Origin of the sequence: Viridibacillus sp. FSL H8-0110, assembly GCF_038003565.1 — a bacterium.
GTDB lineage: Bacteria > Bacillota > Bacilli > Bacillales_A > Planococcaceae > Viridibacillus > Viridibacillus arenosi.
Window position 1 is genome coordinate 576,713 of the sequence record NZ_JBBOPJ010000001.1, and the last position, 230,686, is coordinate 807,398.

203 protein-coding genes, 19 tRNA genes, 3 rRNA genes, 1 other RNA gene, 1 pseudogene, 1 riboswitch and 1 other annotated feature (2 of these 229 cut by a window edge) are annotated in these 230,686 nt (G+C 36.7%); of the genes and pseudogenes, 175 read left to right on the top strand and 52 right to left on the bottom strand.

All coding sequences use genetic code 11. The features are described from left to right. Positions 1-866, bottom strand: partial view of an alanine/glycine:cation symporter family protein gene (locus MHH98_RS02830; protein WP_076035142.1) — the 5' portion only. 517 nt of this gene lie to the left of the window's left edge; the window shows 866 of its 1,383 coding nt (coding positions 1-866); it begins with the start codon at positions 864-866; the stop codon falls past the left edge of the window. Between the two features lie 208 nt (positions 867-1,074). Between MHH98_RS02830 and MHH98_RS02835 the strand changes: the two genes are divergently transcribed. Further along, positions 1,075-1,431 carry a hypothetical protein gene (locus MHH98_RS02835; RefSeq protein WP_038178572.1) on the top strand — a complete coding sequence of 119 codons (357 nt, stop codon included), beginning with the start codon at positions 1,075-1,077 and terminating at the stop codon, positions 1,429-1,431. A 23-nt stretch (positions 1,432-1,454) separates the two neighbouring features. Next, complete coding sequence (locus MHH98_RS02840) at positions 1,455-2,396, top strand: YihY/virulence factor BrkB family protein (RefSeq protein ID WP_051448533.1); 942 nt, start codon at positions 1,455-1,457, stop codon at positions 2,394-2,396. A 23-nt stretch (positions 2,397-2,419) separates the two neighbouring features. Here the strand turns inward: MHH98_RS02840 and MHH98_RS02845 are convergent, their stop codons facing one another. The 3 genes from MHH98_RS02845 to MHH98_RS02855 form a co-directional block, all read right to left on the bottom strand. After that, positions 2,420-4,324 (bottom strand): heavy metal translocating P-type ATPase, encoded by a 1,905-nt coding sequence (locus MHH98_RS02845; protein WP_038178570.1) that lies wholly within the window; start codon positions 4,322-4,324, stop codon positions 2,420-2,422. Between the two features lie 244 nt (positions 4,325-4,568). After that, positions 4,569-6,104 (bottom strand): fumarate hydratase, encoded by a 1,536-nt coding sequence (locus MHH98_RS02850; protein WP_038178568.1) that lies wholly within the window; start codon positions 6,102-6,104, stop codon positions 4,569-4,571. Positions 6,105-6,240: 136 nt separating this feature from the next. After that, positions 6,241-6,429, bottom strand: coding sequence for an SE1561 family protein (locus MHH98_RS02855; protein WP_038178566.1), 189 nt, complete (start codon positions 6,427-6,429; stop codon positions 6,241-6,243). A 427-nt stretch (positions 6,430-6,856) separates the two neighbouring features. Here MHH98_RS02855 and MHH98_RS02860 point away from each other — a divergent pair, with 427 nt between their 5' ends. From MHH98_RS02860 to MHH98_RS02870, 3 genes are all read left to right on the top strand, one after another. Next, complete coding sequence (locus MHH98_RS02860; protein WP_179078291.1) at positions 6,857-8,023, top strand: MFS transporter; 1,167 nt, start codon at positions 6,857-6,859, stop codon at positions 8,021-8,023. Positions 8,024-8,159: 136 nt separating this feature from the next. Then, entirely contained in the window at positions 8,160-9,050 is an 891-nt protein-coding gene (locus tag MHH98_RS02865; protein WP_235175655.1) for a D-alanyl-D-alanine carboxypeptidase family protein, read from the top strand. Between the two features lie 111 nt (positions 9,051-9,161). Beyond that, the gene (locus MHH98_RS02870) at positions 9,162-10,004 is read left to right on the top strand and encodes a class I SAM-dependent methyltransferase (RefSeq protein ID WP_038178562.1); all 843 of its coding nucleotides are present in this window, start codon (positions 9,162-9,164) and stop codon (positions 10,002-10,004) included. 44 nt (positions 10,005-10,048) lie between these two features. Here MHH98_RS02870 and MHH98_RS02875 read toward each other — a convergent pair whose 3' ends face one another. The 4 genes from MHH98_RS02875 to MHH98_RS02890 form a co-directional block, all read right to left on the bottom strand. Beyond that, positions 10,049-11,797 carry a methyl-accepting chemotaxis protein gene (locus MHH98_RS02875; RefSeq protein ID WP_038178560.1) on the bottom strand — a complete coding sequence of 583 codons (1,749 nt, stop codon included), beginning with the start codon at positions 11,795-11,797 and terminating at the stop codon, positions 10,049-10,051. Positions 11,798-12,063: 266 nt separating this feature from the next. Continuing rightward, positions 12,064-13,434 carry a 23S rRNA (uracil(1939)-C(5))-methyltransferase RlmD gene (gene rlmD / locus MHH98_RS02880; RefSeq protein WP_143691088.1) on the bottom strand — a complete coding sequence of 457 codons (1,371 nt, stop codon included), beginning with the start codon at positions 13,432-13,434 and terminating at the stop codon, positions 12,064-12,066. A 33-nt stretch (positions 13,435-13,467) separates the two neighbouring features. Beyond that, on the bottom strand, positions 13,468-14,289 hold the full coding sequence (locus MHH98_RS02885; protein ID WP_076035137.1) for a polysaccharide deacetylase family protein: 822 nt from the start codon (positions 14,287-14,289) through the stop codon (positions 13,468-13,470). Between the two features lie 51 nt (positions 14,290-14,340). Then, the gene (locus MHH98_RS02890) at positions 14,341-15,240 is read right to left on the bottom strand and encodes a TIGR01777 family oxidoreductase (protein WP_076035136.1); all 900 of its coding nucleotides are present in this window, start codon (positions 15,238-15,240) and stop codon (positions 14,341-14,343) included. 181 nt (positions 15,241-15,421) lie between these two features. On the opposite strand from MHH98_RS02890, the gene recX reads away from it, so the two are divergent. From recX to MHH98_RS02905, 3 genes are read left to right on the top strand one after another with little or no spacing between them, the layout of a single operon-like run. Continuing rightward, on the top strand, positions 15,422-16,231 hold the full coding sequence (gene recX / locus MHH98_RS02895) for a recombination regulator RecX (RefSeq protein ID WP_038178554.1): 810 nt from the start codon (positions 15,422-15,424) through the stop codon (positions 16,229-16,231). Beyond that, positions 16,224-16,550: a YfhH family protein gene (locus MHH98_RS02900; RefSeq protein WP_038178552.1), complete on the top strand. Its 327-nt coding sequence runs from the start codon at positions 16,224-16,226 to the stop codon at positions 16,548-16,550. The genes recX and MHH98_RS02900 overlap by 8 nt, the downstream gene beginning before the upstream one ends. A 1-nt stretch (position 16,551) precedes the next feature. After that, positions 16,552-16,812, top strand: coding sequence for a YfhJ family protein (locus MHH98_RS02905; RefSeq protein WP_038178550.1), 261 nt, complete (start codon positions 16,552-16,554; stop codon positions 16,810-16,812). A 237-nt stretch (positions 16,813-17,049) separates the two neighbouring features. Here MHH98_RS02905 and MHH98_RS02910 read toward each other — a convergent pair whose 3' ends face one another. Next, positions 17,050-18,027, bottom strand: a complete 978-nt coding sequence (locus tag MHH98_RS02910) for a metal-dependent hydrolase (protein ID WP_076035135.1) — start codon at positions 18,025-18,027, stop codon at positions 17,050-17,052. 127 nt (positions 18,028-18,154) lie between these two features. On the opposite strand from MHH98_RS02910, the gene mutY reads away from it, so the two are divergent. From mutY to MHH98_RS02955, 9 genes are all read left to right on the top strand, one after another. Continuing rightward, positions 18,155-19,228: an A/G-specific adenine glycosylase gene (gene mutY / locus MHH98_RS02915; protein ID WP_076035134.1), complete on the top strand. Its 1,074-nt coding sequence runs from the start codon at positions 18,155-18,157 to the stop codon at positions 19,226-19,228. Positions 19,229-19,293: 65 nt separating this feature from the next. Then, positions 19,294-19,482 (top strand): gamma-type small acid-soluble spore protein, encoded by a 189-nt coding sequence (locus MHH98_RS02920; protein WP_038178545.1) that lies wholly within the window; start codon positions 19,294-19,296, stop codon positions 19,480-19,482. A 136-nt stretch (positions 19,483-19,618) separates the two neighbouring features. Next, on the top strand, positions 19,619-20,164 hold the full coding sequence (gene ntdP, locus MHH98_RS02925) for a nucleoside tri-diphosphate phosphatase (protein WP_038178543.1): 546 nt from the start codon (positions 19,619-19,621) through the stop codon (positions 20,162-20,164). Between the two features lie 55 nt (positions 20,165-20,219). Next, positions 20,220-21,968: an ABC transporter ATP-binding protein gene (locus MHH98_RS02930; protein ID WP_076065918.1), complete on the top strand. Its 1,749-nt coding sequence runs from the start codon at positions 20,220-20,222 to the stop codon at positions 21,966-21,968. A gap of 164 nt (positions 21,969-22,132) precedes the next feature. Next, entirely contained in the window at positions 22,133-23,152 is a 1,020-nt protein-coding gene (locus tag MHH98_RS02935) for an ABC transporter ATP-binding protein (RefSeq protein WP_038178539.1), read from the top strand. Beyond that, the gene (locus MHH98_RS02940; protein WP_038178537.1) at positions 23,127-24,110 is read left to right on the top strand and encodes an ABC transporter ATP-binding protein; all 984 of its coding nucleotides are present in this window, start codon (positions 23,127-23,129) and stop codon (positions 24,108-24,110) included. Before MHH98_RS02935 ends, MHH98_RS02940 begins: the two co-directional genes overlap by 26 nt. 31 nt (positions 24,111-24,141) lie before the next feature. After that, positions 24,142-25,755 carry an ABC transporter substrate-binding protein gene (locus MHH98_RS02945; RefSeq protein ID WP_038178535.1) on the top strand — a complete coding sequence of 538 codons (1,614 nt, stop codon included), beginning with the start codon at positions 24,142-24,144 and terminating at the stop codon, positions 25,753-25,755. 97 nt (positions 25,756-25,852) lie between these two features. Continuing rightward, positions 25,853-26,857, top strand: a complete 1,005-nt coding sequence (locus MHH98_RS02950) for an ABC transporter permease (RefSeq protein WP_038178533.1) — start codon at positions 25,853-25,855, stop codon at positions 26,855-26,857. A gap of 17 nt (positions 26,858-26,874) precedes the next feature. Further along, positions 26,875-27,771: an ABC transporter permease gene (locus MHH98_RS02955; RefSeq protein ID WP_076065917.1), complete on the top strand. Its 897-nt coding sequence runs from the start codon at positions 26,875-26,877 to the stop codon at positions 27,769-27,771. A gap of 50 nt (positions 27,772-27,821) precedes the next feature. Here MHH98_RS02955 and MHH98_RS02960 read toward each other — a convergent pair whose 3' ends face one another. Next, on the bottom strand, positions 27,822-28,913 hold the full coding sequence (locus MHH98_RS02960) for an FUSC family protein (protein ID WP_076035130.1): 1,092 nt from the start codon (positions 28,911-28,913) through the stop codon (positions 27,822-27,824). 189 nt (positions 28,914-29,102) lie between these two features. Between MHH98_RS02960 and bcp the strand changes: the two genes are divergently transcribed. The 3 genes from bcp (at position 29,103) to perR (ending at position 31,213) form a co-directional block, all read left to right on the top strand. Continuing rightward, on the top strand, positions 29,103-29,576 hold the full coding sequence (bcp, locus tag MHH98_RS02965) for a thioredoxin-dependent thiol peroxidase (RefSeq protein ID WP_076065916.1): 474 nt from the start codon (positions 29,103-29,105) through the stop codon (positions 29,574-29,576). A gap of 2 nt (positions 29,577-29,578) precedes the next feature. Then, positions 29,579-30,523: a D-2-hydroxyacid dehydrogenase gene (locus tag MHH98_RS02970; protein ID WP_076065915.1), complete on the top strand. Its 945-nt coding sequence runs from the start codon at positions 29,579-29,581 to the stop codon at positions 30,521-30,523. A 246-nt stretch (positions 30,524-30,769) separates the two neighbouring features. Beyond that, a complete protein-coding gene (gene perR, locus MHH98_RS02975) occupies positions 30,770-31,213 on the top strand; it encodes a peroxide-responsive transcriptional repressor PerR (RefSeq protein ID WP_179078290.1) in 444 nt (147 codons plus the stop codon). Positions 31,214-31,330: 117 nt separating this feature from the next. On the opposite strand, the gene MHH98_RS02980 is transcribed toward perR, so the two are convergent. Then, positions 31,331-31,687 (bottom strand): YgzB family protein, encoded by a 357-nt coding sequence (locus MHH98_RS02980; RefSeq protein ID WP_038178495.1) that lies wholly within the window; start codon positions 31,685-31,687, stop codon positions 31,331-31,333. Positions 31,688-31,827: 140 nt separating this feature from the next. On the opposite strand from MHH98_RS02980, the gene MHH98_RS02985 reads away from it, so the two are divergent. The 22 genes from MHH98_RS02985 (at position 31,828) to MHH98_RS03090 (ending at position 39,656) form a co-directional block, all read left to right on the top strand. Beyond that, a complete protein-coding gene (locus MHH98_RS02985) occupies positions 31,828-32,703 on the top strand; it encodes a nucleotidyltransferase-like protein (protein ID WP_038178493.1) in 876 nt (291 codons plus the stop codon). A gap of 355 nt (positions 32,704-33,058) precedes the next feature. Next, positions 33,059-34,611, top strand: a 16S ribosomal RNA gene (locus MHH98_RS02990). A gap of 96 nt (positions 34,612-34,707) precedes the next feature. Then, positions 34,708-34,784: transfer RNA gene (locus MHH98_RS02995), tRNA-Ile, on the top strand. Positions 34,785-34,798: 14 nt separating this feature from the next. Next, a tRNA-Ala gene (locus MHH98_RS03000) sits at positions 34,799-34,874 on the top strand. Positions 34,875-34,970: 96 nt separating this feature from the next. Continuing rightward, positions 34,971-37,900, top strand: a 23S ribosomal RNA gene (locus MHH98_RS03005). A gap of 136 nt (positions 37,901-38,036) precedes the next feature. Beyond that, positions 38,037-38,152, top strand: a 5S ribosomal RNA gene (gene rrf, locus MHH98_RS03010). Together the 16S, 23S and 5S rRNA genes with 18 tRNA genes alongside form the textbook arrangement of a ribosomal RNA operon. An 11-nt stretch (positions 38,153-38,163) precedes the next feature. Continuing rightward, positions 38,164-38,238 (top strand) — tRNA-Asn (locus MHH98_RS03015). Positions 38,239-38,243: 5 nt separating this feature from the next. After that, positions 38,244-38,335: transfer RNA gene (locus MHH98_RS03020), tRNA-Ser, on the top strand. A gap of 22 nt (positions 38,336-38,357) precedes the next feature. Then, a tRNA-Glu gene (locus MHH98_RS03025) sits at positions 38,358-38,432 on the top strand. 15 nt (positions 38,433-38,447) lie between these two features. Continuing rightward, positions 38,448-38,523 (top strand) — tRNA-Val (locus tag MHH98_RS03030). Positions 38,524-38,545: 22 nt separating this feature from the next. After that, a tRNA-Met gene (locus MHH98_RS03035) sits at positions 38,546-38,622 on the top strand. 3 nt (positions 38,623-38,625) lie between these two features. Further along, positions 38,626-38,702: transfer RNA gene (locus MHH98_RS03040), tRNA-Asp, on the top strand. A gap of 29 nt (positions 38,703-38,731) precedes the next feature. Continuing rightward, positions 38,732-38,807: transfer RNA gene (locus tag MHH98_RS03045), tRNA-Phe, on the top strand. A gap of 7 nt (positions 38,808-38,814) precedes the next feature. Next, positions 38,815-38,890: transfer RNA gene (locus tag MHH98_RS03050), tRNA-Thr, on the top strand. Positions 38,891-38,899: 9 nt separating this feature from the next. Then, positions 38,900-38,983: transfer RNA gene (locus MHH98_RS03055), tRNA-Tyr, on the top strand. 12 nt (positions 38,984-38,995) lie between these two features. Further along, a tRNA-Trp gene (locus tag MHH98_RS03060) sits at positions 38,996-39,069 on the top strand. A gap of 17 nt (positions 39,070-39,086) precedes the next feature. Continuing rightward, a tRNA-His gene (locus MHH98_RS03065) sits at positions 39,087-39,162 on the top strand. A gap of 47 nt (positions 39,163-39,209) precedes the next feature. Next, positions 39,210-39,285 (top strand) — tRNA-His (locus MHH98_RS03070). Positions 39,286-39,291: 6 nt separating this feature from the next. Next, positions 39,292-39,363: transfer RNA gene (locus MHH98_RS03075), tRNA-Gln, on the top strand. Positions 39,364-39,371: 8 nt separating this feature from the next. After that, a tRNA-Gly gene (locus MHH98_RS03080) sits at positions 39,372-39,446 on the top strand. 12 nt (positions 39,447-39,458) lie between these two features. Continuing rightward, positions 39,459-39,532, top strand: a tRNA-Cys gene (locus MHH98_RS03085). A gap of 42 nt (positions 39,533-39,574) precedes the next feature. Then, positions 39,575-39,656: transfer RNA gene (locus tag MHH98_RS03090), tRNA-Leu, on the top strand. A 336-nt stretch (positions 39,657-39,992) separates the two neighbouring features. On the opposite strand, the gene MHH98_RS03095 is transcribed toward MHH98_RS03090, so the two are convergent. Then, positions 39,993-40,532, bottom strand: a complete 540-nt coding sequence (locus MHH98_RS03095; protein ID WP_038189098.1) for a helix-turn-helix domain-containing protein — start codon at positions 40,530-40,532, stop codon at positions 39,993-39,995. 230 nt (positions 40,533-40,762) lie between these two features. On the opposite strand from MHH98_RS03095, the gene MHH98_RS03100 reads away from it, so the two are divergent. From MHH98_RS03100 to MHH98_RS03155, 12 genes are all read left to right on the top strand, one after another. Further along, positions 40,763-41,773: a proline racemase family protein gene (locus MHH98_RS03100; RefSeq protein WP_038189094.1), complete on the top strand. Its 1,011-nt coding sequence runs from the start codon at positions 40,763-40,765 to the stop codon at positions 41,771-41,773. Positions 41,774-42,058: 285 nt separating this feature from the next. Then, entirely contained in the window at positions 42,059-43,030 is a 972-nt protein-coding gene (locus MHH98_RS03105; protein WP_038189091.1) for an ornithine cyclodeaminase family protein, read from the top strand. Positions 43,031-43,370: 340 nt separating this feature from the next. Beyond that, entirely contained in the window at positions 43,371-44,291 is a 921-nt protein-coding gene (locus MHH98_RS03110; protein WP_038189088.1) for a S66 peptidase family protein, read from the top strand. Positions 44,292-44,606: 315 nt separating this feature from the next. Further along, entirely contained in the window at positions 44,607-45,431 is an 825-nt protein-coding gene (locus tag MHH98_RS03115; protein ID WP_038189085.1) for a M55 family metallopeptidase, read from the top strand. 20 nt (positions 45,432-45,451) lie between these two features. Next, the gene (locus MHH98_RS03120) at positions 45,452-46,390 is read left to right on the top strand and encodes an ABC transporter permease (protein WP_038189081.1); all 939 of its coding nucleotides are present in this window, start codon (positions 45,452-45,454) and stop codon (positions 46,388-46,390) included. After that, a complete protein-coding gene (locus MHH98_RS03125; protein ID WP_038189078.1) occupies positions 46,387-47,322 on the top strand; it encodes an ABC transporter permease in 936 nt (311 codons plus the stop codon). The genes MHH98_RS03120 and MHH98_RS03125 overlap by 4 nt, the downstream gene beginning before the upstream one ends. A gap of 38 nt (positions 47,323-47,360) precedes the next feature. Beyond that, positions 47,361-48,386, top strand: a complete 1,026-nt coding sequence (locus MHH98_RS03130) for an ABC transporter ATP-binding protein (protein ID WP_051448817.1) — start codon at positions 47,361-47,363, stop codon at positions 48,384-48,386. 61 nt (positions 48,387-48,447) lie between these two features. After that, on the top strand, positions 48,448-50,073 hold the full coding sequence (locus MHH98_RS03135) for a peptide ABC transporter substrate-binding protein (protein ID WP_038189075.1): 1,626 nt from the start codon (positions 48,448-48,450) through the stop codon (positions 50,071-50,073). 100 nt (positions 50,074-50,173) lie between these two features. After that, positions 50,174-51,097, top strand: a complete 924-nt coding sequence (locus MHH98_RS03140; RefSeq protein ID WP_076034445.1) for a S66 peptidase family protein — start codon at positions 50,174-50,176, stop codon at positions 51,095-51,097. A gap of 18 nt (positions 51,098-51,115) precedes the next feature. Continuing rightward, entirely contained in the window at positions 51,116-52,207 is a 1,092-nt protein-coding gene (locus MHH98_RS03145; protein ID WP_038189070.1) for a dipeptide epimerase, read from the top strand. Next, positions 52,204-53,133 (top strand): C40 family peptidase, encoded by a 930-nt coding sequence (locus MHH98_RS03150; protein ID WP_076065678.1) that lies wholly within the window; start codon positions 52,204-52,206, stop codon positions 53,131-53,133. Before MHH98_RS03145 ends, MHH98_RS03150 begins: the two co-directional genes overlap by 4 nt. After that, the gene (locus tag MHH98_RS03155) at positions 53,130-54,134 is read left to right on the top strand and encodes an ABC transporter ATP-binding protein (RefSeq protein ID WP_076065679.1); all 1,005 of its coding nucleotides are present in this window, start codon (positions 53,130-53,132) and stop codon (positions 54,132-54,134) included. Before MHH98_RS03150 ends, MHH98_RS03155 begins: the two co-directional genes overlap by 4 nt. Positions 54,135-54,352: 218 nt before the next feature. Here MHH98_RS03155 and MHH98_RS03160 read toward each other — a convergent pair whose 3' ends face one another. Then, positions 54,353-54,868 carry a DIP1984 family protein gene (locus MHH98_RS03160; RefSeq protein WP_038189064.1) on the bottom strand — a complete coding sequence of 172 codons (516 nt, stop codon included), beginning with the start codon at positions 54,866-54,868 and terminating at the stop codon, positions 54,353-54,355. A gap of 12 nt (positions 54,869-54,880) precedes the next feature. After that, positions 54,881-55,570, bottom strand: coding sequence for a B3/B4 domain-containing protein (locus MHH98_RS03165; RefSeq protein ID WP_038189174.1), 690 nt, complete (start codon positions 55,568-55,570; stop codon positions 54,881-54,883). Positions 55,571-55,632: 62 nt separating this feature from the next. Here MHH98_RS03165 and queG point away from each other — a divergent pair, with 62 nt between their 5' ends. The 3 genes from queG (at position 55,633) to MHH98_RS03180 (ending at position 57,772) form a co-directional block, all read left to right on the top strand. Beyond that, entirely contained in the window at positions 55,633-56,769 is a 1,137-nt protein-coding gene (queG, locus tag MHH98_RS03170; protein ID WP_038189063.1) for a tRNA epoxyqueuosine(34) reductase QueG, read from the top strand. Between the two features lie 14 nt (positions 56,770-56,783). Continuing rightward, positions 56,784-57,257, top strand: coding sequence for a tRNA (uridine(34)/cytosine(34)/5-carboxymethylaminomethyluridine(34)-2'-O)-methyltransferase TrmL (trmL, locus tag MHH98_RS03175; protein WP_038189061.1), 474 nt, complete (start codon positions 56,784-56,786; stop codon positions 57,255-57,257). Positions 57,258-57,595: 338 nt separating this feature from the next. Then, complete coding sequence (locus tag MHH98_RS03180; RefSeq protein ID WP_164491935.1) at positions 57,596-57,772, top strand: hypothetical protein; 177 nt, start codon at positions 57,596-57,598, stop codon at positions 57,770-57,772. Positions 57,773-57,819: 47 nt separating this feature from the next. Here the strand turns inward: MHH98_RS03180 and MHH98_RS03185 are convergent, their stop codons facing one another. Then, positions 57,820-59,118, bottom strand: a complete 1,299-nt coding sequence (locus MHH98_RS03185) for an NCS2 family permease (RefSeq protein WP_038189059.1) — start codon at positions 59,116-59,118, stop codon at positions 57,820-57,822. Between the two features lie 196 nt (positions 59,119-59,314). On the opposite strand from MHH98_RS03185, the gene MHH98_RS03190 reads away from it, so the two are divergent. Then, the gene (locus tag MHH98_RS03190) at positions 59,315-60,145 is read left to right on the top strand and encodes an aldo/keto reductase (RefSeq protein WP_038189171.1); all 831 of its coding nucleotides are present in this window, start codon (positions 59,315-59,317) and stop codon (positions 60,143-60,145) included. 543 nt (positions 60,146-60,688) lie between these two features. On the opposite strand, the gene MHH98_RS03195 is transcribed toward MHH98_RS03190, so the two are convergent. The 3 genes from MHH98_RS03195 to MHH98_RS03205 all read right to left on the bottom strand — a co-directional run bounded on the left by MHH98_RS03195 (position 60,689) and on the right by MHH98_RS03205 (position 62,497). Beyond that, on the bottom strand, positions 60,689-61,534 hold the full coding sequence (locus MHH98_RS03195) for an RluA family pseudouridine synthase (RefSeq protein WP_038189057.1): 846 nt from the start codon (positions 61,532-61,534) through the stop codon (positions 60,689-60,691). A gap of 63 nt (positions 61,535-61,597) precedes the next feature. Further along, positions 61,598-62,071: a thioredoxin family protein gene (locus MHH98_RS03200; protein WP_038189055.1), complete on the bottom strand. Its 474-nt coding sequence runs from the start codon at positions 62,069-62,071 to the stop codon at positions 61,598-61,600. Further along, entirely contained in the window at positions 62,072-62,497 is a 426-nt protein-coding gene (locus MHH98_RS03205; protein ID WP_076034448.1) for a disulfide oxidoreductase, read from the bottom strand. 843 nt (positions 62,498-63,340) lie between these two features. Here MHH98_RS03205 and MHH98_RS03210 point away from each other — a divergent pair. Both MHH98_RS03210 and MHH98_RS03215 read left to right on the top strand, forming a co-directional pair. Then, positions 63,341-64,456, top strand: a complete 1,116-nt coding sequence (locus tag MHH98_RS03210) for a GAF domain-containing sensor histidine kinase (RefSeq protein ID WP_038189052.1) — start codon at positions 63,341-63,343, stop codon at positions 64,454-64,456. 11 nt (positions 64,457-64,467) lie between these two features. After that, entirely contained in the window at positions 64,468-65,118 is a 651-nt protein-coding gene (locus MHH98_RS03215; RefSeq protein ID WP_038189051.1) for a response regulator transcription factor, read from the top strand. A gap of 50 nt (positions 65,119-65,168) precedes the next feature. Here the strand turns inward: MHH98_RS03215 and rsgA are convergent, their stop codons facing one another. The 3 genes from rsgA to MHH98_RS03230 form a co-directional block, all read right to left on the bottom strand. Beyond that, entirely contained in the window at positions 65,169-66,251 is a 1,083-nt protein-coding gene (rsgA, locus tag MHH98_RS03220) for a ribosome small subunit-dependent GTPase A (protein ID WP_038189050.1), read from the bottom strand. A gap of 433 nt (positions 66,252-66,684) precedes the next feature. Continuing rightward, positions 66,685-67,581 carry a cation diffusion facilitator family transporter gene (locus MHH98_RS03225; RefSeq protein ID WP_038189049.1) on the bottom strand — a complete coding sequence of 299 codons (897 nt, stop codon included), beginning with the start codon at positions 67,579-67,581 and terminating at the stop codon, positions 66,685-66,687. A gap of 90 nt (positions 67,582-67,671) precedes the next feature. Next, on the bottom strand, positions 67,672-69,018 hold the full coding sequence (locus tag MHH98_RS03230) for a hemolysin family protein (RefSeq protein ID WP_038189157.1): 1,347 nt from the start codon (positions 69,016-69,018) through the stop codon (positions 67,672-67,674). A 594-nt stretch (positions 69,019-69,612) separates the two neighbouring features. On the opposite strand from MHH98_RS03230, the gene MHH98_RS03235 reads away from it, so the two are divergent. From MHH98_RS03235 to MHH98_RS03260, 6 genes are all read left to right on the top strand, one after another. After that, the gene (locus MHH98_RS03235) at positions 69,613-71,352 is read left to right on the top strand and encodes an ABC transporter ATP-binding protein (protein ID WP_038189048.1); all 1,740 of its coding nucleotides are present in this window, start codon (positions 69,613-69,615) and stop codon (positions 71,350-71,352) included. After that, positions 71,352-73,100, top strand: coding sequence for an ABC transporter ATP-binding protein (locus tag MHH98_RS03240; RefSeq protein WP_038189047.1), 1,749 nt, complete (start codon positions 71,352-71,354; stop codon positions 73,098-73,100). Before MHH98_RS03235 ends, MHH98_RS03240 begins: the two co-directional genes overlap by 1 nt. Positions 73,101-73,462: 362 nt before the next feature. After that, complete coding sequence (locus MHH98_RS03245) at positions 73,463-74,728, top strand: MFS transporter (protein WP_038189154.1); 1,266 nt, start codon at positions 73,463-73,465, stop codon at positions 74,726-74,728. A 212-nt stretch (positions 74,729-74,940) separates the two neighbouring features. After that, positions 74,941-78,750: an AAA domain-containing protein gene (locus MHH98_RS03250; protein ID WP_038189046.1), complete on the top strand. Its 3,810-nt coding sequence runs from the start codon at positions 74,941-74,943 to the stop codon at positions 78,748-78,750. 20 nt (positions 78,751-78,770) lie between these two features. Then, positions 78,771-79,532, top strand: coding sequence for a hypothetical protein (locus tag MHH98_RS03255; RefSeq protein ID WP_038189045.1), 762 nt, complete (start codon positions 78,771-78,773; stop codon positions 79,530-79,532). A 220-nt stretch (positions 79,533-79,752) separates the two neighbouring features. After that, positions 79,753-80,379 (top strand): hypothetical protein, encoded by a 627-nt coding sequence (locus MHH98_RS03260; protein ID WP_076034451.1) that lies wholly within the window; start codon positions 79,753-79,755, stop codon positions 80,377-80,379. A gap of 438 nt (positions 80,380-80,817) precedes the next feature. Here MHH98_RS03260 and MHH98_RS03265 read toward each other — a convergent pair whose 3' ends face one another. After that, entirely contained in the window at positions 80,818-81,021 is a 204-nt protein-coding gene (locus MHH98_RS03265; RefSeq protein WP_038189043.1) for a YheE family protein, read from the bottom strand. A 70-nt stretch (positions 81,022-81,091) separates the two neighbouring features. Between MHH98_RS03265 and MHH98_RS03270 the strand changes: the two genes are divergently transcribed. The 6 genes from MHH98_RS03270 (at position 81,092) to MHH98_RS03295 (ending at position 92,039) form a co-directional block, all read left to right on the top strand. Further along, entirely contained in the window at positions 81,092-81,481 is a 390-nt protein-coding gene (locus tag MHH98_RS03270) for a ferritin-like domain-containing protein (RefSeq protein ID WP_038189042.1), read from the top strand. Positions 81,482-81,577: 96 nt separating this feature from the next. Beyond that, a complete protein-coding gene (locus tag MHH98_RS03275) occupies positions 81,578-82,720 on the top strand; it encodes a DUF445 domain-containing protein (protein WP_038189151.1) in 1,143 nt (380 codons plus the stop codon). Between the two features lie 21 nt (positions 82,721-82,741). Further along, entirely contained in the window at positions 82,742-83,086 is a 345-nt protein-coding gene (locus MHH98_RS03280) for a YlbF family regulator (RefSeq protein WP_038189041.1), read from the top strand. Between the two features lie 539 nt (positions 83,087-83,625). Continuing rightward, positions 83,626-84,738, top strand: a complete 1,113-nt coding sequence (locus tag MHH98_RS03285) for a hypothetical protein (protein ID WP_038189040.1) — start codon at positions 83,626-83,628, stop codon at positions 84,736-84,738. An 839-nt stretch (positions 84,739-85,577) separates the two neighbouring features. Continuing rightward, positions 85,578-87,392: a bifunctional metallophosphatase/5'-nucleotidase gene (locus MHH98_RS03290; protein ID WP_051448811.1), complete on the top strand. Its 1,815-nt coding sequence runs from the start codon at positions 85,578-85,580 to the stop codon at positions 87,390-87,392. 102 nt (positions 87,393-87,494) lie between these two features. Next, the gene (locus MHH98_RS03295) at positions 87,495-92,039 is read left to right on the top strand and encodes an endonuclease (protein WP_038189039.1); all 4,545 of its coding nucleotides are present in this window, start codon (positions 87,495-87,497) and stop codon (positions 92,037-92,039) included. A gap of 427 nt (positions 92,040-92,466) precedes the next feature. Here the strand turns inward: MHH98_RS03295 and MHH98_RS03300 are convergent, their stop codons facing one another. After that, positions 92,467-92,724, bottom strand: a complete 258-nt coding sequence (locus tag MHH98_RS03300) for a protoglobin domain-containing protein (RefSeq protein WP_038189037.1) — start codon at positions 92,722-92,724, stop codon at positions 92,467-92,469. Positions 92,725-93,134: 410 nt separating this feature from the next. Between MHH98_RS03300 and MHH98_RS03305 the strand changes: the two genes are divergently transcribed. Then, positions 93,135-94,649 carry a coproporphyrinogen III oxidase gene (locus MHH98_RS03305; RefSeq protein WP_038189036.1) on the top strand — a complete coding sequence of 505 codons (1,515 nt, stop codon included), beginning with the start codon at positions 93,135-93,137 and terminating at the stop codon, positions 94,647-94,649. Between the two features lie 43 nt (positions 94,650-94,692). Here the strand turns inward: MHH98_RS03305 and MHH98_RS03310 are convergent, their stop codons facing one another. After that, on the bottom strand, positions 94,693-95,772 hold the full coding sequence (locus tag MHH98_RS03310) for a CdaR family transcriptional regulator (RefSeq protein ID WP_038189035.1): 1,080 nt from the start codon (positions 95,770-95,772) through the stop codon (positions 94,693-94,695). A gap of 126 nt (positions 95,773-95,898) precedes the next feature. On the opposite strand from MHH98_RS03310, the gene MHH98_RS03315 reads away from it, so the two are divergent. The 4 genes from MHH98_RS03315 (at position 95,899) to MHH98_RS03330 (ending at position 99,826) form a co-directional block, all read left to right on the top strand. After that, positions 95,899-97,032, top strand: a complete 1,134-nt coding sequence (locus tag MHH98_RS03315; RefSeq protein ID WP_038189034.1) for a glycerate kinase — start codon at positions 95,899-95,901, stop codon at positions 97,030-97,032. Positions 97,033-97,212: 180 nt separating this feature from the next. After that, positions 97,213-98,040 (top strand): DUF2785 domain-containing protein, encoded by an 828-nt coding sequence (locus MHH98_RS03320; protein WP_051448810.1) that lies wholly within the window; start codon positions 97,213-97,215, stop codon positions 98,038-98,040. Between the two features lie 220 nt (positions 98,041-98,260). Continuing rightward, entirely contained in the window at positions 98,261-98,869 is a 609-nt protein-coding gene (locus MHH98_RS03325; RefSeq protein WP_038189033.1) for a hypothetical protein, read from the top strand. 168 nt (positions 98,870-99,037) lie between these two features. Further along, positions 99,038-99,826 carry an HAD family hydrolase gene (locus MHH98_RS03330; protein ID WP_038189032.1) on the top strand — a complete coding sequence of 263 codons (789 nt, stop codon included), beginning with the start codon at positions 99,038-99,040 and terminating at the stop codon, positions 99,824-99,826. Positions 99,827-100,252: 426 nt separating this feature from the next. Here MHH98_RS03330 and serA read toward each other — a convergent pair whose 3' ends face one another. Next, complete coding sequence (gene serA / locus MHH98_RS03335; RefSeq protein WP_076034461.1) at positions 100,253-101,839, bottom strand: phosphoglycerate dehydrogenase; 1,587 nt, start codon at positions 101,837-101,839, stop codon at positions 100,253-100,255. Positions 101,840-101,841: 2 nt separating this feature from the next. Further along, positions 101,842-102,999 carry a pyridoxal-phosphate-dependent aminotransferase family protein gene (locus MHH98_RS03340; protein ID WP_340712222.1) on the bottom strand — a complete coding sequence of 386 codons (1,158 nt, stop codon included), beginning with the start codon at positions 102,997-102,999 and terminating at the stop codon, positions 101,842-101,844. Positions 103,000-103,079: 80 nt separating this feature from the next. Beyond that, positions 103,080-103,313 (bottom strand) — a binding site (T-box leader). 594 nt (positions 103,314-103,907) lie between these two features. Between MHH98_RS03340 and MHH98_RS03345 the strand changes: the two genes are divergently transcribed. Together MHH98_RS03345 and MHH98_RS03350 are read left to right on the top strand one after the other, a co-directional pair. Continuing rightward, on the top strand, positions 103,908-105,599 hold the full coding sequence (locus MHH98_RS03345) for an FAD-binding dehydrogenase (RefSeq protein WP_340712223.1): 1,692 nt from the start codon (positions 103,908-103,910) through the stop codon (positions 105,597-105,599). A 35-nt stretch (positions 105,600-105,634) separates the two neighbouring features. Next, positions 105,635-106,417 carry an enoyl-CoA hydratase gene (locus MHH98_RS03350; RefSeq protein ID WP_076065686.1) on the top strand — a complete coding sequence of 261 codons (783 nt, stop codon included), beginning with the start codon at positions 105,635-105,637 and terminating at the stop codon, positions 106,415-106,417. Positions 106,418-106,460: 43 nt separating this feature from the next. Here MHH98_RS03350 and MHH98_RS03355 read toward each other — a convergent pair whose 3' ends face one another. Beyond that, entirely contained in the window at positions 106,461-106,646 is a 186-nt protein-coding gene (locus MHH98_RS03355; RefSeq protein WP_038189025.1) for a YhzD family protein, read from the bottom strand. Between the two features lie 179 nt (positions 106,647-106,825). Between MHH98_RS03355 and MHH98_RS03360 the strand changes: the two genes are divergently transcribed. Genes MHH98_RS03360 through yhaM form a run of 3 tightly spaced genes read left to right on the top strand, consistent with a single transcriptional unit; the run spans position 106,826 to position 111,910 of the window. Next, positions 106,826-108,046 carry a metallophosphoesterase family protein gene (locus tag MHH98_RS03360; protein WP_076065687.1) on the top strand — a complete coding sequence of 407 codons (1,221 nt, stop codon included), beginning with the start codon at positions 106,826-106,828 and terminating at the stop codon, positions 108,044-108,046. Between the two features lie 28 nt (positions 108,047-108,074). After that, positions 108,075-110,975, top strand: a complete 2,901-nt coding sequence (locus MHH98_RS03365) for an ATP-binding protein (protein ID WP_340712224.1) — start codon at positions 108,075-108,077, stop codon at positions 110,973-110,975. Next, complete coding sequence (gene yhaM, locus MHH98_RS03370) at positions 110,972-111,910, top strand: 3'-5' exoribonuclease YhaM (RefSeq protein ID WP_038189011.1); 939 nt, start codon at positions 110,972-110,974, stop codon at positions 111,908-111,910. The genes MHH98_RS03365 and yhaM overlap by 4 nt, the downstream gene beginning before the upstream one ends. A gap of 68 nt (positions 111,911-111,978) precedes the next feature. Here yhaM and MHH98_RS03375 read toward each other — a convergent pair whose 3' ends face one another. Beyond that, positions 111,979-112,332 carry a hypothetical protein gene (locus tag MHH98_RS03375; protein WP_340712225.1) on the bottom strand — a complete coding sequence of 118 codons (354 nt, stop codon included), beginning with the start codon at positions 112,330-112,332 and terminating at the stop codon, positions 111,979-111,981. Between the two features lie 131 nt (positions 112,333-112,463). After that, complete coding sequence (locus MHH98_RS03380; RefSeq protein WP_038189009.1) at positions 112,464-113,339, bottom strand: peptidylprolyl isomerase; 876 nt, start codon at positions 113,337-113,339, stop codon at positions 112,464-112,466. A 153-nt stretch (positions 113,340-113,492) separates the two neighbouring features. Here MHH98_RS03380 and MHH98_RS03385 point away from each other — a divergent pair, with 153 nt between their 5' ends. Beyond that, positions 113,493-113,591 (top strand): YjcZ family sporulation protein, encoded by a 99-nt coding sequence (locus tag MHH98_RS03385; RefSeq protein ID WP_076034466.1) that lies wholly within the window; start codon positions 113,493-113,495, stop codon positions 113,589-113,591. A gap of 151 nt (positions 113,592-113,742) precedes the next feature. On the opposite strand, the gene MHH98_RS03390 is transcribed toward MHH98_RS03385, so the two are convergent. The 6 genes from MHH98_RS03390 to MHH98_RS03415 form a co-directional block, all read right to left on the bottom strand. Further along, positions 113,743-113,925 carry a hypothetical protein gene (locus MHH98_RS03390; RefSeq protein WP_370588357.1) on the bottom strand — a complete coding sequence of 61 codons (183 nt, stop codon included), beginning with the start codon at positions 113,923-113,925 and terminating at the stop codon, positions 113,743-113,745. Positions 113,926-113,995: 70 nt separating this feature from the next. Beyond that, positions 113,996-114,541 carry a DUF3267 domain-containing protein gene (locus MHH98_RS03395; protein ID WP_038189003.1) on the bottom strand — a complete coding sequence of 182 codons (546 nt, stop codon included), beginning with the start codon at positions 114,539-114,541 and terminating at the stop codon, positions 113,996-113,998. Between the two features lie 161 nt (positions 114,542-114,702). Then, positions 114,703-115,221: an HTH-type transcriptional regulator Hpr gene (locus tag MHH98_RS03400; RefSeq protein ID WP_051448815.1), complete on the bottom strand. Its 519-nt coding sequence runs from the start codon at positions 115,219-115,221 to the stop codon at positions 114,703-114,705. A gap of 142 nt (positions 115,222-115,363) precedes the next feature. Then, the gene (locus MHH98_RS03405; RefSeq protein WP_038188999.1) at positions 115,364-115,729 is read right to left on the bottom strand and encodes a YtxH domain-containing protein; all 366 of its coding nucleotides are present in this window, start codon (positions 115,727-115,729) and stop codon (positions 115,364-115,366) included. Between the two features lie 183 nt (positions 115,730-115,912). Next, entirely contained in the window at positions 115,913-116,440 is a 528-nt protein-coding gene (locus MHH98_RS03410; protein WP_053418746.1) for a tryptophan transporter, read from the bottom strand. A gap of 144 nt (positions 116,441-116,584) precedes the next feature. Then, entirely contained in the window at positions 116,585-117,016 is a 432-nt protein-coding gene (locus MHH98_RS03415; RefSeq protein WP_038188993.1) for an HIT family protein, read from the bottom strand. 103 nt (positions 117,017-117,119) lie between these two features. Here MHH98_RS03415 and MHH98_RS03420 point away from each other — a divergent pair, with 103 nt between their 5' ends. Together MHH98_RS03420 and MHH98_RS03425 are read left to right on the top strand one after the other, a co-directional pair. Next, positions 117,120-117,860, top strand: a complete 741-nt coding sequence (locus MHH98_RS03420; protein ID WP_038188991.1) for an ABC transporter ATP-binding protein — start codon at positions 117,120-117,122, stop codon at positions 117,858-117,860. Beyond that, positions 117,853-119,034 carry an ABC transporter permease gene (locus MHH98_RS03425; protein WP_038188978.1) on the top strand — a complete coding sequence of 394 codons (1,182 nt, stop codon included), beginning with the start codon at positions 117,853-117,855 and terminating at the stop codon, positions 119,032-119,034. The genes MHH98_RS03420 and MHH98_RS03425 overlap by 8 nt, the downstream gene beginning before the upstream one ends. Before the next feature lie 38 nt (positions 119,035-119,072). Here the strand turns inward: MHH98_RS03425 and MHH98_RS03430 are convergent, their stop codons facing one another. Then, entirely contained in the window at positions 119,073-120,242 is a 1,170-nt protein-coding gene (locus MHH98_RS03430) for a M20 family metallopeptidase (protein ID WP_038188976.1), read from the bottom strand. Between the two features lie 84 nt (positions 120,243-120,326). Further along, complete coding sequence (locus MHH98_RS03435; protein WP_076065689.1) at positions 120,327-120,845, bottom strand: antibiotic biosynthesis monooxygenase family protein; 519 nt, start codon at positions 120,843-120,845, stop codon at positions 120,327-120,329. Between the two features lie 368 nt (positions 120,846-121,213). On the opposite strand from MHH98_RS03435, the gene hemE reads away from it, so the two are divergent. The 9 genes from hemE (at position 121,214) to MHH98_RS03480 (ending at position 131,767) form a co-directional block, all read left to right on the top strand. Next, positions 121,214-122,263, top strand: coding sequence for a uroporphyrinogen decarboxylase (gene hemE / locus MHH98_RS03440; protein ID WP_038188971.1), 1,050 nt, complete (start codon positions 121,214-121,216; stop codon positions 122,261-122,263). A 34-nt stretch (positions 122,264-122,297) separates the two neighbouring features. Beyond that, complete coding sequence (gene hemH, locus MHH98_RS03445) at positions 122,298-123,230, top strand: ferrochelatase (RefSeq protein WP_038188966.1); 933 nt, start codon at positions 122,298-122,300, stop codon at positions 123,228-123,230. Between the two features lie 9 nt (positions 123,231-123,239). Then, positions 123,240-124,661 carry a protoporphyrinogen oxidase gene (hemY, locus tag MHH98_RS03450; protein ID WP_038188964.1) on the top strand — a complete coding sequence of 474 codons (1,422 nt, stop codon included), beginning with the start codon at positions 123,240-123,242 and terminating at the stop codon, positions 124,659-124,661. Between the two features lie 323 nt (positions 124,662-124,984). Further along, positions 124,985-125,944, top strand: a complete 960-nt coding sequence (locus MHH98_RS03455; RefSeq protein WP_051448808.1) for a YncE family protein — start codon at positions 124,985-124,987, stop codon at positions 125,942-125,944. After that, positions 125,941-126,624, top strand: coding sequence for a response regulator transcription factor (locus tag MHH98_RS03460; protein ID WP_038188953.1), 684 nt, complete (start codon positions 125,941-125,943; stop codon positions 126,622-126,624). The genes MHH98_RS03455 and MHH98_RS03460 overlap by 4 nt, the downstream gene beginning before the upstream one ends. Then, on the top strand, positions 126,621-128,012 hold the full coding sequence (locus MHH98_RS03465) for a sensor histidine kinase (RefSeq protein WP_038188950.1): 1,392 nt from the start codon (positions 126,621-126,623) through the stop codon (positions 128,010-128,012). The genes MHH98_RS03460 and MHH98_RS03465 overlap by 4 nt, the downstream gene beginning before the upstream one ends. A gap of 2 nt (positions 128,013-128,014) precedes the next feature. Beyond that, complete coding sequence (locus tag MHH98_RS03470; protein ID WP_038188947.1) at positions 128,015-128,527, top strand: FixH family protein; 513 nt, start codon at positions 128,015-128,017, stop codon at positions 128,525-128,527. Positions 128,528-128,653: 126 nt separating this feature from the next. After that, the gene (locus tag MHH98_RS03475; RefSeq protein WP_038188944.1) at positions 128,654-129,223 is read left to right on the top strand and encodes a TetR/AcrR family transcriptional regulator; all 570 of its coding nucleotides are present in this window, start codon (positions 128,654-128,656) and stop codon (positions 129,221-129,223) included. Positions 129,224-129,292: 69 nt separating this feature from the next. Then, positions 129,293-131,767: a YhgE/Pip domain-containing protein gene (locus MHH98_RS03480; protein ID WP_051448807.1), complete on the top strand. Its 2,475-nt coding sequence runs from the start codon at positions 129,293-129,295 to the stop codon at positions 131,765-131,767. A gap of 205 nt (positions 131,768-131,972) precedes the next feature. On the opposite strand, the gene yhfH is transcribed toward MHH98_RS03480, so the two are convergent. Continuing rightward, positions 131,973-132,098 (bottom strand): protein YhfH, encoded by a 126-nt coding sequence (gene yhfH, locus MHH98_RS03485; protein WP_076034471.1) that lies wholly within the window; start codon positions 132,096-132,098, stop codon positions 131,973-131,975. A 139-nt stretch (positions 132,099-132,237) separates the two neighbouring features. Here yhfH and MHH98_RS03490 point away from each other — a divergent pair, with 139 nt between their 5' ends. The 6 genes from MHH98_RS03490 to MHH98_RS03515 all read left to right on the top strand — a co-directional run bounded on the left by MHH98_RS03490 (position 132,238) and on the right by MHH98_RS03515 (position 139,619). Continuing rightward, positions 132,238-133,230, top strand: coding sequence for a lipoate--protein ligase (locus MHH98_RS03490; protein WP_340708631.1), 993 nt, complete (start codon positions 132,238-132,240; stop codon positions 133,228-133,230). Between the two features lie 55 nt (positions 133,231-133,285). Continuing rightward, positions 133,286-133,990: a response regulator transcription factor gene (locus MHH98_RS03495; protein ID WP_038188939.1), complete on the top strand. Its 705-nt coding sequence runs from the start codon at positions 133,286-133,288 to the stop codon at positions 133,988-133,990. Between the two features lie 2 nt (positions 133,991-133,992). After that, positions 133,993-134,982 (top strand): sensor histidine kinase, encoded by a 990-nt coding sequence (locus MHH98_RS03500; RefSeq protein ID WP_038188936.1) that lies wholly within the window; start codon positions 133,993-133,995, stop codon positions 134,980-134,982. Positions 134,983-135,187: 205 nt separating this feature from the next. Continuing rightward, the gene (locus MHH98_RS03505; RefSeq protein WP_038188932.1) at positions 135,188-135,961 is read left to right on the top strand and encodes an ABC transporter ATP-binding protein; all 774 of its coding nucleotides are present in this window, start codon (positions 135,188-135,190) and stop codon (positions 135,959-135,961) included. Beyond that, complete coding sequence (locus MHH98_RS03510; RefSeq protein ID WP_327192202.1) at positions 135,927-137,864, top strand: ABC transporter permease; 1,938 nt, start codon at positions 135,927-135,929, stop codon at positions 137,862-137,864. The genes MHH98_RS03505 and MHH98_RS03510 overlap by 35 nt, the downstream gene beginning before the upstream one ends. A 201-nt stretch (positions 137,865-138,065) precedes the next feature. Further along, the gene (locus tag MHH98_RS03515; RefSeq protein ID WP_076034472.1) at positions 138,066-139,619 is read left to right on the top strand and encodes a fatty acid--CoA ligase family protein; all 1,554 of its coding nucleotides are present in this window, start codon (positions 138,066-138,068) and stop codon (positions 139,617-139,619) included. A 34-nt stretch (positions 139,620-139,653) separates the two neighbouring features. Here MHH98_RS03515 and MHH98_RS03520 read toward each other — a convergent pair whose 3' ends face one another. Then, entirely contained in the window at positions 139,654-141,009 is a 1,356-nt protein-coding gene (locus tag MHH98_RS03520) for an amino acid permease (protein WP_038188924.1), read from the bottom strand. A 211-nt stretch (positions 141,010-141,220) separates the two neighbouring features. Here MHH98_RS03520 and MHH98_RS03525 point away from each other — a divergent pair, with 211 nt between their 5' ends. From MHH98_RS03525 to MHH98_RS03535, 3 genes are all read left to right on the top strand, one after another. Then, positions 141,221-143,197, top strand: coding sequence for a S9 family peptidase (locus MHH98_RS03525; protein WP_340712226.1), 1,977 nt, complete (start codon positions 141,221-141,223; stop codon positions 143,195-143,197). A gap of 282 nt (positions 143,198-143,479) precedes the next feature. Then, a complete protein-coding gene (locus tag MHH98_RS03530) occupies positions 143,480-144,121 on the top strand; it encodes a DedA family protein (RefSeq protein WP_445684011.1) in 642 nt (213 codons plus the stop codon). 160 nt (positions 144,122-144,281) lie between these two features. After that, entirely contained in the window at positions 144,282-144,752 is a 471-nt protein-coding gene (locus MHH98_RS03535; RefSeq protein ID WP_340709412.1) for an S-ribosylhomocysteine lyase, read from the top strand. A 38-nt stretch (positions 144,753-144,790) separates the two neighbouring features. Here the strand turns inward: MHH98_RS03535 and MHH98_RS03540 are convergent, their stop codons facing one another. Then, positions 144,791-145,567: an enoyl-CoA hydratase-related protein gene (locus tag MHH98_RS03540; RefSeq protein ID WP_340712227.1), complete on the bottom strand. Its 777-nt coding sequence runs from the start codon at positions 145,565-145,567 to the stop codon at positions 144,791-144,793. Between the two features lie 269 nt (positions 145,568-145,836). On the opposite strand from MHH98_RS03540, the gene MHH98_RS03545 reads away from it, so the two are divergent. The 21 genes from MHH98_RS03545 to MHH98_RS03645 all read left to right on the top strand — a co-directional run bounded on the left by MHH98_RS03545 (position 145,837) and on the right by MHH98_RS03645 (position 164,274). Continuing rightward, a complete protein-coding gene (locus MHH98_RS03545; protein ID WP_038188910.1) occupies positions 145,837-147,069 on the top strand; it encodes an EAL and HDOD domain-containing protein in 1,233 nt (410 codons plus the stop codon). Between the two features lie 251 nt (positions 147,070-147,320). After that, the gene (cccB, locus tag MHH98_RS03550; protein WP_038188907.1) at positions 147,321-147,659 is read left to right on the top strand and encodes a cytochrome c551; all 339 of its coding nucleotides are present in this window, start codon (positions 147,321-147,323) and stop codon (positions 147,657-147,659) included. Between the two features lie 281 nt (positions 147,660-147,940). Then, positions 147,941-148,867: an HPr(Ser) kinase/phosphatase gene (gene hprK, locus MHH98_RS03555; RefSeq protein WP_038188904.1), complete on the top strand. Its 927-nt coding sequence runs from the start codon at positions 147,941-147,943 to the stop codon at positions 148,865-148,867. Positions 148,868-148,902: 35 nt separating this feature from the next. Next, positions 148,903-149,712 (top strand): prolipoprotein diacylglyceryl transferase, encoded by an 810-nt coding sequence (gene lgt / locus MHH98_RS03560; protein WP_038188901.1) that lies wholly within the window; start codon positions 148,903-148,905, stop codon positions 149,710-149,712. A gap of 235 nt (positions 149,713-149,947) precedes the next feature. Continuing rightward, a complete protein-coding gene (gene ppaX, locus MHH98_RS03565) occupies positions 149,948-150,613 on the top strand; it encodes a pyrophosphatase PpaX (RefSeq protein WP_340712228.1) in 666 nt (221 codons plus the stop codon). Beyond that, complete coding sequence (locus MHH98_RS03570; protein ID WP_038188895.1) at positions 150,600-151,124, top strand: acyltransferase; 525 nt, start codon at positions 150,600-150,602, stop codon at positions 151,122-151,124. The genes ppaX and MHH98_RS03570 overlap by 14 nt, the downstream gene beginning before the upstream one ends. A gap of 121 nt (positions 151,125-151,245) precedes the next feature. Beyond that, complete coding sequence (locus tag MHH98_RS03575; RefSeq protein ID WP_038188892.1) at positions 151,246-152,394, top strand: ATP phosphoribosyltransferase regulatory subunit; 1,149 nt, start codon at positions 151,246-151,248, stop codon at positions 152,392-152,394. Positions 152,395-152,407: 13 nt separating this feature from the next. Beyond that, positions 152,408-153,031, top strand: a complete 624-nt coding sequence (hisG, locus tag MHH98_RS03580; RefSeq protein ID WP_038188889.1) for an ATP phosphoribosyltransferase — start codon at positions 152,408-152,410, stop codon at positions 153,029-153,031. A gap of 15 nt (positions 153,032-153,046) precedes the next feature. Beyond that, positions 153,047-154,342, top strand: coding sequence for a histidinol dehydrogenase (gene hisD / locus MHH98_RS03585; protein WP_340712229.1), 1,296 nt, complete (start codon positions 153,047-153,049; stop codon positions 154,340-154,342). Beyond that, on the top strand, positions 154,281-154,931 hold the full coding sequence (gene hisB, locus MHH98_RS03590; RefSeq protein WP_081730133.1) for an imidazoleglycerol-phosphate dehydratase HisB: 651 nt from the start codon (positions 154,281-154,283) through the stop codon (positions 154,929-154,931). Before hisD ends, hisB begins: the two co-directional genes overlap by 62 nt. Then, the gene (gene hisH, locus MHH98_RS03595; protein WP_038188879.1) at positions 154,928-155,578 is read left to right on the top strand and encodes an imidazole glycerol phosphate synthase subunit HisH; all 651 of its coding nucleotides are present in this window, start codon (positions 154,928-154,930) and stop codon (positions 155,576-155,578) included. Before hisB ends, hisH begins: the two co-directional genes overlap by 4 nt. Continuing rightward, a complete protein-coding gene (gene hisA, locus MHH98_RS03600; protein WP_038188877.1) occupies positions 155,578-156,315 on the top strand; it encodes a 1-(5-phosphoribosyl)-5-[(5-phosphoribosylamino)methylideneamino]imidazole-4-carboxamide isomerase in 738 nt (245 codons plus the stop codon). Before hisH ends, hisA begins: the two co-directional genes overlap by 1 nt. Beyond that, the gene (gene hisF, locus MHH98_RS03605; protein WP_038188874.1) at positions 156,315-157,073 is read left to right on the top strand and encodes an imidazole glycerol phosphate synthase subunit HisF; all 759 of its coding nucleotides are present in this window, start codon (positions 156,315-156,317) and stop codon (positions 157,071-157,073) included. The genes hisA and hisF overlap by 1 nt, the downstream gene beginning before the upstream one ends. Further along, on the top strand, positions 157,070-157,690 hold the full coding sequence (gene hisIE / locus MHH98_RS03610) for a bifunctional phosphoribosyl-AMP cyclohydrolase/phosphoribosyl-ATP diphosphatase HisIE (RefSeq protein WP_038188871.1): 621 nt from the start codon (positions 157,070-157,072) through the stop codon (positions 157,688-157,690). Before hisF ends, hisIE begins: the two co-directional genes overlap by 4 nt. A gap of 74 nt (positions 157,691-157,764) precedes the next feature. Then, positions 157,765-159,291, top strand: coding sequence for a tetratricopeptide repeat protein (locus MHH98_RS03615; RefSeq protein ID WP_038188868.1), 1,527 nt, complete (start codon positions 157,765-157,767; stop codon positions 159,289-159,291). A gap of 102 nt (positions 159,292-159,393) precedes the next feature. Beyond that, positions 159,394-160,338 (top strand): thioredoxin-disulfide reductase, encoded by a 945-nt coding sequence (gene trxB, locus MHH98_RS03620; protein WP_038188865.1) that lies wholly within the window; start codon positions 159,394-159,396, stop codon positions 160,336-160,338. 285 nt (positions 160,339-160,623) lie between these two features. Next, the gene (locus MHH98_RS03625) at positions 160,624-161,106 is read left to right on the top strand and encodes an NUDIX domain-containing protein (protein ID WP_038188863.1); all 483 of its coding nucleotides are present in this window, start codon (positions 160,624-160,626) and stop codon (positions 161,104-161,106) included. Then, complete coding sequence (gene rapZ / locus MHH98_RS03630; RefSeq protein ID WP_038188860.1) at positions 161,099-161,983, top strand: RNase adapter RapZ; 885 nt, start codon at positions 161,099-161,101, stop codon at positions 161,981-161,983. The genes MHH98_RS03625 and rapZ overlap by 8 nt, the downstream gene beginning before the upstream one ends. Positions 161,984-161,987: 4 nt before the next feature. Next, a complete protein-coding gene (locus MHH98_RS03635) occupies positions 161,988-162,968 on the top strand; it encodes a gluconeogenesis factor YvcK family protein (RefSeq protein ID WP_038188857.1) in 981 nt (326 codons plus the stop codon). A 43-nt stretch (positions 162,969-163,011) separates the two neighbouring features. Further along, on the top strand, positions 163,012-163,959 hold the full coding sequence (gene whiA, locus MHH98_RS03640) for a DNA-binding protein WhiA (protein WP_038188854.1): 948 nt from the start codon (positions 163,012-163,014) through the stop codon (positions 163,957-163,959). A 57-nt stretch (positions 163,960-164,016) separates the two neighbouring features. Continuing rightward, positions 164,017-164,274: an HPr family phosphocarrier protein gene (locus MHH98_RS03645; protein WP_038188851.1), complete on the top strand. Its 258-nt coding sequence runs from the start codon at positions 164,017-164,019 to the stop codon at positions 164,272-164,274. 59 nt (positions 164,275-164,333) lie between these two features. Here the strand turns inward: MHH98_RS03645 and clpP are convergent, their stop codons facing one another. Beyond that, positions 164,334-164,924: an ATP-dependent Clp endopeptidase proteolytic subunit ClpP gene (gene clpP / locus MHH98_RS03650; RefSeq protein WP_038188848.1), complete on the bottom strand. Its 591-nt coding sequence runs from the start codon at positions 164,922-164,924 to the stop codon at positions 164,334-164,336. Positions 164,925-165,101: 177 nt separating this feature from the next. On the opposite strand from clpP, the gene MHH98_RS03655 reads away from it, so the two are divergent. Further along, a tRNA-Arg gene (locus MHH98_RS03655) sits at positions 165,102-165,173 on the top strand. A gap of 166 nt (positions 165,174-165,339) precedes the next feature. Here MHH98_RS03655 and MHH98_RS03660 read toward each other — a convergent pair. After that, positions 165,340-166,248 carry a TetR/AcrR family transcriptional regulator gene (locus MHH98_RS03660; RefSeq protein WP_038188845.1) on the bottom strand — a complete coding sequence of 303 codons (909 nt, stop codon included), beginning with the start codon at positions 166,246-166,248 and terminating at the stop codon, positions 165,340-165,342. Between the two features lie 171 nt (positions 166,249-166,419). On the opposite strand from MHH98_RS03660, the gene MHH98_RS03665 reads away from it, so the two are divergent. Beyond that, a complete protein-coding gene (locus MHH98_RS03665) occupies positions 166,420-167,961 on the top strand; it encodes a DHA2 family efflux MFS transporter permease subunit (RefSeq protein ID WP_038188842.1) in 1,542 nt (513 codons plus the stop codon). 50 nt (positions 167,962-168,011) lie between these two features. Here the strand turns inward: MHH98_RS03665 and MHH98_RS03670 are convergent, their stop codons facing one another. After that, entirely contained in the window at positions 168,012-168,632 is a 621-nt protein-coding gene (locus MHH98_RS03670) for a spore coat protein (RefSeq protein WP_038188839.1), read from the bottom strand. A gap of 172 nt (positions 168,633-168,804) precedes the next feature. On the opposite strand from MHH98_RS03670, the gene MHH98_RS03675 reads away from it, so the two are divergent. From MHH98_RS03675 to ssrA, 15 genes are all read left to right on the top strand, one after another. Continuing rightward, on the top strand, positions 168,805-169,386 hold the full coding sequence (locus MHH98_RS03675; protein ID WP_076065691.1) for a LemA family protein: 582 nt from the start codon (positions 168,805-168,807) through the stop codon (positions 169,384-169,386). Then, positions 169,383-170,183, top strand: a complete 801-nt coding sequence (locus tag MHH98_RS03680; protein ID WP_038188828.1) for a TPM domain-containing protein — start codon at positions 169,383-169,385, stop codon at positions 170,181-170,183. Before MHH98_RS03675 ends, MHH98_RS03680 begins: the two co-directional genes overlap by 4 nt. Before the next feature lie 103 nt (positions 170,184-170,286). Beyond that, the gene (gene rpoN, locus MHH98_RS03685; RefSeq protein WP_038188825.1) at positions 170,287-171,561 is read left to right on the top strand and encodes an RNA polymerase factor sigma-54; all 1,275 of its coding nucleotides are present in this window, start codon (positions 170,287-170,289) and stop codon (positions 171,559-171,561) included. 12 nt (positions 171,562-171,573) lie between these two features. Continuing rightward, complete coding sequence (locus MHH98_RS03690) at positions 171,574-171,816, top strand: glutaredoxin family protein (protein WP_038188823.1); 243 nt, start codon at positions 171,574-171,576, stop codon at positions 171,814-171,816. Positions 171,817-171,986: 170 nt separating this feature from the next. Then, complete coding sequence (locus MHH98_RS03695) at positions 171,987-173,015, top strand: sugar-binding transcriptional regulator (protein WP_038188820.1); 1,029 nt, start codon at positions 171,987-171,989, stop codon at positions 173,013-173,015. A 23-nt stretch (positions 173,016-173,038) separates the two neighbouring features. Continuing rightward, positions 173,039-174,046, top strand: coding sequence for a type I glyceraldehyde-3-phosphate dehydrogenase (gap, locus tag MHH98_RS03700; protein WP_038188817.1), 1,008 nt, complete (start codon positions 173,039-173,041; stop codon positions 174,044-174,046). A gap of 241 nt (positions 174,047-174,287) precedes the next feature. Continuing rightward, positions 174,288-175,472, top strand: coding sequence for a phosphoglycerate kinase (locus MHH98_RS03705; RefSeq protein WP_076034482.1), 1,185 nt, complete (start codon positions 174,288-174,290; stop codon positions 175,470-175,472). 15 nt (positions 175,473-175,487) lie between these two features. After that, entirely contained in the window at positions 175,488-176,249 is a 762-nt protein-coding gene (gene tpiA, locus MHH98_RS03710; protein ID WP_076065693.1) for a triose-phosphate isomerase, read from the top strand. Then, positions 176,242-177,768 carry a 2,3-bisphosphoglycerate-independent phosphoglycerate mutase gene (gene gpmI / locus MHH98_RS03715; protein ID WP_038188810.1) on the top strand — a complete coding sequence of 509 codons (1,527 nt, stop codon included), beginning with the start codon at positions 176,242-176,244 and terminating at the stop codon, positions 177,766-177,768. Before tpiA ends, gpmI begins: the two co-directional genes overlap by 8 nt. Positions 177,769-177,788: 20 nt before the next feature. Continuing rightward, positions 177,789-179,084: a phosphopyruvate hydratase gene (gene eno, locus MHH98_RS03720; RefSeq protein WP_038188806.1), complete on the top strand. Its 1,296-nt coding sequence runs from the start codon at positions 177,789-177,791 to the stop codon at positions 179,082-179,084. Between the two features lie 244 nt (positions 179,085-179,328). Beyond that, positions 179,329-179,556 (top strand): preprotein translocase subunit SecG, encoded by a 228-nt coding sequence (gene secG / locus MHH98_RS03725; protein ID WP_038188803.1) that lies wholly within the window; start codon positions 179,329-179,331, stop codon positions 179,554-179,556. 118 nt (positions 179,557-179,674) lie between these two features. Continuing rightward, entirely contained in the window at positions 179,675-180,421 is a 747-nt protein-coding gene (locus MHH98_RS03730) for an alpha/beta hydrolase (RefSeq protein WP_076065694.1), read from the top strand. A gap of 43 nt (positions 180,422-180,464) precedes the next feature. Continuing rightward, complete coding sequence (gene rnr, locus MHH98_RS03735) at positions 180,465-182,876, top strand: ribonuclease R (RefSeq protein WP_076065695.1); 2,412 nt, start codon at positions 180,465-180,467, stop codon at positions 182,874-182,876. A 33-nt stretch (positions 182,877-182,909) separates the two neighbouring features. Continuing rightward, positions 182,910-183,377, top strand: a complete 468-nt coding sequence (gene smpB / locus MHH98_RS03740; RefSeq protein ID WP_076065696.1) for an SsrA-binding protein SmpB — start codon at positions 182,910-182,912, stop codon at positions 183,375-183,377. 178 nt (positions 183,378-183,555) lie between these two features. After that, positions 183,556-183,915, top strand: a transfer-messenger RNA (tmRNA) gene (gene ssrA / locus MHH98_RS03745). 204 nt (positions 183,916-184,119) lie between these two features. Here ssrA and MHH98_RS03750 read toward each other — a convergent pair. Beyond that, positions 184,120-184,569: pseudogene (locus MHH98_RS03750) on the bottom strand (site-specific integrase). A 633-nt stretch (positions 184,570-185,202) separates the two neighbouring features. Between MHH98_RS03750 and MHH98_RS03755 the strand changes: the two are divergent. Then, a complete protein-coding gene (locus tag MHH98_RS03755; protein ID WP_076065698.1) occupies positions 185,203-185,616 on the top strand; it encodes a hypothetical protein in 414 nt (137 codons plus the stop codon). An 86-nt stretch (positions 185,617-185,702) separates the two neighbouring features. Here the strand turns inward: MHH98_RS03755 and MHH98_RS03760 are convergent, their stop codons facing one another. Next, entirely contained in the window at positions 185,703-187,100 is a 1,398-nt protein-coding gene (locus MHH98_RS03760) for a DNA cytosine methyltransferase (protein WP_083669676.1), read from the bottom strand. Positions 187,101-187,236: 136 nt separating this feature from the next. On the opposite strand from MHH98_RS03760, the gene MHH98_RS03765 reads away from it, so the two are divergent. The 3 genes from MHH98_RS03765 to MHH98_RS03775 all read left to right on the top strand — a co-directional run bounded on the left by MHH98_RS03765 (position 187,237) and on the right by MHH98_RS03775 (position 190,477). Beyond that, complete coding sequence (locus MHH98_RS03765; protein WP_076065699.1) at positions 187,237-188,013, top strand: SinI family restriction endonuclease; 777 nt, start codon at positions 187,237-187,239, stop codon at positions 188,011-188,013. A 209-nt stretch (positions 188,014-188,222) separates the two neighbouring features. Further along, positions 188,223-189,407: a hypothetical protein gene (locus MHH98_RS03770; RefSeq protein ID WP_076065700.1), complete on the top strand. Its 1,185-nt coding sequence runs from the start codon at positions 188,223-188,225 to the stop codon at positions 189,405-189,407. Further along, positions 189,407-190,477 (top strand): hypothetical protein, encoded by a 1,071-nt coding sequence (locus MHH98_RS03775; RefSeq protein ID WP_076065701.1) that lies wholly within the window; start codon positions 189,407-189,409, stop codon positions 190,475-190,477. Before MHH98_RS03770 ends, MHH98_RS03775 begins: the two co-directional genes overlap by 1 nt. A gap of 349 nt (positions 190,478-190,826) precedes the next feature. On the opposite strand, the gene MHH98_RS03780 is transcribed toward MHH98_RS03775, so the two are convergent. Continuing rightward, a complete protein-coding gene (locus MHH98_RS03780; RefSeq protein ID WP_340712230.1) occupies positions 190,827-191,429 on the bottom strand; it encodes a nitroreductase family protein in 603 nt (200 codons plus the stop codon). A gap of 125 nt (positions 191,430-191,554) precedes the next feature. Continuing rightward, entirely contained in the window at positions 191,555-192,205 is a 651-nt protein-coding gene (locus MHH98_RS03785; protein ID WP_340712231.1) for a DsbA family oxidoreductase, read from the bottom strand. A 426-nt stretch (positions 192,206-192,631) separates the two neighbouring features. On the opposite strand from MHH98_RS03785, the gene MHH98_RS03790 reads away from it, so the two are divergent. From MHH98_RS03790 to MHH98_RS03810, 5 genes are all read left to right on the top strand, one after another. Further along, on the top strand, positions 192,632-192,847 hold the full coding sequence (locus MHH98_RS03790) for a hypothetical protein (RefSeq protein WP_038188755.1): 216 nt from the start codon (positions 192,632-192,634) through the stop codon (positions 192,845-192,847). A gap of 646 nt (positions 192,848-193,493) precedes the next feature. Continuing rightward, on the top strand, positions 193,494-193,631 hold the full coding sequence (locus MHH98_RS03795; protein ID WP_168170725.1) for a hypothetical protein: 138 nt from the start codon (positions 193,494-193,496) through the stop codon (positions 193,629-193,631). Between the two features lie 72 nt (positions 193,632-193,703). Next, positions 193,704-194,612 carry an EamA family transporter gene (locus MHH98_RS03800; protein WP_038188754.1) on the top strand — a complete coding sequence of 303 codons (909 nt, stop codon included), beginning with the start codon at positions 193,704-193,706 and terminating at the stop codon, positions 194,610-194,612. A gap of 569 nt (positions 194,613-195,181) precedes the next feature. Continuing rightward, the gene (locus tag MHH98_RS03805; RefSeq protein WP_038188748.1) at positions 195,182-195,643 is read left to right on the top strand and encodes a hypothetical protein; all 462 of its coding nucleotides are present in this window, start codon (positions 195,182-195,184) and stop codon (positions 195,641-195,643) included. Between the two features lie 15 nt (positions 195,644-195,658). Then, positions 195,659-196,108, top strand: a complete 450-nt coding sequence (locus MHH98_RS03810; protein ID WP_038188745.1) for an OsmC family protein — start codon at positions 195,659-195,661, stop codon at positions 196,106-196,108. Positions 196,109-196,193: 85 nt separating this feature from the next. Here the strand turns inward: MHH98_RS03810 and MHH98_RS03815 are convergent, their stop codons facing one another. After that, positions 196,194-196,778 carry a DJ-1/PfpI family protein gene (locus tag MHH98_RS03815; RefSeq protein ID WP_340712232.1) on the bottom strand — a complete coding sequence of 195 codons (585 nt, stop codon included), beginning with the start codon at positions 196,776-196,778 and terminating at the stop codon, positions 196,194-196,196. A gap of 140 nt (positions 196,779-196,918) precedes the next feature. Between MHH98_RS03815 and MHH98_RS03820 the strand changes: the two genes are divergently transcribed. Continuing rightward, positions 196,919-197,359: an Lrp/AsnC family transcriptional regulator gene (locus tag MHH98_RS03820; protein ID WP_076065704.1), complete on the top strand. Its 441-nt coding sequence runs from the start codon at positions 196,919-196,921 to the stop codon at positions 197,357-197,359. A gap of 336 nt (positions 197,360-197,695) precedes the next feature. Then, positions 197,696-199,183: a histidine ammonia-lyase gene (gene hutH / locus MHH98_RS03825; protein ID WP_038188737.1), complete on the top strand. Its 1,488-nt coding sequence runs from the start codon at positions 197,696-197,698 to the stop codon at positions 199,181-199,183. Positions 199,184-199,249: 66 nt separating this feature from the next. Here hutH and MHH98_RS03830 read toward each other — a convergent pair whose 3' ends face one another. Continuing rightward, positions 199,250-200,470, bottom strand: coding sequence for an NAD(P)/FAD-dependent oxidoreductase (locus tag MHH98_RS03830; RefSeq protein ID WP_340712233.1), 1,221 nt, complete (start codon positions 200,468-200,470; stop codon positions 199,250-199,252). 130 nt (positions 200,471-200,600) lie between these two features. Here MHH98_RS03830 and MHH98_RS03835 point away from each other — a divergent pair, with 130 nt between their 5' ends. Continuing rightward, entirely contained in the window at positions 200,601-201,488 is an 888-nt protein-coding gene (locus tag MHH98_RS03835; RefSeq protein ID WP_076034497.1) for a 5'-3' exonuclease, read from the top strand. Here the strand turns inward: MHH98_RS03835 and MHH98_RS03840 are convergent. After that, positions 201,471-201,992: a C39 family peptidase gene (locus MHH98_RS03840; protein ID WP_076065706.1), complete on the bottom strand. Its 522-nt coding sequence runs from the start codon at positions 201,990-201,992 to the stop codon at positions 201,471-201,473. The genes MHH98_RS03835 and MHH98_RS03840 overlap by 18 nt on opposite strands. A 658-nt stretch (positions 201,993-202,650) precedes the next feature. Next, entirely contained in the window at positions 202,651-202,977 is a 327-nt protein-coding gene (locus tag MHH98_RS03845) for a thioredoxin family protein (RefSeq protein ID WP_076065707.1), read from the bottom strand. Positions 202,978-203,234: 257 nt separating this feature from the next. On the opposite strand from MHH98_RS03845, the gene MHH98_RS03850 reads away from it, so the two are divergent. The 11 genes from MHH98_RS03850 (at position 203,235) to MHH98_RS03900 (ending at position 214,569) form a co-directional block, all read left to right on the top strand. Beyond that, entirely contained in the window at positions 203,235-205,619 is a 2,385-nt protein-coding gene (locus MHH98_RS03850) for a 3-hydroxyacyl-CoA dehydrogenase/enoyl-CoA hydratase family protein (RefSeq protein ID WP_340712234.1), read from the top strand. A 31-nt stretch (positions 205,620-205,650) separates the two neighbouring features. Further along, positions 205,651-206,823, top strand: coding sequence for an acetyl-CoA C-acetyltransferase (locus tag MHH98_RS03855; RefSeq protein WP_038188709.1), 1,173 nt, complete (start codon positions 205,651-205,653; stop codon positions 206,821-206,823). Between the two features lie 27 nt (positions 206,824-206,850). Next, the gene (locus MHH98_RS03860; RefSeq protein ID WP_076034499.1) at positions 206,851-208,635 is read left to right on the top strand and encodes an acyl-CoA dehydrogenase family protein; all 1,785 of its coding nucleotides are present in this window, start codon (positions 206,851-206,853) and stop codon (positions 208,633-208,635) included. Positions 208,636-208,743: 108 nt separating this feature from the next. After that, positions 208,744-209,100 carry an arsenate reductase family protein gene (locus MHH98_RS03865; RefSeq protein ID WP_076065709.1) on the top strand — a complete coding sequence of 119 codons (357 nt, stop codon included), beginning with the start codon at positions 208,744-208,746 and terminating at the stop codon, positions 209,098-209,100. Positions 209,101-209,178: 78 nt separating this feature from the next. Continuing rightward, entirely contained in the window at positions 209,179-209,559 is a 381-nt protein-coding gene (gene gcvH / locus MHH98_RS03870; RefSeq protein WP_038188701.1) for a glycine cleavage system protein GcvH, read from the top strand. A gap of 79 nt (positions 209,560-209,638) precedes the next feature. After that, positions 209,639-209,983 carry a TOPRIM domain-containing protein gene (locus MHH98_RS03875; RefSeq protein WP_038188697.1) on the top strand — a complete coding sequence of 115 codons (345 nt, stop codon included), beginning with the start codon at positions 209,639-209,641 and terminating at the stop codon, positions 209,981-209,983. A gap of 11 nt (positions 209,984-209,994) precedes the next feature. Then, positions 209,995-210,303, top strand: coding sequence for a thioredoxin family protein (locus MHH98_RS03880; RefSeq protein WP_038188694.1), 309 nt, complete (start codon positions 209,995-209,997; stop codon positions 210,301-210,303). Between the two features lie 56 nt (positions 210,304-210,359). Next, positions 210,360-210,466, top strand: a riboswitch (SAM riboswitch). A gap of 126 nt (positions 210,467-210,592) precedes the next feature. Further along, positions 210,593-211,618, top strand: a complete 1,026-nt coding sequence (locus MHH98_RS03885) for a methionine ABC transporter ATP-binding protein (protein WP_038188691.1) — start codon at positions 210,593-210,595, stop codon at positions 211,616-211,618. Then, on the top strand, positions 211,611-212,279 hold the full coding sequence (locus MHH98_RS03890) for a methionine ABC transporter permease (RefSeq protein WP_038188688.1): 669 nt from the start codon (positions 211,611-211,613) through the stop codon (positions 212,277-212,279). The genes MHH98_RS03885 and MHH98_RS03890 overlap by 8 nt, the downstream gene beginning before the upstream one ends. 63 nt (positions 212,280-212,342) lie before the next feature. Further along, the gene (locus MHH98_RS03895) at positions 212,343-213,146 is read left to right on the top strand and encodes a MetQ/NlpA family ABC transporter substrate-binding protein (protein ID WP_076034501.1); all 804 of its coding nucleotides are present in this window, start codon (positions 212,343-212,345) and stop codon (positions 213,144-213,146) included. Between the two features lie 256 nt (positions 213,147-213,402). Further along, complete coding sequence (locus MHH98_RS03900) at positions 213,403-214,569, top strand: dicarboxylate/amino acid:cation symporter (protein ID WP_076065710.1); 1,167 nt, start codon at positions 213,403-213,405, stop codon at positions 214,567-214,569. Positions 214,570-214,626: 57 nt separating this feature from the next. On the opposite strand, the gene MHH98_RS03905 is transcribed toward MHH98_RS03900, so the two are convergent. Next, complete coding sequence (locus tag MHH98_RS03905; protein ID WP_076065711.1) at positions 214,627-215,529, bottom strand: LysR family transcriptional regulator; 903 nt, start codon at positions 215,527-215,529, stop codon at positions 214,627-214,629. Between the two features lie 124 nt (positions 215,530-215,653). On the opposite strand from MHH98_RS03905, the gene gltB reads away from it, so the two are divergent. The 11 genes from gltB to MHH98_RS03960 all read left to right on the top strand — a co-directional run. Continuing rightward, on the top strand, positions 215,654-220,177 hold the full coding sequence (gene gltB / locus MHH98_RS03910; protein WP_076065712.1) for a glutamate synthase large subunit: 4,524 nt from the start codon (positions 215,654-215,656) through the stop codon (positions 220,175-220,177). A 17-nt stretch (positions 220,178-220,194) separates the two neighbouring features. Then, positions 220,195-221,673 (top strand): glutamate synthase subunit beta, encoded by a 1,479-nt coding sequence (locus MHH98_RS03915; protein WP_076034504.1) that lies wholly within the window; start codon positions 220,195-220,197, stop codon positions 221,671-221,673. 387 nt (positions 221,674-222,060) lie between these two features. Then, on the top strand, positions 222,061-222,843 hold the full coding sequence (sufC, locus tag MHH98_RS03920) for a Fe-S cluster assembly ATPase SufC (RefSeq protein WP_053418641.1): 783 nt from the start codon (positions 222,061-222,063) through the stop codon (positions 222,841-222,843). Between the two features lie 17 nt (positions 222,844-222,860). Continuing rightward, entirely contained in the window at positions 222,861-224,168 is a 1,308-nt protein-coding gene (sufD, locus tag MHH98_RS03925; protein WP_038188615.1) for a Fe-S cluster assembly protein SufD, read from the top strand. Beyond that, positions 224,168-225,400, top strand: a complete 1,233-nt coding sequence (locus MHH98_RS03930) for a cysteine desulfurase (protein ID WP_076034505.1) — start codon at positions 224,168-224,170, stop codon at positions 225,398-225,400. Before sufD ends, MHH98_RS03930 begins: the two co-directional genes overlap by 1 nt. Beyond that, the gene (gene sufU / locus MHH98_RS03935) at positions 225,387-225,830 is read left to right on the top strand and encodes a Fe-S cluster assembly sulfur transfer protein SufU (RefSeq protein ID WP_076065713.1); all 444 of its coding nucleotides are present in this window, start codon (positions 225,387-225,389) and stop codon (positions 225,828-225,830) included. The genes MHH98_RS03930 and sufU overlap by 14 nt, the downstream gene beginning before the upstream one ends. 32 nt (positions 225,831-225,862) lie before the next feature. Continuing rightward, entirely contained in the window at positions 225,863-227,260 is a 1,398-nt protein-coding gene (gene sufB, locus MHH98_RS03940) for a Fe-S cluster assembly protein SufB (RefSeq protein ID WP_038188606.1), read from the top strand. A 173-nt stretch (positions 227,261-227,433) separates the two neighbouring features. After that, the gene (locus MHH98_RS03945; protein ID WP_076065714.1) at positions 227,434-228,288 is read left to right on the top strand and encodes a DUF72 domain-containing protein; all 855 of its coding nucleotides are present in this window, start codon (positions 227,434-227,436) and stop codon (positions 228,286-228,288) included. A 2-nt stretch (positions 228,289-228,290) separates the two neighbouring features. Further along, positions 228,291-229,112 (top strand): sulfite exporter TauE/SafE family protein, encoded by an 822-nt coding sequence (locus MHH98_RS03950; protein ID WP_038188600.1) that lies wholly within the window; start codon positions 228,291-228,293, stop codon positions 229,110-229,112. 18 nt (positions 229,113-229,130) lie between these two features. Beyond that, a complete protein-coding gene (locus tag MHH98_RS03955; RefSeq protein ID WP_076065715.1) occupies positions 229,131-230,519 on the top strand; it encodes a bifunctional metallophosphatase/5'-nucleotidase in 1,389 nt (462 codons plus the stop codon). A 57-nt stretch (positions 230,520-230,576) separates the two neighbouring features. Next, a protein-coding gene (locus tag MHH98_RS03960) for an HD-GYP domain-containing protein (protein WP_038188594.1) crosses the window boundary here: on the top strand, positions 230,577-230,686 show its 5' end (the start). It continues 994 nt past the right edge of the window; only the first 110 of its 1,104 coding nucleotides appear in the window; its start codon is at positions 230,577-230,579; the stop codon falls past the right edge of the window.

Here is a 230,686-nt window from a genome sequence, read left to right on the forward strand (position 1 = left end):
TCTGTTTTCGCAGCAGCAGCAGCTATTGGAGCAGAGCCTAGACCAGCTTCATTAGAGAATACTCCTCGAGCAACACCATAGCGAATTGCTGCACCAATTGCTCCACCTGCAGCAGCTTCTCCAGAGAATGCCATTTTAATAATTGTCATAAATGCTTCAGGTACAGCAGTAATATTCATAATAATAATGATTAACCCAGAAGCTAAATAAAAAATAGCCATAACTGGAACAAAAACTGCAGTTACTTTACCAATAGATTGAATTCCACCTAAAATAACAAGGCCAACAAAAATAGTTAAAATAATACCAGTAATCCATGGATCAATTTTAAAAGTAGAATTTACAACCCCGGCAACTGAGTTAGATTGTGTACCATTTCCGATACCAAATGAAGCTAAAACACCAAATAATGCGAATAATACAGCTAGCCATTTCTGTTTAAGACCATGCTCAAGATAGTACATCGGTCCACCAGCCATTTGCCCCTTGGAATCTTTTACGCGGAAGCGAACTGCTAAAATAGCCTCACTATACTTGGTTGCCATACCAAAGAATGCAGAGAACCACATCCAGAATATTGCACCAGGTCCACCGAGAATAACCGCTGTTGCTACACCAACGATATTACCGGTACCAACTGTAGCAGCAAGTGCTGTTGTTAAAGCTTGGAATTGTGAAATATCGCCTTCAGCATCTGTTGCATGTTTTTTAGAGAATACGAGTCTAAGAGCTGTTGGTAATAGTCTAAGTTGTAACACACCCACTCGAATAGTGAGATAAATCCCTGAACCGACAATTAGGACGATTAAGGGGATTCCCCATAGTACGCCTGATATTGATCCTAAAATCTCATTTAACTTATCCATTCAACAATTCCTCCTCATCCACTTTTTGTAAAACATTCCTCCTATTTCTATTAATTTCCCTACTACATACTATTATTCTTAATTTTCTGTCTATAAGTCAAGAAATATTTTTTAAAGAGATTACATTGTATAGCCATCACTTTAGTTTTATTGTTAAAGTATAAGGGCATACTATTTCAAAGGGATTAAATGCAAGGAGGAATTTATAATGTCGAATAAGTTATTTGTAGGAATCGCAATTGGTGCAATTGCTGGAGCAGCAATTAGTATGTTGGATAGGAGTACTCGTGAGAGCACGTGTAGAAAAGCGAAAAGTATTTCAAGTGATGTTAAATACTATGCAAAGAATCGCGATGAATTCGTGGAAAAAGTACAAAATAAAGTGGAAAAGTATCAAACTTTATACGATTCATTTTCAACAGAAAAAGATTATTTAATGGAAAAAGTTGATGAGATTAGAACATATACACCACAAGTGAAAAATCTACTAGCGGATACTAAAAATGCATTTGTATCTTCAACAGAAAAAGAGGAAGAGGAAGATCCTAACATAATTCATCTTTGATCTGAACAAAGGGGGAGAGATCAATGAGTAGAAACAATCGTGATGATTTAAAGTCTTCAACAGTATTTGATAAGATGAAGATGATGCAAATAGAGAAAAAGGGTAAGGATGGGAGAGTTAATGATATAACGACATCTAAAGGTTTTATGATGGAGTTTATACAAAGGATAAAAGATGGAGACATTTCAGGCTTTAGTGCGCAATTAGCGTATTTCTTCCTATTATCTTTTTTCCCATTACTCATTTTTTTAGTGACATTACTGCCGTTTTTAAATATTGATCCAGATCAAATTTATTTGTTTTTGAATGCCATTTTACCTGATCAAGTGTACTCATTGATAAATGGGACAATTAGTGAAGTTTTAGAAAATAGGAATGGTGGATTATTGTCGATAGGTATCATTGGTACGATTTGGTCAGCATCTAAAGGTGTAGATGCGTTGATCAAATCTATAAACCGTTCATATGATAAAAACGAAACAAGGCCCTTCATCATAGCGAGATTTGTGTCTGTTATTTTCACATTTTTATTAGTTGGATTAATCATTGTGGCATTGCTACTATCGGTCTTTGGTAGACAAATCGGTGTTATACTATTCTCTTACTTTGGATTAGCAGTAGATTTCTTAAAGATATGGAATAGCATTCGTTCGATCATACCGCCACTATTGATTTTCACAGTATTAACGACAATGTATTGGATTGTACCTAATATAAAGTTGTATTTACGCAGTGTATTACTCGGTTCGGCTGTTGCGACGGTTGCATGGATAGTATTATCTTACGGATTTTCTTACTATATTAGTAATTTTGCGAATTACTCTGCAACGTATGGTAGTATCGGGGGAATTATCATATTAATGTTATGGTTATATTTCACAGGCATGATTTTAATGGCCAGTGGACAAATTAATGCCATTATGCAAAATAGACTAGAAATATTGGAAGTACGAAAAAAAGAGTGACCTTAAATGGTCACTCTCTTTTTTTATATGTTTTTATTTAATAGTCTCAAACCGTTTAAAATCACTAGAATTGTACTACCTTCATGCCCAATAACACCTAAAGGTAAATCTACTGCTTGTAGGAAGTTTGAGATAATAAGTAAGGCAATGACTGAAATAGAAAATGCAATATTCTGCTTAACAGTTTTCTGCATTTTACGCGACAGTTTAATTGCATAAGCAATTTTAGAAAGGTCATTTTTCATTAATACAACATCAGCTGTCTCTAATGCAACATCTGTTCCTTCACCCATCGCAATCCCTGTAGTAGCTGTTGCTAGTGCAGGTGCATCATTAATACCGTCACCAACCATTCCAACATGTTTGTACTTAGCCATTAAATCCTTCATATGTTGTACTTTTGTTTCAGGCAAACACTCTGCAATATAAGCATCAACACCTGCTTCTTTAGCGATTACTTTAGCGGTATTCTCATTATCCCCAGTTAACATAATTGTGTGAATACCTAGCTCTTTTAGAAGAGCAATTGCGCGTTTTGCTTCTTCACGAACTGTATCTTTCATCGCAGCGATGGCAACAATTCCTTCTTCATCACGTACGAAAATAACCGTTTTGCCTTCATCCGCTAATGTAAGTGCAACCCCATTAGCAAAACGCATTGCGTCTTCACGACCTACGAAATCAGTTTTCCCTACTTTATAAGAAGTGTTATCTACAATTGCTTTCATACCCCAACCAGGAACATCTTCAATTTGAGCTTTATGGAAGGATGTCAGTCCTTGTTGTTTCGCATAAGCTGTAATCGATTGAGCAAGTGGGTGATTGGATTGTGATTCAATACCAGCGACTATAGAGAGCATGTGTTGTTGATCAATACCTTCACGAACTATAAACTCAGTGACAATTGGTTTACCTCGTGTAAGTGTTCCTGTTTTATCAAATGCGATAGCGTTTAATACACTTAAATTTTCTAAGTGAACGCCACCTTTAAATAGAATACCGCTTTTTGCACCATTAGAAATGGCCGAAAGTGTAGCTGGCATTATTGATGCCACAAGAGCACAAGGTGATGCAACAACTAGTAATACCATTGCGCGATAAAAAGTAGTTGTCCAATCCCAATCAAGTAAGAAGTGGGGGATGAACATCATTAGCAAAACAGCGATTAATACAAATTTTACATAAGTACCTTCAAATCGTTCAATAAATTGCTGAGAGGGAGATTTTTCATCTTGAGCAGATTGTACAAGGTCAATGATTTTCTGGAATAGTGATTCGGAGTTTGGTTTCGTCATTTCCATAGTCACTGCACCACTCATATTGACAGTCCCTGCAAATACTTCGTCACCTTCAAGCTTTGTAACAGGTATTGCTTCGCCGCTAATAGCAGCCTCATCAATTGCGGTAGTACCTTCAAAAATCACTCCATCAGCTGGAACTCTTTCACCTGGTTTAATAAAGAGATGGTCACCTTTTTTTAAAGTAGAAACAGAGACGCGAGTTAGTTCTCCTTGTTCATTTACTAACCATGCTTCTTCAGGTTGTAAATTCATAAGTGCTGAAATTTCCTTATGACTTTTATTCATTGCGTATGTTTCAAGTGCACCACTTACTGCGAATATAAAGATTAAAATTGCGCCTTCAGTCCAATAACCAATAATTGCTGAACCGATTGCTGCTAAAATCATAAGGAATTCTACATTTAGTTCCTTATTAGCAATTGTTTCTTCAACACCTTCTTTTGCTTTTGCGAAGCCACCAATTATAAATGCAAGAACATAAACAAGTATGGATAAAGTGTTCAGATCATTTTTACCTAGTAGCCAAGCAATTAAAATGAAGACTCCTGAAGCTAGAGCTGCGATTAGTTCAGCGTGTTCTTTCGTATTCTCAATTAGCGGGTACTTTTGTTGTTTTATAGATTCCATTGTTATACCTCCTGATAATGAATATCAATATCAAAACCTTTATTAATCAACAAAACTGGCTTACCACAAGGGATTACCAGTTACTTTTACAATCATTTTTAATTTAGAATTATTATAACATAGAGATGATAATTGGGGAAGTGGATTGTTTAATAAATGTTAGTTTAAGAGAAAATGTACATGTAGAAAATAAAAAAACTCTCGAAAACTATAAATAGTCTTCGAGAGTTTCATAAAGATTCTATTAAAATACGCGTTCAGCGTGTAGTGCTAATTTATCAAGAGATGATTTTTGAACATCTGCGTGTAATGAGTTACCGTGAGAATCCATTGTTACGACAGCTGTGAAACCTTCAACTGATAAGTGCCACATTGCTTCTGGAATACCGAACTCCATTAAGTCTACACCATCGACTGATTTGATACAGTCAGCATAGTATTGTGCAGCACCACCGATTGCATTTAAGTAAACGCCACCGTGTTCAGCTAAAGCAGCAAGTGTTTTTGGTCCCATACCGCCTTTACCCATAACTGCGCGGATACCGAATTTTTTCATAATATCGCCTTGGTAAGGTTCTTCACGGATAGAAGTTGTTGGACCAGCAGCTTTTACTGTCCAGTGATCATTTTCATCTTTTGCCATTACAGGACCACAGTGATATACGATTTGTCCGTTTAAATCGACTGGAGCGTCATGACTCATTAAGTGATGGTGGATAGCGTCACGGCCAGTATACATACGACCAGTGATTTTAACTACATCACCAACGTTTAATGAACGAATTTGTTCTTCAGAGATTGGTGCTGTTAATTCAACAACTTTTTTCTCCGATTTTGGTTCTTCTGTTTGTGGTTCTTCTTTGAACGAGATTTTCTCGCCGTCTTGGTAATGCCAGTTTTTGATTTCACCAGTAGTAGCATCAACATCGATTGCCATACGACGGTAAGCCCAACAGTTATAAGCTACAGATACGTAGAATGATGCTGGGATACGGTTCATAACGCCAACTTTACAGCCAAGTAATGTTGCTTCACCACCGAAGCCCATTGTACCGATACCTAATGTATTAGCTTTTTCAAGTATGTAATCTTCTAATTTAGCTAAATCAGGATTTGGATTTGTATCATCAACATGACGGAATAGTTGTTCTTTTGCTAAATCATATCCAGATGAGCGGTCTCCACCAATCCCAACACCGATGAATCCAGCTGAACAGCCTTGTCCTTGTGCTTGGTATACAGAGTGAAGAACACATTTACGGATACCATCTAAGTCACGACCAGCGCGTCCAAGTCCTTCTAATTCAGTTGGTAAGCTGTATTGAATATTTTTGTTTTCACAGCCGCCACCTTTTAAGATTAACTTAATTTCGATGAAGTCATTTTCCCATTGTTCAAATTTCATAACAGGAAGACCTTCACCTAAGTTATCACCACTGTTTGCGCCAGTTAATGAGTCTACTGAGTTTGGACGAAGTTTAGCATCAGCAGTAGCACTAGCGATTGCTTTTTTGATGACCTTTTTAATTTCAATTTGGTTTACACCAACAGGAGTTTTTATCTTGAATGTTGGAAGTCCAGTATCTTGACAGATAGGTGAAATATTATCGTCAGCCATATGAATGTTAGTAGCGATTGTATCTAAACTCATAGCAGCGCGAGTACCAGCATTTTCAGCATCTTTCGCTTTTTTTATTGCGCGGCGTACATCTTTTGGTAAGTTTGTAGATGTTTCAGTTACTAAATCATAAATGCTTTGTTCAAGCTTTTCTAAATTCATGTGAATTGCCCCCTCAAATAAGGAAATGTTTTAATTCCATACTCATTATACCCTTTTCAAAATATGAAAAAAAGAGCGTGAATTCACGCTCTTTTTTAAACTGATAAAAATGATAGAAATTATTCGTTTTCACTGATTAGTTTTCAGGTCTGTCATTGAATTGATCCATTTTTTCTTCTAAATCGTCCATCATCTGAATAAGGCGATCGATATCTTCTAATTCAGTAGTTTCAGGGTCAATTGCGTCTAGAACTTCTAAAAAGATTTGAAGACGTTCTTTTAGGTAGGTCACTTGCTGATCTTTATCTGTAATTGATTTACCCATCATTACACCTCATTTCTTCTACCCAATAGTAGCTGATTTGTATAGTTTTTTCAATTGAATTACGGAAATACTAGGACTTATTAAATGTTTTAATGTTATTTGTATTTAGAAAATTTACATTATTTAAGTATTATGATAAAGTGAATATAAGAATAGGAAAGGAGAATAATTAGTAAAGCAAATTGAAAATCTTGTAGTAGAGGGAGGGAGATAGCAGTTAACGGCGAACTACCGCTAAGGATTTAAAGGCAACTGCAAATTAAATGAATATTAGTCATTGTTAGAGGGCTCAGTACACATGTTATCAATGTGAACTGGGCCTTCATTTTTTATGGAAAAAATCATATCAGCTTCCAACTGAATTATGATAATATTGTACAAGAATTAAGTAGTACTTAAATTGATATAAATTCGCAAGGAGGAAGAAATGGAGCATAGTATTAATTTTGAAAAGAGAAGATTTTGGATTTTGGTAATTATGGTCTCCATTTCGGGCTTCTCTCAAGGTATGTTATTGCCGCTTGTGTCGGTAATTTTTGAGCAGGATGGTGTTTCTTCTGCTTTGAATGGTTTGAATGCAACAGGTTTATATATCGGAACATTATTAATAGCTCCTTTTATCGAACAACCGTTACGCAAGTTTGGGTATAAACCAATTATTGTGATAGGTGGAGCACTTGTCTTTTTATCTTTACTCATGTTTCCGTTATGGAAAAGTATAACGTTCTGGTTTATATTACGATTGCTGATCGGTATTGGGGATCACGCATTGCATTATGCAACACAAACGTGGATTACAAGTACGGCACCAGCAAATCGACTTGGTAAAAGCATCGCTATTTATGGCTTATCTTTTGGTCTAGGTTTTGCAGTCGGACCTTTATTTGTACCATTGATGAACGTTTTCGAGGCACTACCATTTATCGTGTCATCGGCTCTTTGTTTAGTAGCATGGTCACTTATTTTCTTATTGAAAAATGAGCGTCCAGAGTCAATTCAAATGACAAATGTAGATGAAAAAGCATGGGGACGTTATGTATCGACCATGAGATATGCTTGGGTAGCATTTTTACCACCATTTTGTTATGGCTTTTTAGAATCATCATTAAATGCATTGTTCCCGGTTTATGCACTACGACTATCATTTGATGTATCAATGTTATCTTTTATTTTAGCAGCTTTCTCAGCGGGGGGGATTATTTCTCAAGTCCCATTAGGTATGCTTGGAGATAAGATTGGACGTCGTAGAATCCTATTAATTGCCTTAGCGGGTGGGGGAATGATTTTCGGAATCGGCAGCTTTCTTGAGGGATCTGAAATTTTGGTAGCTGTTGTCTTTTTATGTGCAGGGTTATTTGCAGGGTCATTATTCTCATTAGGAATTACATATATGACAGATTTAACTCCAAAAGAATTGTTGCCAACTGGCAATTTACTATGTGGTATATTTTTTAGCTTAGGTAGCTTGAGTGGGCCATTTTTAGGCGGACTTTATTTACAATTTGTAACGCAATATAGCTTCCTTTTACTTGTATCAATCATGTTACTCAGTGTGTTTTTCATTTCTTTAATTGGTGGAAGAACTGTAAAGTGAGTTATATAGTTGCGGGTCTTTGTTATTTTTTATGTAACAAAGACTTTTTGCTTGAAAAATTAAGAAAAAAATCAGAATTCCTTTATGCTTCCTTCATTTCTATTTGGTTTAATAGAAGTGAAAGGAGATGTTGCATGTGAAGAAAAGAAAGTTGAATTTAAGAGTTAAATTAGTGATGGCTCTATTAGTATTATGTTTATTATGGATTGCTAATTTATTTATAAATGATGATAGGCAACAAGTAACACAGGCAGAACCGGGGCTATTTAGTGAAAATGCCATTTTAGTTGATTTAAATAGTGGAAAGGTTTTGCTTGATAAACAAAGTGAAATGGAAATTTATCCTGCATCTTTAACGAAAATGATGACCGCCATTGTAGCAATAGAGAACTTACCTGATTTAGAACAACGGATTACCATTCCGAGTGCGATGTTCGATAAGATTCGTGCTGAAAATGCCTCTGTAGCAGGGTTTGTTGCACAAGAACAGGTTACAGTACGTGATTTATTATACGGTAATTTGTTACCTTCTGGAGCAGATGCGTCGATTAGCTTAGCTATTGCTGTTTCAGGTTCAGAGAAAGGCTTTGTAAAGTTAATGAATGACAAGGCAAATAAACTTGGAATGAATGATACGCACTTTATGAATGCAACAGGTTTACAAGATAATAAGCACTTTTCGACTGTTAAGGATTTATCGAAATTACTACGTTATGCTTTACAGGATGAAACATTCTATAAGGTGTTTACGGCAAAGCATTATACTACTTCGGCAACAAATGTACATCCAGATGGCATTACTTTTAATAGCTCAATGTTTGAAAAGCTACCCTCCACCACTATTGAAGGTGGAACGATTTTAGGTGGCAAAACAGGCTATACAGATAAAGCAGGGCTTTGTTTGGCGAGTTTAGCTGAGAAAGATGGTAAGCAGTATATATTCATTACTACGGGAGCACCTGGAGATCATAATACGGAGCAGTTTCATATGACGGATGCTCTATCAGTTTATAATCAAATATTCTAATGATTCGGATTGTACTTGTGAGTGCGATCCTTTTTTCGTTGCGGCAGTGATGTTGTCACTATATGATGAAGATAGTGAATAATTTGAATATAGTGGAATAGGAAGTGTGTAATGATTATTGAGACAAGAGAAAAAGTTGATTTCGAAAAAGTTTGGCAAGAAGGGATGAAAGATTGGTCAGGGAAGATGCCAGAGCGCATGGTCAATGATGCTTTAGAAGAGCAGTTTTGGGCTCAATATATTGAAAAAAATGCTGGTAAAGAGACAGATCCTTATGCAGAGGGTATCTTTCAAACCATTGCAAAGTTCATTGAGCAAACTGATACGGTTCTAGAAATTGGACCTGGATGGGGGAATTATACATTTCCACTTGCTAACCACGTTGAGAAGCTTACTTGTGTAGATAGTTCTGCAAGTATGATTCATTATTTGCAAAACAAATGTGATTCCGATAATTATAACAATATTTCCTTTATTCATGAGAAGTGGGAGGATTATAATAGAACTGAGCAATATGATATTGTTTTTGGAATGAATTGTTTTTATCGCATATATGAAATAAAGAGAGCGCTACAACAAATACATAATAGTGCCAAGAAGTTAGCCATCATTGGTGTGACTTTTGCACCGATGCGGCCGCATTATATAGATTTACAAAATAACTTTGGTTATTCGCTGAAGTATCCAAGAAGAGACTATATAGATTTGATGAATATTCTTTATGAATTGGATATTCATGCAAATTGTCAAATAGTAGATTTGGAGAAAACGTATACGTATAATTCTTATGACGAGATGATTGATGCCAACAGTGTAAAGTTATTGACGCCAAATGTTGGGCGGTCGCAAGTTGAGGAAGCTGTGCAGAAGTATGTTGAATACAATAAAGGTAAATATATTTATAAGCATCAATTTAAAGCTGCTCTTTTATATTGGAGTCCTAGTAGTCTATAAAGAAGAAAGCCGTCCTCATTAAATTGAGGACGGCTTTTGTCTGTTTATTTTAGCTTGAATTGTGCAATCGATGATTTTAATGAATTAATTTCATTCGATAACTGCGCTGCAGATTTAGCTACAATATCCATGACATGTTGCTGTTCATCAACTGAAGCAAATACCTCTGTAGAAGCTTTGGCATTTTGATCACTTATTTCAGCAATGCTTTCAATTGCAAAAGTGAACATCTCAGTAGAAGCCATTAATATATTGACGCTCTCTGTGACGTTTTCGATGGATGTAATGATAGTACCTACATTCGATTTAATATCTTCAAATGACATTTCTGTATTTGAAACAGCTACATTTTGTTCTTTGACAATCAAAGATGTTTTGTCAATTTCTTGGTTTGCAAGTAAGGTTTCCTGTTCAATACCACGTAACGTTTGTTGAACACTTTCCGTGGATGCTGCAGTCTGTTCAGCTAGTTTTCTGACTTCGTTTGCTACAACAGCAAACCCTTTACCATGTTCACCAGCTCTAGCAGCTTCAATGCTTGCATTAAGAGCTAGTAAATTTGTTTGAGCAGAGATTTGATTAATCGTTTGTATAATATTTTCAATATCCTTCATTTTAGAAGATAGGGATTGGAATACTTTTTGTACATGTTCTACTAGGTCAGCTGATTTTGTCGATTTCTCTTTTAATAATGATAAATTATTAAGCCCTTGCTCATTGGAGTGTTGCATCTGTTCTGAAGATTGCTGCATAAACTCGTTTTTTTGATATAGATTTTTTATTTGTTCTGAGATACCAATAATGACTCGTTTTGTTTCCTCTGCGTCTCTTGCTTGCTGTAATGATCCAGCTGAGACATCCGATACAGCACGTGTAATTTCTGTTGTAGAGGCAGTTGCCTCTTCGGATACAGCGGTTAATGTTGATGAGGCATCTTGTATATCATTTGTTGTGGTATTTACTTCACTTATTAATGTTTTTAGTTGTGTTACCATCACATCAAAATGAGTATTCAATTGCCCTAACTCATCTCCGCGATTTACTTCATGTAATTGGACAGTTAAGTCACCAGTAGAAATTTTCTTTACCTTATTTGTTAGTCTTAAAATGGGAGTACCAAAATGTTTAGCTAATAAGTACATAATAATAGTCGCGATGATAAGTGACACCGCAAAGGATACACCCATGACGACAAGTAAATTTTGTGCGGATGAGTTAAAGTCTTTTTTGTAGCTTCCGGCACTTACAACCCAACCCCAGTGTGGGTCGATATCAGCATATGTAATTTTTTCAGCAAGCTTTTTTTCATCATCAGGTAGATGGAATGGATATTCTACAAAACCACCACCGTCTTTTGCATTTTTAATGATTTTTTGAATAAAATATTGTCCACTACTATCTTTTAACTCCCACGATTGTTGATTTTCAATATTAGGATGGGCAAGCATTAAGCCATCTTCTTGCAAAATGAAATTATAACCACTTTCTCCTAAGTTACCAGGATATGTAATCTCTCTATGTCCATCCGCTGTCTTTTTACCGATGATTTGAACCTTAACAGCTTCTTGCGCATCCTCTAGGGACAAGTTTCCTTTTTGTACTTCAGCATCTAGTGAAGCAATTAACTGCATCGTCGATTGGACACTGTTTTTAACAATCGTTTCACCTAATTTATCCATATTAGATTTTGCGCTTTGATAACTGAAAAAACCAATAATAATACATGGTATTGCGACAAGAAGTAACGAATTTAACATGAGCTTCCATTGAATAGAGTTACGTATCCTTTGCATTGAGAACCCTCCTGCATTGTAAAAAATCTGTTAATACTATTATGGATTCGTAAACTATGATAATCAATGAGAAAAAATGCAGAAAAATGTAATAATTTGTCGAAAAGTAGATATAAATGTGTTATTTTAGTAAATTGTACTGTGTTGTAAGTAGGGAAATGGACTTTTTTTATTAAAATGATTTAGGAGTTTAAATCTATGGAAGGGGGTAATAAGTAATGATAAAAAAGATTGAAGCTCATAAGAACTTCAATCTTTTTAATGGATTATTTCAATGTTAATAATGTGACTGATTCAACATGCGCTGTTTGGGGAAACATGTCAATCGGTTGAATATATTGAATGTCATATACTTTTGTAAGCTCCTGTAAGTCCTTTGCTAAAGTCGATGGATTACAAGAAGTATATACAAATCGTTTTGGTTTAACTTGTAAAATTGTATTTAGAAGGCTTGGTGCTAGACCTGTTCTTGGAGGATCTACTGTCAGTACATCTGGCACGAACTTTTCTTTGCGCCATTTGGCTAACCATTCTTCAGCAGAGCCTGTCACGTATTTAACATGGTCAAAACCATGCTTTTTCGCGTTCAGCTTAGCATCTTGAATACTTTCAGGAATAATATCCATCCCACGTACTTCTTTTGCGTCCTTTGCCAACCAAAGGCCGATTGTACCAACGCCGCAATAAGCGTCAACAACAGTTTCTTTGCCTGTTAAAGCAGCTGCTTTTTTAATCTCATTATAGAGATGAACAGTTTGTGTAGGGTTAAGTTGGAAGAATGCACGTGCTGATAAATCAAAAGCAAGTTCACCAAGTTCTTCATGAATTGTATCTTTTCCAGTTAGTGTATATGTCTCGTCACCGAATATTAATGAAGTTTTTTCAGCATTAATATTTTGTACGATGGATACGACAGCTGGATCAATTTGTTTTAATCGTTCAACAAGCACTTCTTTTTTAGGGAAGTTTTTTCGCGTAGTAATAAGCACGAGTTGAACTTCACCGGTCTTTATTCCAGTACGAACAACAATTGTACGTACAATTCCTTTTGAGCGACCATCGTAAATGGGGATGTTAAGTTCATCTAAAATACGTTTTGTAGCCGTTGTGACTTTCGTTGTTGCAGGATGTTGTACAACGCACTCTTCTATGTTCAATAGTTTATGGCTATTGGCAGAATACAAACCAGCTAGTACTTTATTTCCAGGCTTCCGTACTTGGAATTGGCTTTTATTTCGGTAATGCCAAGGATCTTCCATGCCCATTGTAGGACGCACATTGATTTTGTTTGCTTGTGATTTTACATACTTTGTTAGAGCTTGAACGATGACATCTCGTTTTGCTGCTAACTGTCCTTTGTATGTTATATGTTGTAATTGGCAACCGCCACATTCCTCATAAACTGGACATGGTGGTGTTTGGCGTATCGGTGATTTTTTGTGAATTTTCACAACTTCCGCTTCTGCAAAGTTTCGATTTACTTTTGTCACTTGTGCAATGACGTCCTCACCAGGAAGAGCGCCTTTGACGAAAACTACGTTCCGCTTATAATAGCCGATTCCTTCACCATTAATGCCGAGCCTTTTAATTGTTATATTAAGTTTTTGTCCCATTTCCATAATTGATTGTTGCGTCAAAAATTACACGTCCTTTTTCGCTATGTCCATTCATTATAACGAACGGTCGTGTGTTTTGAAAGAACCAGCTAAACCAGCTTCTTTGTTTACAAGATTATTAATGGAATCAAATCGATAGCCTTTCTTGCGTGCAGCTTCGATGAATTTTGGTAAAGCTTCCGCATTATCAGGCGACACTGTATGCATGAGGACGATGGCACCAGGATGTAGCTGTGACATAAGGTTATCATATGAATATTTCCAGCCTTGAGGTTTGTCAGCAAGCCAGTCTTTAAAGGCAACTGACCAGAAAATGTGTCGGTAGCCAGCATCATTTCCTACTTGAAGTAGTTTTTCGTTAAATGAGCCTTCAGGTGGTCTTGCAAAAATAGTTCGTTCAACTTTTGTAATCTCTCTTAGCTTATCATCGAATTTCTTCCATTCCTTTAATATTTCTTCTTCACTTATTCTGGCCATATTTGGGTGCCCATATGAGTGGTTACCAATATCATGACCTTCTTCAATCATGCGCTTAACAAGTGGGGTAGCACTCGTTAAATAATGACCTGTCAGGAAAAATGTCGCTTGAATTTTTTCCTTTTTTAAAGTGTCCAGTATGCTTGCTGTATAGCCATTTTCATAGCCGTTATCGAAAGTTAGATAAATAACCTTTTCATCAGGACTTCCTTTATAAAGGGCGCCGTATTTCTCTAAGGTTTGATCAAATGCTGCTCCAGCTTCTGCTGGTTGTTCGTTTTGAGCTTTTTTAAAACCCCAATGAAGTTCATCTGCAAAAGCGCTAAATGGATTGACGATGGCACCAATAAAAACAATAGCACTTGCAATGACGACTCCGAGCAAATGGTTTTTCCACATATTTAACGCAACCTTTCTATTTTTAAGGTAGGTTGCGCCAAGGAACGTTCTTTATGCGTACAAATTTTCTAAGGCCGCTTCAAGTGTTGGGTATTCAAAATGAAAGTTTTCTGTTAGTAAAACTTTCGGTAAAACCTGCTGTCCTTCTAAAACGAGATTACTTTTTTCCCCTAATGCAATTTTTAGTAAAAATGACGGAGTAGGAAACCAATGTGGTCTACTTAGAACAGAGGCTATCATTTCTCCTACTTGCTTCATCCGAATTGGATTAGGTGATGTTATGTTAAATGGGCCAACAATTTGGTCATTTTCTAATGCAAAACATAATGCAGATGCAACATCTTTGACATGAACCCAAGATACCCATTGTGAGCCAGAACCAACTGTACCACCTACATAAAGTTTATAAGGTAAAACCATTAGAGAAAGTGCACTAGAATCTTTACCTAAGATGACACCGAAACGTGCCATTGCTACACGGACTCCAAAGTTTTCGGCTTTTTTTGCTTCTTGCTCCCAGTGTTTGACTGTTTTACCTAAAAAGTCTTTTGCGACTTGAGATGAGCCTTCTGTGTAGGTTGCAGCTTTTGAAGATGGATAGATGCCAATTGCACTAGCATTAATCAGTACTTTAGGTTTCACATCAAGTGTTTCAATAATACGTAGAACTTCTTTTGTAGCAGAGATGCGACTGTCGTAAATGTCCTTTTTACGCTTATCTGTCCAACGACCTTCATTTAATGAAGTACCAGCTAGATTAATAAAGGCATCTATACTTTGTAAATGTTCTTCAGGCATTGCATTTTCTGTTAGCCATTGTATATAGTGAATACCATTTGCTTCATAGCTTTTTTTTCGCGTTAAGATAAAAACGTCATGACCTTGTTGTTGTAAAAGTTTTGTAAGCTCACGACCTACAAAACCTGTGCCACCTGCAATTGCAATTTTCATAATTTTGTCGTCCCTCCATGTATGATTGGTCAGTGAAAAAACATGAACTATTTGAATGCTCTAATCAGATCAAGTGTATTAGCTTTCCATACATATGTATGCTTTCATTATATGTAAGTATAGATGAAATGAAGGTAACTTAGAAAAGATGTATACTATATTTAAGTGAAGGAGTGTTTCGATGACTCGAGTAATCACAAAAATTACGCGCCAAAAGAAAAATCAAGAGCGCTATAATATCTTTTTAAATGAAGAATACGCTTTTAGTGTTGATGAAACCATTTTAATTCAGTTTGGCCTGACAAAAGGAAAAGTGATTGAAGGGCTCGAGCTAGATGAGATTGCCTTTGATGATGAAATTCAAAGAGCATATAATCGTGCACTGGGCTTTTTGAGTTATCAAATGCGCAGTGAATATGAAGTAAGAAAGAAGCTTCTTGACTTAGAATTTGGAGAGGCTGTTATTCAAGAGGCAATTCAAAAATTAAATAAACATGGCTTCTTAAATGATGCCACATATACAAAAGCACTTCTTGAAACGAAGAAGAAGACTGCAAAAAAAGGTCCTCGTGCAATTAGACAAGATATGCAGAAAAAAGGTATAGATAAAAAGTTACAGGAAGAAGTACTTGAAACCTTTTCTGAGGAAGAGCAGCTTAGCATTGCCTTGAAGCTAGGAGAGAAGGTAGCTTTTTCTGAACGACGTAAAACACCGACTCAAGTAAAACAGAAAATTCAAGATAACTTAATGCGAAAAGGCTATTCCTTTGCGATAATAGAGCAAGTGCTTGAACAAATTGAATTTTCACGAGAAGATGATGAATGGCAACAAATGATTCAAGTACAAGGTGACAAAGCATGGCGTAAATATGCTACGAAATATAGCGGATATGATCTGCATATGCGTGTAAAGCAAACTCTATATCAAAAAGGCTTTCCTGCTAATATTATAGAAACTTTCATAGAAGAGAAGGAGCAAGAAAATGGATAAAAAATATAGCGATATGACACCATCAGAATTACGAACAGAAATCGCAACATTAAAAGAAAAGGCGAGAAAAGCAGAGCAACTAGGCATTCTCAATGAATTTGCCGTTTATGAACGAAAAGCATTGATGGCGCAAGCATTTTTATTGAACCCAGATGATTTCAAACCAGGCGAAATGTATCGTATTGAAGGTGATCCAGGTGTGTTCTTCCAATTGGAATACTTAAAAGGACGCTTTGGATGGGGATATCGACTTGGTGGTGATCATTATGAAGAAGCATTACCAATCTCAATGTTAACACCAGTAAAGGAAGGTATGTAAATTGGAATCAATAGTAGATCAACTTGTATTGGAACTAAAAGATAGTAATGAATTATTAACAGAAGAACGTGCACGCGTGTGGATTGAATTATTATGGTCTGATTTTGAAGCGACATATGCAAAAGCAGGTTATGATTATCAAGGTGCTGAAATGACGGAGAAAATTATTCGCCAATGGATTCAAGGCTATGGTCATCAACTACATGAATTCGCAGGACGTAATCCAAAATACGCTCACTTACTAGACGCAACTGACAACTGATTACAATAAACTGACCGCTACGTTATTATGTAGCGGTCAGTTTATTGAGGGTGTTTATTAGTTGATAGCATTTTTAAAATGAGATGCTTGATTGAAAATTGATAAGCTTATATTTATAATGCTCATCAAGCAATTTCATTAGAAACAATAAAAGCTGCCGATTTCGGCAGCTTTTCTAAAGGTTTGATAAGTTAGTGCAACAGTTGGATTGCTGAACGGGCCGCTTCAGCATTTAAGTTAATCCACAACCAGTTTTTTCCGTAGTTTGTCTTCGCTAAATATCCAGCCTGTGTAGGATTGGATAACATCATGATTGTCGTTTAGTAGTGCGACGGCTACGAATGGATAATGATTTTCGCTTCGATAACGTAGATCGATTAACCGTACTTCATGGTAATTATTTTCAAGCTCACTTACTTCCCAACGATATAACGGAGAGAATGATACGAATGCAGCTAAATTGGAATCTTCTAACGCTGCGTGGAATAATGGAGTGTCTGGTAGTGGTTCTATTGGGAATTTATCATATACGGTGATAGACCGCCCATAAGCTCGTCCGACATAGTGAGTGGAGCTTGAGTTTACTGCAACACGCCATTGGAAAAAGCGCATTGTTGGTGAAAGTATTATTTTCTCGGCATCTGGAATGGTATTTTTAACAGCATGCTTAACTGCTTGCTGTAAGGTAAAGCGGATTAAATAGTAAATCACAATAATGCAATACAAACTGGTTATTGTCCAAACGGGATCAGAACCAAACGCCCATAGCATTAGTGCTATTACATGTAATCCGAAAATTATAGGATCGAATGTATTAATAACACCGAGCGCAATCCATTTCTTTGATAGTGGCCGAAATGCTTGTGTTCCATAAGCGTTAAAAATATCAACAAAAACGTGAAGAAAAACAGCCAAAAATGTCCAAAGCCATAGATGTAATATATTGGCACCTTGAAATAACAAAGATAACACGCCTGTGATTAGAATAGGCCATAATATAACAGCGGGAATTGAATGTGTAATCCCTCGATGGTGCCGAATATAGACAGCATTATTACGCAGTTTTAAAACTGTATCGATATCGGGTGCTTGTGATCCAATGATTGTTGCTGTAATAACTGCAGCTGTTGTCATGGAACTACCTGCTACTACTGGGTCAGCTAATGCTAAACCACCTAGTGCAATACCCATTACTAAATGTGTACCTGAATCCAAAAATAATCAGCTCCTTAAATATTGGGAGAGAAATTGTTTCAATTTTATTAGATAAAATTATCAGTTGGTTTACATTTTATAGCTTTATGCATTTTTAAAATAAATCGAAAATACCTAGGAGGAAAAAGTGTACTATCAATATAAACATCAATTCCAACAAGCATTAGTCGAGTGGTTTAAAAAAGAAAAACGGGATTTACCGTGGAGAAAAACGAAAGACCCTTATAAAATTTGGGTATCAGAAGTAATGCTTCAACAGACAAGAGTCGACACGGTTATCCCATATTATGAACGATTTTTAAGTGAATTTCCAACAATTCGACATTTGGCAGATGCTCCAGAGGAGAAGTTGTTGAAGCAATGGGAAGGATTAGGATATTATTCACGTGCACGCAATTTACAAGCTGGTGTTCGAGAAGTAGTCGAAAATTATAACAGCAAAGTACCTGACAATCGACCAGAAATTTCTAAACTAAAAGGTGTTGGGCCATATACTGCAGGAGCGGTTCTTAGTATTGCCTATAATAAAGCAGAGCATGCTGTTGATGGCAATGTTATGCGTGTTCTAAGCAGAGTTTTACTAATTGAAGAAGATATTGCACTTCCCAAGACTAAAAAAACGTTTGAAAATGCTGTTATGGAACTCATTGATCCAATTCATCCATCCGAATTTAATCAAGGGTTAATGGAGTTAGGTGCGATGATTTGTACTCCGACCTCTCCAAAGTGTTTATTATGCCCAGTACGAGAATTTTGTACAGCTTTCAATGAGGGCAATCCGGAGAAGCTACCTATTAAAACGAAAAAAATAAAGATGAAGCACATTCCATATGACGTGTATGTTGTGAGAAATACTAAAGGCCAATTTTTAATCGAAAAGCGTCCTGAAAAAGGACTACTAGCGAATATGTGGCAATTTCCAATGATTGAGCAAAAAAATGATACCGATACTACAAACGAAACGACATTAGCAGAACAATATAGCTTAAACTTATTATCACGCGAAAAATTAACTTCATTCAAACATATTTTTTCACATTTAACTTGGCATATAGAAAGTTACTTTGTTAGTTGTGAGGAGCAACAAATCATACCTAATAATTGCCAATGGTTTACGGTTGAAGAGATGGCTGCTTTGCCAATGCCAGTACCAATGCAAAAAGTGTGGCAAAGATATCAAATCGAATCATCAAATTTATAAAGGAAATATTACCAAGAATAAATATCTCCAAGCTACGCAAATTAGATAGCACGGAGGTGATTTCCATGAAAAAGAATCAAAACAGTGCAAACAAGTCACAAAATAATGCGCAAAACAACGCGCAAAACATGTTTGAGGAGTTTGGAGCTGAAACTGATTTCAGCGAAGTAGCAAAGCAAAATAATAAAGCTGAGCAAAACAAGCAAAAAGCTTCGGGTAAATTTGCTAAGAATAATCAAAATAACTCGAACTAATCATGGGACACACCCTAATGAGCGAAGGCTTTTGGCCTTCGCTTATTTTTTGCTACAAGTTTTTATTCATGATTGTTATAATGTTAAGCAAAGAGCGCTTTTCCAATAAGTGTTTATCGAAAAGGTGGGCATTAGCATGGCGATTCCATTAGAAGGTGAAACAATACAAATACATAGTTATAAACACAATGGCCGTATCCACCGTGTCTGGCAAGAAACGATGGTATTGAAAGGCACAAAAAATATAGTCATCGGAGCGAATGAACGTACACTCGTAACGGAGGCGGATGGTAGAACATGGTTAACACGTGAACCGTCCATTTGTTACTTTCATGCAGAGCACTGGTTTAATATTATTTGTATGTTGAGAGAAGATGGAGTATATTACTACTGTAATATGAGCTCTCCATTTGTTTTTGATAATAACGCTATTAAGTATATTGACTATGACCTAGATGTAAAAGTGTTTCCCGATATGTCTTATACTTTACTTGATGAAGATGAGTATGAACAACATAAAAAGGAAATGAGTTATCCATCTGTAATTGATCAAATATTGAAATCAAATGTTGATAAGTTACTTAGTTGGATTCACCAAAGACGTGGACCATTTGCGCCTGACTTTATAGAGGCTTGGACGAGCCGTTATCAATTTCAAAGAAAGCTTCATGATAATGACTAATAAATGCCTGTTGGTGAAAACCAGCAGGCTTTTCGCTTGAAAAGGGAGTGACTTTTTGGACAGTATTAAACGCTATATGCGATTCGTAAAGCCTTATAATTGGGAGATTCTATTAACACTTGTTATAGGAATTGTTAAATTCGCAATCCCATTATTTATTCCGATATTAATCAAAATTGTAATTGATGATATTGTGATGGCCGAAAATTTAACAAACGATGAAAAAACGTTACAGCTTTTCTATTGGCTTGGCGGGACAGCTGTTGTATTTTTTGTTTTAAGACCACCGATAGAATATTATCGTCAGTATTTTGCTCAGCATGTGAGTAATAAGATATTATATGATATTCGCAAAGAATTGTATGGACATCTCCAAAAACTAAGCATGAACTATTATGCAAATTCACGTGCTGGTGAAATTATTTCCCGTGTCATTAATGATGTGGAGCAAACTAAGAATTTTATCATGACTGGTCTGATGAATGTTTGGCTGGATTTAGCAACAATTCTAATCGCTATTGGGATTATGCTAACATTAGATGTGAAATTGACGTTAGTAACGTTAATCGTCTTTCCATTCTACGCGTTTTGTGTAAAATATTTTTTCGGTAGATTACGTGATTTAACACGCAAACGCTCACAAGCATTAGCAGGAGTACAAAGCTATTTACATGAACGTGTTCAAGGAATGAGCATTATAAAAAGCTTCACATTAGAGAAGCATGAACAGAAAATTTTCGATGAGACAAACGGGGAGTTTTTAGACAAGGCACTTGATCAAACCAAATGGAATGCTAAAGCTTTTGCTGTGATTAATACGATTACTGAAGTAGCTCCGTTACTCGTTATTGGTTTTGCAGGTTATATGGTTATTCAAGGCCCCCTTTCTGTTGGTGCGATGGTAGCGTTTGTTGCTTATATCGATCGCCTATATGGACCATTACGTAGACTTGTAACTTCTTCAACGACATTAACTCAATCAATCGCCTCGATGGATCGTGTATTTGAGTTGATAGATGAGAAATACGATGTAGAAAACCAACCAAATGCCGCTGCACTACCTCCACTAAAAGGGGAAGTACAATTTGAAAAAGTATCATTCCGATATACTGAAGATGAACAGAAAGTATTGAACAATGTAAGCTTTAACATTCAAGCAGGTCAAACAATTGCGCTAGTTGGAATGAGTGGTGGAGGTAAATCCACGATAGTCGGACTAATACCTCGATTTTACGACGTGGTGGAAGGTGCTATAAAAGTTGACGGAATTGATATTAGAGAGGCAACAATCCATTCGTTACGCTCACAAATTGGAATCGTACTCCAAGATAATATTTTATTTAGCGATTCTGTTAAATCAAATATTTTAATGGGACGTCCAGATGCATCTAATGAGGAAGTAATTGCAGCAGCCAAGGCAGCTAATGCTCATGACTTCATCATGTCACTACCAGAAGGGTACGATACGAAAGTTGGAGAACGTGGTGTTAAATTATCTGGTGGACAAAAACAACGAGTTGCTATAGCCAGAGTCTTTTTGAAAAATCCACCGATTCTTATTCTGGATGAAGCCACATCAGCTTTAGATTTAGAAAGTGAATCACTAATTCAAGAATCGTTAGACAAGTTAGCTCATGATAGAACAACAATCGTTGTAGCTCACCGCTTATCAACAATCACACATGCCGATCAGATTCTAGTTATAGATCATGGTGAACTAAAAGAACAAGGTACACATGAGCAACTGATAGAACAACAAGGAATTTATCATAACCTGTTCCATATGCAAAGACTAGATGCATAATGAAGATGAAAAAAAGACTTCTCATTTATGGGAAGTCTTTTTTTGTTATAAAAATACTTAAATATGAAAAGTATTGCAATTTTTCAAATTAACAGTATAAAATAGATAAAAAGAATTGAATATTTAGAAAATATCGAATTATCGAATTAAAAAGGAGGGACTAAATGAGTGATCGTAAAGAATTACTACGAGTGAGAGGACTTCAGACGACATTTTTCACAGATGATGGTGAAATCCCTGCAGTAGATAATATTAATTTTTCGGTAAGAGAAGGTGAAATACTTGGCATTGTAGGAGAGTCGGGCTGTGGTAAGAGTGTAAGCGCTTTATCAATTATGGGGCTTGTACCATCTCCGCCAGGTAAAATTACAGATGGACAAATAGAATTTGATGGCAAGGATTTAACTAAGCTTTCTCAAAAAGAAATGCGTAAAGTACGAGGGAAAGATATAGCGATGATTTTCCAAGAACCAATGACGTCACTGAATCCGCTATTTACAATAGGGAATCAATTGATGGAAGCAATTTTAATCCATCATAAAGATTGGTCAAAAAAACAGGCTAGAAATCGTGCTATTGAAATGATGAAGTTAGTAGGTTTACCAAGAGCTGAAGAGTTAATAAAGGAATACCCACATCAATTATCTGGTGGTATGCGCCAACGTGTGATGATAGCGATGGCACTTGTCTGTGATCCAAAAGTACTTATTGCAGATGAACCAACGACAGCGTTAGACGTAACGATTCAAGCACAAATTTTACAATTAATGAAAGACCTAAATGAGAGATTGAATACAGCAGTTATTATGATTACACATGATTTAGGTGTTGTCGCAGAAACGTGTGAACGAGTTGTCGTTATGTATGGAGGGCAAGTAGTAGAAGAGGGTCCCGTCAAATTATTATTCAACGACCCACAACATCCGTATACAAAAGGACTTATTCAATCTGTGCCAGATATGCGCTTTAAAAAACAACGATTATATTCCATACCTGGAAACGTGCCAAAACCGGGATCTGTTCGTACTGGTTGTCGTTTTGCTGCTCGTTGTGAATTTGCATTTGAACAATGCCGTGTAGAAAATCCGAATTTATATCAAACAAGCCCAGAACATAAGACGAGATGCTTCTTGCACGAAAGAAAGGAGGTGTCCGCAGTTGACAGAGCCGTTGTTGAAAGTTAAAGGGTTGAAGAAATACTTTCCGATTCGCCAAGGTACACTTGGAAAAGTATCAGGTCAGGTCAAAGCGGTTGATGATGTTTCCTTTTATGTGAATGAAGGTGAAACGCTTGGGATTGTAGGGGAATCCGGCTGTGGTAAATCTACTACGGGTCGTATGCTTATGAGATTGCTAGAGCCAACAGAAGGAAGCATTGAATTTGACGGTAAATTACTATCCGATTTAACAAAAGAGGAAATGCGTAAAGCTCGCCGTGAAATTCAAATGGTTTTCCAAGATCCTTATGCCTCACTAAATCCTCGACATTCAATAGGCAAAATTCTAGAGGAGCCTCTAATTGTTCATGGTATTGGAGATGCAAAAGAACGTAAGAAAAGGGTCAATGAGCTCCTAGAAATTGTTGGTCTCAGTAGCTACCATGCCAGACGATACCCACATCAATTTAGTGGGGGACAAAGACAACGTATTGGTATAGCAAGAGCGTTAATGACAAATCCGAAATTGATTATTGCAGATGAACCTGTTTCAGCTTTAGACGTTTCGATTCAAGCTCAAGTTTTAAATTTAATGCAAGATTTGCAAAAGGATTTAAAGCTTACTTATATATTTATAGCGCATGATCTAGGTGTTGTTCGTCACATCAGTGACCGTGTAGGGGTCATGTATTTAGGGAAGATGGTTGAGCTAGCAGATAGTGAGTCTTTATATAGTAAACCATTGCATCCTTATTCAAAGGCTTTATTATCAGCAGTTCCTGTACCAGATCCGAACTTTACACGGGAGCAAATATTGATAACAGGGGACATTCCAAGTCCTTCAAATCCTCCTGCGGGATGTACATTCCATACAAGATGTCCATTTAAAATGGATATTTGTTCGAAAACAGTACCTGTATTAAAGGAAGTTGAGAAAGGTCATTCTGTTGCTTGTCATTTATATAATGAGCAAGGTCAACAATGATAATAGAGCAAAGTGTGGAGGGGTTATGTATATGAGGAAAAAGAGATGGTTAGCGCTAGGCTTGATGTTATTACTAGTGTTGTCTACAGCATTAGCAGCATGTTCATCCGATGAAAAGGATGATGTTAAGGGCGATGATAAAGGCGGCGGAGAGAAAAAAGAAAAAACGTTAGTCTTTGGTCGTGGGGGAGATTCTGTATCACTTGATCCTATTGCTACAACAGAGGGAGAGACTTACAAAGTAACAGAGAACTTATATGAAAAACTAATCAACTTTGGTGAACAAGATACAACATTAAACCCTGGTTTAGCTAAGTCTTGGGAGGCTGCTAAAGATGGTTTAAGCTACACATTTGACTTACAAGAAGGCGTAAAATTCCATGATGGCACTGATTTTAACGCTGATGCAGTAGTGAAAAACTTTGAACGCTGGATGAACGGCGATGCAGAGAAATTCCCTTACTTTAAATCAGTATTTGGTGGCTTTAAAGATGATAAAAGTCTAGTAATCAAATCTGTGAAAGCTGACGGTGATTTAAAAGTAGTTATCACTTTAAAACAACCTCAAGCTCCATTCTTGAAAAACCTTGCAATGAGTCCATTCGCTATTGCGAGTCCGACAGCATTTGAAAAGTTTGGTGATAAATTTGGGGAAAATCCAGTAGGTACTGGACCATTCAAATTTGTCTCTTGGAAACGTAATGACTCAATTACAATTGAAAAGAATCCAGATTATTGGCAAGAAGGATTACCGAAACTAGATAAAGTGGTATTCCGTTCTATGCCTGATAACTCTGCTCGTTTAAATGCTTTAACAACAGGTGAAATCGATTTAGCAGATGGTATTAGTCCATCGGATGCTGCATCGATTGAAGGTAATGCTGATTTACAATTACTTAAACGTCCATCTATGAACATTGGTTATCTTGGTTTAACTGTAACGAGACCACCTTTTGATAATGTAAAAGTTCGTCAAGCGATGAACTATGCAATTGATAAGCAAGCGATTGTTGATGCTTTCTTCGAAGGTCAAGCTGAAGTTGCGAAAAACCAAATGCCGCCAGTAATTGGTGGTTACAATGACGATGTTAAAGGCTATGAATATGATCCAGAAAAAGCTAAGGCTCTATTAAAAGAAGCTGGCTATGATGGTAAACAAATCGAATTATGGGCTATGCCTGTGCCACGTCCGTATATGCCAGATGGCCAAAAAATTGCTGAAGCAATTCAAAAGAACCTAGCTGACGTTGGTATGAAGAGCAAAATCGTTTCATATGAATGGGGCGTATATTTAGATAAAGCTGAAAAAGGGGAAGCAGATGCATTCTTACTTGGCTGGACTGGCGATAACGGAGATGCTGATAACTTCTTATATGCCCTTCTTGATGAGGATAGCATCGGCAGTAACAACTACTCTTACTACAAAAATTCTAAAACACACAAATTATTAATTGAAGCTCAAACAGAAGTAGATGAAGAGAAGCGTAATGCGATATACAAAGAAGTTCAAGAAATCTTTAATGAAGAAGCACCTTGGGTTCCGCTGGCTCACTCTACACCACTATTAGCTAGTAAATCAGATGTCATTAACTTATTACCACACCCAACTGGTTCTGACAGATTAGAAAAAGTAGATTTTAAATAAGCTAGACAACTAAACTACGCCTTTCGCTTATTTGGCGGAAGGCGAGTTTTTTCAAACGAGAATTATTCAACACGATTGAGATGGAGAGGTGAAGAAAATGCTTCACTATATTGGAAAAAGACTACTACAGTTAATCCCGGTTTTGCTCGGAATGACCTTTATTGTATTTTTAATAATACGTGCAATTCCAGGTGATCCTGCTCAAGTAATTTTAGGACAGCAGGCTACAAAAGAAGCGAAAGCGGCATTGCGAGCAAGCCTAGGATTGGATAACCCTTGGTATATTCAGTACGTTAATTATTTAGGTGATCTATTGACAGGTGATTTAGGTGAGTCGATGCGTACGAAAGCAACGGTATCAAGTGAATTGTGGCCGTATTTAGCAGCGACATTTGAATTGGCTCTTTTTGCAATGATTTTAGCAGTAATCATTGGTGTGAATGCAGGAATTGTTTCAGCATGGTTCCAAAATTCTTGGTTTGATTATTTTGCAATGATTTTAGCACTTATCGGTGTATCTATGCCTATTTTCTGGTTAGGTTTAATGGGGCAGTGGGTATTTGGTATTCAAATGGATTTACTCCCTACATCAGGTAGAGAGGATGCCAGGAATCCTGTCGATCCTATTACATACTTGTATGTTGTAGATACGATTATTCATGGTCGATTTGATCAGCTTTGGGATGTATTAAAACATTTAATATTACCAGCAATTGCATTAGCGACAATCCCGATGGCAATTATTGCGAGAATGACACGTTCGAGTATGCTTGAAGTGATGCGTTCTGATTATGTTCGAACAGCACGAGCTAAAGGGCAAAATATGTTCTGGGTTGTTTACAAACATGCTCTCAAAAATGCCATCATTCCTGTATTAACAGTAATTGGTTTGCAAATGGGACTATTATTAGGTGGTGCTATCCTTACTGAGACTATCTTTAGTTGGCCTGGTATTGGTCGCTACATTTACGATGCTATTGGATTCCGTGATTATCCGGTTATACAATCTGGTATATTAGTGATCGCTTTTGTTTTTGTTATGATCAATTTAATCGTAGATATTTTATATAGTTTTATTGATCCGAGGATTAAATATGACTAAGGAGGGGGGAGTCCGATATGTCTGAAATGGCACCGAATGCAACTATAGATGTAGTTATTAAACAAGATCAATCGGTTGGTCCATGGAAAGAAGCATGGCGTAGCTTTAAGAAAAGTAAAGCTGCGCTTGTAGGGGCAGTAATTGTTGCATTCTTCATCCTTCTAGCTATTATTGGTCCATTGTTAGTTACAGAGGGAATTAATGATCAAGTGTTAAAGGACCGTTTACAGCCACCATCAGCTGATCATTGGTTTGGTACAGATGATTTTGGTCGGGATATTTTTTCACGGGTCGTTCACGGCGCCAGAATATCACTATGGGTTGGTTTTTCTTCAGTTATTGGTTCAGTTGTAGTAGGAAGTATATTGGGGATTATTGCTGGTTATTATGGTCGCTGGATTGATACCATCATCTCACGAATTTTTGATATTATGTTAGCATTTCCAAGTATATTACTTGCGATTGCAGTTGTATCAATACTTGGTCCATCTTTGCAAAATGCTTTAATTGCTATTGCAATTATTAATGTTCCGAACTTTGGAAGACTCATTCGTTCAAAGGTATTGAGTATAAAGCAAGAAGAGTATATTACTTCTGCAAAAGCGATTGGTATGAAAGATGCGCGGATTCTTTTTTCGCATATATTACCGAATTCGATGACACCGGTCATTGTGCAAGGAACACTTGCCATCGCATCTGCAATTATTGAAGCGGCTGCACTTGGTTTTCTTGGACTTGGAGCAGAAGCACCTACACCAGAGTGGGGTAAAATGCTAGCTGATGCACGTATCTATTTAATCAATGCTCCTTGGACTATGATTTTCCCAGGTTTAGCGATTATGCTAACTGTTCTAGGGTTTAACTTAATGGGGGATGGTTTAAGAGATGCTCTTGATCCTAAAATGAAAAATTAAATGATAAAAGCATCCAATGTATCGAGTAAAACGATACATTGGATGCTTTTTTAGAATATGCTGTCTTCAATTTCAAGTTTAATTTCATCACCATGGTGATTTTGATATGACATAATAAGAGTATCTAAATGCTCTAAGTTTTCTTCGTAATCTAAAATACGAGAGAGTATATGCAGTAAATGATAGCTTGAAAATTCTTCGTCCTCATCATTTTCGCGTGAAATTGCAATTTGTTCTGCGAAAATATCCATTACTTCGTTTCTTTGTAAATATTCCTCTTGACCAATCCAAGCCTTATGATCAGGCTTTAGTTTCCCAGAATATTTCAAAAAGAGTTGTTCGTGATAAGTAAGTAGGAAATCTAAACGTTCTTGAATCATAATATGAAACTGCTCAGGAAGTTTTGATAACTCGTTCTCATGTAAATGTAGTCTTTGTAAAACTTCTAAACTTTTCTTCGATGTTGTAATCATTTGTCTATAAACAACAAGCTTTCTTGCTTTTACATGCTTTTCATTTTTTATATATCTACGTTCTTCCTTATAAAATAAATATAACTGGTTGAGTTTCAAATGATGCTCTTTTAATTTCCGCAAAGACTGTTTTGTTGATGTATGTTCAGATGCTTGACGAACTGCAAGACGAGTCCAGCGAATAATTTCATCCTGCAACAGATGGATGGATTGAAATAATCTTGTTTCATAACGAGGTGGTAAAAATACTAGGTTGACGATGAATGCTGCAAGTACCCCGATGAGTACTGTAACAAATCTAATCAAACCGAAAGTAAGAAAATCATCACCTTGAACTTCTAAAATCGCGATGACGGTTACAAGAGATAAGGAAATACAATTTTCCAAACCAAGTCGAATGACGATAGAAATAGTTATGATAGCAGCTAATCCAACGGCTACATATTGATGGCCGAATAGTAGACCAAATGAAACAGCTATTGCAGCACCGATTAGATTCGATTGTACTTGTTCTAAAATTGTTAAATAAGAGCGATAAATAGATGGTTGGATTGCGAAAATAGCAGCAATGCCGGCAAAGACGGGTGATGGTAAGTTAAGCAAATTTGCAATATATAGTGCAAATACAATAGCTAAACCTGTTTTTAAAATACGGGCACCTAATTTCATTTGAAATGGGTAACCTCTCTTTCTGTATACTAGTATTCCGCTACTTTAACCGATTACCTCAAGATGGTCAACAACGGATTATTCATGAGCTTAATTAACTTATGACAGTAACCTATAGTGTAGACAAAAAAACGACGTTTCTTCAAAAAATTGATACAATTATTGTAAAAGTGAATAGGAGGATTAAATATGACTGTACTAGAAGGACAACAAGCACCAAATTTCACTCTGAAAAATGAACAGGGTGAACTGGTATCGCTCGCAGATTATAATGGAAAGAAATCGGTAGTGCTCTATTTTTACCCAAAAGATATGACACCTGGTTGTACAACAGAGGCATGTGAATTTAGAGACTTTCATAGTGATTTCTCTGATTTAAATACTGTTATTTTAGGAGTAAGCCCTGATGATGAAAAAAGACATGAGAAATTTATAGAAAAGCATGGTTTACCATTTTCGCTATTAGTAGATGAGGATCATGCAGTTGCGGAAAAATACGGCGTTTGGAAATTGAAGAAAATGTACGGACGTGAATATATGGGTATCGAACGCTCTACTTTTATGATAGACGAAAATGGGGTAATTATTAAAGAGTGGCGCAAAGTCCGGGTGAAGGGACATATTGAAGATGTGCTAACTTATATACGGGAGAAGGGGGAATAGTTATGATAGTATATTTTACTTTTGATCCAAGACCAGATTTAAAAGAGGGACTAATACAAGATTTCCCTACGATTGATTTTATCTTCCATGACAATATGGATCATACTGTATTAAAAGAGGCAGAAGTTATAGTTACTTATGGTGAAGATATTGAAGCGGAGCAAATAAGGTTAGCGAAGAAGCTAAAATGGATAATGGTTGCTTCGGCAGGGATAGAGAAAATGCCTCAAAAGGAAATTGCTGAACGTGGTATTGTTGTTTCTAATGTACGTGGCATTCATAAAGTCCCGATGGCAGAATCTGTACTTGCCCACATTCTATCATATAAACGTGGACTCGCATGGATCTATGAACAAGAGCAAAAAACTGAATGGAACCGTAAGTCTAAAGCAACGGAACTTCATGGTTCTACCGCTCTTATTTTAGGACCGGGTGCAATTGGTTCCGAGATTGGCCGATTGTTGCAAGCTTTTGGCGTACATACTATAGGGTGTAATCGCTCAGGAAATACGGCAGATTATATGGATGATATGATTTCTTTTAGTGCATTGCTAAAGGAATTACCAAGTGCTGATATAGTTATTTCGGTCTTACCAAGTACTCCAGATACACAACATTTATTAAATAGTGAACATTTCAAAGCGATGAAAGGTAGTGCATTATTCATGAACTTTGGCCGCGGCGATTTAGTATCCACAGATGTATTGATAAACGCATTGAATGCAGGAGAAATCGCACATGCAGTTTTAGATGTATATGAAGAAGAACCGTTACCAGCAGATCATCCTTTTTGGCAGATGAGTACTGTTACTGTTTCGCCTCATGTCTCAAGTCATTCTTCTAGGTATTTGGAGCGTAGTTTAGAGATTTTCAAACCTAACTTAACAAAGTGGCTAGAGGGAGATACAGACCTTATTAACAAAATGGATATTACCAGAGGTTATTAGTCAGGAACTTTTATAGTTGTAGGTGAAAGTATCATTAACTAGGAGCAATTGAGAATGATACAAGGAATAAAATGATATATTTTTGATAATTAGAGCTAATTTTTGATGCTTAGTAAATTATCCTTATTAAAAACCAGAACAAAAAGGTGACTCATAGATGGATATGTTGACATTTGCCCTAGTTTTTAAGTAAACTAATTATAACAATTATAAACTAATAATTTTTATGAATTGAGGTGCATGGCGATGACTGAAGTGCAATTGAAAAGCGCTCTAGACACGCTAAAGACAACAGGCGTAAGGATCACCCCCCAACGTCATGCTATTTTAGAGTACTTAATCGAAACAATGTCACATCCAACAGCTGATGAAATATACAAAGCACTTGAAGGGAAATTCCCTAATATGAGTGTAGCAACGGTTTATAATAATCTTCGTGTATTCCGAGAATCAGGTTTAGTGAAAGAATTAACATATGGTGATAGCGCAAGTCGTTTTGATTTTGTTACAAATAAGCACTATCACATTATTTGTGAAGGTTGTGGGAAGATTGTAGATTTCCATTACCCAGGACTTGATGAGGTTGAACATTTCGCCGCTCATGTCACTGGCTTCAAAATCAACTCGCACAGAATGGAAATTTACGGAACTTGTCCGACGTGTTCTGAGCAAGCTACGAAAGTTCAATAAGTAAGGGAGCTACTTAACTGTCAAGAATGACACATAGGTAGCTTCTTTTTATGGTAAACTATTTAATGTTTTTTCAATAAAAAACCCCCGTTACAATTTAGTAACGGGGTGAAGGCATTAATCATTACGCTTTGTGCGATTGTTTAATGATTGATCAAACTCTTGTCCTTCTAATGAAGGATCTAAAGTAAGTGGTTCATTGCAATACATACACATATCTACACGTCCAAGCACTTTTGTGTGTTTATGGCACCCCGGACATTCTACTAATACCGCTCGGGTTGAAAGGAATCCAATCCATCCATATACAAAAGTACTTCCAAGAATACAGAGGATACCTAGTGTCATGAAGATAATAACTAACCATTGGTGTTCTCTGAAGAAAATGGCGCCGTACATGATGATAAAGCCTATAAATATGAGAGATAAAGCAAATGAACGGATTTTATTTATCTTATTTTTATATGGTTTCATTTGTAAGCCTCCTAATCTACAACATACTATAACACAAAATGATATCGTAATATGAAGTGAAAATTTTATGCAGGAATCTTATTATTTTTGTCGAACGTTTAAGACAGAGTAAATTGACTATTGACTATAGGAGGATCATTATGGAGCAGCTACTACGACCCATATACCAAGAACGAGCAAGTCACCCGAATACAATAGGTGTAATTTTAATAGAAAAAAGGGAAGAAGTTAGCCCGATAACAGATACATTTGATACGGTACTTCTTATTATTACAAAACAAAGTGACCGACCAGTCTTTACGAAACATTATACATTTAAAGATAAAAAAGCTGCTATGCACATTATTACGGAGAAGCAGTTAAACAAATGGTTATTAGTAGGAACTAATAAGAAGATAGTCGACTGGCTATTCTTTGGAAAAGTATTATTCGATCGTAATGAGTATCTTTTTAATTTAAAAAAGGAACTGAAGGAGTTCCCTTTTTATGGTCGGAAAATTAAAATGGGTATTGAGTTTGCAAAGCTTATACGAAGATACTTAGAAGGTAAAGTATGTTTCGAAGAGAAAAATTACTTAGATGCCTATAATCATGTTGTTGAATCATTGCATCATTTAGCTCGACTTGCTGTAATGGATAAAGGAATGTACCCTGAGGTTACAGTGTGGTCGCAAGTAAAACAAATTGATCCAGCCATTTATAAATTATATGAAGAACTTATTACAAGTGAAGAATCGTTGGATAAACGATTAGAGTTATTATTTTTAGCAAGCGAGTTCTTTATTCATTCTCGTACTGCAGATGGAGCAACACATGTAATAGAAGTAATGTCTAAGAAAGACTTTTGGACAATTCAAGAATTGCATGAACAAGAGGAGCTGAAAAACTATTCAGTTAACCTTGAAGTTTTCATCGAATACTTAATAGATAAAGGCTACATCTCTGTAGAGCGTGTAGAGACTAAAGGAAATAACATATATCATAGAGATTATAAGGTTGAAGAAATCGCTGAATAGTTGTATATTAATTGAGGCGTTTAAAACGCCTCGGATTTTTTTAGAAAAAGTGTTGACATGAGTATCGACACTATTGTATTATATTAATTGTCGCTAAGACGTGTTGTTAAAACTTAAAACTTTCACTCAAAAAACTTTTTCAAAAAAGTTATTGACATCAAAAATGAAAGATGTTAAGATATTAAAGTCGCTGCAACAAGCGATTACAATAACAACAAAATGAACCTTGAAAACTGAACATGCAAGACGTTAATCAATAAATGTTTTTGAACATCAACTCTGTTGGTGTTCAAAACGAAAATAGATATCATCTTCGGATGATACGCTAGCAAAGCTAATGAGCTTTCAAACTACTTTTATGGAGAGTTTGATCCTGGCTCAGGACGAACGCTGGCGGCGTGCCTAATACATGCAAGTCGAGCGAATGATGAAGAAGCTTGCTTCTTCTGATTTAGCGGCGGACGGGTGAGTAACACGTGGGCAACCTACCTAGTAGATTGGGATAACTCCGGGAAACCGGGGCTAATACCGAATAATCCATTTTGTCACATGGCAAAATGCTGAAAGGCGGTTTCGGCTGTCACTACTAGATGGGCCCGCGGTGCATTAGCTAGTTGGTGGGGTAACGGCCTACCAAGGCAACGATGCATAGCCGACCTGAGAGGGTGATCGGCCACATTGGGACTGAGACACGGCCCAAACTCCTACGGGAGGCAGCAGTAGGGAATCTTCCACAATGGACGAAAGTCTGATGGAGCAACGCCGCGTGAGTGATGAAGGTTTTCGGATCGTAAAACTCTGTTGTAAGGGAAGAACAAGTACGTTAGTAACTGAACGTACCTTGACGGTACCTTATTAGAAAGCCACGGCTAACTACGTGCCAGCAGCCGCGGTAATACGTAGGTGGCAAGCGTTGTCCGGATTTATTGGGCGTAAAGCGCGCGCAGGTGGTTTCTTAAGTCTGATGTGAAAGCCCACGGCTCAACCGTGGAGGGTCATTGGAAACTGGGAGACTTGAGTGCAGAAGAGGAAAGTGGAATTCCAAGTGTAGCGGTGAAATGCGTAGAGATTTGGAGGAACACCAGTGGCGAAGGCGACTTTCTGGTCTGTAACTGACACTGAGGCGCGAAAGCGTGGGGAGCAAACAGGATTAGATACCCTGGTAGTCCACGCCGTAAACGATGAGTGCTAAGTGTTAGGGGGTTTCCGCCCCTTAGTGCTGCAGCTAACGCATTAAGCACTCCGCCTGGGGAGTACGGCCGCAAGGTTGAAACTCAAAGGAATTGACGGGGGCCCGCACAAGCGGTGGAGCATGTGGTTTAATTCGAAGCAACGCGAAGAACCTTACCAGGTCTTGACATCCCAATGACCGCTCTAGAGATAGAGTTTTCCCTTCGGGGACATTGGTGACAGGTGGTGCATGGTTGTCGTCAGCTCGTGTCGTGAGATGTTGGGTTAAGTCCCGCAACGAGCGCAACCCTTGATCTTAGTTGCCATCATTTAGTTGGGCACTCTAAGGTGACTGCCGGTGACAAACCGGAGGAAGGTGGGGATGACGTCAAATCATCATGCCCCTTATGACCTGGGCTACACACGTGCTACAATGGACGATACAAAGAGTCGCTAACTCGCGAGGGTATGCTAATCTCATAAAATCGTTCTCAGTTCGGATTGTAGGCTGCAACTCGCCTACATGAAGCCGGAATCGCTAGTAATCGTGGATCAGCATGCCACGGTGAATACGTTCCCGGGCCTTGTACACACCGCCCGTCACACCACGAGAGTTTGTAACACCCGAAGTCGGTGAGGTAACCTTTATGGAGCCAGCCGCCGAAGGTGGGATAGATGATTGGGGTGAAGTCGTAACAAGGTAGCCGTATCGGAAGGTGCGGCTGGATCACCTCCTTTCTAAGGATAATTACGGAAACAGATCTTGGATCTGTCGATTAACGTCTTGCGTTCAGTTTTGAAGGTTCATACTTCAATTATATATTTTCCCAAAAGGGGCCTATAGCTCAGCTGGTTAGAGCGCACGCCTGATAAGCGTGAGGTCGATGGTTCGAGTCCATTTAGGCCCACCATATTTTCTTTTTTTGGGGCCTTAGCTCAGCTGGGAGAGCGCCTGCCTTGCACGCAGGAGGTCAGCGGTTCGATCCCGCTAGGCTCCACCAATATTGTTCTTTGAAAACTGGATAAAACGACATTGAAGCAAATTAAGTAACACATTTTTTATTATTAAGTTTTTTAGGCTTAATAACTAACTTTTAGGTTAAGTTATTAAGGGCGCATGGCGGATGCCTTGGCACTAGGAGCCGAAGAAGGACGGCACTAACACCGATATGCTTCGGGGAGCTGTAAGTGAGCTTTGATCCGGAGATTTCCGAATGGGGGAACCCACTGTTCGTAATGGAGCAGTATCTTGACGTGAATACATAGCGTCTTGATGGCAGACCCAGGGAACTGAAACATCTAAGTACCTGGAGGAAGAGAAAGAAAAATCGATTCCCTGAGTAGCGGCGAGCGAAACGGGAATAGCCCAAACCAAGAGGCTTGCCTCTTGGGGTTGTAGGACACTCTATATGGAGTTACAAAGGAATGAGTTAAACGAAGCGGTCTGGAAAGGCCCGCCAGAGCAGGTAACAGCCCTGTAGTTGAAAGTTCATTCTCTCTTGAGTGTATCCTGAGTACGGCGGAACACGTGAAATTCCGTCGGAATCTGGGAGGACCATCTCCCAAGGCTAAATACTACCTAGTGACCGATAGTGAACCAGTACCGTGAGGGAAAGGTGAAAAGCACCCCGGAAGGGGAGTGAAATAGATCCTGAAACCATGTGCCTACAAGTAGTTAGAGCCCGTTAATGGGTGATAGCGTGCCTTTTGTAGAATGAACCGGCGAGTTACGATTACATGCGAGGTTAAGTTTTAGAAGACGGAGCCGCAGCGAAAGCGAGTCTGAATAGGGCGAATGAGTATGTGGTTGTAGACCCGAAACCAGGTGATCTACCCATGTCCAGGGTGAAGGTAAGGTAACACTTACTGGAGGCCCGAACCCACGTACGTTGAAAAGTGCGGGGATGAGGTGTGGGTAGCGGAGAAATTCCAATCGAACCTGGAGATAGCTGGTTCTCTCCGAAATAGCTTTAGGGCTAGCCTCGTGATAAAGAATCCTGGAGGTAGAGCACTGTTTGAACTAGGGGTCCATCCCGGATTACCGAATTCAGACAAACTCCGAATGCCAGTGATTTATGCACGGGAGTCAGACTGCGAGTGATAAGATCCGTAGTCAAGAGGGAAACAGCCCAGACCACCAGCTAAGGTCCCAAAGTAATTGTTAAGTGGAAAAGGATGTGACGTTGCTTAGACAACCAGGATGTTGGCTCAGAAGCAGCCATCATTTAAAGAGTGCGTAATAGCTCACTGGTCGAGTGACGCTGCGCCGAAAATGTATCGGGGCTAAACAATTCACCGAAGCTGTGGATGGACATCTTAGATGTCCGTGGTAGGAGAGCGTTCTAAGTGCTGTGAAGTCAGACCGGAAGGACTGGTGGAGCGCTTAGAAGTGAGAATGCCGGTATGAGTAGCGAAAGACGGGTGAGAATCCCGTCCACCGAATGACTAAGGTTTCCTGAGGAAGGCTCGTCCGCTCAGGGTTAGTCGGGACCTAAGCCGAGGCCGATAGGCGTAGGCGATGGACAACAGGTTGATATTCCTGTACCACCTATTTACCATTTGAGCAATGGGGGGACGCAGTAGGATAGGGTAAGCATGCTGTTGGTTATGCATGTTCAAGCAGTGAGGCGTGAAATGAGGCAAATCCCATTTCTATAACGTTGAGCTGTGATGACGAGGACGTATGTCCGGAGTTCCTGATTTCACACTGCCAAGAAAAGCCTCTAGCGAGGTAAAAGGTGCCCGTACCGCAAACCGACACAGGTAGTCGAGGAGAGAATCCTAAGGTGTGCGAGAGAACTCTCGTTAAGGAACTCGGCAAAATGACCCCGTAACTTCGGGAGAAGGGGTGCTCTAGTAGGGTGAAAGCCCGAGAGAGCCGCAGTGAATAGGCCCAGGCGACTGTTTAGCAAAAACACAGGTCTCTGCAAAACCGTAAGGTGACGTATAGGGGCTGACGCCTGCCCGGTGCTGGAAGGTTAAGAGGAGTGCTTAGCGCAAGCGAAGGTGCGAATTGAAGCCCCAGTAAACGGCGGCCGTAACTATAACGGTCCTAAGGTAGCGAAATTCCTTGTCGGGTAAGTTCCGACCCGCACGAAAGGCGTAACGATCTGGGCACTGTCTCAACGAGAGACTCGGTGAAATTATAGTACCTGTGAAGATGCAGGTTACCCGCGACAGGACGGAAAGACCCCGTGGAGCTTTACTGTAGCCTGATATTGAATTTTGATACATCTTGTACAGGATAGGTAGGAGCCAGAGATTCCGGAGCGCCAGCTTCGGAGGAGGCGTTGGTGGGATACTACCCTAGATGTATTGAACTTCTAACCCATGCCCCTTAGCGGGGTAGGAGACAGTGTCAGGCGGGCAGTTTGACTGGGGCGGTCGCCTCCTAAAGAGTAACGGAGGCGCCCAAAGGTTCCCTCAGAATGGTTGGAAATCATTCGTAGAGTGTAAAGGCATAAGGGAGCTTGACTGCGAGACCTACAAGTCGAGCAGGGTCGAAAGACGGGCTTAGTGATCCGGTGGTTCCGCATGGAAGGGCCATCGCTCAACGGATAAAAGCTACCCCGGGGATAACAGGCTTATCTCCCCCAAGAGTCCACATCGACGGGGAGGTTTGGCACCTCGATGTCGGCTCATCGCATCCTGGGGCTGTAGTCGGTCCCAAGGGTTGGGCTGTTCGCCCATTAAAGCGGTACGCGAGCTGGGTTCAGAACGTCGTGAGACAGTTCGGTCCCTATCCGTCGTGGGCGTAGGAAATTTGAGAGGAGCTGTCCTTAGTACGAGAGGACCGGGATGGACACACCGCTGGTGTACCAGTTGTTCTGCCAAGGGCATCGCTGGGTAGCTATGTGTGGACGGGATAAGTGCTGAAAGCATCTAAGCATGAAGCCCCCCTCAAGATGAGATTTCCCATTACGCAAGTAAGTAAGATCCCTCAAAGACGATGAGGTAGATAGGTTCGAGGTGGAAGTGTGGCGACATACGGAGCTGACGAATACTAATAGATCGAGGACTTAACCAAATTTTACTTAACAAACTTCAATGTAATTTATCCAGTTTTGAGAGAATAATAAAAAACTTTTCTAAAATAGCAAAAAACACTTGCTAAAATTTAAAAAAGATGATATAATTATTCTTGTCCTTAGGTAATACAATAGTCTAGTGATGATGGCAAAGAGGTCACACCCGTTCCCATGCCGAACACGGAAGTTAAGCTCTTTAGCGCCGATGGTAGTTGGGGGTTTCCCCCTGTGAGAGTAGGACGTTGCTAGGCGATCATATTATTCCGAAGTAGCTCAGTGGTAGAGCATCCGGCTGTTAACCGGACGGTCGTAGGTTCGAGTCCTACCTTCGGAGCCATTTTTGGAGAGCTGTCCGAGTGGCCGAAGGAGCACGATTGGAAATCGTGTAGGCGAGTAACCTTGTCTCAAGGGTTCAAATCCCTTGCTCTCCGCCATACACATTCTCATTTATTAAATGGCCCCTTGGTCAAGCGGTTAAGACACCGCCCTTTCACGGCGGTAACACGGGTTCGAATCCCGTAGGGGTCACCATTTATAACATTATACGGAGGATTAGCTCAGCTGGGAGAGCACCTGCCTTACAAGCAGGGGGTCGGCGGTTCGATCCCGTCATCCTCCACCATTTAAGTCAATAATACCATTATCGCGGGGTGGAGCAGTTCGGTAGCTCGTCGGGCTCATAACCCGAAGGTCACAGGTTCAAATCCTGTCCCCGCAACCAAATGGTCCGGTAGTTCAGTTGGTTAGAATGCCTGCCTGTCACGCAGGAGGTCGCGGGTTCGAGTCCCGTCCGGACCGCCATTTTTTAAAAAAGAATATTAAATTATTATGGGTCAGTAGCTCAGTTGGTAGAGCATTAGATTGAAGCTCTAAGTGTCGGCGGTTCGATTCCGTCCTGACCCACCATAATAATGCCGGTGTAGCTCAGTTGGTAGAGCAACTGACTTGTAATCAGTAGGTCGAGGGTTCGACTCCTTTCGCCGGCACCATGTTTTTCTGGAGGGGTAGCGAAGAGGCTAAACGCGGCGGACTGTAAATCCGCTCCTTCGGGTTCGGCGGTTCGAATCCGTCCCCCTCCACCATTTTTTTATTTTAGGGGCATAGTTTAACGGTAGAATAGAGGTCTCCAAAACCTTTGATGTGGGTTCGATTCCTACTGCCCCTGCCAATTTAAATTATATAATGGCGGTTGTGGCGAAGTGGTTAACGCACCTGATTGTGGTTCAGGCATTCGTGGGTTCGATTCCCATCAGTCGCCCCATTTAATTTTTGACAATAAAATAATTTAGATATAATAATAATATTATGGCGGTTGTGGCGAAGTGGTTAACGCACCTGATTGTGGTTCAGGCATTCGTGGGTTCGATTCCCATCAGTCGCCCCATATTATTGGGGTATAGCCAAGCGGTAAGGCAACGGATTTTGATTCCGTCATGCCCTGGTTCGAATCCAGGTACCCCAGTTAAATTTGCGGAAGTAGTTCAGTGGTAGAACACCACCTTGCCAAGGTGGGGGTCGCGAGTTCGAACCTCGTCTTCCGCTCCATTTTCTATTTACGGCGGCATAGCCAAGTGGTAAGGCACAGGTCTGCAACACCTCTACCACCGGTTCAAATCCGGTTGCCGCCTCCAATTATTTTTAAAATAACTACATATAATCTATAATAATATTATGCCGGTGTGGCGGAATTGGCAGACGCGCACGACTCAAAATCGTGTTCTTTCGAGAGTGTCGGTTCGACCCCGACCACCGGTATCCTAAATAAGCAAGTATATCAAGGGTTCTCATCTAATGAGGGCTCTTTTTTGTTGTCAAAATTTCTTTCATTAAGGGAAGAACCCTGATGGAATTTAAGGTGCAAAATATTCTAGAACCACAGTCGTTCAATGTTAGCTATGAAGGTGCTGGCTTTCTAAATTAGATATTGCAAACTTGGTAGAGGAATTATCTATAATTGAGATTGATGAGGGGTTTGAGTAGGTATCTGCAAATTTTAAAGAAGAGGGTAAAGTACTAAAAGAGAGGAGGGAAATTTCCCTCCTCTTTTTTATTATTAGTAATTATAGAAACAAAATTTGGATTTATTTATTTTCATTCTGAAGAAACACATAAAAATTTAACAGGTGTACTTGTGAGATTCAACCAATAATGTGGACTACTAGAGTCGATGATAATGGAGTCATGTTCGTTTAAATGATATTCTTCATCATTTATTTGTACAGTCAGTATGCCGTCTAAAACATACAGAAATTCTTTTCCGTGATGAGTAAATTGATTCCCCTTGTTTTCTCCGGGATTTAGAATTATAAAAAGTGGGTTAAAGCCAAGTCCTGTATGATTGCCGGACAAGTCCTTGTAAATGAATTGGTTGACGGTCAAATCCGCACTGCTATTAATTCCACGAATGACAGTTGGCTGCTTTTGTTTTGTTTCTGTGCTGAAAAAGTAACTAGGATTTACTTGAAGTACTTCAGATATTTTCTTAAGCGATTCTAGTGTTAGAGATGATTTCATACGCTCAACTTGTGATAAAAAACTGATGGATAGATCAGTCTTGTCTGCAATTTCCTTAAGGGTCAATTTTCTTTCTTTTCGTAGGCTTTTAATTTTATCTCCAATTGTTTTGTCCATAACAATACCTCATCTCAATTTATGTAAAGTATACATCATTATATATTTTAAAAAATAAAGTTGACAGAATATTACCTCTAATCTAATATTAGGTTATTGTAATTTAAGTAATACTTCAAATATATTGAACTTTCACTTAAATTATAAAACATATGTTAATAAATAACTAGAGTCTCTTTTTATAAGTCATTTTGAAATAGTATTTTAAAAATTGGATTGGAGAGATTTAAATGATCATTAAAAAAGTATATACAACAGTTGATGTACATGTTGCAGGCGAACCATTACGAATTATAACGGATGGGCTACCCGAGATAAAAGGTGATACTCAATTGGAAAGACGTGCTTACTGCATGGAACATCTTGATTACATAAGAGAAGTACTGATGCTTGAACCAAGGGGGCATCACGGTATGTATGGATGTATTATTACGCCCCCTGCGAGCCCTCATGCAGATTTTGGAGTACTGTTTATGCACAATGAAGGTTGGAGCACGATGTGTGGACATGGAATTGTTGGTGTAATCACGATGGGGATAGAAACAGGTCGTTTCATCGTGACAGAAGAAAATCAGAAATTTATCATCGATAGTCCTGCAGGTGAAATAGTAGCCTATGCAAAATGCAATGGTTCTATTGTAGAAGCGGTTTCTTTTGAAAATGTTCCGTCATTTGTATTGGAAAAGGATATGCCTGTAAGTATTGATGGTTATGAATTCAATGTTGATATCTCATTTGGAGGTGCTTTCTACGCAGTTGTTAAAAGCAAAGAGATGAGTTTGAAAGTAAATACCAAAGATTTACCTGCAATTCAAAAATGGGGAACGAAAATCAAACGATATATCGAAGATAAAATAGATGTAGTTCATCCACTTGAAAGTGGCCTTCGTGGCATTTATGGTGTTATTTTCTCAGATGATCCAGTAGGAGAGAATGCAAATTTGCGTAATGTTACAATTTTTGCTGATGAACAAATCGACCGTTCACCTTGTGGTACAGGTACGTGCGCAAGACTGGCAAGCCTTTATGCACATGGTGAATTGGAAGATAAGGGAAGCTTTGTTCACGAAAGCATCACAGATGGCCAATTCATTGGTGAGATATTATCGATTAGCAATGTAGCGGGGTATGAAGCGGTTATTCCAAAAGTTACAGGAGAAGCTTTCCTGACAGGTTTCCACCAATTTTTAGTTGATCCACGCGACACTTTGCCAAGAGGATTCTTATTGGAAGAGATTTGATAGTTTCGTAGCTTTAAAGAAAGAAGGGGTGGTGCAAAAAGAAGAATAATTTTATTCAATTAACTATTTATGTTGCTGTATCATCACTTATTGATACTGAAAACATAGTAAATAATATTGAGGATGATTTAACGGGAACCGCAATTGTGCATTCACGTTTTGGTGATGAAATAGAATCTCTTGAAGAAGCTAAGGATGCATCCTTTCCAGAATCAAATATGGTGGTTCAATAATCTCGCAGAGCAACATGTATTTGTTAGGTAGTTCAGTACTGGAGGAAAAGATATGTTGATTTTAAGTGCACGTGAACAAAAGAATTTGATGGATATGAATGAGGTAATGGACTGTGTTGCGCAAGCATTAAATGAGTTTTCCGCCTCGAGAACAGAGACACCAATTCGGTTGTCACTTCCTTTTGGCCTAGCAAATACAGGGCTTGTCATGCCTTCCGTTGCCAAAGAGTTGCAAACAATGGGTGTTAAATATGTAACGGTGGTTCCCGATAATAAGAAAACTGGCAAAACCATTCAGGGTGTTGTTTTATTATCTGATATTGAAACTGGTGAACCGTTAGCTTTGCTTGAAGGCTCTTTTTTAACTCTTATTCGAACAGGTGCTTTATCAGGTGTTGCGACAAAGTATTTTGCACGTGAGAATGCGAAAGTATTAGGTGTTATTGGAACTGGTGAGCAAGCAAAAGGTTTGTGTGAAGCAGTTTTAGCTGCAAGAGATATTGAAGAAATTCATTTATTTAATCGTAGCGATTCAAAAGCAAAAGAGTTTGCTCAATTCTTAGAAGAAAAGTTTAAAGTGAAAGCAGTTCTTTGTGATAATCCTAATGAAGTGGTACGAAAAGCAGATATTCTAGTGACTGCAACGAGCTCGACAATCCCGGTCTTCACCGAAGCATTGAAACCAGGTACGCACGTAAACGCGGTGGGCTCATTCCGTCCAACGATGCAGGAATTACCGTCAAGTGCAATTGCTTCAGCACATAAAGTTATTGTAGAAGCAAAAGACGCAGCTCTGGAAGAAACAGGAGATTTACATGTGCCGATTCAAGAAGGAGTATTTTCTGAAACTGGTATTCATGCAGAGCTTGGAAAAGTGGTAAGTGGGGAGCGGCCAGGTAGAGAAAAGGATGAGGAAATTACCATTTTTAAATCTGTGGGTCTTGCGATTGCGGATATAGTTGTCGCTAAATATTTGTATGATAAGGCCATTGCGAATAAAGCAGGGGTACATGTGGAATTATAAGCAAATTTATAATCGCGAGTAATGAGGAATTTGAGAAGGTTCCTGTAACATTTTAAGAAATAGATGTTTAGAAGAGAGAGGGGAAAGAGTGCTCCTCTTTTTTTGTGCATTTCTACATATAGACCCCCCTAGCAATTTACTAGATGGTAGAAGTTCTGAGGTTAACAGTTCTCAATGGAATTAAAGTATTATATTGTAACTTAATTAAAGTGTACTTCCAGCAGACTTATAATACTTCGTGAATAAGTAAATCAAGGAATGCTTCTTTATTCGCTTTTCATATATAGAGTTTGATAAAGTAGAGATAAGAAACAGAATATATTATTAGGAGTTTTAAGAAATGAAAATACGTCCAAAGAGATTGCAGGTTGGAGATACGGTTGGGATTATTGCACCTGCTAGTCCACCAAATTTTGAGAAGTTAACAAAGTCATTCGCTTTTTTAGAGGAGCTTGGCCTGAAATATGTTATTGGAAAGTCTGTACAACTGCAGAATGGTTATTTGGCAGGAACTGATGAGGAGCGTTTATCTGATTTACACGAAATGATTGAAGATCCTAATATTGCTGCTATTCTCTGTGCTAGTGGTGGGTATGGTGCTGCACGTATTGCAGAACGCATTGATTATCAATTATTAGAGGAGAATCCTAAAATCTTCTGGGGATTTTCAGATATTACGTATTTACATACCGCTTTTGGTTTGTATTCTGATATTGTAACTTTCCATGGTCCAACTTTATCAAGTATGGGGCGAGAAGATGTAGCAGAACGTTCTAAGCATATGTTTAAGCAGTTGTTTGAACCTGCTGAGATTCACTATGAAGAAGATATCTCTATGCTTACAACAGTATCTGGTGGGGCTGTAAGAGGGGAACTAACAGGAGGAAATCTAACACTAATTGTCAGCAGTATTGGTACTAAGTATGAAATCGATACTAAAGGAAAAATATTGCTTATTGAAGATATTGGTTTAGAGCCGGCTCAAATTGATGGTCTTCTCAATCAGTTAAAGCTTTCACGCAAGTTAGATGAAGTAGCAGGTGTTATTATCGGAGAGTTTACGAACGCAGAGCCTAAAGAATACGTAGATTCACTCACAATAGATGAAGTATTTACTCATTATTTTGGCAAGTTAGGTAAACCAGTTGTGAAAGGCTTCAAAATTGGACATTGTGAACCAAATGTAGCAATTCCATTAGGTGTGGATGCTATTTTAGATGCAGATCGTAAGCATTTAGCTATTTTACCGGGTGTTCAGTGATACCTTACAATTAAATAATTTCACAGCTTAAATAATAGTTGGAAATTCAATGCTCTTAGGCATAATTCTTTAATCGTTACCTTATAATACAATAACTTCTTGTTAATAAAATTCGATTTACACAAAAAACATTTACAATATAACTCATCTCTCATAGAGGTGAGTTTTTTTATTTGTTTCTATTAGTATATCCAGTTAATGATTGAATGCAAAAGTAAATACATTATTTTTTAAATAATTGATATTAAAGTAAAAATCTGTTAATGTATTTTTATAATATTATCAGAATATTATAAAAATGATAGGGGTGATAGAGTGAAGTATTTTTTATCAGTAGACATGGAAGGGATTACGGGTTTACCGGATTACACATTTGTATCTCAATCAGAAAATAATTATGAACACTCTAGAAAAATTATGACAGATGAGGCCAATGCAATAATTGGTGCTGCTTTTAAAAGTGGAGCGAAAGAAGTGCTAGTAAACGATAGCCATTCCAAAATGAATAATTTGTTAGTTGAGGAATTGCATGAGGATGCAGATTTGATCACGGGAGATTTAAAGCCGCTCTCAATGGTTCAAAACGTAGATAAAACATTTGATGGTGTAATGTTTGCAGGATATCATGCGAGAGCAGGACAACCTGGAGTAATGAGCCATTCAATGACATTTAGTATTCGAACAATTTTCATTGATGATGTGGAAATTGGTGAAATTGGCTTTAATTCATATGTGGCTGGTTATTTTGGAGTGCCAGTTATTTTTCTAGCTGGTGATGATTGTGCTTGTCGTGAGATTGAGGCACTTATTCCTGGTGTTGTAACTGCAGCAGTAAAAGAATCAATTTCAAGATCGGCTGTGAAGACATTACATCCTAAAAAAGCACGAGCATTGTTAGCTGAAAAAACGGCTGAAGCGATTGCGAAAAAAGATTCAATTAAACCACTTGTACCACCAGCTACACCAACATTACGCATTGAATTTACAAATTATGGACAGGCCGAATGGGCAGCGTTAATGCCAGGAACGAGGATTATTGAAGGAACAACAATGGTGGAGTTTAAGGCAAAAGATATTCTAGAGGCATATAGAGCAATGCTAGTAATGGCAGAGTTGGCATACCAAACACGTTATTGCTGACAAGGAGGAGGTGGGTTTGAATGATTCAATATATAATAAAGCGCTTCTTCATGATGATTTTAACAGTGTTGCTTATTGCGACATTGACGTTTTTTTTAATGCATGCAATTCCAGGGTCACCATTTGATGATGATCGTACTTCAAATCCTACAATTCAAGAAAATCTAGAAAAATACTATAAGCTAGATCAGCCATTGCCGGTGCAATATGCGAACTATTTAAAGGCTATTGTTACCTTTGATTTTGGTCCTTCGATTAAGAAACCAAATGACTCAGTTAATAGCTTATTGGCCAGGGGATTCCCTATTTCATTTGAGCTAGGAATCATAACGATACTAGTAGCGGTTATATCAGGGGTAACGTTAGGCACTTTAGCAGCACTCCGGCATAACGGAATAATTGATTATCTTGCGATGACTTTTGCGGTTATAGGTATTTCTATTCCAAACTTTATTTTAGCAACTTTACTTATTCAAATTTTTGCAGGTGAACTGAAGTGGTTACCCGCGGCAACTTGGCAAAGCCCGCTTCATATGATATTGCCTACTTTAGCATTAGCAACAGGACCTATGGCGATTATTGCAAGGCTTACTCGCTCTAGCATGTTAGAGGTACTAACACAGGATTATATAAAGATGGCGAGAGCAAAAGGTTTGAAACCGTCTAGAATTATTATCCGGCATGCACTACGAAATGCCATGATGCCTGTCGTGACAATTATGGGGACGATGCTAGCAGGAATATTAACAGGTACCTTCGTTATTGAACGTATTTTCGCAATTCCAGGTATGGGAAAATACTTCGTTGAAAGTATTAATAATCGTGACTATCCCGTAATTATGGGCTCAACTGTTTTTTATAGTGCATTTTTAGTATTCATGTTATTCCTAGTCGATATTGTATATGGCATATTAGATCCGCGTATTAAATTGCACAAAAAAGAAGGTGAATCATCATGACCAATGTAAAAGACATTGAAATAAAAGACGAGTGGTTTAAGCCTAAAGCGAAGAACTTGGAAAACGCTGAAATGGTTGTAAGGCCGTCATTATCGTATTGGGCAGATGCTTGGCGTAAGCTAAAAAAGAATAAGCTAGCAATGTTAGGGATGTTTTTTTTAATATTTCTTGCCATTATGGCGATATTTGTTCCGATATTTTCTCCGTATTTAGTTACAGCAACTGATTACCCTAGTCAAAATAAAGCGCCTTCTATGACGCATTGGTTTGGAACGGATGAAGCAGGGCGAGATGTGTTTACAAGAACATGGTACGGCGCACGAATTTCTTTGTTTGTAGGTTTGATGGCAGCACTTATAGATTTTTTTATAGGTATTATTTATGGAGGTATTAGTGGTTACAAGGGCGGCAAAGTGGATTTAATTATGATGCGTATCATTGAAGTTTTATATGGTCTTCCACATTTACTTGTAGTTATTTTGTTAATGGTCGTAATGGGATCTAGCTTAACGACAATTATTGTTGCCTTAACAATTACAGGATGGGTAGGAATGGCACGTATTGTACGTGGTCAAGTGTTGCAATTAAAGAATTATGAATTTGTAACAGCTTCTAAGTCTTTTGGGGCTAAGACTTCACGCATCATACGAAAAAATCTGTTACCAAACACTATGGGACCAATTATTGTACAGATGACACTGACAGTGCCGAGTGCAATTTTTGCAGAAGCATTTCTAAGTTTTTTAGGCTTAGGCATTAGTGCGCCATTTGCTAGCTGGGGTGTAATGGCAAACGATGCATTGCCTGTTATTTTGTCGGGACATTGGTGGAGATTATTTTTCCCAGCACTATTTATTTCATTAACAATGTTTGCATTTAATGTTCTTGGTGATGGGCTACAAGATGCACTTGATCCAAAATTAAGGGGGTGAGTGGCATGGTACGTGAACAAGCGCTGCACAACAATTCTATGGGGCAGCCAACATTCGAGGGAAAAGAGAGATTGAAAGAAAAAATCTTACAAGTGGAAGATTTACAAGTGACTTTTACTACATTTGGCGGCGTAGTTCAGGCTGTAAGGGGTGTCACATTTGATTTGCATAAAGGTGAGACACTTGCCATTGTAGGAGAATCTGGTTGTGGTAAAAGCGTTACATCAAATGCGATTATGGGATTAATTCCACAACCCCCCGGGAAAATTACAAACGGCAAAGTAATCTTTAAAGGAAAAGATTTAACTTCTTTTAAAAAATCTGATCTTCGTAAAATCCAAGGGCTAGATGTGTCTATGATTTTTCAAGATCCAATGACCGCATTAAATCCAACGATGACAATTGGAGAACAATTGACTGAAGGGCTACGTACGCATCATAAGATAAGTAAGGCGGAAGCTAAAACTAAGGCTATTGAAATGCTCTTACTTGTAGGAATATCAAACCCTAGTGAACGATTAAATCAGTACCCCCATCAGTTTTCTGGTGGTATGAGGCAGAGAATTGTTATAGCAATCGCATTAATTTGTGAACCTACCTTATTAATAGCGGATGAACCAACAACAGCTTTAGATGTAACCATTCAAGCACAAATTTTGGAACTGTTTGAAGAGATTCAAAAGAAAACAGGCGTCTCCATTATCTTAATAACACATGACTTGGGTGTGGTTGCTAAAATAGCCGATCGGATTGCAGTTATGTACGCAGGCAAGATTATTGAAATAGGTACGAAGCGAGAAATATTTTATGAACCTACACACCCTTATACAAAAGGATTATTAAATTCAGTTCCTAGACTAGATTTAGTAGAGGAAGAATTAGAGCCGATTGAAGGAACACCACCTGATTTATTTGCACCACCAGCAGGCTGTGCTTTTACAGCGAGATGTCCATATGCGATGGAAGTATGTAATCATGTATATCCAGTGGCAACATCGCTATCTGAGAAGCATAAGGTAGATTGTTGGTTACAAGATGAACGTGCAAAAGGATTATTTAACTGAAAATGGTGAGGGGCACATTGTGCTTAATATATTTCACAAAAGAGTTAAAGGGGGATTATTTATGAAAAAGTGGTTAACAGTTTTATTCGTAGCAGTATTTGCAATTGTTTTATCAGCTTGTACGGCAAATAAAGAAGCAGGCAAAGAACCGTCATCCACTGAGGGTGGGGGAGATGCCAAGGAAAAAGTACTTTACTTAAATAACGGTAGTGAACCAACTTCTTTCGATCCGTCTGTCGGTTTTAATGCAGTATCTTGGAATGCATTAAATAACTTGATGGAAGGTTTAGTTCGCTTTAATGACAAAGATCAACCTGTAGAAGCGACAGCTGAAAAGATTGCTGTTTCTGATGATGGATTAACTTATACTTTTACAATCCGAGATGGAGCAAAATGGTCAAATGGCGATGCAGTAACAGCGGGAGATTTTGTTTTTGGATGGCTACATATGCTTGATCCAGAAACAGCTTCACCAGCCGCATTCTTAGCTTATCCAATTGATGGCGCTGAAGCTTATAACACTGGAAAGGGTAAAGCGGAGGAAGTAGCTATTAAAGCGACTGATGATAAGACATTTGAAGTGAAGCTGAATGCACCAACTGATGCGTTCTTGAGCATAATTACTAATCCAAGTTTCTTCCCGGTAAATGAGAAAGTTGCAAAGGAAAATCCAAAATGGTTTGCAGAAGCAGATTCATTTGTCGGTAATGGACCATTCAATTTATCAGAATGGGAGCATGATGTGAAATTTGTATTTAAAAAGAATGATCATTATTGGGATAAAGACACTGTAAAGCTTGATAAAGTTGATTGGGCAATGGTGAATGATACGAATACTGAATATCAAATGTACAAATCAGATGAGCTAGATGTATCGAGTGTACCTGCTGAGCTAGCAGAACAGTTAAAAAACGATAAAGAGTTACATGTAGAAGACCAAGCAGGCATATACTTCTACCGATTTAATGTAGAGAAAAAGCCATTTACTAACAAAAAAATTCGCCAAGCTTTTGCTAAGGCAGTAGACCAAGAAAATATCGTGCAATATGTAACGAAAAATGGTGAGAAAGCAGCGCATGGTTTTGTAACATATGGCTTCACAGGTCCAGACGGTAAAGAATTCCGAGAATCAGTTGGAGACCTAGTCTCTTTAGATAAAGAAGAGGCAAAGAAATTATTACAAGAAGGTATGAAAGAAGAAGGCTGGTCTAAGCTTCCAAAAGTGACATTAACGTATTCAACAAGCCCAGAACATCAAAATATTGCGGTAGCTTTACAAAGTCAAATTAAAGATGCACTAGGTGTAGATGCAAAACTACAAAACGTAGAAGCTAGTGTATTCTTAGCTGAACAAAAAGAGCTGAAGCATCAAACATCTCGTTCATCATTCTTATATGACTATGCAGATCCAATCAATGCAATTGAAAGTTTTATTACAGATTCCCCTATGAACCGTACAGCATGGTCAAACAAAAAATTTGATAGCTTGATTAAATCTGCTAAACAAGAAACAGATGCAACAAAACGATGGGAAACTCTACAAGAAGCAGAGCGTGTGTTAATCGACGAAGCGCCAATTGTACCATTATATTTCTATAATCAAGTGTCATTAGAGAAATCTAATGTATCAGGTATTGTTCGCCATCCAGTTGGATATACGGAACTGAAATGGGCAGACAAAAACTAAAGAGTAGCGGTGCCTATTATAGGCACTGCACTTTCTTGAATAAGTGAGGGAGTGTATATATTACGTTCCTTGATTTATTTTAGAAAGGGAGGAAATGATGATGAAAAATAGACCTATGAGACTTCAAAAGGGTGACACGATCGGAATTATAGCGCCATCAAGTCCACCAAACCTGGAAAGTTTACAACATTCACTCACATTTCTTGAAGGGCTTGGGTTGCATTATAAATTTGGTCCATCCGTAGAGAATACTCATGGTTATTTAGCAGGTACTGATGAAGAGAGACTAAATGATCTACATGCTATGTTCGCGGACCCTACAATTGCTGGCATCATTTGTGCAGGTGGTGGTTACGGCTCAGCACGTTATACGGATAAAATAGACTTTCAGCTCCTTGCAAATAATCCTAAAATCCTCTGGGGTTATTCGGATATTACATTTCTACATACAGCGATAGGAAAGTACTCTAATTTCATTACCTTTCATGGCCCAATGCTAGCTTCGGATGTTGGAAGACATACATTCCAAGAAAAGTCAGGTCAAATGTTCAAACAACTTTTCCAACCAATGGAGTTACAGTATACAGAGGATTACTCACCATTAGAGACAATGGTTGCAGGAGTGGCAAAAGGAGAAATTACAGGTGGTAACTTAAGTCTTTTATCAAACGGACTTGGAACAGAATTTGAAGTCGATACGAAAGGAAAACTTCTATTAATTGAGGATGTAGATGAAGAACCTTATAGAATAGATTGTATGCTAAATCAATTACGACAAGCAGGTAAATTGCAAGATGCAGCAGGCATTATTGTAGGTGATTTTAGCAATACTGAGCCGAAAAAGAGAAAAGTCTCATTGAATCTGGAGGAAGTGTTAAATCACTATTTAGGCGCTTTAAATGTACCAGTAGTAAAGGGCTTTAAAATTGGGCATTGTGAACCTCATTTTGCAATACCACTAGGCGCAGAAGCTATTTTGAATGCGAATGATAAAACACTGACCATTTTACCAGGGGTCCAATAAGTGAAGGGGTGACACGTCATGATTATCCAAGCTATTGATGTATTTCAAGTTGCGGTACCATTAAAAAAACCATTTAAAACTGCGTTACGCACAGTAACGGTCGCAGAATCCATTTATGTACGTGTAACAGTAGAAGATGGGCGGGTAGGTTGGGGAGAGGCACCACCAACATTTGTCATCACAGGTGAAACTTTAGCTAGTATTCAATATGCAATTGAAGAGGTGTTTGCACCATTATTAAACGGGCAGGATCTCCGATTTTATGAGCAGGTTTTTAAAAAGCTTCATACTGCTTTGGTTGGAAATACAAGTGCTAAGGCGGCAATTGATATGGCATTGTATGATCTAATTGCACAACGATCAGATCTACCCCTATATCAATTCTTGGGTGGAAATAAAAAGGAGATAGAAACCGATTATACAGTAAGCGTAAATGCTCCGGAGGAAATGTCAGCTGATGCAGCAAAATATATCGCTAATGGATTTCAAGTATTGAAAGTAAAAGTGGGTATCGGTGAAATAACTGATGATATTGCTAGGATAAAAGCAATTCGAGATGAAATTGGCTATACAACGAAACTTCGACTAGATGCCAATCAAGGTTGGAATGCAAAGGAAGCTGTGTACGCCATTTCTAAAATGGAAGACTTAGGTCTAGATATAGAATTGATTGAACAACCCGTAATAGCACATGATGTGCATGGGTTAAAATTTGTAACGGATCATACATTAACACCGATTATGGCTGATGAAAGTGTCTTTTCAGTTCATGATGCAAAAACTATTTTAGAAATGCGTGCAGCAGATTTAATTAATATTAAATTGATGAAAGCAGGAGGGATTTATCAAGCCCTGAAAATCAATGCATTAGCTGAAAGCTATGGGGTGCAATGTATGACAGGGAGTATGATAGAAACCAAAATTGGTATTACCGCCGCAGCACATTTTGCTGCTAGTCAACCAAATATACAATATTACGATTTTGATGCCCCTCTAATGTTGAAATTTGAAACAATCAAGGGCGGCGTAACATATAAAGAAAGAAATATTAGCTTCTCAGAACGTAGTGGATTAGGCATTGAAGAAGTATATACAGGGGGGACTAAATGACCACATTACATAATATTTGGCATTGCTCAGTTGCAGTAGCATCTATTTGGACGAAACCAGAATCAGCTCGAGATATTGATCAACCAGCTATTACAAACCCCGTACATCTGGTTAAATGGTTAGAAGCGCTTCCTTATAAAGAACGTTTAGACTTATGTGACAGTAATAGAGTTCAAACGCAGCTATTGTTTGGAGAACCTGTAATAGTAGAGGAAATTCAAGGAGAATGGGCAAAAGTGATTGCCATCTTACAACCTACTCATAAGGATGAAAGAGGCTATCCAGGTTGGGTACCTTTGGCGCAATTATCTAAACAAAAACTTTTGGATTCAACGGAAAGTATTATTGTGAATGTGGACAAAACACAATTATGGTCTGAAGATGGTACACCACAAATTGTCTTAACTTTTAATACAATATTGCCTGTATTAGACGAGAAAGCACAATATTTTATCGTTGATACACCAATAGGAAGAGGAAAAGTATTAAAATCGAGTGCAGTAAAATATACAGGAGACATTGTACAGTCGATGAATAAGGCTGTACAGTTTGGTCTTTACTATTTGGACTTACCGTATATTTGGAGTGGTATGTCATCGTATGGATATGATTGCTCTGGCTTTACTTATAATATGGCAAAAGCTTGCGGTCTACGAATTCCGAGGGATGCAGGTGACCAAGCTACATATGGTATGGCTATATCAAAGGACAATGAAGAGGAATGGCGAGTTGGAGATTTATTATTCTTTGCAGATGAAAAGGGTACCAAGCCGGTGAGGCATGTTGGTTTTTACTACGGTGAAGGACAAATGCTTCATTCTCCACAAACCGGTAAATCGGTTGAACTATTAAAACTTGCAGGCACAATATTCGAGGAAGAAATCTGTGCTGTTAGACGCTATGGACCGGGAGTGAAAACAACATGACAGAAAAAGTGATTTTATCGGTGCAAAATTTGAAAAAACATTTTGATTTAGGCAAAGGTACCACATTAAAGGCGGTAAATGGTATAAGCTTTGACGTGATGGAAGGTGAGACATTTGGGTTAGTTGGCGAGTCTGGGTGTGGCAAATCTACAGCAGGAAGAACAATTTTAGGGCTGTATAATCGTACAGATGGGAAAGTCTTATTCGAAGATCAAGATGTCCATTCAATGACAGAGAAGGAGCGCAACAACTTCTTGAAAAAGATGCAAATGATTTTCCAAGATCCATATGCATCATTAAATCCGCGTTCTACTGTCTTTGAAATAATTGCAGAACCAATAGAAATTCATCATTTAAATAAATCGAAAGAAGAACTAAAAGAGAGAGTATATGAGTTACTAGAGGATGTTGGTCTGAATCGTGATCATGCCAATCGTTATCCTCATGAATTCTCAGGTGGTCAACGTCAAAGAATCGGAATTGCCAGGGCATTAGCACTTGAACCTCAGTTTATAATTGCCGATGAACCGATTTCAGCTTTGGACGTATCTGTCCAAGCCTCAGTAGTAAAACTATTGCAGAAGCTCCAAAAGGAAAAAGGTTTGACGTATTTATTTATTGCACATGATTTATCGATGGTAAAATATATTTCAAAACGAATTGGCGTTATGTATTTAGGGCAAATGGTAGAATTGACGACAAGTAAACAATTGTACAATGAACCTCTACATCCATACACACAAGCTTTATTATCAGCTATCCCTATACCTGATCCGGATATAGAGGAGAAAAGGGAACGTATTATTCTTGAAGGGGAATTGCCAAGCCCTATCAATCCACCAACAGGCTGTGTTTTCCATACCCGCTGTCCAATGGCAAAAGCAGTTTGTTCACAACTACAACCAAAATGGTTAGAAAAAAGTGAAGGGCATTATGTAGCTTGCCATTTATATGATGAAGAAGTGCTTGCGATGGAGCAATTAGAGAAGATTGCCCACTAAATAACATATAAAAAACGCGCTCTCCACGAAGGAGAAGCGCGTTTTTTCGTAACGGCAGATCGGGTGATACTTAACTAATAATTTGTGGGCCTTTGCATTGGTTGGTCATTGGTCACGGTTAATATGTTAAATGGTCATCGGTCATCGGTTTGAATTCAACTAATGAATGAGGTGATCATGCCAGTTACGCCTCGAGGAAGAGTCTCACTGCCTCAAGGTTAGAAATACTTGCTATCATCAAAATCGATTTCGATTGTATAGTTTTTTGCATTAATTAAATTAGATAACTTATGCGCGTCCTTCTCAAGTTCTACTGCCTTCAAACGGTATTCCTCAGGGTCAAATAAGGCAACACGGTAAACAGTTGTACCGTCAGAATAGCCATATTGAATTTCTTCTTTTTCTGATTGAGCAAACTCTTTATAGGTAGCTGCTCTAGCACGAAGTTGTGTTGCAAATTCTATTGCTTCAACAATTGTATAATCTTCACCTTTAAATGGAAGAGTATGATCAATATTCGCACGGTATACTAATTTATCTAGTAAGCGAATATCTTTGCGAACATCTTCAAGTTCAGTATCTACTTCTGTAAGTAAACGCTTAGAAGGTTTTGGTTCTTCACCTTTTTCCACTTGAACAAAAGCTACACGTTGTAATTCAGAGGATAGCTCATGTACTTTTTTCGTTAATATGCTTTTCAGTTTTACTGCTTCTGCTAATGTAATAGTACCCACTATAGAACCTCCTTAAATTTCAAGTGATTGTTGAGTATTGAATAATAGACCCGTTGTGAAGTCGCCACCATGCACTTGTGAGAACATTTTGCCTGCAGCCGCTAATAATGCATTGCTATTTTCAATAGACAAAGATGGACGTAAATAGAACACTTGAAGTGCTTTGGTCGTGTTCTCTGTCACAGCTGTCCGTTTCGAATCAACAAAGGGGCTACCAAAAGGTCCTTTTGCATCTGACGTAACAATAATATTATGTAACGAATTAAAGCGGCCATTTAATCCTTCATAGCCCGTTTCCTCATCACCAAGAGATACGGTCACATTACCATCTAAATTTTCAATATCATATATTCCAACTGGCATTTCGTATTGTAATGAAAAGAAATTATTTAAATCTACCGCTGAGTGAAATGGCGCTATATAGTTCTGCTTGGCAATACGACGCATCAAACTTTCAGCGGAGTGACGGTAGCGATTTGGATCAGCACCAAGCGATTTCCAAAGCTTACGCCATTCAGAAATGCCAGCACGCTCAGTTACAGGGCTGACCTGTAATTCTAGAAATAAGTTTTCTTGATATAACTGTGTACGTCCTTTAATCATTTGAGGAGATTCAGACACAACAATTTTGGTATAATGGATAATGCCGATTTTAAAGTCTGGTACTTTGTTAAGTAAAGTAGAATCTAATGCAACTTTTATCATGAACATCACCTATATCTTGTATTTTCACAAGTGTAACATATAGAAAGGAGTAGAACCAAGTGATTGTCAACGTCTTGCAAGAAGAGCTGATTGAGTACGCAAAAACCATTGGCATAGATAAAATTGGTTTTACATCCGCTGCACCATTTATTGAGTTAAAGAACTTGTTACGTCGCCAGCAGGAGCTCAATTTTCAATCGGGCTTTGAAGAATCTGATATTGAAAAACGTACTGAACCAACCCTTTTACTAGAAGAGGCACAGAGTATTATTGCTATCGCAATTGCTTATCCATCACGAATGAAAAATGCACCTAAAGGTAAGCGAGGTGAGCGCAGAGGTATTTTCTGCCGAGCATCATGGGGAATGGATTATCATACAGTGCTTCGCGAAAAATTAGCGTTACTTGAAGCATTTCTACAGGAAAAAGTTCCGCACGCTAAAATGCGTTCAATGGTTGATACGGGAGAGTTATCTGATCGTGCTGTAGCCGAACGAGCTGGCATTGGATGGAGTGCAAAAAACTGCTCAATCATAACTCCAGAATTCGGTTCTTACGTTTATCTAGGAGAAATGATTACGAATATCCCATTCGCTCCAGATGAACCAATCACTGACCAATGTGGGGATTGTACGCTGTGTATTGATGTATGCCCAACAGGTGCCATAGTACAAGCAGGTCAATTGAACTCGAACCGCTGTGTAGCATTTTTGACGCAAACAAAAGGGTTTTTACCTGACGAGTTTCGTACAAAAATCGGTAATCGAATTTATGGCTGTGATACTTGCCAAACGGTTTGTCCAAAAAACAAAGGTAAACTAAATTGGCTACACGATTCCTTTAAGCCAGATCCTGAAATTGCGAAACCTCTACTGGAACCGTTATTGACTATTTCAAATAAGGATTTCAAAGCGAAATTCGGCTATATTTCTGGTTCTTGGAGAGGGAAGAAGCCAATTCAGCGTAATGCTATTATTGCCCTCGCTCATTTCAAAGAAGAGTCAGCCCTGCCAAAACTGATTGAGGTTTTACAGAATGACGAACGTCCAGTAATTCGAGGAACAGCTGCATGGGCTATTGGTAAAATGGGTGTAGTAGATGCAAAAGAAATTTTACAAGTAGCATTACAAAAAGAACAGGATCCTGAGGTTATAATAGAAATAGAAAAAGGATTAGCCTTTTTAGCACAAAAATAAAGGAAGTGTCAAAGTTGTCTTTGCATATCGTTTTATATCAACCAGAAATCCCTGCCAACACTGGTAATATCGCCAGAACTTGCGCAGGTACAAATACAAGCTTACATTTAATTCGACCATTAGGGTTTTCAACGGACGACAAAATGTTGAAAAGAGCTGGATTAGATTATTGGCATAGCGTAAATATTACGTATTATGATTCAGCAGATGAATTTTTTGAAAAGAATGATGGTGGATCATTTTATTATATTGAAACATATGGTGATAAAGCCTATTCAGATTTTAATTTTAGTAACCAAGATGAAGAGATTTTCTTTATTTTTGGAAAGGAAACGACAGGAATTCCGATGGAGTTAATAGAAGGAAACCAAGATCGTTGCTTGCGTATTCCACAAAGTGATAATATACGCTCATTAAATCTTTCAAATACTGCAGCTATTTTAATCTATGAAGCAATGCGCCAACAAAATTTCCCTGGATTAAAATAAAAAAAGGACAGCCTGTAAGTAGGTTGTCCTTTTTTATACGATGGATTACTTTTCAGAAGTGCCTTGTTTGTCTTCATATCCACCAGTGAAGATTGCAGTTAAAAATGCTACACAAACACCAAGAATTAAAATTAATTTCATGGAAGTACCCTCCTCATGGTTATAAAAAGTTCTTTATCAAGTATAGCCTACTTTATATAAAAATGAAATATTAGCAGTTATAAAATTATGGCAGAAATCGTTCTTTATTATTTGCAATGTACATATTAATCGAATAGGATGAAAGAAAGGTGCTAATAATTCCTAAGTAATGCATTTTTGTTAAAGGAGCGGATAATATGGATAACAATGAAAAGCAACCAGAAAACGGCTCAATGGCAACTTCTATGGAGGAGCTAAAACAATTAGGCAAGCAGATGGATAAAATGCGTGATGGTGAGGAGCTTGAGCGTGATGGTCGCGTACAAGATCCTGTACAATCAGATAAAGCACCATCAATTCATCCACGTGATTAAAAAATGCCCATTGCATCTAAATATGCAGTGGGCATTTTTTTGTATGATTAAGATAAGAAAGTTAATTGGAATGCAAACAAAATAGCAAATACATAAAGTAAAGGATGTACTTTTTTTGCCTCGCCTTTCGCTATTTTTAGAATAGGGTAAGAGATAAATCCGAAGGCAATTCCTGTCGCAATACTTGAAGTAAGCGGCATGATTAAAATAATTAAAAATGCAGGGAAAGCCTCTTCGAATTTCTCCCATTCGATTTCTTTAATAGAACCAATCATCAACGTACCAACGATGATTAATATTGGTGAAGTAATCGCAGAAACCCCTGATATAGCACTAACTAAAGGTCCAAAGAATGAAGCAGCGACAAATAGAATAGCGACAGTTAAACTCGTTAAACCTGTACGGCCACCAGCAGCAACCCCGGCAGAAGATTCAATAAATGCCGTAGTTGGACTTGTCCCAAACATAGCACCAAAAGTTGTAGCAACTGAGTCGGCTAACAATGCTTTGCGAGCGCGTGGTAATTTACCATCTTTCATTAAACCCGCTTGTTTCGCAACCCCAATCATAGTCCCAGTCGTATCAAATAGTGTAACTAAAATGAACGAAAATACAACGCCGTATAATCCATAAGAAATAACCTGGCCGATTGCTTCAATCGGGTTCCAGACTAATATGCCTTCAGGAAGATGAGGAACTGCAACCACCTTTTCAATATGCAATTGATTTGTTAAAGTTGCAACAATACCTGTAATAAACATACCAATAAATAGGGCGCCACTAACATTTCGTACCATTAATATTACTGTAACAAATAAACCGAATAATGTTAGTAGCACGCCTGGAGAAGTTAAATCACCTAGCATCACTAAGTTACTTTCACTATCGACAATAATATTCCCCATACGCAAGCCTAGGAAAGCAATAAATAAACCAATACCAGCAGCAATTGCACGTTTTAAATTCTCAGGAATTGCTAAAATTAATTTTTCACGTAGTGGTGTTAGTGATAACAGAACGAAAATAATACCAGATACAAACACAGCAGCAAACCCGGTTAAATAATCAATGTTGCCTTCTGATGATACGACGATTGAGTAAGTAAAATATGCATTTAACCCAATACTTGGCCCGATAACGAGTGGATAATTCGCAAATAGTGACATCCATAAAGTACCTATAACGATGGCAATTATTGTCGCTATGAAAACTTGGTCAAGTGGAACCCCAGATGCAGATAACATACTTGGATTCACAACAACAATGTATATCATAGTAAAGAATGTGGTTATTCCTGCTATAAGTTCCGTCTTAACATTCGTTCCATTTTCCTTTAAACGAAACATTTTAATACCCTCTTCCTTGGAAAAAAACAATTTTTATGACATTAAATATGATATTTATGCATTTTAGAGAAATAACAAGAATATATTAATGATTTCTATATGAGAAATCAACTGTTTTCCCAAAGTCTTTATTCTCGAAATAATTTGATTACATTTGTATAATGAAATTATCAATTAGAAGGAGTTGTGCGATGTGTTGAATATTACATCTACAAAAACACTACATAACGGCGTGGAAATGCCACGTTTTGGACTTGGTGTGTACAAAATGACTGATCGCGAAGAAGCGATTCAAGCGATGACCACTGCAATTGATACAGGGTATATTGCAATTGACACAGCTTCACTATATAACAATGAAGTAGAAGTAGGGGAAGCAGTCAAAGCTTCTAATGTGAAACGTGAAGATTTATTCATTACATCAAAAGTTTGGAACGCTGATCAGGGATATGATGAAACTTTACGCGCTTTCGAGACTTCATTAAAGAAATTAGATATGGATTACTTAGATTTATATTTAACTCACTGGGCAGTACCTGATAAATTCAAAGACACATATCGTGCAATTGAACGCTTATATGATGAAAAACTACTTCGCGCAACGGGTGTTTCTAACCATCAGATTCACCATCTAGAAGAAATATTTGCTACAGCTAATGTTAAACCAATGGTCAACCAAATTGAAGTGCACCCATACTTAACACAAGTAGAAGTACGTAACTTCTGTACATCAAATGACATCGCCGTTACAGCATGGTCTCCATTAGCTAGAGGTAAAATTATAGATGATACAACTATCACTAGTATTGGCCAAAAATACGGAAAATCTTCAGCACAAGTAGTAATTCGTTGGCATTTACAACTGGGTAATATTGTTATTCCGAAATCAGTAACACCAAGTCGTATAAAAGCAAATGCTCAAGTATTCGATTTCGAACTTACAAACGAAGACATGCAATTAATCAGCGCACTAAACAAAGACGAAAGAACAGGAGCAGATCCAGATAACTTTAGTTTTAAATTTTAATGTTGAAGGCGTTCGCCAAGTTGAAACATGGGAAAACGTATATTTAGCATGAATTCTAAAGAGGTATGTTTTAGGAAATGTGCTAGAAGAATAAAAAACGCGAGAAGAAAATGTTGTGTTTTCTTCTCGCGTTTTTTTATTTTATTGCTTGAGAAGCGCTAAAGAAAGAGCGAGTAGTGGCAAAGCTAGAGTGAGAAGCGCCAAAGCTAGAGTGAGTAGAGCCAAAGCTAGAGTGAGAAGCGCCAAAGCTAGAGTGAGTAGAGCTAAAGCCAGTGAGTAGCGCCAAAGCTAGAGTGAGTAGAGCTAAAGAAAGAGCGAGTAGCGCCAAAGCTAGAGTGAGTAGAGCTAAAGCCAGTGAGTAGCGCCAAAGCTAGGGTGAGTAGAGCTAAAGCATGAGTGAGTAGCGCCAAAGCGGGAGCGAGTAGAGCTAAAGCCAGAACGAGAAGCGCCAAAGCTAAAGCAAGTAACACCAATCCCTACCGAAATCTCCAAATAAAAAAGCATCTCCGAGCAATAAACTGCTCAGAGATACTATGTAAATATTTATTGATCAATAATCTCCATTTTCTTATCTGTGAATGGATGAGTAAATTGGAGTTTTCTTGCGTGTAAAGAATAATCGCCAGAAGCAGTTTCTCTTGCATCATATAAAGTATCTCCTACAATTGGATGACCGATATGTGAAAGGTGTACACGAATTTGATGAGTACGTCCAGTTTCTAATACAAGGTTGACGATTGTTGAGTATTGCAGATGACGTACGACTTCAAAATTAGTTATAGCCATTTGACCTTCGGGAGCTACGCGTCGGCGGGTACCGTGGTGGCGATCTTTGGCAATTGCTTCACGAATTGTCCCTTTGCGTTCTTTCATATGACCTTGAACTTCTGCTTCATATACGCGAAGGATTTTCTTCTCTTCTAGTAAGCGATCGAAAATAGATTTTGCGATTGGGTGTTTTGCAACAAGTAAAAGTCCAGCTGTACCTTGGTCTAGTCGATGCACATGCTCTGCGTATACTCCGCCTTGTTCTTGTATATATTTCATAACATGATTCATGCAAGTAAAACGATCCCAAACGTCATTTGGATGTGTAGCCATACCTTTTGGTTTAGAAACGATTAAGCAATGTGGATCTTCGTATACTACTTTAACTTCGCATTCACGAGTTGCTTCATATGAAGATTCTGGTACATCCATAGTTATGACAATTTCCATACCTTTTGGACGAGGGTCTTTCCATTGTAGAAGTTCGCCGTTTGTGTCTGAAATGGCTTTTGTCATGCGTAATTCATGTACAGTTTTTTTGCCTAGCTTCCATTGTTCACGTAGTAGTTCTTCGATAGTTTGGTTATCTTGTAGAATAGTGAATGTCCAAGATTGTTTCATTAATATTCCTCCATTAAAAAGAAGGATTATGTTGTTTGTACAACATAATCCTTTCTAGTTGTATTATTTCACGAGATCAGTTTGTTTTAGGAATGCTTCGAAAGTAGCCTCGTCTGCATCGCCTGCCATACGTTGAATCTCCTTACCATCTTTAAAATAAGAAAGTGTAGGTGTGCCTTCGATGCCGTACTTGTCAAATAAGTTTTCATACTCCAGTAAATTCAATTGATCGATGTGTACACCTAATTTTTTTGCTAATGGCATTAATTTAGGTGTTGCAGCTCTACAATGTGTACACTCTGGACTGAAGAAGTATACCACTGTTGGGTCGCCTTTAGATAGCTTTTTCTCAAGTTCTGTCGGTGTAATGATGTTTTGATAGTTTTTATCGCTAAGTAAATCAATTGTTGATTGTTTTAAATCATTAGTACCGTAAGGATTATCTTTTAATTTTGCTTCGTTTCCTTGGTTGTTTAAGACGATGATTAGTCCAAATAAGACAACAATTACGCCGGCAATGATTAGTAGCTTTTTCAATTATTTTTCCTCCTTAGATGCTTTTAACATGTAAAAGCTTGCTCCTGCGATTAAGACGAATGCTGTTAAAGCAAGGAATGGTATGGTGATGAAGCCAAACCAATTGATGTATTCCCCTGTGCAAGGTACACGGCCACATGTTATTGCAGAGCTAGTTAAAAATTCGAATTTTTGAATACCGTAATGGTAGATGGAAATACAGCCACCGATTATAGAAAAAACAGCTAAAGTTACAGCAATACGTGCATTTTTTTGAATATAAGCTACTGTTGTGATGAGGACAATTGGGTACATTAAAATACGTTGATACCAACAAAGCTTACAAGGTTCGTACTGTTGAATTTCTGAAAAAAATAGGGAGCCAAGCATTGCGACCAATGAGACGATCCATATGAATAGTAAACTATTCTCAACTTTTTTTGTCATAAAAAAATCTCCTAGTATTAGAGTATTTCCCTTTGAATTATAGAGGGAATGAATATACATGTAAAATATTTTATCCTTGACAAAAACTTCTCTTTTATAAAAAAGGCAATCTTGTGAAAGAGGCATTTCAACTTCTGAACAACTAGATCGGTTGTTACTATTTAAAAAAAGTGTGATTATTCGTCCAATGACACAGTATGACTACATTTCAAGAGAAATTAAACAAAGATCATTTCTCGGAATGGAACCATGGGGCATGAACAATTAAATAGGAACTTATGCATTTTTCCTAAAAGCGCTCCGGAATTAGAAGTTAACATAATTGGTTCTTGCTCAAGTCTCATAATTAACCTTGATGAATATGATGACCGGCATACAAGGATTATTATTATATTAACAATGATAATCCATTTGGCTATAATTTATACGGAATAGAAGTTATAGTAGACGACCCCGATTATTACCGCATAAAGGTAGTACAACGTCTTTATGATGCACGAAAAGATTCGGCTCGTCAATTTAATTTGACATCCATCATTATTGGTACTAATTATTATAAGCATGAGGCTGAGTGTTCATCGATGATGTCGATTTCGAAGTTTTGCGTCGTCAAAACCAAGATAGTATTGTTGCTCATATGTAAGACCTTCCTCATGATGTATATCGTTAACAATATTCAAAAGAATAATAAATTTATACCACTTTATTTCATGAATAGAAAAGGTGCTTTTTTTATTTTCTCGGTCAAAAGAATGAGAGCTATTTCATGCGAATGTATGACAGGCAGTGGTATCATAGTAGGTACAATATATTTATAGATGAAAAAAGGAAGGCGGCAATTACATGCAGCAAAATGATCATTCGAACATTAGTTTACTCAAGGAAATTGCCGAACTTCTAAATGAAGAAACTGAAATTCAAGCAATGTTACAAGGTGCTCTGAGAAAGTTTTTAGCAGGTACGAATTTTGAAACAGGTTGGGTATTTTTTATCAATAAAAAAGGTAGACATGAGCTCATAGCGCATGAAAATTTGCCACAAGCTTTAAAGCATAATAACTGTCACTTTTTAGAAAAAGGCGGTTGTTGGTGCGTATCACGTTATCGAAATAATGAATTAAAAAAAGCTTCGAATATTATTGAATGTCAGCGCATTGAAAGCGCCAATGCTGCTGAACTAGAGGGTGATGGGGGCATTACCCATCATGCCACAGTACCCTTGCAATCTGGACAAGAGCGTTTTGGGCTATTAAATGTAGCTACGCCAAATACTGTCAGTTTTTCTGATGACGAGCTAGCTCTTTTAGAATCAGTTGCCTTCCAAATGGGATCCGCAATAAAACGAATTTTACTAACAAAACAAGAACAGCAGATGGCACTAGTTGAAGAGAGAAATCGATTGGCGAGAGATTTACATGATTCAGTGAATCAATTATTATTCTCTGTTACGTTAACATCTCGTGCCGGAATTGAAATGGCTGAGCAACCAGAAATGAAGGAAACGTTTAAGGAAATTCAGAATTTAACACAAGAAGCCTTAACAGAAATGCGTGCTTTAATTTGGCAGTTACGCCCTAAAGGTTTAGAGAGTGGTCTAATGGAGGCGATTAAAGGTTATGCTGAAATGTTAGGTATAAACCTTTCTGTGAATGTATCGGGTGTTTTACAATTACCTTCCCGGGTGGAAGAAACGTTATTTCGTATTACACAGGAAGCACTAAATAACGTGCGTAAGCATTCGGGTGTTAAGGACGCAGAGATTTTTGTCATTATTACACAGTCAGATGTGCTATTAGTTATTAAAGATGAAGGTAGAGGATTCCAAGTTGACTCTCTTGTGAAATTGCCATCAATCGGTTTGCAAAGCATGCGAGATCGTGCAAAGGCACTTGGCGGTAAAGTTGATTGGGTGAGTAATATTGGAAGAGGAACGGAAATTTTAATCCGTCTACCATATTAAGGGGGATTTCGATGATTAGAGTATTAATCGCAGACGATCACCATGTTGTAAGAAGAGGATTATTATTTTTTCTGAAAACGCAAAAGGACATCGAGGTTATTGGTGAAGCACAAAATGGTAAAGAAGCAGTAGCATTAACGTCGGAATTAAAGCCAGATATCGTTTTAATGGATTTAGTTATGCCTGAATTAGATGGTATCCAAGCTACAAAACGTATTAAGGCAAAATTTCCTGACACACAGGTACTAATGCTGACGAGTTTTTCGGATAGTGACCATGTCATTCCTGCAATTGAAGCAGGGGCTGCAGGTTACCAGTTAAAAGATATTGAACCAGATGAACTGGTGACATCAATCCGTAGAATAATGGCAGGAGAAAATACATTGCATCCACAAGCGACAACTCAACTTATTAAAAGTCGAGAGATGCAAGAAGATTTGCCACATATGAAGCATACTTTGACACCTCGAGAACGTGATGTTCTAGCTGAATTAACAAAAGGAAAGAGTAATAGAGAAATTGCATCCTCACTTTTTGTTACAGAAAAAACTGTGAAGACACATATTTCGAATATTTTTTCAAAATTGGAAGTACAAGATCGTACTCAAGCTGCACTTTATGCAGTCAAACATGGGTTAACTGAATCGAGTGAGCAACAATAAGAGAAAAAGCTGTCCCTTAGTCATTGAAATGACTGATAGGACAGCTTTTTTTAACGTTTTTTCTGTGGTTTTTGGCGTAAGGTTTTTGAAACCTGTTTCCATTTATTACGTTCAGCAATTTGTGCTTGAGCGTTAGTCTTTCTTTCGATATAAGCTAATTCTCGCTTTAACTTTATATAGCTATTGTATCGTTCGTTAGTTAGTGTACCCTCATGAATTGCATTTTGTACTGCGCATCCAGGTTCACGCTTGTGTTCACAATCTCTAAAGCGGCACTGAGATGAAAGTTCTTCTATATCTTTAAAACTGCTATCTAAGCTTTCACTTTGATCCCATAATTGGAATTCACGCATTCCCGGGGTATCAATTAATAAGCCGCCACCTGGAATTTTGAATAGTTCTCGGTGTGTTGTCGTATGGCGACCTTTATCATCATCCTCACGAACTTCTTGGACAAACATTACTTCAGTGCCACATAGTGCATTGGTTAAAGATGATTTACCAACACCAGATGAACCTAAAAGTGCAGCTGTCTTACCATCAACTAATAATTGTTGAAGCTCATTAATGCCTTCACCAGTAAAACTACTTACTGTATAGATGGGTACGCCAAAAGCAACAGATTCTGCTTCTTGAATAAAGGGTGTGACATCTTCACATAAATCTTTTTTCGTTAATACGATGATTGGTGTGGCACCTGAGTCCCAAGCAGCGATTAAATAGCGCTCTAAACGTCGAAGATTAAAATCTAAGTTCAAACTCATGATTAAAAAAACGATGTCAACATTGACCGCTATTAATTGTTCCGCAGTAGTTAATCCTGCAGCTTTGCGGGAGAACAAAGAGGTACGCGGTAATACGGCATGAATAATCGCTTTTTCTTCACCGGGCATTTGCTCAACTAAAACCCAATCACCAACTGCAGGGAAGTCACGACGTTCAAAAGCAGTATGTTGGAAGCTGCCAGATGGAGTAGAAAGCCATTCACCTTGTTCTGTGATAACACGGTAGGAGTGCTTATGCTCTAGCAATACACGTCCGGGAATTGTTTTTGCTAATTTATTTGAAGCTTGGGCAATTTTATATTTTTCTTCCCAAGTTGTATTCCAACCGAAATCTTGTAATTTTGTCATTTGTAAATCCTCCTATTGTGTGTGTAGAGATATTGAGCTGAGGCGATTAATTTTCTTGAAAGGGTCCTCAGCATTTAATCTAGTTATCCAGCTTCAGGCGCTAACTGCTCGGGTCGTTTCAGTCGGGTACTCAAAGTCAAAGAACGACTTTGGTTTCCGCCTTCCAACGACCTCGCCGCTAAACGAGCGCCTTCAGCATTAAAAATAAAAAAACTGTAGCTGCAAATCGGCAGCTACAGTTTATACACGCACAATAAAAGAAAGTATCCTTAAAAAGCATACGGATGGCGAGTATTTTGTAACAAACCGATTTGCGTTGATGCAATGCTCATTAAATTTGTCATAAAACCTCACCTGCTTTCCTTAAAGTTGTTATTAGATTAACAAAATGGAAAAATAAAGTCAACATAAATATTCAATTATTATCAAAAAATTACATTAAACCAGTATTATGCTCATGTACTAAACCATCTGGTTCAATATGAACAAGTACTACTGTCAATGGTTTTACTAGACGTATCGTATTTTCAATATCTTCGGTAATTTGATGGCTTTTCCAAACATTTAGCTCAGGATTAACAGTGACCGTTAAATCTACAAACACCATATTCCCATGATTACGTCCTTTTAAATCTATGAGATGAATAACACCATCAACATTACGGACAAGAGTGGATAACGTTTCAACCTCTTCTTCGTCAAAGCCGTCAGTTAATGTATGAACAGCTTCAAAAAATATTTCATAGGCTGTTTTAATTATGATAATACCAACGATAATGGCGGTAATGGAATCAATTATCGGAAACCCAACGATAGCACCTAAAATACCAATTGCAGTACCAAAACTGACAAGCGCATCTGAACGGTTATCAAGAGCAGCTGCTTTTACAGCTGAACTTTTAGTGCGTTCAGATAACTTTAAATTATATCGATAAACAATGTACATAATAATACCACTAATAATAGCGACAACTGCTGTTAGCAGGGAAGGGGAAGAGTGGTTGTTTTCGATAAAGCTTTTGCCTGAATTGAATAACACTTGTAGTCCAACGACTGCCATGATGAATGATGCTACAAGGGAAGCTACCGTTTCGGCTCTTAAATGACCGTAGTGGTGATCCCCATCTGGTGGCTTTTGTGAAATACGTAATCCAATCAGAACGGCAACAGAAGCGATTATATCTGTAGTATTATTTAGTCCATCAGCTTTTAATGCAGTGGATGCACCGATAAAACCAATGGTAAGCTTCGCGGTGCTGAGTATGAGATAAGTGGCAATACTTAGCCAAGCGCCTCTTTCCCCTTGTCTTAAATTTGTGTATAACTCCACAATGTTTCCCCCCTGCAAAATTTCTAGGCAATACAAAACGACGCACACTTATAGTAGTGTGCGTCGTTTCTTGTTAAATTTTCATAAATATTATTCAGAAGATGAATTTTCATCTTCTAGTGATTCGTTGTTGGATTCATCTGGTAACTTAATAACTTCTAAGTATAAGATATGATGACCATCTACTTCTTTTACGATAAATTCATAACCTTGTTCAGTAATTGCTTCGCCTTTAACGGCATCGAAGTTTTTGGTCATAAACCAACCGCCGATAGTATCGATATCATCTTCATTGATGTCAATTTTAAGGAAATCATTTACGTTTTCAATTAACATTTTGGCATCAAAGATAAAATGGTTCTCATCTACTTTACGAACTTCAGGAATCTCGTCTGCATCAAACTCGTCTCGAATATCACCGACAATTTCTTCGATAATATCTTCGATTGTTACAAGACCAGATGTACCACCGTATTCATCCATTAAAATGGCCATATGAATACGTTCTCGTTGAATTTTCAACAATAAGTCACTAACTGGGATTGTTTCGATGACGCGAATGATAGGTTGCATATATTCCGTTACTAATTTTGAACCATTAGTTGGGTCTTTAATGTAAGCAGTTAAAAGGTGCTTCATATTGACGAGACCTATAATATGGTCTTTGTCTCCATCAATAATAGGGTAGCGTGTATACTGCTCAACACCCATCACTTCGAAGACTTCTCTAAGAGTCATTTCTTTTTCAATACCAATGATTTCAGTACGAGGTACCATAATTTCTTTGGCAATACGATCGTCGAATTCAAAAATGCTATTCACATATTTATATTCAGACTGATTTATTTCACCGCTTTTCAAACTATCCGATAAAATCATACGTAATTCTTCTTCTGTCATTGCCACTTCTGATTCAGATACATCCTTTAAACCGAAAAGTGAAGACAATGAACGAGCAGAGAAGTTTAATGCTTTAATAAATGGATACATGATGTTGTGGAATGTAATTAAAGGACCAGCTGTTGCTAATGCTACAGATTCTGCCTTCTGAATGGCTAGTGTTTTTGGTGCTAATTCACCAACTACAACGTGAACAAATGTCACGATAGAGAATGACAACACGAAGGATAGAACGGATGTCACACTTCCTTCAAGTGCGAACAAATCAAATATCGGTCTCAATAAAATCGAGACTGTTTCTTCACCGAGCCAACCAAGCCCTAAAGAAGTAATCGTAATTCCCAACTGACAAGCGGATAAATATTCATCCAAATTAGATACTACTTTTTTTGCTTTTAATGCTTTTTTGTTACCCTCAGCTATAAGCTGATCAATTCGAGTTGTTCTGACTTTAACGATAGAAAATTCAGTTGCTACGAAAAAAGCCGAACATGCGATCAAGACAGCAAATGCTGTCAACCGTATGGCTATGTCCAAAGACTTCCTTTGTTCCAGACCCAAATGAGGGGAGAGAACAAAGTGTACACCTCCTGTAATATAAAAAATAGTTAAGTAATACAATGATATGACAACTAAGTTGAAAAAACAAATCATCTACATGATTTGTTTTGACTATTAATAATAATTGTTTATTGAAGTAAGAAATATCGTCAAAAGTAAGAATATAATTAAATTACTCAATTTATTCTAAAAGTATTGACAATTCAAAATTCGGAGTGCTAATATTGAGAGGCACTAAATAATTTATGGAAAAGGAGGTATGGATTATGAAAAAGTTAAGAAGTTTATTTAAACAATTAAATAATGAATCCACACCTACCTATTCAGCAATTAAGTCTGTAATTTAACTTTTATAACTAATTGGTATGGGTGTAGATACCTGTATCTTTTTTAAAGCGTATGCTCTGAAAGGGGTGTGCGCTTTTTTTGTTGCCTTTTTAAGTGAATTACGAGTGCCAAATTATAAAAGGAGAGCTGAATATGTTTATTCAAAAGCGGAAAAAGAAATTTAATAAGGATTCGATTGAAGACGGTTAGTGTAAAAACAGAATAAGAAAGTAGGAATAATAAATGTTTGAGGTCTTATTTAAATTAAAATGGTTTTTTAAAGAAAATCGAAAGCGGTACGCAATAGCCATCGCATTGTTACTAGTGGCTAATGTAATTGAAGTGACGCCACCGTGGATTATTGGTCAATCGATTGATGCTATCCACTCAGAAACATTAACAAGTCATTCCCTTATGTTTTATATTGCTGCTATGCTAGTCATTTTGGTATTGTCATATGTCGTCAACTTTATATGGCAATATCAATTGTTTGGTGGAGCGAATGTAATTGAACGTAAGCTGAGATCAAAGCTCATGACAAAGTTTTTGAAAATGTCTCCACCTTTTTATGAACGAAATCGTACAGGAGATTTGATGGCGAGAGCGACAAATGATTTACGTGCTGTCTCAGAAACAGCTGGTTTTGGTATTATGACGTTAATTGATTCGACTTTATACTTATTAACAATTTTACTAACAATGGGATTCCTTGTTTCATGGAAGCTAACAATAGCAGCTATATTGCCATTACCGATATTAGCAGTCGTTATGCAAATTCTTGGTAAGAGAATTCATGAGCGTTATATGAAAGCCCAAGACGTGTTTGGTGAAATGAATGATAGCGTACTTGAAGCTGTAGAGGGTGTCCGTGTTGTTCGTGCATACGTTCAAGAACGTGCTACAGAGCAACAATTTAGTGAAATGACAGAAGACGTTTACAAAAAAAATATGCATGTTGAGAAAATTGATGCATTATTTAATCCAATTACAAAAATTTTAACTGGACTTAGCTATATGATTGGTCTTGGTTTTGGTGCTTATTTAGTGTCTAAGCAAGAAATGACTTTAGGTGAGCTAGTTACATTTAATGTATATCTAGGTATGATCGTATGGCCAATGTTTGCGATTGGAGAACTCATCAATGTTATGCAACGTGGGAATGCATCACTTGATCGTGTACAAGAAACATTAGACGAGAAAGAAGATGTTGTTGATCCAAAAACGCCAACAATCATTCAAAATCCGGAGTCTATTGTATTCAAAGATGTGACATTCCAATATCCACAATCATCTTCTATTAACCTGGCAAACCTTGAAGTTTCTTTGAAAAAGGGGCAAACGCTAGGAATTGTTGGGAAAACAGGTAGTGGAAAGACGACTGTCGTTAAACAGCTATTACGTGAATATCCAAATGGTGAAGGAGATCTATTTGTCTCAAATAGTCCTATTCATGATCAAACAAAGGAACAGGTTCGTAACTGGATAGGCTATGTACCTCAAGACCACGTACTATTTTCTAGAACAGTGAAAGAGAATATTTTGTTTGGTAAATCAGATGCGACAGAGGACGAATTACATGAAGCAATCCGTTTAGCAAACTTCGAGCGTGATTTAGAAATGCTACCACTCGGTTTGCAAACATTAGTTGGAGAAAAAGGGGTTTCGTTATCGGGAGGGCAAAAGCAACGTATTTCAATTGCTCGCGCATTAATTCGTGATCCAGAAATATTAATTTTAGATGATTCCTTGTCAGCAGTGGATGCTAAAACAGAAGCAACAATTATTCAAAATATCCAAACAGCTAGAAGTGACAAAACGACCATAATTGTGACACACCGCTTATCGGCAATTCAACATGCGGATTGGGTCATTGTATTAGAGGATGGTCGCATCGTTGAAGAAGGTACACATCAAACATTGCTTGAAGAAGAGGGCTGGTACAAAGAACAGCATGACCGTCAGCAAGTTGAGGGGGTGAAATAATGGGTACTGGTAAACGATTATTTCAATATGCTTTAATGTACAAAAAGCTACTTATTTCAGGCCTGTTATTATTAGCTATTGCAGTTGCCGCAGATTTAGCGGGACCATTAGTAGCAAAGAAAATTATTGATGATCATATTGCAAAAGCAGAAGTCGCAGGTATTGATTTTCAGCCGATTGCAATTTTATTGGCTGTATTCTTCGGATTAGCAGTTGTTGCCGCTATTTTTAGATACGGTCAGTATCTTTTACTTCAAATGGGTGCAAATCGTATAATTCAAAAAATGCGCAATGAAGTCTATGAGCATATCCAAACATTGCCGATTCGTTATTTTGATAATTTGCCTGCCGGAAAAGTGGTTGCGCGTGTTACAAATGATACGGAAGCTATTCGTGATTTGTTTGTAACGGTAGTCTCACAGTTTGCAGCGAGCTTTATGACGATCTTCGGGATTTATATCGCGTTATTCTTCCTTGATTGGAAGATGGCATTAATCGCATTATTTGTTATTCCAATTTTAATTGTTTGGACGATTGTGTATCGTAAGTATGCTTCTAAGTACAATCATATTGTACGAGGAAAAGTATCTGATATGAACGGTATGATCAACGAATCGATTAATGGGATGACTATTATTCAAGCTTTTAGTCGCGAAAAACAAATTGAAGATGAATTTGCGGCACTAAATGAAGAGCATTATCGTTATCAAAATAAGCTGCTTATATTAGATGCAGCTACATCTCACAATTTAGTAGGCGTTATTCGTTCGCTTACATTTGTACTTTTTATCTGGTATTTTGGCAGTGCTGAAATGAATGGTGCAGCTGCTATTTCAGTCGGTATGCTATACGCTTTTGTTGATTATATTACACGATTATTTAATCCTGTAACTGGTATCGTTAATCAGTTGGCTCGCTTAGAAAGAGCAAACGTTGCAGCAGAGCGTGTCTTTGAACTATTAGATCAACCAGGGGAGCCTGTAGTCGATAAACGTATACCACGATATAAAGGAAATGTTCGCTTCGAGCATGTGTGGTTTGCTTATAAGGAGCAAGAATATGTGCTGAAGGATATTGATTTTGAAGCGAAGCAAGGAGAGACAGTCGCGCTTGTTGGTCATACGGGCTCTGGGAAAAGTTCTATCATGAATTTACTTTTCAGTTTTTATGACGTTTCAAAAGGTGCGATTACAATTGACGGTATCAATATTAAAGAGCATTCTCGTCAAACCATTCGAGAGCATATGGGAATTGTATTGCAAGATCCTTATTTATTTACAGGTACGATTGAATCGAATGTTAGTTTAGGAGATCCTAGAATTACGCGTGATACAGTACAGAAAGCATTGGATGCAGTTGGTGGTGAACGCGTTTTGAAAAATTTACCGAAGGGTTTAGATGAACCTGTGATTGAGAAAGGTAGTACATTATCTTCGGGACAACGTCAGTTAATTTCATTTGCCAGAGCGCTTGCCTTTGACCCTGCGATATTAATCCTTGATGAAGCAACTTCCAATATAGATACGGAAACTGAAGAAATCATTCAGCACGCAATGGATGTATTGAAAAAAGGACGTACGACATTTATCATCGCACATAGACTTTCTACTATTAAAAATGCAGATCGCATTTTAGTATTAGACCGTGGTGAAATTGTAGAACAGGGTACTCATGATGAGCTACTGAAACAAGGTGGACGTTATGAACAAATGTATAAACTACAATCAGGTGAAAAAAATATTAGTTAATATGAAGACCCTTCAAATGCTCAAGCAATTGAAGGGTCTCTTTTAATGGAAAAATCAGTGCATTATAGTGGCGATGAAAATAGAAAGAACGGCGCAAAAGGTAATAGAGGTAAGCCAGTTCAATTTTGAAGTGGTTTCCAAAAATACATTTAATATGCCACTAATAAGTAGTGACACGAAAAAGGAGAAGAATAAATAATAAACTACTTCTGGCATACAAACGTTTCCTCCGATTCAAGAACTGTAATAAGTACTTTTATTAAGATTAGTGTATTTGAAGCATGTAGCTATTGCAAATGTTTGCCGATACTCGTATATTTAGGGAGACGAATTAATTAGCTATGTGAAAGTAGGTGTCAATCCTGAGCTGGTGGCAAGATTGGTTACATAGTATCAAATCTTTTAATCGAAATATTAAGTTGTTCATGGTTGGGAATATACTAATCCAAATAGGAATGGGCATATTCAGTGTAATGTACAATTTATATATTAAGGAATTAGGTATGAAGGAAGCTGTTAATGGAAATGTTATTGCGATGACAGCGTTAGCAACAGCTATTATGCTAATTCCAGCTGGTCTCCTAAGTGATCGATTTGGACGTAAGTGGGCGCTTATTATCGGAACAGGATTAACAGCAATTACATTTTTCTATAGAAGCATTGTCACTGTTGAACAACCGATGCTTTGGTCAGCATTCGCTACAGGCATTGTGTGGGCTGTAGCTCAAGTTTCAGGGGTACCATTTTTAGCTGAAAACTCCAAGGCTTCAGAAAGAATGAAATTATTTAGTATTCACTTTTCAATCATGACAATTGCAGGTTTTATTGGGAATTTACTTGGTGGAGTTGTAGCTGACTGCGCAAGTTTTCTTATGGAATTGTCTGCTGTTGAAGGAATTCGGGTATCGCTTTATAGTGGTGTCGCATTCTTCGTCATTGGATTATTTCCATTGTTCCGCTTGAAGATGGAAAGTAAAGTTGTTATAGAATCAACATCTATTAATAAAAATATAGTAAAAGTATCAGAAAAAAGCGCGAGCTTCAAAGAAAATATAAGAATCATTGTACTATTTGGGATAGCTCAATTGATTATTGGTATAGGATCAGGGCTGGTCATTCCATATTTAAATTTGTATTTCGCTAATCGTTTTAATGCATCCAATACATACATAGGACTTATTTTAGCATTAGGATCAGCAATGACAGCTGTTGCAATGTTGATAGGACCTGCATTAGTTAAACGTGTAGGTGAAGTTAGAGCTATTATCATATTTCAGTTTTTATCCATTCCATTTTTATTTTTAACTGCGTTTACAAATTCTTTATTTGTAGCATCGATTGGTTTTTTATTCCGCCAAGCATTGATGAATGCAGCGAACCCGATCCAATCAGCCATTGCTATGGAAATTGTGCATGATAAATATAAAGGGTTAGGGAATTCAGTCAATCAGATGGTATTCCAAGTTGGCTGGGCATCAATGGGTCTGCCAGCTGCATTTTTTGTTACGAAGTTTGGGCATTATTGGGGATATGCTTATACCTTTACGATTACAGGCATATTGTATCTGATTGCTTCTACCTATTTTTATTTGGTGTTTGGACGCAAAAAAAAACTCTCAGTGGAATGAGGAAAACATAAGAATAAGAACATCTACTTGTTGTGCTTGATATAAAAACAACATGTAGGTGTTTTTTATAGTTCTTTCATTAATTTTTCTTTAATACATCAATTACCATCGCCTTTCTAACATTCGAAAATTCAAATACGATGGCAAAACTGCTATTATAGAAATTAGTGTTTTTAAAAAGGGACCAATTTCGAAGAGAGGAAGATATGTTCATGGGACAAGTAGTAGCTAAAATTGAAACGGTGCGCACAAACCTAATCATGACAAACAAAGCACGTGAAGGAATTTTAGCATGGTCAAAAGATGAGCATGCTTTTTTTCATATTCAAAAATCGTTTTTAGTACATATTGAAAGAATGAGTAATTCTGCACAAGGAGAGACAGCGATTACAATCTATTTTGACAATGTAGCCAACACGAACCTTGCCGAAAAGCTAGATAGTCAAGTTGTAGTGATGAATTGTATTGTGAAATATGAAGGACTACTGGCAACTAATTTCCGTGTTATCAGTTCAAGAGTCCCTGTTCGTACAAATAGAAGATTTGCAACACAGTTAGAGTTCGTGACAGCCCCTAAGAATACCGTAGGATTACCAATTGAACTCCATTCTAAAATTCGCCAGTTGCCAATAGCAGAAGAACGTTCAGAATATGTTAGAAAACGTATTTCTAGCTGGGAAGGTTATTTGAAAATACAAGAGCGTGATGCCACGATTGAGGATATGACAGCATCATTCTCAAAGCTTTCGGTCAATGAAGACTTCAGTCGAATGACATTAAATTGTAGTGGTTTAAAGGATAATGAATGGAATAAAGCTAAAGGATTAAGTGCGAAATTTAAAGGCTCTCGAGATGAACTTGGTGAAGTATTGAAAGTGAATCGCGCGAATAGAACAGTAGAAATTGAGCTACGTCCATATATAAGGGAGCAACTGCGCAAAAATCAGCTAAAACCAAAAACAAAGGAAGTCATCTTTAGTAATTTTGCTACTTTAAGTCAGATTCGTAGACTACGTAGAGGGTTTGCAGATTTAGAAAAAGGATTAGCTGCAAATGCCAATCTAGAAAAGATTTTATTTGAAGATCGACCTCGTATTCAAGCACCGAAGAAGCGAGCTAAACTAGAGTTTCATAACCGGTTAAATGAATTTCAACAAGAAGCTGTGATTGGAGCAATGTCAGCTGAAGATTTATTTGTTATTCAAGGTCCACCAGGAACTGGTAAAACAACGGTTATCTCAGAAATATGCCAGCAAAATGCGAAGGCAGGTTTGCGTACATTAGTAGCTTCTCAGTCTAACTTAGCTGTTGATAATGCATTAAGTCGACTGCTTTCAAATAAAGACATTCGCATTTTACGCTTTGGTCGAACAGAAAGTATTGAAGAAGAAGGCAAAAAATTTATTGAAGAAAATGTGGCTGAGTATTGGAGAGAGCAAACGTTACAAGATATCGAGCAGGAGCTAACGTTGCATGCTAGTCAAGAATCGGAGCTTACTGCAACATTAGAGAAATGTGAGGAAGAACTTCAAAAATTCAAAGCCCAGCTAATATTTATAAAGGAAAAAATAGTAGAACAACAACAGGCAAAACTCGATTATGAAGTAATAACTAACGAAATTCAAAAACTAAAAAAAATGTTGGGTATTTATAGAAGAGAACTTCGGGACCTTGAAGAACATTTTGGAGAAGTAGCAAATAAATATGAGCATGTTTTATTGAAGGTAGAGGAGTTAGAGCGTTTCATTGAAGCAAATGAATCCAGTGAAAAATTACTTGAGCGAACTAATCGATTAGCGGATGAAATAGGGCTTACTAGAAATCAATTGCTTTATCGTCAAGCTGAAGAAGAATTGAATGCAGTTAACGAAGAGTTAAACAATTCTCGTAAAGAATACATGACTTGGCAAAAAAACATTTTAGAACTACATCAATTGCAACATGAGTTGAAAGACTTTACTAAAGTTGATGAACTCACTGATTTTATGCAACAGTACGACATTCCAATGGGTTTTATCATTGAACGCCAGATTAATGCATTAGAGAAAATTAAAAATCAAATGGTAAGTTATCATGATTGGATGGCTGTAAATAATAAGTTGAAAGCAGCGATTGACTATGTAGAGAAGCAAATGGGGCAAGCTTCTCAAATTATTTTGCAACAAGTTAACGCACGTCCAGAAGATAGCTATTCATCCTATTCGATTCGAGAAGTGCATGAAGCGATAGATTATATGAAGCAATTTTTAATAACACAAAAAGTTGTTAACCCTGTACAGTTAAAACCGCATTTAGAAAGACTTTATTTAAGAAGAAAGTTTGTATGGGAACAAGGTACAATTCTACAACAACTAAAACAAGAAGCAGTCAGATTATTTGAGATGATCAAGCGAGAAGTGATTAAACAAACAACTGAAGTATTAGCTAACGCACAGCAAAAGAAAAGTACTTTAACGAATAAAGGGATGCTACTAAAAGATAAGCAAACTCAGCTCCAAAAAAGATATGAACAATTAAAGTTAAGTTTGTCTGATGTACCTATCTCTAGCCATTCAGAGCAACTAACAGCAATATTACACAAGTTAGAAATAGAGGAGCAGCATGTTAAATCAACCTACCAAGCAGTTTTACAAACCATCCCTCAATTAGAGCAAATGCAGCAACAGCACCAAAAGTTAATGGAAGAAAGAACTTCTTTAGCTAGTGACATTGAAGAAAAGAAACTAGCAATTCAAGAGATTAATTCACAAGGCTTACAGCAGGAAAAGGATTTAAAAGCTTTGGAAGAAATCCTGGATCAAGATTATGAAGACCAACAATTACAAGCAGACTATGCTATTAAAAAGCTTACAGAGAAAAAAACAAAACTCCAGCATAACAAAGCACAGCTACCTATTAAACAAGCGCTACAAAAACAATGGTATACATTACTACAAGAAGCCAATGAACATGATTTAGATGAAATTCGAAAAATGTATGTACGACATGCCAATGTTATTGGGACAACATGTGTAGCTTCAGCTCGAAAAGAATTCATGGATAATTATCCAACATTTGATGTCGTTATTATCGATGAGGTGTCTAAAGCAACACCACCAGAATTGTTGCTGCCAATGTTAAAAGGGAAAAAAATTATTCTCGTAGGAGATCATCATCAGCTACCGCCATTAGTTGGAGACGATACATTAGAGGAAACGTTAAAAGCGATTATCGAAGAAAGTGACGCACTAGAAGAAAGTGCTGAACTAAAAAAATTATTAAAAGAGTCTTTATTCGAACGCCTTTTCAAAAACCTCCCTAGAGATAATAAACAAATGCTAGCGATACAATATCGTATGCACGAGGATATAATGAAGACAATCACCCCTTTTTATGAAAATGAAGATGACCAACTGCAATGTGGTCTAATCAATTCAGATACCGTTCGAGATCATTTCCTAGAGGGGCATTATGTAAAACGGTCTGATCACTTATTATGGCTAGATATGCCAAATGAAAAGCCTTATTTTGAAGAACAAATGAAAAATGGTAAAAGTCGTTTCAATCAAGGTGAATTAGATACAATTCGCCATATGCTATTAGATTTAGACCATGCAACTGAAATGGCTAAAGCGGCAGGGAAAATAAAACAAGATGAACGCAAAAGCATAGGTGTTATAAGTTTTTACGGGGAGCAAGTTAAGAAAATTGACCGCCTTATTCAGCAAGAGCTAAATCTACAACATTTACATCTACGCACCGGTACTGTTGATAAGTTCCAAGGGATGGAAATGGACGTTATTATCGTAAGTATGGTTCGTAATACGCAACATAAAGGTGGAGATATCGGTTTCGCCAATGATTATCGTCGATTAAATGTAGCGCTATCGCGTGCGAGGGAGCTACTTATTCTTGTAGGTAGTACAGAAATGTTTACACAAAGAGCGAAGCAGAAAAATGCGCGAGAAATGTATAGTCAATTATTAATAACAGTGAGAGAACAAAATGGCCTCCGTGACCAAGACGGCAATGTAAAACAGTAAAGTGGAAAGGAGAGCCAAGTATGAAAGCGTTAGAAAAACGATTGAAAAGAGAAGTTTTACAAAATGGCAAAGTAGAGATTTTAAAAACCTCAATCTGGTGCGTGCCAGTGCAATCAATTGATGTCACTTATCAACCAGTAAAGCGATTGAAGATGGATATATTGATGAAAATGATGCTACTCACTTTCCAACAAGCTGAAATTTCAAATGCTAGCGAATTGGGTGAATTACTATTAGTAGAGGATCTCTTCATTCAAGACCTTCTCATAAATTTAACGAAAACAGGGCTAATTGAAAGAGGAGAGAAATACTATCATTTAACATCTAAAGGTAAAATCCAACTTGAAAATGGCGTGTTTGAAGAAGAGCAAGAAATAGAAACACAGCAGTTGCTTTACAGTGCTTGCCACGAAGCATTCTTGCCTGCGGAAATTGATCAGATGGATGAGTATGACGAGTTACCAGATCTGTTTCGTTATGCTTTAGAGGAACCAGAGGAGACATTAAAGTTTGTAGAGGAAGAGTTAATAGAAGTTCTGCAAAATAGCCGTACATCTGAAGACGAAGGTGAAGAACAAACAGTCATTACTGATATCTTATCAAAAGAAGCACGCCAGATTAATGATGTGCCTTGTCTTGAATATATCTTATACAACCGTGAACAGGACCTTCTTTTTGTTCGAGTATGGAATACATTATTATCTCAATGGGATGATAAGTTGGAGAAGCTACTAGTTGAAAAAGAAGTTGTTATGTGGCGAGAAGAGTATTTGAAAGTTTAGTTACAAGTTAGCCTTATTAAAGGTATTATTATTTGGGGCTCCTTGGAGGAGTTCTCTATTAATAATGCTTTTTTTTGTGGCATAAATATTTAATTGTAGTTAAGTAATCGATGATTTTATTAGCCTATTTAAATATCAATAAATTAAATGAAATATTTACCTTTTATGTACTTTGGTGGAGAATTAAGGAAGGCTATTCAATGAACTGGGGGTTATATTTATGAAACAGATACTATTAGTATTAGCTGCTTGTTTGTCTGTTTTTGTATTAACGGGGTGTAGTGAGAAAGTAGATAAAGAATTAAGCGAGAACTATATTCAACATTTAGAGCTCTCAAAACGTGAAAAAAGTTTAATTCAAGCCGTCACTGGTGATGGTGATAATCCAACATTTATACATGAATTTAAAGTTGATGAGAAGTGGAAGTCAGTAAAATTATGGGTAGAGAAATATGAATATGGTCAACTAAAAGAAAAGGATGCAGTAGCTATTAGCGTGGGAATTGAAGAAAAAGGGAAGTTTGTCGTAAGTTTCAGGAGACTTCCAAATGGAAAACCTAACGCCATTGTTAGAGTCGCTTTAATAGATGATAAAGCGATTTATTCTAGTGAAGGTAATATCAAACTGCCAAAAACAGGCTCTTCTGGTTCAGCAAATATTGTTTCAGAAAAAGTAAAGGTAGGGCAAGATATGGTGTTAGCACAAGTGATTTATTCTAAGCAAGATCAAAATATTTCTATTGGTGATTGGAATTTATATAATAATCCTAATGAATTAGCAGAAAAAACGTCAAAGTATCCTGCTGTCTATTTTGTACTCTGCTCATTTTCTGAAAAAAATATGTAGGAGAAATTAGTCTGAGGTCAGTTTGGATTTTGTCATTTTGCTCTGCGTAGTATCGATTTTTCTTATTTAAATAGATATGAGAAGTAACGACCTCGCAGCTGAACGAGCGCCTGAAGCATTTAGTTAGATATCCAGCTTCAGGCGCTAGCGGCTCGGGTCGTTTCAGTCGGGCGATCAAAGTCAAAGAGCGACTTTGGCTTCCGCCTTCCAACGACCTCGCAGCTGAACGAGCGCCTGAAGCATTTAGTTAGATATCCAGCTTCAGCGGCCAGCCCTTCGAGGTCACTTCAGTCTCTCGGTCAAAAGTTAAAGTGATGCTTTTGATTCGAGCCTTCCAGTGCTTGTCAGGGGCCAACAGGAAGTTGGTTATGTAGCCGTTGCCACAGGACGTGGCGAACTTAGGCTATCTTCCATTAAACGGGCCGCTTCAGCATTTAATTAGTCATATACATGATAAAGCATTAGTTCATGGATCATTTTTTTTACGGTTTCTTCATTTGGTGGTATTGACCCGGACCAGATGATGGAGCCGTCTTTTTTATATTCGCCTTCGTATCGTTGATGCTTGTAGAAGAAGGCGATTTGCCAGCCTGGTAATTTTGTATTTTCGAACAAAGGTTTGAAACTGAAATGTTGAATCATATGTATACCCCTTTTCATAGTGCCGGTCCCGTTCGCATATAGTGTGAAAAAGCGTATAGGAGATGGCGGTATGTTTGAAGAACAGCTAAAGAAAGCGATTCAAGATAAATATCAGATGTATTTTTGGTACAAATCGATGCTTGGGCTGACGAAGGATCCTACATGGAAATCTTATATCGAGCATGCAATAACAGACGAGAAATGTCATTATGAGATGTTCCAACAACTTTATTATATGATGACTGGAGAATATGTACAAAATTTAACGAAAAGACCACCATGCAAAAATCTTAAGGCTTGTGCGAAAGAGGCTATCGGTGAAGAACTTGAGGCGACGGATTTATATAAAGAAATGTTCTTAAATACTCCACTTCAACAAGGGCAATACCCATTCTTTATTGCTATGCAAGATGATATGGAACATGCAATACGCTTTTCAACAATTTACAATTCCCTATAAATTGAATGAAATCCCTAACTTCAATAGCTATTAATTCTCACCTACTTGACTGTCTGTTATAATGTAGGAGAGTTTTTGAAGAAATGGGTGAAGAATATGGGTGTGTTCGTAACAATACTATTCATGGCTGTCATTGGAGCAGTTATTGGTGGATTTACGAATCATTTAGCGATTAAAATGCTCTTTAGACCTTATAAAGCAATTTATATTGGTTCTTGGCGTGTACCATTTACACCAGGTTTAATTCCAAAACGCCGAGATGATTTAGCAAAACAACTAGGAAAAACAGTAGTGAATTATTTACTCACACCTGAGACATTCCGTAAAAAGTTCTTTTCAAATGATATTCGATTGAAAATTGAACAATGGTTAAATGAAAAAATAGAAACAACTTTGTTTACAGACGATAAAACAATCAATGACTGGCTGAAGCAAGCGGGTGTTGAAAACATCCACTTAGCGATTGAAGAAAAAGTTGATGCTTTAATCATTGATCAAGTAGATAAAGTACAAAATGTCCTATCTACAAAAACGGTTCGCGAGCTTTTACCTGAAAGATGGCAAGATAAGGCGAATACGAAAATTCCAGATATCGCTCGCTATATTTTAAATAAAGGCGATGTTTATTTTGAATCAGAAGAAGGCAATCAAACGATTAAACGATTAATTGATGATTTCCTTGATACAAAAGGAACGCTTGGTGGTATGATTCAAATGTTCTTAGGCGATTCTTCATCAATAGTTAACAAAGCTCAAAAAGAAATTAAAAAATTTCTTAATGCAGATGGCACATTTGTGCTCGTTTCGAATATGTTAACGAATGAATGGGTTAAATTACAAGATCAAACGGTTACTCAACTAGTTGGCGATTTAGATTTTAATTCGACAACAAAAGCGGTTCAAAACTATGTGAAGAATGAATTGAGAATTGAAAATCGTTTAGACCAGCCAATTGTACATTATTGGGCACATGGTGCTGAGTGGATGCAACAAAATGTTGTACCACAGGTAGTTGACAATGCTTTTGTACAAGCAGAAGCGAAACTGGAAGATGTCTTAAAACGATTAAATTTAGAAGAAGTAGTACGTGAACAAGTAGATACATTCCCTGTTGAAGTACTTGAAGATTTAGTACTGGGCATTTCAAAAAAAGAATTTAAAATGATTACAGTATTAGGTTTCGTTCTTGGTGGTATTATTGGTGTTATTCAAGGGATTATTATGACGCTGATTAATTAAAATTGAAAGTAGGGTATCAAAATGATTAATATTTATAATGACATTAACAAATTAGAAGCAACATTCCGCCAAACGGCAGAATTTGACACATTAAAAGCTGCTGTTGAAGAAGTGAAAAACGATTCAGAGGCACTGACGTTGTTTCAAAACTTCCGTAAAGTCCAATTGAATTTACAAGAAAAACAAGCAAAAGGTGAACAAATCCAAGAAGATGAATTAACTTATGCTGGAAAAACTGCTCAACTTGCTCAACAAAATAGTAAGATAGAAAAAATGCTTCAAGCCGAAATGGCTCTAAGTGGTTTAATTGAAGAAGTAAATCGTATTCTAATTAAACCAGTTCAAGAACTATACGCTGAAATCTAATCACAAATATAATTTGTGAAGAATACATCAATACATTAGATCATGCAAAATAATAAAGAAAATTGAGAAGGAGATACTACAAGAATTGTAGTATCTCCTTTTTTTATTTTTAAGTAAATTTAATTGACTTAGTAATTTCAATTTATTAAGAAAGCTACAAACAACAAGATATTAATAGGTTTCTCTTTTTAGATGTGACAATGAATGTACTTAAATATTTAGTTTCAGGCTGAAGGAATTACATATGTATAGTGTCCAAAAAATATATAATTGCAATTTTAAAAAGACTTAGTTATTAGGTGCAATGATTATAATTAGCATGATTTTTTAATCAATTAATATAGTGAGAGTATTCAAATGTATTATATTATGTATTATTTGTAAAATAAATAGCCGTGTTGGATGGGTTTTGTAAAATATGTAAATGTTGCCGAGGTAATATAGAATCTATGAGAGGCATACCATATAATCGAAGTGGTTGAACTTAATAGATTTTCTATTAGGCAAATACAACCCTAAAAATAGAGAGGTGTGGGATAGTGAGGAATTACAGTTATAAATTTGTAAAACCTTTAACATCATTAGTGTTAGGAGCAACTTTATTAACAAGCGCCGTCATTGCTCCGATAACCAGTGCGGAGGCAGCAGTGTCTTCTAGCTACAAAATTATCAAAGGGAAGCTAGTTTCAAAATCAACTAGCAAAATAGTAAAAGGGATTAAGACTTACAAAGGTAAAGTTTACAAAGATGGCAAGTTACTAACAGGTTTAAAATCAGGGGTTTATTACAAAAAAGGTGTTAAATGGACTGGTTGGTATAAAGGCAAATGGTACGAAAAAGGTAAAGCATTAACGGGGTTTGGTAAAAACACTAGTAAATTATATATTAATGGAAAGCTCGCAATGGGTAATTGGTATAAAGGTAAATGGTATGAGAACGGAAAAGCTTTAACTGGACTAGGGAAAAATACAGGAAATTTATACGTTAATGGTGTTATAAACACTGGAAAGTATTTATACAAAAATAAATTATACGATGGTGCAGTTTTAAACAAAGGTCTAAAGCTATATGGAGACAAACTATATAGTGGTGCAGCCTTAAATCAAGGTCTAATATTTTTTGAAGGTAAACTATACAATGGCACGGCATTAAATCAAGGTTTAGCACTATTTGAAAGTAAACTATATAACAGTGCAGCGTTAAATGTAGGCATCGTACAGTATGGAGGTAAATGGTACAACGGCTCTGGCTTAGCGTCTGGAACTATTACAACCCCAGACGGAAAAACAATACAGGTTGAGAATGGTGTTGAAAGTTCACCAGGTAACGGATCGTCATCAGGGAATAATGGCGGAACAAGTGATCATGCCCCAACTGCATCAAGTGTCAAGATTGTTGGAGCTGCAAAAGTAGGTGTAACATTAGAAGTTACTTATACTTATACAGATATAGATAAAGATGTAGAAAAGGGTACAACATTCCAGTGGTATGCAGATGGAAAAGCAATTACTGGCGCAACAACTTCGACATTTAAACTGACAACAGATCAAGTAGGTAAAGTAATCTCTGTACAAGTGACACCCAAAAATGATAAAGCGATAGGAAATGCCGTAACAGCAACTTTACCAAATGTAGTAGTAACTCCTCAATAAAATTAAACGAAACGTTACTTTATAAGCTAGAGAAATATCTAGTGAAATAAGTAGAAATAATCATTCATGAATAGAATATTTAATAAGAAAAAACCTTCATAATGAATGTTTCTAACTGTTATTTTCCAATTGGTAGGTGTAATTCCTACTCTTGCACAACAGTCTTTTGAAGCAAGTGCCTAATCCTCCTGGACCCAGTGATGCGCTGATCAGCAGAAGGGGTTAAGTCAGGTGAAGTCGTACTCGAAAAAAACGAGGCGGGGCTCTTTAAAAGACAGCTATGGTTAGGCAGACGAATCCATGTAGGCAGTGTGAGGTAGTGAATGTTGCGAAACGCTAGGAGTTCAACATTCATCCTTATAGATGAAATGATGTAATGGGGGTTAGTAAAATTGACTGTTAAACTAACCATTCTCACAACTGAATAGTGGAGACCTAAGGCTGTCAAAATAAGGGATGGATATAACGGAACGTTTGAAGTTCTTCTTGACGAGGTGAATCAGCACTGAAGAAGCAAGAAGAACGGCAGCGGGTTCGTAGTAGTGATGATTGCTGGCCGTTTGGATTTGTATGGTAACATACGAAAAGGATAAAACCAGCTGGAGCGAAGGAACCCAGTCAGCAGAGTATTCTCTAAATTGCTAATCTCCTCAATAAATAATTCAGAATGTTCAGTTTTCATGAGTATTTAATGAGGTAGAAAAAAAGTGAAAAGACAATCATTCTACTGATAGCACGCCGTATGCGATGAAAGTCGCCTGTACGGTGTAGGCCCGAAACGAAATCCACAAGATGTGGTATAAGACGGGAATAGCGAAGAAAACTTTACTTTATCATTAATGCATACCAACGACACACATGCACATTTAGATAATATAGCGAAAAGAACAACTGCCATCAAAAATGTTAGAGCTAAAAAGCCAAATTCATTATTACTAGATGCAGGTGATGTTTTTAGTGGCACGCTATATTTCAATGAATTCCAAGGAAAAGCAGATTTGGAATTCATGAATTTATTACGTTATGATGCAATGACCTTTGGTAATCATGAATTCGACTTAGGCTCAAGTAAAGAAGGGCATCAGGCTTTAGCTGATTTCATCAAAGGTGCAAATTTCCCATTCATTAGTGCCAATGTAGACTTTTCTGCAGATGATCGCTTTAAAGGTCTGTTTACAGATCTAATCTCGAGTAAGCCTGAAAAAGGTAAAATTTATAATGGAATTATTAAAGAAATCAATGGCGAAAAAGTAGGGATTTTTGGTTTAACAACGGAAGAAACTAAGGATATTTCAAGCCCTGGCAGTATAGTATTTGAAAATTATATTAAAGAGGCTGAAAAAGCAGTTAAAGCGTTTGAAGGGCAAGGCGTCGATAAAATTATTGCTTTGACACATATCGGTTATGATGACAATGCGAAAATCGATAATGATTTAACATTAGCTTCAACAGTTAAGGGCATTGACGTGATTGTTGGTGGGCATAGTCATACACAGTTAGATGAGCCAGTCGTTATAGATCAAGATAATAACAATAAAACAAAAGATCCAACTGTTATTGTTCAGGCGTATCAATATAGTGATTATTTAGGCAATGTTGATGTTGAGTTTGATAGTAAAGGTAAAGTTATTACAACAAATGGAGAATTGATTAAACTTAGCAGCCTTGCAGACGACGTAGAAGCGGCTAACATACTTAAGAAATATTCTGATCAGATTAAAGAAGTATCTAATAAACCAATCGGAGCAGAAGCGTTAAGTGAACTGAGTAACCCAAGAACATCAGACACGGGTCCAAGTGTCCGTAATAGTGAAACAGCACTTGGAAATATCATTACAGATGGTATGTTAGCAAAGGCAAGAGCACAAACCAAAAATAATAATATCATTATGGCACTACAAAATGGTGGAGGTATTCGATCAGGCATTAATGCAGGTGAGATCACTGTTGGAGAAGTTATAACAGTACTACCATTTGGAAACACATTAGCAACAATGAAGCTTACAGGAGCTGAATTAAAGCAAGCATTTGAAATAAGCTTTAAGGAATCTCCAAAAGAAAGTGGAGGCTTCCTTCACGTATCTGGTGCAAAAGTTGAATTTGATTCATTAAAACCAGTGGGCGAACGAGTTGTATCGATCAAGTACAAAGATACAAATGAAACTTACGTGGATATAAAAGACCAAGAGAGTTATACAGTAGCAACAAATGCCTTCACTGCAAAGGGTGGAGATAAGTATGATGTCTTTAAAAAAGCCTATGAAGAAGGTCGTGTAACAGACTTGGGACTTTCGGATTGGGAAAATTTAGCGGAACATTTAGCGTCTCTTAAAAAAATCAAACCTACACTAGAAGGACGTATTGTAGACGTGAAAAAGGGTGAAGATCCAGATATTAGAATACCAGGTGCGGAATTCTCTGGTACTACTGAATCTCCAAAAGTTTACAATGGGAATGTGATCGTTGATATTACAGATGTTGCTTCTATATCCAATGCGATAATTAAAGGAAACTTAATCATCACTGGCACAGTATCTGAAGATATTATCATTTCTAATATTAAAGTGGAAGGTAACTTAGATTTATCCGCTGTTAAAGGGGATAGTGATAATAGTTTTGAAAATATCGAAGTAACTGGTGAAACAAACATATGATTTTTTAACGAAATCGTCAGTAAGTGAACGATTTGGCTTCCCCCATTTAATACATGTTAGCGCTACAAATAAACTCTATAAGTGTAGAAGGAGACTGACTCTATGAGTAAAGGGAACTGGAAAAAGACATTTAATGCTTTGTTGTCGGTAAGTTTAGTGACAAGTTTCATATTGCCTTCACTGTCAACACCTGTAAAAGCTGCAACTACTTCGACGGATTTAATTATTTCTGAGTATATTGAAGGAAGTGGTTTTAACAAAGCAGTTGAAATTTACAATGGTACCGGTGCTACAGTTAATTTAAATGACTATACGTTAGAGCTTCATATTAATGGAGCTGCGGCGGCAGCTCAAAAAGTGGAATTGGTAGGAACTTTGGAAAATAACGATACGTATGTTGTATATCATAAAGATGCAAATACGGCTATAAAGAGTAATGGGGATCTTGAAAACTCTTCTGTTGTTAATTTTAATGGTGATGATCCAATTGTTTTAAAAAAATCTAGTGAAATCGTTGATTCGATCGGACAAGTTGGTTCACAAATTAAATTTGGAGAGAACATGACACTTGTACGGAAGAGCTCCGTAACGACTGGGGACAAGATTATCAATGATACCTTTAATAGAGATGCAGAGTGGTCAACTTATCCAATTGATACAACTGAGTATTTAGGCTCTCATACAATGGGGGATACTCCAGTAGAGCCTGGAGAACCAGGAAATCCAGGGGAAAATACAGTCATTTCAATTGCTGATGCACATGCTAAAGCAATGGGAGAAACTGTAATGATTAAAGGTATCGTCGCTGCAAAGTTAAAGAATACTATTTCAGTTCAAGATGCGACTGGTGGTATTGCAGTTCGTCCGGTAAGTTTAAATGCAGTGGTTGGAGATGAAGTTACATTAACAGGTAAATTAGCAGATTATCGTGGATTGCTTCAATTAGATGGAGCAACCATTGTAGAAAATAAGGAAAATGTAGGAGAACCTCAACCAAAAGTAATTACAGGTGCAGATGTTAAGGAAGAAAACGAATCACAACTTGTGACAGTGAAGAACGTTTCACTTACCACAGTACAAGATGGAGGTAGTTGGGCAAACTTTACTGGGAATGATGGAACAGAATTCATCGTACGGGACGAAACGAATGCTCTAGGTTTAACAGCCAATACGAAATATGAGTCTATTACAGGGATTGTTCAACAATTCGATAATGACTACCAAATTATCCCGCGTTCTACAACAGATATCGTTGTTGATAGTACAACATTAGCGCCTGCTGTCGCTACTCCAGGAAGTGGGACATATGTTAAAGATACAGCTGTCACTTTATCTACAACTAGTGCAAATGCAGAGATGTATTACACGCTAGATGGTACTGATCCAACTATTACTAGTACCAAATATGAAAAGCCAATCCAAATTACTAAAACTACAACACTTAAAGCCATTGTGAAAGATCAAGATGGTAAATTAAGTGAAGTGTCGACTTTCAATTATACAATCGCAGATCGGTTTGAAATTCATGATATTCAAGGAGATAAACATGTTACTCCATTTAATAATCAAATTGTGGAGGGTATTGAAGGTGTTGTAACTTATTCATTTAAGCTAGGCACTGCAAATTATTATTCGATCCAAACGCCAGATGATATGGCGGATAACAATCCGAATACATCAGAAGCTATTTTACTTTATAGCGGTAACAAAGCTTGGCCGATCAAAGTGGGTGATTTAGTATCTGTTACAGGAAAAGTAAGTGAATATGCATACGATGGATATAGTGATCGTCAAGATACAGACTTGAAAACAACTCAAATAAATGTTCGTGATGATCAGGGTGGAAAGGTTACAGTCATTAAAAGCGGTATTAAGCTGCCAGCGCCAATCACTATTGATGAGGATAAGATGTCATTAAAAGCAATCGATAGTGATAATTTATCCGTTTTTAATCCAACAGTAGATGCAATTGACTTCTGGGAAAGTATTGAGGGTATGCGTGTACAAATCGGAAACGTGAAAGCTGTAGCTCCACAAGATAATGGTGACTTGGTGACGGTTCTTGAAAGTGCAAAAACAAATTCACTTCACGGCGGAGTTTTATTTGAGGAAAAGAACCAAAATCCAAATCGTATCCAATTCCGTTTAGAGCCAAATGGAACTGCACGTGATTTTGAAGTAGCGACAGGAGATCGATTTAATGGTCCGATTACGGGTATAGTTGGTTATTCATATCAAAACTTTAAAATTTATGCTTCTTTAGAGGAAATGAAAGCAGCACATAAAAAAGGAAATGCAACACCTGAAAAAACAACGATTGTCAAAGCAGATGACAAGTTAACGGTTGCTTCCTATAACTTGGAAAACTTCTCTAATAATAAGACATCAACTTCTGATAGCAAAGCTAGTAAATTAGCTAGAGCAATTGGTATTGATATGCAGAGCCCTGATATCGTTGGTGTGACTGAAGTACAAGATAATAATGGTGAAACTGCAGGAGATAGCAAGGCAGATCAAAGTTATGCAAGATTGATTACAGCTATAAAAGCTGCAAGTGGTGTGGAATATAAATATGTAAACATTGACCCAGTAAACAATCAAGATGGTGGAGCGCCAAATGCTAATATACGTGTCGGATTCTTATATAATCCAAGTCGTGTGACATTAACTCAGGGGAATCCACAAGGGGATGCAGCGACTGCAGTAGGTTATGAAAATGGAAAGCTTACGTTGAATCCAGGTCGAATTGATCCAACAAATGAGGCATTTAATAGTAGTCGTAAACCATTAGCAGCACAATTTAATTTCCAAGGTGAGAATGTAGTGGTCATTGCAAACCATTGGAATTCTAAATCAGGTGACACACCATTATTTGGTTCTATTCAACCACCTGTTTATAAAAGTGAAATTCAACGTAAAAAAATTGCACAAATTGTTTCAAATTTTATAAATGATATTAAGGCAAAAAATCCAAAAGAAAATATTATTTCTCTTGGGGATTTCAATGATTACCAATTTACTGAATCTCTAAAAATTCATGAAGGTAAGAATATGACCAATATGATTAATAAAGTAGAAGAATCCGATCGTTACACATATCTTTACCAAGGGAATTCCCAAGTGTTAGATCATATTCTAGTTTCTAACAACTTAGCAAGCAAAACCGCAATTGATATCCTTCATATCAATGCTGATTTTACAGATATGGCTGGTCGGGCAAGTGATCATGACCCTGTTTTGGTACAAGTAGATTTCGATGAAGAATCAGAAGTTGAACCAGTGAAACCAGAAAAAACGTATGATTTGGTTAATTTTAAAACAAAGAAATTGACTATTACGAAACCAAGTGTTGCCGTAAATTTAGATGGGGCATCTATCATCACAGAAGGTGTCTTATTAAAAAGTAATTATGCAGAACTGAATGGTGCTGGATTCAAAACAACAAAAGTCATAATAGCCCCTAACAAAGAAGGGACTATAATAGATTTAAAAGGTACAGAAATGAAAGAGATAATTATTGATGGACAAAACGTTAGCGAAATAAGAGGTGCAGAAAATATTCAAAGCATTGAGTTTATTAACGGTGCCAAAGCAGAACAAATTAAATTTACAAATACAAAAGGGGAACCCATTGAGGTTCCTTCTTTCCCTTCTGAAAATAAAGCACCAGTTGTAACGAGTAAAATTCCAAACAAAACGTTAAAGACTGGGGAAATTGTGTCGGTGTTACTTACAGACCACTTCTCTGATCCTGATGGTGACAAACTAACATTCACTGCAACAAAAGGTACTGTCAATCAAGCGACTGCCACGTTGACACTTTCACTTGAAGAAGGAAGCTATATTATTGGTGTTACAGCTACTGATGGTAAAAAAGAAGTAACAACCAATTTCTCAGTAACAGTTACTGCAGCCGATGTTCCAACTGACGATTATTATAAAGACGCAATGGGGAAAACTGGTCAAGCTTTAAAAACAGCATTACATGACATTATAGATGAGCATAAACAATTGACTTACGACCAAGCATGGGAAGCGTTAAGAGAAACAGATGAAGATCCAAATAACTCAAATAATGTGATTTTGTTTTATTCAGGAGAATCACGCTCTAAAACCCGTAACGGAGGAAATGTTGGTGACTGGAACCGAGAACATACATGGGCAAAATCACATGGAAACTTTGGTACAACTAAAGGTCCCGGTACAGATATCCACCATTTACGTCCAACTGACGTTAAAGTTAACAGTAGCCGAGGTAATCTAGATTTTGATAACGGCGGTAGTCCAGTTGCAGGGTGTAATGGTTGTTTTAAGACTTCTAATTCATTCGAACCACCTAATAGAGTAAAAGGTGACGTTGCCAGAATACTATTATATATGGCAACACGCTATGAACAAGGTGATAAAGTAGATCTCGAATTAAATGAAAAATTGAATAATGGAACTGCCCCATATCATGGCAAGCTTTCTGTATTGTTACAATGGCATTTACAAGATCCAGTTGATGAGTTTGAAATGAACCGAAATAATGTCATTCAAGAATGGCAAGGCAACCGTAATCCATTCATTGATCATCCTGAATGGGTAAAGCTCATTTGGGGAACACAAAGCAACAGCAAAATAAGCACAGTCAACTTAGCATCTTAAGTACTACAGGTCAGTAAAATAACCGTTATATAGACATTTGTGTATATTTCTTTATGGATATTAATAAAACATAAATTATCTTGTGGAAGTTGATTTCTGCATTATTCAGAAATAATTTTTCTTCGATTTGCAGTTTTAGATGTATCTCTTAAAGGGGAAAATATATATAACTAAAACCATGTACTGACAATTGTCAGTACATGGTTTTAATTTTACATAGCAGTTAAATTTTTAGTCGCGTTATGGATGCGTTCAGAATTCTTCTGAATAGAATTTAGGTTTCCGTTTATATCTCGCACGCCTATAAATAATTCGTTATTCAGAAATTTTATAGTATTCATAAGTCCAACAATTTTCTCGAAGGATGAATCTGTTGCTAAAACTTGAGTACAAGATTCATCAACAAGATGCTGTAATTTTTGTGAAGTCATTTTTTTAGTGCTTCTTGATGGTGCTTTTCATAGGCTTCTAATACAATTTGTTGTTCAAAGTTAATAATTTTGCCTATAGCATTAATAATTTTGAGTTGTTCCTCATGATTAAAATGAGTCTGTTGTACAATTGAGAAAAAGCCATTGAGTAAATCTTGGAAAGCACTCTTATACCACTTAGGTTCGAGCCCAACTTTTGCATGGACAAAAGCAATTATTAACGTTTTATCAAAAATCTTCATCAATGTGTCCATTGAACATTGATGAAATATGTCCCTTCAAAGCAGTTCTTAAACTGCTAATGGAACTGTTTTGATTATTTTTGATTAATATTTTTACCTAATGAATTTTCTTTTTCGAGATTTTCATAAAACTTTGCTACAATGGATTCAATGTTTTTGACTAGAGTAGGTTTCATAATGCGTAAAGTAGCTATTAGTTAGCTGAATCATATCCATCTGTATATAAATGGATCGGTTGAGCGAATTAGATATAACGATGTTATAAAGTTCTTGAAAAACTAATATTTCTAGAGATGTATTTATAGGCTTTGACTTTCTTGTGAGAAAAGACAATTTACTCGCTCCTTTAACATTGTAATAAGAATGGTATAAAGTTTTTCCATTGTATATGAAAGTAAAAACGAAAGAAGTGAATAGTTGATATGAAAGTCCTTGGAATTAATGGAAATTACCCTCAGGATTGGGTGCGAGTCTTCAATCATATTACAAATTTGTTTTTTGAGGATTCGAAAGTTTCGAAAACGGATAAAGACACTGATTTAAATGTTTATTTTGAATGGCATATAGACGCCAATCATACAGTAACAACAACCGCTGAATTACATTCAGATGGTGAAACGTATATAAGTAAATTTGTTCAAGAGTACGCTGATGAAGCTAATGAAAAGGAACAAAACATTCGACTGAAGAGAGCATTATCTCATGTACTTTTAGACACACTTGAAAAACTGACGGGTATTCACCAGAAATGGGGTATCTTAACGGGTATACGTCCTACAAAGCTGTATCATAAATTTAGAAAAAGTGGATTAACTGATTTAGAAATTCATACTAAGTTAAAAGAAGAATTTAGACTATCAGATGAAAAAATAACTCTAATGAAAAAAATAGTAGATCGTCAGCTCACGACTATTCCAGATTTAGATACAATAGGTAATGAAGTGAGTATTTATATTGGTATTCCATTTTGTCCTACAAAATGTGCTTACTGTACATTCCCTGCGTATGCTATCCATCGTAAAAATGGCCGAGTAGAGTCGTTCTTAGATGGGCTTCATATTGAGATTCGTGAAATGGGGAAATGGTTAAAGGAACGTGATATGAAAATTACATCTATTTATTGGGGTGGAGGAACACCAACATCTATAGAAGCTGATGAGATGGATGCATTATATCAAACGATGTATGATTCATTTCCACACGCTGAATCAATTCGTGAAGTGACCGTGGAGGCAGGACGGCCAGATACAATTACGCCTGCAAAATTAGAAGTCTTGAAAAAATGGGGAATTGACCGTATTAGTGTCAATCCACAATCCTACACAGATGAAACGTTAAAGGCGATTGGACGTCACCATACAGTTCAGGAGACTATTGATAAGTTCTGGCTTTCTCGTAATATGGGAATGAATAATATTAATATGGATTTAATTATAGGCTTACCAAATGAAGGTCTAGAAGAATTTGAGAATTCACTAGTTGAAACAGAAAAAATGCAACCGGAATCACTAACTGTTCATACATTATCATTTAAACGTGCTTCAGAAATGACACATAACAAACAGAAATATAAAGTTGCGGACCGTGAAACAGCTGAGAAAATGATGCATCGTGCTCATGAATGGACTACAGATAATAACTACGAGCCGTATTACTTATATCGTCAAAAAAATATTTTAGGGAATCTTGAAAACGTTGGATATTCTAAAAAAGGTGAAGAAAGTATATATAATATCGTGATTATGGAAGAAGTTCAAACGATTATAGGACTTGGTTGTGGAGCTTCAAGTAAATTCGTTAATGCAGAAACAGGGAAGATTACACAATTCCATAATCCTAAAGATCCTGCAGCTTATATTATGACATTTGAAGATGCTATTGATAAAAAGCTAGAAATTCTTGATGAACTATATAAAGAAGAACCTAAATTAATATAAAAAAATAGGTGAACATCTCTAATCAAGTGATGTTCACCTATTTTTATTTATTTCTTAACCAAAGGGCGATTTGAAGAATGATTGCCTCTTGGAATATGGCAGGATTATAACCGGTTATTTCATGGATTTGATTTAAGCGATATGTCAGTGTATGTCGGTGAATACCTAATTCTTCAGAACAAACTGTGAGTTGTTGATTATGTGAAAAATAGACAACCAACGTATGTATAAGTTTATTATTTAAATCTTTTAATGTACGATTCGTGAAGAGGAAAGCTTCCTGAGAATCACTTTTTTTTAGCAAAGAAAAAACTTCAACTTCTTCAAAAAAGTTGATCGTTTTTGTTTTGTCACCGTACTCAATGGCGTTTCTTGCTGTTTCATAAGAGTTAAATACTTTTTCTAATGTTTGAACTGGTTGACCGATGCCCATTTTAACAATGAAATATTTTTTTACTTGAGTTAACAACAGCGTTAGTTTGTCTACAATCGCTTTAGCATCCATACCAGATAATAAAATGAAATGCTCATTTAATTGATATCTACCAAAGATGACAGATTCATGGATGAAAAAATCCTCCATATGTTCGACAAAAGATTGGTATGCTGTTAGTTTTGGTTCGATGTCCAATGTAATTCCATAAAAGGGCGGTGCATGAAAGAAGCCAATTTTAGATAAACGTTCTTTCATTACTTTTTGCAAAGGCTGTTGAGTCATCAAATCTTCGAAAATAGTTTCACGCAATTTACGTTTCCATTCGCTTTGTGAGGCTATAAGTGCTTGGTGCACCATCATTTCAGTTGTTAACTGAACAAGCGGGGCCCATTCTGCAATATCATCTGGATTACCAGTAATACCAATTACACCTACAAGCTCATTTTGAAAGAAGATGGGTAAGTTAATACCAGGCTTTGCATTTTGAAAAAGATGAGCGTTTTCCTCTGTAATAATGAGCGTTTTTTCTGTTTCCGCAACAATTCTAGCCCCTCCATGTATACTTTCTACACGTAACCGATCTCCTGAAGCCAAAATTCTACCATTTGTATGTACAACGTTTATATTACGGTGCAAACGTAGCATGGTCTGTTCTACTATTTGGTTTGCTAATTGTTTTGAGATCATAATTTTCCTCCGAAGTGTATAAAAACTAGTTGTTATAATACAGGGAATTTATACGTTAAGTATAATGTAAAATACTAAATTTATCACTATAATTATTGTAAGCGTTTTATTTTAGGGGGGATTGTTGTGAAAATCGTTGTTAGTCCTGACTCTTTTAAGGGTTCACTTACAGCTATCGATGCCGCAAAAGCAATGGTAGCTGCTATTCATGAAATAGATCCAGAAATTGAAACTGTACTATTACCTGTAGCAGATGGGGGGGAGGGAACACTAGAGCCACTAGTGGAAGCTACAAATGGCCAAATTATTAGTGTAAAGGTACAAGATCCAATAGGTCGACTTGTTGAAGCTGAATACGGCATTTTAGGGGATGGAGTGACTTGTGTCATTGAAATGGCAAAGGCGTCTGGTTTAACACTTTTGACGAATGACGAAAGAAATCCACTTATCGCTTCAACTTATGGAACTGGACAGTTAATCCGTCATGCATTAAATGCTGGGTTCCGTAAATTCATTATTGGTATTGGGGGAAGTGCTACTAACGATGGCGGTACTGGTATGCTTAATGCACTTGGTATGAGGTTTTTAGATGTTGAAGGAAAGGAATTAGAACTTGGTCCAGAAGCACTTAGTACGCTACATAAAATTGATAATTCCTCTTTCGATGAACGCATAAAAGTATCTGAGTTTGTTATCGCATGTGACGTTGATAATCCATTTGTTGGGACAAATGGGGCGACTACTATTTTTGGACCACAAAAAGGGGTAACACCAGAAATGGTGCAACGAATTGATCATAATTTAACGATATTAGCAAATAAAATCGAAGCTATGACAGGTGTTGCACTGCATGATGAACCCGGTGCAGGCGCTGCAGGCGGACTAGGTGGAGCGTTTTTAGCATTTTTTTCAGTAGTATTAAAACCAGGGATTGAAGTCGTTATGAAAGCAATTGATTTTCATGGTGAAACTTTAGGAGCATCATTGATTATAACTGGAGAGGGAAAATCAGATTCTCAAACACTTTCGGGGAAAGCACCCATCGGCATCGCAAATGCAGCAAAAAAATTGCAAATACCAGTTGCCTTAATTTCGGGTTATGTTGATGAGGATAGTCGCGCACAGCTATCTGAACATTTCTTAGCAATCGGAAGCGTAGCAAATGAAACAGTTACACAGCAAGAATCAATTCAAAATGCAGCGATTCATTTAAGAAGGAGGACGTTTGAAACGGTGCAACAAATCATAAAAGAAATATAGGGTGTAATACAGATTATTTCTAGTAATTTTTTTAGGTATTCTCTTTATCTTACTTAAGATTATTTTCTGGCTTATAAAATTTAATGGTATATAGATATTGGAATAAAAAAGATTAATCATGAATAGCGCCGCCAGTGAATATGTTAATGAAAGAGAATTATCACTAAAGGTGGTGTAGCTATGAATGAGGAAGAAGTAAAGAGTCTACTATTAGAGTTGCAAAGTGGTCAGAAGAGTTGGGCAGAAGTGGCTGAGCATCGTTATGTGTTTTCGATGATGGAGCATATTGGGTCAATAGATGTAGAACTTCGTGATGACTTAATTTATCAAGTATTTTGGAGACTAATTCATAACAGGCATTTATCAAACGAGCTAATGATAGATATGCTTAATACTGCTCTAAGTGACATTTATTTATTTGATGAAATTGGTGGAAATGGTGTGGATAGTGTATTTAAACGCTCCTACACAGCATTATTAATTGCTTTACTATTAAATCAAGATTTACAGCATCCATTTTTGACAGAAGAAATGATTGGAAAAGTGAAGGACAAGTTAGTTACATATTTAGATTTGGAAGAAGATATAAGGGGCTATGTTACAGATAAGGGGTGGGCTCATAGTGTTGTAAATACTGCATATGCAGTTGATGAATTAGTAAAGAACCCAAAATTAAAAGTAGCAGATTATGATGAAATCTTTCAGTCATTAGTGAATAAAATTTTTACTTCAAAAGCAGTGTATCTTTCGAGTGAGGATGAGCGAGTAATCATGCCCATACTTACGATGCTTGAAAATGGATTATCTATTGATATAGCAAAAGGATTTTTTGAGAGGATTCCTCCTTTTTTAGCCAAACAAAAAGAGAAAGCATCTACTAAAAAGTTTGTTATTCTACAAGCCAATTGCAAGATGTTTTTAAAAAGCTTCTATTATATAGCGTCTACAGATAAAAAGTATGCTTTTATCGAAAGAAAGATTGAACGCTGTTTGACAGAAATTAGTTGAGTAATTTTTCATGTAGTAGTTTGTATTGTATTTTAAGTAGAATAATAACTGCATAAATGGTTTGAACAGAAAGCTACTACCTTACATGAACATTTTTCTTATGTGAGATAAAATGCCCATAAGTAAGCGAATACTATCAAAATTAATATAATTAACCTAAAATGCCTACCTGTAATATGGTACAATTATTGAGAAATATATGTTCGGAAGGTAGGGAGTTATGGATTTCAAAGTTTTACTAGCAGGCGGAATAATCGCTAGTACATTAGTGATTTCAGGCTGCTCATCTGGTGAGATAGCAGAGAATAAACAGCAAGATAAAAGTGACGTTGCAGTAAATCGAGACTTAATGAATATCGAAATAAAAGTCCCAGCTTCATTTTATGAAGGTGAAGATATAGATGCAATTATTGCAGATGCAAAGGAAAAAAACAAATATATAAAAGTTGAAAAGAACGGTGATGGTTCTGTGACCTACATTATGTCACATGAGCAGCACGATACTTTGATGAAGGAAATGAAGGAGAATACAGCTTCAAATGTAAAAGAAATTGAAGAAGATTCGGAAATACCTTCAGTTCTTAAAATTAGCTATAACAGTAATTTCTCTGAGTATATAGTAACAGTAGATAAAAAAGAGTTTGAAAATAGCTTCGATGGTTTTGCGGTATTCTCTTTAGGGATTGCGAGTATGTTCTATCAAGTCTTTGACGGAACAGCCGAGGAAGATTTGAAGGTTACTGTCAAAATGAAAGATGCTAAAAATGGTAAAATATTTAATGAAACAATTTATCCAGATGCATTAGATGATATCGGTGAAGAAAATTGAAACCCTTTATAATAGGTCATTAGCAAAGAATTTCAAGCTAATGATCTTTTTGTATTATTGAGATGGAAATGTCGACTTATTTTGAAGAATTCTCATTGGATGTAGTTTGAAATATGCTAGGATAGTAATAATACATAAACTTTTTTTGTGAAAAGGGAGACGATTATTTTGACGATTCGAACGGTAATATTTGATTTAGATGATACTTTACTTTGGGATAAGAAAAGTATTGCGACTGCATTTGAACTTACTTGTAAAAAGGCAGCAGATCAAGTGACAGTAAATCCTTTTGAGCTTGAAGAAACAGTGAGAGAAGCCGCACGTAATTTCTATGCATCTTATCCTACATATGAATATACACAAATGATTGGCATTAACCCATTTGAAGGTCTTTGGGGGACATTTGATGATCCAACAGATGAATTTCAACAATTAAAAAGAGTAGTTCCAACTTATCGTAAAGATTCTTGGACAATAGGTTTAGCTAAATTAGGTATAGATAATGAGGAACTTGGTGCAGAATTAGGGGATTATTTTATCGATGCGCGTAAGCAAAGTCCTTATGTTTATGAAGAAACATTTGAAGTACTGGATACATTAAAAGGGAACTTTAAATTAATTTTATTAACAAACGGTTCACCTAGTTTACAGCACACAAAATTGGAAATCACACCTGAAATCGCTCCTTACTTTGATCATATTGTTATTTCTGGTGATTTTGGTCGTGGCAAACCGGATGCTTCTATTTTTGAACATGTCTTAAAAGTTGCTAACATTCAAGCGGATGAAGCTATTATGGTTGGTGATAATTTGATGACCGACATTTTAGGCTCATCGCGTGTTAATATGCGTTCAGCTTGGATTAATCGTGAAGAAAAAACACCAATCGAAGGCGTTACACCAAACTATGAGATTAAATCATTACGTGAATTAATACCTCTAATTAAAACAATCTAATACTTCAAAAAAGCTGTCTATATTTTATATTAGACAGCTTTTTTGAAGTTCTTTTTAAATAAACAAGTAAAAAAACAACCTGATCCTTTAAAGGGTCGGGTTGTTTTTGAGTTACATGTGAAGTGATTAAATAAGATATAGGAACAAGTGTATCTATGTTTTAAATGTGGATTTCTTTAAAGTAAGAAGTTCAGTTGCAGCCGCTAGACTCTCGGATCGTTTCAGTTGGGCGCACAAAGTCAAAGAGCGACTTTGGCTTCCGTCTTCCAACGACCTCGCAGCTAGACGAGCGTCTTCAGCATTAAGAATATCCAGCTTCAGGCGCTAGCGGCTCGGGTCGTTTCAGTTGGGCGCACAAAGTCAAAGAGCGACTTTGGCTTCCGTCTTCCAACGACCTCGCAGCTAGACGAGCGCCTTCAGCATTTATTATAAATCAATAGTTTTCGCGTCAAAGATGTTGTCTTGTGCTTTTAGGAAGTCTACGTTTTCGATGTGATTATCTACTGATAACATCATGATGGCATCTCCACCTTGGTTTGAACGACCAACTTGCATTGTTGCGATGTTGATATTTTTTTCTGCTAATAGTGTTCCAACACGGCCAATGGCACCTGGTTTATCAGTATGTTTGATAAATAGTAAGTGGCCTTCTGGTACTACATCGATTACATAATCATCTACTTTTACTATACGAGCACCAAGGCCGTTTAATAGAGTTCCTGTTACTTTATGCGTTTCAGTAGCAGTAACTAATTCCACAGCGATTGAGTTTAAGAAGCCCTTTGCTGTAGTAGTTTTATGTTCGTTAATTTTAATTGTGTTACGTTCCGCTAAGTAACGAGCATTTACGTTATTTACGTGGTTACCTAAATTACGTTTTAATAATCCTTTAATAGTATTATTTGTTAATGGACGAACGTCGAAGTTAGCTAACTCACCAGCGTAGTATAGATTGATCTCTTCAACTGCCGCATCTGATAGGCGAGACACGAAAGCACCTAATTTTTCACCAAGATCGAAGAAAGGCTCGATTTTAGCAATAATGTCTTTAGGAATAGAAGGCATGTTTACTGGATTACGAACTGTACCAATGTTGAAGTAGCTTAAGATATCATGACTTACGTCAACTGCAACTGATTCTTGTGCTTCAATAGTCGATGCGCCTAAGTGTGGTGTTGCAATGACTTGTGGTAATTTTAACAGGCGGTTTCCTACAAATGGTTCTTCCTCCATTACGTCAAGAGCAGCACCAGCTACTTTACCTTCAACGATTGCATCATAGAGGGCTATTTCATCAATGATTCCACCACGAGCACAGTTGATGATACGAACGCCGTCTTTCATTAATGAAAAGATTTCTTTGTTGATCATATGTTTTGTTTCTTTTAATAGGGGTGTATGGACTGTGATAAAGTCAGCTACTTTAACTACATCTTCAACTGAACCGAAGTCTACTCCTAGTTTTTCAGCTTTTTCAGCAGTTAAGAATGGGTCGTAAGCAATAACATCCATGCGATTACCTTTTGCACGGTGCGCCACTTCTTGCCCGATACGTCCGAAACCGATAACACCTAATGTTTTATTTTTTAATTCAACGCCTACGAATTTTTTTCGATCCCAGCGACCCTCTTGTAATGACATATGTGCATGTGGGATATGACGAGCAAGAGCCATAATCATTGCAGTTGTATGTTCAGCAGCAGAGTTAGTATTACCATCTGGTGCATTTACTACGATTATTCCCTTTTCTGTAGCAGCATCAAGGTCGATGTTATCTACGCCAACACCAGCACGGCCGATTAATTTTAAATTATCAGCAGCTTCTATGATGTCACGAGTAACCTTTGTTTGGCTACGAACTAATAATACATCGAAGTCTTTAATTTTAGCTTTTAACTCGTCTGGAGTTAAGCCAGTATCAATAACGATATTTAAATCTAATTTTCTTTCTTGGCGAAGAGGGTAAATACCATCTTCGCTTAGTGGATCACTGATTAAAATGTTAATAGCCATAATTAGTTGTTCGCTCCTTCAAGATAAACTTTTTGTGCTGCTGCTATACCTTTTCCAAGCTCAATCTCTTGACCAACTTTAACAAGTGCAATTTCGATTGCTGCCAATGTTTGTAGAACATCTGTTGGTGCACAGTAGCCCATATGACCAACACGGAAGATTTGCCCTTTTAAGTGTTGTTGACCGCCTGCTACAGATAGATTGAAATCAGTTTTTAGTACTTTACGGAATGCTTCAGCATCAAAATCAACTGGTTTCACTGCTGTTACTGTTGGAGAAGCATCAGCATCTGTTGTAAATAATGGAATATCGAGTGCTTTAAATGCTGCACGTGTCATATCACGCATTAATGCATGGCGTTTATATACTTCTTCAAATCCTTCAGCTTCAAGGTTTTTAAGTACTTGTTCAAGACCAAATAGTAAAGATAAAGCAGGTGTGAACGGCGTTGTATCTTTTTCTAAGTTGTCGCGGTATTTTGTTAAGTCTAAGTAGAAGCCCTTTTTAGGGTTAGCTTCGATGACTTTCCAAGCGCGATCACTCACACCGATAAAGTTTAAGCCTGCAGGAAGCATAAATGCTTTTTGTGAACCGGTTACTAGAACATCAATACCCCATTCGTCCATTTTTGTTTCAATGCCGCCCATGCAAGATACACCATCAACGATTACTAGCGCTTCAGATACTTCATGAACTGCTTTTGCTAATTCGTCAACTGGGTTGATAACACCTGTTGATGTTTCACAATAAGTAGAGAATACAGCAGTAATATCTTGGTGTTCTTTTAAGTAATCTTTTACTGCAGTTGGATTTAACGATGTGCCCCATTCAACTGCAAATTCTTCAACATCAATTTGATATGCTTGGCAAATTTTTGTGAAACGTTGACCGAATACACCAGTTGCTACGACTAACACTTTATCACCAGGTTTTACAACATTAACGATTGCAGCTTCTAAACCAGATGTACCGCTACCTGTAATCATAAGAACATCTTGTTCTGTACCGAATACTTTTTTCAAACCCGGTTTAATGTTTTGGATCATTTTAGATGTTTCTGAACCTCGGTGACCAATCATAGGCTGTGCCATAGCGCGCTCTACGCTTGGTGGAATTGGAGTTGGACCTGGAATTCTTAATAATTGATAATCTTGTAACATGTTAAATCTCCTCTCTTATTTGAAAAACAATTAAAGTATTTGAAAATATAAAAAGCCTTCCGTCCCTTACATAAGATTATGTAAGGGGCGAAAGGCTAAATTAACAGACGCGGTACCACCCTTGGGTTACTGTCCACTCTAAAAGGACAGTCTTTGCTATATGCGTAACGTGCATGATTCGTATAGGCATACTTTGGAATGTTCAACCTATCTATTCGGGAGTGGAACCTGCCGCTGAAACCGCTAATTTTCACCAACCATTAGCTCTCTAAAGATTTCAAAATCGGGAAGCATGTCTCCGTCATTATATTTTTGCTGTGTTTTAAATTTAAATCAATATTAATGCTATATTCGGGTAATGTCAACATTGTTTTGAAAAATTAATATAAAATCGATTTAAACGAGGTGTAAATTAACCTAAAACCGAATAAATTATAAATATAATAAAGATAAAGTTCGTGTTAATGGAGAGGACAGGTTAATGTGAGAAATTGTGTTTTTGGAACTGATTATAGTGGGGGATGCATTTTAATATGGCGAAGTCATTTTTTTGTAAATCTTTACAGAATGCATATTCTAGAAGATTTATGATAGTAGTGTAATAAAGTGAAGCGTTTTCATGAAAAGACATGTCTTTTTAAATTATTGTTCAAAAATAGTGAACTATAGTTTGAAAATTAATTTCTGAAATAGTCAATCGTTCGGAATAGAGTTAATAAAGAAAATCATGAAACTTATAAAATAGGGTGATAGAAACAGCGGATTTATAAAATGATTCTTGACTTTAGTTTTTTGGAATTCTAATTTCTAAGCAATATCTATTGTAAATAGAGGTGTTTAAACATTAGGTGAAGAAATACAATGAAACGAAATATTATTTACTTTATCAGTGGGGGAGGGTGAGAATTATGACTTATGATGTAATAGTCATAGGAGCAGGATTGGCTGGACTCGTTGCTACAGCAGAATTATCGGATCAAAGAAAGAAAGTATTATTACTTGATCAAGAGCCAAAAGCTTCTCTTGGCGGTCAAGCTTGGTGGTCTTTTGGTGGATTATTTCTTGTTGATTCACCGGAACAAAGGCGACTTGGTGTAGAGGATTCAAAAGATTTAGCCTGGAGAGATTGGCTAGGCTTTGCAAAGTTTGACAGAGAGAAAGACGAAGATTACTGGGCTATAAAATGGGCAAAAGCGTATGTTGATTTTGCATCAGGGGAGAAACGCGAATGGTTGCATAGTTTAGGTATAAGATTTTTTCCTGTTGTAGGGTGGGCAGAACGTCAAGGTAACTCAGTTCCTCGCTTTCATATAACATGGGGAACTGGCCCCGGGTTAGTGAAGCCATTTGAGAAGAAGTTAAGGGCCGCTATTAAAGCTGGGCTCGTAGACTATAAACCACGTCATCAAGTAGATGAATTGATAACTTCTATAAATGCTGTAACTGGAGTAAGGGGAAAGATTTTAGTACCTAGTAGTGCTAAACGTGGAGAAGAAAGTGCACGAGATTCAATAGGCGATTTTGAATATAAAGCGAAGGCAACCATTGTCACGAGTGGTGGAATTGGGGCAAATATCGAGTTGGTACGCAAAAATTGGCCCCAACGTTTAGGGAAAGCTCCTGAACGAATGATTTCTGGAGTACCCGCACATGTAGATGGGAAAATGTTAGACATTTCTGAACGTGTGGGAGGTCGCATCGTCAACAAAGATAGAATGTGGCATTATACAGAAGGAATTCCAAATTGGAATCCCATTTGGAATAACCATGGAATTCGTATTCTACCAGGTCCGTCATCACTTTGGTTAGATGCTGAGGGGAACCGTTTTAAGGCTCCGAATTTCCCAGGTTTTGATACCCTTGGTACGTTGGAAGCTATTCAAAAAACAGGCTATGATTATTCATGGTTTATATTGACAGAGAAGATTATTGAAAAGGAATTTGCATTGTCAGGTTCAGAGCAAAATCCAGATTTAACTGAGAAAAGTGTAAGGAAAGTGCTCCAACGTATATTACCTGGTCCTACAAAACCTGTAAAAGCATTTATGGAGAATGGAGCAGATTTTGTGGTAGCTAATAATTTAAGAGAATTAGTGGATGGTATGAATAAAATTGCAGGAAATGATCTAATCCAGTATGAACATATTGAAGAACAAATTAAAGAACGAGATGACGAGATAAAAAAGAAATTTACGATGGATTTGCAAGCAAAGGCAATTCAAGGAGCTAGAAATTATATAGGGGATAAAGTCGTTCGTGTTGCTAAACCACATAAACTATTAGACGCCAATAAGGGGCCGTTGATAGCGGTGCGGCTAAATATTCTAACACGTAAAACATTAGGCGGTTTACAGACAGATTTAGATGGCCAAGTATTAGATGAATCGATGAAGCCGATTGAAGGGTTGTATGCCGCTGGGGAAGTGGCTGGATTTGGTGGCGGAGGCGTTCATGGCTATAGAGCATTAGAAGGGACCTTTTTAGGGAGCTGCTTATTTAGCGGTAGACAGGCAGGGCGTGGAGTTTTGAAAGATATAAAAAATAATAATTTTTCAAAAAATAAAGGTGTTCTGGAGGAAGTAGAGAATATTACTATATGAATAACTGTTCATTTTTAAACAAAGGGGTGTTTTTAATGACATTTGAAACATTAAAACTAGAGAAGAATGGTAGATTGGCGACGTTGACTTTGAACAGGCCAGCCGCTATGAATTCTATGAATGAAGTGATGATGAGAGAATTAGCTGATTGCTTTGAAGCGTTAAATGATGATGGGAATATACAAGTACTTATTATTAAAGGGGAAGGGAAAGTATTTTCAGCTGGTGGAGATATTAAAGCGATGCTGAATGAGGACAACCCGATGGATATTGATGAAGTTATGGTTGATATTACACGCTTTGTGAAGGCCATATATATGTTGCCAATGATAACAATTGCAGCAGTTCACGGGGCATCTGCAGGATTAGGCTTTAGTTTAACACTGGCTAGTGACATTATTATTGCTGAAGAAACTAGTAAACTAGCGATGAATTTCATTGGGATTGGTCTTATACCAGATGGTGCAGGGCATTTCTTCATGAAGGAGCGTTTAGGCACTCCGCTTGCTAAACAGATGATTTGGTCAGGTGACATATTGACAGGCACTGGAGCAAAAAAACTAGGCTTGGTAGATGAAGTAGTACCTGAAGGGAAAGCTTCTGAACAGGCAAATTTATTAGCACAAAAATTGTTACAATCACCAGTTGCTGCAATGATTGCATCAAAGGAGATCTTGCATACGCAAAAGTGTACAGAGCTAACGAATGTTCTCAAAATGGAAGCAGTTGCTCAATCTAAAATGCGTAAAACAGTAGATCATTTAGAAGGTATTCAAGCATTCGTACAGAAACGTACACCCGCTTTCAATGGACAGTAAAAAAATGCCTTTCACAATTTAACTTTTGTGAAAGGCATTTTCATTATGAATGGAACAATATTAATTTGCCAGCAGCATTTACTAAGCGATGTGTTTGATCTGCCAAACCTTTTTCTTCAACTTGTTGTTGCCCTTGAGTTTTGGCAGTTACATCATCAGCAAATTCCCATGCTTCGTCAAAAAGTGTTTTACCTGATTTTTCGAACGCTGTAAATCGATACGTTTTCATATTCATCACCCTTTTTTATGAATGTGTATTCATTATACTAGAAAAGTCAGAAAAAACATACAAATCAGTAATGGGATTTTAATAGTAATCTATGAGTTATGTTAGAGCTTTTGCTATAAATTACCGGAATTTTGTGATAAAATAAGAACAAATATTCGTATCTGTTGAAGGAGGAAATCATGTCTACTATTCGATTTTTTCATACTGCCGATTTACATTTAGATAGCCCATTTAAAGGGATGTCGGCACTCCCAAAGGAGCGTTTACAGGAACTTCGTAATAGCACATTTGCAGCATTTGATCGATTCATCCAATATGCAGTAAAAGAACGGCCAGATTTTATTGTCATTGTTGGAGATATATATGATGGAGAAGACCGTAGTTTACGTGCACAAGCTCATTTCCAAAAAGGTATGGAACTACTTTGTGACAAGAATATACCAGTCATTTTGAGTTATGGAAATCATGATCATTTGAATGGAAAATGGACACGCTTCGAATTACCTCCCAATGTCTATGTACTACCTAAGCAAACAAAGCAAGTGACTTTACAAATTCGCGAAACTGAGGTTCATATATATGGCTTTAGTTATCCTAATCGGCATGTGACAGAGCCTATGATAAATACATACCCAGTTGCTACAGATAAGGATGCCTTTCATATTGGTATGCTCCATGGAAGCTTGATGGGAAATACAACTCATGATGTCTATGCACCTTTTACAAAAGAAGCTTTACTTTCGAAACAATATGATTATTGGGCACTAGGGCATATTCACTTACGTCAAATAATAAATGTACATCCACCGATTGTTTATTCAGGTAATATTCAAAGCCGCCATCGTAAAGAGCAAGGTATAAAAGGGTTTTATGATGTAGAGATGGAAAAGCATAGCACAAATCTGGATTTTGTACCGACATCGGTGATTGTTTATGATGAATTTGAAGTTAATTGTGAGGGTCTTATACATGCCAATGAAATTTTACAAGCATGTGAAATGGTGTTGCAGCAATTTCGCGATATTAATGGTGCAGGAGTTGTAGAATTAAAGCTTGAGCAATTAGAGCCTAGCGCAAAGATGTTATTTGAAGAGAGTACTATAGAAGAATGGCTTGAACTGATACGAGAGAAAGAAGAGTTGAAATCTCCTTCCATCTGGGTACAGTCTGTTCACGTCAATTGGCAAGACTTCATAGAATATGAAGCAACTGTTGCGACAGAAGCAGTACTTCATGTTATTGATAATTGGGACGAAATGCAATGGAAGGAAAAGCTAAAAGATCTCTATCAGCATCCTAAAGGTGGCCGTTATTTAAAACCTCTATCTGATTTAGATTTAGAGCAAATCTCAGCGCAAACAAAAGACTTATTTAAAAACTTAGTATCAAAGAAACTTTAACTTTGAAGTAAAGAAGGGAGTGAACAATATGTATATCCACAAATTGGTTATTTTTGGATTCGGGCAACATGAGAATGTAACGATTAATTTGAAACAAGGTATCAATGTATTCTATGGGCTCAATGAAGCGGGGAAAACGACGATTCAGCAATTTATACTTCATATATTATTTGGTTTTCCTCAAAAGAATGCGCAACAGCTCCGCTACGAACCGAAAGCAGGCGGTAAATATGGTGGCCAAGTGCATATAATAGACGATGAATTTGGAAATTGTATTATTGAACGTGTGAAGGGGAAAGCAATAGGGGATGTTACGGTCTATTTTGAAGATGGTACAAGAGGGTATGAGGAGGCGCTAGCGAAAATAGTACATGGCTATAATCGCGAAGGCTTTGAAGCCATTTTTTCATTTTCTGTTCATCAATTGCAACAGCTAGAGCATATGTCTGAGGATGAATTGAGCAAAGTATTATTAGCTTCAGGAACAACAGGTGTTGATCAATTAACTAAACTTGAAAAGGATCTAGATAAGAAAATTGGAGAGCTCTTTAAGAAATCTGGTAAAAACCCAACGATAAATAAGCAGATTGAAGAACTTCGTGAAAGTGATCAAATTCTAAAAGAAGAGCGTAAAAAACTTGAGGAATATGATCCTACTATTTTAAGATTACAGCAAATTACAGCAGAATTAGATGATATTAAATCAACCGAATCTATGCAATTGAAAGAACAGCAGAATTTACATATATTCCGTCAACTCTATCCTCTACTACAAAAGAAGGAACAGTTAGAACAAGAGCTTCAATCTATTTTACAGAAAGGATTTCCGACAAATGGAGTGCATCGTTATGAGTTGTACAAAGACAAAAAAATCGAAGTACAAGCTATATTAAACCAAGTTCAGCAAGAAAAAGAAATAATCCAAAAGCAACTCAAAGTAGGTTTTGATGATGAACGATACCAAAGATTAAAGAACCTCAATGATCAAGACAGTGAATGGCGTGAGTGGAACTCTAAGGTGAAAAGTTTAGAAAATGATATTGAAATACTACAACAAGAAAAAATAGCTCAATATCGATTATTGGGCATTACGGATTATGAACAGCAACAAGCTTTAGAGCAAACGGAAGTTTCTCTTGAACAGGAAGATTATTTTCGTCAATTGGTAAAGCAATTGGAAGAAAACGAAGAACAGTATCGATTTGGTCAACGTACTTTAGAACAGCTTCAAAAGGAGTTAGCAACAGATGAACAAAAATTAGATAATCTTTTTGAACAGCAACCGTCTGACTATGAGATAGAACGAGCAGCCAATTGGTCAGCAAAAATACAAAGAATAGCTGAAGTGAAGGCTACCTTAAATCATGAAGTAAAAGTAACTAAAAGTACAAAATCAGTAAAACTCTTCAGTGTAGCGATTGCAATAATAGCTATTCTAATTGGCATTAGTCAATCTAATTGGCTTGTAATCGCAATAGGTATTATTGTAGCTTTTGCACTATGGTTTATTTTGGACAATGGTACAGTGACAAATGAAGATAATTCTGTAAATAAAGAAGCTCTGCTACGTGAAATTCGCGAATTTGAATCACAGCAATCTGAGATGGAACAACTACTGACAAAAATTCGCCAATTTGAAGATCGTATTACTCTGTTACAAGAACAGTATGATGATAAAAAAGTACAAATGAAAGAAGCTCAACAAGCTGTATCTAAATTCAATATGTATGTCGAACAAAGTGAAGAGCAACTTCAACTTTTTTTAAAGCGTTTTCAAATAAGCGGCTCATTACAACCCGAACTTCTAACAGAGTTATTCAGGCAAGTACGTGAGTTCCAACAAAAAAGCTCAAGTATAATGATGAAAGAACATCAATTAGAGCAACTTTCTGCGCTAGTAAATGAGCGTATAAAGGATGCCTCAGCAGCTTGCGAAATAATCTGTACGAGAGAAAATTTATCAGCTACCGTTCAATCAGTCTATTTCAATATGACTGAACAACAGCAGCTTGTTGTAACGGCTAAAGAAAAACTACAACAATTAGAAAATATTATTGATGAGAAGACGAATTTGCATAAATCTTATACGAATGAAATCTTACATTTATTTGAAGAAGCTGATGTTGAAACAGCCGAGGATTTCTATAGGGCTGACGAACAATTTCAACTTTATAAAGACAATTTCCTATCATTAAAACAAGTAGAGGAACAATTGGCAATGTTCGATGAGGCATCAGTCAACGTTCAATTAAACGATATAGAATCTCAAAATCTACTTGAGCAGATATCAGCTACGCTGCTATCTTTACAAGAGAAAAAAGATAAGTTACTCAGTGAACATGCGGAGCTACAAGCGAAAACAATAGGTCTATTATCAGATGAGAAATATGGTATTCAGATTCAAAGGTTTGAAGAGCAAAAAGCCGCTTTAGCGGAGCAAGCTCGTGAATGGGCTATTAATCAAGCAATTGCAACAGCAATACAAGAAACTATGCGTAACTTAAAGGAAAAAAGACTGCCAGCAGTTTTGCAAAATGCAGAACGATATTTTATACAGTTAACAGGTGGCCGCTATGATACATTAGAGATAAACTCAGAAAGTATTTTTGAAGCAGTTGCTGAGGATGGTATGCGTTATACAATAGATGAATTGAGCCAAGCGACGAAAGAGCAAGCCTATATAGCATTACGATTTGCATTGGCGGATTCATTACAACAATCTGCACCATTTCCGATTATTATGGATGATCCTTTTGTTCATTTTGATCGTTTGCGTATTGGTAACATGGTACAATTAGTTGATAGTATTCAAACGAAACACCAGATACTTTATTTTACATGTCATGAAAATATGATAGATCAATGGTCAAAATCATTCGTCATTCATGTTTCAAATTTAAAAAGTGAAAGGAGATTGACTTCCATATGAATGGTATAGCATCACTTCAAGTCGGAGAGCCAGTCGATCATTATTTATTAATTAAGCAAGCTACAAAAGGCGTTACAACAATGGGGAAACCATTTATGACGTTAATTTTACAAGACAAGAGCGGTAGTATTGAAGCAAAATTATGGGATACAGGCGAAGAACATGAACAACTATATCAATCTGAGGGCATTGTACGTGTTGGTGGAGAGATCCATGATTACCGTGGTAAAGCTCAACTACGTATAAAAGCAATCCGTCCAGTAGCGAATGATGAGGGAGTTTCAGTAGTGGATTTAGTACCATCTGCAGAAACACCAAAAGAGGAATTATTTGAGCAATTGATGCAGTTCTTCTTCGAAATTAAAAATCCACAAATTTCACGCATTACTAGACATATATTAAAAGAAAACCAAGATGAGGTTATGACGTTCCCAGCTGCGACAAAAAATCACCATGATTATGCATCTGGTTTACTAGATCACGTTGTATCGATGTTGAAATTAGGTCGAGCAATTGCTGATTTATATCCGACGTTAAATAAGGATTTATTATATGCAGGTATTATTTTACATGATATCGGTAAAGTAGTTGAGTTATCTGGACCAGTTGCAACATCATATACTGTCACGGGTAATATGCTAGGGCATATCTCGATTATGGTGACAGAAATTGCGAAAGCCGCAGATACACTTCAAATCGAAGGTGAAGAAGTCATGTTGTTGCAACATATGGTATTATCTCATCACGGTAAAGAAGAATGGGGAAGCCCTAAAAAGCCAATGTTGCAAGAAGCGGAGATGCTTCACTACATCGATAATATCGATGCCAAAATGAATATGCTAAAACGTGCATTAGGTAAGACAGCATCTGGTGAATTCACAGAAAGATTATTCCCATTAGATAATCGTGCATTCTATAAACCAACAATTGATTAATAAAATAAAGAAAAAGGACCTTTCAGCGATGCTGAGAGGTCCTTTTTACATACTAAAGAGTATTACTGTTAACAGTTACGGAACAGTCCATGGAATGGTTTATGACATGGCTTATTCATATTGCAGTGACCTGGTCTACCTGGATCACCTGGATCAACTACTACGTTTTCAGTAGATTGTGTGTAGTAATGACGCGGTACATTAACAATGTGTTTTCTGTTTACAGTAACTATTGGATGAATAACGGGAACTTCTCTCTCAACGTAGCAATCATTGAACTGATATTGTGTAGGGCATACGATGGGTTGTTGGCCGTGATTGTGGCAATGACCATGACCATGGCCGTGACCGTGACCGTGACCGTGACCGTGACCGTGACCGTGACCAAAACCATGTCTGTGGTGATGGTTGTGACATTTCAAAGGAATCACCTCCGTTCTAACTTGTTAACTCTATAACATGCGACAAAGTAAAACATTAAGAGGACAGAGGCCCGTAAAAATAAAAAAATACCTGATCCATCGTAATGGATCAAGTACTTTAATGTTGCTACTTATTTTTCAGTAGTAGTATTTTCATTTAAAAATTGGCTTAGTGCGTCTTTTAGATCTTTGTCTTTAATCTTCACGTCAGCTTCTTTAATTAATTTAGTAGTTGTTTCAATGAATTTATTTTGAGCTGCCTCAGTTGCAGCAATTTTTTGTTTAATATCATTTTTGCTATCTTCTAGAGAAGGAAGGTCTTTAACATCACGCTTGTCCTCTAATTTAATAATGTGATAGCCATGAGTAGATTTAACTGGTTCACTGATTTCGCCTTTTTTAAGAGCGTATGAAGCATCTGTAAATTCAGCAACCATTTTATCTGGGCCGAACCAACCTAGTTCACCGCCAGCTTCTTTAGAACCTGGATCTGTAGAGTACTTTTTAGCAAGTTTAGCGAAATCTTCACCTTTATCTAGTTTAGATTTTACTTCTTTAGCTGTTTCTTCATCAGCAACTAGGATATGGCTTGCTTTTACTTCTGTTTTCATACGATCGTAGTATGCTTCGATTTCTTTTTCAGAAATATTCATAGCTTTTTCTTGTAATAAAAGAATACGGATATAATCTTCTTTGAAATCTTTTTCAGTTAAGCCTTGAGCAGCTAGAGTTTGTTCGTAGCTTTCACCCATTGCTTCTTTTTGCTTTTTGAATTCTGCATCTACTTCTTTATCAGTTATTTTGTATTTATCTTCTAATACACTTTTGATAACTAATGTTTGAAGTGTTTGTGTACCAGCCGCACTCTTCATTTCCTGGTACAGTTGTTCTTTTGTAATATTACCTGCTTTTGATTCTACTACTACTTCGTCACTTGAATTATTTCCACATGCAGCAAGAGCAAGAACAGATGCTGCTAGTGTAAGTGATAATACTGTTTTCTTCATCTTTAAAATCTCTCCCAACTTTAGTTACTTCTAACTAATGTATTTGTAACTATAACACAAAACGATAAAAAAAGAAAAAGGTTCCATATTCATTTAGCCTAAAACCCTAAAACATATATGCATAAGATAGCAAAGAGAAGGGAGGTGTGGGTAATGGGTAATGGTGGTGGATATTCTAATGGTTCAGGATTTGCTTTAATTGTCGTGTTATTTATTTTGTTAATTATTGTTGGCACGGCATTTATTTGCTGAATTTTGGCAATAAGAAAGTCCATTTGCAGTCATGCGAATGGACTTTTTTATTTATTAAATTCATTAATTTGAGGACGGAAGAACTAACTTAATGTTGATAGAACTTAACTTATCCAACAAGCTATTTTCAATGATATAAAATGAATATTGCTTACACAGTGAACAGAATCTCCAAGTAAAATGAGATTAACAAAATAGTAATCAATACATTTATAGTTCGATATATTTTTGGTTGTTTTTCTTCAGGAATTTCTTTTTGCGCACAAAGTGCATACGTCATCCGGTTGATTTGAAATAAATAAAACACCGAGAATAGGACGACAATGGCAATCATCAAGTCTTTTCCTCCCCTCTATCTACATCATAAGCATAACAAACAAAGAACAGAAATGACAAGTTAATCATCATTGGTTAGATGATGGAACTAAAATTTCAAACCCCTTATCTGTTTCTTCAATTAATGCCGTTTTAGGCGAATGTATAAGATGTTTGACATACAATAGGTCAATTAAGCAAAGTCCACAGTGATAAGCCAACAAAATCGAAAAGTAATGTCTAAAGGGTGGAAACATTATTGCGCCAATTATTAAAACTAAGTTCAGTAGAATAAATGGTACGAGCAATGCAAAAACATAACGACTTTTTAAAATGGGCTCATGGATACGCATCGACAATACAGGTAAAAAGCTATATTGTTTCTCAATGGAAAAGCGCAAACTTTTACGATAACTAAATAATGGCATAAAATGTAGCAGCTTATGAGCAGGGTAAATCATAAAAAAGACCAGTAAAAAGAGCGGGAATAAGTGATCTGATAACGGATCTTCTTTAAATATATTTAAAACTATATAAAAAACAGAAAATACGCTAATGACGATTATAGTAGACAATAAAAAAATACGATCATGGCCGTATTGTTTCTGTACATTAATTGTTTTCCAGCAATGCAAGGTTTAGCATCTCCAATTTCAAAATATGATAATCTTCGAAACCTAACATTAATGCTTTTCATAAGGAAAATCAAGTCATTTTATATTAAAAAAAAGATAGCGTTTTCATCCCTGAGTATTGAACATTTGGAGCAATACTCAGGTTGAACTCGTTTTGAATATTATTCAATTTTACGTAATGAACCTTCGAAAATATCCATGAAATCATCCCCATAGATATTACGAATAATAGCCATAAGGTCTAACAATTCAGGGAATTTACCATACATTTCTTTTAAAGGAAGTGAACCTTCAAGAACACTATGCTTCGATTGGTTGTAATTTTCTGTCAATTCAACAAGTAATGACTTACCTTTTTCGGTGAGCTCAACATATGTATTTCGCTTATCGTCATTACGTTTAGAAAATGCAAGCAATCCACGCTCCTCTAAATTTTTAGAGAAATTAAATGCGGTCGATACGTGCATTACACCAAATTTTGCTATATCAGAAATCGATGCGCCTTCAAGATTAGAAGCAATCCATAATACATGGTGCTCATTGATATTCAAATCATATGGTTTAATCCATGCTTGCCAATCTTTTTCAGCAGCTTTCCAAAGGGCCTTCGATAGCTGGGCGATTCTTTGGCTGTAAAGCATAGCTTCACGAACCGTATATAAGTCTTCAGACATAGCTATCACCAACTTTCGCAATTTTCTAACATTATAACATTATTTGTAAATAATAAACAATCGTTTTCCAATATAAAATAGTACAAAAAATATATTTTTATAATAGTTTAATTATTTTTCTCGAAAAATATACTTCTATCGTATAATTTTATTCATTATTTTTTGGATTCTTACGATTTTGGAATTCTGCTAGATGTTTTTCGATTTCTTCAACAGAGCTTTGTAAAGAAGCAATTTCTTGTTGTAGATTCTCTTGAATAGGCGCTGTCTCAGCTTGCCAAGAAGCAAAAGATTCCTTTGATTCTTCAATAACTTTAGGAATGGTTTGTTGAGCTTCATTTTTTATGTTCTCAATAGACCCTTTAATATCAGCTATTCTATTTTGAAGATCCTCTTTAGTAGTTTGCAGTGATGATCTAAATTCTTTACCTGATTGTGGTGTAGATAAAAGAACAGCTACCATACCCCCAATTGCTCCAGTTGTTAAGCCGAGTAAAAATGTAGACGTTTTCATAATATCGTTTCTCCTTCCTAGTTTAAACTATGTATATCCTTCTTTTACTATAATAAAACATGATATCCAATAAAAGAAATTAAAACAAAAATTATTTATTATTTGTAGCTATTAAAAAGAAGGTCATTATCTATAGTATTGTAGATAGTGACCTTCTGAATATATTATTTTTAATATTAATGTTTAGGCATGTGTTAAAGATGTATTAAATTTCGAACGTTTAACCAAATTAATGATGATTGGGTAAATAATAATAAATGCTACGACGTTAATGGCAACAGCAGGTAGTACTACTGTTATGAATAATGCTGTAAATGGAATTTTCGCACCAACAACTAATATTGCTGAGCCTAAGAAAACACTTCCTGAAATTATCGTACCTACACCGGCAAGAACAGCCGATACTGCAATTTTCTGAGCAAACTTTTGTAATAATACAACTGCTGCATAGAAAATAAATGCTGTGACTAATTTGTCGATAATGTTCGGTACAAAACCAGCTGGGAATGTTGAAAATAAGCCTGAAATCACGCCTGTTGTTATTGCTAGTAAGAAAACTTCTTTAATACCAGGGAATAATAAGATGCCGATAAACATCATAGTTAGCATGAAGTCTGGCTTCATACCACCATTAATTCCTGGAATCACGACATATAATGCCGCACCTACACCAACTAAAAGTGCCATCAAAACTAAATTCTTCGTATTCATTTCTCATCTCTCCTATAGCTACACTGAGCTCAACTTTTGTTATTTCCTTCCGTATCCTCGTGATCGGAAGCGAAACTTATACATGATATTACAGGTAAATTATCGGGAAATCAATACTATTATATAATAGTAATAATAAGAAAGTTAACCCTTCTTATTTAGATTTTCAATAATTTGTTCAGCTAAATCAGCTAAAATTACTGGCGTATATTCATCTGGTTTTGTGGTCCAAGTAGGTTTAAATCCGTCAGTTTCATCATATCTTGGTATGAAGTGTAAATGAAAGTGAAATACAGTTTGGCCAGCCGCTTCTCCGTTATTATTTACTAAGTTCATGCCAGCTGGGTTGAAGGTATCTTTAATAGCATTAGCAATTTTAGGTGCAACAGCAAAGAGATTCGAAGCTACTTCAGAAGACATTTCAAAAATGTTTGCCACATGCTCTTTAGGAATTAATAATGTATGACCTTTTGATAGGGGACCAATATCCATAAAGGCATAGACAAATTCGTCTTCGTAAACTTTCATACTAGGAATTGAACCATCGATAATTTTACAAAATAAACAATCGCTCATAAAATACACACCTTTCATCATTTTGCTTTTTATTTTACCATATTGGTAACTGCTAGTTTGCGAAAATTTTGATAAACTGTAAGAAGAATAGGAGTGACGAGGAATGACAGTATTAGAATTACAATCCGTAACAGGTGGTTATACGAGAAAACCTGTTATTCATGATTTATCCTTTACAATTCAACCTGGAGAACTAGTCGGACTAATTGGACTGAATGGGGCAGGGAAAAGTACTACAATTAAACACATTATCGGATTAATGACTCAAAAAAGTGGAGACATTCTTCTAAACGGGATCACAATAAAGGAAAATATGGATCAATATCGTTCCTCATTTTCATATATTCCAGAAACTCCTGTATTATATGATGAGTTAACTTTGAAAGAACATTTAGAATTAACTGCAATGGCATATGGTTTGGATGAACAAACATTAAAAGAACGCTCTGAACCATTATTAAAAGAATTCCGAATGGAAAAGCGATTAAACTGGTTTCCGTCTCATTTCTCAAAAGGAATGCGTCAAAAAGTGATGATTATGTGTGCATTTTTAGTTAATCCATCATTATATATTATTGATGAGCCATTTTTAGGGCTAGATCCACTAGGGATTCAATCATTATTAGATCACATGGATGAAAAGAAAAAAGACGGAGCATCTATTTTGATGTCTACACATATTTTATCGACGGCTGAAAAACATTGTGACCGTATTTTATTGTTACATAATGGCCGACTTCGCGCACAAGGGACGATGAATGACTTACGCCAAGCATTCAATATGCCAGGTGCAACTTTGGACGACCTATACATCGCGATGACAAAGGAGCAAGATCATGAATAACTTGCATGATGTGTGGCGTACACGCTTCTTTCATTATATAAATGAAGTGCAAAAGTATATGAAATATGTCTTTACGGGGCATATGGCAATCGTACTTGTATTCATCATCGGCGCAGGTGGCTATCAATATAGTGAGTGGCTGAAAACAAATCCAATTGATTTTCCTTCTATATTAGTAACTGCAATCGTAATAGGTTTTCTATTAGCATTCAGTAGTCCTACGACTTTAATCCGTGAGCCTGACCAAGTTTACTTATTGCCACTTGAGACAAAGCTTCCAATTTATTTTAAGAAGGCTCTAAATTGGACATTTTGGTCACAGATTCTTGTCGTTGTTTTACCGTTTATCATAGCCCTACCTATGCTAAAACAAATAGGAAAAGTATCTACAGTGACAATTGGATTAACATTTGTAGTTGTTGTGTTGATGAAATGGTGGAATGTACAAGTCGATTTTGCATTTCGTTGGGCTAATCGAGGACAAGCAGTATGGGGAGATCGCCTTGTAAGAATATTAATTTCTATTATTGTTTTGGCATCAGTGTTATTGATGAACATATGGATGATGATTATTGTTGCTATTCCAGTAATCTATTATGGTTTTACTTGGATGAAACAAAAGACTATGCATCCCTTTCCTTATGAGCATTTCGTAAAACTAGAGCAAAATCGTATGTTGCGTCTTTATCGTTTTGCTAATTATTTTACAGACGTACCTCATATACATGGTAGCATTAAAAGACGTCAGTGGTTGGATGCGCTATATAAAATGGTAGCGTTTAAAAAAGAAAACACACAAGCCTATTTAGTGTTCCGCACTTTTGTCCGTACAGATGACCATTTCTATTTATGGGTGCGTTTAACGGCGATAGCGGGCATAGGTGCTTTTATCATTAATATGCCTGTTGCTGTTGGCGTCTTTTTAGCAGCGCTAGCATTTGCGACGACAATTCAGTTGAAGCAAGCATTAATTTCTTCAACAGATTTTAGTATGTATATGTTATATCCATTACCAACAGTTTATCGTAAACTAGCAGTTCATAAAATTGTTCGAGTGGTAAATATTGTACAAGCAATTATCGTGTTAATTTGTGGCATAGGTAACCCATTATTTTATGTCGGACCTGTGATTATGTTAATCGTTGGCGAGCTTACATTACGAATGACGAAATAAAGAAAATCCTGAGACAGTGTGAATGTCTCAGGATTTTTTTATATATTTTGATAATCAAGTACTGCTGCACCTAACGTTTTAGCAGCAATCAACATTGCTTCTTCACGGAAATCGAATTTTGCATGATGATGAGCATATGCAGTTCCTTCAGGCATTGCACCTGTAAAGAAGAATACACCAGGTACCTTTTCTAGGTAGTATGAAAAATCTTCCCCAACCATAAGTGGAGCGCATTCAAGTACTTCATTAACACCAGGAATATCCTTCGCGATGTCAAAAAGGAAAGCAGACTCTTTCTCATGATTGACAACAGCTGGATAGCCCCTAATGTATTCGAATGTGTAGGCGCAATCAGCGGCAAGGCAAGTACCTTTAATAATACGTTCAATTTCAGCTTCCACTAAATCACGGACTTCAGGTAAAAATGTACGGACAGTACCTGACATTTTAGCTTCCCCAGCAATAACATTAAAAGTATCTCCAGCGTGGAAGGAACCAATTGTTACTACAGCCGATTTAATAGGATCAACTCTGCGAGAGACGATATGCTGTAAATTTGTAACGAGTTGTGCACCAATTGTTACTGTATCAATCGTATCTTGTGGCATTGCACCATGTCCACCGCGGCCTTGTATAGAAATTTCGAAGCGATCTGCTGAAGCCATCATAGGTCCTGAGCGATGTTCAATAGTGCCAAACGGTGTTTGTGACCATAGATGTGTACCAAAAACAGCATCGACACCATCCAAGCAGCCCGCTTCCACCATAGGTTTTGCTCCACCAGGAGCTATTTCTTCAGCATGTTGATGAATGATGACATATTCACCAGCTAGCTGATCGCGCATTTCATGAAGTGCTTTTGCAAGTTGTAGTAATGTGGCAGTATGACCATCATGACCACAAGCATGCATAACACCAGCGACAGTTGATTTATAGGGAACATCGTTTAATTCTTGAATAGGAAGTGCATCAAAGTCTGCTCTTAATGCAATTGTTTTACCAGTTTTTCCGCCTTTAATACGTGCAACAACCCCGTTGCCACCAACATTAGCTTCATAAACAACGCCGAGCTGATCGTAAAATTTTTGTATATACTTAGCTGTTTCAGTCTCATTAAAAGAAACTTCAGGATGCATATGTAAATGGCGGCGAATTTGTACCATGTCTTTATAAGAAGCATCTAGTTTATCAAAAAGTTGTAGTTTCATCTGCTATACCTCACTCATAGTTAGTATTATTGATTTGCTTTTATTATAACAAAAAAAGCCGAGCGCTTGACTCGACTTTACTAATTAATCTTCAGTTTCTTCATTTTTTGCAGTGGTATAAGTTGTTACATATGCTTTACTTGTGAAAATGTTACGATTTTCAATACCTACTGCAGCAACTTGATTATCAAAAGCTTCTTTATATGCTTTTGATACTTTCCAAGCTTCAAATGAAGTTGGACCAGTCCATTCTGTTAAGACAATATAAGTTTCGGAATTGAGCGGTTTAAGTAAGCGATATGCTTTGAAACCAGGATCCGAATCAATTACATGCGAACGACTTAAAAAACGATGTTCAAATATAGGACGACCTTCATCTGAAACAGGTAGATGATTCAATACAAAGAAACCTTTGTCTTCTAATTCATTAATTGAATCGATTACTTCGTAGCTTCGAGGGGTTTGAAAAACAGATTTTCCCTCTGTCTCATGTAGCAACATAGAGTTGCCAGAGCCATGTAATACAATCATTTTTTCGTTGGTATATTTTTTTCGTAAGCTTACCATAAATTCTGGAGTTCCAGATGTTAAATAAATATTCAATAATAACGCCTCCTATTTAATTTATATGTTCTTAAATATAACCAGTTTCAGTGGCTAGTTGCTCGAGCCGGGCGCTTTTATCATTCCTTTGTATATAATATTTAGCCATAGTTTATATCAATTAAACATTATAATGTGCACAATTAATAATTGTATGTTTGATATATCGATAATAAGTAAAATATATTAAAAGAATTTGAGGGTTTTTAGATTGTCAGACATCTTTGTCGAAAAGATGTCAACATTACAAACAATTTCATGACATTTCGGGCGGAAAACTATACAATAACATGGGAAACGACTATAGTGAAAACGGATACGAAAGTCGAAACGAATAACTTTTATATATGAAGGGAATGAATCTATTCATGAGAAAGATTAATGATACGCTTTTACGCGCAGCACGTGGAGAGAGGACAGCCTATACTCCGGTTTGGTATATGCGTCAAGCAGGACGTTCACAGCCTGAATACCGTAAGATTAAAGAGAAATACTCATTAGAGGAAATTACACATCAACCAGAATTGTGTGCTTATGTGACACATTTACCGGTACAAAATTATAATGTTGATGCAGCCATTTTATATAAAGATATCGTAACACCACTACCAGGTATGGGTGTTGATGTGAAAATAAAAGCAGGTATTGGTCCAGTGATTTCAAACCCAATTCGCTCTGTAAAAGATGTAGAAGCTTTACGCGAATTTAATCCTGAAGAACATGTACCATTCGTGCTTGATACAATAAAACTTTTAACTGAAGAACAATTAGATGTACCTTTAATCGGCTTTGCCGGCGCTCCATTTACACTTGCGAGCTATATGATTGAAGGTGGTCCTTCTAAAAGTTACAGCTTAACAAAATCATTCATGGTATCTGAGCCACAAGCTTGGTTCATGTTAATGGACAAGTTAGCGGATATGATTATTGTGGATATTAAAGCTCAAGTTGGAGCAGGAGCTAAGGCATTCCAAATTTTTGACTCATGGGTTGGAGCACTAAGCAAAGAAGATTACCGTATCTTCATTAAACCAGTTATGACAAGAATTTTTAGTGAGCTAAAAGAGTTAGATGTTCCGATGATCACATTCGGCGTAGGTGCAAGCCACTTAGCAATGGAATGGCATGATTTACCGGTAGATGTTGTCGGCTTAGATTGGCGTTTGCCGATTAAAGAAGCGCGCGCTATGGGGATGACTAAACCAGTTCAAGGTAACTTAGATCCAACATTATTATTAGCTGATTGGTCTGTTATTGAAGAACGCACAAAAGCAATTATTGACCAGGGCTTAGAAGTACCGGGTCATATTTTCAACTTAGGACACGGCGTTTTCCCTTCAGTAGATCCAGATGTTTTAAAACGTTTAACAACACTTATTCATGAATACAGTGCAGAGCAAGTTAAAGTACGTTCTTAATAGGTAGTAAATAATTTTTTGAGGTGAATTTACAATGAAAAAAACAATGGGCTTATTAGTTATGGCTTATGGTACACCAAACAACGAAGATGAAATTGAGGCATACTATACACATATTCGCCATGGTCGCAAACCTAGCGAAGAGTTAATCGAAGACCTACGTAGCCGTTATCAAGCTATCGGTGGTATTTCTCCTCTTGCAGAAACAACTCGTAAACAAGCAGCAGCATTATGTGCTCGTTTAAATGAAGTTCAAGATGAAGTAGAGTACAAACTTTATATTGGTTTAAAACATATTGCACCATTCGTAGAAGATGCAGTAGAAGCAATGCATAAAGACGGTATTACTGAAGCAGTTTCCATCGTACTTGCCCCTCACTTCTCAACATTCTCTATTAAATCGTACAATGGCCGTGCGAAAGAAAAAGCAGAAGAATTAGGTGGTTTAACAATCACTTCAGTTGAAAGCTGGTACAAAGAGCCAAAATTCATCCAATATTGGACTGAAAAAATCAATGAAGCGTTTGCTGACATGTCAGAAGAAGAACGTAACACAGCTTGTCTAATTGTTTCTAACCACTCATTACCTGAAAAGATTGTTAAATTAGGTGACCCGTATGCAGATCAACTACATGAAACAGCTGAAATTCTTCAGAAAGAAACAGGAGTAGAACATATGGAAGTGGGCTGGCAAAGTGCTGGTCAAACACCGGAACCTTGGCTTGGACCAGATGTTCAAGATTTAACCCGCGAACTATACAACGAAAAAGGCTACCGTTCATTTGTTTATACACCAGTAGGCTTTACTGCGGAACATTTAGAGGTATTGTATGACAATGACTATGAATGTCGTATAGTTTGTGAAGAATTAGGAGCTAACTATCGTCGTCCAGCTATGCCAAACGATGATCCATTATTCATCGATGCAATGGTTGATGTTATTAATAAAACGTTATCTCAAGCCTAATAGAAAGTGATGATTGATGTGACTGAACAAAAGCAAAGAGTAGCCGTTATCGGTGGTGGGATTTCAGGCTTAGCTGCTGCGTTCTATTTGCAACAAGAGGCTAAAGAGAAAAAACTTCCATTAGAAATAGTACTGATTGAATCTTCTCATCGTTTAGGTGGCAAGATTCAAACTGTACGCAAGGAAAATTTTATCATTGAACGTGGTCCAAACTCATTTATTGATAACAATAATAGTATGGCCAAATTAGTAAAAGACTTAGGTATCGAAGACCAGCTCATTCGAAGTGAAGCAGGTCAAACGTACATTACTGTCAATGAAAAACTATATCCAGTACCAGCAGGGTCAATTTTAGGGATTCCCACAAAGTTATCTTCATTTTTAGCTTCTGATATTGTGTCTTGGAGCGGTAAAGTGCGTGCTACATGTGACCTATGGTTTCCTCGTTCTCGAGTACAAGAAGATCAGCCTTTAGGGAAATTTATACGTAGAAGATTCGGTAAGGAAACTGTTGAGAATATTATAGAGCCGCTTTTATTAGGTATTTCTGCTGGAGATATAGAACAGCTTAGTTTACAAGCAACTTTTCCAGAACTAATTGAAATGGAAAAAGAATATAGAAGTTTAATGACAGGTATGAAAAAGGCACTTTCTGAGACCTCTCATGATGACTCAAAGAGCATTGAAGAGCGTTCATTCCAAACTTTTATAAATGGTCTTGAAACGTTGATAGAGGCATTAGAGGGACGACTAATAGATACGACTATTTTAAAAAGTGTCAAAGTTGAATCGATTGCAAAAGCAGCGCATCAAGTCACATTGTCTTTGAATAATAAGACCTCAATTGCCGCAGACGCAGTAATTTTAGCTACACCACATCTTATAACTCAAAAAATGTTTGCCAAACAAGGTTTATTACAAAATTTACAAGATATCCCACTAGCAACTGTTGCTACTGTATCGATGGCATTTCCCATAGAAGCAATGGATGAAAGTTTTAATGGCTCTGGATTCACTGTTGCGCGTAATAGCGATTTCTCAATTACATCTTGTTCATGGATACATCGAAAATGGCCGGCATTTGTTCCAGAGGGCTATGCTTTATTGGAAGTTTATGTAGGACGTTCAGGTGATGAAGCGATTGTCGATTTATCGGATGGTGAGATTGAAAAGATTGTCTTACAAGATTTAAATAGAGTGACCCCGCTAAAAGGGAGTCCATTATTTACCGTTGTTTCGAGATGGAAAGAAGCTATGCCTCAGTATACAGTTGGTCACACTCAACGTGTAGAATTAGTTAAACAAGAATTATATGAACACTTCCCTACGATGAAGTTGGTAGGAAGTTCTTATGAAGGAACAAGTTTACCTAATTGTGTTGACCAGGCTCGAAGCGCAGTGGATGAGTTATTAATAAAATTATTTGAATAATGGAGTCGTTCTTTTCGTTGGTTTAAAGATACCTACAGAAGAGCGATTTTTTTTGCCATTTTATCAATATATTTATGTAATTCTTGAGGCATACATGACGTCGCGAACTCTGGTTATGTTCCCTTAGAAGAGCGCTTTTGTCATTTCAGAGTGTCCAGTCTCAAGCTCAAGCCCCTCGAGTTCAATTTATCGTGTAGTGAACTTAGGTTATATTTCTTTAGACGATTCTATTCCACATTTCTAATTGTTCACAATTTACTTCCCTTTCTTTCATTATTATTTCACATTTATACAGTATGATGAAAAGGGAAGGGGTGATGGAGTTGAGAAAGCGTGTTACGGTCATCATATTATTTTTCTTATTACTCCTTTTTGGATGTGGAAAGGATGCGTACCCAGCAATTCCAGCAGATACTTCCTTTATCGCAGCAGTCAATATACAGCAGCCTTCAGTCACTTTTGTAAATAAAGATTTAAAGGTTTTTGCTACTTGGCAATTAGAGAAAGCATACACAGGTGCCACTTTGATTGGTCAGCAATATTTACTGCTTTATGGTAACCAGCTAGAGAGTGCGGACGTTTATAATTTAAGTACCGGTGAAGTGGCGTATTCCATTGCAACTGGTGCTGGAGTAACGAATGCCATCTATGCACCAAATAAGAAAATTCTCTACATATCAAATGGCAAAACGAATCGCGTTACGGCTTATACTAATAAAGGCGAGCAAATCGCTGAGCAGAAGGTAGGTAATTATCCGATGTCGATGGTTACCCACGGACAAAATTTATATGTAGTTAATTATAAAGATACAAAACTTTCTGTCCTTGATGCAGAGTCTCTTAAAGTGAAAGATAAGTGGCAAATTCCAAAATCCTCTCACGGGATGATTATTTTAGAAAAAAGAAAAGAACTATGGCTTGGTGGACACGGAGCGGGTATGAAACCGAATACGACTGTCGATATTTTTGATATAAATAAGGGGCAGAAGGATCGTGAACTTTCACTACCAATGATGCCAATTAGTTTTGCGATTGACAATGACCGAATATATGTTGTCAGTCATGGGCAAAGTCAATTATATGAAGTAAATGATGAAGGTCGTGTATTGAGTGCACAAGAAATTGGCGCTAATCCATTTGCAGTGCAACTTTTTGAGCAATATGTCGTAGTAGCAGGGTACGATGATCAAACATTATACTTTATGAAAAATAATGATGTTACAAAAAAAGTGAAAGTTGATAAAGGACCATTTCAATTGATTGTAAGGGAGATGAGCGAATGACATCCATTCTAATTGTAGATGATGAACAAGATATGAGGAATTTAATCCATATGATGTTAAAAAAGTCAGGATTTCAAACACTACAAGCTGAAAATGGCTACGTTGCTATAACAACCCTCGCTCAAGCGAAAGTCGATATAGTATTGCTCGATGTTATGATGCCAGGTATAAATGGCTTTCAAGTATGCGAAGAAATTCGTAAAACTTCGAATGTACCAATCATTTTCCTAACTGCAAAGGATGCAAATGAGGACAAGGTAAAAGGTTTAACGCTTGGTGCAGATGATTACATTGTAAAGCCATTTACATCAACAGAACTTGTGGCTCGAATAATAGCCGTGTTGCGTCGCACCGGAAATGCTCCAGTGGAGGTGCAAGTAAAGCATTTATGTAAAGGGACAATTGATTTGGATGAGGTATCTAGAAAAGTATTTGTAGCAGGAAGTGTAATTCCCCTAACGTTAAAAGAATTTGACTTATTACATTTGTTTATGACAAATGAAAATACGGTTTACACACGTGAACAATTATTAGAGAAATTATGGGGTCTAGATTATGCAGGGGGAACCAGAACGGTAGATACGCATATTAAAACACTTCGATTAAAATTAGGAAAAGAAGCTGGTCAATTTATTCACACCGTATGGGGGCTAGGCTATCGCTTTGAGGTAAGGATATGAAAAAACTGTCCTCACGAATTTGGGCAATGATTTTAATTTTCTTAACACTAACCGTTCTTTTTATGTACATACTAACCCATTTTTTATATGAACGATTGTATGTTAAAGATGCGGAACAGTCGATGATTGAAGTTGGGGAGAAATTGGCAACGATTTATGAAGGCGGTAAAGTAACCGAAGATTTGATCGCGCAAATTGATAATTATAATAATTACTCAGATGTCTCTGTATTTGCTGTTAAGAATCCACGTGAACTAAGTGCTTGTGTACCATTTGATATTGATTACAAAACATTGATTGGTGCAGAGGAGCGGCAGAAACTTTTACAAGAACAAACTGTCACCAAGATGGGATATGAGGAGCGCTTTGATCGGCAAATTATTTCTGTTATTATTCCGCTGACAGATCAAAACCGTTTAGAAGGTATTATTTATATATATTTCCCGTTAGCGAAAATATCGGAATTGGCATCTAAAGAAGTTACTTTTTTATTAGGTAGTGCAGCAGTATTTTTAATAATTGTAGGTTTTGGTATTTATAAGGGAATAGGTCATATTATGAAACCTCTTAATGCGTTGCAAAATGCTGCAGAGAAAATGGCTGAAGGAAATTATGAAATGAGAGTCCAAGTTACATCAAAAGACGAAATTGGCCAGTTATCAAAAACCTTTAACAAAATGGCGACCGCTATTCAACAAAATGATGAGAAGCAAAAGAGTTTTTTAGCTACCGTGTCACATGAATTACGAACTCCTATTAGTTATGTGAAGGGATACGGAGAAGCTATACAAGAAGGGGTAATTCCAGAACAAGAACAGCATGAAACGATTTCCTTAATCGTCCGAGAAGCTAATCGTATGGAAAAGCTGACAAATGAATTGTTACAATTATCACGAGCAACTAACTTATCTGAACCGATTGCATTATTTCCGTTACCACTCGCAGAAACAATTCGTGAGGTAGTGTTATTAACAGAGCAACAAGCGCTTAAAAAGGACATAAAAGTGAATATTGATGTTAGTGAGGATATTATAGTTAATGCAGATGAAGAGAAATTAAAGCAAATTTTCATAAACTTAATTGAAAATGCATTACGTTATTCTAATGAGAAGACATCAATAGAAATAACTGCAGAAACAAATGGACGTTTTGTAAACATTGAAATAGAAGATCATGGCATCGGGATTCCGGCGGAGGATCTACCTCATGTAACAGAGAGGTTTTATAGAGTAAATAAAGCGAGAAGCCGTAGTGATGGCGGAAGTGGATTAGGTCTTTCAATAGTTGATCAGCTTGTTAAATTGCATGAAGGTACTTGGCAAATTGATAGTGAGTTTGGAAAAGGAACAACAATTACAATACAAATACCAATGGTAGAGGAGTTTTAATAATGAAGAAATGGATGATGAGTTTATTAGTAATTATAGGTTTACTTGCAGGATGTAATAATGATGAAAAGAAAGAAGACCATGTGTCAAATAATGAAGGAACAACTGTCGAAGTAAAAGTTGATATTTTAACACCAGAAAAAGTGGAGGCAAATAAAGAGATTGAATTAGCTGCACATGTAACACAAGGTGGAGAAGATGTGAACGATGCAGATGACGTGAAATTTGAAGTATGGGAATCAGGTATGCGTGAAGATGGGCAAATGATCGAAGGTAAACTGGATGAAAAAGGTAATTACAAAGCGACTATCACTTTTGAACATGATGGAGTTTACTACATGCATGCTCACACAAATGCAAGAGGTCTACATGTTATGCCGAAACAAAAAATAATTGTGGGTAATCCAGATATGAGTAAAGTGAAAGAAGAATCAAATGACGGATCAAAAGGTATGGATCACATGAATAAGAATGATGAAGAAGATGAAGAATCGTCTAATGATTCATCAAAATAAAATAGCTCGTTATTTTGTATGGAAAACACTTGCAACTTTCAATTGTTGCGTGTAGAATAAATGACCAGATGACTAAATTAGTTTTCTGGTCATTTTTATTCAAAATGAAAGTTGGTGAGAAACAAATTGGACCGCAGACAAGAAATACTTGAAGCGGCTTCGAAGTCATTTTCTCTTTTTGGGTATAAAGCTACAACAATGGATCAAGTAGCGAAAATCGCGAACGTAGGGAAAGGAACAATTTATACTTTTTTTAGTAATAAAGAAATCCTTTTTCAAGAGATTGTCGTGAAAATGATTCAAGAGATGAAAACGGCAGCAGACGAAGCAATCTCAGCAGAACAACCATTCCAGCAAAATGCACACGCGGTGTTGATGAAAGTATTAGAGTTTCGAGAAGTACATCTTCTGTATGCAAAATTGATAGAAGAAGAAAAGGAACTTAGAACACCTGCAGTGAAACATGTGCTCATTCGAATTGAACAAGAAATTGTTAACTTTGTTGGTGACAAAATTAAAACAGCCATTAGCAAAGGTGAAATTCGGGAATGTGAACCAGATCTAGTTGCATACTTATTATTAAAAGCTTATTTTGGTTTTGTTGCTGACTGGGGAGAAACGCATGATTTTGAACTGTCAGAAGAGAAAATAGCTTCACTGTTTCGAGATACCATTTTTCGAGGTCTCTTACCGTGAGACTCTTTTTTTGAATAAAAATGACTGATTGAGAGATTCGGTCACACAGTTTTGTAGGAGGAATGAAGAATGATTAAGGCAGAGTTTGCGAAAATTCTCCGCACGAAAAAAATGCTGATTGCTATTATCGCAGTTCTTTTCGTTCCTGTACTTTATGCAGGTATGTTCCTATGGGCTTTCTGGGATCCATACGCACATTTACAGGATTTACCAGTTGCTCTTGTCAACAATGACGAAGGCGCTGAAATAGAAGGAGAAGAACAGCAATTAGGTAATGAGTTAGTCGATAATTTACGAGATAGTAAAGAATTTAAATTTGTTGAAGTATCTAAGGCAAAAGGAGAGGAAGGATTAAAGAATCGCGATTATTATATTTTAATTGAAATTCCTGAAAACTTCTCAGAAAATGCTGGTACTTTATTAGAAGATAATCCTGAACAAATGAAAATCATTTATCGACCAAATGAAGGATACAACTTCTTAGGTGGACAAATCGGTAATACAGCAATGGAGCTTGTGCGTGCTGAAGTAAATAAAAAAGTTTCTGCTACTTATGCTGAAACGCTATTTAATAATATTGCAAAATTAGGAGACGGTTTCGGTGAAGCAGCAGATGGTGCTGTAAAACTTGAAAAGGGCTCTAACAAATTAAAAGATGGTGCTAGTCAATTAAAAGACGGTATTGGAAGTGCAGCAGATGGTGCTACTCAATTAAATGATGGTGCTAAAACAGCAGCAAAAGGATCGACAGATTTAAAAAATGGTATTGATTCAGCAGCAGATGGTGCAGGTACTTTAAACCAAGGTGCTTTATCTTTAGCAAAAGGATCTGCAGATTTGAATGCAGGTATTCTATCTGCTAAAGACGGTTCAAGCCAATTACAATCTGGTTCAACAGAATTGAAAAAAGGTACCGAAACTTTAGTGCAAGGTTTAGAAGGAAATACAGCAAATATTAATGCACTAAACGACGGTGCACAAAAAGTAAATACAGGTGTCGGTACGTTAAGTGCAGGATTAGGTCAATTAGCACCAGGTGCACAAAATGTTTCTGCAGGAGTTACGCAACTTGTAGATAGTCTAGGTACTATGACTGAAAAAGTGCCAGCCTTGCAACAGGGCGTTAAGGATACAAAAGATGGAGCTGCTGGTTTAAATGCAGGATCACAAGTTTTAGCAGCGGATACAAAAGAGCTAGTTAATCAAATTAAGGCTATGAATATTTCTGAAGAACAAAAAAGTGCTTTACTTCAATCAGCAGGAAAGATCAATGCAACTGCTACTAAAGTCAGTGAAAATGCTGCTGCGTTAAGTGAGGGAACAGCACAACTAAATAATCAAGTTTCTACTATGAAAATACCTACGTCTGATAAGGCAGTAGAATTAAAACAAGGTGCAGCAACAGTTGCAGCTGGTTTAGATAAAATGAATAAAACAGTTAGTGGAGAATTAGCTCCTGGTACAAAACAATTAGCAGCAGGCACTAATCAATTGGCTTCTAATTGGAGTACATCAATTGCTGGCGCTAAAAAACTAGATGCTGGAGCAGGCCAATTACAAGTTGGCTTAACTGATCTAACTGGTGGTTTCAATAAATTACAATCAGGTTCATCACAATTAGCTGATGGTTCATCACAACTTGCAAATGGTACACAATCATTAACAAGTGGTATGGGTCAATTACAAGATGGTTCTAGTAAACTATCAACAGGTTTAGTCACATTAAGCGGTGGTACTACATCACTTATAACAGGCTTAGATAAACTACAAGATGGCTCAAGTCAATTAAAAGACGGAACATCTGAACTAAAAGATGGTTCTAACACATTACAAGGAAAATTAAAAGAAGCGAATGAACAAGCTGCTGAAGTAAGTGCAACGCAAAAAACTTATGACATGGTCGGTGAACCAGTAGCGGTTGAGAAACAAGAAATTAACGCAGTACCTAACTACGGTACAGGTTTCGCGCCATACTTCTTAGCACTTGGTCTATTTGTAGGTGCGCTATTAATCACAATCGTCTTCCCATTAGTTGAACCAGCGATAAAACCGATTAACGGTGTTTCATGGTTTACTAGTAAAGTAGCTGTTTTGGCAGTTGTTGGATTAATTCAATCATTGGCTGCTGTTGCGATAGTCGTTTGGGGTCTAAAACTTGAACCGGTTAATATGGGTGCGTTCATTTTAATGGCGATAGTTACAAGTTATACATTCCTATCATTAACTCAAATGTTAGTATCAATTTTCTCAGATCCAGGTCGTTTTGTAGCTATCCTAATCTTGATCCTACAATTGACAACTAGTGCAGGTACATTCCCATTAGAATTAGTGCCGAAACCATTGCACATTTTCAATACATTATTACCAATGACATACTCTGTCCAAGGATTTAAAGCTGCGATTTCTACTGGAGATATGAGCTTCTTCTGGACAAATGGAGGTATTCTAGTAGGTTTCATGGTTGTTTGCTTAGCCATTACTTTTGGATACTTTGCATTAATATTTAAAAAACGTCATTCAAATACTGATGCAGTAACTGAATAATATTGAAAAAGGTTAAAGAGCAATATGCTCTTTAACCTTTTTTTGTGAAGTATTTTATGTAAAAAGAAAAAACGAAGAGAGTGGTTCAGGCTCTCTTCGCTTTTCAAAAGTAAGCGATTTAATATAGGTTCATCTCTAAGGTTCAATTAGTGATGAATGTGAGCTATCAATCGAATGGGGAATTCGGTTGATCAATAATTAACGATTAAAGAGAATTGCAATGTTCACAAGTGTTTGAATAGCACTCGCTTTGTTCTTCTATTTTCTCACCGCATACAGTGCATTGTTTTGCGGGTAAATTTTTGAAAAATTCAACGACATTTTCTAACATTGTGTTTCGCCTCCTAAGTAATCTGTTATATTACTGTTTTGTTATTATGTATTGTATTATAACAGAGACATTTATGTCAATACAAAAACCTAATTTTAAGTTAAAATAATTGTTGAGACACGAAAGAGGAGTGAAATGAATGTTTTTTATAGATAATAAAGGTATTACAGATCCACGCATTAACTTAGCCATTGAGGAGTATGCGTTAAAAACGATGGATGTAGAGAAAGATTCTTTTTTACTGTTCTATATCAATCAACCCTCAATTATTATTGGTCGAAATCAAAATACAGTAGAAGAGATAAATACTGATTATGTTGAAGACAATGGCATTATCGTTGTACGTCGATTATCTGGTGGTGGTGCCGTGTATCATGATTTAGGAAATTTAAACTTCAGTTTCTTAACAAAAGATGACGGAGATAGCTTCCAAAACTTTAAAAAATTCACTCAGCCAGTAGTGGATGCATTACAAAAAATGGGTATTAACTCGGAATTATCAGGTCGTAATGATATTATGGCTGAAGGCCGTAAAATATCAGGTAACGCTCAATTTTCAACAAAAGGTCGTATGTTCAGTCATGGGACATTATTGTTTGATACAGAAATTGATGCAGTTGTTTCAGCGTTAAAAGTGAAAAAAGAGAAAATCGAATCAAAAGGAATCAAATCGATTCGATCACGTGTAGCGAATATTACAGAATTTATGAATGAACCAATGACAGTAGAAGAATTCCGCTTGGAAATCTTAAAATCAGTTTTCGGTGGCGAAGAGAATATACAATATTATGAGCTAACTGATGAAGACTGGGCTAATATCTACAAATTATCCGAAGAACGTTATCAACAATGGGATTGGAACTACGGTCAATCTCCAAAATTCAACCTACAACGCTCTCAACGTTTCCCTTCAGGAAGTATTGATGTGCGTTTGGAAGTGAAAAAAGGCGTTATGGAGGAAGTGCATATTTTCGGTGATTTCTTTGGCGTTGGTGATATGGCAGATGTAGAACAAGCATTAGTAGGGAAAAATTATGAACGCAATGTTATTGAGGAAGCACTAAATGCTATCGATGTACCAACATACTTTGGTGGTGTTACGAAAGAACAATTTATACAACTAATTTATTAATTAAATTTGACAGCATAATGTTTGAAATTGCGGTCAAGATGAAGGGGAGAGTGGAATGAATACTCATCGTATATTAATCGTAGAGGATGATTTGAAAATTGCTTCGTTACTTGCTGATACTTTGCGCAAATATCATTATGAAGTAAAAACTGTAGAATCTTTTGATAGCATCCTTGAAGAGTTTACGGCGTTCGATCCTCATCTTGTTTTGCTTGATATTAATTTACCTTCTTATGATGGATATTATTGGTGTCGTCAGCTTAGACAGTTGACGACTTGTCCAATTATTTTTATATCAGCTCGTTCAGGCGAAATGGACCAAATTTTTGCACTTGAAAATGGTGGAGATGATTTCATTACGAAACCGTTCCATTACGAAATCGTGCTAGCAAAAATAAAGAGTCATTTACGTCGGTCATATGGAGAATATGCTACTAAGCAAGAAGAGAGAACTGTAAAACAAGGTCAGCTGCATCTATTTTTAGAACGTATGGAATTGCATACAAAACAAGCTCAAATTCCATTACAAAAAAAAGAATGTGTAATTCTAGAATTGTTGATGGGACAAGCTCCTAAAGTTGTTTCTCGAGAGCAGTTACTAGAAGAGCTGTGGGACGATCAAGCATTTGTAGATGAGAATACGTTAAATGTGAACATGACACGTGTACGAAAGAAGTTGTCAGATTATGAAGTTCAGTCGACGATTGAAACAGTTAGAGGCGCGGGATATAGGTTTGTATTACACTCAGAGGAGTCTTAATAATGCCGAATGTCAGATTATTTCTGAAGGATAATATTACATTAGTCTTTTTTGAAGTGCTATTAGTGTTATTTATTTTAGTGTTATATTGGCTAGACGGCTTCCGAAATGTAGATACAGCAGTGTATTCCATTGTGATTACATTAATATTAACGTTCACATATTTAGCGACTCGTTATATTATGCGTCAATCTTTCTATAAAAAGATATCTGTTAAGCCTAGAGCAATGGAAGATGCATTACAAAAAAATGCAAAAACACCAGAGCATTTGCAAACAGAGATTTTCATCCATACACTTTATAAAATATATCAACTAGAAGTACAGGCTTTATATGCAAAACAAAATCGACATTTACAATTCATGAATCAATGGGTACATCAAATGAAAACACCTCTTGCTGTATTAGAATTACTATTGCAAGAAGATGGTGAATTAGATAAGAAGAGTGTGCAAGAAGAAGTTGATCGTATGAAACGTAGTCTTGAAACAGTATTGATGAATGCGAGAATCGATACGTTTGAAGAGGATATGAAAATCGAACAGGTTGAACTTCGTCAAATGGTGATTGAGGCAGTTAATGAGCATAAACGGTTATTTATTGCGCATCGTGTTTATCCTGATATTGCGATAGATGAAAAACTTATGGTTCCAACTGATTCAAAATGGATGAAATTTATTATTGGTCAATTTATTACAAATGCAGTTAAATATACGTTTGAAGAGGGTAAAAAAATATATTTATCCACGGAAGTGGTAGAAAACCATATTGAACTGACAATTAGAGATGAAGGAATAGGTATACCTTCATCAGATTTGAAGCGTGTAACACGTGCATTTTTTACAGGTGAGAATGGACGTAAAACAGGTGAATCAACAGGAATGGGTTTGTATTTAGCCCAAGAGGTTTGTGATAAATTGGGACACCAGTTATTAATCGAATCTGAGGTTGGGAAAGGGACGAAGATGAAGGTTTTGTTTAACCGTTCGTAGGGCGTTTTCAGTATTTCAAAGGGTTCGGCTTCGGACGCCAGTTGCTCGAGTCCTCGGCATAAGACTGATATAGCGTCTTGTATTCGAGCCTTCCACGCTTGGCGCGCGCCAAAGGGTGTGGATCACGTAACCGTTGTGTCAGGACGACACGAACTTTGGTTACGGAAGGGAGCCGGCCACATTTCATAGAAGGCGAGGTGGATTTGTGTCTATCTTGAAAATTGATGAAGTTACAAAAGTTTATGAAGGAAAAGTTACGCATCGAGCGCTTAATCAGCTGAGTTTTGAAGTAGAGAAAGGCGAATTTTTGGCTGTCATGGGTCCTTCAGGCAGCGGCAAAACGACGTTGTTAAATGTTGTCTCAACGATAGATACACCTACGTCAGGTGAAATCACCGTAGATGGCATTAAGCCTCATGAGTTGAAAAAAAACGAACTGGCTTATTTTCGACGTCGTCAACTTGGCTTCGTGTTTCAAGATTTCAACTTATTACAGATGCTAACGGTTGAGGAGAATATGGTATTACCTTTGACTTTGGATAATATGGATGTTGAGCTAATGGAAGAGCGGGTGCAGAATGTATCCAAGCAGTTAGGCATTCAGTCTATTTTAGAGAAACGTCCAAACGAAATTTCTGGTGGACAAGCCCAAAAGACGGCAATTGGACGAGCTCTTATTCATAAACCATCTCTAATTTTAGCAGATGAACCAACTGGAAATTTAGATTCCAATTCTTCAAGAGATGTGTTAGAGCTGTTAGGCAGAATAAATAAAAAAGAGGGTACGACAATCGTAATGGTGACGCATGATCCAATTGCAGCAAGTTATTGTGATCGTGTGTTATTTATCAAAGATGGTGAGTATTTCAATGAAATCTATAAAGATGATCATCGTCAGACATTTTTCCAAGGAATTTTGAATGTGCTCAGTCTATTGGGAGGTCATGTCGGTGACTTTTCGACAGTTCGCCTACCGTAATGTTATAAGAAATTATCGAGTTTATGCAGCGTTTTTTATGTCGAGCGTATCGTCAGTTATGGTGTTTTTTATTTACTCGATGCTTATGTTTCATCCGAAGGTAGAGGATGAGTTTCTACGGGAAATTGCGTTCCAAGGAATGTTTATCGCTGAAGTCATTTTAGTGCTATTTATGATGTTCTTTTTATTCTACTCGATGCGTGCATTTCTTCAGGCACGTTCCAAGGAATTTGGTTTACTCATGCATCTAGGAATGGAAAAACGTCAGCTAAATAAGTTGGTATTACTTGAGACGATAATTATTGGAGTAACTTCCATTATTCTAGGGATTGTATTTGGTTATGCCTTTGCGAAATTCTTTTTTATGATTGTTCGTGAAATATTACAAATTGATAGCCTTCCTTTGTATTTTTCTTGGGAGCCATTTGCATTAACAATTGGAACGTTTACAAGTTTATTTGTAATCATTACGTTTGTTAGTGTGATGTTCATACGAGATCGTGATGTTATCGATTTACTAAAAGGTTACTGGGGTAATGAACAGACAGCTTCTTATTCAAAATGGCGAGCTATTTTAGGTGTGTTGATATTAATTCTTTCTTATGTGCTAGCTTCATTAACGACACAAGAACGGTTAATGGTTTTATCAGCAATATTACCACCTTTAGCAAGTTTGGGGACGTATTTGTTTTTCACGGATACACTGCAGTGGCTTATGTCTTTTGTACGTGCTCGAAAGAAAATGTATTGGCATAAGTATCGTTTAATAACTGTTTCGGAAGTGTCTGTTATTATGCGAGAAAATGCGCGTATGTTTTTTATCTCTTGCATGGTTTCCACCTTGGCTTTTTTAGCTATGGGTACTCTAATCTCTATGTCGACATTTACTCATCAGTTTCATCGGCTAAATCCATTAGGCCTCGTCTATTCCAGTAAAATAGACAACCCTTATGAAGAAGCACATATTAATGGTTTGACGAAAGAATTAGAAGCTAAAGGACTTTCTTATCATTTAAATAAGTTTACTGTTAAACGTCAAACATCTTCTAATACTCAACAACCGGTAAAAATTATTCGACAATCAGATATTAATCGACTGGCACTTGTATTTGGTTATCCTGTTGTCAATTTGGATCAAGGGGAGGCCATCTTTTTAGCTTACTCTGAGAAGTCTCTGGAAGAATTAAAGAACAAAAAGGTCAGGACAGTTTTACAAGAAAATAGTATTCCACTCTACATCAATTCAGTTTATCCACGTGTTCTTTTTTCCCCTACTGAGCTTGGAACGAATGTCATTGTGATAAATGATGATGATTTCAATTTAATTGATGAAGCAATGGTTGGAGCAAATGCCGAACAGTCCACAAATCACTTGTATGTATTTCATGTACCACAGTGGACAGCTACTAAGAACATTGGAGTAGAGTTAGATGCGATGGTGACAGATGCTTACCTGAATAATCATCAAGGAGAATTACCATTTTACTTTGAGAATTCCGGCTTAGATTATTCATTCATTCGTTCGACTTTTGCATTGTTATTGTTTATTGGCTTATTGGCAGCTTCTGTGTTTTTCTTAGCATCTGGTAGTTTTATTTACTTTAAGTTATATACGGGTTTAGAGCGAGATAAGCAGCAATTTAATGCACTCAGGAGAATGGGGATTACGGAAAGAGAACTACGGAAAATTGTGAATAGACAGTTGATACCACAGTTCTTTTTACCTTGGGGTCTAGCAATGTTGCACAGTACATTTGCATTTATGTCATTACAGGCATTTTGGATAGGTATTGCAGAGCTTTCAATATTGAGGGAAATATTAATCGTTTTAATAGCTATCACTTGTGTTCAATTTTTATATTTCTATTTAATTCGCTGGCGTTATTTATCCCATATTCGCTAATGCTAATTACCTCTAATGTTATAGAACTACGCAAGTCTATCAATTACCTCTGGTGATTGATAGGCTTTTTTGGTGGTGAAAATTCTAAATACTACTTTTCGCTAAAATTAGCTGTTTGTTGTTTTATTTTGTAAATTTTTATATAATGAAGACAGAAATGAATGACTATTCATTCTATTCTAACAAAGGGGAGATGAGTATATGAATTTAGTTTCGGCAGTTCATAAAACATCAAAAGAGCAACCAGAAAAGATTGCGTATCATTTTATGGGGAAAGATACGAATTATGGTGAATTTGAAGAATCAGTTGCACGCTTTGCTTCAGCTTTAAAGGGATTAGGGGTAGGAAATGGGGATCATGTTGCGTTTTTACTTGGCAATACACCTCATTTTTTAATTTCTTTATATGCAACAATGCGCGTAGGGGCAACTGTAATTCCGATTAATCCAATTTACACACCAGATGAGATTACGTATATTGTACGTAATGGAGATGCAAAAGTAGTTATTGCATTAGATTCTTTATTGCCATTAGTTAAAGTAGGCGTAACTGCATTTCCGAATGTAGAAGCATTCATTGTATGTGAAACTGCTCCTGAAACAGCAGCTAAGTTGACAGAGTTAGAAAGCCCTGTAAAAGAAAAAGTAAGATCATTTTCAATGTTGCTTGCTTCATCTTCAGCAGATTTTGAACCTACAGAATTAAATCCAGAAGATACAGCTATTATTTTGTATACTTCGGGAACGACAGGACAACCCAAGGGTGCTATGTTAACACATAAAAACCTTTTTTCAAATGCGCGTGATGTAGCGGAGTATTTGACTATTTCTCCTGAAGATCGTGTGATTACGGCTTTACCGGTCTTTCATGTGTTTGCCCTTACGGTAGTAGTGAATGCACCACTATTAAATGCGGCAACATTATTGATTGTACCTAGGTTCAGTCCAAAAGATGTATTCGAAATTGCAAGAGAGCATAAGGCTACTGTTTTTGCGGGAGTACCAACAATGTACAATTTCTTATATCAATTCCCAAACGGTAATCCAGAAGATTTCTCATCAATTCGTTTAGCTATATCTGGAGGTTCTTCTTTACCGGTAGCATTGCTACATAACTTTGAAGACAAGTTTAACGTGAATATTTCCGAAGGCTATGGCTTATCTGAGGCATCACCAGTAACAAGTTTTAACCCACTAGATCGTGAGAGAAAGCCTGGTTCAATTGGTACCAACATCGTCAATGTAGAAAACAAAGTATTCAACCAATTAGGAGAGGAATTACCTGTTGGTGAAGTAGGCGAACTTGTTGTCAAAGGTCCTAATGTGATGAAAGGCTATTATAAAATGCCAGAAGAAACAGCAGTAACTATTCGTGATGGTTGGTTATATACAGGAGACCTTGCGAAAATGGACGAGGAAGGTTACTTCTATATTGTTGATCGAAAGAAAGATATGATCATAGTCGGTGGCTATAATGTCTATCCGCGTGAGGTGGAAGAAGTACTATATGCACACCCAGGTATCGTGGAAGCTGCAGTAATAGGTTTACCGGATCTCAATTTTGGTGAAGAAGTCTTTGCGTATGTGGTGTTGAAAGACCCGAATCTAACTACTGAAGATATCTATGAATATTGTCAAGAAAAGCTAGTGAAATATAAAATACCAAAGCAAATTGAAATTATTGAAGAGCTACCTAAAAATACGACGGGGAAAATTTTGCGTCGTTCTTTGAAGGAACATGCTCTAAATAAATAATAAAAAGGAGATGCCTATAAGGCATCTCCTTTCTTTACTTTTTATTTTTATAAATTACCTGATACATAATATAGACAAATAAAATCCATATCGGACCGACAATAAGTGCGATTCGAGTATCTGGGAAGTAAGCCATTAAAATCATGACGAGTGATAAAAAGGCAAGAGCTAAATATGGTCCGACTGGATACATAAATGCTTTATATTTTAGTTTAGATACTTGTGCTTTTGATAATGATTTCCGGAATTTTAATTGAGTAATTAAAATAATTGCCCATGTCCAGATGGCTCCGAAAGTAGATATACTAGTCACCCATACGAATACTTTTTCAGCGACAAAATAGTTCAGCGCCACACCGATTAATAATACGAATGCAGATGCCATAATGGCTGTAGCCGGTACGCCACCTTTACTAATTTTCGCAAATAATTTTGGTGCTTGTTTTTGTTCAGCCAAGTTAAATAGCATACGGCCAGTACTGAAAATACCACCATTACAGCTAGATAATGCGGCTGTTAAAACAACAAAGTTAATAATCCCTGCAGCATAACGTAAACCAATTTTATCAAACATTAAAACGAACGGACTACCTGTAGAGCCTACTTCGTTCCATGGATAAATCGACATGATTACAAGTAATGCACCTACGTAGAATAATAAAATACGCCAAAGAACAGTATCGATTGCTTTAGGAATAACTTTTTCAGGGTTTTTAGCTTCACCAGCCGTAATCCCGATCATTTCGATACCTAGATAAGCGAACATTACTATTGGTAAGGACATGAAAACACCTTGTATACCATTCGGGAAAAATCCACCATGGCTCCATAAATTACTAAAGCCAACAGCAATACCACCATTGCCAATACCAAATAAAATAACACCTAATCCAAGTACAATCATTGAAATAATGGCAAGGATTTTAATGAGTGCAAACCAAAATTCAAATTCACCATAAGCTTTTACAGCAATTAAATTTACCATAACCATGACAATTAACGCTGCTAAAGCCCATAACCATTTTGGAGAATCTGGGAACCAAAGTTGCATATACACGCCAACTGCTGTAATTTCTGCCATACAAGTAACAATCCACAAGAACCAATAGTTCCAGCCTGTTATAAATCCAGCTAGAGGACCTAAATAATCTCTAGCATAGCGACTAAATGAACCGGCAACTGGATTGTTTACGGCCATTTCGCCAAGCGAACGCATAATAATGAAAATAACAGCGCCACCAAGTGCATAAGCAATTAAAATAGCTGGTCCAGCTAATTTTATTGCTCCTGCAGAACCTAAAAATAGACCGACTCCTATGGCGGCACCGAGCGACATCAACGTAATGTGTCGTTGCTCCAACCCACGTTGGAGCTCTGGTTTCTTGTTCATAATGTAAGACTCCTTCGATGCTAATGATAACTCCCCTATATTATCATAAAATTTAATGAATAAAAATCCAGACGCCATGGTAATAAGAAAAAATATGTAAACTCTTTGTCTTTATAAGTAATTTATGGTTACAATACATATATATGTTTGATTAATGCAAATATATTGAAAATTAAAGAGGTTTTCATATAAATGAAAGGGGAGTTTTTTTATGTCAAAGCGTTTATTGAAAGCAGAGGATTTATATGTCTTGCACTCTATCACAAATCCACAATTATCTCCAAGTGGTGAAGAGGCAGTTTTTGTTCGTACAAGTATTGATGAAGAAAAAAACAAATATATAGCGCATTTATTTCATTTAGATATTAAAAGTGGAGCAGTAACGCAGTGGTCGTATGGGGAAGATCGTATTTCATCGCCCACTTGGTCAGCGGATGGGCGAAATGTTGCATTTTTATCGAATCGCAATGAAAAAAATCAAATTTACATTATTTCTAAACATGGTGGAGAGGCGCGTCAGCTTACAACATTAGAAAATGGTGTTTCACAATTCAAATGGTCACCGTGCGGTCAGAGTATTTGGTTTAGTGGCCGACTTAAGGAAGGTAAAAACTTCTCAGATGTAGCTGAAAAAGAAGAAAAGAAAAAGCCAACTGCTTATGTAGTAGAAGGTATGAAATATAAAGCTGATAGTATAGGGTTACTACCTCAAGATAGTTATAATCATATTGGTAAAATTGAAGTAGCATCTGCTGATATTGAATTGTTTACTGAAGGCAATCATAATTACAGCATTGAAGCAGTATCCCATGATGGTAAAAAGTTAGTTTTATCAGTGAATCGTGCAGAAAATAAAGATTTTGATTTCAGTCGGCACCTGCTATTAGTTGATATTGAAACAAAGGAAGAGACGACCATTCTAAATGAAGAAGGTTCTTATGGAGATGCATATTTTTCATATGATGATCGGTACATAGCATTTTATGGTGGTAATCATTCATACAAAAACGCGACACATGGTGCAATTTATATTTACGATACAGAAGAGCAGTATTATAGAAACTTAACTGAAGGTTTTGATGCGCCAATTGGAGATCTTGCTGTTGCGGATCATCAGCAAGGAGCTACTGCACCAACTGTTGTGTGGACGAAAGCGAATGACCTTTATTTCCAAGTCTCTACTATGGGAGATATTCGAGTATATTATGCAACATTGGATGGTGCGATTTATCCAGCAAGTCCTGAAAATGAACATGTTTATGGCTACGATGTTGAGCGTGATGGTTCGTTCGCGCTGTTAGCGATTAGCAATCCTATAATGCCAGGTGAACTTTTTAAATATGATGTGACTACAGGTGAAAGACAGCAAATGACTCATTTCAATGATGCTTTTGTGAACGAGGTTGAACTTGTTCAACCTGAAGCAATTTCTTATAAAAGTTCAGATGGATTTAATGTATACGGTTGGTTGATGAAGCCAGCTCAGTATGTAGAAGGTAATAAATATCCACTGATCGTTGAAATTCATGGTGGACCGCATGCGATGTATGCTAATACATTTTTCCATGAGTTGCAGTTGCTTGCAGCGCAAGGTTATGGCGTCCTTTATGTAAATCCAAGAGGAAGCCACGGTTATAGCCAAGAATTTGTAGATGCCGTACGTGGTGACTATGGTGGTGGAGATTATGCAGACATTATGGCTGGATTAGATGCAGTTATTGCGGATCAGGATTGGATTGATACAGATCGACTTGGAGTTACTGGTGGTAGCTACGGTGGTTTTATGACAAACTGGATTGTAGGTCATACAAATCGCTTTAAGGCAGCTGTTACACAGCGCTCAATCTCGAACTGGATTAGCTTCTTTGGTGTATCAGATATTGGTTACTATTTCAGTGATTGGCAAATCGGTACAGATATGAAAGATGTAGAAAAGCTTTGGCAACATTCACCGCTTAAATATGCAGAAAATGTGGAGACGCCATTATTAATCTTGCATAGTGAAAAGGATTTCCGTTGTCCAATAGAACAAGCAGAACAACTGTATATTACGTTAAAGTCTATGGGGAAGGAAACCCAGTTTGTGAGATTCCCAGACGCAGATCATAACTTATCTCGAGCAGGATTACCGAATCTACGTATAGAAAGACTTGAGCAAATTACAGGCTGGTTCGAGAAATATTTATAATATTAACTTTTTAGGGATATATTGGATTTGATGAAAAGTCTACAAAGTAAGAATACGGGGTAGTAATTTCTATAAACTAAGTTGTTATGAGTACATTACTTAAAGTAAACAAATAACTTCATAACGAGTGCATAATAAATATAAAAGTTCCGCACGATTTGCGGAACTTTTTATATTTCACAACGTTTATTAAAAGCATACATATTTATAAATCCGTGACAGTATAGTGAGAAAACAGTATGATAAACAAGTGAGAAAAAAAGATTGTGAGTGAATTGAATGATTGAACTTATACAGAACTTATTTAGCTTTATAATGCATATTGATCAACATCTCGTTGAAATAATTCAACAATTTGGTGTTTGGTCATATGGTATTATCTTTTCCATTGTTTTTGTAGAAACGGGTGTTGTAATATTCCCGTTCTTACCAGGTGATTCATTACTATTTGCGAGCGGAGCATTTGCTGCACTTGGAGCATTTAATTTACCGATTCTTCTTTTAGTGTTTTTCGTGGCAGCTGTATTTGGAGATTCGGTAAACTATGAGATTGGACAAAAAGTTGGAACGGCTATTTCACCTAAGAGCTTTTTAGGACGTATTATTAATCAAGACCGTATGCAAAAAGCACAGGATTTCTTTAATAAGCATGGTGGGAAAACGATTATCTTCGCTCGTTTCATGCCATTTATTCGAACGTTCATCCCATTTGTAGCCGGTGCTAGCCGAATGCATTATCGTCAATTTATAATGTATAACATTATAGGTGCATTCTTATGGGTAGGTATTTGTACATTAGCAGGTTACTTCTTTGGTAATATCCCAATAGTTAAAGACAACTTCTCAAAAGTAATATTAATTATTATTTTTGTTTCAGTTTTACCAGCAATCATTGGTTTATTGAAATCCAGAGTAAAGAAATAAATAATAGTAATAGTAGTAGAACACTTTAGTTAATTGGCTAAAGTGTTTTTTTATGAAAACCAATTAAAATAGTAAGAATTGTTGGAATTTTTAATGAAAAAGTATTTGGAAGATGGTAATATTGATTTATCTAGAAGACTAATAGTTAAAGGAGTTTGATATCATGGAGAAAATGAATGTTGAAAGCTTTAATTTAGACCATACAAAAGTCGTCGCACCATTTGTTCGATTAGCGGGGCTTAAAAAAGGTGTAAATGGTGATGAAGTTTATAAATATGATATTCGATTTAAACAACCAAACAAAGAGCATATGGAAATGCCGGCGTTGCATTCAATAGAGCATTTAATGGCTGAGAACATTCGTAATCATACGGACCATGTTGTCGACCTTAGTCCAATGGGATGCCAAACGGGCTTTTATTTATCAATGATTAATCATAATAACTTTGATGAGGTACTAGATATTTTAGATAAAACTTTTAATGATGTCTTGGTAGCAACAGAAGTACCAGCATGCAACGAAGTACAATGCGGTTGGGCTGCGAGTCATAGTTTAGAAGGTGCGAAGGAGCTTGCAAAAGAAATGCTAGCGAAACGTGATGAGTGGACACAAATTTTCATAGAAGAATAAACAGAAAGAGGCTGCATATACTAGCAGCCTCTTTATTATTATTTTCCTGTAAAATTGGGTTTTCGTTTTTCAGAGAATGCATTGAGTGCTTCAATACGATCTTCAGTAGGAATGGTAATTTCATATGCTTTTCGCTCAATATGAAGACCTGTTTGTAAGTCGGTATTCATCCCATGCTTGATAGCAAATTTTGCTTGTTGTAATGCAATTGGACCGTTAGCTAGCATTAACTCTGCGAAGGCGATTGTTTTTGCAAGAAGTTCTTCACGCTTTTCGACTTTAGTCAGAAGACCGTATGCTAGAGCTTCTTTAGACTGTAATCTTTTTGCAGTTAAAATCAGTTCTAATGCTTTTGCTTCTCCTATGAGTCTAGGAAGTCGTTGAGTTCCACCAGCCCCTGGAATTATACCAAGGCTCGTTTCTGTTAGGCCGAGTGAAATATCATCTGCGGCAAAACGGAAGTCACATGCTAATGCTAATTCGGTACCCCCACCGAAAGCATAGCCATTAATCATTGCAATAGTCGGTTGTGGTAAGTTTTCAATAGCTGAAAAAACCTCACCTATCTTATAAAGATTACGTTTTACACGTTGCACAGTTAATGTTTTTCGTTCTTTCAAGTCAGCACCTACACTAAAAGCTTTATCACCTGCGCCTGTAAAAATGACTACACGAATATCGGGATTAATACGAATAGATTCAACAACTTGTCCTAATTCAGCTAGTAAATCATAATTGAACGCATTCATAGCCAGTGGTCTATTCAATGTTACAAATGCCAAATGCTCCTGTTGTTTATAAATAAGTGTATCCAATAGAAATTCCCCCTTATAGTGAAAAAATTACTCCCAAATAAACGATAGCATGTCTATGATTTTTCGTCATCTTTGAATTATCATTTCCAGCTATTAACCTTTACTTATTTTATTTATATTTCCAATAAAACGAATAATTTCATTATAAAATACGTATCTTTTTGGAATTAAAGGTAAAATTAAAGGATGAAAGTAATGTGTTGAACTAAATACTTTAAGTAAAATTGCTGATATAATGAAATGGAAATAGATTTTAAAGGAGAAACCATATGGAAGTATTTATTGGTCGTCAACCTATATTTAATAAGCAAAAGCAAGTTTTCGCATATGAATTATTATATCGAAACGGGGCTGTCATGAACGAGTTTCCAGCTATTGATTCGGATAAGGCAACTGTCGAAGTACTGATCAATTCATTATTTTCAATTGGTTTTGATGAGCTTACAAATGGCAAACCATGCTTTATAAACTTTACTGAAAACCTTTTAATGAGTAACATATTTGATCATTTACAACCAGATCAAGTAGTAATAGAAATTTTGGAAGATGTTCCCATTACAGAGAAACTGGTGAAGAAAATCAAGCAATTAAAAAGTCAAGGCTATAAAATTGCTCTTGATGATTTTGAATTGCAAAAAGATGTGACATTATATAATGAATTATTTACATATACCGATTACATAAAAGTAGACTTTCTTCTTACTTCAGAAGAGGAGAGAAAAGAGATAGAGAAGCGCATTAGAAATGATTTCCCCAAAATCATTTTATTAGCTGAAAAGGTAGAGACACTTTCACAATGTCAGATAGCAAAAGATAATGGATATCAACTTTTTCAAGGTTATTTCTTCAAACAACCTCAAATTATCCGAGGTAATGATATTCCAACCAATGTATTACAATATTATCGTGTGATTTCTTTATTACGTGGGAAAGATCCGGATATAGATGATATTACTAAGCAAATTGAGCATGACGTCGCGATGTCATTCAAGTTGTTAAAATTAATCAACTCATCATCTAAACGTAGAAAATCCAAAATTCGTTCAATTAAACAAGCTATTTTATTATTAGGCTTAGCGGATTTACGTAAATGGATATATATTTTAGCGTATCGTGAATCGCAGAAGGATGCCGAGGCAGATATGTATGATGAGCTGATGAAGGCGTCATTATGTAGAGCGAAAATTTGCGAAATGTTAGCCCGTTTTAAACATAAAGAGAATTATTCCGAATATTTTTTAGTTGGAATGTTTTCATTAATTGACGCAATTTTGCAGAGATCTATGAACAGTATTTTATTGCAACTTCCTTTATCAGATAATATTATTGAAACCATTTTAGAAGGTGAAACAGAGATGGCACCATATTTACAAATGGCTATTGCCTTGGATAAGCTAAATTGGGATAAAGTTGCAGAATTAGCGGTTGAAATAGGGATTAGAGGAAAAGATTTATATGCTATATACCAAGAAGCAAATAAATGGTCAGATAATATTCTTTAATGTGAACGAGACAAGTGTGTTAAGAAAAGATGCAACAGTAAAATGAAGATTAAAACAGTTGAATAAGCTTTTTATTTTGGGGAATGCTGAAATAGTGAAATTCACAAAGATGAAACAACTAGACGAAAGCATTGCTGTCTATGTGTTTACAGAGCTTTTTAACGGGTATACCTGTTTGTGTAAGGTTTTAAAAACGTTTTTATTCGGTATAATTAATCTGTAAGCAATACAATGAATGAGGAGGTCTTCAAATGAAAAAAACTCTACTTGCTATGCTATTCGGTTCGGCCCTTGTACTTGGTGCATGTGGTGGTAACGATAAAGCAAAAGAAGAAACTACAAATGAAAAAAATGGTTCGGAAACAGCAGCCGTTGATGCACAACAAATTATCCAATCAAAATGTATTTCTTGTCACGGTGAAAATCTTGAAGGACAAGGTAATTTCCCTAACATTTCAAAAATTGGTGCTACGCTTTCCAAAAAAGAAATTTTAGATGTAATTAATAACGGTAAAAATGGAATGCCTGGGGGACTCATAACAGGTGACGATGCTGATGCAGTAGCTCAATGGTTATCTAAACAAAAATAATATCTATATCAAAACTAGCTTTCTTTAGAGGAAAGCTGGTTTTTTTGTGGATAATACAGAAAGAATAAGAGCAACCCATGGAGCATATGGATTGCTTTTTTTATAAAATTTAGTTGAGGTAAGAGAAGTAATTTTTAACTTCATGGGTAAACGAGCATTTTCTTCGATTACTTCAGTACTTGCCGTAGCTTGACGAACGCACTCAGCAATTAAATTTATGTTAAAATATATTCCAAGTGTTGTTATATTGAAGGGTAGTTTTATGGGAGGAAGTGTTAGTTTTGGATCAAGTATGTACGAAAGATGTTATTAAGATGTTTGACTTGAAGCTTATCAGTGGTCATGAGGGAATTGGTCGACATATATTAACAAGTGATATTTCTAGACCAGGCCTTGAGATGGCAGGCTATTTTACGCATTATCCAGCTCAACGTGTTCAGCTATTAGGAAAAACTGAGCTGTCATTTTTTGATATGTTGCCAAGGGATGTGCAGTTTGATCGAATGAACAAACTTTGTTCACAAGATACACCTGCTATTATTATTTCGCATGACATGGAAGTACCTGAAGCGTTATTTGTTGCTTCTAATGAGCACCATGTACCTGTATTATCAACAAAAATGGCAACAACTCGTTTCTCTAGTATGTTAACGAATTATCTTGAAAGTCAATTGGCTCCTACGACTGCTGTTCATGGTGTCTTGGCTGATATATATGGTATTGGAGTTTTGATTACAGGGAAAAGCGGTGTAGGTAAAAGTGAGACTGCGCTTGAGCTTGTGAAAAAAGGACACCGTCTTGTTGCGGATGACTGTGTGGAAATTCGTCAAGAAGGAGAAAATACATTAATAGGGAATGCACCTGCATTAATACAACATTTACTTGAAATTCGTGGTATAGGTATTATTGATATTATGACCTTATTTGGAGCTAGTGCAGTTAGAAGTCATAAACGCATTTCACTTGTTATTGATTTAGAAGTATGGGATTCTGATAAAACCTATGATCGTTTAGGTTTAGAAGAAGAGACGATGAAAATTATTGATACGGAATTGACGAAGTTAACAATCCCAGTTAAACCAGGACGGAATTTATCTGTTATCATCGAAGTAGCAGCAATGAATTATCGATTGAAAAAACTTGGTGTTAACGCAGCAGAAGAGTTTTCTAAAAGGCTTGATAGTGTGATTGAGTCTAAAGAAAATTGATGTAGGCGAACTTCGTAATTTGGAAGGAGAAGAGTATGGATTCAATATTATTACAAATTAACCCAGTAGCACTTGAGTTAGGACCAATTTCAATTAGATGGTACGGTGTTATTATTGCGACAGGCATTATTATTGCCTTTTTGATTGGGCAACGAGAAATGGTGAAACGTGGATTTCATAATGATTTTTTAACAGATTTATTGATTTGGGCAGTACCAATTTCTATTATTTGTGCCAGAATTTACTACGTGATATTTAAATGGGATTTCTATAGTGCAAATCCTGGTGAGATTATTCAGATTTGGCATGGTGGGATTGCCATACACGGTGCACTAATCGGTGCATTTATTACTACATATATTTTTGCTAAAAAGCATGGGGTTAGTTTTTGGAAGATTGCAGATGTATTAGCACCAAGCTTAATAGTAGGTCAAATTATTGGTCGTTGGGGTAATTTTATAAACCAAGAGGCTTTTGGCGATGCTGTGACACGCGATTTCTTAGAAGGATTGTATTTGCCAAATTGGATTATTGAGCAGATGAATGTGAACGGTATTTACCATCATCCTACTTTCTTATATGAATCACTATGGAATGTAGTTGGTCTCGTATTGTTACTAGCCTTACGAAAAGTGAACTTACGACGTGGTGAAATATTCTTAACTTATATTATTTGGTATTCGTTTGGTCGTTTCTTCGTAGAAGGATTACGTACTGATAGTTTATTAATAGGTGATTTGCGCATGGCACAAATTGTATCATTAATCGGTTTAGTGATAGGTGTTGCACTTTTCATCTACAGAAGAATGAAAGTAAAACCAGTTGTAAAGTATTTAGATAAGTAATATTGAAGAGTAGCGAATGGAACGCTAAAAGAGTTTTAATGGCCAGGCTGAAATTAGCTTGGTCATTAATGCTTATCAGATAGTTGATGAAGCTATATACATTTTTGGGCGGGGCGTTAGAATCCCTAAATTGTCGTTATTTTTAATCGTATTACGACCCCATTCGTTTTTTTGTAGCTGTAACAACACTTTGACGAAGAAATGAAGAAAAGAAAGAAAAAGGAGCCGCATTCGTATGACAAATAGAAAAATTAAAGCACTATTATTCGACTTTGACGGTACTTTATTAGATACAAATGAGCTTATCATACAAACTTTTTTACATGTATTAGAGACTAAATTCCCCGGGAAATATAGCAGAGAAGATGTTTTACCATTTTTAGGGCCATCTTTAAAAGAAACATTTTCAAATGTCGATTTAGAGCGTGTAGATGAGCTAGTACAAGATTATCGAAAATGGAATATTGCTCATCATGATGAACTTGTAAGAGAATTTGACGGTGTTTTAGAAACATTACTAGCACTGAAAGAAGCTGGAATTCGACTTGCGATTGTCTCAACAAAACGACAAGATATGCTATCAAGAGGACTTCGTGTTTTAAAAGCAGAAGGACTATTTGAAGTCATTATTGGTTTAGATGATGTGAAAAATGTGAAGCCAGATCCAGAACCAATTTTATTAGCACTTGAGAAGATGGGTTTACAAAAAGGTGAAGTGATAATGATAGGCGATAATACTCACGATATTGAAGGTGGTAAAAACGCTGGAGTAAAAACAGCGGGCGTTGCATGGTCATTGAAGGGTGAAGCATTCTTGGCACAATTCAAACCTGATTATATGTTGCATCATTTGAGTGACTTACTAGAGATTGTTGAGGAAGTCACCTATGAGGAGAACTGAGAGATATCCTGTTGAAGGTGCAAGTTCTCTTTGGCAAATTTATAAAACAGTTTCCTTTTGGAAGGTAGCAAAAACATTCATCGTTATTCAAATAGCGCGTTATACGCCATTTTTATCGATGAAAAACTGGCTGTATCGTACATTTTTGAAAATGAAAATAGGAGATAAGACGGCTTTTGCTTTAATGGTAATGCCAGATACGATGTTTCCCGAACGCATTCAAGTTGGAAGTAATACGATCATTGGCTATAATACGACGATTTTAGCGCATGAATATTTAATAGAAGAATATAGATTAGGCGATGTCATTATTGGGGATCGTGTAATGATTGGTGCAAATTCAACAATATTGCCTGGCATTAGCATTGGAGATGACGCAATTGTCTCTGCTGCAACATTAGTGAATAGAGATGTTCCAGCTGGCGCTTTTGTTGGAGGTAATCCGATGCAAATCATTTACACGAAGGAACAAATGGATGTCAAAAAGTCAGTGAATTCTAAAAACTCATAAAGTTTGTATACTTTATGAGTTTTTTCTATTGACGGCATGTAAGAATTGAGATAAAATACTTTCATGCATCATCACTCTATCACTCTAGTGAACTAAAGTATATAGATTAGGAAGTGTCATTATGTCACCGATTCGAATGTTTGAAAAACCACTTGGAATGCGCGATACGTTTCCAAAGATTTTTGAAAAAAAAGAAGTTGTCAGACAGACCGGTCGAGACTTTCTACAACTGAGAGGTTTTGACTTTATAAAAACACCAACGCTTGAATATTACGATACGGTTGGTAAAGCCTCTGCAATCGTTGAGTCTTCTTTATTTAAGCTAGTAGATAGTCAAGGTAATACATTAGTGCTTCGTCCAGATATGACAACACCAATTGCACGTGTTGCATCATCGAAGTTATTAAAAGAAAAGATTCCATTACGTTTAGCTTATTTTTCAAATGTATTCCGCGCTCAAGAAACAGAAGGTGGACGCCCAGCAGAATTTGAACAAATGGGTGTTGAAATTATTGGAGATCCTTCTGTATATGCTGACGCTGAAGTTTTATTGACGGTGATTGAACTACTAAAAGCATTAGAAGTAAAACAATTTAAGTTAACAATCGGAAATGTAGGTATTCTAAATGCTATTCTAACTCAAAATGTCAGAACAGAAGAGCAATTCAAAGAATTACATAAACTACTTGTAGAAAAGAATATTGTAGGTTTTGAAGAAGCGGTTAAGTTTTTTGAGTTGCCTCAGAAAAACAAACAAACATTATTAACTTTTATTGAAGAAGCGACAGATCTAAATAACATTAACCAAATTGATAAATACTTAATAGAAAAAGATGATTTTATATATATGGAAAGATTGCAAAAGATTTTAGCTATTTCTGAAGTGGAAAAGTACATTTATTTTGATTTCACATTAGCGAGTCATATGAATTACTACAGTGGCATGCTATTTGAAGTATTTGCTACAGGAGCAGGTTTTCCGTTAGGAAATGGTGGACGCTACGATGGATTACTTGATGAATTTGGATCACAGGTTGGAGCAATTGGTTTTGGGTTACGTGTCGATCAACTGTTGGAAGTCATGCCTTCATTTCAAAAGGATCAAGAAGAGGTGCTCGTATTATTTGCGCAGAATGAGTTTCCAAAAGCAGTAGCAAAGGCAGCTACTCTTCGTAAAGAAGGTAAACGCACGACATTGCAATCGATTGAAGGTATAGAGAATATAGCAGTATTTGAGCAACTCTTTTCAAAAGTTGTACGTATTGGGTAAGGAGGAATCGAACATGACTGAATTGACAATCGCAATGCCTAAAGGGCGCATTTTCGAAGAAGCATATGAAATGCTCATTCAAGCAGGTTTTGACTTGCCAGAAGATGTTGAAATATCACGTAAATTAATGATTGAAATTCCATCTGAAAAAATTCGCTTCATACTAGCAAAGCCAATGGACGTACCTACATATGTTGAACATGGTGTAGCTGATATTGGTATAGCAGGAAAAGATGTTTTGCTAGAACAAGGAAGAGCGGTACATGAATTACTTGATTTGAAAATTAGTAAATGTTATATCGCTTCTGCGGGATTACCAAATACTAAGTTAAATGATATTGCGCCACGTATAGCGACGAAATATCCAGCAGTTGCCTCCCACTATTACCGTGAAAAAGGAGAACAAGTTGAAATTATTGGACTAAACGGTTCGATTGAATTAGCTCCAATGATAGGACTTGCTGACCGCATTGTGGATATTGTTTCAACTGGTCAAACCTTAAAAGAAAATGGGCTAGTTGAATATGAACACATTACGGATGTTTCCTCTCGATTGATCGCCAATCCTGTGAGCTATCGCATGAAGAATGAGCGTATTCAAGATCTCGTAAAACGTTTAAAAAAATGTGTGAAATGAGAGAAGGTTTAAACGATGAAGATTCAAAACTTAACAAATAATATAACCTTAAAACGTCCATTAGAGAGCGGCAACGAGGAGCAATTACAAACAGTAAGGGAAGTACTTGCCAATGTTCGTCAAAATGGCGATGCTGCTGTCAAAGGATATGGTGCCAAATGGGACGGTGTTTTGCTCAATGAATTGCGCGTGTCACCAGAAGAAATGTCCGAAGCAGTCAGCAGTATGGATGCACAATTAGTTGAGGATTTAAAAGAAGCTGCATTGAATATTCGAGCATACCATGACAAGCAAACGCGCCAAGGTTATCAACTAAATCTGGAAAATAATTCATGGTTAGGTCAACGTATTACAGCGTTAGCGTCTGTTGGTCTTTATGTGCCAGGAGGTTCAGCTGCTTACCCATCATCTGTTTTAATGAATGTTATTCCAGCTCAAGTAGCTGGTGTTGAGCGCATCGTTTTAGTTTCACCTCCAGGAAAAGACGGTAAGCTACCAGCTGCTGTTCTAACTGCTGCATCCATTTTAGGGATTACAGAGATTTATAAAATTGGTGGTGCACAGGCAATTGGTGCTCTTGCTTACGGTACAGAATCGATTCAAGCAGTTGATAAAATTACAGGGCCAGGAAATATTTTTGTTGCATTAGCTAAACGTGAAGTGTTTGGTGAAGTAGCCATTGATATGATCGCTGGACCAAGTGAAATTGCTATTATTGCAGATGAAAATGCATATGCAGATGAGATTGCAGCAGACTTATTATCTCAAGCCGAACATGACCCTATGGCATGTGCGATATTAGTTACAACGAGTGAAAGGTTTGCTGAAGAAGTAGCGGAGGAAGTTGAAAATCAGCTAACATCATTACCGCGAGAAGCAATTGCGCGTAAGGCAATTGAAAACTTTGGCAGTATTTATATAGCTGAAACGCTCGCTGAAGCAGTACAAGCGATCAATCAATTAGCACCAGAACATTTAGAAATTGTTACTGACAATGCGGAAGCTGTTGCTGAGCAAATTCGTAATGCAGGCGCTATTTTTATTGGACGCTATAGTTCAGAACCAGTAGGAGATTATTTTGCGGGCACAAATCACGTGTTACCAACAAATAGTACTGCGCGTTTTGCTAGTGGCTTGAATGTTGATGATTTTATTAAAAAAACAAGTGTTGTTTATTATACAAAAGAAACTTGGGCACAAAATTCACCGAAAATAGCTAGGCTTGCCAGATTAGAAGGGTTAGAAGCTCATGCCAGAGCAGTGGAGTCTAGAGGTTGGGATAAAGGAGACGAATCAAGTGGAAGCAACTAAAAAACGTTTTGCAAAAATCGAACGAAAAACAAATGAAACTCAGATTGCAGTAGAAATTAATTTAGATGGTGAAGGGAAATCTACTATTTCAACGGGTGTTCCTTTTATGGACCATATGTTAGATCTATTTATGAAACATGGTTTATTTGACGGTTCTATTACTGCAAATGGTGATACATATATTGATGATCACCATACAACAGAGGATTTAGGAATTGTGTTAGGTCAAGCAATTAAAGAAGCGTTAGGTGATAAAAAAGGTATTAAGCGCTATGGTAACGCATTTGTGCCAATGGATGATGCATTAGCACAAGTTGTTATTGATTGTTCAAATCGTCCACACTTAGAATTCCGAGTAGATATCCCGACAGACAAAGTTGGTACATTTGATACGGAGCTAGTACATGAATTTTTATGGAAATTTGCATTAGAGGCTCGTATGAATGTTCATGTTATTGTTCCTTATGGACACAATGCTCATCATATTATCGAAGCAATCTTCAAAGCGCTAGCTAGAGCGATTGATGATGCGGTATCGATTGATCCACGTGTGAAAGGTGTACCTTCAACTAAGGGGCTGTTAACATGAAAATTGGCATAATCGATTATGGTATGGGGAATTTATTTAGCGTTGAACAGGCTATTAAACGCCTAGGTTATGAAGTTATAGTATCTGCTGACAAAGAAGAGCTATTAGCAACAGATGCCCTTATTTTACCTGGGGTAGGTGCTTTTAAAGATGCTATGAAACGACTACAAGAAACGAATTTAGTTTCACTAATAAATGAGGTGGAAAAAAGCAATATACCCTTATTAGGTATTTGTTTAGGTATGCAGTTATTATTTCAAGGAAGCGCGGAGAATGGCAGTGGTAAAGGACTAGGTATTTTCAATGGGGAGATTGAGCGCTTTGCTGGAATTAATGATGATGGTAGTGCCTATCGAGTACCACATATGGGATGGAACGAACTACAATTTGCTCAACGTCCAGAATGGTTACAAGAAGATGAAATGACAGACAATCGTTTCGTCTATTTTGTTCATTCATACTTCGCAACTAATATGGATCGAGCGGATCTAGTTGCTTTTGCTCATTATGGCAATGAACAAGTGCCAGGTATTGTACAAAAAGGTTCTATTACAGGTATGCAATTTCACCCTGAAAAATCAAGTGAATTCGGTGTACTACTATTGAAGCGGTGGTTAGATGGTGTAAAAAAAGGAGTTGTATTGTAATGAGTTCAATTCAAGTTTTCCCAGCAATCGATATGAGAGGTGGCAAATGCGTACGCCTATTTAAAGGCGATTACGCACAAGAAACAGTGTACGCAGACTCTCCTTTTGAAATGGCAAAAAGCTTTGTAGAAGAAGGTGCAAGCTTTATACATATGGTCGATTTAGATGGTGCTAAAGACGGTGAACGTACACATGCAGCTGAAGTTATACGTGTTGCAAAAAAATTACCAGTGAAAGTGCAAATAGGTGGTGGTATTCGTTCTGAGGAGGATGTACGCTACTATCTTGAAAATGGGGTTCATCGGGTGATTATTGGCAGTCTAGCCATTCGTGAACCAGAGCTTGTTGCTAACTTTATAGAAGAATTTGGTGCAGAACGCATAGTAATTGGACTAGATGCAAAGGATGGCATGGTAGCGACACATGGTTGGCTTGAGACGTCTAATAAGGCTGCAATTGAAGTAGGAAAATATTTTGCTAAGGCAGGCGCAAAATATTTTGTTTTCACTGATATTGCAACAGATGGTACTTTAGCTGGCCCGAATATTCCAGCGAATGTGAAATTAGCTGAGGCAACAAATGCCGAGATTATCGTATCTGGTGGTATCAGTTCACTTGTAGATATTCAGCGAGTAAAAGAAGCTGCACAAAATTCGTCAGTTGCAGGTGTGATTATTGGTAAAGCTCTTTACGCAGGTCGATTTACATTGCCAGAGGCACTTAAGGAGGCGGAATAATGCTTACAAAACGAATTATTCCATGTCTTGATGTGAAGGAAGGACGCGTTGTAAAAGGCGTTCAATTCGTCTCATTACGAGAGGCTGGTGATCCTGTAGAGCTTGCTAAGTTTTATAATGAACAAGGCGCAGATGAGCTTGTTTTTTTAGATATTTCTGCTTCGCATGAAGGACGTGAAACGATGGTTGATGTCGTACGACAAACAGCTTCTACATTAGCGATTCCTTTTACAGTAGGAGGCGGTATTCGAACACTTGAAGATATGAAACGACTGCTTCGTGCTGGTGCAGATAAAGTATCAGTTAATTCGTCTGCTTTGCAACGTCCAGAACTTATTAAAGAAGGCTCCGATTACTTCGGAGCACAATGTATCGTGGTGGCAATCGATGCTAAGTGGAGCGAAGAAGACGGTACTTGGATGGTCTATACGCATGGTGGGCGCAACAAAACGGATTGGCAAGCAGTGGCTTGGGCGAAAGAAGCAGTAAGACTGGGAGCAGGTGAATTATTAGTTACAAGTATGGATCAAGATGGAGAGAAAAGTGGCTTTGATTTACCTTTAACAAAAGCAATCCGTGAAGCTGTCAACGTACCAATTATTGCGAGTGGTGGGGCTGGAAACGCGGATCACTTTTATGATGTTTTACAACATGTAGATGCAGATGCTGCACTAGCGGCTTCTATATTTCACTATAAAGAAACAAGTGTCGCAGAAGTGAAAAATGAATTGCGACAAAAGGGAGTGTTTGTGAGATGATAGAAAATCTCCAATTTAACGAAAAAGGTTTGATTACTACAGTAGTACAAGATGCACAAACGAAAGAAGTACTAACTGTTGCATACATGAACAAAGAATCTTTAGAAAAAACATTAGCGACAGGTGAAACGTGGTTTTATAGCCGTTCTCGTGAAGAACTTTGGAACAAAGGGGCTACAAGTGGTAACACACAAAAAGTGATAGCTATTCGTGCTGACTGCGACAAAGATGCTCTGGTTGTAGAAGTCTTACCAACAGGACCTGCTTGTCATAATGGTACGACAAGTTGCTTTACAGAAACCATAAAAGAAAAAACGGAAAATTTGGGTTCTTTAGAAATTATTACTGAGCTTCGTAGTGTTATTCAAAACCGCGAAAAGGAAATGCCAGAGGGTGCATATACAACTTATCTATTTAATGAAGGTATCGATAAAATTTGTAAAAAAGTTGGTGAGGAAGCAACAGAGGTTGTTATAGCTTCAAAAAACCGCGATGCCGAAGAATTGAAATGGGAAACAGCAGATTTAATTTATCACTTATTGGTTCTATTACAAGAACAAAAGATGGATGTATTTGAAGTTTTAGGTGTACTTCAAAAACGGCATGAGCAACATTAAATATGTTATAATGAAGGATACTAGAGTATAAGGGACGTTTCTATACGTTCCTTATTTTTTTCGGAGGAATTTTTTTGGAGAAAAAACGTAAACTAAAACCGCGAGAAAATGTCGTATCTTTTATTCCAGATGGGAATTTTTATTATAATAAAGCATTACAAGCGTTAGATCGAGAGCAGTTTGATAAGGCGCATAAATACTTACAAAGAGCAGTGGAACTTAGTCCTGAAGATTCACTTATACTTATGCAATATGGTGTTATAAAAATGGAGCTTGAACAGCATGATCATGCTTTAGAGCTATTAAGAAAAGCTCATTCAATTGACCCTGATGAACCGGAAATAGTATTGTTTTTAGCTGAAGTCTCTGCTCATCTAGGTATGTCAGATGAAGCAGGAAAATACGCAAAGCTTTATCTAGAGTTAGATCAACAAGGTGTTTATGCTGAAGAAGCGCTTGAAATTATTGATTTCTCTGAACAGATGAAAGAGCAACCAACATCTGATGAACCGCAAGATTCAGAAGCTGTGTATTTACAAGAAAAAGCTCGCCGTATGATGGAAGAGGGAAATTTTAAAGAGGCCATTGAGCAATTTGAAGAGATTATTCAAGATAACCCTGATTTCTGGGCAGCCTATAATAACTTATCACTTGCTTATTTTTATCTAGGAGAATCTGAACAAGCAAGAGCGTTATTGCATCAAGTGTTAAAAGGGAATTTTGGTAATTTACATGCCCTTTGTAATTTAACGGTCATGGCTTACTACGAAAAAAATAAAGAAGAGTTGGACGAGCTACTTGAGTTATTAGTAAAAATCCAACCATACTCATTTGACCACCGTTATAAATTAGGGGCTACATTAGCTCTCGTTGGTCGTTATGAAGAAGCTTATAAATGGTTACGTAGTTTGCAAAAACGTGGGTTTGAAGGCGATCCTGGATTTTACTTTTGGCTATCCCATGCAGCTTATTTCTCAGGTAGAAAAGCTGTTGGGAAAAGTGCTTGGAAAAAACTATTGGAAATCGATCCTGATAAGGACGGCTTTGAGCCATGGGCACATGAGAGCCGTGTGACAAACCCAAATGCTATCGAGCAAAATCGAGAATTTATCGTTGAAAAGCTTGAAAGTAAATACCGTAGTGACCGATTATTTGGTCTATATTTATTAGGTAAAACAGTACACAAGCAGGAAATTATTGCACATCCAGGTTGGATTGATGTCGATGAATATTCTTCGATGGAAAAACTATTTCTAGCATATGCACTTGAGCATGAATTTGATGCGCAGGATAAAAGTATTCTACCGTTTTTAAGAGCTATGGAAGCTTCAGATATTTTATATATGCAATCGATGCCTATTTCAATGCCTAACACATTTCTATTTCAAATGTGGTTCGTATTATGCGAAAGAGCGTTAGAGGAAAATTATCAATTCAAGAATCCAAAGGCACTTGTAGCAGCAGTGGATTATATGTATAAATCCTCTCGTATGAAAAGTGTTACTAAAAAGTCAGTTGCAGAAGCGTATGGGGTTACAACAACTACTTTGACGAAATATGTGAACGAATTAATACATTTTTTACCTGGATTCGACGCTTAAATGTCGAAATGGTAAGCAGAAATATTGAACGTACACCAGTTATCCTCTACCATGGATATTGAATATAATGAAATGCTTTATACAGATCTAGGAGGAACAGATATGTCAGAAGAGAAAATTTATGATGTAGTTATTATCGGTGCAGGTCCAGCAGGGATGACAGCTGCCGTTTATACTTCACGTGCCAACTTATCTACATTAATGCTAGAACGTGGTATTCCAGGTGGACAAATGGCTAATACAGAAGAAGTTGAAAACTATCCTGGTTTCGATTCTATTTTAGGACCTGAATTATCTACTAAAATGTTTGACCACGCGAAAAAATTCGGTGCTGAATATGCTTATGGCGATGTTACTGAAATTATCGATGGTGAAGAATATAAAACAATTAAAGCAGGCTCAAAAGAATTTAAAACACGTGCCATCATTATTACAACTGGTGCTGAATACAAAAAAATGGGCGTACCTGGTGAAAAAGAACTTGGTGGCCGTGGTGTAAGTTATTGTGCAGTATGTGATGGGGCATTCTTCAAAAATAAAAACCTAGTTGTTGTTGGTGGAGGAGACTCTGCTGTTGAAGAAGGAATTTACTTAACTCGCTTTGCGGAAAAAGTAACAATCGTTCACCGTCGTGATAAATTACGTGCCCAAAAAATCATTCAAGATCGTGCATTTGCTAACGAGAAAATTGATTTTATTTGGAACAACACTGTTAAACAAGTGAATGAAGAGAACGGAAAAGTAGGCAGTGTAACGCTTGTTTCTACTGTGGATGGTACTGAACAAGAATTTGCTGCTGATGGTGTATTCGTATATATTGGCATGTTACCATTAACAAAACCATTTGAGGGTCTAGGAATCTTAAATGAAGCTGGATATATCCCAACAAATGAAGAGATGGAAACAAGTATTCCTGGTATCTTCGCTGCTGGTGACGTACGTGAAAAAACATTACGTCAAATCGTAACTGCAACTGGTGATGGTAGTATCGCAGCTCAAGCGGTTCAACATTATGTTGAAATGTTAAAAGAAAAAATTAGTAATTAATTGCTGATTTTAACGTCTTCTTAACATAGCTGTAACTCATTTGCAATATAATAAGGGTATAGTTGTAAGTGCAATAACCCCCTATTAAGATAGATATATTGGTAAGGCTGTTTCGCGGTAATTTGCCGTTTGAAGCAGCCTCTTTTTTATATATGGAGGCTATATTGTTATTGAAAAGGGACTAGATTAGTGAAATCACAGTCCTTTCGGACATATTTTTGTACGCTAAAGGTGTAACAATGTATAATAATGATTATAAGTTTACAATGATTTGGAGTGTCGTGTGTGCAGAGAATAGCAAATTTGATTGTTAGAAAAGATAACAAAGTTCTTTTACTAAAAAAACCACGACGAGGCTGGTATGTTGCGCCGGGTGGTAAAATAGAGAGTGGGGAGTCTATTTTTACAGCTGCTAACCGGGAATTCAGGGAAGAAACGGGGACAATCCCTTTAAACCCGCATTTAAAAGGTATATATACAATGGTGATAAAAAATGATCAAGATATTGTAAATGAGTGGATGCTCTTTACATTTGTTGCAGATGGCTTAGAAGGTACGCCTTATGAAGATACAGTTGAAGGTGTTCTGGAATGGCATCCAATTGAAAGCTTGAACCATTTACCGATGGCTGAAGGAGATCGTACTAATTTATTGTTTGCCGTAAACGAAAAAGGCATGCAATACGGTACTTTTACTTATACAGAAGATTTTGAACTATTAAATGAAACAATTCAAATTTCAACTGAAGGAGATGGCATCAATGCCTAGCACTCAACCGGTTAACGAATTGATCATTATTACAGGGATGTCTGGAGCAGGAAAAACTGTCGTAATCCAAAGTTTTGAAGACTTAGGTTTTTACTGCATCGATAATTTACCACCTGCATTACTACCAACTTTCTTAACTCTAATGAAAGAATCTAAAAAAGAATTTTCTCGTATCGCAGCTGTGATGGATTTACGAGGTGGTGATTTCTTTTCATCACTAATTGATGCATTAGAACAAATCGAGAAGCAAGATTTAGTTGCGACAAAAATTTTGTTCTTAGATGCAGATAACGAAACATTAGTGAGACGATATAAAGAAACACGCCGCTCACACCCACTTGCTCCTGCTGGTGGATTGCCGTTAGAAGGAATTCATCACGAAAGAGAATTACTTGCTGAAGTGAAACAAAAAGCACAATTTATATATAATACATCAAGTATGAAACCTCGAGAGTTACGTGAGCGAATTATTGCGCAATTTTCAGGTGTAAATTCTCGAAGATTCACAGTCAATGTTATGTCATTCGGCTTTAAGCATGGCCTTCCAATTGACGCAGACTTAGTATTTGATGTGCGTTTTTTACCGAATCCTTATTATGTGGAGAGTTTACGCCCTAAAACAGGATTAGAGAAGGACGTATCATCATATGTTCTAAAATATGATGAAGCACAGACATTAATAAAAAAACTGACAGATTTATTTGAATTTATGTTGCCTCTATATAAAAAAGAGGGTAAAACACAACTCATTATTGCATTTGGTTGCACGGGGGGGCAGCACCGCTCTGTTACATTAGCCGAATATTTTGGTGATTATTTGAATAAAGATGTGCCAACGGTTATTACGCATCGCGATATTGCAAAAAGAAAGGGCTAATTCTATGGGGAAACGAAATACGCGTATCGTCATTCTTGGTGGAGGGACTGGATTATCTACTCTTTTACGAGGTTTGAAAAAGTTCCCTATTGATATAACTGCCATTGTGACGGTAGCGGATGATGGGGGGAGCTCGGGTAGATTAAGAGATGACTACGAAATACCGCCACCAGGCGATGTACGAAATGTCATCGCTGCACTATCTGAAGTCGAACCTCTGGTAGAAGAAATGTTCCAATATCGATTTTCAGCATCTGAAGATTTAAGTGGTCATTCACTAGGTAACTTGATGTTAACCGCATTAACTGAGATTACTGGCGATTTTTCGCATGCAATTCGAGAAATGAGTCGTGTCTTAAATGTGCACGGTAAAGTATTGCCAGCAGCAAATCAAAGAATTACCCTTTTTGCCGAGCTAATTGATGGTACAATTGTAAAAGGTGAATCTAAAATTCCGACATTCAATACAGGCATCAAAAGAATCTTTTTATCGCCTGAGGATGTGAAACCGCTACCAGAATCTGTAAGCGCAATCAAAAAAGCGGATATTATTATTATAGGACCTGGAAGTTTATATACGAGTATTTTACCGAATCTGTTAGTGGATGATATTCAAGAGGCCATTATTAGTGCTAAAGGAAAGAAAGTGTATATATGTAATCTTATGACGCAAGCAGGAGAAACACAAAACTTTGCAGCATCAGACCATGTAAAAGCATTAAACGATCATTTAGGGCAACCTTTTATCGAAACGATATTAATTAATAAAGAAGAGGTACCAGCATCTGTAAGAGCGGCTTATAAAGAAGAAGAAGCAGAGCCAGTTTTTTTTGATGTTGGAGTATTAGAAAAAATGGGTATCCAAGTAGTGAAAAAAGAAATTGCTACAACTCATGATGGCGTTGTACGTCATGAAGCCTCAAAGGTTGCTGAATGGTTAGTAGAGTATGCTCATTCTTTTAACAGTGACATAAAAATGATATAAAATCCGTTGTTTTATATAAATCATGATAGAGAGGAGGGTTAATATGTCATTTGCTTCAGAAACAAAAAAAGAATTAACACAAGTTGAAGCAGGCGATACAGGCTTAAAAGCAGAATTATCTGCCCTCATCAGAATGAATGGCTCTCTGTCATTTGCAAACCGTCAACTTAGTCTTGATATTCAAACTGAAAATGCAGCAATCGCACGAAGAATCTATACAGTAATGAAGAGGTTCTATAGTTATAGAGTGGAGCTTCTTGTGCGAAAGAAAATGCGTTTAAAGAAGAATAATGTTTATATCTGCCGTGTGAGAGAAGGGGCAAAAGAAATTTTAGAGGATTTAGAAATTGTCTCTGGAAACTTTTTGTTCAATCATACAATTGCAGAAGGTTTAGTCGATACAACTAGTAGTAAGCGTTCATATTTAAGAGGCGCATTTTTAGCTGGTGGATCTGTCAATAATCCGGAAACTTCCGCGTATCATTTAGAAGTGTATTCGTTATATAAAGAGCATGGTGAGGCACTGGCTGATTTAATGAATAAATTCGATTTAAATGCAAAAACAATCGAAAGAAAAAAAGGATTTGTCACATACTTAAAAGAAGCTGAGAAAATTTCAGACTTTTTAAGTTTAGTAGGTGCACATCAAGCCATGATGAAATTTGAAGATGTGCGTATTGTACGTGATATGAGAAATAGCGTGAATCGACTTGTGAACTGTGAGACGGCTAATTTAAACAAAACGATTGGAGCAGCTGTTCGTCAAGTAGAAAATATCCGATATATCGATCATAGTATTGGGATTGATCAACTACCTGAGAAGCTTAGAGAGATTGCTCGATTACGTGTGGAGTATCAAGAAGTGACATTAAAAGAACTTGGTGAAATGGTATCAGCAGGTACTGTTAGTAAATCAGGTGTCAATCATCGCCTACGTAAAATTGATGATATTGCTGAATCATTGCGTAGAGGCGAAGTGGTTAAACTTTAATGGAATGAAGACGCACGGATAATGAATATATAAGTAATTATAGGAGGAGTAAAACGAATGGCAGAACAACAAGTAGAAGTAAAACTTAAATCAGGACTACAAGCAAGACAGGCGGCTTTGTTCGTACAAGAAGCAAATCGCTACTCTGCGGATGTATTTTTGACGAAAGATAATAAAAAAGTAAATGCTAAAAGTATTATGGGTATTATGAGTTTGGCTGTTGCAAAAGGATCTAAAGTCATTTTAACTGCAGATGGTGCCGATGAAGCACTTGCATTAAATGGTCTAGTAAAACTAATTCAATCTGAGGATTAAATGAATAAAATATAAAAACCGCTATTCTCATCTTACGAGAATAGCGGTTTTTTAGATGTTTATTTAATTTCGTTACGTTCAAAAATTTGATCGATTAGACCATATTCTTTCGCACGCTCAGCTGTCATGAAGTTATCACGATCTGTGTCTTTTGCTATAACTTCGATTGGTTGACCTGTACGTTCAGATAAAATACTGTTTAGTTTTTCACGAAGGAATAAAATGCGTTTTGCAGCAATTTCAATTTCAGTCGCTTGACCTTGTGCGCCACCAAGTGGTTGGTGAATCATCACTTCAGCATTCGGTAATGCAAAGCGTTTCCCTTTTTCACCAGCGGCAAGTAAGAAAGCACCCATAGATGCAGCCATACCGATACAAATTGTTTGTACATTTGGTTTGATGAATTGCATAGTATCGTAGATTGCCATACCAGCTGTAATGCTACCACCAGGACTGTTAATGTATATAGAGATATCTTTCTCTGGATCTTCAGCTTCTAGGAATAAAAGTTGAGCAACAATAGCGTTTGCAACGTTGTCATCGATAGCGCTACCTAACATAATAATACGGTCTTTCAATAAGCGTGAGTAAATGTCATAAGCACGTTCACCGCGGTTTGTCTGTTCAATAACTGTAGGGATTAAGTTCATAAGAATATCCTCCTCAAAAGGTAAATTCAATTTTCCTGTATAAAAGCAATTTGCTTCTATTGCACCTTTATCATACACATTATGGTCAAGGAAGGTCAAATGATTCGAATCCAATAATCCTATGGTTGAATTGTTTTGGTTTCCTTTGTATAATAGAAAAGTCGCAATTGATGAATTGCCCTCGTAGTGTAATGGATAACACATAAGATTCCGGTTCTTAGGCTGGGGGTTCGATTCCCTCCGAGGGCGTATATAACTGCACTTTAAACATCTATGTCGTTATTTAAATAGCGACATAGATGTTTTTGTATGATGGGCTCCAATAATGATAATATGCCCAAATCAATAGAATAATAAACTGTCATATAGAAATTAAAAGTCGCTTTAATATTGAAAAGCGACTTTTTGTGTCCAATTAATTACTATTTAATATGTCTAGGTTGTTATTTTGTTTTATAAATAGCCATATAAGATTTGCAATTTCTTGGGCTTCTGCAGCATGTTTAGTACCTTTAAAGCTAGTGTTAAAGGGTAATACAATTGCTTCAATTATATAGTATGGGGTAGTTTCTTCTTGTAAAGATTTTATAAGGCAGGTTGTATATTCTTTACCAGCTTGTAAATCATCTTCAATAAGGCCTTCTGAAAATCCAGTTAGCTGTTCTGCTAAATACTCTTTCGTTACATATTTATGTTTGAAATTCTCATGTAAGTACTTTGCTAAATCACAGCCTAAGAAATGTTCACCTCTCTCAATTTGAGCAGGTAAAACGGCATCTAGCTGTTGAATTACGTATTTCACAATCTGTACTGGGTCTAGAGCATCTTCACGTGTAATTTTCCAAATATGCAACATATGTTGTATCATACCAAAAGTTAGGATGGCAGCATCGTAACAGTGCGGCTTTGATTCTTCTCCATAAATATCGACAATTCTTTTTGCGAGCCAATTTAACTCGTTTAGATGAAATCGCATTACTACTTCTTTAAGTTCTGGTTCACCCGAATGGAAAATCGATTCAAAGATAGGGATTAAATTTTGATCACGGTTTATTTGCATCAATACAGCAATTTGCTTAGCTAGTAAGTCTTTATCTTTTGGATCCTGTCCTATAAGCATCTCATGCTTGCGAACATCCGCTTCTTCGCGACCTTTAGCTATTATTGCGATTAAGCATTCGTTTTTTGAAGCAAAATAATTATAAAAAGTGCCTTTAGAAATATGCGATTCATCTAGAATATCTTGGATGGAGGTATTTTGAAAACCTTTTTCCACGAAGAGCTTTTGAGAGGCAACGATAACTTGACGTTTACGATTGTTCATAACATCACCTATTTTTTCAATTAGTGTACTATCATTCTAACTTGGAAACGCTTTAATATCAATGTTTATAAAATGACAAAATTTTTTAGTTGAAAAAGTTGTACCATGAGTATAAAATAAATCAAGTAAACTTCTATATACGAAATATAATGAAAGTAGAGAGGATATAATATGAATAGTAACGCATTACAGAAAAAGCCACCTTACGCAATGATAGTAATCTTGTTTATAGGTGCTTTTGTTTCTTTTCTTAACAACACATTATTAAATGTGGCATTACCAACGATAATGAAGGAGTTTGATGTAGCGGCTTCTCAAGTTCAATGGCTATCAACGGGTTATATGCTTGTCGGAGGTATTCTAGTTCCAGCAAGTGCCTTTTTTATCACTCGATTTAAAAACCGTCATTTATTTATTACATCAATGACATTATTTTCTATAGGTACAGCATTAGCTATATTCGCTCCAGAGTTTTGGGTACTTATTGCAGCTCGTATGATTCAAGCAGCAGGTGCAGCAGTATTAGGACCGTTATTAATGAATGTTATGTTAACAAGTTTCCCAATTGAAAAACGTGGATCTGTTATGGGTATCTTTGGTCTAGTAATGATTTCTGCTCCAGCTATCGGACCAACATTATCAGGCTGGATTGTAGAGCACTATGATTGGCGTATGTTATTTGAAATCATCTTGCCTTTCGCAATTCTTGTATTATTGCTAGCAATCTTTAAACTAGGCAATGTAATGGAAACAAGAAAAGTAAGCCTAGATGTCTTTTCATTGATCTTATCTACTATTGGATTTGGTTCTTTACTTTATGGCTTCAGTTCAGCTGGAGATAAAGGATGGGATAGCCCAATCGTTTACGGTACAATTATTGTCGGTGTCTTAGGTGTTGCTGCATTTGTTATTAGACAGCTGTTCTTAGAACAACCTTTGCTAGATGTTAGAATCTACAAACACCCGATGTTTGCGCTATCTTCAGCGATTTCAATCGTCGTTTCTATGGCAATGTTCTCAGGTATGATTATTACACCAATTTATGTTCAAACAGTTCGTGGTATTTCGCCTTTAGATGCAGGATTATTAATGCTACCAGGTGCACTTGTGATGGGAATTATGTCACCAATTACAGGTAAGTTATTTGATAAATTTGGACCTAAAGCATTGGCTCTTACTGGGTTAACAATTACTACGATTGCAACATACGAGTTAACAAAATTAACTGCCGATACTAGTTATGGTTACTTAATGTTTGCATATACAATTCGTATGTTCGGTATGTCTATGGTTATGATGCCGATTATGACAAATGGCTTAAACCAATTACCAATGAAGATGAATCCACATGGTACTGCCATGAATAATACGCTACAACAAGTTTCTGGCGCAATTGGTTCAGCTGTATTAATCACAATTATGACAAAGCATACAGCTACTCGTGCAAAAGAGATAGGTTTAGAAATGAAAGAAAAAATGGCTTCAGCTGCGCAATCTGGTAATGTACCAAGTGCAACAGAAATTGCTCAAATGAAAGCTCAAGTTGGTCAACAAGCGTTGATTGATGGTATTAACTTTTCATTCTTTGTTGCAATGGGTATTACGATAGTTGCTCTTATCTTAGCGCTATTTGTTAAACGTGTTCCTGTTAATGGAAAATCAATGAACCCAACTGAAAACACTCAAGAACAAAAAGAAGAAGTTAAAGCATAATAAAAGAAAACGCTCAGTCATGACGTAAAGTCATAACTGAGCGTTTTTTGTTATTGTAGGCGGGAATTTGGAGCGGGGGCAAAAGCATTTAATAACTCTTGCATATCTTTTCCATCTAATTGAGGTACTTGATAATATTTATGTTTGTTTTGATACAGGGATAATTCGTAAGCCATTTCAATACAGTTCGGTACTGAATCGGCTAGTACACGTCTTACCACCGGGTTAGTTGTTTCGAGGGCAGTCGTTACCTTACATGAAGCGAGCTGTTTATGCCCACCTAGTAAGTAACCTGAAATCATTTCGTCATTCAGCTCAGAAGCGTTTGACATTGGCTTTTTTGGTTGAGATGGTTCTAACCCGTAGATGAAATCATGGTTAAGTTTCATCTGATAACTACCAGTCGGGTGAGATGGGTCACGTCCTGTCCTAAATGACTCAACTGTAATATTGTACTCATCTAAGCTGAAATTGTACTGGCGGTCTAAAATATCCAGTAATTCTGGGTCTTGTACGTGTGGACGCAAAAGTACAGCGTGATTAAGCATAGCAACTGTTTCAGATAATGTTTCGTGCATATCTAAAACTTCGTGGCCACCATGGTTCATCATCGCAGACTGTGGTTGATACATATTACCGGATTCAGTTTGTCCAAATTGGTTATTAGTCAATTGTTTGGCCTCCTTAATGAAATAGCGTTTACCGCAACTGTAGTATGGATTTAAAGCAAAACATTATACGATGAAAATGAAACTTCCAAATGTTTGAAGCGTATAATAAGTCGTATGTTTTTTCATAAGGAAGTAAGGGAAGAATAATTAAAAAATGAGGAGGTCTTTCATTTTGAAAAAATTGGTCACACCCTTAATAATAATTGCCGTAATTATTGGTGTTTTAGCGATGATGATTGTGCCACGCTATAACAAGTTAGTGAATGCGGATGAGCAAGTGGATTCGAAGTATGCTCAAATTGAAAATCAATTACAAAGACGTTTAGATTTAATACCTAATTTAGTGAATACAGTTAAAGGATATGCAAATCATGAAAAAGAGATTATGACGGACATTGCTGAATCTCGATCGAAATTAGCTGGGGCGAATACACCACAAGATCAAGCTATCGCAAATGATGAATTGACTGGTGCATTAAATCGATTATTAGTTGTTGTAGAAAAGTATCCTGACTTAAAAGCAGACGCGAATTTCCGTCAATTGATGGATGAACTCTCTGGAACGGAAAATCGTATTGCTGTCGCGCGTGAAGATTATAATGAAGAGGTAAATAGTTATAATAAATTAAGAAGAGCATTTCCAGGGAACCTTATTGCTGGAATGTTCAATTTTGAGAAAAAAGAATATTTTAAAGCAAATCCTAATGCCAAAGATGCTCCAGCAGTAGACTTTGGTGGAAATGATTCAAAATGAAAAAAATCACTCTTGTACTAGGTGTATTATTTACTTTGGGGTTATTTTTTATAACTTCTGCAACGACTCAAGCCGCAAGTTTACCGAAACCTGAGCAGGATGGGTACGTACAGGATTTTGCAAATGTTGTATCAAAAGACACCAAAGAAGAATTGAATGAGCTATCCAAAAATCTAGAGATTGCAACCGGTGCACAAATTTATATTTTAACTGTAGATACTTTAGGTGGTTTGGATGCTGCATCGTATGGTACAAAAATTGTGCGTGCATGGGGAATTGGAAGCAAAGAAAAGAATAATGGCGTGCTTATTTTAGCAAGCTTTGGTGACGCTGAAGGTGATCGGGATTTACATATTACTGTTGGTCAAGGTCTGGAAGGCGCATTACCTGATGCTAAAATTGGACGGATTTTAGATGAATATATGGTACCGAATTTAAAAGCTGGAAATTATGACGCCGCCTTTAGTTCTGCATATAAACTTATATATAATATCGTTGCAGAGGAATATAACTGGGATGGGACAGTAGACAATCCTGTAAAGCCTGAAGAAGAAGGCTTATCGCCAATAACGATTGTTATCATCGTTATCCTTTTTTTAATCGTATATAGTATGTTTTCAAAAGGTGGAGGTGGATCTGGTGGTTCACGAGGTCGCCGAAGAAGTATATATGATTATGGTGGTGGCTGGGGGAGTTTTAATTCCGGTGGTAGTGGTAGATCTAGTGGCAGAAGTTTTGGTGGATTCAACGGTGGTGGAGGCTCATCAGCTGGTGGAGGAGCAGGGCGTAAATGGTAGATGAAATGGTTTCGCAAAATTGCGGAACCATTTTTTTGTATATGAGTTTTCGATTGGCATGCTCATCGCATAAACTTTATAATTGAGGTGGGGGTGTTGAGAAATGTCATTTCGCTTTGAGCAATCGCAAACACAAATTCAAAAGCTAGCGCTAACGCAGGAAATGCGGCAATCATTAGATTTACTGCAATATTCCTCTGAAGAATTACACGCTTTTCTACAAGAAAAACAAGTGGAAAATCCCTTTTTAAAAATAAAAGTAAAATCATCAAAGAATCAACAAACTAAAGATTGGGCAGAATGGACAGCGTCAGCAGAATCAGATTCAATTCAAAGTTCTATTATGGATCAGTTATTAAACCAATCCTTATCTCCTGAATGTAAAAAAGCTATCAATTGGCTAATTAATGATTTAGATGATTTTGGCTTCTTAACAAGTACGGACGAAGAATATTCTAAATGGCTAGGTCTGAATATTCCTACTATAAAACAGGCTAGACAATACATATTACAGTGCGAACCAACTGGCATTGGCGCTTGTTCGATGTCGCAATGTTTATTATTACAAGCAGAAAAAGGGCAAATGGATGAGGTCGTTTGCAATATTTTATCCAATTATTACACATTATTTATTGAGAAAAGGTGGCAGGAGTTAGGGCGTATTTCTAACTATTCTTTAAAACAAATCCAACAAGCAGCTGATGCAATTAGTACGTTGAATCCATCACCTATAGACTATTTAAGAACACCTAAAACAGAATATATAATTTCAGAAGCAGACGTTTTTATGGAAAATGGTAAATTGTTAATACGATATTCCAAAGAAGCATTTCCTTCTGTCGAGTTAGATGAAGAGTATGTTAAGCAAATCCAGGGAGATCAAGATTCATTTGCTTATATTAATGGAATGAAGGAACAGGTACGTATTATAGATAAGCAATTATTGCTAAGAAAAGAAACTCTGCGCCTAGTTATTCAAGAAATCGTTAAAAAGCAATCAGCATTTTTTTCAAAAGGCTACGACGCCATTGTTCCTTACACAATGACAGAATTAGCTACAAAGCTAGAGTTACATGAGTCGACGATTAGCAGGACAATTAAAGAAAAATATATTCATACTGCATTGGGTACATTACCATTACGTAGATTTTTTTCACAGCGGTCAACGATGGTCAAGGACGAAGATGTTTCTGTAGATCGTGTCAAAACACAGTTACAACAATTAATTCAAGCTGAAGATAAAACAAAGCCATTATCTGATCAAGCAATAAAAAGTTTGCTCGAGCAACAGGGATGGGTATTATCAAGACGTGTCATAGCGAAGTATCGGGAGCAATTAGGTATACTTGCTTCAACGAAACGAAAAAGGTTTGAGTAATGAGGTGAGTAGATGAACATTAAATATTATAGTCGTCCGGGTTGTGGGCTTTGTGAAGAAGGGATAGAACTATTAAAGATAGTACAAGAAGATGTTCCGTTTACAATAGAAGAAATTAATATTGAAACAGATGATTCATTGCATGAGCGATTTATGTTAATGATACCGGTTGTTGAAAAGAACGGAGAAATTGTTCAATATGGATTGCTCGATTATGTAACTTTATTAGAGGGATTAGCTATTGAAGAGGGGTAGTTACCCTCTTTTTTAGCAAAAAAAGTTGATTTATAATTCACTTTTTAGTTGCGAATTTTGAAAGGCAATTGTATACTATGTGCAGGAAATAAATTTTTTTACCCCAAGTGGGACAAAATTATAACCAGTGGGACAATAATTAACCCACCGCTGATGGAGGACGTAATAATATGTATACATTATCGGAGGCACAATTAAAATTACTACCCGAAATGTCAGACATCCTTCAAATCAGATATCGACTTCTTCAAACGATTCAGATGATGGGTCCGATTGGCCGTAGAGCATTAGCTGAGCAGCTATCAGTTACTGAGCGTGAAGTGCGTAAGGAAACTGATTTGTTAAATGAGCAAGGATTGATATTTACGAGCCGTTTAGGTATGAGTATTTCGGATAGTGGGCAACATGTACTCAGTAAACTAAAATCTCTCGTACATGAATGGTCAGGAATATCATCATTAGAAACTATACTCACAAGACAATTCAAAATTCAAAAAGTAATCATTGTACCGGGCAATAATGATATTGAGCCTTCTGTCAAAACATTAATGGGTACGGAAGCTGCGAATGAGCTAGAACGTCTAGCGAATGGTAAAAAAACTGTAGCTGTCACTGGTGGAAGTACTGTTAGTGCAATTGCTGAAAGTTTAACTCCATCGAATAAATTTTCACAATTACAGTTTATAGCAGCTAGAGGCGGTATTGGTGAAGAAATGCAGTTACAAGCAAACACCATTGCATCCGTATTTGCTAGTAAAACAGGTGGTACTTATCGTACGTTGTATTTACCGGAATATTTAAGTGAAAATGCTTATTCTACAATGATGCAAGAACCTATTGTGAGAGAAATGATGGATCTATATGAACAGACTGATATTGTCATACATGGTATCGGTTCTGCAGAGGAAATGGCTGTTCGCAGAAATTCATCACCTGAAGATTTACAAGCGCTACAAAGTTTTGGAGCAGTCGGTGAAGCTTTTGGTTATTATTTTGATGAAACGGGTAAAGCAGTACATAGAATTCGTACTGTTGGTATCCAGCTGGAACAAGTTCACAAATGCCCGTCTATTTTAGCTGTAGCGGGAGGAACTTCAAAGGCTAAAGCAATTCTTTCGTATATTAAAAACCCTGCAGCGCAAACTATTCTTATTACGGATTTAGGCGCAGCAGAAGAAATGATTAAATTACTTAAGTAATTACAAAAATGGAGGAATAGAACATGACTTTAAAATTAGCTATTAACGGATTTGGACGTATTGGACGATTAGTATTTCGAAATGCGGTACAGCATGAGAATATTGAGGTAGTAGCAGTAAACGATTTAACAGACGCAGCGATGTTAGCTCATTTGTTAAAATATGATTCCGTACACGGTATTTTAGATGCAGAAGTATCTTCTGAAGGCGAATACCTAATTGTTAATGGTAAGAGAGTACGTGTTTATGCTGAAAAAGATCCAGCAGTTTTACCTTGGAAAGAACTTGGAGTCGATATTGTTATCGAGTCTACAGGACATTTTGTTAAAACAGAATTAGCAAGCAAACATCTTGAAGCAGGTGCTAAAAAAGTTATCGTTTCTGCACCGGGTAAAGGTAGTATGCCAACATTTGTTATGGGTGTAAACCATAAAGAATACAATGCTTCAGAGCATAATGTTGTTTCAAATGCATCTTGTACTACAAACTGCTTAGCACCAGTAGCAAAAGTATTAGATGAGAAGTTTGGTATTAAACGTGGAATGATGACTACAATTCACTCATATACAAATGACCAACGCATTTTAGACTTACCACATTCTGATTACCGTCGTGCACGTGCAGCTGGTGAATCAATGATTCCTACAACAACAGGTGCTGCAGTAGCAGTTGCAAAAGTTTTACCTAATTTAAAAGGCAAACTAGACGGTATGGCTGTACGCGTACCAACTCCTAATGTATCTTTAGTTGACTTAGTAGCTGAATTAGACAAATCGGTATCAGTAGAAGAAATTAATGCTGTATTAAAAGAAGCTTCAGAAAACGAACTAAAAGGTATTTTAAATTTCACAGATTTACCACTAGTTTCAATTGATTATAATGGTAATAAAGCATCATCAACAATTGATAGCTTATCAACAATGGTCCTTGAAGATAACCTAGTTAAAGTACTATCTTGGTATGACAATGAGTCAGGATATTCTGCTCGTTGTATCGACTTAGCGCTTTACATGTATGATCAAGGTTTGTAATAGAAAAACCGTAGCCTTTATGAACCCGAGCGTTTATAATGTATTAGGGTAAAAGGAGAAGGGTTTACTCTTCTCCTTCTTTTATTCCTATAAAGAGTAAGCGCTTGCCTACTAGTACTATTGGAATGAATTTTTCGAAGGTATTGTCGAATAGCCTATTGTATTATCAAAAAATTATAAATAAGATGCTTGTTTCACATAGTTGGAAAAGCAATATAAACAATTGGAGGAGGCTCTCTTCATGTATCAGAAGAAGACGATGAATGATGTAGAAGTAAACGGAAAGCGTGTTTTTGTGCGCGTAGATTTTAATGTGCCTATGGAAGATGGTAAAATCACCGACGACACTCGTATTAGAGCAGCACTTCCTACAATTTCTAGCCTAGTTGAAAAAGGTGCTAAAGTAATTTTAGCTAGTCATCTTGGACGTCCAAAAGGTGAAGTGAAAGAAGAGTTACGTCTAACTGCAGTTGGTAAACACCTAGCTGAATTGCTAGGAAAACCTGTTACAAAATTAGACGAATCAATTGGTGAAACGGTAGAAAAAACGGTAGCAGAAATGGAAAATGGTGACGTTGTATTACTTGAAAACGTTCGTTTCCATGCTGGAGAAGAAAAAAATGATGCCGACCTTGCAGCAAGCTTTGCTAAATTAGCAGATATTTATGTGAACGATGCATTTGGAGCAGCTCACCGTGCACATGCAACGACTGCGGGAATCGCTGAATATATCCCATCTGTTTCGGGCTTATTAATGGAGAAAGAGCTTGATGTATTAGGTAAAGCTTTATCTACTCCAGAACGTCCATTCACGGCGATTATTGGCGGAGCGAAAGTAAAAGACAAGATTGGTGTAATTGAAAATCTTTTAGAAAAAGTAGATCACTTAATCATTGGTGGCGGTCTGTCGTATACCTTCTCTAAAGCACAAGGTTATGATATCGGACAATCTTTACTAGAAGAAGATAAAATTGAGTTAGCTAAATCATTCATCGAAAAAGCGCAAGCTAAAGGTGTGAAATTGCATATGCCTGTCGATGTAGTAGTTGCGGATACATTCTCTAAAGACGCAAATACAAAAGTAGTTGATATCGATCAAATTCCTTCTGATTGGATGGGGCTTGATATTGGTCCTAAAACAACAGCAAACTATGCAGATGTTATTAAAAACTCTAAGTTAGTTATTTGGAATGGACCAATGGGTGTATTTGAAATGGACGCTTTTGCGAACGGAACAATGGGTGTGGCACAAGCTATGGCAGATACTGATGCCTACACTATTATCGGTGGAGGAGATTCAGCCGCAGCAGTCGAAAAATTCCATGTAGCAGATAAGATGAACCACATCTCAACAGGTGGCGGTGCATCACTTGAATTTATGGAAGGCAAAGCCCTACCAGGCGTTGTCGCATTAAACGATAAATAATGGAGGATGATTCACATGCGTAAACCAATTATTGCAGGTAACTGGAAAATGTATAAACACTTAAGCGAAGCTGTAGAATTTGTAGAGGCAGTAAAATCATCAATCCCAAACAAAGAAAAAGTGGACTCAGTTATTTGCGCTCCAGCTTTATTTTTGCCAACACTTGTCGAACAAGCTAAAGGCTCTAATTTGGCGATTGGTGCTCAAACAATGCACTTTGAAAAAGAGGGCGCCTTTACAGGTGAAGTAAGTCCTTCTCAACTATCAGACATTGCTGTTTCTTATGTAGTTTTAGGCCACTCTGAGCGCCGTGAGTATTATAACGAAACGGATGCAGCAGTTAACAAAAAAGCTCATGCAGCATTTGAATATAACTTAACTCCAATTGTATGTGTTGGTGAAACTCTAGAAGAGCGTGAAGCTGGAAATACAGTTAAAAAAGTAGCTGGTCAAGTACGTGTAGCGCTTGAAGGATTATCAACAGAGCAAGTAAAACAAACTGTTATCGCTTATGAACCAATTTGGGCAATCGGTACAGGTAAAACGGCAACTGCAGAAGATGCAAATGAAGTTTGTGGAGCGATTCGTGCTACTGTTGAAGAAATTGCTGGCGCAGAAGCTGCTGCTGCAATTCGCATTCAATATGGTGGAAGTGTGAAACCTGAAAATATTGTGGAACTACTAACAATGGAGCATATTGACGGGGCTCTTGTAGGTGGAGCAAGCTTACAATCAGATTCATATTTGAAACTTTTGGAGGCGGGCGCAAATGCCTAAAAAACCTGTAGCACTTATTATTTTAGACGGTTTAGGTTTACGTAGTGAAGTGTTCGGAAATGCTGTAGCACAAGCGAAAAAACCAACATTCGATCGTTTATGGAATACGTACCCTCACTCAACTCTAATTGCTTCAGGTGAAGCAGTCGGATTACCAGATGGCCAAATGGGTAACTCAGAGGTTGGCCATTTGAATATTGGTGCTGGTCGTATTGTGTATCAAAGTTTAACGAGAATCCACAAGTCTATTAAAGATGGTGACTTCTTCGAAAACGATGCATTAGTGCAAGCAGTAAAACATGCAAAAGAGAATAATACAAAACTACATTTAATGGGCTTACTTTCTGATGGCGGTGTACATAGTCATTATGAGCACTTATTCGCGCTATTAAAGCTAGCTAAGAAATATGGTTTAGATGAAGTTTATATTCATGGTTTCTTAGATGGTCGTGACGTAGCACCAACATCAGCAGTTTCTTATATTGAAGAAACTGAACGTCAAATAGCTGAAATCGGTGTAGGGAAATTTGCATCAATTAGTGGCCGTTACTATGCAATGGATCGTGACAATCGTTGGGATCGTATAGAAAAAGTGTATCAAGCACTTGTCGATGCTAAAGGAGAAGAAGCAAGTTCTGCAAAAACTGGTGTGCAAAATTCATATGCAAAAGATATTAAAGATGAATTTGTTGTACCTTTTGTCGTGAAAGAAAACGGCAAACCTGTTGCAACGATTGAATCAAATGATTCAGTCATTTTCTTCAACTTCCGCCCTGACCGAGCGATTGAACTTTCAAAAGCATTTACGAATCCTGCATTTAGTGGTTTTGAATTAAGTGGAAAACATCCTACTGATATCGTATATGTAACGTTCAAGCATTATAGTGATGAAGTAAATGCTAAGGTTGCGTTTGAAAATGATAACTTGGTCAATACTATTGGCGAAGTCATAGCAAATGAAGGTTTAACTCAACTGCGTATTGCTGAAACTGAGAAGTATCCTCATGTCACATTCTTTATGAGTGGTGGACGTGAAGAGAAATTTGCAGGTGAAGAGCGTATTTTGATAAACTCGCCAAAAGTAGCGACATACGATTTAAAACCTGAAATGAGCGCTTATGAAGTAACTGATGCATTGCTAGCAGCGATTGAATCTGATGCATTTGATGGCATTATTCTCAACTTTGCTAATCCTGACATGGTTGGACATAGCGGTATGCTAGAACCAACGATTAAGGCAATTGAAGTCGTTGATGAGTGTTTAGGTAAAATTGTAGATGCAATCATTGCAAAAGGCGGAGCAGCAATTGTAACTGCTGATCATGGGAATTCTGACGAGGTTACTACTTTGGAAGGTCAACCGATGACAGCTCATACAACAAACCCTGTTCCAGTAATCGTCACAAAAGAGAATATCGTTTTACGAGATGGTGGAATTTTAGCCGATTTGGCTCCAACCATGTTAAAATTACTTGGAGTGGAACAACCACTTGAAATGACAGGAAAACCATTATTTTAAAACTGAGGAGAGTTAAAACAATGCCAATTATTACAGACGTACAAGCTCGTGAAGTATTAGATTCACGCGGTAACCCAACAATAGAAGTAGAAGTATTCACAGAAAGCGGTGCATTTGGTCGTGCAATCGTACCATCTGGTGCATCTACAGGGGAATATGAAGCAGTAGAATTGCGCGATGGCGATAAAGGTCGCTACCTTGGAAAAGGTGTTTTAAAAGCAGTTGATAATGTAAATAACGTCATTGCACCTGAATTAATCGGTAACTATGCTGTACTTGATCAAGTATCAATTGATAACAGCATGATCGAATTAGATGGTACTGAAAACAAAGGTAAACTTGGAGCAAATGCTATTCTTGGTGTATCTTTAGCAGTTGCACATGCAGCAGCAGATTATTTAGGAGTTCCTCTTTATCAATATATCGGTGGAGTAAATGCAAAACAATTGCCAGTACCGATGATGAACATTTTAAATGGTGGCGAACACGCTGATAACAACGTAGATATTCAAGAATTTATGGTAATGCCTGTAGGTGCTGAATCTTTCCGTCACGCATTACGTATGGGTACTGAAATCTTCCACAACTTAAAAGCTGTATTAAAAGAATCTGGACATAATACTGCAGTAGGTGATGAAGGTGGCTTCGCGCCAAACCTTTCTTCTAACGAGGAAGCACTTGCTACAATTATGACAGCAATCGAACGTGCTGGTTACAAACCAGGAGAAGAAGTATTCTTAGCAATGGACGTTGCATCTTCTGAACTTTACAGCAAAGAAGATGGTAAATACCACTTAGATGGTGAAGGTGTTGTTAAAACTTCTGAAGAGATGGTTGCATGGTACGAAGAAATGACAAATAAATATCCAATCATCTCAATTGAAGACGGCTTAGATGAAAATGACTGGGCTGGTCATAAATTATTAACAGAACGTATTGGAGAGAAAGTACAACTTGTTGGTGATGACTTATTCGTAACAAATACGAAAAAATTATCACGTGGTATCGAAGAAGGCGTTGGTAACTCAATCCTAATTAAAGTTAACCAAATTGGTACTTTAACAGAAACTTTAGATGCTATTGAAATGGCTAAACAAGCAGGCTACACAGCTGTTATCTCTCACCGCTCAGGTGAATCTGAAGATGCAACTATTGCTGACATCGCAGTAGCTGTAAATGCTGGTCAAATCAAAACAGGTGCACCTTCACGTACTGACCGCGTTGCGAAATATAACCAATTACTTCGCATCGAAGATCAACTACACTCAACAGCAAGATATAATGGCTTAAAATCTTTCTACAACTTAAAAAAATAAGTTAGAAATTTACTTAAGCTCTAAATAACAGAGAGCTATTTCACTGTCGCAATTAGGACAGTAGAAATAGCTCTATTTTTTCATAAGGTAGTCGTCAAAATTGTATAGAAATGTTAGAATATAACTTAAGCGCTAGTCTATATACAGGCTACATAGCATGATTGAATTAGAACAACGTTGTCATTACGTACAGTTTTTGGTAAGATAAGACTGTTGTGATGTTTCGAATCAGGAGGTGGAACATATGCATACTGTGATTATGACACTATTAATCATTGTTTCTCTTGCATTAGTTGTCTTAGTATTATTACAATCAAGTAAAAGTGCAGGTCTTTCGGGAGCCATCTCTGGTGGAGCTGAGCAACTTTTTGGTAAGCAAAAAGCTCGAGGCATGGACCTTATTTTGCACCGCATTACGGTAGTATTATCAATTTTATTTTTTGTACTAGCTTTAGCTATTGCGAAAATTTAATGAGCGATATTTGAACCGCCTGACCACCATATGGTTAGGCGTTTTCTTTTATAAAAGCATATAATTAATAATAGAACACTTACATACATGAATTGTATTATTAATGGAGGTTTGCTTCATGGAAGTTTTAATGTCACAGCCTTTCTTTTTTAAAGCAGGTCCACGTGCAGTTTTACTGTTGCATGGATTTACTGGGAATTCTTCTGATGTGCGAATGTTAGGGAGATTTTTGGAGAAAAAGGGCTATACTACGTTTGCTCCTCATTATAAAGGCCACGGTGTACCACCAGAGGAACTAATCCATACAAGACCATCAGATTGGTGGGAAGACGTTCTACAGGGATATAATACTTTAAAAGAAGCTGGTTATGAAGAGATTGCAGTTGCTGGTTTATCTTTAGGTGGTGTATTTTCACTGCGTTTAGGGTATACACTACCTATTAAGGGGATTGCGACAATGTGTGCACCAATGTCAATGCACACTACGGATTTAATGTTCGAAGGTGTGTTGAAATATGCACGTGACTTTAAAAAGTTTATTGGAAAAAAACCAGATGAAATCGAGCAAGAGATATCTGAACTGAAGCAACAAGGGATGCCTTCACTTTCAGAATTACGAGAACTTGTTTATCAGGTTCGTAATCAGATTGATCTAATCTATGCTCCAATATTCGTTGCCCAAGGATTATTAGATGACGTGATTGATATAAATTCAGCACAAATCATTTATGATCAGGTGGAGTCCAATGATAAAGCTATAAAATGGTATAAAGAGTCTGGGCACGTTATTACTCTTGACAAAGAGAAAAAACAATTACATGAAGATATATATGCTTTTTTAGAAAAACTCGATTGGCAAGAGTAAAAATGGCATTCTTCGCAAACGCTATTAGAAGGAGGGAAGAAAGATGAACAATCAAGAATTATCTTTACAAGAACGATTATTAAGTTTCATGAAGGAAGAACAATATAAGCCGCTCACTGTTGCCGAATTGGAACAACAATTTGGTTTTAAAGATGCAGATGAATTTAAAGAACTAGTGAAAACACTAGTAAGAATGGAACAGCAAGGGCAGGTAGTACGTTCTAATACGAATCGTTATGGTACGCCAGATCGTATGAATTTGTTAAAAGGACGCTTCATCGGTCATGCAAAGGGGTTTGGCTTTGTTGCACCTGAAGAAGCAGGAATGGATGATGTGTTTATACCGCCAGATGCCCTTAATGGTGCATTAAATGGTGATACAGTATTAATCCGTGTATCTAAAACAACTTCTGGAGATCGACGAGAAGGTAAAATCATTCAAATTGTAGAAAGAGGAACAACGAAGGTTGTCGGCGTCTTTCAAGCAAATCGTGGTTTTGGCTTTGTAGTACCAGATGATAAGAAATTATCAATCGATTTCTTTATCGCAAAAGGAGACACTCTCGGCGCGATGGACGGCCATAAAGTAGTCATTGAAATTACTGGATGGCCTGATGATAATCGTTCAGCAACAGGAATTGTAACGCAAATTTTAGGTCACAAAAATGACCCAGGTGTTGATATCTTATCGATTATCCATAAACATGGTATCGCTATCGACTTCCCAAAAGAAGTGATTGATGCTGCATCAGCTATTCCTGATGAAGTAACACAAGCAGATTTAGAAGGTCGTATTGATTTACGTGATCAAATGATTGTCACAATTGACGGTGAAACTGCAAAAGATTTAGATGATGCTGTTACTGTGACAAAAAATGATGATGGTACGTATAAGCTAGGCGTCCATATCGCTGACGTAAGCTACTATGTAACAGAGGGTTCAGATCTTGATGAAGAAGCGTATGATCGTGCTACTAGTGTGTATTTAACAGACCGCGTTATTCCGATGATTCCGCATCGTCTATCAAACGGTATTTGTTCATTAAATCCACAAGTTGACCGACTAACGTTATCTTGTGAGATGACGATTAATGGTAGTGGCGAAGTAATAGGACACGAAATTTTCCAAAGTGTCATTAATACGACTGAGCGTATGACTTATACAGATGTTTATAAGATTTTAGAAGAAGATGATGAAGAGTTAAAAGAACGTTATGCAAATCTTGTTCCTATGTTTAAGGATATGGGTGAATTAGCGCAAATTCTACGCAATAAACGTATGGATCGTGGTGCTGTAGACTTTGACTTTAAAGAATCTCAAGTACTGGTAGATGAAAATGGTTGGCCTACAGATGTTGTATTACGTGAACGTACAGTCGCAGAGCGTCTAATCGAAGAGTTTATGTTAGCAGCCAATGAGACAGTTGCAGAACATTTCAAATGGATGGATGTACCTTTCATTTATCGTATTCACGAAGATCCTAAGCCAGAAAAACTTCAACGATTCTTTGAATTTGTAACAAACTTTGGGTTAGTGATTAAAGGTACTGGTAACACAGTCCACCCACGTGCATTACAAGAGATTTTAGAATCAGTTGATGGATTACCTGAAGAACCTGTTATTTCGACTATGATGCTTCGTTCTATGCAACAAGCAAAATATAGTGCGGAATGTTTAGGACACTTTGGTTTATCTACAGAGTTTTACACACACTTTACATCTCCAATCCGTCGTTACCCGGACTTAATTGTTCACAGATTGATCCGTACGTACTTAATAAACGGTGACGTTTCATCTGCTACAATTGCACACTGGAATGCTATAATGGATGAAATTGCACAGCATACGTCTGAGCGCGAACGTCGTGCAGTCGATGCAGAGCGTGATACAGATGCACTGAAAAAAGCACAATATATGGCTGATAAAATTGGTGATGAATTTGAAGGTATCATTAGTTCAATTACAAACTTTGGTATGTTCATCGAATTAGAAAACACAATTGAAGGTCTTGTTCATATAAGTAATATGACAGATGATTACTACCGTTTTGACGACCGTCAAATGGTGATGATTGGCGAACGTACCGGTCGTATTTTCCGTATTGGTGATGGTGTAGAAATTAAAGTTAAGGCTGTCAACGTTGAAGAATCAGCTGTTGATTTTGAAATCGTCGGTATGAAACGCGAATTCGGCCGTACTCGTAAAGAAGCACCACGTGTCATTCATGCGAAGAAAAAAGAGGGCACTAGAGGTGGCAGAGGAAAAGGCAGAAGCGAAAGTGGAAGCGGGAGCGGAACTCGAAAACCAAGTGGTGCAAAAGTGAATGGTAAAACACGCAAGGAAGAGCGTAAAGCTTCCGGTAAAAGTGGTAGCCAAAAGAAAAAGTTCTACGAAGGTATTGCTAAAAAGAAAAAAGGCAGCAATGGTAAAAAGAAAAATAAAGAGAAGCGCTAGTCGCTTCTCCTCTATTTAATGAGGTGAATGATAATGGCTAAAGGGTCAGGAAAAGTTCTGGCACAAAATAAAAAGGCAGGACATGATTTCTTTATAGAGGAAACGATCGAAGCAGGAATGGTATTACAAGGAACAGAGATTAAGTCAATTCGTAACGGTAGAGTGCAATTGAGAGACTCATACGTCCGCGTCAGTGGTAATGAAGCTTGGATTTCAAACATGCACGTTAGTCCATATGAACAAGGAAATCGTTTTAATCATGATCCATTACGTTCACGTAAATTATTGCTTCATAAAAGACAAATTGCTGAGCTAATTGGTAGAGTTAAACGTGACGGTTATACTATCGTACCGCTGAAAATGTACATAAAAGACGGTTATGCGAAATTATTAATCGGTGTCGGTAAAGGTAAGAAAAACTACGATAAACGTGATGACCTACGTAAAAAAGAAGCAAAACGTGATATGGAACGTACATTCAAGGCAAAAAACCAAGTATAATTAAGATGCTCAAACTTGAAGTTTCACCAATCTTGCCTTATAATTTATAAAGTAAACAAGCCAGTATAAATACTTTTTATAAAAGTATTTCCGAACGGCCTTAAGACATTTATTGTCATAAGGTTCCCTAAGGCATTTAACTACAAGTAGTAGAAATACCTTGTAAAGCCTATATTAAGGGGACGTTACGGATTCGACAGGGATGGTCTGAGCTTGAGTTGCGCGTCGGAGGTCTCGGCTTCGTCATCAACGGAAGTTATATAATAACTGGCAAACAACAAAACAACTTAGCTTTCGCAGCGTAAGCTGATGAAACTGCCTGTCTATTCTATCGCCCATGTAGCATAGTTCAGGCTCACTTATAGTGGGATACGGTTACTAGTGCCACTTGAGCTAGTAACAAGAGCTTCCCAAGTTAGCGCTCATGATGCCTGCTTGCTGGCTATTGAAGCGTGAATCCTAAATAGGCAAGATACACGCGTAGAAGCTTGAGTATTGGAGTTTCTGGACGCGGGTTCGACTCCCGCCGTCTCCATATTACGAAATCATACGATTTCAATGAGTGTCAAAACCCTTGATAAATAAGGGTTTTGGCACTTTTTTTTCATTCAATTTCATCTAAAGTTATTTAAAAATAGTCAATTTATAGTCAAAATAGAGTCGATGGATTAACTCTCTAAATAGTGTATGAACTTTTGAATAGCACCTTCTTTTGCTTTCTTAGTAACATGAGTATATATGTCTAAAGTTGTGTTTTAACATCTGAATGACCTAAACGATTTTGTACTTTTTTAATACTCACACCTGCTTCAATTAAAAGAGAGCAATGAGTGTGACGTAGTCCGTGAGGGGATACCCACTTGAGTGCGAATTTATTTTGCACGCTGTACATCCACTTTTGAACTTGCCCAGGTTGGATAAATGTATTGTTCTTATTACTAAAGATTAATTTGCTTTTTTAAAGAGTATTGATTCCAAGCTTAAAATACTTTTGTTTCTGAAGTTTCTTCCATTCCTTTAAAATGGATACAGTAGTTTCGTCTATTTTAATTGTTCTGGCTTTACCTGTTTTAGTAGATATTAAATAGAGCTGAGTATTTTTTCCACGTGCAATAGCTTTGTTTATCGTCAACGGATTATCTACTAAATTCAAGTCATTCCACTTAAGTGCTAATGCTTCGCTTTTAAGCATCCCAGTATAAGAGATTAATCGAAGAAGAGCATATGCTTTATAATCCAAATATATGCCAAGAAAGTTTTAGATTTTGCGGTTGCTCATAATTACATCCAAAATAATCCATTTATTTATGTTGAAACAAAGGTAAAGCCAACGTATGTTGTTCCCATTGATGAGGATGAAGAAAACTTTTATTCTCGTGAAGAGTTGGTTACATTTTTAAATTATGCTGAAATATGATTTAATTGTTCTTGCTTTTTTAACCTTTGCAGCCCATTCATTATAATACGTGTTACTATAAGAAAATTTATATGATTTATAGGCACATATAGAATTTTGTTGTGATGAATTCACTAAAGAAATGTGGGATAATTAATATAGAAACATGATGTTAAATTGGGAGGAATACTACTTACATTTTTATTTTCAATCAAAACAAGTTTAGTTCGCAAACCTCTTAAATTTTTATCCAATTTAATGTTGAAATCTAATTATTTTTTGGATCAGTATATTATTTTAAATAATGATTCCACTCAATTATTAGATTAAGAAATAAGCAGATGTAGTACTATTACGCTCGATGTTAATAGAATAGTAAAAAACGAAAGGGAATGTTACCAATTCAAAAAAGTAACATTAAATGGAGATATGGAAATTTTAACTAGCATCTATGAAAAATACTGCAACCGAATAGAAACTACCAATAAAAATTTTGAATTTAGAAATTTTAAAATAGTATCAGATAAAGGTTATTTTATAATATGGATTTATGTACCTAATCCAATAAAGGAAATTAGATATAAAATGACAGTAAAAAATCCAATATGTGAGTTTAATTCTGATGTCCAATATAATGAAGGGAATGAAAAGTTTATAGAAATTATGGAGAATGGTAGAAAGTTCGCATATGAAATTATTGCTCTTGAGAAAATAGAAGAACCAATTCCCTTAGCCAACATGAAAAAATTAAATGTCAATGCACCCCAAAATTTTGCTTATATTGATAACTATCCACAATTAAAAGTAGAATTAAAAAAGGCAAGGACTAGAAAAATATTCTAAGCCTTGCCTTTTCTTGATCTGTTTGCTTTAAAAAAGGAAATTATTATTAGCTAATCACTGTCAAGAAAAGTTATTACAAATAATTTCTAAATAGGAAGAAGTGTTTGCTCGGACTCCTGATTTTTTAAGGCTTTTTCTAGATTCTTTTTATATAGAACAGGGAAAGTTATATCAGATGTATTTTTGTATCTAGAATATTTGAAATTGTTATAAATGTTGTCATTTATGCCGTTAATGTCATTGAGGATGGTTTTTCCTATAGCTTCTCCAAGTTTGATTGGAACAGCATTTCCGATTTGTTTATATTTTTCTAATAGGCTTCCACAAAATACCCAATTGTCAGGGAACCCTTGTATTCTAGCGTACTCCTCTATTGATAACGGTCTTAATTCGGTAGGATGAATTAAGTCAGTTGCTGGCATTGTAGGTACTGTCACGAGTGTTGGACTTGGCTGACTAAATGATAAACGTCTGAAGAAGCCGGTTTTTCCTCCACCCATAAAGTATTTTCCCCCCATTGCTTCACGTTGTTCTGCATCAGATAATGATTTCCAATTTCCACCCTCTGGGATCTTCTTAAACCATTCTATACGACTTTCAGGCATCTTAATATAGTTCATTTCTGTTCCTTGAATATCCCCAATTGCTTCCTGAAGAGTTTTCCAAGGTGGTAGGTTATATTCCCTGTCTTCTGAGTTTGTAGGGGTTAAATAGGGAACTTTTTCATTTCCTAATTTTCCTATAATAACAAATCGTTCACGTTTTTGAGGGGCACCAAAATTTGCAGCATTATAAAGTTCAAATGATACGCTATAACCAAAAGACTCTAATTTTTCGATGACATAATGTAATACGCCCCCTTTTACAGGGTGTCCATTTGTGTCGTCTAAGACAGCTACTGTTGTTTGAAGCCCACGAACATTCTCAATAACTACATATGTTGGCATCAATTCGCCAATTAAATTCAAGTAGCGAATAAAAACATTACCACGTGCATCTTCAAGCCCCTTTTGATTACCAGCGGTCGAGAAGGCTTGACAAGGAGGACCTCCAAAGATGATATCTATTTGTTGTTCATTTGGAATTTTTGCATATTCTCTAATTTTATCAGTAGTGCATCCCCATATATCCCCAATCAAGCCGATTTCATTATCATTAGATACAATTGTAGCACGTGCATCTTTGTTTATTTCACATGCTAGAAGTGGGTGAATCCCTGCGTTTCTCATCCCTATGTCCAGCCCCATACCTCCACTGAAGAATGACAAAGCAACAACATTGGGTATTTCATCAGTTACTCGTTTTCTATCATCTGGATCAATTACAAATTCGCCAGTTTTTAAAAAATTGTTAACATCCACTTGAGTTGTTATCCAAGCTCTATTTATATTTTGTGATTTTATTTTTCCATCTCTCATTAATTTTCTTGCATATTGTTCTGTAACTTTTAGTTGTTTTGCAACTGTTTGGATAGTCATTTCCATATAGATGCTCCTCTCCGAAACTATTTATAGACCCGATTACGATTCTTATCATAACATAATTTTATTTAGAGTGTACAATTATTAGTTTAATAAGATAAAATGGAAACTAATACATAATTTAAGGTGGGAAATTACTATGGCGAAAATTAAGAAATCCTTTGAATATATTTTGGAAAAAGGATTAACAATTGAACAAGCAAAATCTGCATTTGAATTTGCGGAAAATCTAGTAGTTAAAGAAAATCATCGAAACAATTTAACAGATATGTTTAACTTTGCATTAAATAATGATACTAGTCTTTTCACTGTATTATCATTTGAAGAAGGTGATTTAGAGAATATGGCGAGAGAATATCTAACTAAATGGAGTAATAGTTATGAGTTAGGTAGAACAAATTTAGCTATAAAACGACCACTGAAGAATTATGGAGAAAAAGATGCTGCACTAACTAAAAGAATTACTTCAAATACCGAAGAGGATGAAGAAACAATTAATAAATATTTACTAGGGCATTACCTATATATGAGTGCTGAAAATATGAATGGGATTATACTTGAAGAATATTTGGCTGAAGTGTTAGAACCTCATGGATGGATTTGGTGTGCTGGTTCAACCTTTAGAGCCATAGATTTTTGTTATTTAGGTGAAGAGAACATTTTGTTGCAAGTGAAAAATAAATATAATACTGAAAATAGCTCAAGTTCTGCAATTCGTAACGGTACAGAGATTAAGAAATGGCAAAGATTAAATCGTCCGCGAGTTGCAACAGGTTTAAATAACCCGATTCCAAATTGGGAGGCATTAAGAGTATTGGTTCAAGCTGATGAAGATTTAAAATTACAGTTAACAGAAGAAAAATATCTACAGTATATAATAGAAAATTCTACAAAGGAAATTGAAACTCGCAATTAATAAGTAATTACATAACGTCTTTATTCTTTAGATAACGCTTTGTATTACGGTAACAGTATGATTAGTATATATATCAACTGACTATATCATAAATATAATGGTTTAAAGAAAGCAGTCTAACTATTTGATGTCTGACTGTTTTTCTATAAGAGTTAAAAAATGGTATGATATATAAATAAAATCATTGAAGAATGTAAGGGAGATTAAAAATGGAAATTAAATCAAGAATAACAGATTCTCGTATTAACGCCGAAAACATTTTTATAGAAATGACTTATGGCGAATATTTGAAAATGGCTAAGGAAATTATAGAAAACAATCCATTACAAAGACGTAGGGTAAAATCATCAAATACAGTATATTCTTTATTAAAAAATGATTTGAAAACAGGTTGTTTAATGCCGCCGATGGTTCTTGCACTTACTAATGGAAGTTCTAGCGGGTATTCAACTATGGAAGATCATGAATTAACAAAATATATAGAAGGAAATAAGGAAAGACTTATTATCTTAGATGGATTACAAAGAACACATACACTAAAAGGTGTTGAGGTGGAACTTGATATTTCGAGTTCTAAGGAAGAGCTAGATAAATTTTATTCAAATAAGCTAAGAATTGAATTATACTTAGGAATCAACAAATTTGGAATTTTATATAGAATGTTAACACTAAATACAGGGCAAACACCAATGTCAGTACGTCATCAAATTGAAATGTTATATCAAGATTATCTACAAGGTGTAATCGAAGGAATTACAATTCTTAGAGAAGTAGATGAAGATAATAATAATGAATTAGGAACATATAATTTTAAAAGTGTGATTGAAGGATTTAATTCATATTTGGAAAGAGACCCATTACCTATGGATAGATTTGATGTATTAAATAATATTAAAAGCTTAGAAAAATTATCTATTGAAGATCAAAAACACGATTTATTTAATGAATATTTAAAAACATTTGATTCTTTTATAAGAAAGACTATTGATTATACTGAGAATTGGCAATTAGAATCAGATTATGAAGAGGAAATGAAACTAAATTCAAAAGCATTTGCGGTTTCGGCATTAAAGTTATTTAATAAGTCTCAAGCATTCACAGGCTTCGGTGCAGCATTAGGAAAATTAAGAGATCTTGATTTAATTCAAGGGTTTGAAGAAATTAATTTGGTATTACCAAATTTAATATCTGATGGAGATAAAGAGGATTGGATAGTCGATTTTATTACTAATTTGGACGAAGTTAAAAAGAAATCAAAAAAAATTGGTAATTCTCAACGTGAGTATTTTTATTGGTTCTTTAGAGCTTTATTTAATAAAGATTCAGATTCATACTTAAATTTAAGTCAAGCAGTAGAAGATGGTTATAAAAAATATCGTAGGGAATCAGAATAATGAATGAAATTAGTAATGATGAATTGTTGTCATGTTCATTAAATTATCAAGAATTTGATAAGGAAAATAATCAATTTATATTTAGGGAAAAGGACTCGGATTTAAAGATTTATTTTAATTATAAACTTGAAATAAGTGAAATGAAAGATATAAATGATTATGAAATTCATTTATTTTATAATAAGAATTTTGCAGAAAATAATATATTTCAGGTTTTTGATGGTGATATTAGATTGGGGTGGCTTTTTCCTTTACAAGCAATTATTTCTCAAAATCATGATTATGTAAGTAACGAATATTTTTTAAACTATGCATATATAGCTTTTTTAAAATTATTAGTCGAATCTGAAAAATGGGGGAAGAGATTAATCTATAGAGATGATTGTAACTACAGGTTAGAAGATTTATATGATATCGAATACACACATGTATTTGTTACGAGTAATTCAAATACAAATACCATAAGAGAATATAATTTTCAAAATTATATTCCTTCTTTATATGATAAGGGATATTTAAGTAGACCTGGGGATAATAATAAAACAATAGATAGCCAAAATAAAATAAAATTAAATAAAATTTCCGTCGATTTAACAGAAGAAGTGTTTATTAAATACTTATTTAATGAGATTTTGGTGGAGAAGATTCACCCGTTAGTTAAATTTCATATGTTATATCAGGTGATTGAGTTATTAATTGAAAGAATTTTTAATTTTGAACTTAAAATATTATTGGATGGATTATCAAAAAATGAGAAAAAACTTTTTCAAGTTAAGGAAGATTTAGGGAATATCGCCAATGAAAGTGATAGAATAAAAAAATTATTTAATAATTATAGCGAATTTGATGCATCTAGAGATGAGTTAAAGGACTCGTGTAATGAATTGTTAGATGGAGTAGGAAGAGATAGAAAGAACAATGCGGCGAAAGCCTTGTACAATGTTAGGAATCTTTATGTACATGATTATAGAAGTATTCCTAGCGAATTTACAATGCATATAGATCAAATTAATATTTTATTTGAGAAAGTCGTTATTGAAACTATACATACTTTTAAATTGAATGAATAAAGTATATCTTTCTATAAAAAATATATTAAGTGTTTTATAAATTTTAATAGGCATCTATGAACATGTGAATAAATGTATTCAAAAAAGTAGTCAAAAAAACACACTTACTCTAGCAACGACGGATATAACCAGGTTTAGAGAAAATAGATTTGACTCCCGCCGTCTCCATATGAAAGACAAGAAAAACCGTTGAGGAATCAACGGTTTTTGTTTTGGAAAAAACTAATTAGATTGAAAAGAACTTCTTTTGTCCCTTAATTAAGAAAAAAAGTAACTTATAAAACACAGGGGAATCTTTCAATTAACTTTGTTTCACTATATTTGATCATTTGATAGTGATTTGTTTATCTTAATAAAACTTCACAACATCTTCAAAAGGTAAGAATGTTCTTTCTCCTGGTTGTTCGTTTGGTTCACCAAATGGCATTTGTGCTACTAAGCTCCATTCTGCTGGGATATCCCAAGTTTGTTTTACTTCTTCATCAATAATTGGGTTATAGTGCTGCAATGATGCACCGATTCCTTCAGCAGTTAATGACATCCATGTTGCGTATTGCAACATTGCACTGCCTTGATGAGACCAAAATGGGAATTGTTCTTTATAAGATGGTGCATTTTCTTGCATTGTTTGTATTGTTTTTTGGTTTTCGAAGAATAGTACTGTTCCTACTCCATCGCGGAACCCTTGTAATCTTTCTGCAGTTGCCTCAAAATTCTCTGCTGGTACACGAGAGCGTAGTGTTTCTTTTACGATATCCCAAAACTTGTCATGTTCATTTTCCATTACTACAACGATACGTCCACTTTGCATATTAAATGATGTAGGAGCATGTAAAGCTGTTTTTAATAGTTCACTGATTCTTTCTTTTGTAATGTTTTCATTTTTTTTCACCTTACGAATAGAACGGCGGTTAATAATTGCTTCTTTTAAGTTTGTTGTAGTTACTGACATTTTAATTCCTCCAAATAAGTTTAATTTTAAAATAATATATAAACACATAGATTTTTCTGACAGAGCAAGCAGTTATTTAAAGTAAGGAAATACTTACAAAACTCCACTGTAGTTTAAATCTAGTATTAGCAATTCCCATTTATATCGCATTGCATGCCATCAAAGTCACTTGTTTGCTTTTTTTTTAATTCCTTATCAATGACTTGAGCTAATCTTTCTTTGCTGGCTAATCCTTGAATCACTTCATCACCAATAATGAATGTCGGAACAGCCATAATTTGCGCTTCTTCATAAGCGTGATTTAGAGCTTTTTGATGAACCTCGCGATATTTGCGTGATACTAAAGCGTCCTTAAAATCATCCATAGACAAACCAACTTCACCTGCTAAATTTGTTAATACTTCTACGTTCTCTATGTTTTGCTCCTCTTGGAAAAACGCAGTAAATACTCTATGGTGAAATTCATTTCCTTTTCCATGTTCTTTTGCGAAATGACATCCTTCAAATGCCAAGTTGGTATATGGGTGTGGAGAAACACGTGGTAAACGCATGTCAACTCCTAGTTTTTTTGCAGTAGGTAGGATAAAGGAATCCCATGAACTTAATTTATCAGGTTCTTTCCATGGATCGATTTTAGAATGTGGACTTGGACGTAATTCAAATGGCATCCATTCTACTTCTACGTCTTTTTCCTTTACAATCTCATCTAAAGGACCTTTACCTAAAAAACAAAATGGGCATATAAAATCCGAATAAGCTTTAATTTTTACAGTCATCGTATATTACCTTCCTTTTTTAGTAGTAATAGTACAATGTTGTAACAAACTAAGTTACAACATCTTTAAAAAAATATAGAAATCATAAATATTCTTACACTTTTACAGAGTATAATGTATTTTATTTTGTAGTGATGTTTCTATTTAAGATAAATAAAATATGAACAGCAATTGAAAATCGACTACTATTAAAAATTTAACCTCTCTGTTGTAACTATTATAGTTACAGCTTTAACAAATGTCAATTATTTATTTTTGTGTCTATATAGTTGTTAGTGATATATCTCTTATTGTAGGTTTTAAAAAAGAATGATTCGATATGGAGAAAATAAAAAAGTATCCATTAGCGAGATTAAATAGAGCACAAATAGAGAAAGCTGTAGCCACAATTAAAACCAACGAACAAGGAAGGTTAGGTGGCTACCGATGGAATTAGAGAAAAAACTATATTGCTACAACTGCAAGGAAGAAACAGTGTATCAAAAAAGACGTAATAATAACACGTATATGGAAAGTCATTGCAGGGAATGTGGTTGTTTTGAATGGCAGAATAGAGCAGTAGAAAGTGAAGTAAAGAAATGGGCAGAGTATAATTTAGTAAAAGGAATACCGAACTTTGAAGAAGTACAGAGAATTATTTAATCGAATAGCTTAAATCCAGGACAGCATGTTTTTTATCTTTAAAATATATCTGCTAAATAAACATCCCACTTAAATTAATACTTTTAAGAAGGCTCAGAGTGCACAAAAGGCATCGAGAAGTCAATTCTCATTGCCTTTTGTCTTTTTTACATTCTTTTTTTAGGTTTAAACAATTGGATAATTCATTTAATTAACCGTACTTTTCAATAACCTTCCCACTATTAAGCTGCTCGCCATGTCTAAGTGACGAGCTTAATTATTTTCCTTATCTCAAAAATACTGTTGATAGTAGGCTGTCATAGTTACACATTCAGTTGATTGGAGCGGAGTGCGGCGACTCCAGCGGGAAAAGCGGGATAGTCGAGACCCTAGACTAAGCGTAGCGAAGGAAGCGGCTCGGCCCCGCCCGCGGAAAGCGTCCGCACGCAGCGGAAATAAACGGCCTTATTCATACATATGTATTGTAAAAAGAAAAAGGCTGTAGACAAACTCTAAATTCTTCGAGTTTGTCTACAGTATGAGCCTTCCTAAATTAACTTTTAAGAGGGCTTAAAGTCCTTGGGTAATTGGAAGCGCTATTATGAAATTACTTATTGTCAATGGGTGAGAAAATACATACAATTAGACAGAACGGAGGTATTTCTACATGAAAAAAGCTTATTTAGCCAACGGTCTGTTCAGTTTAGGCAATCTATTTGTTAATGGACTTAATATCCAGAATGGTGAAATTGCTACTACGAAGCAAGAAGTAACCGAGGCTTTCGAAATGCATTACTCTCCATAATTTTAATGGTTATTTACCTTATTATTCTTTCAAAATTACTAGGTTACCATTAAAAAGGAGTTTATTTAGATTATGTGGTTTTTATTTGCAATATTAACATGGCTTTCATGGGGAGCAGCGAACTTATTTTACAAAAAGGGCTCAGATACAAATGACAAAAATAGTCATATTAAAATAACTATTATGGTTGGTCTTGTTATGGGGATTCACGCAACGATCTATATGTTCGTGAAAGGTTTAGAATTTCATCCACAAGATATGTTAACGTATTTGCCTGTTTCAACATTGTACATTGTTTCAATGGTTTTTGGTTATGTTGGGTTACGTTATTTAGAGTTATCCATTGCAGCACCAGTGCAAAATGCTTCAGGTGCGGTTACAACGATTTTACTATATATGTTCTTTCCACAAGAAGTTACTTGGATACATTTTGCAGGTATCATTGCTATTACAGCCGGCGTTATTTGGATTGCTGTTATTGAAAAACAACAGGACGATGCATTATTACGTTCTCAAAAAGTTAAAATTGAACGTAAATATCAATTTGGATTTTTCGCAATGTTATTCCCGATTTTATACGCATTAATAGATGGGGTTGGAACTTTCGCTGATGGTATCTATTTAGACGAGTTAACAATTATGACTGAAGATGCAGCGCTACTAGCATATGAATATACATTCTTTATAGTAGCAGTTGTATGCTTTATCTATCTTCGTTTCTATAAAAAAGTGAAATTCAATGTATTTAAAGAGCGTGATCGCACATACGCAGCAGTTTTAGAAACTATTGGTCAGTTCTTCTATGTGTACGCAATTTCAGCATATGCGTTTATTTCCGCGCCAATTATTTCATCATACTGTATTTTCTCAATTATACTATCGCGTATTTTCTTAAAAGAAAAACTAACAAAGAAACAATACTTCGTCATTGCAATTATTATGCTAGGTATTGTCATCCTTGGTCTTGCTGACGAATTATAATTGTAAAACGTCAATCGAAAAATCGATTGGCGTTTTTTTGTTTTGAACAATAAAAGTAATATCACGACAAGCAAATATATGCTCATACTTATAAGAATAATTTTTTGTCCTAAAATCATAGTTATAAATCCTTTCTATTTTCGCTTACCAAAATTAATAACGAATGCACCGATGCATCGCCATGAATTTAAAATTACGAGTACATGTTCTGACGTGTCTTTGGGAACAATGATATCAAGGTAACCGTCTTTATACTAAGAATCATAATCGATAGTATTCCAGCTCTTTGTTATTTTCTCGATGGCATTATATTTTTTAGGCTAAACTGCAACGCCACCATCAAACATCTTTTTCATTAGATAAGCAATTTGTTTAGGCGAAAAGAGTACATAGAGTGTAAATAGTAATAGGATCGTTGTGAAAACGAAAATGCCTGTCCGATGTTTCTTCAATAGAGTGACCGGTTTTCCTTCTATCAATCTGCAATCTATTATGGCATAATTTGTCGTGGGCTTCGAATGCTGTTCTATTGAAAATAGGATTTATAAATTTTTTGAGGTGAAACATAAATGTATAAGAGAAAACGACTTTTACAAGGAATACTTGTAATTTCAGCATTAGAGATGCTGTATTATTATTTTATAGGGAAACAATATCTTTTCATAAATGGTCTTGGGGATATGCCTTTTTACATTATTGGCGGTAATGCATTATTATTTGTAGCTTACTTTATATTGGTTGAGAAAAGTAACATTAGAAAAAAGAATGCACTTATCATTATTGCCTATGCACTTTTAATCATAGCTCCGTTCTATTTCCAAAAGCATGTACCGAGTTTTAATGTAGATGATGCAACGCAAATTATTTCGCGAACTGAGGGCGGGAAAGTTGTGAAAGACCGCAAATTTAGCGGGACGATTGTCGACTATTCTGGACTAGAAGTATATATTATTACGCTTGAAAAGGATAAAGAAGTTTCGCGTTATGCATTTGATCCATATACTGAAAAATATTATGCATTTGCGAATTAGAAATGAGGTTTGACAGTGGCAGAACATAGTTTTCATTTGACTGCAAATTGGCCAGGTGGTCGTAATGATGTCGGCACAATCGCATCAGGTCAATTACAAACAAAAGTATCTATTCCCCATGAAATGGACGGGCCAGGAATTGGCACTAATCCTGATGAGATGCTGTTAGGCGCTGCTGCGACTTGTTATATTATTACATTAGCTGCAATGCTTGAACGATCAAGTATTAATGTAGAGAGCCTATCGATGCAATCTGAAGGAATCGTTGATGTAACGAATGGCGTCTTTACGTATAAGAAGATTATTCACAAACCAGAAATCACCTTATCAAGCGGCACAACGGTACGAGATGCTAGTTTAACGCAAAAGCTTGCAGAAAAAGCAGAAAAAACATGTATGATCAGTAAGGCAATACAAGGGAATGTTGCACTTGAATTGCAAGTGCATTTAAAAATAGAAGAGTAAGATGAGCTGCTAAGTATTCGTTAAAAATCGATTACTTAGCAGTTTTTTTATGAATTGAGAACATATCAGCTTAATTTACTTTTGTTTAGGCAAATCCCATGAGGTCTTTCACATGATGAGTATTTTCTTTTGTCGTTAGCATTTCAAGCAATAGGAACGCGACATCAAAAGCAGTACCTGGATTTGATGATGTAATGAGATGACCATCTTGAACAATTCTCTCATTTTGTACATTTACGCCAAAATTCTTTAACTGTTCTTTTCTTATACTTGTTGGGTGATTGTAAGTTGTAGCTTTTCTATTTGTTAAAATGCCACTTTTACCAAGTGCTAACGATGCTACACAAATACTAGCAATAGGCTTTTGTCTTGCATCAAAATGACGGATTATGTTTGAAAATGATTCACTAAATGCATCGTCATAAAAGCCTGCCTCTTCAAATCCTCCTGGAATAGCTAATGCGTCAAATTCATCTAATTGAATGTCATGAATCGTTTTTTCAGGGACGACGGTGAAATTCCATGTGCAAGTTAATTTATCTCGAAGACCGACTGTCACTACCTCAGTCGAGCCGTCGCCTTCCCATTTGTTCCAACCAAGCACATCTGTAAATACGCTAGCCTCTACTGCTTCAAAGCCATCTGCTAATAACAATAATATTTTTTTCATTTCTTAAATCCCTCCAATACCTTTATTTTAATTGACCAAAGAAGTGGATTACATAAGTTGAAAAAGGATATATCTTTAAATGGATTTATATTATAAGGATTTTGAGTTATTCTATTTAATAAAAAAAGGTGAGTGGAAAAATGGATCAAATAGATAAAAAGATAGTAAAGGAATTACAGTTAAATGCCAAAATTTCTATGAAAGAATTAGCAGAAATCGTTCATTTATCGGCTCCGGCAGTTATAGAGAGAGTTCGAAAGTTGGAAGAACAGCAAATAATTGAGGGTTATCATGCGAGTGTTGCATTGAAAAAAATAAATCGTCCAATGCGTGCAATTATTTTGTTCGAGTCAAAGGACTGTAAAGCATTAGCGAATTTTTGTCATAATCATCCTGATGTACTTGAGTGTTACAGAGTGGCGGGCGAGATTAGTTATATTGTCAAAATAGCAACGCATTCTGTAGAGAGTTTAGAGCAATTTATTGATGACTCCATGCAATATGGTACACCTTCAACAAATATTGTTTTATCTTCGCATGAAAAGAAGGTAATTGAACCATTTATAGTGGAAGAGAAATAATAAAAGGAGTGTCATCGTAAGTAAATTTTTCTTGAAGTTTTAAGCGTTCGGTAAAAAAGGTACTATTTAGTCTCTATCATAATCCTGTATAAAAAATAAAGAAACTAGATAAAAGTTTATTGTTATTCAGCAACTTTATCCTGCTAAAATACTACATTGATAGCACATGAGAAATTTTTACTTTTTTACAAAAAGTACTTAATTTCAGTCTGATTTTATGTAGAATGAATGTAGTATATTAGGGAAATTTCTTATTCAGTTCGTCTTCTTGGTTGTTCATAAAAGGCGAAAAGTTTACTGGAATTTTCACGATGATAAAGAGGAAGTGACTGTTGAATGATTATATTAGACGGAAAGAACTTATCATTGGCGGATTTAAATGTCATTCTAAATGAGAACGTCAAAGTTGAATTAGATAATGATGCGATAGAACTTGTTAAGAAAAGCCGATTAGCTGTTGAGAAAATTGTACGTGAAGATCAAACTGTCTATGGTATCAATACAGGTTTCGGTAAGTTTAGTGATGTGAAAATTGCAGAAGAAGATACACGACATCTTCAACTCCATTTAATCCGTTCACATGCTTGTGGTATAGGTGCGCCTTTTGCTGAAGTCGTTTCTCGAGCAATGGTCGTTCTTCGTTTGAATGCATTGTTAAAAGGTTTTTCAGGTATTCGAATAGAAGTTCTAGAACGTCTTGCGTATATGGTAAATAACCGAATTCATCCCGTCATTCCACAGCAAGGGTCGCTTGGTGCATCGGGTGATTTGGCGCCATTATCACATTTAGCTTTAGTACTAATTGGTGAAGGTTATGTTTGGCAAAAGAATGAGCAAGTACCAGCGGCTGATGTTTGGCAAACTCATAATTTGGAACCGATTACATTAGAGGCAAAAGAGGGATTAGCATTAATAAATGGTACCCAAGCAATGACAGCTCAAGGCGTTGTCAATTATTTAGCAGCAAGTAAATTGGCTTATGACAGCGAATGGATTGCAGCAATGACGATGGAGTCTTTATTTGGAATTGTCGATGCCTTCCATCCAGCGGTTCATGAGGCGCGTGGCTATCAGGAACAAATGGACGTTGCAGAACGTATGCGTAATTGGTTAGCTGGTAGTCAATTAGCGACTAAACAAGGGGAGAAGCGAGTGCAAGATGCATATTCTCTACGTTGCATTCCGCAAATTCACGGGGCTAGCTGGCAAGTACTCAACTATGTGAAAGAGAAGCTTGAAATTGAAATAAATGCTGCTACGGATAATCCGCTTATTTTCGATGATGGTGATACAATTATTTCAGGTGGGAATTTTCACGGTCAACCCATCGCGTTTGCAATGGATTTCTTGAAAATAGGTATGGCCGAATTAGCAAACGTTTCTGAACGTCGAATTGAACGTCTCGTAAATCCTCAGTTAAGCGAAGGGTTACCGGCATTTTTAAGCCCACAACCAGGTTTGCAATCTGGAGCAATGATTTTACAATATGCAGCAGCAAGTCTTGTATCTGAAAATAAAACATTGGCGCATCCAGCATCCGTAGATTCTATTCCATCTTCAGCCAATCAAGAAGATCATGTCAGTATGGGAACAATAGGTTCAAGACATGCTTATCAAATAATTGAAAATGCTAGAAGAGTGTTAGCAATAGAAGCTATTTGTGCAGCACAAGCAGTTGAATATAGAGGCGTAGAGAAAATGTCTAAAGCGCTTTATACTAAATGGCAAGAAGTGCGCGCAGTTGTTCCTACAATTAATGAAGATCGAATTTTTAGCGAAGATGTAGAAAAGCTCTCTGATTGGTTATCACCAATCAATCATTAAACAAACATAAAAACGCGTCTATTTAGTAGCTATTAGTTGCTAATAATAGACGCGTTTTTATATGAATTAGATGACACTATTAGGGCGATCTAAAGTGACTAAATGGGCATCTTCGTTTTCATGACCCTGTATTAAATCTATTAAAATATTGGATCCAAGCATGCTATAAACTGTACCGTTCCCTCCATATCCTAGTAAATAGAAATGGTTGGGCTGATTAGGATGCTCACCGATAAATGGTAAATTATCGATTGATTCACCGAAAGTAGCACCATACATATATTCAGCCTCTATTAGTTCGTGGGGGAATAGCTTTTGTAGCTCGTCCACTAACTTATCTGCGTGCTGCTGGACAATGTTATCTGTTGAAGGTGCTTCAGGAGAATCCTCATCTAATCCACCTGCGATAATTCGATTATCAACAGTAGTACGAAGGTAAAGATAAGGGCGTTTTGTTTCCCAGATGAGTGCGCGCTTATACCAATTGTTTAATGATTTCATTGGTTTTGTCACGATAGCATAAGAACGATTTATCTCAGCACCTTGTCGCTTCCCGAATGGTAATGGTTCATAACCAGTCGTATAAATAACCTTTTTCGCACATAGTTCCTCTTTCGATGTATGAACAGTAATGATCCCTGTCTCTTCATCTTGGGTAGTATCTAGAACTTCAATTCCTTCCAGTAAATGTACTCCTTCTTCTTGCAGTTTTTCCAATAACCCTAGAACAAATTTATAAGGATTTATCTCTGCATCATTTTGAGTAACTATCGCACCTGGTTTTTGAAAGGGCATATGATTTATTATTTCTTTAGCTGTCCAAAATTCACAAGGAAAGCCATTAGAAGATAACGCTTCATATTCCTTTTGTAGTCTTGATACATCTTCCTGCGAACTTGCATAGTAAATACTCGGTCTACGTATAAAGTCCGCACGATCCTGTAAAGTGATGGAAATTTCTTCAAGTTGTTCGATTGCTTGATAGCAAAGTTTATAAAAACGAATGGCATTTGCTTCACCAATTTGTTGTGCAAGCTCATGCAACATAATATCATTTGAAAATTGTAGCAAACCTGTATTTGCAGCAGTACTACCTGTACCAAACGGTCTTTTATCAATTATCGCTACTTTTAAACCTTCTTTAGCGAGTGTATATGCAGTTAATGTACCTGACATCCCACCACCAACAATAATAGCATCATAGCAATCTGACTTTTCTACCGGTAGCACTTTAAAACGTTTAGTAACTGTTGTTGGCCAATATAAAGAACCTTCATGTATATGCACTTTTTAATACCCCCTTACAAAGCTATTCATATTTACCCATAGAACGCACAACATAATCATTCTATCTAGATATTTGTTATAATGAATGCTTGATAGATATTAAAGTGAATAGATTGAGAGGATATATATAATGAATGAGCAACCACATATTTTAGTAGTAGATGGAATGGCACTGTTATTCCGTTCGTTTTTTGCAACAGCCCCGATGAACCAATTTTTTAGAAAAGAAGACGGTACACCGACAAATGGAGTACAAGGTTTTGCACGTCATGTTTTGACTGCACAATCGATGATGAAACCGACTCATTTGGCAGTATGTTGGGATATGGGAGTACACACTTTCCGAAATGAGCTATTTGATGGCTATAAAGCAAATCGTCCGAGTCCACCAGATGAATTGAAGCCACAGTTTGATATGGCGAAGGAAGTATCCGAAATGATTGGCTGGAAAAATTTTGGTGAAGTAGGAATGGAAGCAGACGATACAATTGGTTCAATCGTTGAAAAATGGAAGAATGATGCGAAGATAACAGTTGTCAGTGGCGATAAGGATTTATTACAGTTATTAAATCCTTCAACTACTATTGCCTTAACGAAAAAAGGTTATACAGAATACAATGTCTATGATGTTCAACGTTTTGAGGAAGAATATGCAATTGCACCTGCATTATTTGCTGATGTTAAAGCATTTATGGGCGATTCAAGTGACGGTTATCCAGGGGTTAAAGGTATTGGTCCTAAAACTGCTTTGAGCCTCATCCAAAAATATGGAACAGTGGATGGTGTTTTAGCTGCGATTGATGAGCTTAAACCAGCACAACGTTCGAAAATCACAGAGTATGAAGAAATGTTAAGGTTGTCACATCAACTAGCAAAAATTCATACAGAAGTACCTATTCATGCAACAATTGATGATTTATCATTGCCGTCACTAACGCAAGAGAAGCTTGATCAATTAACGATGGACGGTTATTCACTGATTTCACGCCATGCAAAATCATTATTCCCGAACGGTTAAAGGCGTCATTTTTACAAAGTTAAGTACTTTTTGATTGGCTTTATAAGAGACTTCGCTTATTTGACTATCACGATTTTGCCCACCATTATCATGGATAATGAGAATGACATCGTTCTCAACCTCTTCATAACCAATGAGCGGTACCCAGTGATAGGCGTATTTGGGCTTTAAGCAAAAATGAAAAGAAAAATATTTATCAAACTTCATTGCAACCGGTCTTCCCGCGCGCAATTCAAACAAAGCATCATGAAAGCTACAGCTTTGAATAGACCAATCTGGCCCAACTATTTTCCGCATATTATGAATGAAGCGGTATTTAAAAAGGCCAATTGGTGTTGTTCCTAGCTGTTTATAAAGCTGATTGATGCTTTTTGTTTTTTCATGAGGTAATAGATAATCTAACATGATAGCAGCGGTTGTTGGTCCACATGCAGAATTTCGGAATTTTTTAAGCACATTATCGGCATGTTGGGATTGCCCATTTACAGGTAATTGAATGCGCATATAATTCGCCTCCATAAAAAGAATGTATGAATCTATACGAGATAGGATTCCGCTTGTAGATACCCATAAGAAAAATACAAACCTATCTCTAGTTACAATATATGAAGCGTTAGTTTAATCATTAATATAACAATCATGGATATGGGTATGTAATTGTTAGAACTTTTCATGAATAGAATACATAGTATATTACAAAATGTATAAGAAAAAACGGATAGACACTAACTTGCTTTCCATTTTTGAACTTGCCAAGTACAATTGGCGAGTTTCTTTAAATTCACAACAGCAAAAGTAAGCATCTTCTGCATGGACACTTTTTAAGACCTCTTAAGGTTGGCCACCGCAACCTCAATTTTCCCCATAAGATGTTCTTGGGTACTAGTTGATACAAAGCAATCATTTCAATTTGATTTCTTTCGAGATTTTTTTATTTCCCATCATCTCAAAAGATTTATGTATATTACATGTGTAGTTGATTGGAGCGGAGGTGGCGACTCCTGGGGGAAAAGCGGGGCGACGAAGCGACATGGCGCCCGCCCGCGGAAAGCGTCCACCGTAGCGGAAATCAACAGTCCTATCTATTTATTTTTTAAAACAAAAAGACTGTAGACAAACTCGAAATTCTTCGAGTTGTCTACAGTCTATCTGTTAAAAAATGTTACGCATTTGCCTTTTGTGCTTCTAAGAATTCAGTTACTTGAGCTGGTGATTTAGCATTTGCACTGTGAAGGTGCGCTAACTTTTCGCCTTCTTTGAAGATCAGTAAGCTAGGAATACCCATAACATCATACTTTTCAGCAAGTTCTGGAAGCTCATCGCGGTTCAATTCATACCAATCATATTGATTGTATTCTTCGATAATAGGGTCGATGAACATGTCCATGCGTGTGCAATCAGGGCACCAGCCAGCGTGGAATTTTACGATAACAGGTTTTGCTTTCGAAGTAGTTTCAGTAAATTGTTCAATAGTTGTAATTGGTTTCATAAGTAAATCCCTCCTATAAAAATAGTGTACACGTTTTTTGGTGACGCTGAAAGCAACTTGTTTTAAAAAAGGTGATGATAGTATTTTTAAGGGATTAAAACAAAATTTAATCCATATATTTGTAAAATATGTGAATTTGATTATTGCGAAAAAACAGAAAATAGTCTAAACTAAGAAGCAGATAAGGAAGTTTTATTTTTTTTATTCTTAAAATGAATGAGCATTCATTCAAAAAGGGGAAAAGGGAGGATTTGCTCATGGCTTATCAAATAAAAAAAGCAGCTGTATTAGGTTCGGGGGTAATGGGTTCGGGGATCGCAGCCCATTTAGCAAACATTGGTATTCCAACAATTTTGCTTGATATCGTACCAATGGAATTGACTAAAGAGGAAGAAGCAAAGGGGCTTACTTTAGATAGTTCGGTCGTACGTAATCGATTCGCAGATACGGCATTACAAAAGCTTTTGAAACAAAAACCAGCACCATTAACTGCAAAGAAAAACTTAGCGTTATTATCAGTTGGGAACTTCGAGGATGATCTTGAAAAACTAAAAGAAGTGGACTGGATTATAGAAGTTGTCGTTGAAAACTTAGCTATTAAAAAGAATCTATATGAAAAAATTGATACAGTACGTAAACCAGGCACAATTATTAGTTCAAATACATCAGGCATTAGTATTGATGCAATGGCTGAAGGTCTTTCAGAGGACTTTCAAAAGCATTTCCTAGGCACCCATTTCTTCAATCCACCACGCTATTTGAAACTACTTGAAGTAATTCCGGCAAAGAATACTTGTCCTGATGTAGTGGCATTTATGAAGGAATTTGGAGAAGACAAACTAGGAAAAGGTGTCGTTCTAGCAAAAGACACACCAAACTTCATCGCTAATCGGATTGGTACATATGGCTTGCTTGTTACTTTACGTGAAATGCAAGAACGTGGTTATTCGGTTGGTGAAGTAGATTCTGTTACAGGACCTTTAATTGGCCGTCCAAAATCAGCAACTCTTCGCACATTAGATGTTGTCGGCTTAGATACTTTCGTTCACGTCGCAAAAAACGTTTATGATCAAACAACGGGTGAAGAGCAACGAGTATTCGAAGTACCAGCTTATATTCAGAAGATGGTTGATAATGGCTGGTTTGGAGCCAAGTCAGGTCAAGGGTTCTTCATTAAAAAGGGAAAAGAGATATTAGAGTTAAATACAGATACATTTGAATATGAACCAGTAAAAAAACTCCGCACTCCTTCAATTGAAATGGCAAAGCAACAAAAAGGATTAGCAGCGAAAGTGAAGTTGTTAACATATGCTGATGACCGTACAGGAGAACTATTGTGGAATGTGCTAGCACCAACTTTACTTTACTCAGCGCAGTTACATGGTGAAATTGCCGATGATATTGTAGCAATCGATAACGCCATGAAATGGGGCTTCGGCTGGGCACAAGGACCATTTGAAATTTGGGATGCAATAGGTGTAAAGAAATCAGTTGAGAAGATGACTGCTGAAGGTAAAGAGATTCCTAGCTTCGTAGAAGGTTTACTAGCTAAAGGCTATGAAACTTTTTATAAAGAACTAGAGGATGGATTAGCTTACTTCGACGGTGAAGATTACAAGCTAGTACCGGTTAATGAAAAAGCAATCGATTTAAAGCGCTATAAGAAAAAACACGGTGTTATTAAATCGAACTCAGGAGCTAGCTTAATCGATATGGGGGATGGCATTGCGTTACTGGAATTCCATTCACAAGCAAATGCTATCGGTTTAGATGTTATACAAATGATTAATTTTGCCATTGATGAGGTTGAAGCAAATTACAAAGGGCTTGTTATTGGTAACCAAGGGAAGAACTTTTGTGTTGGTGCCAATTTAGGAATGATTCTTATGGAAGCCCAAGATGACAACATTTTCGAATTAGACTTCACGATTCGTGGTTTCCAAAATGCGATGACGAAAATTAAGTACAGTTCAAAACCAGTAGTAGCAGCACCATTTGCGATGACGCTTGGTGGCGGTTCTGAAGTTTGTTTACCAGCAGCTCATATTCAAGCAACAATGGAAACGTATATGGGTCTAGTGGAAGTAGGCGTAGGTCTGATTCCTGGCGGTGGCGGTAATAAAGAATTGTACTTAAAGCATTTAAAAGGATTACCAAATGGAGTACAAGTCGATTATCAAAATATCGCAAACAAAGTATTTGAATCTATCGCAATGGCGAAAGTTTCAACATCTGCTGAGGAAGCGAGAGAAAATAACTTCTTAAATTTTGCAGATGGTATTAGTGTTAACTCTGATCACCAACTATATGACGCCAAACAAGCAGCATTGGCATTATATGAAGGGGGTTATACAGCGCCAATTAGAACTAAGGTGCCGGTTGTAGGTGAAACTGGTTATGCAACATTATTATTAGGAGCACAAGGAATGTATCAATCAGGCTTCATTAGTGAGCATGATTTGAAAATAGCGAAAAAGCTTGCCTATGTTTTAGCAGGTGGCAAAGTTCCTTACGGCACATTAGTGGATGAACAATACTTACTAGATTTAGAGCGTGAAGCGTTCTTAAGCCTTGTAGCAGAGCCAAAATCACAAGCTAGAATGCAACATATGTTAGTGAAAGGTAAACCACTTCGCAACTAGTTTTAGAGAAGTGATTAAGGGGGAATCTACTATGCGTGAAGCTGTTATTGTAGCAGGTGCAAGAACACCTATTGGAAAAGCAAAAAAAGGATCTTTAGCAACTATTCGTCCTGATGATCTTGGAGCATTAGTTGTGAAAGAGACATTACAAAGAGCGGGTTATGAAGGGGACATAGATGATTTAATTCTTGGCTGCGCTATGCCAGAAGCAGAACAAGGGATGAATATTGCGCGTAATATAGGAGCACTTGCTGGGCTACCTGATACAACACCAGCTGTAACAGTTAATCGATTCTGTTCATCAGGTTTACAATCAATCGCTTATGCTGCAGAACGTATTATGCTTGGACATTCAAAGGCTATTATTGCAGGCGGTATTGAATCTATGAGTCTAGTACCAATGATGGGCAATGTGATTAGACCTAATGCGACTTTAGCGGAAACTGCCCCTCAATATTATATGAGTATGGGGCATACAGCGGAAGAAGTGGCTAAGAAATATGATGTTAGTCGTGAGGATCAAGATGCCTTTGCTGTTCGTTCACATGAATTAGCGGCAAAAGCAATTCAAGAAGGTAAATTCGTCGATGAAATCGTTCCAGTGGAAGTCGTGCAACGATACGTGGATGCGGGGAATAATTTGCAAGAGAGAAAATTCACTTTTGATATGGATGAGGGTGTACGTGTTGGTACATCTCAAGAAACACTTGCGAAATTACGCCCAGCGTTTTCAGTAACTGGAAGTGTAACAGCAGGTAATGCTTCACAAACTTCAGATGGTGCAGCAGCAGTACTTGTTATGGACCGTGAAGAGGCAGAAGCACAAGGTTTAAAGCCAATGGCGAAATTTTTATCCTTTGCCGTAGGTGGAGTGCCTCCTGAAATTATGGGGATTGGCCCAACAGTTGCTGTACCGAAGGCGCTGAAAATTGCTGGCCTATCTATTGAAGATATTGACCTATGGGAAATTAACGAAGCTTTTGCTTCACAATCAATTCAAGTGGTGCGTGAACTGGGTATCGACCTTGAAAAAGTTAATGTTAATGGTGGTGCAATTGCATTAGGGCATCCGCTTGGTGCTACAGGTTCCATCCTAACACTGAAATTAATTCATGAGTTAAAACGTCAAGGTAAAAAGTACGGTGTAGTAACAATGTGTATCGGTGGCGGTATGGGAGCTGCTGGCGTATTTGAAATTCTATAAATAACACACAAAAGGGGAGCGATTATTATGACAGAGAAATTAGCGAATATCATTAGAGGCGGTAGCTTTTTAACTGAAGATGTAGAACTTGATCGTGTATTTACGCCAGAAGATTTCACTGAAGAGCATAAAATGATTGCGAAAACGACAGAGGACTATGTGCAAAATGAAGTATTACCAGTCGTTGAGAACTTAGAAAATCATGAGTTTGATCATTCTGTACGATTATTGAAAAAAGCTGGTGAACTTGGTCTTTTAGCTGCAGATGTTCCTGAAGAATATGAAGGTCTTGGCTTAGACAAAGTAACATCAGCATTAATTGCTGAGAAAATGTCAGTAGCTGGCGGATTCTCTATTACACACGGTGCACATGTTGGAATTGGTTCATTACCGATCGTATTATTTGGTAATGAAGAGCAAAAACAACAGTACTTACCTAAGCTTGCATCTGGAGAGCTAATTGCAGCTTATGCATTAACAGAGCCAGGTTCTGGGTCGGATGCATTAGGTGCTAAAACAGTAGCCAAATTAAATGCAGAAGGCACACATTATGTATTAAACGGTGAAAAACAATGGATTACAAACGCTGGTTTTGCTGATGTATTCGTCGTATATGCGAAAATTGATGGCGATAAATTCTCAGCATTCATAGTAGAACGCAACTATCCAGGTGTTTCTGTCGGTGCAGAAGAAAAGAAAATGGGGATTAAATCTTCTTCAACTCGTACACTAATTCTAGAAGATGTAAAAGTACCAGTTGAAAACCTACTTGGTGAAGTAGGGCGCGGTCACATTATTGCGTTTAACATTTTGAATATCGGTCGTTACAAATTAGGTGTTGGCTCAATTGGTGCATCAAAGCGTGCTCTTGAATTAGCGATTTCGTATACGAACCAGCGTCAACAATTTAAAACACCTATTTCATCTTTCAATTTAACGAAAGAAAAACTATCAACAATGGCTTCAAAATTATACGCTACTGAAAGTTTAATCTACCGTACAGTAGGATACTTTGAAGATCGTATGGGCCAATTAAGTGAAGACGAACAAAAAGACGGCAAAGCGATTGCAGCATCAATTGCAGAATATGCTATTGAATGTTCTATCAATAAAGTTTTTGGTTCTGAAACACTTGACTATATCGCTGATGAAGCAGTGCAATTACATGGTGGATATGGTTTCATGCAAGAGTATGAAGTAGAGCGCATTTACCGTGACTCACGTATTAATCGAATTTTTGAAGGAACAAACGAAATTAACCGTTTCATCATACCTGGCACGTTTATGAAAAAAGCAATGAAAGGTGAGTTACCTTTATTGCAACAAGCGCAGAGCCTACAACAAGAGCTTTTAATGCTAATGCCTGAAGAAATTGGTGATGAGCCATTAGCACAAGAAAAGCATCTTGTGAAAAATGCGAAAAAAATCGCTCTATTAGCAGCTGGTCTTGCTGCACAAAAATATGGCCCGAAATTAGATGCCGAACAAGAATTACTAGTGAACATTGCGAATATCGCTAACCAATTATTTGCAATGGAATCTACTGTGTTACGTACAGAAAAAGCTATTGCTCGTGATGGGGTAGACAAAGCAAGCCAAAAATTACTATATACTCAAATCTTCTGCCAAGAAGCGTTTGAAGAAATCGAAAAAGAAGCAAAAGAAACAATCATTACAGCTGTAGACGGAGACAATGCTCGTATGATGTTATCTGCGCTTCGCAAACTTACTCGTAACAATCCTTACAATGTTATTGCCAAGAAACGTGAAGCATCAGTTAAACTAATTGCTGCTGAGAAATTTGTTGTCTAAAATAAGCTAGTTGAGAATCCGAACACAACTTTTGTGTTCGGATTTCTTGCTTGTAGACTATACTCCCACTACAATAGAATTAAATAGTTTGGAAAAAGGAGCATGTATATGTCTATTTTATTCATTCAATATCCAAAATGTACAACTTGTCGTAAAGCAAAAGCATGGTTAGACGAAAATGGGGTAAACTATGCAGATAAGCACATCGTTGAAGAATCACCTTCTAAAGAGAAATTAAAACAATATTTAGATGCTAGTGGTTTACCATTAAAGAAGTTTTTTAATACTTCAGGAATGAAGTATAGAGAGCTACAATTGAAAGATCGACTTGCTGATATGTCGGAAGATGAGCAATTAGAATTGCTTGCTTCGGATGGTATGTTAATCAAGCGTCCAATCGTTACAGACGGTAAAAAAGTGACGTTAGGATTTAAAGAATCAGACTTTGAACAGACATGGAAATAACACAGACATATGCTTGTTTTTACAATGGAAATATGTCAAACTTAAAGTGAATATAATTACATATTTGGAGGGGTATTCATGAGCACACCAAAAGACTTACGCTATTCTGAAGAACATGAATGGGTAAAAACTGAAGACGGAAAAGTACGTATCGGTATTACACATTTCGCACAATCTGAACTAGGCGATATCGTTTTTGTTGAACTTCCACAGGTTGGCGACGAATTAGTAGCAGACGAACCATTCGGCAGTGTTGAATCTGTAAAAACTGTATCAGAACTTTACGCACCGATTTCTGGTAAAGTTGTTGAAATTAACGAAGAGCTTGAAGAAAGCCCAGAGTTCGTTAACGAATCTCCATACGATAAAGCATGGATGGTTGTAGTTGAACCAGCTGATAACGCTCAAGTTGATGCATTATTAACTGCAGAACAATACGAAGCAATTATCGAAGAATAAGATCTGAAAACGCCGTGCATTTGCTCGGCGTTTTTTTAAACTTGGTAAACGGCAAAAAGTATTTGTTAGGAGGGTATATATGACTTTTAACAAGCTGATTATCGTGGAAGGGCGCCAAGATAAGTTGCGAATTGCGCCAATACTAGCAGAGAACATTCCGATAATATGTACGAATGGAACAGTTAGTGCAAGCCGATTAGAAGAAATCTTGGCACCATATGAGGACTGCGAATTGTATGCATTCTTTGATGCTGACTCATCGGGTGATAAGCTCCGTGCTCTTTTTAAAAGAGAGTTCCCAAATGCTCGTCATCTACACACCTCCTCTACTTATAAACAAGTAGAAGCTACTCCTAGAAGACATTTAGCTAGAATATTATTGGCGGCAAATTTTACAGTTCATAAAGAATATCTAATAGTATAGGAATGAAGAAGATGGAAGAATGGTCACGTGAACAATGGGAAGAAACTATGAAAAACTCCTCGCTTTCGGCTTTTTATTTGTATACACCATTATGTGGGACGTGTGCAGTTGCGTCGAAAATGATGGAAGTAGTAGAACATGTCGTTAGCGATATTCCTATTGGTAAAGCGAACTTGAATTATATACAAGATGTAGCGTTTGATTATGAAATAGAAAGTGTCCCATGCTTGATTATTTCGAAGAATGGGAAAATTCATGATAAAATCTATGCCTTTCAATCAGTACCTTTTTTGTTTGAAAAATTACGTCAAAACGATTGACGTTGAAGCAATAGCGTGATAAAGTAGCAAACATAACTAATTAAATATAGTCGTTACTCTTATTTAGAGAGGTGGAGGGAAGTGCCCAATGAAGCCCGGCAACCGTCATATTTATATGGCACGGTGCCAAATCACACAAAGTATTTACTTTGGAAGATGAGAGAACGGTTTTACGTATATAGCTTTGCGTTGAACCCTTCTGTTAATCTGCAGAAGGGTTTTTTTAGTTTCTAAGAGATGCCAGTAGAAAGTGCATACTTTTTAGTTTTAAAATAAAGGTGGTATGACAGTGATTCAGTTAGAAAATGTTATGAAAAAATATAAAACCGCTAACGGAGAGTTAACCGCTGTCAAAAATGTGAATTTATCTGTTGAAGACGGAGAAATATTCGGCATTATTGGATACAGCGGAGCAGGCAAGAGTACGCTCATTCGTTTATTAAATGGTTTGGAGCAACCGACGACCGGTAAAGTTGTTGTGAATGGTCAGGAAGTTTCGTCGATTAAAGGAAGTGCGTTACGTAATGCGCGTCAAAAAATCAGTATGATCTTCCAACATTTCAATTTACTTTGGTCACGTACTGTAGAAGAGAATATAGCATTTCCATTAGAAATTGCAGGTTTATCTAAGGCAGAACGTCAGAAAAAGGTATTAGATCTTATTGAATTAGTTGGTTTAAAAGGCAGAGAAAAGGCGTATCCTTCTCAATTATCAGGTGGTCAAAAGCAACGTGTAGGTATTGCTAGAGCACTGGCAAATAACCCAGAAGTACTGCTTTGTGATGAAGCTACTTCAGCACTTGATCCTGAAACAACGGATTCAATTTTAGATTTACTAGTCGATATCAATGAGAAATTAGGCTTAACTATTGTACTTATCACGCATGAGATGCATGTCATTCGTAAAATTTGTCATCGTGTGGCAGTAATGGAAGCTGGACAAGTTGTTGAAAATGGTGATGTTCTAGAAGTATTCCAATCACCACAAGCAGACGTTACAAAACGATTTGTTTCTCAAATTACAGATACGAATGAACGTAAAGAATCAATTGAACAAATTATTGAAAACTACCCATCAGGAACACTTGTAAAATTAATGTTTGTAGGCTCTTCAACTGGTCAGCCAGTTATTTCACATTTAAGCCGTGAACTTAATTTGGACGTGAATATTGTCCATGGTAATATTTCGCAAACGAAAAGCGGGCCATATGGCACGCTGATTATACAGTTAGATGGCAATAATGATAATGTACAAAAAGCAGTCACATATATGAATGAACATGGAGTAAAAACGGAGGTGATCGAAAATGCTTAATGATCTCTTCCCGAATGTACAATGGGACAGAATGTGGGAAGCAACGATAGAAACACTGTATATGACAGGTGTTGCTACAATTTTCACTTTTGTCATTGGTTTAGCTTTAGGTATTTTGCTGTTTTTGACGAGCCCTCAGCAATTATGGGCAAATAAATTAGTAAGTTGGTTAACAGGTTCGATCGTGAATATTTTCCGTTCGATTCCATTCATTATTTTAGTGATTCTATTAATACCATTTACGAAACTATTATTAGGCTCAATTCGAGGTCCCAATGCCGCATTACCAGCATTAATCATTGGAGCAGCACCGTTTTATGCGCGTATGGTTTTAATTGCGTTAAAAGAAATTGATAAAGGTGTCATCGAAGCGGCACGTTCAATGGGCGCAAAAACTTCTACGATTATCGGTAAAGTGTTAATCCCAGAGTCATTACCCGCATTAGTTTCGGGTATTACTGTAACAGCTATCGCACTTGTTGGATACACAGCAATGGCAGGTGTTATTGGGGCAGGTGGACTAGGGACATTAGCATTCTTAGACGGTTTCCAAAGAAGTCAAAGCGATGTAACTTTCGTTGCAACAATCCTTATTTTAGTAGTGGTATTTGTTATTCAATTCGTCGGAGATCTTATTACGACGAAGATTGATAAAAGATAATTTGGGCTTATACGGTATAACCGATCACATATAACTAAACAGTATAAAAGGAGCGTTAAGAACATGAAGAAATTTGTAGCAGGAATCCTTACGGGAGTATTAGCCCTAAGCTTAGCAGCTTGTGGTAAATCAGAAGAGAAATTAGTAATCGGTGCAGCGAATACACCGCATGCTGAAATTTTAGAAAAAGCAGAGCCATTACTTGAAAAAGAAGGTATCAAGCTTGAAATCGAAAGGTATCAAGATTATGTTTTACCGAACAAAGATTTGGAAAACGGCGATTTAGATGCAAACTACTTCCAGCATATTCCTTACCTAGAACTTCAAAAAAAGAAAAATGGATATGATTTTGTTAATGTTGGTGGAGTGCACATCGAGCCAATCGGTATCTATTCTAAAAAATATAAAAAACTCGAAGATCTACCAGAAGGAGCAACAATTCTTCTAAGTAACTCAGTTTCAGACCATGGTCGTATGTTATCCCTACTTGAAGCAAAAGGACTTATCACGTTAAAAGAAGGCGTAGATAAAACTGCAGCTGAAATTAAGGATATTACTAAGAATCCAAAAAACTTTAAATTTGATGCAAACACTGCACCCGAAATGCTTGTACAAATGTATAAAAATGACGAAGGTGACGCAGTATTAATCAACTCTAACTTCGCTATTGATGCCGGTATAAGCCCAGGGAAAGACGCAATTGCATTAGAAGATAAAGAATCAGAGTACATTAATGTGATTGCTGTTCGTAAAGAAGATGAGAATAACGAAAAGATTAAAAAATTAGTTAAAGTGCTCCATTCAAAAGAAATGCAAGACTATATATTAAAAGAATGGAACGGGGATATTGTTCCTGTATCTGAATAAGAAAGAATTGAAACACCCAAGCTGAATAAGCTTGGGTGTTTTTATGTATTTATAAGTTAATAACAATATTTAGGTAATTATGCTACGTGAATATTGTAAACCTTGCAATTAGTTGATTTAACACAACCTAATTATAATAATTTGAAAATACTTAATATTCCGGATCATTGTTGTGCTATTCACTTTAATAAGTGGGTGTGATAGAGTGTGCATATACTTTTAGAAAAGACATATGTATTTACCAGGAGGACATTTTATGAAGATCAAGTTTGGTTTATTGCCACGAATTATCGTCGCGATTATTTTGGCAGCGTTACTAGGTACTATTATGCCGAAAGATGGCGTTCGTATATTTGCAACATTCAATGGTATATTCGGAAATTTCTTAAACTTCGTTGTACCGTTATTAATCGTCGCATTTATTGCACCGGGAATTGCACAATTAGGTAAAGGGTCTGGAAAACTGTTAGGGTTAGCTACTTTCTTTGCTTACTTTTCTACTTTAATAGCTGGATTCTTTGCATTCTTTGTTGCTTCAAATGTTTTACCCGATTTAATTTCAACTTCTGGAAGTGAGCAATTTTCTAACCCAGAGAAATTTTTAGCGAAATCATTTGTAGTAATCGATATGCCACCATTGATGGACGTTATGACTGCTCTATTATTAGCCTTCATCCTAGGGATTGGAATGGCATCTATCAATAGTGAATTTATGAAAAAATTCTTTGATGAGTTTAATTTAATTATTGATAAAGTAATTTCGAAAATTATTATTCCGTTATTACCTATTCATATTTTTGGTATTTTCTTAAATATGACTTTTGCTGGTCAAGTAGCAAAAATTCTATCAGTTTTTGCATTAGTATTTTTATTAATTATTTTAATGCATTTATGTATCTTGGTATTACAATATGTAGTAGCAGGCGCTATTAATAAGAAAAATCCGTTCTATCTTTTGAAAACAATGGCACCTGCATATTTTACAGCTCTTGGAACACAGTCATCAGCTGCGACGATTCCGATTACATTAAAGCAAGCACGTAAGACAGGTGCTTCTGATCGAGTAACAGGTTTCACTGTCCCACTATTTGCAACAATTCATTTATCAGGCAGTACAATTACTTTAACAACATGTTCAATTGCTGTAATGATGTTAAATAATCATGCGTATTCATTAACTGAAATGATACCTTTCATTTTCATGTTAGGTATTGTAATGGTTGCAGCACCTGGTGTACCGGGTGGCGCAGTAATGGCAGCGACAGGTATTCTTCAATCAATGTTAGGTTTTGATGAAACTATGGTGGCGTTAATGATAGCTCTATATCTCGCGCAAGATAGTTTTGGTACAGCTACAAACGTAACAGGTGACGGTGCACTTTCAATGATCGTTGATCGTTTCAGTAAAAAAGAACAAGCGTAGTTAGAAAATAACCATGCACTATAAAAAGGCCTTCCGAATATTTCGGAGGGCTTTTTATTATTTAAACTGAGTTAATAATGAGAAGAAGTTATTTACAAAGCTTAAGAAAACTTGTTCAGAAGGAGCTAAATCACGATTAGTAGGTGAAATAATACCGACCGTTCTTGTAAACTCTGGTGAAACTAGCGGTAACTTTACAGTGCGTCTAGGTGTGGAGTCATAAAAGGCGCTTTCAGGTAATAAGCTTATGCCGATTCCAGCAGCTACTAAACCTTTTAAAGCATCCATATCTTCACCCTCTGAAGTGATTTTAGGTGTGAAGCCAACAGATTTACAAGCTTCAACAGCCACTTTGTTGAGAATATAACCTTCGGGGAAAAGCACGAAATCCTCATTCCGTAAATCAGATAAATGAATAGAGTCCTTTTGTGCTAAGGAATGAGTAGCTGGCAATAAGGCTGCAATATTTTCTGTAAATAAAATCGTCGTATTGATGGCATCGTCTTTTTGTGGAAGTGGACCAAGGAACGCTAGGTTTAGTTCTCTGTTCTTCACTGCATTTATTAAATATCGGTAAGAGCCTTGGCGCAAGTGGAATGATACATTAGGGTGCTCTTTTTTAAATGCTGAAATAACAGTAGGCAACAAAAAACTCGCTAAGCTCGTAGGAAAGCCGATTTTGATCGTTCCCTTTTCTGGGTCCAAGTATTCGTCGATTTGCTTTTTGGCAAAATCGATTGCTTGTAAGGCAGCAATGCTATGTTCGAGAAATGTTTTACCAATTGGCGTCAGTTTGACATTTCGTCCAACTCGCTCAAATAGCTTTGTACCTAGTTCTTCTTCTAAATTAGCTATTTGGCGACTTATCGCAGATTGAGCAACGTGTAAGTTTTCAGCAGCTTCAGAAATATGTTCAAGCTCCGCAACCGCAACAAAATAGCGTAATTGGCGTAGTTCCATCGTATGTCATCTCCCATTCATCTAATATATAGATTAATAATATATAAATTATATATTGTTTATATCAATTTGAAAAACTAAAATAAATTTAAGTCACTTTTTAAGTGAAGAGGGAGGGATTTACATGACATTTCATCAACTTCCAACAGCACAGGGATTATACTCCCCACAATTTGAGCATGATGCCTGTGGTATTGGTTTATATGCTCATTTAAAAGGTAAAGCCACACATGACATCGTAATGAAGGGGTTAGAAATGCTGTGCCGTTTGGATCATCGTGCAGGGCGAGGTAGTGACGGCAAAACGGGTGATGGGGCAGGATTAATGGTCCAAATTCCGGATGCATTTTTCAGAGCGATTTGTACTGAGTGGACTTTACCTGATCAAGGACGCTACGGTGTCGGGATGTTATTTTTCACTCAAGATAATACTGAACGACAAGATATAGAGAATAAGATGAATGCATTGATTGCTGAGGAAGGCCAAGAGTTATTAGGCTGGAGGACAGTACCAATCAACACAGATCCTTTAAGTGACACTGCTAAGGAAACAGCGCCAGTTGTACGCCAAGTGTTTATTAAAGCGGCTAATGTCAGTAATTCCCTCGCCTTCGAGCGTAAGTTGTATCTAGTTCGTAAGCAAACAGAGCACTGGGCAACAAAAAATGACAAAAAGTTTTATTGTGCAAGTTTTTCCAGCCAAACAATGGTTTTTAAAGGATTACTGACACCTCAAGAGGTGGATGAATTTTACATGGATTTGCAAGATGAGCGATTTGCATCGGCATTTTCATTAGTTCATTCACGTTACAGCACGAATACATTCCCAAGCTGGGAACGTGCACATCCGAATCGCTACATTATTCACAATGGTGAAATTAATACATTACGTGGCAATATTAACTGGATGAAAGCACGTGAACAACAATTTGTTTCAGAAGCATTTGGGGATGATTTAGAAAAGCTTTTACCGATTGTTGACCAAAGTGGTAGTGATTCATCAATGCTTGATAACGCTTTTGAGTTTTTCGTTTTAGCAGGGCGCACGCCGGCTCATACGGCAATGATGATGATACCGGAACCTTGGACTGAGAATCCGCATATTTCAGAAGAGAAAAAAGCGTTTTATGCGTACCATAGCTGTTTAATGGAACCTTGGGATGGGCCAACAGCGATTTGCTTTACTGATGGTAAACAAATTGGTGCGATTTTGGATCGTAATGGTTTACGACCAGCACGCTATTATGTCACAAAGGACGACTACATCATTTTCTCATCAGAAGTTGGTGTAGTGGATATAGAGGAAGAAAATATTGCTTACAAAGAACGTTTAAGCCCGGGGAAAATGTTGCTTGTTGATTTAGAACAAGGACGGATTATTTCAGATGAAGAATTAAAATCAGATATGGCAGGGGAAAAGCCATACGCACAATGGTTAGAAGAAAACCTTGTGACTGTGAAGACGAAAGAAGATCAACCTGAGGACATGATGGATTTACTATTCCGTCAAAAGGTCAATGGTTACACTTACGAAGATATTCACAAATATATCGTACCAATGGTAGCTGAGGGGAAAGACCCCCTTGGCTCAATGGGGAATGATACACCGCTAGCGGTATTATCAGATCGCCCACAATCATTATTTAATTATTTTAAACAGCTTTTTGCACAAGTGACAAATCCACCAATCGATTCGATTCGTGAGCATATTGTTACGTCTACAATGACGGTTTTAGGGGCAGAAGGTGACTTGCTACATCCAACAGAAAAAAATAGCCGTCGAATTTTCTTAGAAACGCCGGTCCTTACGAACAGTCAACTACAGCAATTAATAGTAAATGATGATGAAAATTTCAAAAGTGCATTATTGCACCTTGATTTTTCAGAAGAATTAGAAAATGAATTGGCTAGATTAACAAAAGATGCAGATGAAGCGATTGCAAAAGGTGCTCAACTACTCGTGTTATCAGACCGACTTTTACATGCTGAGACACCGACTATACCAGTACTACTAGCTGCTAGCTGTTTACATCAATATTTAGTGGAAACGGGAAATCGTACAAAGGTGAGTATTATTGTAGAGTCTGCTGAAGTACGTGAAGTGCATCACTTTGCAACTTTAATCGGCTACGGTGTAGATGCGATTAATCCGTATTTAACATTTGCTTCAATTTATCAAGCGATTAAAGATGGTCATCTGTCACAAACATATGATGAGGCTGTTGCCAAATATACAAAAGCTATTGCAGATGGTGTTGTTAAAGTTATGTCTAAGATGGGTATTTCAACTGTTCAGAGTTACCGTGGTGCTCAAGTCTTTGAAGCGGTAGGTATTAGTAAAGAAGTTATTGCTAAATATTTCACAGGAACAGCTTCACAATTAAGCGGCATTGATTTAGAAACAATCGGTAAAGAGGCACTTCGTAAGCATGCTGAAGCAGTGCGCTCTACTGAGCAAGTGTTGCAATCGGGCAGTGATTTCCAGTGGAGAAGCACGGGTGAGCATCATGCCTTTAATCCGAAAACGATCCATACATTGCAATGGGCAGCACGTAAAGGGGATATCGGTCTTTACAGACAATATGCTGAAATGGCAAATGAAGAGCGAATTGGTTTCTTGCGTAATTTATTTGCATTCAAAAAAGCACAACGACGTATTCCGATAGAAGAGGTAGAATCTGTTGCATCAATAGTAAAACGCTTTAAAACAGGTGCCATGTCATTTGGGTCATTAAGTCAGGAAGCGCATGAAACATTAGCTATTGCGATGAACAGATTGGGCGGTAGAAGTAACAGTGGAGAAGGGGGGGAACACCCTAGCCGTTATGAGATTGATGCTAATGGAGATAATCGTCGAAGTGCAATTAAACAAATTGCTTCAGGTCGTTTTGGTGTGAAAAGCCATTACTTAGTGAATGCAGATGAGTTGCAAATTAAAATGGCACAAGGGGCAAAGCCTGGTGAGGGTGGTCAGTTACCTGGCAACAAAGTATACCCATGGGTAGCTGATGTTCGTGGTTCAACTACAGGTGTTGGATTAATCTCGCCTCCACCACATCATGATATCTACTCTATTGAAGATATGGCTGAGTTGATTCATGATTTGAAAAACGCTAATCGTCATGCACGTATTAGTGTGAAACTTGTTTCAAAAGCTGGGGTTGGTACCATTGCCGCTGGTGTTGCGAAAGGTGCAGCTGACGTAATTGTTGTTAGTGGATATGACGGTGGTACAGGAGCTTCACCAAAAACGAGCATTAAGCATACCGGATTACCATGGGAGCTTGGTCTTGCGGAGGCGCATCAAACGCTGATGTTAAATGGACTACGTGATCGCGTCATTTTAGAAACGGATGGTAAATTGATGACAGGAAAAGACGTCGTGATGGCGGCTTTACTCGGAGCTGAAGAATATGGTTTTGCAACAGCCCCATTAATCGTTCTTGGTTGTGTAATGATGAGAGCGTGTCATTTAGATACATGCCCAGTTGGGGTAGCTACTCAAAATCCTGAGTTAAGAGCGAAATTCATGGGGAATGCGGATCACGTCGTAAATTTCATGCAATTTGTTGCTGAAGAAGTACGAGAACATATGTCTATGCTCGGTTTCCGTTCAATGGATGAGATGATTGGTCGCACAGATGTTTTAGAAATTAGTGACCGAGCTATGAATCATTGGAAAGCAAGCCAATTAGATCTTTCAGCTTTATTATATCAACCTAAAGGACCTCGTACTCAGCAAGTGATGCAAGATCATAAAATTGAAGAATCTCTTGATATGCGTGAAATTCTTGGCGCGGTTGAGAAAGCAATAATGGATGAAAGTCCTATTAAACTGCACTATCCGATTAAAAACACAGACCGAGTTGTTGGCACTATTATCGGGAGTGAAATATCCAAACGTTATGGTGAAAGAGGTTTAGTTGACGATACAATTTCACTTCAATTCACGGGTTCAGCAGGGCAAAGTTTTGGTGCGTTTATTCCTAGAGGAATGTCTATGTATGTAAATGGCGATGCGAATGATTACTTCGGTAAAGGGTTATCAGGAGGGAAAGTTGTCGTTTCCGCACCAATAAAAGGCGATGTTGAGAAGAACGTCATTGCCGGAAACGTTTGTTTATACGGCGCTACGAGTGGTAAAGCATTTATCAATGGCCGTGCAGGAGAACGTTTTGCAGTCCGTAATAGTGGTGCGGATATCGTTGTTGAAGGAATAGGAGATCATTGTTGTGAGTACATGACAGGAGGCCATGTTGTTATTTTAGGTGATGTAGGTAAGAACTTTGGTGCTGGTATGTCCGGTGGTATTGCGTACGTATTAGTAGAAGATGAAAAATCTTTCAAAGAAAAGTGCAACATGGAAATGATAGGATTTGAAGATTTAGAAAATGAGGAAGAAACTAAATTTGTCCGCGCATTAATTGAAGAACATATTTTGAACACAGATAGTTCAAAAGCTAAAACGCTCTTAACTGATTGGTCGCAGTCAGTTGTTAAATTCTTAAAAGTTGTTCCAGCAGACTACAAGAAAATGATTGATCGTATTAGTGATTTCGAGGCTGAAGGTTTATCTGCTGATGATGCAGCGATGAAAGCATTTTTAGTTACTTCTAAAAAAAAGGAAGTAGTGCTTTCCAATAAATAATGGGGGAGGGGTTCTAGATGGGGAAACCAACTGGATTTATGGAATATAGTCGAGAAAAGGCAAAAGAACAACCACCACTAGAGCGCATTAAGAATTGGAAAGAATATGCTTCAAGATTAACCGATGAAGCTCTTCAAATCCAAGGTGCTAGATGTATGGATTGTGGGACACCTTTTTGTCATATGGGAATTGAGATTCGCGGTACAGCTGCAGGTTGTCCGATTAATAATGTTATCCCCGAGTGGAATGACTTAGTGTATAAAGGTAAATGGAAGGAAGCGTTAGAACGTTTATTGCTTACAAATAACTTTCCGGAATTCACAGGACGCGTTTGCCCCGCGCCTTGTGAAGGTTCTTGTACATTAGCAATTACAGACCCAGCAGTTGCAATTAAAAGTATTGAACGAACTATTATAGATAAAGGGTTCGAAAATGGGTGGATTCAACCACGTATGCCTAAACTACGTACAGGTAAAAAAATTGCTGTCATTGGTTCAGGACCAGCAGGACTTGCTGCAGCGGATCAATTAAACCAATCGGGGCACTCGGTTACTATTTACGAGCGAGCTGACCGAGCTGGTGGCTTACTTATGTACGGAATTCCGAATATGAAGCTCGAAAAAGATGTTGTAGAACGCAGAATTCAATTGTTAATGGAAGAAGGCATAGAGTTTGTATTAAATACCGAAGTAGGTAAGGATATTACGGCTGAACAGTTAAAAGCCGAGTATGATGCAATCATCCTGTGTACAGGGGCAACTAAACAACGTGCGCTTTATATGAAAGGAAGCGACTCAGAAGGGGTTCATTTAGCAATGGACTATTTAACTTCAACATCTAAGAGTTTGCTAGATTCTAACTTTGAAGATGATAAGTATATTAATACAAAAGGTAAGGATGTCATTGTTATTGGTGGTGGTGATACAGGGGCTGACTGTGTAGCTACGGCAATTCGTCAAAATTGTAAAAGCATTGTACAATTCGGTAAACATCCTCAGTTACCAATCAATCGAGCTGACGATAATTTATGGCCAACTGATCCTCATATTTATAAATTAGATTATGCCTATGCTGAAGCGGACGAAAAGTATGGTAAAGACCCTCGAGAATATTGCATCCAAACAAAGAAAATTGTGGCGGATAAAAAAGGTCATGTGAAAGAATTACACACAATCCAAATGAATAAAGTTATTAATGATGAAGGGTACGCTTATTTTGAAGAAGTACCTGGTACTGAAAGGGTATGGCCTGCACAACATGTATTCGTTGCAATCGGCTTTGAAGGTGTGGAGCACGCTTTACCAGAACAATTTGGAGTTAAAATAACGAATAACAAAATTGCGTCAGTCGGGAAAAAATATGCTACTAATGTAAATGGTGTTTTTACAGCAGGTGATGCCCGTAAAGGTCAAAGTTTAATCGTATGGGCGATTAAAGAAGGTCGTGGTGTAGCAGAAACTGTCGATGCATATTTGACAGAATACGCTTCCTTATAAGTAAAGAATGTCTAAAAAGCCTGTACAGCAGGCTTTTTTTATGGAGAAAAAATGGTGTGTTGGAATAAAATAGTAAGAAAAGGATAATATTTGTATAATGGAGATGTTTGAAAATACATTAATTTTCAGAAAAATAAGGTTATCACTACACTGGGAGTGAAATCGATTCTCAATTAGAGTATCTGTATTGAAAATGAATTAATTTTTTACAAATAACAAAGAATTGCTAGAATAGTTGATATAAAGCTAGTGGATATCTACTGTTTAAAGGGGAAGTGAGAATAATTTTCAAAAGATTTGCAAGCCACTTCTTTTTCAGTTAAGATTAGAATGATATTAAATTAGAAATGGGAAACCATTCATTGAACTTTAAATGGAGGTAATGAAATGTCAACATTAGTAATCACAGATCTTCATGTCGAAATTGACGGAAAAGAGATTTTAAAGGGTGTAAATTTAACACTTAATACAAACGAAATCCATGCTATCATGGGTCCAAATGGTACGGGTAAATCTACTTTAGCTTCTGCTATTATGGGTCACCCAAAATATGAAGTAACTTCAGGTTCAATCATGCTAGATGGTGAAGACGTACTTGAAATGGAAGTAGACGAACGCGCAAAAGCGGGTCTTTTCCTTGGTATGCAATACCCATCAGAAATTTCTGGTGTAACAAACGCTGACTTCTTACGTTCTGCTATTAACGCACGTCGTGAAGAAGGTGACGAGATTTCATTGATGAAATTCATCCGTGAATTAGATAAAAAAATGGAATTCCTAGAAATGGATTTAGATATGGCTCAACGCTACTTAAACGAAGGTTTCTCTGGCGGTGAGAAAAAGCGTAACGAAATTCTACAATTAATGATGATCAAACCTAAATTCGCTATTTTAGACGAAATTGACTCTGGTCTTGATATTGATGCATTAAAAGTTGTTTCTAAAGGTATCAACGAAATGCGCGGCGAAGGCTTTGGCTGCTTAATGATCACTCACTACCAACGTCTACTTAACTACATCACTCCAGATAAAGTACATGTTATGATGCAAGGTAAAGTTGTAAAATCGGGTGGAGCTGAATTAGCTCATAAACTTGAAGCTGAAGGTTATGACTGGATTAAACAAGAATTAGGTATTGAAGACGAAGAAACTGCTGAACAAGAAGCATAAGAAGGAGGACGAGCAGAATGACGGTTGAAACAAAATTGGCGGTAACCGCTCAAGACGTACGCTCCTTCTCTGAAGCGAACAATGAACCAAGCTGGTTAACAGAGCTTCGTGAAAGTGCACTAGCGAACGTAGAAACGCTACCATTGCCAAAACCAGATAAAACTAATATTACAAAATGGAATTTCACAGAATTCCCAGCACATGTTGTAGAAAGTACAACATATGCATCACTAGCTGAACTTCCAGAAGAAGTGAAGTCAATTGTAGATGTTGAAAACCAACATAACATCTATATCCAACACAATAATACACCTGCATATTTGGAGCTTTCAGAAGAGCTAAAAGCACAAGGTGTTATTTTGACTGATATTATCACTGCAAGTCGCGAACATAGTGACCTAGTGAAAAAATATTATATGACAGAAGGCGTAAAAGCTGATGCTCATAAATTAGCTGCATTACATGCTGCATTAGTAAACGGCGGAGTCTTCGTTTATGTTCCAAAAAACGTCATCATTGAAGAACCTCTTCAAGTTGTGTTCTTACATGACAATCCAGAAGCTTCATTATTCAATCATGTATTAATTGTTGCTGAAGCAAACAGTTCAGTTACATATGTAGAAAACTATCTTTCTACTGTTGACGAAGCAACTGGACAAGCAAATATTATTGCAGAAGTGATCGTAAATGATAATGCAAAAGTAATTTTTGGAGCGGTAGATGTACTTGCGAAAGGTTTAACAACTTATGTTAACCGCCGCGGTATTTTACACCGTGATGCAACTATCGAATGGGCTGCAGGTTTAATGAATGACTGTGATACAATCTCTGAAAATATTTCGCATTTAATTGGTGACGGTTCAAATGCTGATAGTAAATCAGTAGTTGTTGGTCGCGGAAATCAAAGTCAAAACTTCACAACTGAAGTTCGCCATTGGGGTAAAGCATCTACTGGATACATCCTTACACACGGTGTTATGAAAGATGCTTCTCGTGCTATTTTCAATGGCATTGGCAAAATCGAACACGGTGCTACTAAAGCAGATGCTGTTCAAGAATCACGTGTGTTAATGTTTAGCGAAGATGCTCGTGGTGACGCTAACCCAATCCTATTAATTGAAGAAGACGATGTAACTGCTGGACACGCAGCTTCTGTTGGACGCGTTGACCCAATTCAACTGTATTACTTAATGAGTCGCGGTATTGCGAAAAAAGAAGCTGAACGTTTAGTTATTCACGGATTCCTTGCGCCAGTTGTAAACAAATTGCCTATCGAGGGTGTTAAAAAGCAACTGACGGAGGTTATCGAAAGGAAAGTTCGCTAATGATCAAAGATGACATTCGAAGCTATTTCCCGATATTAAATCAAGAAATAAATGGGCATCCGCTTGTTTATCTTGATAGTGCTGCAACTTCTCAAAAGCCAATTCAAGTAATTGAAGCAATCAAAAATTATTATGAATTTGAAAATTCAAATGTTCACCGTGGTGTTCACACACTTGGGAACAGAGCAACAGATTCTTATGAAGGTGCTCGTGAAAAAATTCGTAAATTTATCAATGCAAACTCGACTGAAGAAATCATCTTCACAAGAGGGACTACAACTGCTTTAAATATAGTTGCACAGAGTTATGGTCGTACACATGTAGGTGAAGGCGATGAAATCGTCATCACTTATATGGAACACCATTCTAACTTAATTCCTTGGCAACAACTTGCGAAGGAAAAAGGCGCGACATTAAAATATATCGATTTAGAGTCAGATGGTACTTTATCATTAGAAAAAGTGCGTGCAACAATTACTGACAAAACAAAAATTGTCTCAATGGCATATGCTTCAAATGTCTTGGGTACGATCAACCCAATTAAAGAAATTACCGCTATAGCTCATGAGCATGGTGCTGTAATGGTCGTTGATGGGGCGCAAGGTGTACCTCATTTTAAAACAGATGTGCAAGATTTAGATTGTGATTTCTTAGCATTCTCTGGGCACAAAATGTGCGGACCAACTGGTATTGGTGTATTATATGGTAAAAAAGCGCTTCTCGAAAACATGGAGCCGGTTGAATTTGGTGGCGAAATGATCGATTTTGTAGGTCTTCATGAATCTACATGGAAGGAGCTACCTTGGAAATTTGAAGGTGGTACTCCAATCATTGCTGGAGCTATTGGATTAGGTGCAGCTATTGATTTCCTTCAAGAAATCGGCATGGACACGATTGAAAAACACGAACATGATTTATCGCGTTATGCAATAGACCAAATGCAAACAATTAAAGGTTTATCAATTTATGGACCACAAGATCCTGCAAAGCGTTCAGGTCTTGTAACATTTAATTTAGATGATGTTCATCCACATGATGTAGCAACTGTTCTGGATATGAACGGAATTGCTGTACGCGCTGGGCATCATTGTGCACAGCCGCTTATGAAATGGTTACAATGTACTGCAACTGCACGTGCTAGCTTCTATATTTATAACAATGAGGAAGATATTGACCGTCTTGTTGCAGGGTTGCGCACTGCGAAGGAGTATTTTGCTGATGTCTTTGAATAATTTAGATCAACTTTACCGTTCAGTTATTATGGATCACTATAAAAAGCCAAGAAACAAAGGGGCTCTTGAAGGTAGTAATGTCACTATCGATATGAACAACCCTACTTGTGGCGACCGTATCCGTTTAACTTTACAAGTAAATAATGGCATCGTTGAGGATGCTAAATTTGATGGAGAAGGTTGTTCCATCTCAATGTCTTCTGCTTCCATGATGACTCAAACAGTCAAAGGGAAAACAGTTGAGGAAGCTCAAAACCTAGCACATATTTTCTCTGAAATGATGCTTGGAAAAGAATATGACGATTCAATCGATTTAGGTGATGTAGAGGCACTTTCAGGTGTTTCGAAATTCCCAGCTCGTATTAAATGTGCAACTTTAGCTTGGAAAGCGATGGAAAAAGGCGTACAAAACGAATCTGAAAATAAATAAATTATTAATGAACTCTGAACGGAGGAGAAACGATGGCTAAAAAAATGCCTGAAATTGGCGATTACAAGTATGGATTCCATGACAAGGACGTATCTATTTTCCGTTCAAAACGTGGATTAACTGCTGATATCGTTAAAGAAATTTCTAAAATGAAAAACGAGCCTCAATGGATGTTAGATTTCCGTCTAAAATCACTTGAGATTTTCTATGAAAAACCAATGCCTCAATGGGGTGGCGATCTTTCTGAGTTAAACTTCGATGAGATTACGTATTATGTAAAACCTTCAGAAGCAACTCAAAAATCTTGGGATGAAGTACCAGCTGAAATCAAAGAAACATTTGATAAGCTTGGTATTCCTGAAGCAGAACAAAAATACCTTGCGGGTGTTTCTGCACAATATGAATCTGAAGTTGTTTACCATAACATGAAGGAAGAACTTGAAGACATGGGCGTTGTGTTTAAAGACACAGACTCAGCACTTCGTGAAAACGAAGAACTTTTCAGAGAGTACTTCGGTAAAACAATTCCACCACAAGACAACAAATTCTCTGCACTAAACTCAGCAGTATGGTCTGGTGGTTCGTTCATCTATGTACCAAAAGGTGTTAAACTTGAAACACCTCTACAAGCGTACTTCCGTATTAACTCTGAAAACATGGGTCAATTCGAACGTACATTGATCATTGTTGATGAAGGTGCAAGTGTACACTACGTTGAAGGATGTACAGCTCCAGTTTATACAACAAGCTCTCTACACAGTGCTGTTGTAGAAATCATCATCAAAAAAGACGCATATTGCCGTTATACAACGATTCAAAACTGGGCTAACAACGTTTATAACCTAGTAACGAAACGTGCTGTATGTGATGCTAATGCTACAATGGAATGGATTGATGGTAACATCGGTTCTAAATTAACTATGAAATACCCAGCATGTATCCTTAAAGGTGAAGGTGCTCGTGGTATGACATTATCAATTGCCATTGCAGGTCGTGGACAAAACCAAGATACTGGTGCGAAAATGATTCACTTAGCACCAAACACATCTTCAACAATCGTATCAAAATCCATTTCTAAACATGGTGGTAACGTAACATATCGCGGTATTGTTCGCTTTGGTAAAAAAGCAATCAACGCTCGTGCAAATATTGAATGCGATACTTTAATCATGGATAATGAATCGACTTCTGATACAATTCCATACAACGAAGTAATGAATGATCAAATCTCTTTAGAGCATGAAGCAAAAGTTTCAAAAGTATCTGAAGAGCAATTGTTCTACTTAATGAGCCGAGGTGTTTCTGAGCAAGAAGCTACTGAAATGATCGTAATGGGCTTCATCGAGCCGTTCACTAAGGAACTTCCAATGGAATATGCTGTAGAAATGAACCGTCTAATCAAATTCGAAATGGAAGGCTCTATCGGTTAATTAGAGCTAACTATAAAGCTTCGGCAACTCAATTTGGATTTCCAAATTGGTGCCGAAGCTTTTTTTATACATTTAGAGAAGGTTTTTGTAATAGAAGGATGGGGTGAATCTGTTCTAACACAGTTGAATGTTATGCTATCATTAACTATATGTCTGTTAATGGGGGATATGAGATGATACACATTGGTTTAACTGGATGGGGAGATCATCCAGATCTTTATAGTCCATTGTCTACAGCACGTAATAAATTATTTGATTACAGTGGACACTTTCCTGTTGTTGAAGTGGATACATCATTCTATTCTATTCCATCTGAAGCTAATGTGCGGAAGTGGATTGCAGAAGTACCTGATCATTTTCAGTTTGTTGTAAAGGCTTATCAAGGTATGACAGGTCATTTAAGGCAGGATAATCCTTATGAAACTAGGGAAGATATGTTTGAGGCATTTAAAGATGCGATTACACCTTTTCAACAAGCAGGTAAGCTTGCAATGATATTAGTACAGTTCCCACCGTGGTTTGACTGTCAATCAAAAAATGTTACTTATATTCGCTATGTGAAGCAACAATTAAAGAATTTTCCTATCGCAATTGAATTCCGAAATCGCACTTGGTATAGTGAAAAATTCTTGGATGGTACATTGAATTTTTTACGTCAAGAGGGTTTAATACATACAGTTTGTGATGAGCCACAGGCAGGAGAAGGGTCAGTTCCGCTAGTACCAAAGGCGACAAATGAACGTGTCCTTGTTCGTATTCACGGTCGTAATGTGCATGGCTGGCGTAATCCCGGAAATAATGAAGAATGGCGTAAAATTCGTTTTTTGTATAACTATAATGAAGAAGAATTAAAGGGACTACAAAAACATATTGTATCGTTACAACAGCAGGTAAAAGATGTGTTTGTATTATTTAATAATAACTCAGGAAATGATGCAGCAAAAAATGCAAAACAACTGCAAAAAATGCTGGGAGTACAATATGAAGGATTATCTCCAAAACAATTAGATTTTTTTGAAGGAGAATAGTAATGGAATTTATATTAATTGCTGTAATTGGGCTATGTTCAGGTCTAGTTGGCGCTTTAGTAGGCCTAGGTGGAGGCGTGATATTAGTACCAGCTACACTATTTGTAGGGCTCACACTCGGTTTAATCCCAGATATAACACCACAAAAAGTAGTAGGCTTATCTGTAGTTATGATGATTTTCACTGGACTAGCATCTACTCTGTCATATATGAAATCTAAAACAGTTGATTATAAAAGTGGCGTAATTTTCTTTGCAGGGAGTATACCTGGGACGATTCTTGGTGCTTGGGTGAACAAAGGATTAGATTTGCCTTCATTTAATTTATACTTTGGTATTTTACTAATTATATTAGCGACAATCTTAATCGTGAAGGATAAATTAAAACCAGTAAAATGGTTTGTTGAGAATGGACTGAAGCGAACTTTTGTCGACCAGGAAGGTAAAAGTTTTGTTTATGGCTATCCGATTTGGTTTGCATTATTATTAACTTTTGCAATTGGCTTTGCATCAGGGTTATTTGGGATTGGTGGAGGATCGATGATTGTTCCTGCAATGATATTATTATTCTTGTTCCCTCCCCATGTGGCTGTGGCAACATCCATGTTCATGGTGTTTTTATCGTCTATCGTCAACTCAGCTAGCCATATTTATTTAGGAAATGTTCCATGGATGTATACGATTCCGGTAATTCCAGGGGCTTATATAGGGGCGAAAATAGGAGCAGCACTTAATAAGCGTATTAAATCAGATACATTAGTGCTCTTTTTACGAATAATTTTATTACTTCTCGGAATCCGTTCAATCATAGATGGACTAATCTGAATGTAAAGAGGGGATATTATGCTAGAAACAATCCATTTTTATCATACAAATGATGTCCATAGCCATTTTGAACATTGGCCTCGTACTCACGAATTTCTTGTGACACGAAAGAAGTGGCATAAAGAAGTAGGTGATAGTTGCTTTGTTCTTGATATAGGAGACTTTATGGATCGTTCGAATGTTTATACTGAGGCGACGTTGGGTAAAGGAAATGTGAAATTATTAAATGATGCAAATTATGATGCTGTAACGATTGGTAATAATGAAGGTATTACTTTATCGAATAGCGAATTGAATACATTATATAAAGATGCGAAATTCGATGTCTTAGTAGCTAATTTGCACAATATTAATGGTGACGTACCAAGTTGGGCAAAATCATATCAGATTTATAACACAGCTGCCGGTGTAAAAGTAGGAATTATTGCAGCTACAGCACCTTTTTATTTATTTTATGAGCAACTTGAATGGCAAGTATTAGAACCACTCGCAGTATTGAAAAAACAAGTAGATGAGCTACGAGATCAAGTGGATGTGCTTGTTTGTATGTCGCATCTAGGTTTGTCTGAGGATACATTGTTAGCAGAACAGTGCCCTGAAATCGATGTTATTTTCGGAGCACATACGCATCATATTTTGCACGAAGGTAAAATAGTGAATGATGTGCTGTTAACTGGTGGAGGGAAATTTGGCTTATTTGTAGGGCATACTGAAATACTATTTGATATGGATTTAAAAAAAGTTGTGAAGAAAAAAACGATGCTTCACAGAACGATAGATCTTGCATCTGTAGACAAGGAGAAAGAGAAAGTAGTAAGTCTAGAACAACGAGGGCGTGAACTACTTGATGTACCTGTATTTTACACAGACCGTTACTATAATAAGGAATGGTACCATCATTCAAATCTGTCACGACTATTTGCAAAAGCGTTATTAAAATTTTCAAATGCTGATTGTGCTCTGTTCAATGCAGGAATCTTTTTAAGTGGACTTCCAAAAGGTAGAGTGACAGCTAATGACATTCACGGTATGCTTCCACACCCAATCAACGCTTGTGTAGTTGAGCTTACTGGTGAGTGTTTAAAAGAAATTTACATGGAAGCACAAAATGTAGATTGGCCAAGGAGAGAAGTGAAGGGCTTAGGGTTTAGAGGCGTAGTGATGGGTAAGATGCTAAACTATCAATTTGAAGTGGATGATATGGGGAGGTTAGTAATAGGAGGTAGTATTGCAGATTTGAAAAAAAGTTACAAACTTGTGACTTTAGATATGTATACTTTTGGGTATTTCTTTCCCGATTTCAAAAATACACCAAAAACATACTTGTTACCTCAATTTTTACGTGATATTCTAATTCTGTATGGACTTGAATTTTTCAAAGGGGAAAATTCAGAAAGACCTGATTAAAGTTTTATATGAGTCAATATATAGAGAATAGATTATGTTTATGAATGGGGAAATAGTATGAGGCTGATTTCAACTAAAGTGTTGCAACCTGGAATGGTGATCGGCAGAACAATTTGGAATGAGGCTGGAAGACCTTTGCTACATGAAGGGGTCGTAGCATCAAATCA

Coding starts and splice junctions, on each gene's coding strand:
- MHH98_RS02860 (WP_179078291.1), top strand. CDS start 6,857: ATGGAGCATAGTATTAATTTTGAAAAGAGAAGATTTTGGATTTTGGTA.
- MHH98_RS03415 (WP_038188993.1), bottom strand. CDS start 117,016: ATGAGCGATTGTTTATTTTGTAAAATTATCGATGGTTCAATTCCTAGT.
- rapZ (WP_038188860.1), top strand. CDS start 161,099: ATGCCTAGCACTCAACCGGTTAACGAATTGATCATTATTACAGGGATG.
- MHH98_RS03325 (WP_038189033.1), top strand. CDS start 98,261: ATGGATTTCAAAGTTTTACTAGCAGGCGGAATAATCGCTAGTACATTA.
- MHH98_RS03915 (WP_076034504.1), top strand. CDS start 220,195: ATGGGGAAACCAACTGGATTTATGGAATATAGTCGAGAAAAGGCAAAA.
- MHH98_RS03250 (WP_038189046.1), top strand. CDS start 74,941: ATGGGACAAGTAGTAGCTAAAATTGAAACGGTGCGCACAAACCTAATC.
- MHH98_RS03785 (WP_340712231.1), bottom strand. CDS start 192,205: ATGACTGTAAAAATTAAAGCTTATTCGGATTTTATATGCCCATTTTGT.
- MHH98_RS03095 (WP_038189098.1), bottom strand. CDS start 40,532: ATGGACAAAACAATTGGAGATAAAATTAAAAGCCTACGAAAAGAAAGA.
- MHH98_RS03380 (WP_038189009.1), bottom strand. CDS start 113,339: ATGAAGAAAACAGTATTATCACTTACACTAGCAGCATCTGTTCTTGCT.
- MHH98_RS03780 (WP_340712230.1), bottom strand. CDS start 191,429: ATGTCAGTAACTACAACAAACTTAAAAGAAGCAATTATTAACCGCCGT.
- MHH98_RS03195 (WP_038189057.1), bottom strand. CDS start 61,534: ATGAAACAATCTTGGACATTCACTATTCTACAAGATAACCAAACTATC.
- MHH98_RS03525 (WP_340712226.1), top strand. CDS start 141,221: ATGTCAAAGCGTTTATTGAAAGCAGAGGATTTATATGTCTTGCACTCT.
- sufU (WP_076065713.1), top strand. CDS start 225,387: ATGTCTTTGAATAATTTAGATCAACTTTACCGTTCAGTTATTATGGAT.
- MHH98_RS03460 (WP_038188953.1), top strand. CDS start 125,941: ATGACATCCATTCTAATTGTAGATGATGAACAAGATATGAGGAATTTA.
- MHH98_RS03185 (WP_038189059.1), bottom strand. CDS start 59,118: ATGTTTCGTTTAAAGGAAAATGGAACGAATGTTAAGACGGAACTTATA.
- MHH98_RS03520 (WP_038188924.1), bottom strand. CDS start 141,009: ATGAACAAGAAACCAGAGCTCCAACGTGGGTTGGAGCAACGACACATT.
- MHH98_RS03500 (WP_038188936.1), top strand. CDS start 133,993: ATGCCGAATGTCAGATTATTTCTGAAGGATAATATTACATTAGTCTTT.
- MHH98_RS03480 (WP_051448807.1), top strand. CDS start 129,293: ATGATTAAGGCAGAGTTTGCGAAAATTCTCCGCACGAAAAAAATGCTG.
- MHH98_RS02850 (WP_038178568.1), bottom strand. CDS start 6,104: ATGAATTTAGAAAAGCTTGAACAAAGCATTTATGATTTAGTAACTGAA.
- MHH98_RS03570 (WP_038188895.1), top strand. CDS start 150,600: ATGAGGAGAACTGAGAGATATCCTGTTGAAGGTGCAAGTTCTCTTTGG.
- hisD (WP_340712229.1), top strand. CDS start 153,047: ATGAAGATTCAAAACTTAACAAATAATATAACCTTAAAACGTCCATTA.
- hemH (WP_038188966.1), top strand. CDS start 122,298: ATGAAAAAAACAATGGGCTTATTAGTTATGGCTTATGGTACACCAAAC.
- MHH98_RS03760 (WP_083669676.1), bottom strand. CDS start 187,100: ATGGAAATGACTATCCAAACAGTTGCAAAACAACTAAAAGTTACAGAA.
- MHH98_RS03890 (WP_038188688.1), top strand. CDS start 211,611: ATGCTTAATGATCTCTTCCCGAATGTACAATGGGACAGAATGTGGGAA.
- MHH98_RS03800 (WP_038188754.1), top strand. CDS start 193,704: ATGTGGTTTTTATTTGCAATATTAACATGGCTTTCATGGGGAGCAGCG.
- gcvH (WP_038188701.1), top strand. CDS start 209,179: ATGAGCACACCAAAAGACTTACGCTATTCTGAAGAACATGAATGGGTA.
- MHH98_RS02855 (WP_038178566.1), bottom strand. CDS start 6,429: ATGGGTAAATCAATTACAGATAAAGATCAGCAAGTGACCTACCTAAAA.
- MHH98_RS03125 (WP_038189078.1), top strand. CDS start 46,387: ATGACCAATGTAAAAGACATTGAAATAAAAGACGAGTGGTTTAAGCCT.
- hisG (WP_038188889.1), top strand. CDS start 152,408: ATGACTGAATTGACAATCGCAATGCCTAAAGGGCGCATTTTCGAAGAA.
- MHH98_RS03805 (WP_038188748.1), top strand. CDS start 195,182: ATGTATAAGAGAAAACGACTTTTACAAGGAATACTTGTAATTTCAGCA.
- MHH98_RS03955 (WP_076065715.1), top strand. CDS start 229,131: ATGCTAGAAACAATCCATTTTTATCATACAAATGATGTCCATAGCCAT.
- MHH98_RS02890 (WP_076035136.1), bottom strand. CDS start 15,240: ATGAAAATTGCAATTGCAGGTGGCACAGGTTTTGTAGGTCGTGAGCTT.
- MHH98_RS02970 (WP_076065915.1), top strand. CDS start 29,579: ATGATAGTATATTTTACTTTTGATCCAAGACCAGATTTAAAAGAGGGA.
- hisA (WP_038188877.1), top strand. CDS start 155,578: ATGAGTTCAATTCAAGTTTTCCCAGCAATCGATATGAGAGGTGGCAAA.
- MHH98_RS03845 (WP_076065707.1), bottom strand. CDS start 202,977: ATGAAACCAATTACAACTATTGAACAATTTACTGAAACTACTTCGAAA.
- MHH98_RS03775 (WP_076065701.1), top strand. CDS start 189,407: ATGAATGAAATTAGTAATGATGAATTGTTGTCATGTTCATTAAATTAT.
- MHH98_RS03120 (WP_038189081.1), top strand. CDS start 45,452: ATGATTCAATATATAATAAAGCGCTTCTTCATGATGATTTTAACAGTG.
- hisH (WP_038188879.1), top strand. CDS start 154,928: ATGAAAATTGGCATAATCGATTATGGTATGGGGAATTTATTTAGCGTT.
- MHH98_RS03895 (WP_076034501.1), top strand. CDS start 212,343: ATGAAGAAATTTGTAGCAGGAATCCTTACGGGAGTATTAGCCCTAAGC.
- MHH98_RS03815 (WP_340712232.1), bottom strand. CDS start 196,778: ATGAAAAAAATATTATTGTTATTAGCAGATGGCTTTGAAGCAGTAGAG.
- MHH98_RS02840 (WP_051448533.1), top strand. CDS start 1,455: ATGAGTAGAAACAATCGTGATGATTTAAAGTCTTCAACAGTATTTGAT.
- MHH98_RS02960 (WP_076035130.1), bottom strand. CDS start 28,913: ATGAAATTAGGTGCCCGTATTTTAAAAACAGGTTTAGCTATTGTATTT.
- MHH98_RS02950 (WP_038178533.1), top strand. CDS start 25,853: ATGCTTCACTATATTGGAAAAAGACTACTACAGTTAATCCCGGTTTTG.
- MHH98_RS02835 (WP_038178572.1), top strand. CDS start 1,075: ATGTCGAATAAGTTATTTGTAGGAATCGCAATTGGTGCAATTGCTGGA.
- MHH98_RS03360 (WP_076065687.1), top strand. CDS start 106,826: ATGTCTACTATTCGATTTTTTCATACTGCCGATTTACATTTAGATAGC.
- MHH98_RS03270 (WP_038189042.1), top strand. CDS start 81,092: ATGTTTGAAGAACAGCTAAAGAAAGCGATTCAAGATAAATATCAGATG.
- MHH98_RS03365 (WP_340712224.1), top strand. CDS start 108,075: ATGTATATCCACAAATTGGTTATTTTTGGATTCGGGCAACATGAGAAT.
- MHH98_RS03355 (WP_038189025.1), bottom strand. CDS start 106,646: ATGAAAACGTATCGATTTACAGCGTTCGAAAAATCAGGTAAAACACTT.
- MHH98_RS03635 (WP_038188857.1), top strand. CDS start 161,988: ATGGGGAAACGAAATACGCGTATCGTCATTCTTGGTGGAGGGACTGGA.
- MHH98_RS03140 (WP_076034445.1), top strand. CDS start 50,174: ATGAAAAATAGACCTATGAGACTTCAAAAGGGTGACACGATCGGAATT.
- ntdP (WP_038178543.1), top strand. CDS start 19,619: ATGGCGATTCCATTAGAAGGTGAAACAATACAAATACATAGTTATAAA.
- MHH98_RS03490 (WP_340708631.1), top strand. CDS start 132,238: ATGTTTTTTATAGATAATAAAGGTATTACAGATCCACGCATTAACTTA.
- MHH98_RS02935 (WP_038178539.1), top strand. CDS start 22,133: ATGAGTGATCGTAAAGAATTACTACGAGTGAGAGGACTTCAGACGACA.
- MHH98_RS03305 (WP_038189036.1), top strand. CDS start 93,135: ATGAAAGTCCTTGGAATTAATGGAAATTACCCTCAGGATTGGGTGCGA.
- MHH98_RS03680 (WP_038188828.1), top strand. CDS start 169,383: ATGAAAAAAATCACTCTTGTACTAGGTGTATTATTTACTTTGGGGTTA.
- MHH98_RS03205 (WP_076034448.1), bottom strand. CDS start 62,497: ATGACAAAAAAAGTTGAGAATAGTTTACTATTCATATGGATCGTCTCA.
- MHH98_RS02920 (WP_038178545.1), top strand. CDS start 19,294: ATGAAAAAGAATCAAAACAGTGCAAACAAGTCACAAAATAATGCGCAA.
- MHH98_RS02980 (WP_038178495.1), bottom strand. CDS start 31,687: ATGAAACCATATAAAAATAAGATAAATAAAATCCGTTCATTTGCTTTA.
- MHH98_RS03350 (WP_076065686.1), top strand. CDS start 105,635: ATGACATTTGAAACATTAAAACTAGAGAAGAATGGTAGATTGGCGACG.
- MHH98_RS02900 (WP_038178552.1), top strand. CDS start 16,224: ATGGATAAAAAATATAGCGATATGACACCATCAGAATTACGAACAGAA.
- MHH98_RS03660 (WP_038188845.1), bottom strand. CDS start 166,248: ATGAACAATCGTAAACGTCAAGTTATCGTTGCCTCTCAAAAGCTCTTC.
- MHH98_RS03405 (WP_038188999.1), bottom strand. CDS start 115,729: ATGAAAACGTCTACATTTTTACTCGGCTTAACAACTGGAGCAATTGGG.
- MHH98_RS03320 (WP_051448810.1), top strand. CDS start 97,213: ATGAATGAGGAAGAAGTAAAGAGTCTACTATTAGAGTTGCAAAGTGGT.
- MHH98_RS03340 (WP_340712222.1), bottom strand. CDS start 102,999: ATGTTACAAGATTATCAATTATTAAGAATTCCAGGTCCAACTCCAATT.
- clpP (WP_038188848.1), bottom strand. CDS start 164,924: ATGAACTTAATCCCTACAGTTATTGAACAGACAAACCGCGGTGAACGT.
- MHH98_RS03875 (WP_038188697.1), top strand. CDS start 209,639: ATGACTTTTAACAAGCTGATTATCGTGGAAGGGCGCCAAGATAAGTTG.
- MHH98_RS03410 (WP_053418746.1), bottom strand. CDS start 116,440: ATGAATACGAAGAATTTAGTTTTGATGGCACTTTTAGTTGGTGTAGGT.
- serA (WP_076034461.1), bottom strand. CDS start 101,839: ATGGCTATTAACATTTTAATCAGTGATCCACTAAGCGAAGATGGTATT.
- MHH98_RS03260 (WP_076034451.1), top strand. CDS start 79,753: ATGAAACAGATACTATTAGTATTAGCTGCTTGTTTGTCTGTTTTTGTA.
- MHH98_RS03265 (WP_038189043.1), bottom strand. CDS start 81,021: ATGATTCAACATTTCAGTTTCAAACCTTTGTTCGAAAATACAAAATTA.
- MHH98_RS03495 (WP_038188939.1), top strand. CDS start 133,286: ATGAATACTCATCGTATATTAATCGTAGAGGATGATTTGAAAATTGCT.
- MHH98_RS03930 (WP_076034505.1), top strand. CDS start 224,168: ATGATCAAAGATGACATTCGAAGCTATTTCCCGATATTAAATCAAGAA.
- MHH98_RS03430 (WP_038188976.1), bottom strand. CDS start 120,242: ATGAAACTACAACTTTTTGATAAACTAGATGCTTCTTATAAAGACATG.
- MHH98_RS03850 (WP_340712234.1), top strand. CDS start 203,235: ATGGCTTATCAAATAAAAAAAGCAGCTGTATTAGGTTCGGGGGTAATG.
- MHH98_RS03310 (WP_038189035.1), bottom strand. CDS start 95,772: ATGATCTCAAAACAATTAGCAAACCAAATAGTAGAACAGACCATGCTA.
- MHH98_RS03510 (WP_327192202.1), top strand. CDS start 135,927: ATGTCGGTGACTTTTCGACAGTTCGCCTACCGTAATGTTATAAGAAAT.
- MHH98_RS03150 (WP_076065678.1), top strand. CDS start 52,204: ATGACCACATTACATAATATTTGGCATTGCTCAGTTGCAGTAGCATCT.
- eno (WP_038188806.1), top strand. CDS start 177,789: ATGCCAATTATTACAGACGTACAAGCTCGTGAAGTATTAGATTCACGC.
- MHH98_RS02955 (WP_076065917.1), top strand. CDS start 26,875: ATGTCTGAAATGGCACCGAATGCAACTATAGATGTAGTTATTAAACAA.
- MHH98_RS03795 (WP_168170725.1), top strand. CDS start 193,494: ATGAAAAAAGCTTATTTAGCCAACGGTCTGTTCAGTTTAGGCAATCTA.
- hisF (WP_038188874.1), top strand. CDS start 156,315: ATGCTTACAAAACGAATTATTCCATGTCTTGATGTGAAGGAAGGACGC.
- gap (WP_038188817.1), top strand. CDS start 173,039: ATGACTTTAAAATTAGCTATTAACGGATTTGGACGTATTGGACGATTA.
- ppaX (WP_340712228.1), top strand. CDS start 149,948: ATGACAAATAGAAAAATTAAAGCACTATTATTCGACTTTGACGGTACT.
- MHH98_RS03770 (WP_076065700.1), top strand. CDS start 188,223: ATGGAAATTAAATCAAGAATAACAGATTCTCGTATTAACGCCGAAAAC.
- MHH98_RS03950 (WP_038188600.1), top strand. CDS start 228,291: ATGGAATTTATATTAATTGCTGTAATTGGGCTATGTTCAGGTCTAGTT.
- MHH98_RS03820 (WP_076065704.1), top strand. CDS start 196,919: ATGGATCAAATAGATAAAAAGATAGTAAAGGAATTACAGTTAAATGCC.
- MHH98_RS03545 (WP_038188910.1), top strand. CDS start 145,837: ATGGAAGTATTTATTGGTCGTCAACCTATATTTAATAAGCAAAAGCAA.
- MHH98_RS03155 (WP_076065679.1), top strand. CDS start 53,130: ATGACAGAAAAAGTGATTTTATCGGTGCAAAATTTGAAAAAACATTTT.
- MHH98_RS02945 (WP_038178535.1), top strand. CDS start 24,142: ATGAGGAAAAAGAGATGGTTAGCGCTAGGCTTGATGTTATTACTAGTG.
- MHH98_RS03215 (WP_038189051.1), top strand. CDS start 64,468: ATGATTAGAGTATTAATCGCAGACGATCACCATGTTGTAAGAAGAGGA.
- bcp (WP_076065916.1), top strand. CDS start 29,103: ATGACTGTACTAGAAGGACAACAAGCACCAAATTTCACTCTGAAAAAT.
- gpmI (WP_038188810.1), top strand. CDS start 176,242: ATGCCTAAAAAACCTGTAGCACTTATTATTTTAGACGGTTTAGGTTTA.
- MHH98_RS03690 (WP_038188823.1), top strand. CDS start 171,574: ATGAACATTAAATATTATAGTCGTCCGGGTTGTGGGCTTTGTGAAGAA.
- MHH98_RS03345 (WP_340712223.1), top strand. CDS start 103,908: ATGACTTATGATGTAATAGTCATAGGAGCAGGATTGGCTGGACTCGTT.
- MHH98_RS03755 (WP_076065698.1), top strand. CDS start 185,203: ATGGAAATTTTAACTAGCATCTATGAAAAATACTGCAACCGAATAGAA.
- MHH98_RS03180 (WP_164491935.1), top strand. CDS start 57,596: ATGGATAACAATGAAAAGCAACCAGAAAACGGCTCAATGGCAACTTCT.
- MHH98_RS03145 (WP_038189070.1), top strand. CDS start 51,116: ATGATTATCCAAGCTATTGATGTATTTCAAGTTGCGGTACCATTAAAA.
- MHH98_RS03280 (WP_038189041.1), top strand. CDS start 82,742: ATGATTAATATTTATAATGACATTAACAAATTAGAAGCAACATTCCGC.
- sufD (WP_038188615.1), top strand. CDS start 222,861: ATGACGGTTGAAACAAAATTGGCGGTAACCGCTCAAGACGTACGCTCC.
- MHH98_RS03765 (WP_076065699.1), top strand. CDS start 187,237: ATGGCGAAAATTAAGAAATCCTTTGAATATATTTTGGAAAAAGGATTA.
- MHH98_RS03385 (WP_076034466.1), top strand. CDS start 113,493: ATGGGTAATGGTGGTGGATATTCTAATGGTTCAGGATTTGCTTTAATT.
- hisB (WP_081730133.1), top strand. CDS start 154,281: ATGCCAGAGCAGTGGAGTCTAGAGGTTGGGATAAAGGAGACGAATCAA.
- MHH98_RS03240 (WP_038189047.1), top strand. CDS start 71,352: ATGGGTACTGGTAAACGATTATTTCAATATGCTTTAATGTACAAAAAG.
- smpB (WP_076065696.1), top strand. CDS start 182,910: ATGGCTAAAGGGTCAGGAAAAGTTCTGGCACAAAATAAAAAGGCAGGA.
- MHH98_RS03790 (WP_038188755.1), top strand. CDS start 192,632: ATGGAATTAGAGAAAAAACTATATTGCTACAACTGCAAGGAAGAAACA.
- rpoN (WP_038188825.1), top strand. CDS start 170,287: ATGTCATTTCGCTTTGAGCAATCGCAAACACAAATTCAAAAGCTAGCG.
- hemY (WP_038188964.1), top strand. CDS start 123,240: ATGATTGATGTGACTGAACAAAAGCAAAGAGTAGCCGTTATCGGTGGT.
- MHH98_RS03100 (WP_038189094.1), top strand. CDS start 40,763: ATGATCATTAAAAAAGTATATACAACAGTTGATGTACATGTTGCAGGC.
- MHH98_RS03835 (WP_076034497.1), top strand. CDS start 200,601: ATGAATGAGCAACCACATATTTTAGTAGTAGATGGAATGGCACTGTTA.
- MHH98_RS02845 (WP_038178570.1), bottom strand. CDS start 4,324: ATGGAATCTATAAAACAACAAAAGTACCCGCTAATTGAGAATACGAAA.
- MHH98_RS03645 (WP_038188851.1), top strand. CDS start 164,017: ATGGCAGAACAACAAGTAGAAGTAAAACTTAAATCAGGACTACAAGCA.
- rsgA (WP_038189050.1), bottom strand. CDS start 66,251: ATGACAAAATTACAAGATTTCGGTTGGAATACAACTTGGGAAGAAAAA.
- MHH98_RS03575 (WP_038188892.1), top strand. CDS start 151,246: ATGTCACCGATTCGAATGTTTGAAAAACCACTTGGAATGCGCGATACG.
- MHH98_RS03210 (WP_038189052.1), top strand. CDS start 63,341: ATGCAGCAAAATGATCATTCGAACATTAGTTTACTCAAGGAAATTGCC.
- MHH98_RS03860 (WP_076034499.1), top strand. CDS start 206,851: ATGACAGAGAAATTAGCGAATATCATTAGAGGCGGTAGCTTTTTAACT.
- tpiA (WP_076065693.1), top strand. CDS start 175,488: ATGCGTAAACCAATTATTGCAGGTAACTGGAAAATGTATAAACACTTA.
- MHH98_RS03865 (WP_076065709.1), top strand. CDS start 208,744: ATGTCTATTTTATTCATTCAATATCCAAAATGTACAACTTGTCGTAAA.
- MHH98_RS03420 (WP_038188991.1), top strand. CDS start 117,120: ATGACAGTATTAGAATTACAATCCGTAACAGGTGGTTATACGAGAAAA.
- MHH98_RS03665 (WP_038188842.1), top strand. CDS start 166,420: ATGAATAGTAACGCATTACAGAAAAAGCCACCTTACGCAATGATAGTA.
- MHH98_RS03235 (WP_038189048.1), top strand. CDS start 69,613: ATGTTTGAGGTCTTATTTAAATTAAAATGGTTTTTTAAAGAAAATCGA.
- MHH98_RS03135 (WP_038189075.1), top strand. CDS start 48,448: ATGAAAAAGTGGTTAACAGTTTTATTCGTAGCAGTATTTGCAATTGTT.
- MHH98_RS03275 (WP_038189151.1), top strand. CDS start 81,578: ATGGGTGTGTTCGTAACAATACTATTCATGGCTGTCATTGGAGCAGTT.
- MHH98_RS03515 (WP_076034472.1), top strand. CDS start 138,066: ATGAATTTAGTTTCGGCAGTTCATAAAACATCAAAAGAGCAACCAGAA.
- MHH98_RS03110 (WP_038189088.1), top strand. CDS start 43,371: ATGAAAATACGTCCAAAGAGATTGCAGGTTGGAGATACGGTTGGGATT.
- MHH98_RS03730 (WP_076065694.1), top strand. CDS start 179,675: ATGGAAGTTTTAATGTCACAGCCTTTCTTTTTTAAAGCAGGTCCACGT.
- MHH98_RS03695 (WP_038188820.1), top strand. CDS start 171,987: ATGTATACATTATCGGAGGCACAATTAAAATTACTACCCGAAATGTCA.
- MHH98_RS03900 (WP_076065710.1), top strand. CDS start 213,403: ATGAAGATCAAGTTTGGTTTATTGCCACGAATTATCGTCGCGATTATT.
- cccB (WP_038188907.1), top strand. CDS start 147,321: ATGAAAAAAACTCTACTTGCTATGCTATTCGGTTCGGCCCTTGTACTT.
- lgt (WP_038188901.1), top strand. CDS start 148,903: ATGGATTCAATATTATTACAAATTAACCCAGTAGCACTTGAGTTAGGA.
- MHH98_RS03705 (WP_076034482.1), top strand. CDS start 174,288: ATGTATCAGAAGAAGACGATGAATGATGTAGAAGTAAACGGAAAGCGT.
- hemE (WP_038188971.1), top strand. CDS start 121,214: ATGAGAAAGATTAATGATACGCTTTTACGCGCAGCACGTGGAGAGAGG.
- MHH98_RS03300 (WP_038189037.1), bottom strand. CDS start 92,724: ATGGACACATTGATGAAGATTTTTGATAAAACGTTAATAATTGCTTTT.
- MHH98_RS03425 (WP_038188978.1), top strand. CDS start 117,853: ATGAATAACTTGCATGATGTGTGGCGTACACGCTTCTTTCATTATATA.
- MHH98_RS02875 (WP_038178560.1), bottom strand. CDS start 11,797: ATGCAAAGGATACGTAACTCTATTCAATGGAAGCTCATGTTAAATTCG.
- MHH98_RS03295 (WP_038189039.1), top strand. CDS start 87,495: ATGAGTAAAGGGAACTGGAAAAAGACATTTAATGCTTTGTTGTCGGTA.
- trxB (WP_038188865.1), top strand. CDS start 159,394: ATGTCAGAAGAGAAAATTTATGATGTAGTTATTATCGGTGCAGGTCCA.
- gltB (WP_076065712.1), top strand. CDS start 215,654: ATGACATTTCATCAACTTCCAACAGCACAGGGATTATACTCCCCACAA.
- yhaM (WP_038189011.1), top strand. CDS start 110,972: ATGAATGGTATAGCATCACTTCAAGTCGGAGAGCCAGTCGATCATTAT.
- MHH98_RS03390 (WP_370588357.1), bottom strand. CDS start 113,925: ATGATTGCCATTGTCGTCCTATTCTCGGTGTTTTATTTATTTCAAATC.
- MHH98_RS03290 (WP_051448811.1), top strand. CDS start 85,578: ATGCATACCAACGACACACATGCACATTTAGATAATATAGCGAAAAGA.
- secG (WP_038188803.1), top strand. CDS start 179,329: ATGCATACTGTGATTATGACACTATTAATCATTGTTTCTCTTGCATTA.
- MHH98_RS03130 (WP_051448817.1), top strand. CDS start 47,361: ATGGGGCAGCCAACATTCGAGGGAAAAGAGAGATTGAAAGAAAAAATC.
- MHH98_RS03905 (WP_076065711.1), bottom strand. CDS start 215,529: ATGGAACTACGCCAATTACGCTATTTTGTTGCGGTTGCGGAGCTTGAA.
- hisIE (WP_038188871.1), top strand. CDS start 157,070: ATGATAGAAAATCTCCAATTTAACGAAAAAGGTTTGATTACTACAGTA.
- MHH98_RS02985 (WP_038178493.1), top strand. CDS start 31,828: ATGGAGCAGCTACTACGACCCATATACCAAGAACGAGCAAGTCACCCG.
- MHH98_RS02870 (WP_038178562.1), top strand. CDS start 9,162: ATGATTATTGAGACAAGAGAAAAAGTTGATTTCGAAAAAGTTTGGCAA.
- rnr (WP_076065695.1), top strand. CDS start 180,465: ATGAACAATCAAGAATTATCTTTACAAGAACGATTATTAAGTTTCATG.
- sufB (WP_038188606.1), top strand. CDS start 225,863: ATGGCTAAAAAAATGCCTGAAATTGGCGATTACAAGTATGGATTCCAT.
- MHH98_RS03105 (WP_038189091.1), top strand. CDS start 42,059: ATGTTGATTTTAAGTGCACGTGAACAAAAGAATTTGATGGATATGAAT.
- perR (WP_179078290.1), top strand. CDS start 30,770: ATGACTGAAGTGCAATTGAAAAGCGCTCTAGACACGCTAAAGACAACA.
- yhfH (WP_076034471.1), bottom strand. CDS start 132,098: ATGTTAGAAAATGTCGTTGAATTTTTCAAAAATTTACCCGCAAAACAA.
- hutH (WP_038188737.1), top strand. CDS start 197,696: ATGATTATATTAGACGGAAAGAACTTATCATTGGCGGATTTAAATGTC.
- MHH98_RS03945 (WP_076065714.1), top strand. CDS start 227,434: ATGATACACATTGGTTTAACTGGATGGGGAGATCATCCAGATCTTTAT.
- MHH98_RS02885 (WP_076035137.1), bottom strand. CDS start 14,289: ATGTGGAAAAACCATTTGCTCGGAGTCGTCATTGCAAGTGCTATTGTT.
- sufC (WP_053418641.1), top strand. CDS start 222,061: ATGTCAACATTAGTAATCACAGATCTTCATGTCGAAATTGACGGAAAA.
- MHH98_RS03470 (WP_038188947.1), top strand. CDS start 128,015: ATGAAGAAATGGATGATGAGTTTATTAGTAATTATAGGTTTACTTGCA.
- MHH98_RS03255 (WP_038189045.1), top strand. CDS start 78,771: ATGAAAGCGTTAGAAAAACGATTGAAAAGAGAAGTTTTACAAAATGGC.
- MHH98_RS03880 (WP_038188694.1), top strand. CDS start 209,995: ATGGAAGAATGGTCACGTGAACAATGGGAAGAAACTATGAAAAACTCC.
- whiA (WP_038188854.1), top strand. CDS start 163,012: ATGTCATTTGCTTCAGAAACAAAAAAAGAATTAACACAAGTTGAAGCA.
- MHH98_RS03465 (WP_038188950.1), top strand. CDS start 126,621: ATGAAAAAACTGTCCTCACGAATTTGGGCAATGATTTTAATTTTCTTA.
- recX (WP_038178554.1), top strand. CDS start 15,422: ATGACTCGAGTAATCACAAAAATTACGCGCCAAAAGAAAAATCAAGAG.
- MHH98_RS03840 (WP_076065706.1), bottom strand. CDS start 201,992: ATGCGCATTCAATTACCTGTAAATGGGCAATCCCAACATGCCGATAAT.
- MHH98_RS03855 (WP_038188709.1), top strand. CDS start 205,651: ATGCGTGAAGCTGTTATTGTAGCAGGTGCAAGAACACCTATTGGAAAA.